The following is a 229,958-nucleotide window of genomic DNA, read 5'->3' as shown; positions in this document are numbered from 1 at the left end:
GAGCACCGACCGGCGGCCCGGGTGGTGGATGTCGGACATGTACCGACCGTCCTTGTCGCTATTCGTTCAGCCGAACGATTGAGTGAAGTTGGTGAACGATAACGAGGGGATGGTTTCCCGCCAACCCTTTGGGCGCGGAAATTAACGTCCGAAACGCACTGGTTACGCGGAGGGGCGGGCGCGGCCCGATGACGGACCCCGCAGGCGATCGCTCAGCCGGTGGTCTCGCGGGCCCAGGGCAGCAGCGCCCGCTCGGTGAGGACGACGACGTAGAAGAGCAGCACGCTCATCGCGCTGAGCAGGGCCATCGCGGCGAAGGCGAGGGGCGTGTCGGCGTTGCCGCCGGAGGCCACGATGACGTAGCCGAGGCCCTGGTCGCCGCCCGCGAACTCGCCGACGACCGCGCCCACGACGGCCAGGGTGACACCGAGGCGCAGGCCGGTGAAGACCTGGGGCAGGGCCCAGGGGATACGGAGTTTGCGGTAGGTCTGCCAGCGGGAGGCGGTGAGGGAGCGGGCCAGCTCGGTCAGTTCCAGGGGGACCGAGGTCAGCCCGGCCATGGTCGACACGACGACGGGGAACCAGGCGAGGAGCGCCACCATGAACACCTTCGGGGCGGTCCCGAAACCGAGCCAGACCACGAGGAGCGGTGCCACCGCGATCTTGGGTACGGCGTTGACGGCGACCAGCAGCGGCATGACCGCGCGTTCCACGCCCCGGGACGCGGTGAGCAGGACGGCGGTCGCGAGTCCCGCGCCGACGGCCAGGCCGAAGCCTACGGCCGTCTCGGTGAACGTCTGCCAGGTCTGCCGGAGCAGATAGCCGGGCAGCCGGTCGAAGGCGTCGACCACATCGGGCGGCGACGGCAGCAGGAACGACCGGATGCCGAAGGCGACGGTCGCCAGCCACCACCCGGCCAGCGCGCACACCGCCGCCAGGACCGGCGGTCCCGCCGCCAGGACGCGTCTCACGCGGAAGGCCTGCGGCCGATGGTCGAGTAGGTGAAGTGGCCGCGCACCAGCAGCCGGGGATCGGCCACCAGCCTTTCCAGCTCGTCGAGTTGGGCCTCCGTCATGCCGGCCGCCAGGAAGTCCTCCCGCGCCTGCGCGATGTTGGCGCCGATCAGCAGCGCGCCCGCGGTGCCGCCCGGCCAGGACCGGGACTCGATCACGGTGTCCACGTCGGTCAGGCCCGCCTCCAGCATGGCGGCGGGCACCCGGCCCGCCCAGGTGGGGTCGTTGCCGTGGGCGGGCAGGACCCGTTCGACCAGCAACTCCTGGTAGCGGTCGACCAGTTGGGCCGCCTCCGAAGTCGGGGCCGCCAGCACCAGCTTGCGGAAGGTCGTCTCGAAGTCCTCCACCACCAGTGCGCCACCGGGTGCGAGCGCCGCCGCGAGCCGTCGGAGAACGGCCTCCCGTCCGGGCAGGTGCAGCAGCACCAGCCGGGCGTGGATCACGTCCCAGGGCCCGTCCGGCACCGGTTCGCTCTCCAGGTCGTGCACGAGCACGTCGTAGGGCGGACTCGGCGGCAGATGACGGGTGTTGACGTCGGTGGCGAGCACCCGCCCGGTCGGTCCCGTCGCGCGGGCGAACCAGTCGGCGATGCTGCCACCCCCGGCGCCGGTCTCCAGACAGCGCCGGCCGGTCAGGTCGCCGAGGGAGGTCAGCCGCGAGATCGTGAACTCGTCGAGGATCGCGGGGAGTTGACCGTGCCGGTCGACGGCCTCCGGGTGGTCGTTGTCGAAGACGTACGGCAGCGGGGTCTCCACCTCCGTCAGCTCCCCTTCATGGCAGCGAAGTCGACGACGTCCTGCGGGGTCATCCCGGGCTGGATGACCCCGGCGTCCTGGAGGCTGGTGATGGCACGCTGCAAACGCGCCTGGGTAATGAGGCCGATGGACGACTCGCCCTCGGCGGTCACGGACGGCGTCATCAGCTTGATCTCAGCGGTCGCGGCCGTGGCGTCCGTCTCCGGGTGCTTGGCGTGCAGCAACTTCCCGGCCTCGTCCGGGTGTTGGATCGTGTACTTCAGCCCCTTGAGGAGAGCCGTGCGGAAGCGCTTGACCAGGTCCGGTTTCTTCGCGGCGATGGCTGCGGTGGTGACGGTGGCGTTGCCGTAGAGGTCGGGCAGGTAGGTGCTGTAGGGGAACACCACGACGTGCTTCGACCTGGCCTGCACGGTGGCCTTCTCGATGGTGGGCCGGCCGATCAGGAACGTGCTGAGCGCGTCGGCCTTTCCGCTCGCGAGGGCCGGGCCCAGCTGGACGGGCTGGACCGCGATCCAGCGGACGCCGGTGGTGTCGATGCCGGCGAGCTTGGCGTAGCCGGGGAAGAGCAACTGGTTCACGGAGTTGGCGGCGGCCGCGATCCGCTTGCCCTTGAGGTCCTTCGGGGTGGTGATGCCCGACCCCTGCATCGCCATGATGGAGACGAGCGTCCGCTGGTGGATGGCGAGTACGGCGCGGAAGTCTCGATAGGCCGTGGAGTTCTTGGCCCCCGCGGAAATCATCGCGCCCGTGAAGTCCAAACTCGTGAACTGCGCATTTCCGGAGGCGAGGGCCTTGAGGTTCTCACCGGCGGCTTTTCCGAGTTCGATCTTCACGTCGATTCCGGCCTGCCGGAAATAGCCTTTCTGCTCGGCCACCCAGGCGAAGGCGTCCCGCCCCGCCGCACCGAAGGCGGTGACGTAGGTGAGGTGATCCTTGGCCGAACTCGGGCTCTTGGAGGATGAGTTGGAGTCGCAGGCAGCGGCGGCCAGGAGTGTGACCGCCGTACAGAACACCGTCGCCGTGCGGTATGAGCGGATCATGCGACCTCCCCTGAGGGGGGAATGGGTGGGGGGGGGACGGCGGCACTTGAAGGGGCTTTATCGCCGGGGTCGCGATCCGGAAAATCGTACGCGAGCATGTCACAATCCAGCAGAGCGATTTTCGGTACTCCGCGCACGGCGGCCGACGGGAGTCGACGCGTGATCCAATTACGGGGTGTGTCCAAGGAGTTCGCGCATCGGCGGGGTTCCGTCGAAGCGCTTCACGGCATCGATCTGGAGGCGGCCGACGGCGAGTTCGTGGCGATCGTCGGGCGGTCCGGGTGCGGGAAGTCGACGTTGCTGCGGCTGATCGCCGGGCTGGTGCCGCCGACGCGGGGCGAGGTGCTGATGGGCGGCCGGGCCGTCACCGGACCGCGCCGCGACTGCGCCGTCCTCTTCCAGCGGCCGGCGCTGCTGCCGTGGCGGTCGGTGTTGGACAACGTGCTGCTGCCTGCGGAGATCTCGGGGGACCGGAAGAACGGCTCGCGCGAACTGGCGCTGGGGCTGATCGGGACGATGGGCCTCGACGGCTTCCAGCGCCGCCTGCCGCACGAACTGTCCGGCGGGATGCAGCAGCGGGTGGCACTGTGCCGGTCGCTCATGCGGCGGCCCCGGGTGCTCTTGATGGACGAGCCGTTCTCCGCGCTGGACGCGCTCACCCGGGACGAGTTGTGCGCCGAGTTGCAGCGGACGCACCGCGAGCATCCGTCCACTGTCGTCCTCGTCACGCACTCCGTGGACGAGGCGGTCCTGCTGGCGGATCGGGTGGTCGTGCTCACGCCCCGGCCCGGCCGGATCCGGACGGTCCTCGACGTCACCCTGCCACGGCCACGCACCCGCGCCCGGGCCGGCCAGGCGGAGCAACTGGCCCGGCGGGCGGCCGAGTTGCACGCGCTGCTGCTGGACAGCGAGAGCTGATCGCACCGGGCGACTATGACGACGGGACGGGACGCCCCGCGACGATCGCGGCACTGCTGGACGCGGTGTGGGGGCTGTTGGCCGAGCAGGCTTTCGCCGCCAGGGACGCCTGTTAGACCGCCAGTGGCGTACCCGCGCCGACCGGCTGCGCCACGCCCTGCCCGGCCGACGGGCCGGGAGCTCTCCCGGATCCTCAACGGTGACGCCGACCTGCCGCACGCGGCGATGGAGCCGGACCGCAGGTGAGTGCCGGTGTCGATGGAGTCCCGACGCCCCGGGGATCGAGCAGGCCCCGCTGGCTCTCCCGAGCCGGAGCCTGCTCCCCGCGATCACCCGTCACTCCCCCGCGAAGGCCTTCTCCAGCGCGGCGAGGTCGAACTTGCCCATCGCCATGAAGGACTCCGTCGCGCGGGCGACCTTCGCGGGGTCCGGGTCGGTGATCATCTCGATGAGCCGGCTGGGGACGACCTGCCAGGACACGCCGAACTTGTCCTTGAGCCAGCCGCACGGGCCGGGCTCGCCGCCGTCGGTGAGCTTGGTCCAGTAGTAGTCGATGTCCTCCTGGTTCTCGCACGGGATCTGGAAGGACACCGCCTCGGTGAACTTGAACTCGGGGCCGCCGTTCAGCCCGACGAACTTCTGGCCGAAGGCCGTGAACTCCACGGTGAGCACCGTGCCCGCCGGCTGCGGGGCGCCCTCGCCGTAGCGGCTGACGCGCCCGATGCTGGAGTTCTTGAAGATCGACACGTAGTGGTGGGCGGCTTCCTCGGCCTGGCCGTCGAACCAGAGGCAGGTGGTGAATCCGTCGGTGCGTGCGTCGGTGGTCATGAGCTCCTCCATGGGCTCCGGGTGCATCGAACACGGTCATCTGTATCGACCGGAGCAGGCCGCGAAACTCATCGGTCGGCTGCGGACCAGTTCGCGTGTCCGCTCCCCGGTGCGATACCGGACAGCCTTGGAGAGTCCCGTGCGGTCCCGCGCCCCAAAGGGGCGCGGGGAACTGCGCGCCCAGCCCCCACCGGCCCGCGCCTTCATCCACCGGCCGCAGTTTCATCCACCCGCCCCAGCGGAACGCCTACGCTCGGTTTCCATGACGTCCCCGCAGGCAGACAGCGTTCAGCCCTTCCACATCGACATCCCGCAGCCCGACCTCGACGACCTCCACACCCGCCTGGACCACACCCGCTGGCCCGACGACCTGTCCGGCACCGGGTGGGCCTACGGCGTACCGGCCGACTACCTGCGGGAGCTGGTCCACTACTGGCGGAACACATACGACTGGCGCGCGGCCGAGGCGGAACTGAACGCATGGCCGCAGTTCACGACCACCATCGACGGCACGAACATCCACTTCGCCCACATCCGCTCCCCCGAACCACACGCCACCCCGCTGATCATCACCCACGGCTGGCCGGGCTCGATCGTCGAATTCCTCGACATCGTGGGCCTGTTGACCAACCCGGCGGCCCACGGCGGCGACCCGGCCGACGCCTTCCACGTGGTCGTCCCCAGCATCCCCGGCTTCGGCCTCTCCGGCCCGCCCGCCGACACCGGCTGGGAGGCGGGCCGGATCGCCGACGCCTGGGCCGAGTTGATGCACCGGCTCGGCCACGACCGGTTCGGCGCGCAGGGCGGCGACTGGGGCTCGGCGATCTCCCGAGAGCTGGGCCGCGCCCACCCGGACCGGGTCATCGGCGTCCACCTCAACCTCTTGCCAGGCGCACAGGCCCTCACCGAGCCCACCGCCGAGGAACTGGCCGCGCTCGGCCCGGAGGAGCAGGCCGACGCCCTGGAGTCCTGGCGCCGCTGGACTGCCTGGTCCCGCGAGGGCACCGGATACGCCGTCCTCCACGCCACCCGCCCACAGACCCTGGCGTACGGCCTCACGGACTCGCCGGTCGGCCAACTCGCCTGGATCGTCGAGAAGTTCAGGGAGTGGACCGACTCGGAGGAGCTGCCCGAGGAGGCCGTGGACCGGGACCGGCTGCTCACGAACGTGATGCTGTACTGGCTGACGGGGACGGCGGGTTCGGCCGCCCGCATCTACTACGAACGGGCCCACGCCACCGGCGCGAGGGCCGCCGCACCGACCCTCCCCTCCACCACCCCCACGGCGCTCGCCATCTTCCCGGCCGAGATCCAGATCCCGCTCCGCCACAAGGCCGAGCGCACCGAGAACATCGTCCGCTGGACCAAGCTAGACCGGGGCGGCCACTTCGCCGCGATGGAGGAACCGGACCTGCTGGCAGCGGACGTACGGGCGTTCTTCCGGCAGCTGCGCGAGAAGGACGCCGGCTGATCCGTCTGCTCACGGCGAATCTGCTGAAAGCCTAGAAACCCCCAGGCCGGGGCGTTGTCGGCCGACAGTGGAGACAGGTCACGACACACCTTCGACACCCTCGACAAGGAGTGCCCATGTCTCCACTCACGACCGGTTTCGCACCGGCCCTCATGCCACGCGCCGAGGAACTCGACACCCCGTCCACCCACTTCGACGACCACCTCGCCGCCCAACTCCTCGGCCAGCGCATCGTGTTCCTCGGCACCCAGGTCGACGAGGTCTCCGCGAACCGGATCTGCGCCCAGTTGCTGCTCCTGTCCGCGGAGGACCCGCGCACGGACATCAGCCTGTACATCAACAGCCCCGGCGGCTCCGTGACAGCCGGCCTCGCGATCTACGACACGATGCAGCTGATCCCGAACGACGTCGCGACTCTGACGATGGGCTTCGCGGCGAGCATGGGCCAGTTCCTGCTCAGCGTCGGCACCCACGGCAAGCGCTATGCCCTCCCCCACGCGCGGGTCATGATGCACCAGCCGTCGGCGGGCATCGGCGGCACCACAGCCGACATCGAGATCCAGGCGGAGAACCTGGACTTCACGAAGAAGACCATCGAGCGGCTGACCGCCCAGCACACGGGCCAGAGCGAGGAGACCATCTCCCGCGACGGCGACCGCGACCGCTGGTTCACGGCCGAACAGGCCAAGGAGTACGGCATGGTCGACCGGGTCGTCGCCTCGCTGGACGACGTGCGCCCGGCCGCCTCGAAGCGACGGATGGGGCTCTGACATGGGGACGTACACGATTCCGAACGTCGTCGAGCGCACCCCGAACGGCGAGCGTTCCTACGACGTGTTCAGCCGGCTGCTGTCCGAGCGGATCATCTTCCTCGGCACCGACATCGACGACGGCGTCGCCAACGTCGTCATCGCGCAACTCCTCCATCTGGAGTCGTCGTCACCGGAGAGCGAGATCGCGATCTACATCAACTCGCCCGGCGGATCGTTCACTTCACTGATGGCGATCTACGACACGATGACGTACGTCCAGGCCCCGATCTCGACGTTCTGCGTCGGCCAGGCCGCGTCGACGGCGGCCGTGCTGCTGGCCGGCGGGGACCCCGGACGGCGGTTCGTCCTGGAGCACGCGCGCGTGCTGCTCGGCCAGCCGGCGAGCGGCGGGCAGCGTGGCATGGTCTCCGATCTCGCCCTCCAGGCGAAGGAGATGGTGCGGATCCGCTCCCAGGTGGAGGAGGTGCTGTCCCGGCACACCCACCACGACATCCCCACGCTGCGCGCCGACATGGACCGCGACAAGGTGTTCACCGCACAGGAGGCCGTGGCGTACGGCCTGGCCGACCAGGTGGTCAGCCGACGCCTCGGCCCGTCCTGAGCGGCACCGTCAGGCGGCGACCAGACTGAGCTGCCCGTTGTACGGCGAAGTGACCCTGCCCTGGCGCCTGTTGCGGTACCGGCCGAGTTCGTCCCCGGCCAGCGACAGCAGGTCGCCGAGGTCGAGTCCGAGGGCGTGGGCGGCGGCCGCGATGACCTCCGAGGAGGCCTCCTTGCGGCCCCGCTCCACCTCCGAGAGATACGGCATGGAGATCCGGGCGGCGTCGGCCACGTCCTTCAACGTGCGTTCCTGCGCGAGGCGTTCGCGTCGTAGGACGTCACCGACCAGGTCGCGCCACAGGGGTTCCTTGGGCGCGGGAACCTGCGGCTCCGGCAGGTGAGGGGCCGGCTCGTGCGGGCGCAGCGGAATCACGCGGGCTTGGTTCGGCGCTTGGTTGCTCACCCCCTCAGACTAAAAGCCGTGGACGTGAGGGCAAGGGATCAGCATTCTGCCCTGGGGGGAATCGCCGATACGAAAGGGTGCCGGAACGGTGCTGCGCGACACATTCGACGGAGCGGCGGAGCGCTACGACCGGGTCCGCCCCCGGTATCCGCGCCCTCTGGTCGACGAACTGGCCCGTACTGCGAGCCTCGGCCCGGACAGCCGGATCCTGGAGATCGCCCCCGGCACCGGTCAACTCACCGTCCCGCTGGCCGAGTTCGGCGGGCGACTGACTGCCGTGGAACTGGGGCCGTCGCTCGCGTCGCTGGCCCGGCGCAATCTGAGCGCGTTCCCGCGGGTCGACGTACAGGTCGCGGACTTCGAGCTGTGGGAGGTGCCGGACGAGCCGTTCGACGTGGTGGTGATCGCGACGGCGTACCACTGGTTCGATCCTGAGAGGTTCCTCGCGAAGACGGCGTCCGCGCTCCGCCCCGGCGGGCACCTGGCGGTCGTCACCACGCATCACGTCGCGGGCGGCACGCAGGACTTCTTCGACCGGTCGCAGCGCTGCTACGAACGCTGGGACCCGGACACTCCGCCCGGATTCCGGAGTCCCACCGAGGACGAAACGGCAATGGACACAGGGGAGTTCGAGGGCTCCGCGCACTTCGAGGACGTCACGGTGTGGCGGGGCGCGCAGGAGATCACGTACACGACCGACGAGTACCTCGACGTCGTGCTCACGTACTCGAACCATCTCGCGCTGGACGAGCCCGCGCGCCGGGGCCTGCTGGCCTGTCTGCGGGAGCTGCTGGAGACGCGGTACGGCGGCCGGGTCACCAAGCGGTACCTGCACGAGCTGATCACTGCCACCCGGAGCGGGCGGACCTCCTAGCGGTCTTCCCCGCTCAGGTAAACCACGGCACGCACCCGCTTCCCGACCGGTACCCGTTCGACGCTCACCTGCGCGGCCAGGGCATGGACTATCTCCAGGCCGTGCCGGCCGATGCGCTCGGGGTCCCGGGCGAAGAGCCGGGGCAGAGCGACGCTGCTGTCGCAGACGGACACCGTCACCGAGGTGTCCGTGCCCTCCAGCTCCAGGATGTACGGCCCGTTGCTGTGGCGATCCGCGTTGGTGACCAACTCGCTCACCACCAGCAGCAGTTCGCCGTCGGACTGGTCGTCGATCGTGGCGCACCACTCGGTTCTGAGCTGTTCCAGGAACTGGTGGGTGAAGTGCCGGGCCGCTGAGATGCAGCCCGGTTCGCCGGTGTAGTGCGCCGCCCGCCTCAGCGGTTCCACGGGCACGTCGAAACGAGTCGGTATCACTACCCCGTCCCGGTGGTCGATCATGCGTGTCTCTCTCGGAAGGCGGCACTGCCGGTCGCTGTCGTACCAGTGCTCGTACCCAGCACCACGCCCGGCAGTCCCCCCGATCAGAGTGACGGTGAAATCGACCCCGCCGAAACCGGCGCGCTGAAGCTCGACGACGAGGTCGTGGTCGTGTCGGAAGCCAGCGATTCGGGTGGGGAGGACGAGGCCGAGGAGGCGGAAGAGGCGTCCGACGACGCTGTCGGCGGCGGTTCGGAGGACGAGGACCCCGGGCTCGACGGGGACTCCGAACTCGGCGACGAGGAGGACGGCGAGGACGGTGCGCTCGACGTCGGCGGGCACGGGCTGGTGGACGTCCCGGGCGTTCCCGGCGTACCGGGGGCCGTGGAGGCGCACGCCGACGGGGAGTTGGAGGACGGCGAGGTCGGCGGGGACACGGTGACCGAGGGGCTGGCCGGGTTCACCGGCGCCGGGGTCTTGTGGTCGTGCTTGCCCGTGTCGCCGTGGTGGCGGCCGAACCAGTGGCCGTTCTCCGGGTCGTAGATCACGAAGATGTTGATGATCTGCGGTGCGGGGGTGACCACGACGACGTTCTGCGGCCGGTACGAGGACCAGGTGTCGCCGGTGCGCTTCGGGGTGGTCTGCTGGGCGACGGGCGGCGACAGCGGGTTGCCGCAGGCGCAGCGGACGCGGGGCACGCCGTGGTTGTCGACGAGGACGGCGGTGCCGGCCTGGAGGACGGCCTGGTAGCTGGTGGCGGCGCCGTCGCGGTAGCCGTGGTTGGTGACGCGGGTGTCCATGCGCAGTTGTACGGGGGTGAGTGAGCGCAGGTAGGCGGGGACTCCGGCGGGCTGGACGCCGACGACGGACGCGAACGCCGTGTTCTTCGCCGGGGCCGCATGGAGGGCCTTGATCTGCTTCTCCACGTCACAGCTGGAGACGTTCTGGGTGCCGCCGTAGAGACCGGGGGCACCGCCGTCGACACCGCGCACCGCGTTCACCGGTTCCGAGGCGGTGGGTGAGGCGGAGACGGGCGGGGCGGAGTTCTCGGTGGCGCTGGACTCGGTGAACGGATCGGGACCGGTCTTGGCAGCGGCCTGCAGGAAGACCTCACCCTTGCTGGCCGTCCTGCTCGAACCGCCGCCGTCGGACCGGGTGAAGACGAGGCCCAGAACCACGGCGGCCACCACGACGGCCGTGAGGATCGCGACGCGCGGCACCGACTTCCACCAGGGCCGGTGCGGCTCCGGCGCCCCGGCACCGCCGCCGCCCGAGGGCTGCGAGGGCGGACCCGAAGGCGGCTGGGAGGGTCCCGACAGCGGGCCGGAGGGCGGTCCGGTGGGGCGGCCTGAAGACGGAGGTTCGACGCTCACGAGCTCTTCTTCCCGACGCGGTCGACAGCGGCACTCGTCCCGACTTGTGCCGCTTTATCCACAACGAACCCATTGTGTGCTCGGGTCATGGTCCACCCGCAAGCCGACGCGGACGGCCCTCCCGGCGGGCGCGCTCCCCCGCCGCTGCTTAGCGTGACCGTGTGACCCCCCGAACCCCCTCTGACCAGGCAGTAGCCCGCCACGGCTGGCTCCAGGCGCTCGGCACAGTGCTGGCAGGCGTGCTCAGCATGGCCCTGGTGTCCGCGCTCGGCCTGTGGGCGGCGGGCGCGACGGACCTCCCGGACGGCGCGTTCCCCCGGGTCGTCACGGCCACGGTGGTGACGGCGGTGGGCGGCACCCTGAAACTCACCGGCAACGCGGGCTCCCTGGCCGACACCAAAGCAGGCCTGACGGTCATCCCCCTCTCGGTGACCCTGACCGGCGCCCTGACGACCGCAGCAGGTTTCCTACGACCCCTGCGGCACCGCGCGGTCGCCTCGGCGGCGGAACTGGCCGGCTGGGCCGCCCGCGTCGCCGTCCTGTGGCTGCTCGCCCTGATCGGACTGGCCCTGGGAGCGCGCCAGAAATTCTCGATCTCCCTGGGCACCGGAACCCTGGGTGACATCGGCGACCTGCTCGGCGCATCGCCCGAGGTCGGCTTCGAGGCGGACTTGGCACAGACGGTGCTGTACGGGCTCCTATGGCTGGCGGGAGTCCTGATCCTGGCCCTCCTGGTGTCACCGGGCGCACCCCTCCCCGCCCGCCTCCTCCGCTTCCACGCGTCGGTACGCCCGGCGGCGTTCGCGGTGGTGGCCCTGCTCCTCACCTACGTGGCACTCGGCGTCGTCCTGGCCCTGGTCGTAGCGGCGACCCGCGGCGAAGCCGCCCAGGCCTTCGCGCTCATCCTCCTGGGCATGCCGAACCTGGTCTGGCTGGCCCTGACCATCGGCCTGGGCGCCACCTGGAACGGCCGCGTCGACGGCCCCTTCGGCCTCCCCGTCCCCCGCCTCCTGAACGAGGTCCTGCGCACCCCGGACGTCTCCACCCTGAACCTGCGCTCGCTCGCCGCCCACGACAACGGCGTGTGGTGGCTCCTGGCCGTGAACGCGGTCCTGCTCCTCGCCGCCGCCTTCCTGATGGCCGCCCGCTCCCCGGCCCACGTACGCGCCTGGCAACACGCCCTCCACCTGGCCATCGCCTTCGCCCTCGCGATCCTCATGATCTGCCTGATCGGCCGGATCTCCGCCCACTACGGCCTCTCCCTCCTCGGCATCGGCGACGCGGGCGGCGGCCTGTCCGGAGACCTGTTCCTGAAGCCGGAGGTGTGGTCGGCGGTGGGTCTGGCGGCGGTGTGGGGGCTGGCGGCGGGATTCCTGGGCGCGTTGTTGGCCAAGCCGGTCCACCGACGAGGCGAGGTCGAAATTCCCAAGCAACCCCAGCACCAGCCATGAGAGTGTGCGCCCACCCAAGGGAAGGGCAGACATGGCATTGCCTCTCGAAGACCGCCTGGCCATAGCGGAGTTGATCGCCCTGCACGGCCACCTGGCCGACGAGGGCGAACTCGACCGCTTGTCCGAGGTGTTCACCCCGGACATCGAGTACGACCTCACGGACTTCGGCCAGGGCACACTCACGGACCTCGCCCAACTCACGGACGCGGCCCTTGCGTTGGGCGCAGGGAACCCCGTCGCACATCACGTGACGAACGTGGTGATCGAGGAGCTGCCGGACGGACAAGTACGCGCACGGTCGAAGGGGTTGGGCATCAGAACGGACGGCTCGTGCGGATCGGTCACGTACGAGGACACAGTGGTGCGGGTCGAGTCAGGTTGGCGAATCACACGGCGCAGAATCACGGCACGACGCATCCCCCTGAACGGACTGACGCCGGGTACCGCAGCCCCCCTTTAGGGGCGCGGGGAACTGCGCGACCAGCCACAACGCACCCGCAGCCAAAACACCTCAGTCACGCCGCCTGAACACAGGTTCGGCCCACCGCGGCGGCGCAGGAGGCCGTTCGTCCCTCCCCCGGGCCACCCGCAGGTCCACCTCAGTCGGAGCATGCCCGACCTCACCCCCGCGCAACTCCGTGACAAACGCCAAACAAGACTCGTACCGATCATCAGGACTCTTCGCCAACGCCCTCGCGAAGACCCCGTCGACATGCCCAGGCAGATCCCCCCGAGCCTCCCTGACCGCCGGAGGCATGTCGTACTGGTGCGCCCACAACAAGGCCATGTCATCGTCCCGTTGAAACGGCGGCCGCCCGGCCAACGTCTCGTAGACGACACACGCCAGCCCATACACATCACACCGCCCATCAACCGGCCGCCCCGAAATCTGCTCAGGAGCCACATAGTCGAGCGTGCCCACGAACTGCCCGACAGTCGTGAACCCGGTGAGCGACAACGACTTCTTCGTCAGACCGAAGTCGGTGAGGTACACGTGCTCGGGATGATCACTGTCAGTCCCACGGGCAACCAGGATGTTCCCGGGTTTCACATCCCGGTGGACCAGCCCGTGTTCGTGGGCGGCATCCAGCGCGGACGCGACCTGCGTGGCGATACGCACGGCCGTCGGAAGCGCCAACGGCCCCTCCCGGTCCAGGAGATGACGCAGGTCACTGCCGGCGACGTACCGCATCGCGATGTACAGCACCCCGTCCGTCTCCCCCGCCTCGAAGACGGGCACGATGTGCGGATGGTCGATCGCCGCGGCGACCCGGGACTCGTGAGTGAAGCGTTTGCGGAAGGTGTCGTTACGGGCGAGTTCGGGGGCGAGCAGCTTCAGAGCGACCGTGCGGTCGAGGCGCAGGTCGTGGGCGCGGTACACAACCGCCATGCCGCCGCGCCCGATCTCGTCCTCGATGCGGTAGCCGGCGATCTGCTGCCCGATCAGTTCGGAGGGGCGGCCGGAGAAGAGGCTCGCGTCACGGGCCATCGGGGCTCACGACCTGAGTGGGGGCGTGCCCGGGGTCGGCCGGTTCGGCGCGGGGACCGTCGTCGGAGGCGTAGGTGCTGAGGCGGGTGCCGTCGCCGTACACCCAGCGCTCGTGGTCGGAGTCGTAGAGCCAGACGGACTCGCCGTCGACGACCACGCCGATCCGCAGACCCTTGGTGCGGGCCTGGAAGGTGGCGCCGTCCAGGCCGCCGCCCGCGAGGTCCTCCACCGCGCTGCGGTAGCGGGCGAGGGCTTGCTCCGCGCGGGCGAGCAGCGGGCGCGGGTCGGCGGTGCGGGTCAGTGGGCCGCCCGCCGCCGGTGGGTCCTGGGAGACGGAGATCAGATGGCGGCCGTCGACCCAGGCCGACCAGCCGTTGGAGCACAGGGCGTGAGCCCAGTCACCGCGCCGTTCCAGCAACTGCACCGGGAGCAGCGCGTCGAGCGGCACGGTGGGGCGCGCGGGGTCCGGGGCCTCCCAGGCGGGCATCCCGTGCTCGGGGACGACGTGCGTGGGCCGGAAGCCGGGGGGCGGGATCGTCATCGTGGCGGCCCCTACTTCCGCATCACGGCGGGTTCGTGGCGCCGCAGGAGCCGGGACACCAGGAAGCCGAAGAGCAGCGACAGCACGACCAGCATGCCCATGTTGAGCAGCCACACCCCGGCCGAGTGCCGGAACATCGGATCGCCGGTCAGCTCGCCCGGCACGATCCGGGCCAGCCCGATGGTGCCGGCCATCCCGCCGAGCGCCCACCGGGAGGGAACGAGCCAGGACAGCTGTTCCAGGCCGGGTACGCCGTGCAGCTTCAACAGGGCACCGCAGAACACCACTTGGACGATGGCGAGCAGCACCAGCAGCGGCATCGTCACCTCCTCCTTGCGCACCATCGCGGAGACCAGCAGCCCGAGCATCATCGCGGTGAAGGACAACAGGGCGACGGCCACGGTGATTTCGATCAGGGGTGGCATCAACACCCCTTTGCCGCCCGGCGCGTTGAGGTCGACGCCGAACAACCCGACGAGGGTGAGCACGACGGCCTGCGCCACGGTGATCGCACCCAGGACGACGACCTTGGAGAGCAGATACGCCGATCTGGACAGGCCGACGGCTCTCTCGCGCCGGTAGATCGCGCGTTCCTTGACGAGTTCGCGCACGGCGTTGGCCGCGCCGGTGAGCACGCCGCCCACGCACAGGATGAGCAGCGCGTTCATCGCCGTCTCCCGGGTCAGCTCGCTCCCGGCCAGCGCGCGGGCCATCGCGCCCATGACGAACGGCAGCGCGATCATGATGACGAGGAAGGTCCGGTCGGCGGCGAGGGCCGCGGTGTACCGGCGCACCAGGGTGCCGAGTTGAGCGCTACGGCTGCGCGGCCGGGGCGGCGGCGGGGCCGTGGCGACCGCACCCGAGCCCAACTGGTGGGGCTGCGCGGTCGAGTTGGCGATGTACTGGCGCTGGAAGGGGGATTCCCTGAACTCCCCTGCCCAGTCCCGCTCTTGATCCCGCTCGAAGGCCTCGAACGCCTCCGGCCAGTGCTCGAAGCCGAAGAAGGCGAGGGCGTCGTCGGGCGGCCCGTAGTAGGCGACCTTGCCGCCGGGCGCGAGCACCAGGAGCCGGTCGCACACGTCGAGGCTGAGGACGCTGTGGGTGACGACGATGACGGTGCGGCCGTCGTCGGCGAGGCCGCGCAGCATGTGCATCACCGAGCGGTCCATGCCCGGGTCGAGTCCGGAGGTCGGCTCGTCGAGGAAGAGCAGCGAGGGTTTGGTCAGCAGCTCCAGGGCCACGCTGACGCGCTTGCGCTGGCCGCCGGAGAGGCTGTGCACGGGCTGCGTCGCCCGCTGTTCGAGGCCGAGTTCCCGTATGACCTCCTCGACCCTGGCTTGCCGTTCGGCCTTGGCGGTGTCCTGGGGGAAACGGAGTTCGGCCGCGTACGACAGGGCGCTGTGCACGGTCAGTTGGGCGTGCAGGATGTCGTCCTGCGGGACGAGGCCGATGCGCTGGCGCAGTTCGGCGTAGTCGCGGTAGAGGTCGCGGCCGTCGTAGAGCACAGTGCCGCGGTCGGCGGGGCGCTGGCCGGTGAGCGCGTTCAGCAAGGTGGACTTGCCGGCGCCGCTGGGCCCGACGACGGCGAGCAGACATTTCTCGCCAACCGGGAACGACACCTGGTCGAGAAGAACCTTGCGGCCGTGGTCGACAGCGACGGTGAGGTCCTGTACGTCGAGGGAGACCTCGCCCGTGTCGACGTACTCCTGGAGCTGGTCGCCGACGAGACAGAACGCGGAGTGTCCGATACCGACGATGTCACCCGGCCCGACCGGGGCGCGGGCGACGGGCTGGCCGTTGAGATAGGTGCCGTTGTGGCTGCCGAGGTCGACGATCTCGTACGTCCCGTCCGGCATGGCGCGCAGCTCCGCGTGGCGGCGGGAGACGATCAGGTCGTCCACGACGAGGTCGTTGTCGTCGGCCCGGCCGATGCGGACGGTGCGGCTGGGCAGCGGTCGTACGGTGGTCGGCTGCCGGAAAGTGCCGGTGAAGGCGGGCATGGACACGGCCGAAGGGCGTTCCGGGGCCGGGGCGGGGCGGTCGGCCAGGGTGACGCACGGGCCGTCGGCCGGGTTGCCGAAGCGGATCACGCTGCCGGGTCCGACGCCCCACTCCTGGACGCGGCGGCCGTCGGCGTAGGTGCCGTTCGTGCTGTGCTCGTCCTCCAGCGTCCAGTGGTCGGCGTCGGGCCGCAGGACCGCGTGGTGCCAGGAGACGCGGGCGTCGTCGATGACGATGTCGCTGAGGGGGTCGCGGCCGACGTGGTAGTCGCGGCCCGGGGTCATGACCGTGGAGCCCGATTCCGTCTCCAGGAGGAGTTCGGGTGCGGTCGGCGCGTTCGGCCGCTCTGACATGACCCGAATTCTACCGATTCGTTCACCTGTGCGCCCGGCCAGCGGTCAGGGGCGTGCGGTGGTCGACACGTGTCAGGCGACGGGGACGACCAGTGCCGGAACGGTCCGCTGCATCCGGAGGGCGTCGACCGATTCGGCGAGCAGTTCGTACTCGGTGGTCTCGTCGCTGATGGCGATCTGCACGAGCCGTCCGGCCGCCAACTCGTAGGCCACCTGCTCCTGTTGACCCACGTCACGGGACCAGGTGCGTAACGCGCGGGGCACGTCGGGGGCCGTGTCCGACACCGGTACCAGGGCACCCCGGGGGAAGCGCGGGTTCTCCGGTTGCGGGTCGAGGCGGTCGGCCATCCACACCGCGCGGTCCCGTAACCACCACAGGGCGAGCGCCAGGGTGGGAGCGCGGTAGGTTCCCAAGGGCACCCCGACGCGCTGTCCGCCGCAGGTACCGTACGCGGTGACATGGCACAGGAATTCGTCGTGCACGATCACTCCCCCGTCGCGTGTCGATTGCCGGTCGGGCCTCGCTTTCCATGCGGCTCTAATGGGCGGCTCGGGTGGCTCAGGTGGTGCGCACGATGGCGGATTTGCCTCGTGAAGTCATGCCCGGGCACGCGTGAAGTCATGCCCTAGCAGACGAGTATGTTCACTCCTGAAACACTGTCACCACGACTTTTTAGCCACTCTCTTGGCATATTCACAGCCTTGGTTGGCCGAAAAGCTTCGTAGCCCGTTTTGCGGGGTTCTCCCGCCGTCATTACCCGAGGGGTAATCGACGCCTCCCGCGCGCCCCGGCAGGGTGGAGTCACCGGGTCGGCAGGCAGCGGATCCGGTCCCTGACCAGTACGAACAACCTCGCTGGAGGCTGATTCACCATGTCCGTGAACACCGACCGATACGAGAGCGCCGTCGCCCGCTACTTCGAGGCCTGGAACGCGGGCGAACCGGAGGCGCTGGCGAAGGCGGTCGCCGCCGCCTGGTCCGTCGAGGGTACGTACACCGACCCGCTGGCGTCAGTCACCGGCCACGCGGAGATCGCGGGGCTGATCTCCGGGGCGCACGAGCAGTTCCCCGGGTTCGCCTTCCGTCCGCTGGGCGCCGTCGACGGGCACCACGAAACCGTGCGCTTCGCTTGGGAGTTGGTGAGCGAGGCCGACGGCTCGGCGCCCGTCGCCGGGTTCGACGTGATCACGCTGGACGGGGACGGCCGCATCCGCTCCGTGCTCGGTTTCCTCGACCGGGTGCCCGCCGGGGCCTGAGGGCCGGCGTCCGCGATGAGTTTTCCCGCTCGGGGTGGTCTCTTGTACTGCAGGCCACCCGAGCGGAGGACATCATGAGTACCGGCACCCCGTTGAACGAGGAATTCACCGCCGAATTGATCAAAAGCCCGAACGACGACGGCTGGACCTATCTCGTCTGGCCCGAGTCCGTCGCTTTCTTCGGCACCCGCGGTCTGGTCAAGGTCCGCGGCACGATCGACGGACACCCTTTCCGCAGTTCGTTCATGGCCCTCGGCGACGGCACGCACAAACTCCCCGTGAAAGCCGATCTTCGAAAGGCCATCGACAAAGGCGAGGGCGATCAAGTCACCGTCCGCCTCGAAGAACGGCTCAGCTCCTAGCCAGGGCCTCTTCGCGGTATCGCCGGGGCGCCACCCCGACCGCTCGCTTGAAGGCGTTGCTGAAGGCACTCTCGGAGGTGTAGCCGACGGACCGGGCGAGCGCGCCGACCGGGGCGGCGTCCTGGCGCAAGGCCCGGGCGGCGAGGTTCATGCGCCAGTTGAGCAGGTAGGTCAGGGGCGGCACACCGGCCGCCTCCTTGAACCGTACGGCGAACGTCGTGCGGGACATCGCGGCCGCCCGGGCCAGCTCCTCCAGCTGCCAGGGGTGGGCCGGGTCGCCGTGCATCAGGCGCAGCGCGGGGGCGAGGCGTTCGTCGGCGAGGGCGCGCAGCCAACCGGGCGGCAGCCCGTCCGCGTCGGTCAGACAGACTCGCAGCACCTGCACGAACATCAGCTGCGCGAGCTGCGCCGAGACGAACTCGACCCCGGCCCGGCGCGTGCGCATCTCCGCCGCCAACTGCCCGATGAGCCACCGCAGCACACCGGCTTCGGGCGAGTCCGCGCGCACGTGCACGAGCTCCGGCAGCGCCCGCCGCAACAGATCCCCCCGGTCGCGGCTCAGGTCGATGTGCCCGGACACGCAGGCCACGTCCACCGCGTCACCCTGCCCGAGCCGGCCCATCCGGGTCACCGGGTCCATGACGACGTCCGCGGAGTCGGTCGGCGCGACGCCGGGCCGACTGCACAGGGTGTACGGCTGGCCGCCGTCGGAGATCACGACATCACCCTCGGCGAGGCTCAGAGGCTCACCGCCGTCCCGGACCAGCAGGCAGCTGCCCTGCACCACGGCGTTCACCTTGAGCCGGTCGCGTCCGCGCAGCTCGATGGCCCAGTCGCCGCCGGCCGTGAAGCCGCCGGAGAACACGCTGCGGGCATCGGCGACGGCGAGGGCGTCGGACAGGGGATCTACGGTCATGTTCGAACTATCACGCAAGTTATGCGGATTCTCAAGTATTCATCGTACGGATCTGTCGACCTACGGTGGTCTCAACAGCTCAAGCTGATGAGGGAGAGAGCAGACATGACCACCGCACAGCAGCCCCTGAATTCCGGCTTCGGCGCCTCGACCACCGCCGAGGAGGTGATCAAGGGCGTCGACCTGACCGGCAAGGTCGCGATCATCACAGGCGGCTACTCCGGCATCGGCCTGGAGACGGCCCGCGTGCTGCACGGCGCCGGGGCCCGGATCGTCGTACCCGCGAGGGACGTGGAGCGGGCCAAGACGGCGCTCGCGGTCCTCCCCGGAACCGAGGTCGAGTACATGGACCTGCTGGACCCCGCGTCCATCGACGCCTTCGCGGAGAAGTTCCTGGCCTCCGGGCGCCCGCTGCACCTCCTGGTGAACAACGCCGGGATCATGGCGACCCCACTGGCACGGGACGCTCGCGGCTACGAGTCGCAGTTCGCCGCCAACCACCTCGGGCACTTCCAGCTCACGACCAAGCTGTGGCCCGCGCTGGTCGCGGCCAACGGCGCGCGGGTCGTGGTCCTGTCGTCGCGGGGCATCCGCTTCGCCGGCGTCGACTTCGACGACCTGCAGTTCGAGCACCGGAAGTACGAGCCGTTCCTCGCCTACGGCCAGTCCAAGACGGCCAACGCGCTGTTCGCCGTGGAGGTGGACCGGCGCGGACAGGCCGAGGGCATCCGGGCGTTCGCGGTGCACCCGGGCCTGATCGTCGACACCGGCCTGGTCAAGCACCTCGACCCGGCGGCGCTCCAGGCCGCGGGCGCGCTCGACGCCGAGGGCAAGCCCATCCGTGACCCCGAGCGCCAGATGAAGACCGTGCAGCAGGGCGCGGCCACCAGCGTCTGGTGCGCGACCAGCCCGCAGCTCGACGGTCTCGGCGGGGTCTACTGCGAGAACGTCGACATCAGCCCGCTGCTCGCCCCCGAGGACGAGGCCGCCTGGGCCGGCGGGGACACCACCCCCGGGGTGCTGTCCCGCGCCGTGGACCCGGAGTCGGCGGCCCGCCTCTGGGAGGTCAGCGAGCGGCTCACGGCCTGACGGCCGTGAGGTGCCCTACGGCTTGATGATCGCGTCGATGCGGGCCAGCTCGTCGGCGTCGAAGTCCAGGTTGCGGGTGGCCGCGACGCTGTCCTCGATCTGCTGCGGGCTGCTCGCGCCGACCAGCGCGGAGGTCACCCGGCCGCCGCGCAGCACCCAGGCGAGGGCGAGCTGGGCGAGGGTCTGACCGCGGCCCTTGGCGATGTCGTTCAGGGCGCGCAGCTGGCCGACCAGGTCCTCGGTGACGGCGTCCGAGTTCAGGAACGGGCTGTCGCTCGCCGCCCGGGAACCCTCCGGGATGCCGTCGAGGTAGCGGGAGCTGAGCAGCCCCTGCTCCAGCGGGGAGAAGACGATCGACCCGACCTGGAGCTCGTCGAGGGCGTCGAGCAGGCCCTCGTCCTCGGGGCGCCGGTCGAGCATCGAGTAGCGCGGCTGGTGGATGAGGAGCGGGGTGCCCAGCTCGCCGAGGATGCGGGCGGCCTCCCGGGTCTGCTCCGCCGAGTAGTTGGAGATGCCGACGTAGAGCGCCTTGCCCTGCTGGACGGCCGAGTGCAGGGCGCCCATCGTCTCCTCCAGGGGAGTCTCCGGGTCGGGGCGGTGCGAGTAGAAGATGTCGACGTAGTCCAGGCCCATGCGGCTGAGGCTCTGGTCCAGCGAGGACAGCACGTACTTGCGCGAACCCCACTCGCCGTAGGGGCCGGGCCACATCAGATAGCCGGCCTTGGTGGAGATCACCAGCTCGTCGCGGTACGACCCGAAGTCCGCCTTCAGCGCCTCGCCGAGGGCGGACTCGGCGGCGCCGGGGGGCGGGCCGTAGTTGTTGGCCAGGTCGAAGTGGGTGACGCCGAGGTCGAAGGCGCGGCGCAGGATGGCGCGCTGGGTGTCGACCGGGCGGTCGGGCCCGAAGTTGTGCCACAGGCCCAGCGAGATCGCGGGCAGCTTCAGACCGCTGCGTCCGGTGCGCCGGTAGGGCAGGTCCGCGTAGCGGTCGGGGTGTGCGGTGTACAACGCGACTCCAGAGGGGTTGGCACACGGGATACCGGTTCCAGGGAACCACCGTCCACTCTGTCGTGACCTGCGGGCAGTGGTCCAACAGAAGAATCCGATGGAATTCAGCGGTTACGCTTCTCAATCATGGAGCTGCGTCATCTTCAGCATTTCATCGCCGTCGCCGAGGACCACCACTTCACCCGCGCGGCCGAGCGGCTGATGGTGTCCCAGTCGGGCCTGTCGGCCTCGATCCGCGCCCTGGAACGGGAGTTGCAGACCCCGCTGTTCGTCCGCACCACCCGCCGGGTCACGCTCACGGAGGCCGGCCGGGCGCTGCTCGGCGAGGCGGAGCGCATTCTGGCGCAGGTCCGCTCGGCGCACGAGGCGGTGGCCGCGGTGCAGGGTGTCCTGCGCGGCACGCTGTCACTGGGCACCGAGCAGTGCATCGCCGGGGTGCATGTGGCGGGCCTGCTCGCCGCATTCCGGCGTCGCCATCCCGACGTGGAGATCCGGCTGCGGCAGGCGGGTTCGGGCGCGCTGGCAGAGGAGGTCGCGGCCGGCCGCCTCGACCTGGCGTTCGCGTACCGCACCCAGGCTGACACCGACCAGCTCCGCTCCGTATCCCTCACCAGCGAGCCGATGACCGTGCTGTGCCATCCCAGCCACCGGCTCGCGGAGACCGGCGCGGCGGTCACTCCGGAGGACCTCGGCGGCGAGGTCTTCGTCGACTTCCATCCGGACTGGGCCTCGCGCCGCACCACGGACTCCGTCTTCGCGGCGGCGGGCGTACGGCGGACGGTCGCGCTGGAGGTCAACGACGTGCACAGCCTCCTCGACCTCGTCGACGAGAACCTCGGTGTCGCCGTGGTCCCCCAGCACTTCCGCCACAAGCGCGAGCCCCTCACCGCGCTCCCCCTCAAGGGGACGGGCGAGGAGGTCTACGAGACGGTGGCCCTGCTCCCGCCCCCACAGGCCACCAGTCCGGCGGCCCGGGCCTTGATGACGATCCTGGAAACCGAGACTCCGGCCGCATGACGGACGCCGATGCGCGATGGTGGTCGTATGCATGCCAACGACATCCTCATTGACGCGTACGGCCGCATCCAGGAAGAAGTCCATGCCGCGGTCGACGGTCTCACCCCTGACCAACTGCACGCGCGCGTGGCCCCCGACGCCAACTCCATCGCCTGGCTGGTCTGGCACCTCACCCGCGTCCAGGACGACCATGTCGCCGACGCCGCGGGACTCGACCAGGTGTGGCTGACCCAGGGCTGGGAGAAGCGCTTCGGCCTCGACCTGCCACCCGAGGACACGGGCTACGGCCACACCTCGGCGAAGGTCGGCAAAGTGCGGGTCGAGTCGGCCGGGCAGCTGACCGGGTACTACGACGCCGTGCACGACCAGACGCTCGCGTATCTGCGCGGGCTGACCCCCGAGGACTACGAGCGGATCGTGGACGAGCGCTGGGATCCGCCGGTCACGCTGGGCGTGCGGCTGGTCAGCGTCCTGTCCGACGATCTCGAACACGTCGGACAGGCGGCGTACGTACGAGGGTTGCTTCAGAGCGCGGAGGCGTAACCCGGCAGGACGACGTCCTCGATGAGGGCCTTGCGCTCGTCGTACGGGATGAACGCGCTCTTCAGGGCGTTCACCGTGACCGTGCGCAGGTCCTCGACCGTCCAGCCCGCCTCCTCCACCAGAAGCGACATCTCGCGCGTCATCGTCGTACCGGACACCAGTCGGTTGTCGGTGTTGAGGGTGACGCGGAAGCCGAGGTCCTTCAGGGCGGTGATGGGGTGTTCGGCGATCGAACTGGCCGCGCCCGTCTGGAGGTTGGAGGTCGGGCACATCTCCAGGGCGATACGACGGTCACGCACCCAGCCCGCGAGCCGGCCGAGCTTGCCGTCGACGATGTCCTCGGTGATGCGGACGCCATGGCCGATGCGCTGGGCGCCGCACACCTGGAGGGCCTGGTGGATGCTCGGCAGGCCGTGCGCCTCACCGGCGTGGATCGTGAACGGCACGCTCTCGCGGCGCAGGTGCTCGAAGGCGGCGAGGTGGTCGGCGGGCGGGAAGCCGTCCTCGGCACCGGCGATGTCGAAGCCGACGACACCGGCGTCCCGGAAGGCCACCGCGAGGTCGGCGGCCTCGGCGACCCGGTCGAACATCCGCATCCCGCACAGCAACGTCCGCACCTGGACCGGCGTTCCGGCCGCGGCGGCCTTGGCCATACCGGCGGCGAGCCCTTCCTGGACGGTCTCGACGACCTCGGCGAGTGTCAGTTCACCGTTGGTGTTCAACTCAGGGGCGTAACGCACCTCCCCGTAGACGACACCGTCGGCCGCGAGGTCGAGGACGTACTCCTCGGCGGTGCGCAGCAGTCCCTCGCGGTTCTGCATCACGGCGAGGGTGTGCTCGAAGGTGGCGATGTAGCGCACCAGGTCACCGGAGTTGGCGGCGTCGAAGTACCAGGCGGCCAGCTCGTCCGGGTCGGTGGTGGGCAGCGTGTGCCCGACCGACTCCGCGAGCTCCACCACGGTGGCGGGGCGCAGACCGCCGTCGAGGTGGTCGTGCAGCACTGCCTTGGGGAGCCGGCGGAGGGTGTCGGCGTCTATGCGCGTAGATGACATGTGCGGTGGTTCCTCGGTCGTCGTTCGGTGAGCGGGGTGGGGCCGTGCGGGAGTTCAGGCGGCGGGCTGGAGGAGGTCCCAGCGGTTTCCGTACAGGTCCTGGAAGACGGCGACGGAACCGTACGGCTCGTGCCGCGGTTCCTCCAGGAAGGTCACGCCCTCGGCGAGCATACGGGCGTGATCGCGGGCGAAGTCGTCGGTGTGGAGAAAGAACCCGACGCGGCCGCCGGTCTGGTCGCCGACCCGGGCCTCTTGATCCTCACCCTTGGCACGGGCGAGCAGCAGCCCGGTACCGGCCCCGTCCGCACTGGTCGGCGCCACGACGACCCAGCGGGAGCCGTCGGGGCGGTGCGCGTCCTCGACGAGACGGAAGCCGAGGGCTTCGGTGTAGAAGCGGATCGCCTCGTCGTAGTCGTCGACGACGAGGGTGACCAGGGCGATACGGCTCATCGGGGGGTCTCCGTGCGGGTTCCGGTCGGGGGGATTGACGGGTGAGGTTATACGTAAAACTTCGCTCGCGCCAGTCGGATTCGGAGGGGGTGGGGCGGCAGGGCTTCCGGAGTGGCGGGTAGTCGCGGGCGACTCGGCGAATGGGCAGGTCAGCGGGGTGTTGTTGTGATGCGGGGTGAGGTCGGAGGACTGGGTGGACGCGCGGGGCTGCGGGCGGCGGGGCGTTGCGGATACGCGGGTGAGCCTGGTCGGTCCGGCAGGGGCGTGGGGTGGACGTACGGGGTCGGCGGGGCGTGACGGATACCAGGTGGGCTTGTGCCCGGCCCCGCAAGCGCGTGCGGCAGACGCACGGAGCCGACGGAACGCGACGGATACCGGATCGACTTGGTCAACCGAGCAGACCCGTGGGGCGGACGCACGAGGTCAGCGGAACGTGACGGATACCAAGTGGGCTTGTGCCCGGCCCCGCAAGCGCGTGCGGCAGACGCACGGAGCCGACGGAACACGACGGATACCGAATCGACTTGGTCAACCCGGCAGACCCGTGGGACGGACGCACGAGGTCGGCGCAACGTGACGGATGTCGGCTGGGGTCGGTCGGCTCGGCCGTCTCTCCCCACATCGACGGCCTGAGCAATCTCGCCGATGCTCATAGACTCACGGCGTGGCATTCACGAGCATCCCGCACTGCTTCCTGTAACCGGAAGGCGTTGAGGGCGAGGCCGGACGGCGTCGCCCTCCTTGGTGTGCCTGCTGCGTGAACCGCGTTTCCGGCGCTGCCCGTTCCTGCTCGAGGCAGTGACGTTCCGAGCGCGCGTACAGGCACGGTCCCTTCCCTTCGCCCTTGCCAGGAGCGCCTCGTGCCTACGTCGTTTCCCCCTGCCCTCGATCTCTCCCTCGACCTGCTGCGCTGCCCGACGTGCCGCACGCGCAGCCTGCACCGCGACCGCAGCGCGCTGCGCTGTCCGGCGGGCCACACCTTCGACATCGCCCGCCACGGCTACGCCGGCCTGTTGACGGGTGCCCGTGCCACCAGCGGCGACGACGTGGCCATGGCCCAGGCCCGGGAACGGTTCCTCTCGACCGACACGTACGCGCCCATCCGTAAGGCAGTTGCCCGGCTGGCGGCCGACTCCACGCCTGAGCAGGCCACGGTCGTGGACGTCGGGTGCGGCACGGGCTACTACCTGGCCGGCGTACTCGATCAGCTACCCGGGGCCCGCGGTCTGGGGCTGGACACGTCGGTGCGTGCGTTGCGCTCGGCTGCGCGTGCCCATGAACGGGCCGCCGCGGTGGCCTGGGACGTCTTCCGTCCCTTCCCGCTGGCCGACGGAGTGGCCGAGGTCGTGCTGGACGTGTTCGCCCCGCGCAACCCGGTCGAGTTCCATCGAGTACTGCGCCCGACCGGCCGATTGATCGTGGTCCGGCCCGCCAGGCGGCACCTGGCCGAGCTGCGTGGCCGTGTGTCGGCGATGGTCACGATCGACCCGGCCAAGGAACAACGCCTGCACCGGGCGCTGGATCCCTACTTCGAGGCCGCTGTCACCGACCAGGTCGAGTACACCGCGCCCTTGACCGGGCGGGAGGCCCTCGACCTGGTCGGGATGACGCCGAGCGCACGCCACTTGAGCCGTGCGGACCTCAGCGGTGCCGGCCCCTTGCCCGACCACGTCACCGTCTCCGTGCTGGCCACGGCCTACCGACCTCGGTGCCGACAAGCGGGCGCATGAGCCTGTTGATCCCTGGAGAGTCGGGCCACGCGAGACGTTCCGAGCGACGCGGAAACTCCTTCCGCGTCCGCATTGTCAGTGGTCCCGTCTACGGTTCTGAGTGGGCGTGCTCCGCGTGAAGGCGCATCCCGCCGGAGGGGAGATGACACGTGAGCGATATTCCGATGCACGAGTCAGGAGACGTACGAACGGCCTGGGGTCGGATCACCGCCTGGCTCGAGCGGAACGACCCTGAGGCATTCGCCGCGCTCGGCGGCCCGGGTAGCCCGACAGCCATTGCCGAAGCCGAACTGCGCATGGGCCTGGAGCTGCCGGGGGAGATGCGGCAGTGGCTGCTGACGACCGACCTCGATGCCGGCAGGCAACCCGATGGTCGATCGTGTCTGGTCGCGCTGGGGTGCGAGGCGGTCATCCCCAGCGGCCATCTCCTTCTGGGACTGACAGACATCCAACGGGTCTACCTCAGCCAGCTGGGCCTGGAGGAGATGCAGCCGTCCGAAGACCCCGACCATCCGTTCTGGCGTCGTCAGTGGGTGCCTGTCGCCGCGGAGCGCGACGGTCTCTACGGAACGTTCCTGGACACGCTCACCGGAACCGTCGGAACGTGGGCTGAAGCACACGGCGCCGAAGAGGACGTGTACGCCTCGTTGTTCGCATTCCTGCAGGAGACGGCGGACCAGCTGGAAGGGACCTCCTCGGGAGACTGGAGAGACCCCGGCAAATCCGCAGGCCCCCGTAAGCTCGATCCCCGCCCGGAGGACGAGCCGATACGCCTCTGGGCACGCGCCAACGGCTATCTCGTAAATGATCGTGGTCGTATCCCTGGGACCATCCGTGAGGCCTACGAAGCATCACGAAGGTGAGCACCGGTCCGTCGGCCCATGGCGGCCAGCCCAACCACAGAGCACGGCCAGCCGCAGCAACTCCACGCGCCGCTCGGCAAGGACGCGGCGCGCAGCCGCTGTTGCAGTCGTACTGGGTGGCTACGCGGCAGCACGGTCATGTCGCAGGGCCCGGATGAGCCAGGGGTACACCGGGATCAGGTTCGGCACCAGCTGCCAGCCGTTGACGATCCACACCAGCCGCCAGTACCGGTCCACCCGGGGATCGTGTGCTTCTTCGAACCGCCGGGCCATCCAGTCCCGGAATTCCGCGTCAGGGGTCCGCGCGAACACCTCGGCGAAGCGGTGCACGAGGTCGTCGACGACGGGAGCGCCCCTGTCACCGAGCGGGTCGACACCCGACTCCATGGCGTCGGCCACCTTCTGGCGGGTGAACTCCATCAGTTCCTCGCCGGCCTCGCTCTCGATGGCGAGCGCGCGTCCCGTGGCCCGGTGTAAGGCAGTCCGGCGCATCCGGGCCCGGAAGTCCTCGTCGCCGATGAGCTCGGCGAGTTCCACCCAGGCGGTGACCTGCTCGCTGGACGGATCGTCGGGGAGGTCGGGGGTGGCAGCGCGGACCATGGCCGCCGCGGCCGGGGCGGCATCCGCTGTGCCGAAGGTGCCCTCCACGAAATCGTCGATCAACCGTCGGCGTTCCTCGCCGGACAACCGCGTGAGCCTGTGCACGAGCTTGATCTCCTCGGGATCGGACCCGTATCCGGCCACGGCTCGCAGAACGCTCCGACGCAGTCGCAGCACCCTGATCTGAACGTCGATGGCGTCGGCGTGCGCGGCGGCGACTTCCGCCACCGAGACCTCACGGTCGAGCACCCGCTGGATCGTGGCCAGGTCCATGGCCAACTCGCGCAGTGTGCGCAGGAGTTCCAGACGAAGCAGTGCGTCGAGGTCGTAGAGCCGATAACCGGCGGGACTTCGGGTGGTCGGCGCCACCACCCCCGAGTCGGAGTAGAACCGGATGGTCCGCACGGACAAGCCGGTCCGCCGGGAGAGCTCCCCGATCGAGTAGAGGGTCGTGGCGTCCATGTCCCCCACTCTGCGGTCTCCACTAACTGGAGACTCAAGGCCGTTGCCCACCGTCCCCGACCGAGACGCCTTCCGAGCCGCCGGACTTCACTCCTCCCCTGATTCCAGCAGGTCCCGCAGCACCCGCTCGTCATCAGGACTGAGCTGGGCGACGAACCGCGCCAGCACCGTCTCCCGGTCCCCGTCCCGGTCGAGTTCCGTGTGCATCCGCCGCGCGGTGAGCCCCTGCGCGTCCTGCACCGGAAAGTACGCGTACCCGCGCCCCTGCCGACGGCGGTCCACGACGCCCTTGTCGTGCAGCCGGGTCAGGATCGTCGTCACCGTGGTGCGGGCCAGGCCCGTGTCGAGGCTCAGCTGCACCTCTCCGGGGGTCTGCGGGTCGCCGGCGGCCCAGAGGGCGGCCATGACGGTGGCCTCCAGCTCACCCGCCGGTCGGCGTTCGTCCTTCTCGTCGGCCATGGGAACGATCCTCACCCCGTCTTCGTCTACAGTTCAGTAGACCGTCTACAGAATTGTAGTCACTCGGGTGCCGTCTCGTCACCGCGCCCGTGTGTCCGTTTCCGCCCGCCCATTATGGAAGGGACCGTCGACGATGACCGCAGGGCTTTACCCACTCATCCCCCCGCGCGTGTCGACGAGCTTCCACGCGATACCGGCGCTCCGTCTCCGCCCAGGTCCTACGACGGAAGAGCGCCACGATGTGTCCCCAGTCATCCGGGATCCCCGCCGGGTTTCCCTCCGTACGCCGCCTGCTCGCCCTGCTCCGCCGCCACCTGGGCCGAGCCGTCGCCGTGACGTATCTCGCCGCGGCGGTGCTGCCAGGACCCGGCCTGTGGCTCCGGCACCCGCACGCGACGGGCATCGCCGAACTGCCCCTGCGGACACCCCAGTTACTCCTCGCCCTGGTCCTGTTCGGCGCCGGCCTCCAGGTCCCGCTGCGTGAGCTGCGGTTGCTGGTACGCCGCCCCGCCGCCCTGCTCGCGGGCCTCGCGCTGCACATCCTGGTGCCGATGCTGATCGTCCCCGGGGTGGCCCTCGCGCTGCGGCTGTCGCCGGACCACGACGGCGGCAGCGGCATGATCGCCGCGATGATCCTCGTCGTCGCCATGCCGGTGGCCGCCGGGGCGACGGTGTGGACCGCGAAGGGGGACGGCGACCAGCCCACGGCGGTCGGCCTGGTGCTCGCCTCCACGCTCGTCAGCCCGCTCACCGTCCCGCTCACCCTGGCCGTCCTGTGCCCGCTGCTCCAGGGCGACTACGCGGGCAGACTCGCCGTCGCCGCCCACTCGGCCGGGAACGCCTTCGCCCTCACCTCGGTCGTCCTGCCGTGCGCGGCGGGCATCCTGTGCCGACTCGCGCTGCCCCGGCGCGCACGGGACAGACTCATCGGCGTGGCCGTCCCCGCCGCGCTCCCGGGTTCACTGCTGCTGACGTACGTCAACGCGAGCGGGGTGCTCGGCCCCTTCCTGCGCCACCCGCGCCCGGCGCTCCTGCTGGCCGCGCTCGGTGTCGCCGCGACGGTGTGCGGCCTGTCCTTCACCCTGGGCCGGGTGGCCGCGCGGGTACTGCGCCTGGACGCCCGGGCCGGTGCCTCGGTGACGCTGGCCTGCGGGATGAACAACAGCAGCGCGAGCGCGGTACTGATCACGACGACCCTGCCCGACCGCCCGCACATCCTGCTGCCGGTGCTGGCGTACGGGCTGCTGCAGAAGGTGGCCGCCGGACGGGTGGTCCGCATAGGGCAGGAGACGACCCCGGCGCCGGTCCGCGTCCGGCAAGCGAAGTGAGGGGCCGGGGCGCCCCCCGAACGCGGCCGTGACAGGCTGGAGATCACGTCGGGCCCCGCCCCGACAACGCCCGTCCAACCGATCACCGCCGTACAGGAGTTGAGCCCCATGTCCTCCGAGCTGCCGAAGTCGACCGGAGCCCCGGCCCATCAGAACGTCACCTTCCCCAGCGCCGGGGGCACTGCCCACGGCTATCTCGCGCTGCCGCCGTCCGGGAGCGGACCGGGCGTGATCGTCATCCAGGAGTGGTGGGGCCTGACCGACCACATCGCCGACGTGGCCGACCGCCTCGCCCAGGAGGGCTTCGTCGCGCTCGCCCCCGACCTCTACGGCGGCAACGTGGCCCACGAGAGCGACGAGGCCCTGCGCATGATGCTGGCCCTCCCGGTCGGCCGCGGTGTCGAACTGCTCTCCGGCGCCGTCGACCACCTCCTCTCCCTCCCCGAGGTCACCTCGGGGAGGGTCGGCGCGGTCGGCTTCTGCATGGGCGGCGGCTTCGTCCTCTACCTCGCCGCGGCCGACCCCCGTGTCAGCGCGGCGGTCCCCTTCTACGGCGTGATCCAGGGCGAACTCCCCGACTTCTCCGGCCTGAAGGCCCAGATCCAGGGCCACTACGGCGAGTTGGACGAGAGCATCCCGGTGTCCGGCCTCGACGCCCTGGCCAAGCACATCCAGGACCAGTCCGGCATCACCCCGGACCTGCGCCTCTACCCGGCCAACCACGCCTTCTTCAACGACGGCCGCCCGGTCTACGACGCCGACTCCGCCACCCGCGCCTGGGCAAGCACGGTGCCGTTCCTGCACGAGCAGCTGGGCTGACGCCGGACGCCCCCGGCGCCTCGGACCAAACGCCAACCGCCCTGGCCCGAGGCGCCGAGCCACCCTCGCCGGCAGCGCCCTGAACATGAAGATCACCGCGCCACCCTGCACCCCGGGGTGCATACGTTTCTCCGGCCCAACCTGCAGCACCGGTCGGTGATCCGGCCCCAGCGGGATCGACCGGCAGCCAAGGGACTGGTGCACGGATCGTCAGCGGCGGCGCGCGGTCAGCAACCAGGCCAGATCTATCGTCGCGATCGCTCCCCAGATCCAGCAGACGACGTTTCCGTCGCCCGGCGCCAGCGCCGTGGCAAGCGCACCTAATCCAACGGTGCCCAGCACCAACCTGACGCTGCGCCTCAATGCCAGTGCCGCGCGCAGCGGCCCCGGTTCGGCCAGCCTGTCCGTCAGGTAGGCATCGAACGCCTCAGCCACCTGATCGTCGATCTCGTCCCGCATGTGGGCATCCAGCGATTCAGCCACGGACGCCACCCCGGACGCCCCATGGCACCAGGGCCAACACCGCGCTCGGCAACAGCCTCTTGACCTGGTTGTTTCGCATCTCAACCCCCGAATGTCCCAGCGCCCGCCGGCGCCCTCCTGAACCAACGTAGCGATTGCAGAGATATTCTGCAAACAACCTCTGCGATTACTGCAGAAGATCTCTGCAGTACGCTGGCCGACATGGTCGAGCGCCCCGAGAAGCCCGAGAAGAGAGTGCTCACCGGACCGGACCTCAAAGCCTTCTACAAGGCACTGTCCAACCCGGTGCGCCGCGACATCCTGAGCTATCTCGGAGAGCACGGCGAAGCGAACTCCACCAGCGTGGCCAAGGCCCTCGGCGAAAGCACCGGCACCACCAGCTACCACCTCCGTAAACTCGCCGACCTCAACCTGATCGCCGAGATCGAAGAGCGGTCCACCGGCCGGGAACGCTGGTGGAAGTCACTCATGACAGACATCTTCACGCCGCCGGGCCTGGAGTTGACGGCGGACGAACGTGAGGCCGCAGTAAAGATCGGCACCCTGAAGATGGCCCATGACCTGAACCTGGTCGTGAGCGCATACTCCGGGTACGACGCCTCCGCAGGCTGGAACCAGATCTACCGCGCCGGACTGCGGATGACGAAGGAGCAGGTCGCCTCGTTCGCCGAGGAGTATCAGGCGCTTCTACGCAAGTACCTCACGGAGCCCGGCGACCACCCTCCCGACTCACGGCGCATGGCCGTACGCCTCGTCGTCGTACCCGACGAGGGCCCTCGGCCGACCCTGCCGGACGACGACCAGCACCGCGGGTAGCTGCTCGACTTCTCCGGCCTGAAGGCACAGATCCTCGGCCACTGCGGCGACCTGAACATGAGCTGACGTCGACACCCTCGGGCCAAGGTCCTACACCCCTGGCCCGAGGTGCCGCGCGGACTCCCCCAGTATCGTCCAGCGCATGAAGATCACCGCGCCACCCCGCAGCCCCGAAGAGCGCAAGCGTGACGTACTGGCCCGGCTGGAGCGGGAGTTGGACATCTGGGTGGCCTCGGCGGATGCCGACGGGGTGCCGTGTCTGGTGCCGCTGTGGTTCCTGTGGGACGGGCGGTGCGTGTGGGTGTCCACCCGGGCCACCAATCCCACCGGTCGCAATCTCACGGACGGGCGGCGGACGCGGCTGGCGTTCGCGGACACCCGGGACGTCGTGCTCATCGACGGTGAGGCGACGGCCTTCACCGCGCAGGACGTCCCGGCCGCCGCGGTCGAGGCCTTTCACGGGAAGTACGGCTGGGATCCGCGCGAGGACCGTGCGCCCTACTCCTTCTTCCGGGTACGGCCGCTCGCCGTCCAGGCGTGGCACGAGGTCCGCGAGTTGCCCCAGCGGCATCTCATGCGCGACGGGACCTGGGCGGTCTGAGCCCCGCCGCAACCCCGCCGGCGCTCAACCCGCCTTGCTGTGCAGCTCGTTGAGCCGGGCCAGATCGTCCTCCGTGAGCCGGATCGCGCCCGTGGCCACGTTCTCGGCGAGGTGGTCGGGGTTGCCCGTGCCGGGGATGGCCAGGACATGCGGGCCCTGGGCGAGGGACCAGGCGAGGCGGATCTGGGCGGGGCTGGCGTCGTGGGCCTCCGCGATGGCGAGCACCTCGTCGTCGTGGGCGGTGGTCGCGCCCTGCGGCCCGGCCTCGCCCGCGATGGCGAAGAACGGGACGAAGGCGATGCCCTGTTCCCCGCAGATCCGCAGCATCTCGTCGGTGTCGGGGCTGGACGAGTCGAGCCCGAACCGGTTCTGCACACTCACCACCGGCGCGATCGCCTGCGCCTCGGCCAGGTGACGCGGCTCGACGTCGGAGATCGCGAGGTGCCGGACCAGTCCCTCCTCGCGGAGTTCGGCGAGGGCGCCGAAGTGCTCGGCGATCGAGTCCTGGCGCATCCGGCGCAGGTAGACCACGTCCAGGTGGTCGCGCCCCAACTGCCGCAGGTTCTCCTCGACATGGCCGCGCAGGTCGTCGGGTCGGGCCGAAGTGCCCCACTCCCCCGAGTAGTTGCGGAAGGGTCCGACCTTGGTGGCGATCACGAGGTCGTCGGCGTAGGGGGCGAGCGCGGAGTTGATGAGTTCGTTGGCGGACCGCAGGGACGAGAAGTAGAAGGCGGCCGTGTCGATGTGGTTCACACCGAGCTCGATCGCCCTGCGCAGCACGGCGATCGACCGGTCGCGGTCGCTCGGGGTCCCGAGGTTGAAGGCTGCGCTGCCCGTCAGCCGCATCGCGCCGAAGCCGATGCGGTTGACGGACAGGTCGCCGAGTTGCCAGGTGCCCGCGGCGGCCGCGGTGATCTTCTCAGAGGTCATCAGCGGAGTTTCGCACACACGCGCCGCACGGCCATCCGCACTTTACGGATACGTGTACCCGTTCAGGGAGTTGACCGCGGAGGCCGGGTCACCGAGGTCGTAGCGGTCCACGGCAAGGAAGTTGGGCTTCTTGCGGGCGGCCGGCTGGCAGAACCGCTGGGCCCGGTCGAGGACCTTGGTGTTGTCGGTCTGGGCGGTTCCGGCGATCGTCGCGTCACGGAAGTGGTTCATGACGAACAGCGGCCGGAACCCCGAATACGTCTGCGTCAGCGGCACGTTGAGGTCGCTGCCGTACCAGCGGCTGTAGCAGGACCAGTCGGAGGAGCTCGCGCCGGAGCCCATGGACCAGTAGTTCTCGACGGTCCAGTCCCTCTGGTACATCACGCCGAAGCTGTCCCGGGTCAGTCCCGCGGACTCGTCGGAGGCGCGGCTGTGGTCGGTGAAGATCAGCAGGCGGTGGTTGGCGGCGATCAGGTCGGCCATCTTCGGCCAGCCGTTCTGCCGCACACCGGTCTGGTCAGGGCGGTACAGCACGTCGTACAGGCCGTTGACGCGGGCGAGTTCGCTGCGCAGGACGCCCGGGTCGACGTAGTCCTCCAGGAAGACGGTGACGAACTGGTCGGGGTGCGCCTTGAGGAAGTCGACCATGCGCTGGAGGTCGACGTTCAGGGCGACCGGGCTGCTGACCAGCGTGCAGCTGTCGTGGCAGAGGATCGCACCGTCGGAGGTCTGGTGGATGTCCAGCATGAACCCCCGTACGCCGTCGGAGAGTTGCTGGTTGATCCCGCGTGACTGGTTCGGGAAGAAGTTCACGAAGGGCGGGGCGAAACCGCCGTCGACCCCGTTGGCGTACGCGTTGTGCGCGGTGAGGAACGTGACCTGATCCAGGGTGCGTTGGTCCTGGGCCGGCATCGGGTTGGTGGGTGAGGTGATCGGCGTGAGGTACCAGGAGGCGAGGCTGCCGGAGCCGCCAATGGCAAGCTGGGCCGGGTAGTTGGCGCCGGAGGGCTTGGCGCCGACGGTCAAGTAGCTTTCCGCGCCCGGGACTTTGAGCGTGTACTGGTCGCCGCCGGTCGGCGTGATCTGCCAGGCCGCGTCGGCGCTCGTACAGGCAACGGTCTTCGCCGTGCTGCCCGAGCGGCCCAGACAGCTGCCGGCCGTGTCGGTGCTCTCCAGGACGTACGAGGATCCGCTCGTCCGGAGGTTCCACTGCTGGTGGTCCTCGTTGCCCTTGGGGTTGTGCTGCTCCACCGCTCCCCCCTTGTCGGCCGCGTTGAGCCCGGTGGTGGCGCTCTGGACGTAGTAGGTGCCCGGAGCGGGGACCGCGTCGGCGGCTCCGGCCGGTGGAGCGACGATCGCCGCCGACAGCGCGGCGGCGACGGCGAGCAGGGCGTGGGGGGTTCGCATGGGTGCCCTTCGGTTCGAGTGTGGTCAGGCTCATGACACCGAAAAGGTGATCGGCCACACCCAAGCGCCTGTGGTCTGAACCAGTCAAGAGGGGTGACCCGTCGGCGGAGTGAACGGCGGAGGACGGGACCCGATCACCCCGATTTCCTCAACTCCCGCCAGGCCAGGTGGTGATCGAGGAGGGTCTCCTCCAACGGCCGGTAGTCGATACCCAGTTCCTTCACGCCGCGCCGGTTGTCGACGGGGAACCTGATCCCGAGGTGCTTGCGGATGTAGTCCTGGGTGAGCCCGAACGCCGGTCCCAGGACGCGCACCGGCCAGTGCGGCAGGCCGTGCCGGGGCAGCCGGTAGTCGCGCGGGTGGTGCTGCCGCAGGGCGCGTGACATGTCGAGGAAGGACGCCATCCGGGCGGCCGCGACGATGTAACGGCCGTGCGCGTCGGGGTTCTCCGCCGCCGCGATGTGTGCGCTCGCGACGTCCCGCACGTCGGCGACGGTGAAGCTGAAGTCGGGTGCCCCGTAGAAGAAGTAGCCCTTGAACAGCTCGTCGAGGAGGAACAGGCTGCCGGAGTCGGAGGCCGGGGTGAGTGAAGGGCCCAGGATCAGACCGGGGTTGACGGACACCATGCGCCAGCGGTTCTGCGCCTGTTGCGCGTCCCAGGCGGCGCGTTCGGCGACCGTCTTCGCGTAGTGGTAGGGGTTGTTCTCGACCGTGCTGGTGGTGTTGAAGTAGTCCTCGGAGAGCGTCTCGTCCTTCATCGCCAGGACGTCCACGTAGTCGCCGAAGATCGCGCCGACCGTCGAGGTGAACACCAACTTCTCGACGCCGGGCGTGCGTTCGATGCCGGCGAGGACGTTCCGGGTGCCGGTGAGCGCCGGCTCGACGACGTCCTTCTGGCCGTCCTTGATCTTCTCCGGCATCAGGAACGGCGAGGCCACGTGGAACACGACCCGGCAGCCGTCCATCGCCGCGTCGAAGGAGCCCTCCGTCAGCAGGTCGGCCTCGAACAGCCCGAGCGCGCCCGGGAATTGGTCCCCCATGGCCCGCAGCGGTGCGACCTTCGCCTCGTTGCCGAGGGACCGCACGGTGGTGTGCACCCGGTAGCCGCGCTCCAGCAACTGCCGGACCAGATGGCTGCCGACGAAGCCGCTCCCGCCGGTCACCAACACCGTCTCGCCGCCGACACTCATCCCTGGCTCCGATCACCGTGGCGTCCAGCGCGCACGCTACAACGGTGATCGGTGTCAGGTCAGCGCTTCGGTCGCTACGGCTCTCAACTCCCGGCCCCCGTATAGGCGGCGGTGGTCCGGTCGGCCGCCTCGCGGGCCGCCGACTCGTCCTCGCCGCTCGCCACGTTCGCCGTGAACCACGCCTCGCTGCTCAAGGTGACGAAGCGGCGGCCCTCCTCGGACCCCAGCCAGGCCATGGCGTCCTCGGGTTTCACGGAAGCCTGGCCCGACAGATTGCCGTCCAGTCCCAGAAGGATCGAGTCCCAGCCGACGCCGACCGCGCCGGGCCCGAACTCGGCCCACTTCGTGTCGTCGACATGGGCGATGTGCTCCAACTCGAAGCGCGTTCCGTCGCCCTCGGGCGTCAACCTCAGCTCGATCCAGCTCACTTCACCGCCGAACTCCCAGGTCGCGAAGAAGGAGTTGGGCGGGTCGCAGCGCTCGACGGTGCCGCCCGCGTTGCCCTGCAGCTGGTACTTCCCGCCCAGCCGCAGTTCGCCGGTGACCGGCAGGAACCAGCGCGGGATGCGCTCGGGGTTGGTGCAGGCGTCCCACACGTCCTCGACCGGTGAGCCGTAGGACTGGCCGATGGTGATCACGCGGGCCTCGCCGGCCTGGAAGTCGCGTCGGCCGACCGTGCGGCTCACGGAGTTGATCTGGTGGGTCACGTCGATCATGGGGTGCTCCTCGACTCTTCGGGGCTGTCGTCGTCGGACTCGCGGAGCCGGCGCTCGCGCTTGCCCCGGGCCAACTCGGTTGCCAGGGCGTCCAGATGAGGGGTCCAGTAGCGGCGGAACCGGTCGAGCCAGGCGTCGATGTCCCGCAGCGGCCCGGAGTCGACCGCGTAGAGGCGCCGGGTGCCGTCCGGCCGTACCGTCGCGAAACCGTTCTCCCGCAGCACCTTCAGATGCTGGGAGACCGCGGGCTGCGTTATCCCGAACTCGCGCCGGACGACATCGCTGACCGTGCCGGCGGGCTGCTCGCCCTCGGCGAGCAGCTCCAGGATGCGGCGGCGCACGGGGTCTCCGAGCACATCGAAAGCGTGCATGTGCCCAAAAGTATCACCGGCCGCTTATATAAGCGACCGGTGATAGAGGAGTCCGGCTGTCAGACGAGCGGCTTCTCCAGCAGGGCCTTGCGGTGGCTGAACGTCTCGATGGAGTAGCGGCCGTGGTAGTTGCCCATGCCGCTCTCGCCCACGCCGCCGAACGGCAGGTCGGAGACGGTGAGATGGGCGAGGGGGAGGCCGTAGCCGATGGCGCCCGACGAGGTCTCGGCGGCGATGCGGGCGCGGGTGTCGTCCGAGTCGGTGAAGACGTACAGGGCGAGGGGCTTGTCGCGGTCCGTGATGAACGCGATCGCCGCGTCGAGGTCCGGGACGGTGACGATCGGCAGGATCGGGCCGAAGATCTCCTCCGCCATGACGGGCGCCTTCGGGTCCACGTCGGCGAGGACGGTCGGCGCGATGTACTTGTCGCCGCGGTCGCTGCGTCCCCCGACGACGACCCGGCCGGAGTCGAGCAGTCCGGCGAGGCGGTCGAAGTGGCGTTCGTTGACGATCCGGCCGTACTCGCCGGAGGTCTGCGGGTCGGCGCCGTAGACCTTCTCGACCGCGCTCACGAGGAGGGGTTCGAGGGCGGCGGCGGTCTCCGGGTCGGTCAGGACGTAGTCGGGGGCGACACAGGTCTGGCCCGCGTTGAGGAACTTCCCGCGCGCCAACCGGTCGGCCACGACGGCGAGATCGGCGTCGCGGTCGACGAACGCCGGTGATTTGCCGCCGAGTTCGAGGGCGACCGGGGTCAAGTGCTCGGCGGCGGCGCGCAGGACGATACGGCCGACGGCGCCGTTGCCGGTGTAGAAGATGTGGTCGAAGTGCTCGGTGAGCAGGGCCGTGGTCTCGGGGATGCCGCCCTCGACGACGGCGACCGCGTCGGTGTCGAGGTAGGCGGGCAGCAGCCGGGCGATGGCGGCGGAGGTCGCCGGGGCCATCTCGCTGGGCTTGACGACCACCGCGTCACCGGAGGCGAGCGCGCCGACGACCGGGGTCAGCAGCAGCTGGAGCGGATAGTTCCAGGGCGCGATCACGAGGACGACGCCGAGCGGGTCGTACTGCGTCCAGGCCGTCGCGTCCGTGCCGAGGTGGGCCGGAACCGGTGCGGACTCGGGGCGCAGCCACTCCTCGAGGTGGTCGAGGGTGTGGTCGATCTCGCGGATGGTGAAGCCGATCTCCGTGCGCTGGGACTCGGCGGCGCTCTTGCCGAGGTCGGCGTGGAGGGCGGCGGCGAGGTCGTCGCCGTGCTCCGTGAGCAGGTCGCGCAGGCGGCGCAGCTGGGCGGTGCGCCACTCGACGGGCTTGGTGCGGCCGGTGCGGAAGGTGGCGCGCAGCCGGGCCACGATGTCGGCGGGCTGCTCGGGGCTGGACTGGTTCACGGTGCCTCGCTGCTGGTGCGTGGGGGTTCTCGACGGTCAGGTGTATATAGCAACCATTCATACACCAGGAAAAATTCCGGTGCAGTCATGGTCACCCTGCGCATCACGCCTGTCACATCCGGACGAGTTCCCGGCGCCGACGTTCCAGATAGCCGCGCTCGGCCGCGCTCCCGGTCCGCGCGATGGCCGCCTCGTACGCCCGTACCGCCTCGGTGTCGCGGCCCAGGCGGCGCAGCAGATCGGCGCGGACGGCGTGCAGGACGTGGTACTCGCCGAGGTTCAGCGCGTCCACGAGGTCGAGGGCCTTGCGCGGACCGTCGACCTCGGCGACGGCGACGGCCCGGTTCAGGGCGACGACCGGACTCGGGGCGATGGCCGTCAACTGGTCGTACAGCTGGAGGATCTGTCCCCAGTCGGTCGCGTCCGCGGTCGGGGCATCGCTGTGTACGGCGTTGATCGCGGCCTGGATCTGGTACGGCCCGGGGTTGTTCAGCCGCAGGCACCGCCGGACGAGTGACTGGCCGTCGGCGATCAGCTCGCCGTCCCACCGCTCACGGTCCTGGTCGGGCAGCGGCACCAGCTCGCCGTCCGGGCCCTCCCGCGCGGCCCGGCGCGATTCGATGAGCAGCATCAGCGCGAGCAGACCGGTGACCTCGGGTTCGTCCGGCATCAGCTCGGAGAGGAGGCAGCCGAGGCGCAGGGCTTCCGCGCACAGCTCCGGCGAGTCCGTGTAGCCCTCGTTGAAGATCAGGTAGACGACGGCCAGTACGCCCTTGAGGCGGTCGGGGAGGTCGGCGTCGCGGGGCACCCGGTACGGGATCCTCGCGTCGCGGATCTTGGCCTTGGCGCGGACGAGGCGCTGGGCCATCGTCGGTTCGGGGACCAGGAAGGCGCGGGCGATCCGGGCGGTGGTGAGGCCGCCGAGCAGGCGCAGGGTGAGCGCGACCTGGGCCTGGGTGGCGAGCGCGGGGTGGCAGCAGGTGAAGATCAGGCGGAGCCGGTCGTCGCGCACGGGTCCCTCCTCGGCGGGCGCGTCGGACGCGTACAGCAGGGCGGCCTCGGTGTGGCGGGCCTCCCTCGACGACTCGCGGCGCAGCCGGTCGATCGCGCGGTTGCGGGCGGTCGTGATGATCCACCCGGCCGGGCTCGGCGGCGCGCCGGTCTCCGGCCACTTCTGTACGGCCGTGGTGAACGCGTCCTGGACCGCTTCCTCGGCGAGGTCGATGTCCCCGAGGAAGCGCACCAGGACCGAGACCGCCCGCCCGTACTCCGCACGGAAGACGGCCTCGATGTCGGTGTCGAACGGCATCAGTCCTCGGCCGTGTTCATGAAGGGCCGCACCTCGACGGGCAGGGTGGTGGCCCAGGTCGCCCGCTTCCCCCAGTCCAGGGCCGCGTCCAGGTCGTCCGCCTTGATCAGGCAGAGCCCGCCCAGATACTCCTTGCCCTCGGCGAACGGACCGTCGGTGATCAGCACATCGCCGTCCTTGGGCCGCAGCACGGTGGCCGTCTCCGGCCCGTGCAGCCCACCGGCGAACACCCAGGCCCCGGCGGCCTGAAGTTCGTCGTGGAAGATCTCCAGCTTGCGGCCGATCTCCGCCAACTCCTCGGGCGAGGGCATCTGTCCGTCGGTCGGGGTGATCACGCTGAGCAGGTAGTGCGGCATGACGTCCTCCATGGTGTAAGGGGATTGTCGAACCCTCCGGGGGTTCTCTCACCTCCTACACGAACGCCGTGGCGCCGGATCGACACCGCGCCTCAGGAAACCGGCAGGATCTTCTCCGCGGGTTCGTCCCCGGCCTGGTGTGCGGGCTCCTGGTCGAGCGCCGCCGTGAGCCGGGCGAGCAGTCGTACGAGGTCGCCCTGGTCGTCGATCGCGCCGAGGAGCCGGGTCTGGTCGGTGAGGAGGCGGTGGGCCGCGTGCTGGTGGAGGGTGCGGCCGCGGGCGGTGAGGTGGAGGAGGACGCGGCGGCGGTCGGCGCTGTCGGGGCGGCGGTACACCAGGTTGTCGGCGACCATCCGGTCCACCAGTTTGGTGAGGCTCGGCGCCGGCATCAGCACCTGGTCGGCGATCTCGGTCATCGGGTGACCCTTGCCGTCGGCGATGACCGACATGACGCGCCACTGTTCGAGCGAGCAGTTCTCCTCGGCCAGGACGGCGGTCATGCGCAGGCCCAGTCGCCGCTCGGCGTGACTCAGCAGGTGGGCGAGGGCCGGCGACGGTACGGACGACATTGCCGCTGTCCTTCCGGTAGGTCTACTGTGCGGTTCAGATTACGAGCCTCTGCGAGGGCGCCGGGGCCGGGCCCGGTTTCCGTGCCCTCAGGCCCTCACGGAGGTGGTCTGGTGCATCCCCTGCCGCCCGGGCGGATCAGCGGCCCGGTCAAGACCTTGGTCGTGGCCCTGGTCGTACCTCTGCGGGGTCCGGCGGGCGTCTTCGGCCCGTCCTGCGAACTGGCCGCGCAGCTCGCCGTGGAGGAACTCAACGCCACCGGCGGGGTGTTGGGCCGCGAGGTCCGTCTCATCGTGGTGGACGGCGGCGCACCGGCGGAGCAAGTGGCCGCCGAGGTCGAGCTGTTGGTGTCGATGCGCGCGGTCGACGCGGTGGTCGGCTGGCACACCTCGGCGGTCCGCAAGGCGCTGGTGCCGCGCATCGCGGGCCGGGTGCCGTACGTCTACACCGCGCAGTACGAGGGCGGCGAGCGCACACCGGGCGTGTTCCTCACCGGCGAGACCGACGCGGCCCAACTCCTGCCCGCCATGCGGCTGTTGGCGGAGGAGACCGGCGTACGGCGCTGGTGCACGGTGGGCAACGACTATGTATGGCCGAGGGTGACGGCCCGGGCCGCGCGCCGCTATGCCCGGGACTGCGGCGGCCGGGTGCGGGGCGAGGCGTTCGTGCCCCTGGGGACGTACGAGTTCGGGCCGGTGCTGCGCCGGATCGAGCACTGCGAGGCGGACGCCGTCCTGATGCTGCTGGTCGGGGACGACGCGGCGCGCTTCAACCGGGCGTTCGCCGAGCGCGGGCTGCATCAGCGATGTCTGCGGCTGAGCACGCACATGGACGAGAACATCCTGCTGTCCACCGGCGCGGAGGCGACCGAAGGGCTGTGGGCGGCGGCCGGTTACTTCGAGACCCTCGCCACCGCCGAAAGCCTTGATTTCAGCGGGCGTTACGCGGCCCGCTTCGGCGTGGAGGCACCCGTCGTGGGCAGCCTCGGCGAATCGTGTTTCGAAGGTGTACGACTGCTCGCGGCCCTGGCCGAGCGGGCGCGGTCGCTCGATGTGGGCGCCATGTGCGCGGTGGGCGGCACCGTCTCGTACGAGGGCCCGCGGGGCGTACTGCGTCTGCACGGCAATCACCTCCGCCAACGGCTGTACCTGGCCCGGGCGGACGCCTTCGACTTCGACATCGTCACCCAACTCTGACCTCGCCACCTGCTCCGACCGAGAGTACCTTCCTCCAGGAATAGTTTCCACAGGAAGCATCGATTAAATCTACGCGCGTCGCCAAAAGAATTTTGAAAGCCCTTCCATTTAAAGCGGGCGAAACGGTCGGGAAACAATTCGGCGTGACTCTTCCGTCCAACTCCCCCGGGCCGTCCGGGAGATGACCCACACCCGTGGAAGAGGGAAGTGTCGTGACGGAGATCGTCGACAAAGAGGCGCCGGCAACGGCTGCCGGACGGACCTACAACGACTGGGCGAAGAACGACACCCTGGAGGACTACTCGCTGCGCTACGCGCCGAAGTCCTTCCGCCGCTGGACGCCCTACGTGGTGGCCACCACCGCCCTGGGCGGCATCGCGTACCTCGCCGACTTCGCCATCGGCGGCTCCATCGCCATCTCGAACGGCTTCTCCAGCGCCATGGTGGCGATCCTGGCGGCGGCGGTGACGATCTTCCTCACCGGCATCCCGATCTCGTACTACTCCGCCAAGTACTCCATCGACATGGACCTGTTGACCCGGGGCGCCGGTTTCGGCTACCTCGGCTCGACCCTCACGTCGGTCATCTACGCCAGCTTCACCTTCATCTTCTTCGCCCTAGAGGGCTCGATCATGGCGCAGGCGCTGGACCTGGGCCTCCACATCCCCCTGGCCGTCGGGTACTTGATCTGCTCACTGATCATCCTGCCGCTGGTGATCTACGGCATGACCGCGCTCTCCAAGATGCAGGTCTGGACCCAGCCGGTGTGGCTGGTGCTGATGGTCGCGCCGTTCGTGTCCATCGCGATCCAGGAGCCGGGCAAGTTCTCGGAGTTCACGCACTTCGCGGGCAACTCCCCCACCGGCTCCAGCATCAGCATGCTCGGGGTCGGCGCGGGCGCGGGCGTGGCCCTGTCCCTGATCGCGCAGATCGGTGAGCAGGTCGACTACCTGCGCTTCATGCCCGACAAGACCCCGGAGAACGCCAAGAAGTGGTGGGGCGCGGTGCTTTCGGCAGGCCCGGGCTGGGTCGTCCTCGGCGCGGCCAAGCAGATGGGCGGCGCGTTCCTCGCCTTCTACATCGCGGGCAGCGTGGGCCTGGCCAAGGCCAACGAGCCCATCCAGCAGTACGTGCACGGCTTCAAGACCTTCGCCGCCCCGGTCGCCCTGGGCCTCGCCACGTTCTTCGTGATCCTGTCCCAGGTGAAGATCAACTCGACGAACGCGTACTCCGGTTCGCTGTCCTGGTCCAACTTCTTCTCCCGCCTGACACACCGTCACCCGGGCCGCGTGGTCTACATCTTCCTCAACGTCGGCATCGCGCTGGCCCTGATGGAGGGCGGTGTCTTCGGCTTCCTCAACACGGTCCTCGGCTTCTACTCCAACGTGGCCATCGCGTGGATCGGCGCGGTCGTCGCCGACCTGGTCATCAACAAGCCGCTCAAACTCAGCCCGTCCTACATCGAGTTCAAGCGCGCCCACCTCTACAACTTCAACCCGGTCGGCTTCGGCTCGATGCTCATCGCGTCGGCGGTCTCCATCGCCGCGTACTTCAAGGCGTTCGGCGACTACGGCAAGGCGTACTCCCCCTTCATCGCCCTGTTCCTGGCGATGGTCCTCTCGCCCCTGTTCGCGTACCTCACCAAGGGCAAGTACTACATCGCCCGCCTCGACGACCTGGAGGAGCCGCTGCTCGACGCGGACGGACTCCCCTCGGCCGTCATCCTCAACTGCACTGTCTGCACAACGGACTTCGAGCGCCCCGACGTCGCGAACTGCCCCTTCCACTCCGGCCCGATCTGCTCCCTGTGCTGCAGCCTGGAGAAGGACTGCCACGACTCCTGCAAGAGCGCTCCCGGCGCCACCGGCCCGGTCGACCTGGCGATGCCCGCCGTCCGCTCGGCGGACTGACCCCCGCGCTCCCACCGCTCCGGCCCGTCTCCTACGACACGGGTCGGAGCGTCGCGCGTCGCCGCCCTCCCCGTCGGCAGAATCTCCCGCATGACCTCCCACTTCCTCGTCACCCGCGCCCGACACCTCGCGGACGACCTCCTCGCCCCGCACGCCGAACAGGTCGACCAGGAGGGCGTCCCGGCGAGCCACATCGAGGCGATCAGACGGTCCGGCCTACTGGGCGTGAGCGCACCCGTGGCCTACGGCGGCTCGGCGGCACCGGGCGCGGTGGCCCGGGAGACGGCGGAGATCCTGGCCGGGGCATGCTGCTCGACGTGGTTCGTGCAGACGCAGCACCACACGCCGGTCATGACCCTGGCGAAGAGCGAACTCCCGGTACGGGAACGCCTGTTGGGCCCCCTCGCGCGAGGCGAGCTGATGTCGGGGGTGGCGTACGCGCACCTGCGGGCTTACCCCCGGATCCCGGTACGGGTCACGCGGGAACGGGGCGGCTGGCGCTTCGACGGGACTGTGCCCTGGTATACGGGCTGGGGCCTGAACGACGTGATGCTGCTCGCGGGGGTGACGGACGCGGACGAGGCGCTGTTCGCGTTCACGGAGGCGCGGGAGCAGCCCGGCTTGCGCCCGTCGGCCCCGATGCGGCTCGCGGCACTCACCGCGTCCCGCACGGTGTCGCTGGAGCTGGACGGACTGTGGCTACCAGAAGAGGCGGTGGCCTTGCGGACGCCGTACGCGGACTGGGCGAAGACCGACCGCCCCAAGCCGACGAACGCGTCCCCGGCGGTCTTCGGCGTCGCGGCGGCAGCCCTCGCCCTGCTCGACGGCGAGCAGGCGGGTCCGATCCGCACCCGCCTGGACGACGTACGCGAGCAGGCCTACGCCCTGGCCGAACACCCCGTACCGCATGAGCACTTGGAGGAGCGGCTGTCGCTCCGGACACGGGCGTACGAGGTGCTCATGACGGCAACCACGGCTGCCGTAGTGGCCGGAGGCGGCAGGTCGCTGTCGTTGACGAACAGGGCCCAACGCCTCGCGCGGGAAGCCCTGTTCCTCCTGGTTCAGGGCCAGACGGCGGAGTCGAGAAGGGTCCACTTGAAGGCACTGGCCGACCGGGCGTAATTCGCTTGACCTGGTCCCTGAGCGGCGCTGCACTGTGGCGGGACACCACGGGTGGTGGTGCCGGCATCCGGGGAGGCACGGCAGCGATGGAGATCCGTCCCACGACCGACGAGGACCTTGACGTCTTCGTCGACACGGTCCATGCGGCGTTCGGGCTCTTCCCGGAAACCCCGGTCGACGGTGGCGGGCTGTGGTGGTCGGCGCTCGAGATGGACCGCTGTCTGCTCGCCCTGACGGCGGACGGGCGGCCCGTCGGCACCGCGGCCACGTACCCCTTCGAGCTCACCCTGCCCGGCGAGACCCTCGTCCCGGCCCCCGGGGTGACCGCCGTCGGCGTCCTGCCCTCGCACCGGCGCCAGGGCGTGCTCAGCGCGATGATGCGGCATCAGCTCACCGAACTGCGGTCCCGCGGAGAGATCCTCTCTGTGCTGCTGGCCTCCGAGGCCACGATCTACAGCAGGTTCGGCTACGGACCGGCGACCTACACGGCACGGCTGACGGTGCCGCGGCATCAGGCAGCCCTCAGCGTTCCCCGGGCGAGCGGGGTGGCCAACACACCAGTCGTCGTCGCGGACAACGGCTCGGTCGAGGTACTGCGTCCTGCCGAGTGCGGCGAGATCCTGGAAGAGGTCTACGACCGCTACCGCCGCGCCCAGCCCGGCGCGTTGTCCCGTCCGCACCGCTGGTGGGCCCTGCGCGCGGGGCAGCCCCCGATCTCGCCGACGCCGCGCTACATCGCCCTCCACCGGGACGCCGACGGCGTGCCGGACGGGTACGTCAGCTATTCGATCGGTGAGGGCAAGACCCTGACGGTCGACGAGATCATCGCCACCGACGACGTCGTCTTCACGGCCCTGGCCCGGTTGGTGCTCAGTCACGACCTCGTGTCCAAGGTCGTGTTCAAGCACGTCCCGCCCCAGCACCCGCTGCGCTGGCAGCTCACGGACTTCCGCGCCGGCGAGGTGAGCGGCGACATGGACTGGCTCTGGGTGCGGCTCCTGGACGTCCCGCGTGCGCTGACCGCGCGCGGCTGGTTCACGGACGGAGAGATCGTCCTCGCCGTCGACGACCCGTTCCTGGACGACCACGGCCGCTACCTGCTGACCGTCCGGGACGGCAAGGCCGACTGCGTGCCCACGGGCCGGGCGCCCGACCTCTCCCTGGACGTGTGCGACCTGGGCTCGGTCTACCTCGGCGGCACCGCCCCGAGCACGCTCGTCCGGGCTGGCCACATCCGGGCCCACCACCCGGACGCGGCCGCCCTGGCCGACGCCCTCTTCCGCACCGACCGTTCCCCGCACTGCCTGCACTGGTTCTGACCGCGCGCCCGGCAACGACGCCCGAAGGGCGCGGAGTTGGGCCGTCAGCTGGCGAACGGCACCTGTGCCGCGGAAGCCTTCTGCTCGCCGACGGGGTGCTGCCACACCCCGTCCGTCGCGAGCCTCGGCAGCACGCCCTCCCCGAACCAGTACGCCTCCTCCAGGTGCGGGTACCCGGACAGCACGAACTCCTCGATCCCCAGCGCCGCGTACTCCTTGATCCGCTCGGCGACCTCCTCATGGCTGCCGACCAGCGCCGTCCCCGCCCCACCCCGGACGAGCCCGATCCCGGCCCACAGGTTGGGATGGATCTCCAGCCCGTCCCGGCTCCCGCCGTGCAGCGCGAGCATCCGCTGCTGCCCCTCGGATTCGCTCCGCGCGAGCCCGGCCTGTACGGACTTCACGGTCTCGGAGTCGAACCCTTCGAGCAGCCGGTTCGCCTCGGCCCACGCCTCCGCGGACGTGTCACGCGTGATGACGTGCAGCCGGATGCCGAAGCGCAGCGTCCGCCCCTGCTTCGCCGCCAGCCCCCTGATCCACGCGATCTTCTCCGCGACCTGAGCAGGCGGCTCGCCCCAAGTCAGGTACACGTCCACGTACTTGGCGGCGATCTCCCCCGCGATCGGCGACGATCCCCCGAAGTACACCTCGGGCACCGGGTCGGGCAGCCGCGCCAACTTCGCCTCCTCGACGCGCAGATGCTCACCGGCCAGATCGACGGTCTTCCCGTCCCACAACTGCCGTACGACCTCCAGGAATTCGCCGGTACGTCGGTACCGGTCGTCCTTGTCGAGGAAGTCGCCGTAGGCCCGCTGCTCGTGACTCTCGCCGCCGGTGACGACGTTGAGGAGCAGGCGTCCGCCGGTCTGCCGCTGGAACGTGGACGCCATCTGCGCGGCGAGCGTCGGCGAGACGAAGCCGGGGCGGAAGGCGACCAGGAACTTCAGGCGTTCGGTGTTCTGGCTGACCATCGCGGTGGTGAGCCACGCGTCCTCGCACCAGGCGCCGGTGGGCGTGAGGGCGCCCACGAAGCCGAGGTCCTCCGCCGCGCGGGCGATCTGGCTCAGGTAGGCGACCGTCGGCGGCCGGTCCCGGCCGGAGGCGGTGGCGGGGGTGCCGTGACCGCCGCCCACGACATGGCGGCTGTCCCCGTTGGTGGGGAGGAACCAGTGGAAGGTGAGGGACACGTGGGGGCTCCTGTCTGGACTGTCCGGTAGGTGGGTTAGAGGAGGCCGTGGCGGGGCGGCCTGGTGCCGTTCAGCACGTAGCGGCCGATGTGCTGGATCTTCCAGCGGGCCGGGTCGTGCAGGGTGTGGGTGCGTGCGTCCCGCCAATGCCGGTGCAGGTTCAGGGAGTTGAGCGCCGAGCGGGTGCCGGACACCTCGAACAGCGCTCCCGCCACCTCTACGGCCGTCTGCGCAGCGTGAACCTTGGCCGCCGCGACCGCTATGGAGGCCTCCGCCGCCGAGTCGTCGTCGAGGTTGGCGCGCGCCGCGTCCACGGCCTTGGCCGCCTGGATCAGCAGGGCCTCGGACGCCCTTACCTGGATGGCGAGTTCACCGAACCGCTGGATCAGCAGCGGGTCCTCGGCGGCGGTCTCGACCCCGCTCTCGAACCAGGGGCGGCTCTTCGTCCGGACGAACTCGGCGGCCTCGGCCAGCGCTCCCCCGGCGATCCCGGCGTCGATGGCAGCGTGCAGCAACTGAGCTACTGCGCCGTGGAGTTGGGGTCCCCCGAAGGTGAGGTGGTGCGGCAGGACCCGGTCGGCGTGGACGGCGACCTCCTCCAGGCGGACCGTGCCGCTGGCCGTCGTACGCTGGCCCATTCCGTCCCAGTCGTCGACGACCGTGACACCCTCGGCGTCGCTCGGGACGTACGCGACATGGAGGTTGTCGTCCTCGGTGCGGGCGAGGACGGGGATCCAGTCGGCGAAGAGGGCGCCGGTGGAGTAGTGCTTGACGCCGGTCAGTCGGTAGGAGCCGTCAGGTTGGAGTGTCAGGCGGGTGCGGATGTCCTGGACGTGTTTGGTGCCGGCCTCGGACTGGGCGTTGCCGAAGCGGCGCCCCGCCAGCAGTTCGGCGAAGAAGAACTTCTGCTGGTCCGGGGTGCCCTGACGGCGGATCACATTGACGTAGGCGAAGTGGCTCTGCGGGATCTGGGCGAGGCTGCCGTCGGCGGAGCCGAGGAGACGGAAGATCTCGGCGAGGGTCTCCGCGCTCACGTCGGCGCCGCCGTGCTCGGCGGGCACGGTGACCGCGAGCAGTCCGGAGGCGGAGAGGCGGTCCAACTCGGCGCGCGGGAGCCTGCGTTCGGTGTCGCGCGCCGAGGCTCCCGCCCGGAACTCGTCGGCCAGCGCGGCGGCGAGCGCCAGGGCCTCGGCGTCGTCCGCGATCACATGGGCGGTCGCACGGTCGGTCATGATGGTCAGCTCGCCGCGGCCAGCAGCGGGGTCCGGCCGAGGGCCGCCGAGAACTGGTCCACCACCTGCGTGAGCGCCTCGCTGGTGGCCGGGGCGACGGTGAGCGAGCCGTCCTCGTGCGCCGTGATGTCCTTGTCGAGGGTGAACCAGCCCTGGACTATGTGGGCGGCACCCATGGAGTTCAGCACCGGGCGGAGCGCGTAGTCGATGGCGAGCACATGTGCGGTGGACCCACCGGTGGCGAGCGGCAGCACGGTCTTGCCGGTGAGGGCGTACTGCGGGAGCAGGTCGAGCAGTGCCTTGAGGACTCCGGAGTAGGAGGCCTTGTAGACGGGGGTGCCTACGACGACTCCGTCGGCGCGGGCGAACAGTTCGGTGGCCTCGACGATGGCCGGGTGGCGGAAGTCCGCGCCGAGCAGCGCCTCGGCGGGGATGGTGCGCACGTCGAGCGGGATCACCTCGTGGCCCTGGGCGATCAGCCGCTTGTCCAGGTGCCGTAGCAGGCGATTCGTGCGGGAGGAGACGGAGGGGCTGCCGGAGACGGACAGGACGGTGGCCATGGGTCCTCTTTCGGGGAGGTGGGGCGCCCGCTCGACTGGCGGGCGCCCCGGGGCAGTTCGGTCAGGAGTACCAGGTGGGTTCGGGCAGTTCGCCTTCCAGGACCCAGCGGCCGACCTCGCGCCGCTTGTAGGCGACGGGGTCGTGCAGGGTGTGGGTGCGGACGTTGCGCCAGAACCGGTCGAGGCCTTCCGAGGAGGCGGTGGAGCGGGCGCCGGTGACCTCGAAGATGCGGTTGCCGATCTCCAGGGCGACATCGGTGGCGCGTGCCTTGACGGCGGCCACCCTGACCTCGAAGTCGCCGCGCGTCTTCGCGGTGACGGCGTCGGGGTCGTCGTGCAGTTTCTGTCCCTCGGCGGCGACAGTGTCGGCGAGGGCCTCGACGGCCCAGAGCTTGGCGGTGAGGTCGCCGTAGGTGTCGATGACGTAGGGCTCGTCGACGGCGCGCTCGTAACCGCCGTGCAGCCAGGAGCGGGCCTTGGTGCGGGTGTAGGTGGCGGCCGTCTCCAGGGCGCCGGCGGCGATGCCCAAGTAGAAGTTGACGAAGACGAGTTGGATGGTGGGGACGTTGAGCGTGTTGTACGTGCGCGGCTTGAATTCCTTGTCGACGTAACCGGCCGCCGAGGACCACGGGGTGCGCACCCCGTCGAGGATGACGCCGCCGCTCTCGGTGAGGCGCTGGCCGATGTTGTCCCAGTCGTCGAGGAAGGTCAGGCCCTCGCTGTCGGAGGGAACGATGGCGAAGACGTGCTGGTCGGTGCCTTCCAGGACGCCTTCGAGGACGGTGACGTCGGAGACCTTGCTGCCGGTGGAGAAGGACTTGCGGCCGGTGAAGACGAGGTCGTCGCCGTCCTCGGTGACGGTGACGTCCTTGTCGCGCGGGTTGACGGCGCCGCCGAAGAACCACTGGTTGCGGGCGGCTTCGGCCTCGACGTGCTCCCACTGCTCGCGGGTGCCGACGAGACGGGCGGCCCAGTTCCAGAGGTAGTGGTAGCCGAGGAGTTGGCCGATGGAGCCGTCGGCCTTGGCGATCTCGCGGACGACGCGGTAGGCGGTGGGCCAGTCCTGGCCTCCGCCGCCGTGCTCCGTGGGGCCGAGCAGGGTGACGAGGCCGGAGTCCTTGAGGAGTTGGACCTCGGCGTGCGGGGTGGCGCCGGCCCGGTCGCGGGCGGCGGCGTCGGTGTCGAGGAGGGCGGCGACCTCGGCGGCGCGGGCGATCCAGTCCTCGGCGGACTGCGGGGCCGGGCGGGTCTGCCAGTCGGTGGGCGTGACGGTGCTCATGTCGGACGACCTCTTTCGCGGTGGGGGCGCTCAGGCGTGGACAGAGACGGACTCGGGCTCGGCGTCCGGGAGTTGGGCCTCGAGTTCGCGCACCAGCGGCAGCACCCGCTTGCCGAAGTACTCCACCTCCTCGTGGTAGTGCAGGAAGCCGAGCAGGAGAAGGTCGACGCCCAACTTCTTGTAGGCGACGATCCGTTCGGCGATCTGCTCCGGGGTGCCGATGAGTCCCGTACGGAAGCCGTCGTTGTACTGCACGAGGTCCTCGAACGTGGAGTCCTGCCACATGCCCTTGCCGTCGGCCGAGGACTGCCCGGCCTGCTTCACCGCGGCCCCAAAGCCCTCGACGGCCTCATGGTCGGCCTTGGCGACGATCTCCCGGAGCGTGTCCCGCGCCTCGGCCTCGGTGTCCCGCGCGATGAGGAAGCCGTTGAGGCCGAACTTCGGTGCGCTGCGGCCGACTTGGGCGGCGGAGTGGCGTACGTCGGCGAGTTGCTCGGTGACGCCGTCGAAGTCCTTGCCGTTGGAGAAGTACCAGTCGGAGACGCGGCCGGCCATCGCGCGGGCGGCGGTGGAGTTGCCGCCCTGGAAGATCTCCGGGTGCGGGCGCTCGGGGGTGTTGAGGGGCTTGGGCTTGAGGGAGAAGTCGCGCAACCGGTAGAAGTCACCGGCGAGTTCGGTGTGGTCCTCGGTCCAGATCTGGCGCAGGGCCTGGATGAACTCCTCGGAGCGGCGGTAGCGCTCGTCGTGCTCCAGCCAGGGTTCACCGAGCGCGGTGAACTCGCCCTTGAACCAGCCGGACACGACGTTCACGGCGAAGCGGCCGTTCGACAAGTGGTCGGCGGTGGCGCCGAGTTTGGCGAGGACGCCCGGGTGCCACAGGCCGGGGTGGACGGCGGCGATGACCTTCAGGCGCTGGGTGGCGAGGAGGAGCGCGAGGCTGAAGCTGGTCGACTCGTGCTGGAACTCGGCGCCGTAGCTGGCCATGTAGCGGACCTGGCTGAGCGCGTACTCGAAGCCGTTGTTCTCGGCGAGGACGGCGAGTTCGCGGTTGTACTCGTAGCCCCAGTCGGTGCGTTGCTCGATCTTGCTGGTGACGAGTCCCCCGCTGACGTTGGGGACCCAGTAGGCGAATTTCACGGGCTCTGCGGGCATGCGGAACTCCTGTTGCGGAATGCGTTTTCGGGCACGCCGAATCCGGCCGGAGCGATATCCGGCGAATTATCGGGCGGGAGTGAAAAGTGGGCGGCGGATCACAGGACGGAGGTGACGGGGATCAGGCCGCGGTGCAACAGGAGGCGCTGGAGACGCGCGCGAGGTCGACATGGCGTCGCCGCGTGAGGTCCAGTCGCATCATCATGCCGTCGATCGTGGCAGCCGTCGGCGAGAGCCGTCAAGGAAAACCCGACCGGTCTCGTATCGCGGACCATTGAATTTCACGAACGTGTGACAGGGAAACCCTTGAACAGCCCGGGAAATCGGCCGCATTCTGCGGTCATGCGCACCGAACAGCTGGAATACATAGCGGCCGTCACCCGGCTCGGCTCCCTGCGCCGGGCCGCCGAGGAACTGCGCCTGTCGCAGCCCGCGTTGAGCGAGACCGTGCGCAATCTCGAACGCGAACTCGGTGTCGATCTCCTGGAGCGCAAACGGTCCGGCGCGACGATGAGCGCGGAGGGCCGGGAACTGCTGCCGAAGATCGTCGATGTGCTGGACGCGGTGGACCGGCTGCGGGCGGCGGCGGGCGAGCAGCACCGGATCAGCCGGATGGTGCGGGTGGGCACGGTCAACGCGGCGACCGTGCCGCTGCTGCTGCCCGTCGTCCGCGAGTTCCGTGCCTCGCATCCGCTGACCCAGGTCGAGGTGGTCGGCGCCCAACAGACCGATATCCACCGGGCGTTGTCGGAGGGCGGGTTCGATCTCGGGCTGGTCAATCACCTCGACGGCGACGACATGCCGGCCGACTTCGAGTCCACCGAGCTGCTGTCCGGGCTGCCGGTGGTGTGCATGCGCCCCGACAGCCCGTTGGCGTCCCGGCCGACCGTCAGTGTGGACGACCTACTCACCGAGCCTCTGATCGGTATGCGTTCCGGCTATGTGATGCACCGCTATGTGCACCGGCTGCTCGACGGTCGGGGCCCGGCCTTCGCGTACTCGACCGACGGCGCCGAGATGGGCAAGCTCATGGTGGCGGAGGGGCTGGGGGTGACGGTCCTGCCCGACTTCAGCGTGGTCGGGGACCCGCTGGAGCGGCTCGGCGCGATCACCTACCGGCCGATCGCCGGCGACACGGCCCGCGTCCTGCTGATGCTGCGCCGCCGCCGCGCGGACTCCGTACCGCAGGCGGCCGGGGATCTCCACGAGGCATTCGTACGGCGGGCACGGGAGCTGAGCGGAACACCCGCCTGAGGCGGTGGTCGCCCAGGACCGTGGTCGCAGCGTCAGTCCTCGTCGCCCATCGGAACGACCACGAGGAACGCGTCGGACTTCAGGTCCATGACGACCCTGGCGGGCTCACCCTCGGCGCGGCGCCGGGCCGCGAACTCCTCGGCAGGCCATGATCCGCGCGGAGCCCCCGCCGAAAACCGCTTCAACACCTTCGCGCCCATGTCCGCAGACACCTCCAGCATCGTTCCTCGGCTCCCCATGGGGGCCGTCGTACCTGTTCACCTGCCCCCGATCGACGCGGACATGCTCACTCTCTCGGCGGGACCCGACCGAACCGTGCATCCGGTTCGGCCCCGCACGGGGAAGTGATCACAGGGGGTTACACCGACACGAAGGGCCGTGGAACGGATGCACGCTGACGAGGCCGTACCGGGCCTGCGCTGTCTGGTGACCGGAGCGACGGGCTATGTCGGCGGCCGGCTGGTTCCGGAACTGCTCGCCGAGGGCCACCGGGTCCGCTGTCTGGCCCGTACTCCCGAAAAACTGCGCGACCATCCATGGGCGGGCGACGTGGAGGTGGTGGGCGGCGACGTCACGGATGCCGCGTCGGTCGCCGCGGCCCTGCGCGACGTCGACGTCGCCTATTACCTCGTGCACGCGCTGGGCACGGGCGACCGCTTCGAGCAGACCGACCGGAAGGCGGCGCGGATCTTCGGAGAGCAGGCTCGCGCCGCCGGGGTGCGGCGCATCGTCTACCTCAGCGGTCTGACCCCCGCTGGCGTGCCGGAGGGGGATCTCTCGCCGCACCTGCGGTCGAGAAGCGAAGTGGCCCGGATCCTCCTGGACTCGGGCGTGCCCACCACGGTCCTGCGCGCGGCCGTGGTCATCGGCTCTGGATCGGCCTCCTTCGAGATGCTGCGCTACCTCACCGAGCGGCTGCCGGTGATGGTCACACCGAGCTGGGTGCGCACGCGGATCCAGCCCGTGGCGGTGCGCGACGTACTGCGCGCACTCGTCGGCAGCGCGCGCATGCCGGCCGACGTCAGCCGCGCCTTCGACATCGGCGGACCGGACGTGCTCACCTACCGGGAGATGATGACCAGGTACGCGGCCGTCGCCGGCCTCCCGCGCCGACTGATCCTCTCCGTCCCGGTTCTCACTCCCGGTCTGTCCAGTCACTGGGTCGGCCTGGTGACGCCCGTACCGGCGTCCATCGCACGGCCGTTGACCGAGTCGCTGCGCCACGAGGTCGTCTGCCACGAGCACGACATCGCGCGGTACGTCCCCGACCTGCCCGGGCACCCGCTCGGCTTCGACGAGGCGGTACGGCTGGCCCTCCAGCGGGTCCGCGACGCCAAGGTCACCACCCGCTGGTCGTCGGCCTCGGTGCCCGGCGCGCCCAGCGATCCGCTGCCCACCGACCCTGACTGGGCCGGCGGCAGCCTCTACACGGACCTGCGGGAGCTGCCGGTCGACGCCTCGCGCGAGGCGCTGTGGCGGGTGATCGAGGGCATCGGCGGGGACAACGGCTGGTACTCCCTCCCCCTGGCCTGGGCCGTGCGGGGGCGGCTGGACCGGCTGGTGGGCGGTGTCGGCCTGCGCCGGGGCCGCCGGGACGCGGCGCGGCTGCGGGTGGGTGACTCGCTGGACTTCTGGCGTGTCGAGGAGATCCGCCCCGGGCACCTCCTGCGGCTGCGGGCCGAGATGCGGCTGCCGGGCCTGGCCTGGCTGGAGATGTACGCGGAGACGGACGACGACGGCGGCACCCGCTACCGGCAGCGGGCCGTGTTCCATCCGCACGGCCTCCTGGGGCACGCCTACTGGTGGAGCGTCTCACCCTTCCACGCCGTCGTGTTCGGCGGCATGGCACGCAACATCGCGGGGGCCGCGGCCCGGACGCCGACGACACCGGCGGGGGAACGCGCGCCGATCGGTTGACGGCCGCATCCGCCGGGTCCTCCGCGCCGGAAGCACCTCACCGACCCTTCTTCCCGTCTCCCGGAGTCCGCATCATGAACGTCTCGGTCGTCCTGTTCACCGCCGATCTGCGCCTGCACGACCATCCCGCGCTGCGCGCCGCCGCCGAGGCCCGCGAGGTGGTCCCCCTGTTCGTGCGCGACCGGGGCGTGACGGACGCCGGGTTCGCCGCGCCCAACCGGCTGGCGTTCCTCGCCGACTGTCTGCGCGACCTCGACACCGGCCTGCGTGAGCGGGGCGGCCGACTGGTGCTGCGGTCCGGTGACGTCGTCGACAAGGTGTGCAAGGTCGCCACCGAGACGGACGCCGACGAGGTGCACATGGCAGCCGACGTCAGTGGCTACGCGCGGCGGCGCGAGCAGCGGCTGCGGCGGGCGCTGGAGGCGGAGGGACGGCGGCTGCACGTCCATGACACGGTGACCACGGCCGTCGCACCCGGCGGGGTGACACCGGCCTCCTCGGACCACTTCGCGGTCTTCACGCCGTACTTCCGTCACTGGTCCGGGGAGCACCTGCGCACCCCGCTCGCCGCACCGCGCACGGTGCGCGTCCCCGACGGTGTCGGTTCCGAGGAACTGCCCGCCCGCGCCGGTGTCGAAGGACTGTCACCGGGACTGGCGACCGGCGGGGAGACCAACGGCCGCAAGCTGCTGGGCCGTTGGCTGCGCGACGGCATCGCGTCGTACGAGGACCTGCACGACGCCCTCGCCGCCGATTCCACCTCCCACCTCTCGCCCCATCTCCACTTCGGCACCCTCTCCCCCGTCGAACTGGTCCACCGGGCACGGCAGTTGGAAGGACCGGGCCCCGAGGCCTTCGTACGGCAGCTCGCGTGGCGGGACTTCCACCGGCAGGTGCTGGCGGCCAGGCCCTCGGCCGCGGGCGCCGACTACCGTACGAAGCACGACCGTTGGCGGTCCGCACGCACGGCCCGCGAGGACATCGCGGCCTGGAAGGAGGGCCGCACCGGCTATCCGCTGATCGACGCGGCGATGCGCCAACTGCTCCACGAGGGCTGGATGCACAACCGGGGGCGCCTGCTGACGGCGAGCTTCCTGACCAAGACGCTCTACGTCGACTGGCGCGTCGGCGCCCGGTACTTCCTCGATCTGCTCGTCGACGGCGATGTGGCCAACAACCAGCTCAACTGGCAGTGGATGGCGGGCACCGGCACCGACTCACGCCCCAACCGGGTCCTCAACCCCGTCACTCAGGCGAAGCGGTACGACCCGGACGGCGCGTACGTCCGGCGCTGGGTGCCCGAACTCGCCGAGCTGGACGGCCCGTTGGCACACGAGCCGTGGAAACTCAGGGGACTTGAGCGGGCGGCGCTCGGCGACTATCCGGATCCGATCGTCGAACTCGCGGACGGGCTCGCGCGGTTCAGGCAAGGCCGGGCGGGTGACTGAGGTCCGCGCTCAGTGCCGTGCCTGGTACATCGCGGACAGGGTGTCCACGGCATCCGCGAGCGTCACCGGCCGCACCGCGCCCGGGGCCTGAGCGCCGGACCAGCCGGGTCCGGCCAGTACCACCGAGGGCTGTCGCCTGGCGCCCTTCACTCCCCACCGGATGTCGGCGAGGTGCCGGGCCAGCGGCGGGCTCGCCGTGGAGCGTGCCTGCGCCCACAGGACGACGGCCGCCGGGCCCAGCCGCCGTACCGCCGCGGTGAGCGCCTCGGCGGGTACGGCGGCGCCGAACATCCTTGTGGGCAGGCCGAGTTCACCCAGTGCGGCGTTGAGTGCCTCGATGGGGAGGGTGTGCTGTTCGCCGGGCACGCAGGCCAGGACGACGGGCGGGACGTCGGCTTGCGGCCCGGGAAGCGGGGTGTGCCGGCGCAGGGCGGTGGAGACGTGCCAGGACAGCAGGTGCTCCACCTCGACGTAACGGTCCCCGGACGACGCCCACTTGCGCCCCACCGCGTGCAGGGTCGGCATCATCACCTCCTGCCAGGCGACGACGGTGCCGTACTGGCCGACGGCATCGGCCAGTTGACGCTCGACGGCGGGCGCGTCGAGCCGGACGGCGGCGCGCGCCAGGCCGCGGCACTCCTGGCGCACGTCTCCGAGGGGCAGGGCGCCGGGGGCCCGCGACGTCCGGTTCCGTACGGGCACGGGCTCCGCATGCGAACCGGCCGCCCCCTTCGCCACCCGCGCCGCCTCTGCCGCCGGTACGCCCGACGAGGTCAGCCGGCACATCTCCTCCAGCAGGGCCACGTCCCGCGGGGTCCAGCGCCGGTGCCGCCCCTCGGCGCGGACCGCGGGACCGATGCCGTAGCGACGCTCCCAGGACCGCAGCGTGGTCGGCGCCACGCCCAGCCGGCGGGCCAACGCACCGGTCGTCAGGGGCACTTCGCCCGTGGACCCGTGCGCCGCGTCCCTGTCGGCGGGCAATTCACTCATCCAGTGACTATACGACGCACAATCGACGCGAGTTGATGACCTTGATCCCCGGCTCCCACGATGACCGGACAGTCACCGACCGACGCGTGAGGAGCCGTAGCCATGAGCCCGCAGCCCGCCGCCGTCCGCCCAAGCCCCGCGACGGACTCGCGCACCGACGAGGAGCTGGCCAGGGGGTTGGTGGCGGGCGACGAGGACTGTCTGGCCGCCGTGTATCACCGCTGGTCACCCCTGGTGCACGGCCTGGCCCGGCGGTCGCTGGGGGACGCCAAGGAGGCCGAGGACGTGACCCAGCAGGTGTTCCTCGGGGTGTGGCGCGGGCGGCGCGGTTTCCGTCCCGAGCGCGGCGCGATCGGCGGCTGGATCGTGGGCATCACCAGGCGCACGATCGCCGACGCGCTGTCCGCCCGCACCCGTCGCCTGCACCTCGTGGCCGCCGCGGGCTCCTCGCTCGCCGTCGCCGATCCCGCCGCCCGGAAGCCCGACACGGTTCTCGACCGCGTCCTGGTCCTGGGCGAGCTGGCCAAACTGCCCGCACCCCAGCAGCGGGTCCTGCGGCTGACGTACTACGAGGACCTCACCCAGACCCAGATCGCGCGGCGCACCGGCTGGCCGCTGGGCACGGTCAAGAGTCACGCCCGACGCGGGCTCCACCAGTTGCGCCGTCACCTCCAGGGCGACGAACAGGCTGACCACTACACATAAAGGTGAAATAAGAGCACTATGGAGGAAAGCGGCTTTTGCCGCATACCGCACCAGACGCGGTCAGGCCAGCGAAGTCAAAGGAGACGAGTCATGGCCAACGTCTCGCACACCAGAGGTGACATGGCGAGCCACCCTGATGTCTCCGAAATGCAGGCGCGCTACGCCCGCATGCTCGGTGGACGCGATGTGGCGCTCGTGGACGGACCGGTGTTCCTGCTCGGTCTGTACTGCGCCGTATCCCCGTGGATACTCCACTACACGACGAGCCAGCCCGCGCTCGTGCCGCACAACCTGATCGTCGGCATCGCGATCGGCCTGCTGGCCCTCGGGTTCACCAGGGCGCCGGAACGCATGTACGGCCTCAGCTGGGCGATGAGCGCCCTGGGTGTCTGGATGATCGTCTCCCCGTGGATCGTGGGCAGCCACCCCGACAAGGGCGTCATCCTGAACAACGTCATCATCGGCGGACTGGCCGTACTGCTGGGCCTGGTGTGTGCCGGTACGGCGGCGCGGAGCACTCCCAAGCCGTAGGAACCCCCGGGATCCGGAAGGAAGCCACGCCCCCTTCAGTGGCCGCCCGGCACCAGCCAGGGCGCCTGCGGGAGGGGGCTGCCGGTTTCGAGGACCGACTTCAGGTTGGACAACACGGCCGGCCAGCCACCCGACACATCGGACAGCTCGCCCTCGTCGGCGAGATCCTCGTGGGTGACGGTGAGGCGCACGATGTCCTCGTGGCGCCGGATGTCGAAGACGACGCGGGAGTACGCGTCCTCCTCCCCCTCCTTATCCGGCGCGGCCCATGTGGTCACGAGCCGGGTCGGGCGCACGCTCTCCACCACCGTGCCGACGACATCGGCGATGCCGGAACCGTCCGTGCGCACATGTTCCCAACGGGAGCCCGGCTGCCAGTCGGACACATTGCTGTGGCCCCAGTAGACAGCGGTCAGGTCGGCGTCGGTGAGCGCGTCCCAGACCTTCTCCGGGGTGCTCGCGATGTAGGTGACGTAGACGAATGTCGGTTTGTCGGTCATGGCTTCCTCGGCTCGTCGCTTCAGGGCCCCGAGTGCGCGCAGGCGCGGGCGCTCGAACTTGTCGATCCAGCGCTCCTGCATCTCGTGCAGCGGGACCGGGTTGAGGTAGTGCAGCTTCTCCCGCCCGCGCCGCACCGTGCTGACCAGGTTGGCGGCCTCCAGGACGGCCAGATGCTGGGTCACCGACTGACGGGTCATGTCGATGCGCCCGCACAACTCGCCGAGCGTCTGCCCGCTCTCCTCGTGCAGCCGGTCCAGCAGACGCCTGCGGGTCTCGTCGGCCAGGGCCTTGAAGACCGCGTCCATCCCTGAGTCCTGTTCGGATCGCACACTCAAAGTTATGCAGGCAGTTACCTGCATGTCAAGGTGAGCGGCTTCGCCCGATTCATGACGATCTTCTACGACGCCTCAGCGCAGGAACGCGCCCAGCTCGCGCCGATGCGCGGCCACCCAGCCGTACGCGTCCCGGATCTCCTCCACGACGCCACTGGCCCGCAGACCGACCATGCCCGGTTCGCCGCGTTCGGCGCCGGCTTCGATGCCCCGCCAACACCGGTCCTGCCACCAGAGGACCGTGTCCAGCAGCCGGCCGGTGTCGTCAAGGCCGTACGCCTCGCAGATCAGCGCAATCCGGCGGGCGGTCTCGGGCACGTCGGTGATGCCCGGGCCGAGGTCCAGGTACTGCCAGCAGACGTGGGCGACGTCGTGGACGCGCTCGCCGGGGGCGGCGAGGTCCCAGTCGACGAAGGCCAGCGGGTGCCACGCGCTGTCGTAGACGGTGTTCTTGGGGGCGAGGTCGTTGTGGCAGACAACGTCCTGGTCACCGGCCTGCGGTGTGCCGTGCGTCAGGTCATGGAAGGCCCGGACGAGCCGCGCGACGCGCACCAGGCTGTCGTCGGTGCGGGCGGCAGAGCACTCGTCGGGGCTTACGGCCGCCCGGCCCTCGATGTACTGGAACACCTCCCGCCCTCGCTCGTCCGTGCCTAGGAAGCGCGGTGCTCCTGACCACCGTTGCCCCTCGAACAGCCCGAGCAGTCCGGTCACGTAGGCCGACCGTTCCGGCGGCGCCGGAGTGCGTCGTACGGTCTCCCCGACCCGTACGACCGCGTTGATCGCGCCTCCGCCTAGCGCCGATTCCTCCACGTGGCCCGCCTCCCCAAAATCGTTCGACCGCACGAGTATCGCTTGACGCGCTGCTCGCATGGATCATGCGGAGGCACTGCTTGTCGGAGGGCGGGGCAAACGTTGATCAGCGAGGCCAACTTGACCACCGCGTAAGGGAATTGCGCTGCACCCAGCTATCAGCGACTCGTGTCCGCGAACCACGCGCACCTCAACAGATCGACATTCGCGGTGAGTTGGAGCGCGTTCGCCAACAGCATCCGTAAAGCACGCCTGTTGGACGAGCGGGCGCCCGTGGACACCGTGCGAGTGGTGACCGACGGGCGCTCCGTCGTCGATGTCGCGGCGGACGTGCCGGCCGCGACCGGCTGGGTCAACAGGGCCTAGGCGCCCGCGGGTTCAGGGTCCGGGGTCGTCTCCGTGAGGTACTCCTCCGTGATCTCCTTCGGGCCGAACGGCCAGACCTTCTCGAAGTGGGCCCAGATGACGAACGCGACGCAGCCGAGGGCGAGCCAGGCGAGGGACCACTCGATGGGGTGGCGGCCCGGGGAGTTCTTGTCGGCATAGCCGTAGATCACGCACCAGCCGACGAAGGCGATGATGCTCGGCACGGGGTAGAGCCACATGCGGTACGGGCGGCGCAGGGTCGGCTGGCGTTTGCGCAGGACCGTGAGCGCGATGATCTGGGCCAGGGCCTGGACGATGACCATGACCGTGGTCAGGAGCTGGATCAGGGTCGCCAGGTCCGTGTGGCGGCCGATGAGGAAGCCGATCGCCGTGATCACGCCCATCGTGGCGAGGCCCAGCATCGGGAAGCGGTGCTTGGGGTGGAGCTTGGCGTAGGGGCGGAAGAAAACGCGTTCGCGGGCCGCGTCGTAGGGGACGCGGGAGCCGCCGAGGAGGCCGGTGAAGACCGAGGCGAAGGCCGTGATCAGGATCAGGACGGTGACCGTGTCGGCGGCGCCCTTGCCCCAGGTCTTCTCCAGGACCGCCGAGGCCACCGAGGTGGAGGCGATGTCGTTCACGTTCGTCATCCGGTGCCAGTCGATGACGCCCAGCGTGCCGATCTGCAGCATCAGGTAGATCGCCATGATGCCGACGATGGAGAAGAGGATGGAGCGCGGGAGGGTGCGGCCCGGGTCCTTGATCTCGGCGCCCATGTACGCGGTGGTGTTGTAGCCGAGGTAGTCGTAGATCCCGATGGTCAGGCCGCCGGCGAAGCCGAGCCAGAATTTGTCGCTGCCCAGGTCGAAGGCGTGCGCCGGGTAGGTGAAGGCGAGGTGCGCGCTGAAGTCGCTCGCGGCGGCCACGATGACCAGGAACACCGCGGCGATCATCACCGCCCACATCACGGCGGTGATGCGCGCGATGTTCTCGATGCCGCGCCACAGCAGCAGGATCACCACGGCGATCATGCCCAGGCCGATCAGGTCGCCGGACGTCTTGCCCAAGTCCGGTGCCAGATAGCCGAGATACTGCACGAAGCCGACCACACCCGTCGACATGATGAGCGGGATGAAGAGCATCGCCGTCCACACGAACAGGAACGGCATCAGCCGCCCGGTGCGGTACTGGAAGGCCTGCCGCAGGTAGACGTAACTGCCGCCGGACCCGGGCATCGCGGCGCCCATCTCGGCCCACACGAGCCCGTCGGCCAGCGCGAGGATCGCGCCCGCGACGAAGCCGATCACCGCCTGCGGACCGCCGAACGCGGCGACCATCAGCGGGATCGTCACGAACGGCCCGATGCCGCACATCTGGCTCATGTTGATGGCGGTGGCCTGGAAGAGGCCGACGCGGCGGACGAACCCGCCGTCTGGGGGCGGACTGCCGGACATGGAGGCTCCTGAGGGGGTGCGTGACTGGGGAGAAAGGGGGGTGCGGCGTGCGGGCCGGTATCCGGTGGCTGACTGGGCGATAAAGTTAAGGAGCCTTACTAGACTCGTCAAGAGGCTGTCCACGATGCCGGAGAATGATGCGATGCCCGTCAGTGACGCCGTGGAGCGACCGGACCAGCCCTGGAGCCGCCAGCGGCTGCGCAGTACGAACGCGCGGCTGCTCCTCGACCGGCTGCGCACCTCGGGTGCCGCCTCGCGCGCCCAACTCGCCCGCGAGACAGGCCTGTCGAAGCCGACGGTCTCCAGCGCGCTCGCCGCGCTGGAGGAGGCGGGCCTGGTCCACGAGGTCGGTACACAGGCCCCCGAACGCGGCCGGACCGCCGTGCTCTACGCCCCCGACCCGTCCGCCGGTTACGCCCTCGGGATCGACGTCGGACGCAGCTGGCTGCGGGTCGCGGTGGCCAACCTGGACGGCGAGGTGGTGGCCCGCGCGGACGTCCGCAACCGGGCCCGCAGCTCGGGCGCCATGGCCGAGCTGGTGGTCGCCACCGCCCACCAGGTGGTCGCGAACTCCGAGGTCGGACCGGCCGCGGTCGTCCACGCCGTGGTGGGCACGCCCGGTGTCTACGACGAGCAGCGGCGCCGGGTGCGGTACGCGATGCATCTGCCGGGCTGGGGCCGGGCCGGGCTGTTCGACCGGATGCGGGAGGAGCTGGGCGTCCCGCTGGAGGTGCACAACGACGCGAATCTCGCGGCGCTCGGCGAGTACACGTACGGCGTCGGCGCGGGCAGCCGGCTGTTCGCGTACATCATGATCGGCACCGGTCTCGGCATGGGAGTGGTCAGCGAGGGGCGGCTGTTCACGGGCGCGCACGGCGGCGCCGGGGAGATCGGGTTCCTGCCGTGGCCGGGGCGGCAGAAGCCGGAGACGCTGGAGGACGCGGTGTCCGGGGTGGCCGTCGTGGAGGCCGCCCGCCGGTTCGGCATGAGCGGGCAGCAGCTCACCGCGAAGGCCGTGTTCGACGCGGCCCGGCAGGGAAACGCCGCCGCCATCAAGGCAGTTGAGCTGGAGGGCGAGCGGATCGCGCACACAGTGGCGGCGGCCGCGGCCGTCCTCGATCCGGACCTGGTCGTCCTGGGCGGCGGGGTCGGGCACAGCGTGGATCTCCTGCTGCGCCCGGTGCGGGAGAACCTCCGCGCGCTCACTCCGCTCCGCCCGAAGATCGTGCCCAGCGCGCTGGGCGAGGACGCGGTGCTGCTGGGCGCCGTGGCCACCGCGCTCGGCACCGCGCGGGACCTCGTCTTCGAGCGCCATTCGGCGTCCTGAGCAACTCACCCACGGCCACAGGTGTTTGACAGGCTTCGTCGAGCGCCCTACCTTCTGGTGCGGTTAGTAAAGCTTCCTAACTTGACGAGGCTGGAGACCGCCGTGTTCCACCGCCCCGCCGTTCCCCCACTCCTCAGAGGCCGGCTCGCCACGGCCGCGGTCGCGCTCGGCCTGCTGGGCACCCTCACCACCAGCGCGTGGGCGGGGGCACGGGAGTCGTCCCCGCCGCAGCGCGCGCAGGCCCCGGTGACCGCCGTACGCTCGACCGCCGGGACCGCCACCCCGCTGTCCGGCTACGCGATCCAGTCGTCCGCCAAGGTCACCGACTCCGCCGCGGCCGTCTCCTCCCCCGGCTACCAGGCGACCGGCTGGTACCCGGCCGACGCGCGCTCGACCGTCCTCGCGGCCCTGATCGCCGACGGCGTCTACCCGGACCCGTTCTACTCGACCAACCAGCAGAAGATCCCGAAGGCCGACTTCCAGGTGCCGTGGTGGTACCGCAGCGACTTCACGGTCGCGGACACCGGCAGGCGCACCTACCTCGACTTCAGCGGGGTGATCTCGGCGGCCGACGTCTACGTCAACGGCAAGCAGGTCGCCAAGGCCGCGGACGTCAACGGGGCTTACACACAGCACGAGTTGGACGTCACCTCGCTCGTCCGCTCCGGCACGAACACGGTCGCCTTCCGCATCCGGCCGAACGACCCGAACAAGAACCTCACCATGGGCTGGATCGACTGGCTCCAGCCGCCGCCCGACGAGAACATGGGCATCGTCCGTGACGTCCTCGTCCGCCGCGGCGGCCCGGTCGCGCTGCGCGACACCCACGTGGTGACCAAGCTGGCCGTGCCGTCGCTCGCCTCCGCGGACCTGACGGTGAAGGCGCAGGCCCGCAACGACTCGGGCGCGCCCGTCACGGCGAAAGTCAGGGGCAGCATCGGCGGGACGAGCTTCGAGAAGACGGTCTCCCTCGCCGCCCACCAGACGAAGCCCGTCACCTTCGGCCTCCACCTCACCTCCCCCAAGGTCTGGTGGCCCGCGGGCATGGGCGGCCAGCCGCTCTACGACCTCGACCTCACCGCCTCCGTGAACGGCACCCCCTCCGACACCGCGCACCAGACCTTCGGCATCCGGGACGTGCAGGCCCCGCTGAACTCCGCCGACGACCGCCAGTACCTGATCAACGGCCGCAAGTTGCTGATCAAGGGCGGCGGTTGGTCACCGGACGAGTTCCTGCGCTGGGACAAGACCTACGTCGAGGACCGCCTGAAGTACGCCCTCGACCTCGGCCTGAACACCATCCGCCTCGAAGGCCACATCGAGCCGGACGAGTTCTTCGACCTGGCCGACCGCTACGGCATCCTGACCCTCCCTGGCTGGGAGTGCTGCGACAAGTGGGAGGGCCAGGTCAACGGGGACGAGACCGGCGACAAGTGGACCGCCGCCGACTACCCGGTCGCCAAGGCGTCGATGGCCGCCGAGGCAGCCCGGCTGCGTGACCACCCGAGCGTGATCTCTTTCCTCATCGGCAGCGACTTCGCCCCCGACGCGAAGATCGAGAAGACCTACCTCGACGCTCTGAAGGCCGCCGACTGGAAGACCCCGGTGGTCGCCGCCGCTTCCGACAACTCATCGCCGGTCAGCGGCAGTTCGGGCATGAAGATGACCGGCCCCTACGACTGGATCCCGCCCAACTACTGGTACGCCAAGCGCGAGGGCGGCGCCACCGGCTTCAACTCCGAGACCAGCGCGGGCCCCGACATCCCCACCCTCGACACCCTGCGCCGCATGATGACCCCGGCCGAACTGGCCACCCTCTGGAAGGACCCGAGCGCCAAGCAGTACCACCGCTCCCCGTCTTCCACCTTCAACACCCTCAAGCTCTACGACAACGCCCTCACCGGCCGCTACGGCCCGCCGACGAGCCTGACCGACTACGTCCGCAAGGCCCAGCTGGCCCAATACGAGAACGTGCGCGCCCAGTTCGAGGCGTACGAGCGCAACGCCACCGACGCCTCGAAGCCCGCCACCGGGGTCGTCTACTGGATGTTCAACAGCGGATGGACCTCGCTGCACTGGCAGTTGATGGACCGTTACCTCGACCAGGGCGGCGCCTACTTCGGCGCGAAGAAGGCGAACGAACCGCTGCACATCCAGTACTCGTACGACAACCGCTCGGTCGTCGTGGTGAACAACAGAAGCGCCTCCGCACGCCAACTCACCGCCCGCGCGACCCTGTTCAACACCGACGGCACGCGGAAATACGACAAGAAGGTGCCCGGGGTGAAGGTCTCCGGCGGCGGTGCGCACAGCACCGTGCTCACCCTGCCCTCGCCCGCGTCGGTGAGCGGGCTGTCGACGACGTACCTGGTACGGCTGACCCTGACCGAAGCGTCCGGCAAGGAGGTGAGCCGGAACGTGTACTGGCTCTCGAGCAAGCCCGACACGCTCGACTGGGCGCACACCGACTGGTACTACACGCCGACGACGAGCTACGCCGACCTCAAGGGGCTCAACTCGATGGCGCAGGCGCCGGTTTCGGCGACGGCTTCGACCGAGGCGGGTCCGGACGGCACGTCGACCACGACGGTCACGGTGCGCAACTCCGGGAAGGGGAAGGCGCCTTCACTCCTCACCGACGTCCATCTCGTGGACTCGGCGGGCAAGCCGGTGCTGCCGGTTCAGTGGTCGGACAACGAAGTGAGCCTGTGGCCCGGGGAGTCGACGACGCTGACGGCGACCTACCGGACGGCCGATCTGCACGGGTCGGTGCCGCGGGTGCGGGTCTCCGGCTGGAACACACCGGAGCGGACGGTCGCGGCAAAGTGAACCGGTGAACCCGTGGGGCCCGGCCGCCGCCGGGCCCCACCGGTCGTCGTCAGCTCACATTGAGCGCGGTGTCGTCGATGACGAAGGACGTCTGGAGGGTGGACCCCTCGACGCCGGTGAACTTGATGGTGGCGGTGGTGCCGGCCAGCGAGGAGACGTCGAAGGACTTCAGGACGTATCCGGAGGCCGCGTTCAGATTGGAGTACGTGGCCAGGGTGGTGGAGCCGGCGGTGACCGTCAGCTTGTCGTAGGCGGTGCTGGTGGTGGTCTCCGCGGTGTCGATGTGGAGATAGAAGCTGAGGGTGGCCGAGCAGCCTGACGGGATGGACACCGCCTGGGACAGGGTGTCGGTGGTGGCGGTTCCATAGCCGTCCAGCCAGGCCTTGTACGAACCGGTGCGGGCGGCCTCGCTGCTGGAGGTGGTGATGACGCCGCTGGTGGCGGTCCAGGTGGTGTTGCCGGACTCGAAGCCCGGGTTGCCGAGCAGTTGGGCGGCGGTGCAGGTGCCGCCGCCTCCCCCGCCGCCCCCGCCGGTGCTGCCGTCGCCGGACAGCCACGCGGTGGCGTTGAGGGCGAGGGCGGCGTTGGTGGCGCCGGTGTCGTTCCAGCCGTCGTAGAGCGTGTTGCCGGACTGGCCGGTGCCGTCGTCGATGGGTGAGCTGTCGCCCCAGAAGGCGACGCGGCCGCTGCCGAAGGTGCTGGTCGCGAAGAACGCGCCGGTGTTGCCGGAGTAACCGCTGCGGTACACAAGGCCCTTGACGTTCGCGTTGTCGGCGGGCTTGAGGGTGGCCGTCGTGCCGTCGGCGATGAGGCTCTTGGTGACCGTGCCGAAGGCGCCGTTCAGGACCTCGTTGGAGCTGTCGCTGATCGCGGCGGGGTAGCCGGAGCTGATGTCGAGGGTGTCGATGGAGAAGCCGAACGGGTCGGTCGAGTCGACGCTGTTGTTGGTCATCAGGTCGTTGAGGATCTCGACCGCGTCCTCGCCGTCGCTGTTGCGGTCGGCGCCGGTGTGGTCCGAGATCATGAACAGGCCGCCGCCGTTCTGGACGAACGTCATGATCGCGGTCTTCTCGGCCGTCGTGAACAGCGTGTTGGGCTCGGGCAGGACCAGCGTGTCGAAGTTCGACAGGTCGGTCGTCGACGAACCGCCGTACGTCAGTGCGCTGGTGGCGGTCTTCAGGCTGTAGTCGCCGGTCTTCTGCAGGGCGACGCCCCAGGACGAGAGCGCCCCGGTCCAGTCGGTCTCGGACGACGGGGAGGAGTCCTGGGACAGCGGGTCGGGCTTGCTGGTGGAGATGATCCAGTCCGCGTTGCCCGCCTCCTCGGCGTGGCCGTCGTCGAACAGGACGCGGTTCGTGGTGGCCGCGTGCGCGGGCGTGGCCGTGGTGGTGACCTGGAGGGCGGCCCCTGTGACGAACAGCCCCAGGCCGGCGAGGGCGGTGGTGAGTCTGCGGCGGGATCTTCTGGATCCAAGCATCCGGCGAACCTCCGTGAGGGGATGGGGAAGGGTGCGGTGCGGGCGCCTGATCTGCGCGCGTAGAACGGTAGTTGGGGAGTTCTACACGCGTTGAACGATTGAAAGGTACATGGCATGAAGGGGTGGTGAACAGAAAGTCCCGGCAATAACAGGCAACAAAAGTCCGTCGGACTGCCTCGGCGTCCAGCGGGCACATGAAGAGAGCAGGACTATCGACAAAGAGGGGCGGAGATGGAGATCTCGGGCATCATCAGTGCCATCATCATCGGCATCATCATTGGCGTGCTGGGACGGCTCGTCGTCCCTGGGCGCCAGCACATAGGCGTTCTGCTGACGATCGTCGTCGGCATCGTGGCCGCGCTGATCGGCGCGGCGATCGCATCGGGCCTGGGAGTCGCCGACACGAAGGGCATCGACTGGATCGAGTGGCTCATCCAGATCGGCCTGGCCGCGGTCGGTATCGCCGCGCTGGACCGGTCCAGGGCGCGCCGCTGAGCCTGAGGCGGGACATGCGTCACGGGTGAGACCGGGCGGCGGCCGGCTTCTGCGGGCCTGCCGCCCGATCCCCCGTTTCCCGCACTCCCGGCTCTCCTCACGGAGAACCCTTGTCCTTACGCGTCACTCCGCTCGTCGATCCGGAGTCCGGCCCGTCGGGTCGGCTCCGCTGCGCCTGTTCCTCCGTTCCTCACGGAGGGGCAGGCGCAGTCGGCTGCGACCGAACACCCCTACCTCGAAGCCGAGTTGACGGAGTCGGCACGCAGCGCGGCGAGACCGTCGCCGCTGGACGGGTACACAGGCGTCCAGCCCAGTTCCCGTTCGGCCTTCGCGCTGGACACCCGCAGGTTGCCGGTCATCACCGTGTGCGCGTACGCCATCGGCCGAACCATCCACAGCGGTACGGCCATCGGCTTCGGCAGGCCGAACTCCCGTGCCACGCACAGGACATGGGCGCGGAAGCCGAGCGGTGTGCGGTCGGCGATGTTGTACGCCTGACCCGGCCGCCCGCGTTCGACGGCGGCGGCCACCGCGCGGGCCGCGTCGGTGAGTTCGACCCAAGGCAGGACCCGGCCGTGATCGTCCGGGACAGGCAGTTGACGCCTGCGCAGCATCGGGAACAGGGCGTCGGTGCCGCCGGGGCCGTAGAAGAGGCCGAAGCGGAGTGCGATGCCCTCCAAGTCCGAGGCACCGAAGGTGAGTTGCTCCTTGGTGCGCATGCCCTCGATGTGCTTCTCCAGCTCCGGTGTGGTGCCGCGCGGGCCGAAGGGGTCGTCCTCGGTGAGGGGGCGGGTGCCGAAGTCCCCGTAGCCGTAGCCGAAGACCATCGACTCGGCGATGAAGCGACGGGCGCCGGTGGCTCGCGCGGCCTCGATGAGGTGGGCGGTCCCTTCGATGCGCAGGGCGTCGGTGGTGTGCATGTCTCGGTGGCGCAGCGGTGCCTTGCGCAGCGCGGTCGCGGCGTGGATCACCGTGTCGAAGTGGTGTCCGTCGACCGCGCGGAGCAACCCGTCGCGGTCCATGAGGTCGGCGCCGATGCCGTTGCCGGACCCTCGGCCGAGGCCGGTGACCTTGTGGCCGGCGTCGGTCAGGGCCTTGGTGATGTGGCCGCCGAAGACGCCGGTGGCACCGGCGAGGAGGATGCGCTGGTTGCTCTCGTTCGTCGTCATGACCGTGCGACGGATCGGGTCGGCACGGATGTGACATCAGCCGTCTGACCTGCGGGTCTACGGCTCGTACACGTACGGCGTGGTCGTGGTCAGCGCGGCGAAGCCGAGGCGTTCGAGGATGGGGCGGCTCTGGTCGGAGGCGTCGACCTGGAGGTAGCGGTAGCCGCGGTCGGCGGCGATGCGGGCGCGGTGGGCGATCAGGGCGCGGTAGATGCCGCGGCCCCGCCAGGCTTCCACCGTGCCGCCGCCCCACAGGCCGGCGAACCGGGTGCCGGGGACGAGTTCCATGCGGGCCGCGCTCACCGGTTCGTCACCGGCGAGGGCGACGACGGCGACAACTGTGTCGGGTTCGGCGGCGAGTTGGGCGAGCAGACGGGCGCGGAGCCGGGTGCTGTCCGTGCCGAAGGCCTTCTCGTGGACGTCCGCGACGAGGTCGATGCCCGCCCGGTCGGTGGCGGGCAACAGACGGATGCCGTCCGGGAGTTGGGTGTCGAAGGTGAGTGCGGCGACCTCGCCGATCATCAGGGTCTCCTGCGGCTCCGGTGTGAACCCGGCCGCCGACAGCCGCTGACCGAGATCCGTCGGCAGATCGTGGCCGTAGAGCTTCCACTCGAAGTCGCGGCCGAGCGCGGTGAAGTACGCGATCTGCTCGGCGATGGCCGCGTCGGCGTCCGTCTCGTCGAGGTCCGACCACAGCACGCCGTTCCAGCCGTCCGCGTCGGCGACCTGGCGCACCACTCCCCAGGCCCGCTCCACGCGGGACCCGGGGCCGTCGGGTCGGGCGCCTTCGCGCAGGTCGCGGTCGTGGAGGGCGAGTACCGAGGCGTGATCCATACGCTCACTCCAACATCCGCGGGCGCACCCGGCAACGGGATTACGCGCCCCGCGCCCCAAAGGGGCGCGGGGAACTGCGCGACCAGCCCCCACAGCCCCGCGGACAACCGACAACTCCCGACCTGCCCCCTACACCTCCTCGAAGTAATGCCCCGTCTCCAGATCGGCGATCAACCCAACCTCAACCGGCTCCCACCCCGTCTGCTTCCGCGTCAACGCGCTCGACGCGGGGCAGTCCAACGAGGCGACGAGACCAAGGAAGCCGAAGTGGTCGACCGCCTGCTCGGGCGCCACACTTCCGGTCGGGACATCGAGTCGGCGGGCGATGACCTCCGCGAGCTCACGCAGCGGCAGCGCCTCGTCGCCGACCGCGTGGTACTGCGCACCGGCCGGAGCCGACTCCAGAGCCCACCGGTACAGCCGGGCCGCGTCGAGCCGGTGCACGGCGGGCCAGCGCGCGGCACCCTCGCCGACGTACGCCGACAGCCCCTTCTCCCGGGCCACGGCGATGAGTTGGGGGACGAATCCCTGGTCGCCGGTGCCGTGCACGGACCGGGGCAGCCGGATGACCGACGACCGCACCCCGCGCTCCGCCAGCGCGACCGCCGCGATCTCGGAGGGCTGCCGGATCGCCGCGAACGACCCGGGTTCGACGCTGTCCTCCTCCGTCGCCACCCTCCCGTCACCGAGGCCGGGCGTGCCCGACGTGACGACGAACGGCTTGTCGGTGCCCGCGAGTTGCTCACCGATCGTCTCGATGGCACGCAGGTCGGTGGCGCAGTTGGCGGCGAAGTCCGTGAAGTCGTGGATGAACGCGAGATGGCAGACCCCGTCGGCCGCCGCGGCACCGGCGCGCAGGCCGTCCAGGTCGTCGAGCGACCCCCGGTGCACGGCGGCGCCCACGGCCGTCAGCGCCTCGGCGGACGCGTCCGAGCGGGCCAGTCCGGTGACCGTGTGCCCGGCGTCGAGGAGTTCACGGACCACGGCGGAGCCGATGAACCCGGTAGCGCCGGTGACGAAAACACGCATGGTGCGTTCCTTCGATGAGGTGGGGTGAGCTTGCGCTGCGATGTGTTGCGCTGTGCTGTGCTTCCATCGTGGGCGGGACACGGGTTCCGGGTCCAAAGCCTGTTTCGCATGCCGCAATACGGATGAGGCATCACAGCAGCTCACAAGACCTATGGCTGAAGTCTCCCCAACCAGCACGCCGTACACTTCAGGCATGACGGACCTGCCTCCCGCGCCCGATCTCGAACTGCGTCTCGTGCGGTACTTCATCGCCGTCGCCGAGCAGCGTCACTTCGGCCGTGCCGCCGAGGCGCTGCACATCACCCAGCCGTCGCTGAGCCGCCAAGTCCGGCGCCTGGAGGACCAGTTGGGGGCCCGGCTGCTGGACCGCACCCCGCAGGGCACCCGGCTCACGGACGCCGGCGAGGTGTTTCTGCCGCGCGCCAAGGCGCTGTTGCGCTCCACGGCCCAGGCAGCCGCCGAGACCCGCGCCGCCGCGGAGCCCAGCCGCCTCACCGTCGGATACATGGCGAACCTGTTCGTCACCCCGGCGGTGCGCGAGGTGCGGCGCCGGCATCCGGACGCCGACGTGCGCGTCGTACACCTGGCCTACGACGAGGTGCGCACGGCGCTGATCGATCGCCGGGTGGACGCGGTTGTGGCCCGACTGCCGTTCCCCACCGACCAGTTGGACGTCACGATCCTCTACGACGAGCCCCGCTTCCTGCTCGTACCGCTCGACCACCGCCTGGCCGGCAAGGAGTCCGTCACGCTGGACGACATCGCCGACGAGCCCCTTCCCCAGATGCCCGGCGCGGACCCGGCGTGGAGCGCCTTCTGGCGCATCGACCCCCGGCCCGACGGCCGCCCGGCACCCGGAGGTCCGGTCATCCGGGCCCTGGAGGACAAGTTCGAGTTCGTCGCCGACGGGCAGGCCGTGGCCATCGTGGCCGGCCTCCGCCCCGGCCAGACGATCCGCCCCGACATCACGCCGGTCCCCCTCCACGGCGTCGAACCGAGCCACGTCGCCCTCGCGACCCGCGCCGGCGAGCACAACCGTCTGCTGACCGCGTTCCGCAAGGCGGCCCACGCACTCCTCAGGTCTCCGGCGGAGCAGTCCGAGTAACTCCCTCTCCGTTCCTAGGAGTTGGCGCCCTCACCCCTTGTCCGCGAGACCGCGATGCGGGGGACCTGCCCTGCCCTTGCCGCACCGGACGACGGAGGCCCCACCGGTCGCCTACCCGGTGGGGCCTTCCGTCCTGGCGCGGGTGCTGGGGTCAGCGTCCCGCCCTGGGGCGGTGGCGTCGGTACAGGGCGGCGCCGCCCAGGAGGAGGGCCGCGCTCGTGACGGCGGCCGGGATGGTGCCGTCGGCGCCCGTGTGGGCGAGTGACGCCTGGGCCGCGGGCTGGGCGGGGTGCCCCTTCACCTCCGTCATCGGCGTCGGGCCGGGATGCGGCTTCGCCGGCGTGGGCGGCGCGGGGGTCGGCGGCGCGGGGTGGTGGGGGTGGTCGCCCGAGGTGTTCCCGGAGTGGTTGCCCACGGCCGGGTTACCGACGCCGACCACGCTCACGGAATTGCCGCTTAGGTTCACGGGGAGATGGATCGGGAGCTGTACTCCGTTGCCGGAGAGCACACCCGGCGAATCCTTTTCACCGCCCTGTGCGACGGCACCGCCGTGCGGCCCCCCGGTGTTCTTCCCGCCGCCCCGCTTGCCACCGCCCGCTTTCGCTCCGCCTTCGTTGGCGCAAGTGTTCCCCGCGGCGGGATTGAGGAGACCGACCACATTCACGGTGTTCCCGCACACGTTCACCGGCACGTGCACCGGGAGCTGAATGGTGTTGCCGGAGATCACGCCGGGCGAACCGGCCGCGGCACCGTCCGCGCCGGAGTCCGCGAACGCCGGCATCGCCGCGGCCAGCGCACCGGACGCCGCGGCGACGGCGATCACACCGTTTCGGGCAACCCGTTTCATAGGGTCCCTGCCTTCCAGAGATGTAGCGGGCACTCACCCGCACCGGATAAAACGCGGGCGCACCATCCGAGTTATGGCTTATCGGCCTTTCACTCCATCGAGCGTCACGGTTATCGAACTACTCATAACGACTCTTCATCGGTCGGATACCACATCGACCGGAAACCGTTAGTAGGAAAACCGCTTAGGCCTATTGAAGGGGCGCAGAATACGGCATCGATCACCGGTCCGCCCGCCGGGAGGCGGGGCCCGCGAGGCCCGCTTATCGTGATCGGAGGCGCTGGTCACGGCGCGTTCTTGGAGGCATTGATGCTGGCCAAGCTGTCATCGCGGCCCGCGTTCCGGCGGTGCGCGTTCACCGGGGTCCTCACGCTGGCACTGCTCGGCGCGGGGCTGCCCGCGCTCGCCACGGCCGACGGGCGGCCGCAGGCCGACCTGTCCCGCTTCTACCGGCAGCGGGTGAAGTGGGCCGCGTGCAAGACCCCGGACGCGCCCAAGGACCTGCAGTGCGGGAAGGTCACCGTCCCGCTCGACTACGCGAAGCCCGGCGGCGGGACGCTCGATCTCGCGCTGGCCCGCTACCGGGCGACCGGGAAGTCGCGGGGGTCGGTGCTGCTGAACTTCGGCGGTCCGGGTGGCGCGGGTGTGAGTGAACTCACCTCGGACGGCAAGGAGTTCATGGATCTGACGAACGGCTACGACGTCGTCACGTTCGATCCGCGCGGTGTCGGCCAGTCCTCGCCGGTGAGTTGTGGTGAGGGCTCCGACCAGGGCTCGGCCGCGATCGACGAGGACACCACCGAGAGCACCGATCCCAAGGTCGTCCTCAAGCAGTTGCGCGAGGCGGCCGCCACCTGCGCCAAGTACTCCGGCCCGGTGCTGCCCCACATCGGCACGGTCAATGCCTCCCGGGACCTGGACGTGATGCGCCAGGCCCTCGGCGACAAGAAGCTCAACTACCTTGGTTTCTCGTACGGAACGCGGCTCGGCGCTGTCTACGCGGCCCAATTCCCCAAGAAGGTGGGCCGGTTGGTGCTCGACGGCGTCGACACCCTCACCGAACCGCTGTCCGAGCAGGGGATCGCGGGCGCCGAGGGACAGCAGACGGCGCTGGAGGACTTCCTCAACTGGTGTGTGCAGGACATCGCCTGCCCCTTCGGCACGGACGCACGTGAGGCGCCGGACCGGGCCGTACACCTCGTCCGCTCGCTCGACCAGGACCCGGTGCAGACGGACTTCGGCGACCAGTTCTCCGGTCAGGACCTGGTGGGCGCCATCAGTCAGGCGCTGTACAGCAAGCAGATGTGGCCGACGCTGGAGCGGGCCATCGCCTCACTGGTGGAGGACGGCGACACGCGCGCCATCATGGCGTTCTCGTCGGGCGGCACCGGCCTGCCCCACCTCGGCGGGGGCGGCGGGATCGTCGACGCCCAGGACGTCCCGCTCGACAACCTCCCGGCCGCGCTGATGGCCGTCAACTGCGCCGACGACCCCGACCGCCCCACCGCCGAGCAGATCACCAAGAACCTGTCCGGCCTGCGCGCCAAGTACGAGGAGGCCTCACCGGTCTTCGGCCGCTACCGGCTCACCGAAGTGCTGATGTGCTACGGCCGTCCCAAGGGCACCGACTACATCCGCGACGACGTCAAGGACGTGCACGCGGCGAAGATGCTGCTGGTCGGCACCCGGGGCGACCCGGCGACGCCGTACCGCTGGACCGTGGAGACGGCCCAGCGGCTCGGTTCCTCGGCGGTGGTGCTGGACAACAAGGGTGAGGGCCACACCGGTTACGCCTCTTCCAAGTGCGTCCACACCAAGGTCAACGACTTCCTGCTCTACGGTTCGCTGCCGGCCAGCGGGAGTTCGTGCCAGCCGGACAGCACCGTGGTCCCCTGAGGGACGGTTCAGCCGAGGGCGATCTCGGGCTTGTAGAGGTCCATCCAGAGCGCCAGGTCGAGGGCGCGTTCCAGGCCGCGGCGGCCCGCCTGGGTGCTGATGGGGGTGTCACGGTGGGCGGCCTGGCGGAGCCTCTCGCGGTCGACGAGGTCGAAGACCGGATGGGAGGGCCGGGCGAGGAGGTCCTTGGCGTGGTCCTGGAGGGCGACCGCGTACTTGGGGTCCTGCGTCGACGGGTACGGGCTCTTGACGCGGTCGTAGACCGACTTCGGGAGGACGTCCGCGGTGGCCTCCCTGAGCAGGGTCTTCTCCCGGCCGTCGTAGGACTTGAAGGCCCAGGGTGTGTTGAAGACGTACTCGACGAGCCGGTGGTCGCAGAACGGGACGCGGACCTCCAGGCCGACGGCCATGCTCGCGCGGTCCTTGCGGTCGAGCAGGATGCGGACGAAGCGGGTGAGGTGGAGGTGGCAGATGCGCCGCATGCGGTACTCGAAGTCGCTTTCTCCGTCGAGGCGTTGGATGCCGGCGACAGCGGTGCGGTAGCCGTCCGCGATGTACGACTCGGTGTCCAGGGCCTTGGTCAGGTCGGGGCGCAGGACGTCGGCGTCGTCCCCGAAGTGCTGGCCGAAGCGGACCAGCCAGGGGAAGGTGTCGGCGCGCCGGGCTTCTTCGTCGAAGAACTGGAGGTAGCCGCCGAAGACCTCGTCGGCGGACTCGCCGGACAGGGCGACCGTGGACTGGTCGCGGATGGCGCGGAACAGCAGGTAGAGCGAGGAGTCCATGTCGCCGAAGCCCAGGGGGAGATCGCGGGCCCGGAGCATCTTCGCGCGGACGTCGAGATCGGCGAGGGCGTGTGCGTCGAGCACGATGTCCTGATGGTCGGTGCCGGAGGCGCGGGCCACGTCGTGGACGTACGGGGTGTCGGGGGTGCCGCGCAGTTCGTCGGCGACGAAGTTCTCGTTCTGGCCGACGAAGTCGACGGCGAAACTGCGCACCTTCTCACCGTGCTCGGCGAGTTGACGGGCGGCGATCGCGGTCATCGCGGAGGAGTCGAGGCCGCCGGAGAGCAGGGTGCAGCGCGGGACGTCGGCGACGAGCTGGCGGCGCACGATGTCGTCGAGGAGGGTCCGGACGTGGGCGACGGTGGTGTCGCGGTCGTCGGTGTGCGGGCGGGTCTCCAACTGCCAGTAGACGCGCCGCCGTAGACCCGAGCGGTCGACGGTGACGACGGTGCCGGGCTCGACCTCGTGCATGCCGTCCCAGATGGCGTGTCCGGGGGTCTTGATCATGGTGAAGAGTTCACGCAGGCCGTCCAGGGTGACCTTGGGACGGGCCAGCGGGTTGGCGAGGATCGCCTTCGGCTCGGAGCCGAACAGCACACCGTCCGACGTCGGGTGGTAGTAGAAGGGCTTGATGCCCATGCGGTCGCGGATCATGACGAGTTGGTCCCGGCGACCGTCCCAGATCGCGAAGGCGTACATGCCGTTGAGGCGTTCGGCGACCGCGTCGCCCCACTCGAGATAGCCGCGCAGGACGACCTCGGTGTCGGAGTCGGTGGTGAACCGATGTCCCCTGTCGGCGAGTTCGCGGCGGAGCTCGGTGAAGTTGTAGGCCTCCCCCGAGTAGACGAGCGCGACCGTGCCGTCCGCCGTGTCGGCGGTCATCGGCTGACGGCCGCCGGGCAGGTCGATGATCGCGAGCCGGCGGTGTCCGAGGGCCGCGGGACCCTGGACCCAGGTGCCGCGGTCGTCCGGGCCGCGGCAGGCCATCGTCTCCGTCATTGCATCCAATGTCGCGGCCTCGGTGCGCAGTTCACGGTCGAAGGAGACCCAGCCGGTGATGCCGCACATGCGTTACCTCCTGCGTTCGGTCCGCCGGAAGGAGGGCATTCACCTGCGTTTTCCCGCATGCCCGACTCACACCCGCCGAACCAGTTGTATCCAGCACCTATATGACGAGCGTGTGTCACACCCACAGGGCTGGTCAACATGTCCGTAACCTGAACGGCCTTGCAGACACGGGGTTTTCGGCCGCGTTTTGCGCTCCCGAGATCCGCGGACCGGGGTCTCACCGGGCGGTTGCCGTCAGGAATCGGCCACGGGCAAAGAGTTGCTCAACAACCCGCCGGTGCGCGGAACTTCAGAACTCCACCGGGTCCCGCACGATCGGGCAGGTCATGCAGTGCCCGCCGCCCCGGCCGCGCCCGAGTTCGGCGCCGACGATCGTGATGACCTCGACGCCCGCCTTGCGCAGCAGGGCGTTGGTCTGGGTGTTGCGGTCGTAGGTGAAGACCACGCCCGGTTCCAGCGCGACCGCGTTGTTGCCGCTGTCCCACTGCTGGCGTTCGGAGGCGTAGACGTCGCCGCCCGTCTCGACGACGCGCAGTCCGGGCAGGCCGAGCGCCTTGGCGACGACGTCGGTGAACGGGGTCGGGCCCTCGTCGACGATGTCGATGCCGGGGCCCTTGTCGGCGGGGCGCAGGGAGAAGGTGCGGACGGCGTCCATGATGGCCGGGTAGAGGGTCACCAGGTCGCGGTCGGCGAAGGTGAAGACGGTGTCGAGGTGCATCGCGGAGCGCAGCCTCGGCAGACCGGCGACGACGACGTGCTCGGCGGCGCCCAACTCGAAGAGGGCCTTGGCGACTTGGGTGATGGCCTGGCGCGAGGTGCGCTCGCTCATGCCCATGAGGACGACGCCGTTGCCGACGGGCATGATGTCGCCGCCCTCGAACGTGGCCTGCCCCCAGTCGAGTTCGGGGTCGCCCCACCAGACGACGGAGCCCGCGAAGTCCGGGTGGAAGGTGTAGATCGCCTTCATCAGGAGGGTCTCGCCGTGCCGGGCGGGCCAGTACAGCGGGTTGAGGGTGAGGCCGCCGTAGAGCCAGCAGGTCGTGTCGCGGGTGTAGAGGGTGTTGGGCAGCGGCGGCATCAGGTATTCGCGGCCGCCGGTCGACTCGCGGACGAGGGCGGCGAAGTCGGTGCGGTACTCGTCCGGTAGGTCGGTGGTGGCGAGGCCGCCGATCAAGTACTTGGCCAGGTCGGCCGGTTCGAGGCTCTCCAGAAAGGCGCGGGTCGCGTCGACCAGTCCGAGGCCGACCTCGTTCGCGACGATCTTCCGGTCCAGCAGCCAGTCCTTGGCGGCGGGGATCGTCATGGTCTGGGCGAGCAGTTCGTGCAACTCGACGACGTCGACGCCGCGTTCGCGGAGTTCGTTGACGAAGTCGGCGTGGTCGCGCTGGGCGTTCTCGACCCACATCACGTCGTCGAAGAGCAGGTCGGCGGAGTTGGTCGGGGTGAGCCGGCGATGGGCCAGACCCGGCGCGCAGACCAGCACCTTGCGCAGTCGGCCGACCTCGGAGTGGACGCCGTACGTGTGCCGGTCCACGGAGTCCTGACGGGTCACGGTGCACACACCCTTCCGGAGGTCGGAGGACGGAGAACAGGGGGCGTCCTCGGCGGCGGCCCGCGTGGCCCGAGGGACGTTAGCAATGAATTGCCAGGTTTGCCTGGCAGGCTTCCCCCATATGCCCCATCCGCGAATCGGCCCTATCGTGCTGTTATGGAGCACGCACTGAGTCCCGCCACCCTCACCGAACTGCGGCGCCCGCGCCCCTACCCCGCGGTCTCCGTGCTCACCCCGACGCATCGTCGCGAGCCCGACAACGCCCAGGATCCGGTCCGGCTGCGCAATGTGCTGGCCGAGGCCAAGAAGCAGCTGGAGGCCGACCCCGCGGTCCCCCGGGAGCGGCGCATCGACGTCGCCCGGCAGCTCGACCAGGCCCTCGCCGAGGTCGATCTGGCGCACGCCGAGGACGGTCTGGTGATCTTCGCCGCGCCGGGCGAGCACCAGGTGTGGTCCCTCGCCAGGTCCGTGCCGGAACGTGTGGTGCTCTCCGACACGTTCCTCACCCGGAATCTCGTATCCGCGCAGGCCTCCGAGCGCCCGTTCTGGGTGCTGTCGCTCGCCGCGGACCGCGTGACGCTGTGGAACGGCGGTGTCGACCGCGTCGTCGAGGACCACACCGGCGGCTTCCCGCTGACCCGCGACCACCGGGACAACTTCGACGCCGAGCGCCAGGAGCGGATCGGCGACATCCCGAGCACCTTCCGCGACGAGGACACCCGCCACTTCCTGCGCGAGGCCGACACCGCGATGGGCCGGATCCTGCGCGAGCACCGGCGGCCGCTCTACGTCACCGGCGACCAGGCCGCCCTGTCCGCCTTCGACGAGGTCGGCAGCGCGACCAAGGACGCGGTGCACATCGCCCACGGCGGCCTCGCGCACGGCACACCCGACGCCGTGTGGCAGGCCGTACGGCCGCTGGTCGACGCCGAGGCGCGCAAGAACACCGTCACCGTGACCCGCGAGCTCGAATCGGCGCGCGGACGCAAGGAGTTCGCGGCCGGCGTCGACGAGGTCTGGCAGAACGCCCGCGAGGGCCGGGTGCGACTGCTGGCCGTCGAGGAGAACTACCGCGTCACGGTCCGCGACGACCACGGCGACCATCTGGTCCCCGCCGACAGCGCCGATCTGGACGCCCGCGAGGACATCGTGGACGAGATCGTCGAACAGTGCCTGGAGACCGGCGCCGAGGTCCGCTTCGTCCCCGACGGCACCCTGAACGACGCGGACGGCATCGCGGGCGTGCTGCGCTACTGAGATGCCCCTTCATCCCTGAGGCAGCCCCTCTTCTCCGGCGTACGCTACGGCGTGATCGTCGACGGAGAGGGAGTGCGCACGTGGGTGACCTGCTGGGCGTGGCCGTACTGGGTGCGGGACACATGGGAGCCGACCACATACGACGCCTCGACCAGGTGGTGAGCGGCGCCAGGGTCGCCGCCGTGGCCGACCCGGACACGGATCGCGCCAAGGAGGCGGTGGCCGGTCTGGACGCGGTCGCGGTGCACGAGGACGCCGTGGCCGCGCTGGACGCCCCCGGGGTCGAGGCGGTCCTCATCGCCTCACCAGGCCCCGCACACGAGGAGGCGCTGCTCGCGGCCTTCGCGCGCGGGCTGCCCGTGCTGTGCGAGAAGCCCATGGTGCCCGACTCCACCGGAGCGCTCCGGGTGGTGGAGGCGGAGGCACGCCTCGGGCGACGGCTCGCGCAGATCGGGTTCATGCGGCGCTACGACACGGAGTACCAGGGCCTCAAGTCCCTGCTGGACAGCGGGGAGTTGGGCCGCCCACTGATGCTGCACTGCACCCACCGCAATGTGTCCTCGCCGCCGTACTTCACCTCGGCGATGCTCATCGACAGCTCCGTCTCGCACGAGATCGACGCGGCCCGCTGGCTGCTCGGCCAGGAACTCACCGCGGTGACCGTGCTCAGCCCGCGCTCGTCGGGGAGCGCCCCGGAGGGTCTGGTCGACCCCCAGCTCGTGCTCTTCGAGACCGACGGCGGCGCCCTGGTCGACGTCGAGATCTTCGTCAACTCCGGCTTCGGCTACCAGGTGCGCTGCGAGGCCGTGTGCGAGGCGGGCAGCGCCCGGATCGGCGAGGACCACTCGATGGTCGTCACCACACAGGGCCGCGCACACGAGGACGTGCCGCTGGACTACCTCGTCCGGTTCGCCGACGCCTACGACCGCGAGGTGCAGTCCTGGGTCGACGCGACCCGGCAGGGTCTGGTCACCGGCCCGAGCGCCTGGGACGGCTACGCCTCGTCCGCCATCGCCGAGGCCGGGGTCCGGGCGCTGGAGAGCGGCGGCCGGGTGGCCGTCGACCTCGCCCCGCGCCCGGAGCTGTACGCCGACGTCAGCCGCTGACGCTCGCCGCGCCCGACTCCAGGTGCCCGGTGAACCGGCGCGACCAGGTCGCGTCGGAGTCGACGGTCACCGTGAAGTCGTACCAACCGCCTTGGTACGCCACGGCGTTGAAGAAGTCCTCCGTCGACGCGCCCGCGGCGACGGTGTAGGTCCACGGTCCGTCGCCGCGGTAGTGGTTGGAGGTGATGGTGAACTTCACCGAGGCGGCTGCCGAGTTGGTCATCTTGAAGTAGATCGCCAGCTTCCCCGTGCCCGACTCGACTGCGTAACGGGTGCTCACCTCAACGGACTTGCCCGCCTTGGTCGCGTCGCCCTGGAAGCGGCGCAGGAAGCGGTTGGGGCCGACCATGCTGATGTCGTACTTGCCGCTGCCGTAGCCCGTCCCGATGTTGAAGTAGTCGGAGGCGGTGCCGCCCGGGTCGACCGTGTACTGCCAGGGCGTGGTGTCGCGGTAGGCGTTGGGGTGGATGGAGAGGTGGGCGGCGCTCTTGGCGGCGCCGCCCTGGTTGGTCATGGCGAACCAGGCGAAGATCTTGCCGCTCGTCCCGAACTCCAGGTGATCCAGGTACCCGTTGGGCTGGTACGGCAGCGCGCGGGCGGGCCGGGTGCCGGTCTCCTGGACGGGCAGGGCGTTGTTCGTCGGCACCGGGTTGGGCAGCGGGCCGCAGGTGGAGATGCCGATCACGCTGGTCGCGGGCAGGGACACCGCGCCGTAGACCGGGTTGGCGAAGTCGAAGACGCCGGTCAGGTCGCCGCTGACCTTGCGGCGCCAGGTGCTGATGTTGGGGCAGGCGGCGGGCTTGCCGAACGACGAGGTCCAGGTCTCCAGGAAGCGCAGGACCGAGGTGTGCTCGAAGACCTCGGAGGAGACCCAACCGCCGCGCGTCCAGGGCGAGATGACGATCATCGGGACGCGGAAGCCGAAGCCGTAGGGGACGCCGTTGAGGAACTCGCCGTCGGTGCCGGCGGGCGGGGCGGGCGGCGGGACGTGGTCGAAGTAGCCGTCGTTCTCGTCGTAGTTGAGGAACAGGACGGTCGAGTCGAAGACGTCCGGGTCGGCGGCGAGGGCCTGGTAGACGAGGCCGATGAAGTGGGCGCCGTCGCCGGGCGGAGCGTAAGGGTGCTCGGAGAAGGCCTGGTTGGGGACCACCCAGGAGACCTGCGGGAGGGTGCCCGCGAGGACGTCGGCCTTGATGGCGGCGGCGATGTCGTCGGGGGTGGAGCCGGTGCCGGCCGGGACGGAGGACATGCCGCGGTCGTAAAGGGGGCTGCCCGCCTTGGAGTTGGCGAAGTTCTTGAAGTAGGCGCAGCCGTTGTCGCCGTAGTTGTCGGCCGCGTTCTGGTAGACCTTCCAGGTCACTCCGGCGTTCTGCAGGGACTCGGCGTAGGTCTGCCAGGTGAGACCGGACTCGTCACCGCCGTCGTAGCTGGAGGAGTCGACCTTGCCGCTCCACAGGTAGGTGCGGTTGGGGCCGGTCGCGCTGAGCGTGGAGCAGAAGTAGGCGTCGCAGATGGTGTAGTTGTCGGCGAGCGCGTACTGGAAGGGAATGTCGGACCGGTCCAGGTAGCCGAGCGAGCGGACGTTGCCCACGCCCGAGACCCAGTTGTCGAGGCGGCCCTTGTTCCACGCGGAGTGCTGTGATGACCAGGAGTGCGGCAGGTCGCCGTTGCACTGGGCGAGGGTCTCACCGTCCTGGCCGCCCGCGGCCGGGGTGGCGCTCAGCTTCCAGGGGTACTGGCGGCCGCCGCCGTTGGGCTGGTTGAAGACCGGGTAGCCGCCGCTCAGCGTGATGCCGCTGCGGTCGTCGAAGCCGCGGACGCCCTTGAGGCGCCCGAAGTAGTGGTCGAAGCTGCGGTTCTCCTGCATGAGGATCACCACGTGTTTCACGTCCGAGATCGTGCCGGTCGCCGCCGTCCGCTGCTGCGCCGCGACCGCAGGTCGTACGCCGGTGCCGGTCGCCATGCCCGCCGCCACGGTGGCACCGAGCCCCACGAAGCCTCTTCGGCTGATCGGTGTCATTCGCCCCACCCTCGTCACAGGCGTGCCCGAGCGGCACACCGCGCGCAAGGGTGCACGGGGTGATCGCCAAGGTCCATACCGGGACGGTGAGATGGAGGTGAACAAAAGTCAAAGTCGGCTCCGGGGTCCCTAGTTGCCGTCACACGATCCCGAACAGGGCGCTCAGCCCCTGGTCGACGAGCGCGTCCATGTCCTCCTGTCCGGTGGCGACCACGTCGTAGGTCCGCAGCAGGAAGCGGCGCAGTTCCGGGGTCTGGAAATGCAGCAGGGCGAGGCCGAACGGCGAGTGGAACTCCAGCACCGTGCGGGCCCGGCCGCACGGCCACAGGTGCACGTCTCCGCCACCGGCCGGCCTGCGCAGCCCCTCCTCCAGCAGCGAGCGGGCGAAGGTCCAGGTGACGCCCTCACCGTCGAGGGAGACCTCGGGCGGGAAGTCGAGGTGCACGGCCAGCGGGTCCGAGGCGAGGTAGCGGAGCGTGGCGGACACGGGGATCTCCGTGTCGTCCGCCGTGATCAGCCGGGCTCGGGTGGGCTGTTCGAGGGTGATGTCCATGGTCGGTCTCCCCTGCGGGCGTGAGGTCGGCCGGATTGCCGTGTGCCTGTACGACCTCGCAGGTGCCCTTTGCATTACGCGGATGCCCGAACGAGTTGATGTGACCTGCGTCACTTCACCGTCGATGTGTGGGGCTGCCGGTGAATTCGATTGCGGCGGGGCGGGTGAGGCCGGTGAGGTGGGCCCATGGACGGGGCAGCGGAGCGGGCGCGACGGACTCGGTGGCACAGGTCGGCGGTGCTCGCGGCCCTGATGCTGGCCGCCTTCACCTTCAACACCGCGGAGAACCTCCCGATCGGCCTCCTGGAACTCATCGCCGACAGCCTGCGGGTCTCCGTGTCGGCGGTCGGACTGCTGGTCACGGGTTACGGCGTGACGGTGGCCGTCGCGTCCGTGCCACTCACCCATGTCATGCGAGGTGTGGCCCGGCGCCATGTGCTCACGACACTGCTGGCCGCGCTGGTCGTGTCCAGTGTCCTGGCGGCGCTGGCCACGTCGTACTGGCTGCTCCTCGCGGCGCGGCTGCTGACCGCGCTGGCGCAGGCGCTGTTCTGGGCCGTGCTGGGGCCGGTCGCGGTGGGTCTGTTCGCACCCGAGGTCCGTGGGCGGGTGCTCGGGGCACTGTCCGTCGCCGGTTCGCTGGCCCTCGTGCTCGGGGTGCCGGCCGGCAGCTGGCTGGGCCGCCGCGCCGGCTGGCCCGTACCGATCGCCGTACCGGCGGCCCTGGGGCTCGTGTCCCTGGTCACGATCGCGGTGCTGCTGCCGACCGCACGCCCGGACGAGGAGCGGGCCGCCTACGGCACCCGTCCCGACGCACGCCGGTTCGGGACCGTACTGGCGGCCGGGACCCTGGCCGCCACCGGGGCGTTCGCGGGATTCACGTACATCGTGACGTTCCTCGGTGACGTGAGCGGGTTCTCCCCGAGCGCGGTCGGCGTCCTGTTGGTGGTGTTCGGCGTCGCGTGCCTGGCCGGAGTGACCGTCACCGGGGCGGTACTGGACCGCTTTCCGCGGGCCGCGTTCAACACCGCCGTCGCCACACAGGCCGTGGGCATGCTCGGCCTCTGCGCGACCGGTACCGATCCGGTCGCGGCGGTGGTGTTCCTCGCGCTGATGGGTGGTGCGCTCGGGCCGGTGTACATGACCGCCCAGAACGCGATGCTGGAGTGCGCACCGCGCCGTACTGACATCGCGCTCGCGGCCAACTCCGCTTCCTACAACGCGGGTATCGCGTCCGGCGCGGCGCTCGGGGGGCTCGTGCTGCGGCTGGCGGATGTGCGGGGGACGTTCCTGGTCGGCGGGTTGCTGACCATGGGGGCCTGTGGGGTGTTGGTCGGCGCGGGGGTGCTGGGGCGCGGGGCAACGTCGGCCGGGCGGCGGTGTGTTGGGGAGGACGGGCGGGTCGGCGGCTGAGCAACTCCCTCCGAACCGCTCACTCCTGTGCTGGTGTCGTGCTCGGCGTGTAGGCGTCCAGGGCAGCCAGCCGGAGGGCAGCCGCCACCCGGGTGAGTGCCTCGGTGGGTGGGTGTGGAAGGCGGGCGAGGAGCAGGCGGCGTTGTTCCTGGGGGCCGCCGCGTACCGGCAGGACGCGTACGCCTGGCGGGACGGCCGGGGCCAGGGAGCCGGTCACCGTGGTCAAGCCGAAGCCCGCCGCGACGAGTTGGAGCTTGGCGAGCCAGTCGCGGGCGGTGTGGACGATCTCGGGGCGCTCGTCCAGCCCCGGCCAGACGCCCATCAGCCGGTCCTCGCCGGAGGAGGGGCCGGCGATCCAGCGCTGGCCGCGCAGGTCGGCCACGTCGACGTAGTCGCCGCGGGCCAGCGGGTGCGTGGCGGGCACCGCCAGGTACAGCGGGCGCTCGGTGAGCGTGCGCAGCACCAACGGCGGCGATTCGGTGTCGGGTGGGCGGAACGGCGGCACCGACGCCAGCAGCGCCAGGTCGAGGCTGCCGGCGCGGAGGGCGCGTACCAGGGCCGGGGTGCCGCCCTCCCGGCTGACGACGTGCAGGTCCGGGTCGGTGCGGCGCAGCGCGGCCAGGGCGCGGGGTAGCAGGACCGCCCCCGCGCTGGGGAACCAGCCCAGGCGGACGGTCGCGGCCTCCGTCGGCAGACCGGACAGTTCGCGCGCGGTCGCGTCGATCTCGTCGAGTACGACCGTCGCCCTGCGCATGACGATCCGGCCGGCCGGGGTCAGCCGTACGCCGTCGCGGCGCCGTTCCAGCAGTTCACCGCCCGCGGCCCGTTCGATCGCGGCGATCTGGCGGGACACCGCGGACTGGGTGTAGCCCAGTGACGCGGCGGCCGCGGTGAAGGTCCCCTGCTCGGCGACCGCGCGGAAGACGCGCAACGCGGTGAGTGACACATCCGTGAAGTCCATGACGATCACGCATGCTAGCGGTGCGTAACTCTCGTTGGACGCACACCCGGCGGGTTCCTACCGTGGCAGTCATGAACGTTTCGCGCATCGCCCTCGTCACGGGCGCCAACCAAGGACTCGGCCGCGCCCTCGTCGAAGGCCTGGCCGCCCGTATGGGCCCCGACGACCTGGTCCTGCTCACCGGACGCGACGAGCGGCGCGTCACCGACGCGGCCCACGAGGTCGCGAGTCTGCCCGGCACCCGCAGCCGGGTCGAGGGCCGGGTCCTGGACGTCACCGACACCGACGCGATCACCCACCTGGCCGACGATCTCCGGCAGCGCTACGGCGGGGTCGACATCGTGATCTCGAACGCCGTGGCCCGGGTACTGCCCGGCGAGTCGCAGGCGGCCCGCGCCGACGAGTTCATCGACGTGTCCAACACCGCCACCCACGCGATGCTGCGTTCCTTCGGGCCGATCCTGCGCCCGGGCGGCCGGTTCCTCGTCGTGGCCAGCGGCCTCGGCACCCTCGGGCACCTGGACCCCGCGCTGCACGACCTGTTCGACGGCGCGAGTCTGGACCAGGTCGAGTACGCCGTCGAGTCCTGGCGCGGCGCCGTCCACCACCGCACCACGGCCGAGGCGGGCTGGCCGCTCTGGCTGAACGTGCCCTCGAAGGTGGCCCAGGTCGCCGCCGTCCGCGCGGTCGCCGCCGAACGCCGCGAACACGACCTCGCGACCGGCACGTTGATCGCCTCCGTCTGCCCGGGCATGGTCGACACGGCCACCTCCCGCCCCTGGTTCAGCGACTTCAGCCAGGCCCAGTCCCCGGCCGAGGCGGCGGGCCCCGTCCTCGACCTGGTCCTCGCCGAGCACGTCGACCCCACCCACTACGGCGAGTTGGTCCGCTTCGGCAAGGCCCTGGACTGGTACGGGGGCACACCGCCGGTGGAGCAGGACCGGCTGATCACGCCGTGACGGCGGGACGTCGTACAACTGGCTGAGCATGCCGATGGGTTCTGGCCGCACCTTCGTGCGTACAGGCGCGGCCAGAACCAACTCGGGCGCTCAAGAACCGAGTCCGAACCTCTCAGCCTCCAACTACGCGGCTGGGTAGGTCAGTTCACGGAGTGAGCTGCCACTGCTCGATGTAGCCGACGTCGAGCGCCGCACGGTCCTGCACCCGCAACTTCCAGGTGCCGTTGACCGGTTGGGCGGAGGCGTCGACGGTGAAGGTCTGGTCGACGTTGTCGGCGGAGCCGCCGGAGCGGTTCAGCAGGGAGTAGACGGTGCCGTTCGGGCCGACGAGGTCGACGGTCAGGTCGCCGCGGTAGGTGTGGACGATCTTGACGTAGACCTGGGTGGTGGCCGAGGCGTTGCCGTCCCGGCCGGTGACCGTGATCGGGGACTCCACGGCGCCGGCGTTGTCGGGGATGTCGACGCGGGTGCCGCTGGCGTAGATGTTGGCGATCCGCCAGCTGAAGGCGACGGTGGCACTCGCGCCCGTGTCGTCGGTGACGGTCAGCGTGACGTCACTGGTGCCGAGGATGGTCGGGACGCCGGAGATCAGACCGGTGCTGCTGATGGTCAGTCCGTCGGGCAGTCCCGTGGCCGAATAGGTCAGCCCCGCACCGGAGTTGGTGGTGTACGCGTCCGTCTGCAGGGACACGGCCTGGCCGACTCCGCTGATCTGCGCGGCGACCGGGGCCACGTTGACGCCGAGCGCGATCCGGCTGCCGACGTTGATCGCCGCCCACGCGTCGGCCACAGCCAGGTAGGTCGGGCTGTAGGCGCCGAAGAGGTCCGCGGCGGCCTGCAGGGTCGCGGTGCGGGCACCGGCGTAGTTCGTGGACGAGGTCATGTACGTGGTGAGCGCCCGGTACCAGACCTTCTGGGCGTTGTCGATGCCGATGCCGGCGACGGGCACGCCGTCGTAGGTCGGGCTGTCGTAGGCGACGCCGTTGACGGTCTTCGCGCCGCTGCCCTCGGACAGCAGGTAGAAGAGGTGGTTGGCCGGGCCCGAGGAGTAGTGGACGTCGACGCTGCCGAGCGTCGAGCTCCAGTAGTCGCGGGACGCGCCGTCCTTGGAGGGCTTGTCCATGTAACGCAGCGGTGTGCCATTGCCGTTGATGTCGATCTTCTCGCCGACCATGTAGTCGGGGACGTCGGCGGGCAGGTTCTCGTGGAACTCCACCGCGGCGGCGAAGATGTCCGAGGTCGCCTCGTTGAGGCCGCCCGACTCACCGGAGTAGGTGAGGCCGGCGGTGGCTGCGGTGACGCCGTGGCTCATCTCGTGCGCGGCCACGTCCAGCGCGGTCAGCGGGTGGGTGTTGCCCGAGCCGTCGCCGTAGGTCATGCAGAAGCAGGTGTCGTCCCAGAACGCGTTGACGTAGTTGTTGCCGTAGTGGGCCCGGCTGTAGGCGGCCACGCCGTCGTTGCGTATGCCGTTCCGCCCGAAGACGTCCTTGTAGTAGTCCCAGGTCGCCGCCGCGCCGAACGCGACGTCCACGCCCGCGGTCTGCCGGTTGGCCTGGGTTCCGTCACCCCAGACATCGTTGTCATCCGTGAAGAGGGTGCCGGTGCCGGAGGTGCCCTGGTTCAGGTCGTAGGTCTTGTGTCCGGCGCGGTCGCCGTCGACGAGTTGGTACGTCGACCCGGAGAGCGTGGTGCTGAGCGGGACCGATCCGTTGAACTGGCCGGTGCCGGTGCCCGTTTCGATGCCCTGGTACTGGAAGACGGCCTTGCCGGAGTCGGCGTCGGTGATCACGTGGAGCTCGCTGGGCGTGCCGTCGTCCTGGAAGCCGCCGACCACCGCCTCCCAGGCGAGGACGGGCTTGGCTCCGGCGGCCCAGACGACGAGCCGCGGGGCGCCGTCGAGCTTGGCCTTCTCGCCGCCCGCCTTGGACGCCGCCGCGAGCGCCTTGGTCTTCACCGTCGCCGACGTCACGTTCGGGGTGATGTCCGGCAGGGCCAGGTCGGCCTTCGCCGCCTTCGTGACGCTGAGGCGGCCGCTCTTGGCGTGGACGACCAGGTCGCCGCCGAGGACGGGCAGTCCGGCATACGTCCGCTCGTAGCGGGTGTGGGTCGTGCCGTCGGCGTCCTGGCTGACGTCCTTGACGACGAGCTTCTCCTTGGCGCCGAGGCCGAGGGTCTTCGCGGTGCTCTTGACGGCCGCGCCGGCGCTCTTGAGGAGGGCGGCGTGCTTCGACGGCGACAGGGCGGCCGGAGCCGCTCCGGCCCGCGGGGTGGCCAGGATCTTCGCGGCGGCGGTGTGTCCGCCGGGAGCGGCGGAAGCCGCACTGGTCTGCATACCGGCGGCCAGCAGGGTGCCGACCGCGGTCAGCACAAGGGCCGCGGTGTATCTGGGGTGGTGCGGATAACGGTCATGCCGGGTCAAGGCGTTCTCCTTATGTGGGGTGGTCGGACTCGGTGGAGTCCTGGAGAGCGGGTCGGGCCGGGGTACGGCCGTCCGGCGGGCGCGCGGGTGTGAGGAGGAGGGGTGAGGAGAGAGTGAACGCTCGGTGAGCGTGGTGCACAGCAGCGTGGCACCACGTCCACAGAATTGTCATGGCTATAACAAAGCAACGGCTCAAAATGACTGGTGCGTACTGCGGATCACTCGCTCGAGCAACACTTTTCAGCCGCACGCCGGATGTCGGATGCCTGCTCCGCGCGTGAACGCGGAGCCGTCGAACAGGTGGTTGAATGACGGGCCGGAGGGGTAATCAGTCCCTCAACTCGCGTACTGCGCATACGACTTGCCCCACCAGGGCGGCCGCACCACGAGCACGGCACCAGCCGCCCGTGTAGACGCTGGCATATGCCAGAAGCACCACCGGATCGCGTGTTGCCAAATCCCTTACAGGGCGTCGCAGCCTGTGCGACAGTCGTAACCGGTCCCTCCATCCGCCTTGGTCGTACCGTCCCCGCATCGGAGTGCGTCATGCCGTCCCACCTCTCTGCGGACCTCCCCGCCGCCCAGCCGCCCGCGCGCGGTTCGGTCGACGCGCTGATATCGCAGGCGCGGCGGCTCATGGGTGACGTGGACGCCGTACGACGGGACGCGCAGCACGACGGCGCCGACCCGCGGGAGCGGTGGCAGCGGGCGCTGTGCGATCTGGCGCTGCATCAACTCAACGATCTCGACGAGCACTTGGCCCAGTTGCGGGACGGCCCGCCGCCCGTGCCGGCGGCCGTGGAAGCGGCGCCGGCCCCAACCGCCGTACCGGAAGCGCCTCGGGACGACTCGCTGCTCAGCCGGGTCGGCAGTGCCGAGTGGAATCTCCTGACGGACGAGGCGAGTTGGTCCGGGGAGTTGTACCAGATCCTCGGCCGTGACCCGGCCGCTCCCCCGCTCACCCTCGACGAACTGCCGTCCCTGATCCTCGACGAGGACCGGCCCGCGCTGACCGCCATGGTCACGGACTGCCTGATCGACGCCAAGCCGATCGACGGCGAGTTCCGCATCGTCCGGCCCGACGGCGCCGTACGGACGGTGCACATGATGGGCGAGCCCGTGCTCGACGCCGACGGTGGCACCGCCTCGATGTGGGCCGTGCTGCGGGACGTCAGCGAACTGCGCCGCAGCCAGCGGACGGTGAGCGAGACCCGTGACTCGCTGCAGCTCCACCGGCACCACGCGCAGACCGAGCGCCGGCTCGCGGTCGAGCTGCAGGAAGCCGTGCTGCCGCCGTGGCGCGGTTCCCTGCGGCTCCCGCACCAGGGGCCGGAGACACTGGACCTGGCAGCCCGCTATCTGCCCTCCTCCGCGAGCGCTCTGATCGGCGGCGACTGGTACGACGCGCTCCAACTGTCCGACGGGGCAACGCTGTTGAGCGTCGGCGACCTCACCGGACACGGTGTCGCCGTCACCTCGGGCATGGCGATGCTGCTCGGCGCCCTGCGCGGGATGGCGATGGCCGGTACCGAGCCCGGTCAACTGATGTCCTGGCTCAACCAGTTACTGGACGCCACCGTGCAACCGGCCCTGGGCAGCGCGGTGTGCTGCCGCTACCGGCCCGAGACCCGCACCCTGGCGTGGGCGCAGGCGGGACACCCCGCCCCGCTGCTGTTCCGCGGCGGGACGGGGCGCGTGCTGAGCGCACCGGACGGCGTCCTGCTCGGCGCCACCTCGGGAGCGGCCTACGGACAGGCCGAGGAGACCCTCGAGGCGGGCGACCTGCTGCTGCTGCACACCGACGGACTGGTGCCAGGGCACAGCGGACCGGAGGCCGTGGACCGACTCCTCGACCTGGCCCCGCGGTTCGGCGAGGCGCGCACCGCACAGGACTGCGTACGGATGGTCGTGGAGGAGTTCGGCGACACCGAGCGCGCGGACGACGCGTGCGTGCTCGTCGCCAGGACGACCTGACCAACAGCCTCTGACCGAGCGTCCTTTGACGGACAGTCAGCTACTTTGACGGACAGTCAGCTACTCGAAATCCTGGACTCCCTATACCTGTGCGCTGTTGCCGCCGCCCTTGGCCCTCGGGCTCTTCGACTGTGCCTTCTGTGTCTTCGGCAGCGCGAGTGCGATCTCCTCCCGCAGTTCGTGGATCCTCGGATAGCCGGCGTACTGGGCGGTCAGCCGGTACATCTCGCGCAGCCGGTCCCAGGTGCGGTGGGAGGAGTTCGATCCCATCGACGCGAGGGCCAACCGCGCGTACCTGTCCGCCTGTTCGGGGTCGTCGGCGATGAAGCAGGCCGAGGCCATCGACAGGAAGTCGAAGATCTTCGACCGCTGCCGTCCGTCGACCCGCAGCGCCAGGGCCTTCGCCGCGAAGTACTGGGCGTGCACGGCCGCTCCGGGCTCGTGCTCGGCCAGGGTGCGGTAGGCCAGGGCCTGCATGCCGTAGAGATCCTCCTCCTTGAACGTCTGCATCCAGCTCGGGGGCGGTACGTCGCCGCGGTCGGAGACGAAGAGGTCCTCCGCCTGGCCGAGGGTGCGGCGCATGGCCTGGCCCTTGCCCATCGACGCCTGTGCCCAGGCCTCGATGGTGCACAGCATCGCCTGGGTGCGCGGCAGCACCTCGTCGCCGGAACCGGTCTTGGCGAGCTTCATGAGATCGAGTGCGTCGTCGGGCCGGCCCAGGTGCACCATCTGGCGAGCCGCCCGTGAGAGCGCCTCCCCGGCGCGGGGCCGGTCGCCGCCCTCTCGGGCCGCGTGGGCGGCGATGACGAAGTACTTCTGGGCCGTGGGCTCCAGGCCGACGTCGTGCGACATCCAGCCCGCGAGTACGGCGAGGTTGGCGGCGACGCCCCACAGGCGCCGCTGCAGATCGGCCGGGTGCCGGTAGGCGAGCATGCCGCCCACCTCGTTGAGCTGTCCCACCACGGCCTTGCGCTGCAGCCCGCCGCCGCGGGCCGCGTCCCAGGCGCGGAACACCTTGACGGACTCCTCCAGTTCCTCGATCTCCTGCGACCCGATGGGGGCGGCCTCATAGCGGTCGAACCCAGCGGGGTCGGCGTGCAGGGGATCGTCGAACCGGGGAGCATCGGCGGAAAGAGTCGGATCGGAGTGCAGCCATGCGTGCATGGCGCTGCTGAGTGCGGAGCCTGCGGCGAGCGCGGCGCCCGCGCCCACCAAGCCGCGTCGGTTGAGCATGAGGTCCATTCCCGTGAATTCGGTGAGGACCGCAGCTGTCCGTTCGGGCGCCCACGGCACACCGTCGGGATGTTCCACACTCCCGTCGTCGGGCCGTTTTCCCGTACGCCCGTGCCGGACCAGACCGAGGTCCTCGATGGTCACGACACGGCCGAGACGCTCGGTGAACAGAGCCGCCAGCACCCTCGGCACCGGATCGCGCGGGATCTCCCCCGTGTCGATCCAACGCCGTACCCGCGAGGTGTCGGTCGACAACTGGGGGTGGCCCATGGCCGCCGCCTGCCTGTTGACCCGCCGCGCGAGTTCGCCCTTGGACCAGCCGGCCAGGCCGAACAGGTCCGAGAGACGGGAGTTGGGTTGTCCGTTCACGTCAAGCCCCCAGGTTCTCGGCTGACTTGAACATAGCCCGGTGCGCCTTGCCGGGCGACTATTCGCCAGGGTTCGCCAGGGTGCGCCAGATGGTGTGCCACTGCGCATCTGGTGTCAGGTAGGAACGCGCCACCCCGACCCGGTCCCCGAGGAACACTCCCCAGGGTGCACCAGCGGGACCGGGTCGGGCAGCGCGCTTGATTGGACAGGCACTGCAGGCACACGAAGGGATCTGTTTCTCCCATGTACACAGCATCGTCCTCCGTGTCCGCCCCGCCCCGGTCGCTGCACCCCCGCCCGGGCGCCGGCGGCCCCTACCTCGACCCGGCACGGCCGGCGGCCGGCCCCGTGCTCGGTGCGGGCAGGCCGCGGCGCGTTCCCGGGCTCGGCCCCCAACCCCTCAGCGGGAGACTCGACTTGTCCGGCCCCCAGGGCGCCCAGCTGCGTACGGCGATCGCGTCGGTGCACCGGATCTGCCCGGAGTTCGCTCCGGTGCAGGTGCTACGCCGCAACGGGCGCTCCGTGCTCCTGGTCGGAACGACCGGACGCAGCACGGCCGTAGCGAAGTGTTTACTGGACCACTCCCCCGCGTGGGCCGAGCGGATCCGGCACGAGATAGCCGCATACCGTTCGTTCGTCCGGCACCGCCCGCCGGTGCGGGTGCCGCGGCTGATCGCGGCGGACCCGGACAACTGCACGCTGGTCATCGAGCGGATGCCGGGCCGGGTGGCGGCGCTGCACCGGCACCCGGCGGAGGCCCCGCCGCGGGCGGACATCCGGGCGGCGCTGGGCTCGATCTGCCGGCTGAACGCCTGGCGGCCGCCGGCGGGCACGTTCGACGCCCCGCTGGACTACGCGGCCCGCATCTCCCGCTATCACGAGCTGGGGCTGCTCACCGACCGGGACATGGGAGACCTGCAGAAGCTGCTGCACGGCATCGCGCACTCGGCGGGCCGCGGCGGGATGGGCCAGTTCTGTCACGGTGACGCCCTGCTGTCCAACATCCTTCTCTCACCGGCCGGTCCAGTGCTGGTGGACTGGGAGCACGCGGGCTGGTACCTGCCGGGCTACGACCTGGCCACGCTCTGGGCGGTCCTCGGGGACGCGCCGGTGGCGCGGCGGCAGATCAGCCAGATCGCGCAGTCGGCGGGACCGGCCTCGCGCGACGCGTTCCTGGTGAACCTGATGCTGGTACTGACCCGGGAGATCCGTACCTACGAGATGGCCGTGCAGCGTTCGATGCACGACTCGGCCCCGGCGGCACCGGGAGTGGTGGCCCACCCGGGTGCTGCGCCGTCCGGCGAGGAACAACGGCTGCTGCTTAGGCGGCTGCACGACGACTGCCAGATGGCCCGCCGGGCCGTGCGTGCGGCGGTCGGCACTCGCTGACGGGGACGAAGGTCCGCGGTACGCCCTGCAGCGGCGTACCGCGGACCTTCGTGTGTCCGGCCGACATAGGGCCGACCTCTATGTGCCCGGCCTACATATATCTGTCGGGGCCCCGCCACACTCCCCCATTGGTGTACTCCACTGACGCCCCGCAGGCCCGGACACCACCGCCACGAAACTCCCCGCATCCCCCGTTGACATGGGAAATCGCCTTCCTCTGGGCATGATTGACGGATCGTCGGCCAGCCGGTACCACTGACGCACGCCCGGCCCCGCACGGTTCATGACAATCCCACCGTCCCAGGAGGCTGCATTGCGAGGATCCTCGACCGACCCCACCCGCTCTCCCGGACACAGACGCGCGCGCCGGTCCGCCGGCGCGCTCGCCACCGCCGCCCTGCTGCTGCCCCTGCTGGGCGCGGCCCCGTCGGAGAGCCCCACCGACTCCTCCGCCTCCACCCTCCAGCGGGCGTTCGCGTCGGCTTCCGCCCAGTACCACGTGCCGCAGACGGTCCTGCTGGCCGTCTCCTACCTCCAGTCCCGCTGGGACACGCACGGCGGAGCGCCCAGCGTGACCGGCGGCTACGGCCCGATGCACCTCACCGACGCCCGCACCGCCCTCGCCGCGACGGAGCACCTGAGCGAGGGCACCGAGGACCCCCGCGGCGACAGCGCCCGCACCGCCCTGCACCCCACCGCGCAGATCCCGGCGGACTCCCAACTCCCCGCCCGCCTCAAGACGTTGACGAAGGCGGCCGAGCTGACCGGTCTTCCGGCAACCGACCTGCGTACCGACGAGACCGCGAACGTGGCGGGCGGCGCGGCCCTCCTGGCCGACGCCCAGAAGAACCTCGGTGAGTCGCTGAGCGCGGACCCGGCCGACTGGTACGGCGCGATCGCGCGCTTCTCCGGAGCCGACGACACGGCGACGGCGGCCGCGTATGCCAACGATGTCTACGACGTCATCCACACCGGCGAGGCGCGCACCACGGACGCCGGGCAGCAGGTCGCGCTGGCCGCCCAGCCGGACCTCGCGCCCGACACCGCGCAGCTGAAGGAGACCGGCCTGCGCACGGTCTCCGCGGACGGTACGGAGTGCCCGAAGAAGGTGTCCTGCGAGTGGATCCCGGCGCCGTACTCCCAGTTCGGGACCGACGACTACGGCAACCACGACCTCGGCGACCGGCCCGCGTCGCAGAGCATCAAGTACATCGTCATCCATGACACGGAAGGCCAGTGGGCCGGTGTCCTGAACCTGGTCCAGGACCCCACCTATGTGTCCTGGAACTACACGATCCGCTCCACCGACGGTCTGATCGCCCAGCATGTGAAGGCCAAGGACGTGGCCTGGCACGCGGGCAACTGGTACATCAACGCCAAGTCGATCGGCATCGAGCACGAGGGCTTCCTCGCGGCGCCGGACGCCTGGTACACGGAGGCGATGTACCGCTCGTCGGCGCGACTGGTGTCGTACCTGACCAAGAAGTACGGCATTCCGCTGGACCGGCAGCACATCCTCGGCCACGACAACGTGCCCGGGCCGACGACGTCCACGGTCCCCGGGATGCACACGGACCCGGGCCCGTACTGGGACTGGGCGCACTACTTCGACCTGCTGGGCCACCCGGTCGAGCAGACCGCGAAGAAGGGCGGCGGTCTGGTGACGATCCGCCCCGACTACGCCACGAACCAGCCGGTGTACACGGGCTGCGTCACCGCCGGCCAGCCGTGCGCGGTGCACGGGTCGAGCGAGGTCCGGCTGTACTCCGGGCCCGGTGAGACCTACCCCCTGATCAAGGACATCGGCCTCGGGACGACCCCGACGACCGGCGTCAACGACCTGTCCTCACGGGTGTCCACCGGGCAGCAGTACGCGGTGGCCGACCGTTCCGGGGACTGGACGGCGATCTGGTACCTCGGTCAGGAGGCCTGGTTCAAGAACCCGACGAAACACCCCACCGCGGTGAAGGCGGCCGGTCTGGTGGTGACGCCGAAGGAGGGTGCGGACAGCGTCCCGGTCTACGGCCGCGCCTACCCCGAGGCCTCGGCCTACCCGGCGGGAGTGCCCGCCCAGGCGATCTCGCCGCTGCCGTACAAGCTGCTCAAGGGGCAGAAGTACGTGGTCGGTGACAAGCTGCCCGGCGAGTACTACTACGCGGTCACCTTCACCACCGACTCGCACAAGGTCGTCGTAGGAAAGGATCTCTACTACGAGATCCAGTACGGCCACCGGGTGGAGTTCGTGCGCGCCGCGGACGTCCAGCTGGAGCGGTCCAGCCGGTAGGCAGTCGCCTCAGCCCTGCTGGAACAGTTCCGCCGGGAGCGGTTTCAGCAGGGCGTAGAGGTCGTCCGTGATGGGGCGGTCCCAGGCGGCGATGGTGACCAGGACGTTGTCGCTGCGGTCGAACTGGACGCAGGAGATCCGGCTCTCGGAGAGCTTGAGGCGGCGCACGATCAGCAGGTTGTCGCCCTGCATCACCGGCATGTCCTCGACGCCTACGACGGTCACCTCCTCGTCGTTCTCCAGCGCGAGGAGCAGCTGCGCGACCTCGAACGGGATCTCGTCCTCGGCGACGTCACGGGCGGGCGAGCCCTCCGGCAGGTTGCCGATGACCATCGCGGGGCCTCGGCCGCCGAAGAGGTCGTACCGCAGGAACACGCCCTGGCAGGTGCCGTCGGGCGCGGGCAGCAGACCGGCACCGAGGTTCCCGGGCCAGTCGCCCGGGTCCATGGCCAGCACATCGAATTCGGGGCCGGCGGGGGTGGCGCTGCGGCGGCGGAGGAACGACATGTCGCAATGGTACGGGGTGCCGTTCGGCGATGTGGCCGTGGCCGGGTGCGGTGCGTTGTTTGGTGCGGGTGCGTGGGGGCTGGGCGCGCAGTTCCCCGCGCCCCTAGGGGGTTGACCCTACGTTGGTTTGATCAGTGCTGTTTCTAGGCCTGTGTGGTCTGTGCCCAGTTTTCGGTAGGCCGCTGACAGGAGACGTACCGCCGTTTGCTCGTCCGTCTGGAGTTCTACGGCTATCTCGGCGTCCGTGTGGCCTTTGGCGGCCAGGGTTGCGGCTGTGCGTTCCTGGGTTGTGAGGGTGTCGGTTTCTGGGCCGTGGAGGCGGCGGGGGCGTAGGCCTGCTGCTGCCAGTTCGGCTCGGGCGGTGTCCGCGAGGCCGTCTGCGCCGCATTGGACGGCTGCGTCGAGGCCTCGGTAGAGGTGGTCGGCGGCTTCCTTGGGCCTGCCTGCTCGGCGGAGTTCGGTGCCGAGGGCGACGAGGGCGCAGGCCAACTCGTAGGCAGCCGGGGAGCGTTCGAGGTGGGTGACGGATTCTTCGAGGAGTTTGGCGCGGGCCGAGCCGGTGGAGACCTCGGCGGCGATGCGCAGGGCCTGGCCGATGGCGGAGGGGGTGCCGAACTGGCGGGCGCGGGCGACCGCTTCGTGGGCGGTGACGACGGCGCGCTCGGGGGTGTCGTGGCGTTCGGCGCGGGCGAGGTGGAGCTGCCAGGGGCACCAGGCCGGGTTGCGGATGCCGCGCGGGTCCAAACGGCGGCCGGCGGCGGCCAGTTCGGCGGCTGCCTCCTTGGCGAGGCCGCGGGCCAGGAGCAGCTCGCCGTAGACGGTCTGGGCGTCCGGGAAGACCACGGCTGCCGGGAAGGGCTCCGCGAAGGCGTGGTCCTCGGCGAGTTGGGTGGCCTCCTCGACCCTGCCGCGGGCCAGCAGGACCTCGATGAGGATGCCGGTGCCGTACCAGTAGACGGGGGTGCCGGGTCCGACGCGTTCGGCCAGGCGCAGGCCCGCGCGGGCGAAGTCCTCGGCCTCGGCGAGGCGGCCGCGCCGGTAGCGGAGGTAGCCGAGGAAGGTGTAGCCGAAGGACAAGTGGGCGCCGCGCCAGCCCTGTTGCTCGAAGTCGGCGATGCCGGTGGCGAAGAGCTCCTCCGCGCGGCCCGGTCGGTCGCAGTACATGAAGGTGAGGGCGACCAGCACCGGCACCTCGAAGCCGCGGTCGGCCTCGGCCCAGCCGAGCCCACCATTCAATGCGCGTTCGGCATGGTGCAGGGCCACATGTGCGGGTTCACCACGCAATACGGCGTCCCAGGTGCGCAGGCCGATGATGTACCGCTCGGTGAGGTCGCGGCCCTTGAGACGGTCGGCGAGTTTGGTGAGGCGGCGGGAGCGGGAGGGGTGGTCGGGTTCGTCGGCGCGGAAGGCGTCCCACATGAACTGCTCGGAGAGCATGCGGAGTTTGACCCGGGCGTCGCCGGTGACGCGGATCTCGCGGGCGAGGGTGTCGGAGGCCTCGGCGAGGCGGTCGCTGTGGGCGAGGACCTGGGAGAGGCGGTAGACGATGTTCTGCCGCAGACCGGCGTCGCTGATCGGCTCTTCGAGGGCGGCCCGAAGGTGGTTGACGGTGGTCGCCGGTTCGGTGAGCAGGGAGGCGCTGCCCAGTTCGTAGAGAACGGCGGCCCGGTCGTCGAAGGGCGGGGGTTCGCGCAGGGCGCGGGCGAGGTAGCTGCGGGCGGTGTCGGGGGCGCCCGCGCGCAGGGTCTCGCCGGCTGCCGCGCGGAGTTGCTGAACCACCCAGTTGTCACCGTCCGGGTGGGTCTCCATGAGGTGGCGGGCGGCGGCGGAGGGGCCCTGGCCCTCGTTGATGACGCACCAGGCGGCCTGGCCGTGCAGGGCCACGCGGACGCCGGCGGGGATGGCCCGGTAGACGGCGGTGGCGATGAGCGGGTGGACGAATTCGAGGGTGCCCGCGGTGGTCAGCGTGCCGGTGAGGATGCGGGCGCCGCGCAGTGCGTCGACGGCGTCGGCGGCCTCTTCGTGGCCGAGTCCGGCGACGGCGGCGGCAAGCATCGGATGGGGCTCGGTGCCGAGGACCGCGCAGGCCCAGGCGTAGCGGACGGTCGAGGTGCCGAGCCGTTCGAGGCGGGTGGTGAGGCCGCTGCCCTTGACGGCGGCTGCGAGGTCACGCAGCTGGTTGGCCCCGGCCTCGGTGGGGGTCAGGCCCCGGTCGTGGATCTTGGCGGCGAGTTCGACGGTCTCGAAGGGGTTCCCGGCGGTGACGGCCCAGCACTCGTGGCAGAACGCGTCGTCGGCGTGCTCGCCGAGCATCTCCCGCACCAGGTCGGCTACGGCGGCGACGCTGAGCGGTTCGAGGTCGAGGGGGCGTCCGCCGGCCCGGCCGGGCAGTCCCCTCAACGACTCGGCGTGATCGGGGAGTTCATCGGGCCGGTACGCGACCACGACCAGCAGAGGGAGTTGCTCGGCGCGGGGCGCGAACGCGGCCAGCCAGCCCAGGGATTCGGGGTCGGCCCAGTGCGCGTCGTCGAGGACGAGGACCATCGGGGCGCGCTTCACCGCAAGGTGGGTGAGCACCCAGTCGAGGCCGTCGCGCAGACCCTGCTGGTCCGGCGGGGAGCCTTCGGTGGGCGCGCACAGACCGAGGGCGGGGCCGACGATGTCGTACCAACTGCCCAGCGAGGCACGGAGATCGGCGTCGGCCGAGCCGGCGAACTGCGGTTGCAGCAGCTGGCGGGCGACGTGGAAGGCCACGCGCTGTTCCTGGTCGCCGCCCCGCGCGGAGAGCACGGTGCAGCCCTTGGCGGCGGCGCGACGGCGCACTTCGGTGAGGAGGGTGGTCTTGCCGATGCCGGCCCGTCCCGCGAAGGCGAGCAGGGCGCCGCGGGGCCGGTCATCCGGCTCGCCGCCGTCCGTGCGCAGACCTGTCAGTTCGCCCAACGCCTCGTCCACGGCGGCGAGTTCACTCTCCCGTTCGAAGAGTGTCCTTCTGCTGCGCGCACTCCGCTGCCCCATGCCATACCCCCTGCCACGGTGGTGCGCCCGCGCGGGGAGCGAACGCGCACCGTGAGCTACAGGGACCTCAGCGTACGCTTCCCGGGGGTCACGCGACCCGGTAGTCGGCGAAGGCGTACCGGCCGGTTTTCCTGTGTCTCCGGTGACGCCGGAGGCGCGGTCCCCGCTTGATCAAGTCCCGCCCGAGACGGACGATGGGATCATTGATCTCCCCTTCAGCCTCGGAGGCGAACGTCGATGGACGATCTACGTCACCTGCTGCGCGACCTGGAGGTCTTCGCGGGTCAACTGCCCGCCTTCGATCCCTTGGCCGCGCCGGACACCCCGTCCGAGTTGTTCACGGAGTGGCTGCTGGGGGCGCTGGAGGCCGGTGTGCGCGAGCCGCACGCGATGACGGTCTCGACAGCCGGTGCCGACGGCAACCCGACGGCAAGGACCTTGATCCTCAAGGGCGTTGGGCCCGACGGCTGGCGGTTCGCGTCGGACGGCGGCAGCGTCAAGGCCCGCGATCTCGCCCAACGGCCTTTCGCTGCCCTGACGTTCTACTGGTCACCGCTCGCCCGTCAGATCCGCGTGCGCGGTCCGGTCGTGGCGGCGGGTGCCGAGGACAGCGCGGCGGACTTCCTGGCCCGCAGCACCGGCGCCCGCGCGGAGGCCCTCGTCGGCCGCCAGTCACAGCCGCTCGCGGACCTCGCCGAACGGGACGCCGCCGTCAAGGAGTCACTGGAACGCCTTGAGGACGACCCGGACCTCGTGGCCCCCGGCTGGACCCTGCACACCGTGCGCCCGGAGTCGGTCGAGTTCTGGCAGGGCGACAAGGAGCGTCGGCACACGCGGCTTGTGTATGTCCGCGAGGGCGGGGACGGCGGCGAGGGTGCGGGGTGGCGCAAGCAGTTGCTGTGGCCGTGAGCGGTAACCCTCCTACAGCACAGGCGACTTGATCCCAAGGCCGGTCGCAACCCGTCGTGAACGAACCTCACTCCTCCAGCGGCGTCGACGGCACCACCGCCACCGGGCTCGCCGAGTGCAGCAGGACCGCCTGGGTGACCGAGCCGAGCAGACGGGCCGGGGACAGCAGGCGGCGGCGATGGCGGCCCACGACGACGAGGTCGGCGTCCTTGGAGGCGGCGACGAGGTGACCGGCCGCGTCGCCCGGGGCGACGTACGGCTCGGTGGGGACATCCAGGTGGTGTTCGCGGTGCGGGGCGAGGAGTGCCTCGGTGAGGGTGCGGGTCTCGTTCTCGATGGCGTCCTGGTCGATGACCGGCGGAAGGAGTTCGCCGGGGGACGCCCAGGCCTGCGGCGGCCACGGGTAGGCGGCGACGACCTGGAGCCGGGCTCCGCGCAGGGCGGCCTCGGCGAAGGCGAAGGCGAGGGTGGTCTCGTCGGGGCTGTCGACGTGCAGGCCGACGACCACGCGGGGCCCGGGTTCGGCCGGAACCTCGCCGTGGACCTCGCGGCCGGGCCGGGGAACCACGACGACGGGGCAGTCGGCGTCGCGGGCGGCGGCCATGCCGTTCGAGCCGAGCAGCAGGCTGGCGAAACCGCCGCGGCCACGCGAGCCGAGCACCAACAGCTGTGCCGTGGAACCGAGTTCGGGCAGTACGGCGCCCGGTGCGCCCTGCAGCCGGAGGTACTCCATGACCGGCCGGTCGGCACGCCCCTCGACGTACGTACGGACCTGGTCGAGCACCTCGTCCTCGTCCGGCTCCGGCGGCCCGGCGACCAGCACGCCGGGCGGTGTCCACGCGGCGGCGTACTGCCACACATGGACGACCCGCAACGGCGCCCCGCGTCCACGGGCCGCGTCGAGGGCCCAGTCCAGGGCGCGCAGGCTGTCGTCCGAACCGTCGACCGCCGCGATGACCGGCAGGGTGCTCATGGGTTCCTCACCTCCGAAGTAACAGGACCTCCCCCTCCGGGGCCAGCCTGGCTCAGGCACCGGCTCCGAAGGGGCTCCCAAGGTCGCGTGTCCGGAAAATCGCGCGGGACACCCTGCCCGAGCGGCAGTTATTCGCGGACGGCGATGGCGACGAGCTGGCGTTCGCGGCGCAGGGTCCGGTCGAGGAGGTGCATCAGGCGGTACATGAAGAAGCGTCGCCTCATCATCTCCTCGACGCGGGCGGTCTCTGCGGGGTCCAGGAGCCGGGCGGTCGCCCGCACCTCGGGTGCGTCGGCGGGGACGGTGCCCTTCATGTTGCAAGGGGCGATGGTGACTTGAGGGTTGTTGCGGATCCGCTTGACCTTCCCGGTGTCGGGTGGGGTCAGGACGTAGAGCGTGCCGTCCTGTACGAGACCGCCAACCGGGGTGGGGACGGCCTGGCCGTTGCGTCGGAAGGTGGTCAGGCTGACGTGGCTGCCCCTGCCGATGCGGTCGAGAGCCTGGTCGAAGTCGGTGCGCGGGGTGGTCATGCGGGTCTCCAGAGCTAGCGGGTTTTCCGGGGGCTAGCGGGTTTCCCGCCGGCGAGGGCACGGGCGGTCCGCGCGGCCTGTTCCTCGACGGAGGACCGGGTGTTCCAGGGGGCGGGCAGCATGTCCTGCTGCTGGAACAGGGCCAGGCCGTGGGCTGCCGCGGCGATCTGAACGAGCAGGTCGAACGCCTCGTCCGGGTCGGGGGCGATCCGGCTGGTGACCGGCATCAGGTCGTCGTGCAACACACCACCCGCCGCGGCCAGTTCGGGGTGCCTGCTCTTGTCGAGACCGGCCAGGAAGGTGATGTCGAAGAGGGCGCGCTCCTCGGCCGCGAACCGCACATAGGCAGTCGCGAACGCCGCCAACTGCTCGACCGGGTCCTCGTGCGCGGCCAGCGCGGTGCGGTACCGGCGCCGCTGCTCCTCGTAGCCCTTCAAAGCCAGCGAGGCCAGCAGTGCCTCCCGGTCGCTGAAGTGCTTGTAGGGGGCCGACACACTCACCCCGGCCCTCCGGCACGCCTCGGCGAGCGTGAACCCGTGCGGGCCGCGCTCCCCGACCAGGGCGAGAGCCGCCTCCTCCAGCGCGTTGCGCAGGTCTCCGTGGTGGGTGCCGGTGGGGCGCCGTTTGACTGCCATGCCGACAAGGTTAACACTATTCACCATAGGTAAATAGCATTCACCTCTCGCGGCCGCCGAGCCCCGTACTACTTCTGGAGGACCCAATGACCACATCGAAACCCGCGCACTGGACAGCCCGGGACATCCCCGACCAGCACGGCCGCACCGCCGTGATCACCGGCGCCAACACCGGCATCGGATTCGAGACGGCCAAGGCCCTGGCCCTGCGCGGGGCGGAAGTCGTCATGGCGGTCCGGGACACCGACAAGGGCAAGCGCGCGGCCGAGGAGATCGCTCTCGCCGTACCGGCGGCGAAGGTGCACGTCCAGCGCCTCGACCTGAGTTCGCTCGCCTCGGTCCGCGAGGCGGCCGGGGAACTGCGAGATACCCACGCCCGGATCGACATGCTGATCAACAACGCCGGCGTGATGTACACCCCGTACCGGACGACCCCGGACGGCTACGAGCTCCAGTTCGGCACCAACCACTTGGGCCACTTCGCCCTGACCGGGCTCCTGTTGGACCTGCTGCCGGCCTCGTCCGCCTCCCGCGTCGTCACGGTCAGCAGCGCGGGCCACCGCATGGGCGGCCCCATCGATCTCGATGATCTCGACTGGCGCACACGCCCCTACGACCGGACCGCCGCGTACGGGCACTCCAAGCTGGCCAACCTGCTGTTCACCTATGAACTCGACCGCACACTGCCGACGGGCGGGCCACTGGCCGTCTCCGCGCATCCCGGCGGCGCCGACACCACCGGTTCCCGGAGCGCGATGTCGCACTCCTCCGCCCTCACCCGCACAGCCTTCGCGGCGATCCGGCCGCTGCTCCTGCAGTCCCCCGAAAAGGGCGCACTGCCCGTGCTGCGCGCCGCGACCGACCCGGACGTACAGGGCGGTGAGTACTACGGCCCCCGCGGATTCCAGCAAAGCAAGGGGTACCCCAAGGTGGTCCGCTCCAGCCCGCAGTCCTACGACACGTCGCTGCAGCGCCGCCTGTGGGCGCTCTCCCAGGACATGACCGGCATTGAATTTCCCGCGTAGCGCCACGTAGGCAGCGCATGGAAACCAACCGGGGACAGCCGCGTGCGGCACGCAGCCCGGCCGCCACCCTCACGAGTGAAGGCCGGGCTGAAGATGCCTGTGCGCACTTCCCCCGATTTCTCGCCGGGGATCCTTCACCGTCAGGTGAGGTCGAACTCCCCTTCCCGCGCCCCCGACACGAACGCGCCCCATTCCGCGGGCGTGAAGATCAAGGAAGGGCTTTCCGGGCGGCCGCTGTTGCGCATCGCGATGAATCCCTCGACAAAAGCGATCTGGACATCCCCCAGTCCACGGCTGCCTGAGTGCCAATCGGCGTCACTGAGGTCCAGCTCCGGCTTGTCCCAGCCCGCAAGCGGGTGCTGCTGGATGGTGCTCTCGGCCACGTCCGTGCTCCTCCCGATTCGTCGTCCGCGGCCAGCCTAGCGATCGGTTTCTGATGCCAACAGGCCACGTGAGGGGGACCTTTCAGGAGGCGGGGGGTTCGCTGCCCACGAGCCACATCGAGAAGAACTGCGATCCGCCGCCATACGCGTGCCCGAGAACCCGCCGGGCCCCCTCCACCTGGTGTTCTCCGGCCTGCCCGCGAACCTGGAGGGCGGCCTCCGCGAAGCGGATCATGCCCGAGGCGCCGATCGGATTGGTGGACAGCACACCCCCTGACATGTTCACGGGAAGATCGCCATCCAGTTCGGTCACCCCGGATTCGGTGAGTTTCCACCCCTCCCCCTCCTCGGCGAATCCGAGGTTCTCCAGCCACATGGGCTCGTACCAGGAGAACGGCACGTACATCTCCACGGCGTCGATGTCCCGGCGTGGATCCGCGATGCCCGCCTGCCGGTACACGTCGGCAGCGCAGTCCTTGCCGGCCTGTGGCGACACACAGTCCTTCCCGGCGAACAGTGTGGGTTCGCTACGCATGGCGCCCCCATGCATCCAGGCCGCCGGACGTGGTGCCCGCGCCGCCCCCGCCCGGTCGGTGAGCACCATCGCGCAGGCACCGTCCGAGGACGGACAGGTCTCCGAGTACCGGATCGGGTCCCACAACATCGGCGAGGCCTGGACCTTCTCCAGCGTGATGTCGTGCTCGTGGAGATGCGCGTACGGATTCTTCAACGCGTTGCGCCGATCCTTGTACGCCACCAGGGAGCCCACGGTGTCGGGCGCCCCGGTCCGCCGCATATAGGCACGCACGTGCGGCGCGAAAAACCCGCCCGCACCGGCGAGCAACGGCTGCTGGAAGGGAATCGGCAGGGACAGCCCCCACATGGCGTTCGACTCGGACTGTTTCTCGAACGCCAGCGTGAGCACCGTGCCGTGCACGCGAGCCGCGACGAGATTCGCGGCGACGAGCGCGGTCGACCCGCCCACTGAACCAGCGGTATGCACCCGCAACATCGGCTTCCCCACGGCGCCGAGCGCGTCCGCGAGATACAACTCGGGCATCATGACGCCCTCGAAGAAGTCGGGCGCCTTGCCGATGACGACGGCGTCGATGTCGGCCCACGTCAACTCGGCGTCGTCCAGCGCCCGTTGAGCCGCCTCCCGCACCAGCCCCGCGATCGACACGTCCCGCCGCGCGGCGACATGCTTGGTCTGGCCGATCCCTACGACGGCCACGGGCTCCTTGCTCATCGCGGATCCCCTTCGAGTACGGCGACCAGGTTCTGCTGCAGACAGGGACCGGAGGTGGCGTGGGCGAGGGCCCGGTCGGACTCACCCCGGTGGATACGGGCGGCGGCCTCACCGATGCGGATGAGCCCGGCGGCCATGACGGGGTTCGCGGCGAGGGCACCTCCGGACGGGTTGACCCGCACGTCGTCACCGAGGCGCAGCGCCTTCCGCAGGACGACCTCCTGAGCGGTGAACGGCGCGTGCAACTCGGCGGTGTCGACGGGCCGTTCGAAGACCCCGGCCTTCTCGGCGGCGAGCCGCGTCGACGGCGAGTCGGTCAACTCCCGTACGCCCAGCCCATGTGCCTCGATGCGATGGTCGATCCCCCTGATCCACGCGGGCCGTTCGCACAGCTCGCGAGCTCGATCCCCCGCCGCGAGGATCACGGCGGCGGCACCGTCACCGACCGGCGGACAGTCGCCGGTACGCAGCGGTCGTACGACATAGTCGCCCTGCGGTACCGAACCCCGCACCTGTGCATGGGAGTTGGCGCTCGCGTCGGTCCGGCTGCGGGCCGCGACGGCGGCGAGGGCGGGTTCGTCGGTGTCGCCCGCGTCGATGAGGGCCTGGGCCTGGAGGGCGGCCAGGGCGACGGAGTCCGGCCACAACGGGGCGACGTAGTACGGGTCCAACTGCCGGGTCAGGACGCCGCGTACGGAGCCGGGGGACGACTTGCCGTACGAGTACACGAGCGCGGTGTCGGCGTCGCCGGTGACGAGTTTGACCCAGGCCTCATAGAGCGCCCAGGCGCCGTCCATCTCGACGTGCGACTCGGAGATCGGCGGCCAGGCACCGACGCCGTCGAGGGCGAGGGTGAAGGAGAAGGCGCGGCCGGCGAGGTAGTCGCTGGAGCCGGAGCAGGTGAAGCCGATGTCGGCGGTCTTCAGGCCGGTCTGTTCGAGGACGCCGTGCAGGACCGGCATCAGCATCTCCACCTCGGAGAGCTCGTCGGTGGTGCGCCGGTGGTCGGTCTGCGCGAAGGCGACGACGGCGATCTCCCGCGGTGTGGCGTCTCCTGACATCACAGCAGCTCCTTGTAGACGTCGTAGTCCGCGTCGGGCTCGCCGGTCGGCCGGTAGTGGTCCGGATAACGGCCGCCCTCACTCCACACCGCCTCGACCCGCAGCCCCATGCGCACCTGGTCGTACGGCATCCCGCCGATACGGCCGTGCAGCGCGAGGTCGGCGCCGTCCAGGGCGATGTGCGCGTAGACGTACGGCACCTCGATGTCGAGGTTCTTCGCCTTGATGTTGACGATGCAGAACGTGGTCACTGTGCCCCGCGGACCCACTTCGACATGTTCCGCTGTGGCGACCCCACATGTGGGACACGCACCCCTCGGCGGGACATACACCTTGCGGCAGGAGGGGCAGCGTTCGCCGACGGTCCGTTGTTCGGAGAGGGCGCGGATGTAGTCGGTCTGGGCACGGCCGGGCGTGTAGACGTAGTCGAGGCGCGCGGGCGCCACGATGCCGGTCACCATGTCCTCGAACTCACCACTGTGCGCGGCGAGTTGACGGTCGTCTTCGCCGTCGTACGGTTCGAAGCAGGCGATGTCCGTGATGGCACCGGTACGTTCCTCGGCCCAGCGGACACGGACGCGCATGCCCGTGTGCACGGCGTCGGGGCCGGGAGCGTCGAGGGCATGCAGGAGGGCGGTGTCGGCGCCGTCGAGGCGAACCAGCACCCAGGCAAAGGGGGTGTCGAGCGGCTGACCGCGCCGGGGTTCATGGTTCCAGGCCCAGGTGGTGACCGTGCCGGTGGCCCCGACCTCGACGAGATCACGGATCTCCTCGGCGGTGACGGGGTCGTACTCGACGGGAGGGACAAGGGTCCGCCCGTCACCGGTCTCCACCCCGAGGACAACACACTCGCGCAGCCCGGTGAGAAACGCGCTCTGAACGGGCCCGAGGGAACGGGTGAAGGGAAATTCGAGGATGAGGGGAGCTTTCAGCACTTCGGTCACGACATTCTCCTAACTGAACAGTCGGGCCCGCGCATCCCCACCCAGGGGCGCGGGGCTGTGCCGTATCTGCGGCTCCGCCGCGTGGGCGCGACCAGCCACAACGCGCCCGCAGACCCAACCGGACCGACCCATCTACGCCCGCTTGTAAACAGCCGCCCGCTTCTCCGCAAAGGCACGAGCCCCCTCCTTCGCATCGGCGGTATCGAAGATCGGCCAGCCGCGCTTGAGTTCGGCGGCGAGCCCCTCCGTCTCGGTCATCTCGGCGCTCTCGTACACCGACGCCTTGACCGCCTCAACCGCCAACGGCCCACAGGAATTGACGAGTTCGGCAATCTCCAGGGCCTTGGCCAGCGCCGTACCATCTGGCACGACATGCCCGACCAGACCAACGTCCGCCGCCTCCCGCGCGCTGTACGGCCGCCCGGTGAGCAGCATCTCCAGCGCGTGGGTACGCGGAATCTGCCGCTGGAGACGGACAGTTGAGCCACCGATCGGGAAGAGCCCCCGCTTCACCTCGAACAATCCGAAGGTCGCCGACTCCCCCGCAACCCGAATATCGGTGCCCTGCAAGATCTCCGTACCGCCAGCCACGCAATACCCCTCGACCGCGGCGATCACCGGCTTCCGAGGCCGATGGTGCCGCAGCATCGCCTTCCAGTGCAGATCCGGATCAGCAGTGAGCCGATCCCGGTACTCCTGCCCTTCCATCCCCTTGCCGGCCAGCGCCTTGAGATCCATGCCCGCGCAGAACGCACCTCCCGCCCCGGTCAGCACGATGGACCGGATCGCGTCGTCCGCGTCGGCCTCGACCCAGCCGTCGTAGAGCCCGACCAGCATCGGCAACGAGAGCGCGTTCTTGGCCTCGGGTCTGTTGAGCGTGAGCACCAGTGTGGCGCCCTCGCGCCGCACGGTCAGGTGTTCCGTACCGCTCATGGTCGTCCTCCCGTCGCCGTACCGCCTCCGGAACGAGAACAGGTTGCAGGAGGCGCCCTGCCAGTACAAGGGGTTTCTGACACTCAGTCAGATTTCTTCTGCGCGGACCCTTCACAGTTGCCGCGCCCTTTGCTCTGATGACCGGCGAACCGACGTCAGGAGGAGTGGTGGAGTACAACATTGCCGACCTGTTCGAGTCGGTCGTCGACGTGGTCCCGGACCGCGAGGCGCTCGTGTACATCGACCACCCGGGCACGGGCGCGGAACGCCGCCTGACCTACGCGGAGTTGGACGCGGCCGCGAACCGCGTCGCCCATCATCTGATCGACTCCGGGATACGCCCGGGTGAGCATCTCGGCCTCCATCTCTACAACGGCGTCGAGTACTTGCAGACGGTGCTGGGCTGTCTCAAGGCGCGGGTCGTACCGGTCAACGTCAACTACCGTTACGTAGAAGAGGAGTTGGTGTACCTCTACCGAGACGCCGACCTCGTGGCGCTGGTCTTCGACACGGAGTTCACCGAGCGGGTGGCGGCCGCGCTGCCGCGTGCGGAGCAACTGCGGCACCTGGTACGGGTGGGAGCGGCACCGGAGGACGGACCGGAGGTGTCCGCGGTGGCCTTCACGGACGCCGAGGCCGCCGGGTCTCCCGAGCGCGGGTTCCCGGCGCGGTCGGCGGACGACCAGTTCATCATCTACACCGGTGGCACGACCGGGATGCCCAAGGGTGTGATGTGGCGCCAGGAGGACCTGTTCTTCTCGGGGCTCGGCGGTGGCGCGCCGACGGGTGAACCCGTCAAGAAACCAGAGGAGTTGGCGGAGCGGGTCGCGGCCGGCGGGGCGGGGATCACGTTCTTCCCCACTCCCCCGCTGATGCACGGCACCTCCACACTCACCGCGTTCATCGGCTTCAACTTCGGCCAACGCATCGTGATCCACCGGAAGTTCGTGCCGGAGGAGGTGCTGCGGACCATCGAGAAGGAGAAGGTCACCAGCATGTCCCTGGTCGGCGACGCGATGCTGCGCCCGCTGATCGACGCGCTCAACGGGCCGATGAGGGGCACCGATTGCTCGTCGATGTTCAGCGTGTCGTCGTCGGGCGCGATCATGTCGGAGACCGTGCGAAGGCAGTTCCAGGAACTGCTCCCGAACACGATGCTGCTGAACAACTACGGTTCGTCCGAGTCCGGCTTCAACGGCACGGCGACGGCCGACTCCGGGGCAGGGAAGTCCTTCCGCATCCGCGTCAACTCCCGTACCCAGGTGGTGGATCCGGCTACGTACGAACCGGTCGCCGTCGGCGAGATCGGCCGGGTCGCCCAGTGCGGTCATGTACCGCTCGGCTACTACAACGATCCGAGGAAAACCGCCGAGACCTTCTTCGAGAAGGACGGCCAGCGGTGGGTCCTGCTCGGCGACATGGCGACCGTGGACGAGGAGGGCGTCGTCACCGTCCTCGGGCGGGGCTCGCAGTGCATCAACACCGGTGGGGAGAAGGTGTATCCGGAGGAGGTCGAGCAGGCGCTCAAGTCGCATCCGGATGTCTACGACGCGCTGGTGGCCGGGGTGCCGGACGCGAAGTGGGGCAACCATGTCGCAGCCGTCGTACAACTGCGCACGGGTGCGGAACGGCCGTCCCTGGACGCCATCCAGACGCACTGTCGAAGCCATCTCGCCGGGTACAAGATCCCGCGCCAGTTGGTGATCGCGGACTCCATCCAGCGGTCGCCGAGCGGCAAGGCGGACTACCGGTGGGCGCGGGAGGTGGCGGTCTCCGCAGATCAGTGAGTCAACAGTGGGTCAACGAGCAGGCCCGATTGAACTGACGGTAGCGTGCGGCCGTACCGATGGTGACGAATCTGGTGGCCCGGGCCAGGTCCGCCATGCCGTCACCGGGCTCAGCACGGAAGGAAGTTCGGGTGCCGCTCTTCACTCGCTCTCACCCATTGGCGCAACAGAAAGCCACCGGGGAGACCGACCCGACAGCGGCACCGGAGGCCGCGGAATCACCCGAACAACAGGAGCCACCCGAGCCACACGCGTCAGCCGACGCGGCCGAGGCCCAGGAGCCAGCCGATACGGCTGACTCGGCTGACCTGGCCGACGCGACCCACGCTGCTGGCTCCGCCGACGCGGACGGTTCGGCTGACGCGGACGGTTCGGCGAAATCCGCCGAGCCTGCTGAATCCACCGCATCCGCAGGGTCCGACAAGCCCGCTGAACTGGCGCAGCCTGCCGAGCCCGCCCGGTCTGCCGAGGACCCGGAATCGGCTGAGCCCGTAGAGCCCGCTGTACCCACACAGTCCGTCAAGCCTGCTGAATCCGCCCAGCCCGCCGAGCCCGAAAAGCCCAGCGAGGTCGCAGAGTCCGCCGAGCATGCCGACTCCGCCGTGCCTGCCGGACCCGGCGAGTCCGCCGAGCCCGCCGAGCCCGCTGACTTCACCGAGTCCGGCGAGCCTGCTGAATCCGCTGCGCCCAGCGAATCCTCACCCTCCGCCGAGTCCACGGAATCCGCAAACCCAACAGGGTCTGCCGAACCCGGCGAGACCGCAAAGACCGGCGCCCGAACAGAACCCTCCGCGCCCGACAAGACTGCAGAGTCCGCCGCAGTCACCGAGACCACTGACCCCGCAAAGTCAGCCGCGCCCAGCAAGGCCGCTGAGCCCGCGGAGTCCACCGCGCTCACCGACCCCACCGACCGATCCCCCCAACTCCCCCTCCGCCCAGGCTGGTTCGGCTGGCGTCGCCGCTACCCCCGCACCGCACGTGCCGTAGGGGTGGGCACCAGCGTGCTGGCCGGTGCGCTGCTGGTCGTCGCGCTTGTCGTGCCCGACCGGCTCGACCGGATGACGTTTCAGTCGTTTCTGCGGCTGCCCGTGGAGCTGATCGTGCTCGCGGTCGTGCTGCTCGCGCTGCCGTCGCGGGCCCGGCGGGTCACCGCCGTCGTGCTGGGTGCGTTCGTCGGGCTGTCCACCGTGCTGAAGTGCCTCGACATGGGGTTCTACGAGACCCTGGCGCGGCCGTTCGACCTGGTCTTCGACTGGGTGCTGCTGAGCGACGCGGCGGACTGGATGAAGGACTCGTTCGGTCACACGGGCGAGGTGCTCGCGATCATCGGCGTGATCGTGCTGCTGATCGCCGTGCTCGCGGGCAGCGCGCTCGCGATGGTGCGGCTGGCGGATGTGATGGCCAGGCACCGCCCCATGGCCGTACGCACCACACTTGTCCTCGGTGTCGCGTGGATCATGTGCTTCACCCTGAGCGTGCAGGTCGGCGGCGTCACGCTCGCGACCAAGGGCTACAGCCAGTTCCTCACCAACCGTGTGAAGTACGTCCGCGACGGCCTCGGAGACGCCGACGTCTTCAAGAAGCAGCTCACCGTCGACGCCTTCGCGAAGACCCCGCCCAACCAGTTGCTCACCGGACTGCGCGGCAAGGACGTGCTGTTCACCTTCATCGAGAGCTACGGCAGGGTCGCGCTCGACGACCCGACGATGGCACCGGAGATGGACAAGACCCTCACGGCGGGCGACGCCCGGCTCAAGGCGGCCGGCTTCTCGTCGCGCAGCGCGTGGCTGCGGTCGCCCGTGACCGGCGCGGGCAGTTGGCTCGCGCACTCGACGTTCCTGTCCGGCCTGTGGATCAAAAACCAGCAGCGCTACCGGACCGTGACGACGAGCACCCGCGCGACCCTCACCAGCTATTTCCAGAAGACCGGCGCCTGGCGCACGGTCGGCATCGTCCCGGGCGTCCGCAAGTCCTGGCCCGAGGGCAAGTACTTCGGCCTCGACAACATCTACGACTCGACCCATCTCGGCTACAACGGCCCGTACTTCAGCTGGACGCCGGTGCCGGACCAGTTCAGCCTGGAGTCCTTCGAGAAGCTGGAGTACGGCAAGAAGAACCGTGACCCGATCATGGCGGAGATCATCCTGGCCTCCAGCCACAACCCCTGGTCACCCATCGCCCACACGATCCCCTGGAACCAGCTCGGCGACGGCACGATCTTCAACCAGATCAAGAAGGAGGGCACGAACCCGACGGAGGTCTGGAAGAGCGCCAAGCGTGTGCGGACCGAGTACCGCAAGGCCATCCAGTACTCCGTGGACAGCCTGACCCAGTGGGTCCAGCGCTACGGCAACAAGAACACCGTCCTCGTCTTCCTCGGCGACCACCAGCCCGTCCCGACGGTCACCGGTGGCACCACCGACCGGGACGTGCCGATCACCATCGTCGCCCACGACCCGAAGGTGCTGGACAAGATCTCCAGCTGGGGCTGGACGGACGGCCTCAAGCCCGCCGACAGCGCACCGGTACTGGGCATGGACAAGTTCCGGGACCGCTTCATGACGGCCTACGCGAAGTGACCTCCGCCCCCACCAGGAACGCCTCCACGAGGGTGAGGAACTCCTCCGGCCGGTTCTCGTGCACGAGATGCCCGGCGTCGACGGTCACCAGCCGCGCGCCGGGGATCCGTTCGGCGAGCACGGCGACCCGGTCCTGAGGAACCCCACTGGTGGGACCACCCGCAATCACCAGCGTGGGCATGGTGATCCGCCCCATGTGGTCCCACCACATGGGGTCGGGGTCGTTCGCTCGGGCGTCCGTGGCCTCGATCATGGCCCAGTCGCACGGCGGCTCCCCCGCCGGTCGTTCGGTGGGCGGACGCGGCGGATCGAAGGCGATCGGCGCGGGCACGTCCTCCAGTACCAGCCGCCGTACGACGCCAGGCGCCTCCTGCGCGAGCAGATACGCGACGATGCCGCCGAGGGAGTGGCCGATGACGTCGACGCGTTCGATGCCGAGGACGGTGAGAAGGGCGAGCAGGTCGCCCCGCATCGCCTCGTAGGCGTACACCTCCGCCGTGGCGCCCAGCTCGGTGCCGGGCCAGTCGCTGGTTCCGTGGCCGCGCAGGTCGGGGGCGTACACGCGGTACGGGACGGCTCCGGTGGCCAGCCGCTCGGCGATCGGCGTCCAGTCGGTGCCGTCGGCGCCCCGGCAGTGGAGCAGGAGGACGGGCGGGGCGTCTTCGGGTCCCCAGGCGCGGCAGGTGAGGGCGATGCCGTTCGCCTTGACGGTGCGGATCTCGGTGTCCATCCCGGGAACGTATCCAGTGGACCGCCGCGTCATCCGCCTACTCTGCCGAGGGCAGAGCCCCGCCGCTGCCGTCGAGGAACGCGGTGACGCGCCGCACGAACCACTCCGGGTCGTCGAGCCACGGGTAGTGCCCGGCACCCGGCTGCACCGCCGACTCCGCGTTCTGGAAGACGTCGGCGGCGCGGCGGGCGAGGTCGGGGCGGGGGCCGCCGTCCAGCTCGCCCGCGAGGACCAGGACGGGAGCGGGCAGCTCCGCGAGGGCGGCCCGGGTGGCGGGTGGGTCGAAGGCGCCCTCGGAGAAGTACAGGTCGGCGGCCTCGTCGTTGCACTCCTCGTCGGCGAGCGCGGAGTGTTTCTCGGCGGCGGCACCCCAACGCCCGTAGAAGAAGGGCTCGAAGACCGGGTCGAAGTCCCCCGTGCCCGCGAGCCATGCTTCGAACGCCGGGTACGCGGCCTCGAACCACGGCTCGCTCTTCCGTAGCCGTGCGGCGGTGAGCCGGTCCTCGGGCGTGGCCGGCATGTCCAGTGCCCACGGCGTGGCGGTGATGAGGGCGAGGCGTGCGACTCGCTCGGGGTACCGGGCCGCGTACAGCATCGCGAGGCTGCCGCCCGCCGAGTGCGCGAGCAGATCCATATGGTCCAAGCCCATGTGGGCGCGCAACACTTCCACGTCGCCGACGAGTCGGTCGCAGCGGTACGACGTCCGCTCGGCCGGTACCGCGGAGTCGCCGGTGCCCCGGAGATCAAGCAGGATCAGCCGACGATGTGCGGCCAGCCCACCCAGGTCGCCGAGGTATGTGGAGGCGCGCATCGGCCCTCCGGGCAGGACGACCAACGGCTCGCCCTCGCCCCGGACGTGGTAGGCGAGTTCGGTGCCGTCGGTGGCGGTGAAGGTCGGCATGCGGCTGATCCTCACCGCCGACCGGGCCTCACCGCAAGGCGGTTCCTCAGGTCCTCGACTACCTCAAGCCCTCGTTTTCCTCAGAGGACGATGGGGCGATAGGCCAGCTCCGCGTCGACGATCTGCTCGGGGTGCTCAATCCGCCTTATTTCGCGGGCGAGTTGCTCCACGCGCACCACGGGCACGGACGGTGGCACCAGTTCCGGACGGAGATCCACCCGGCCATTCCGCCGGGCGACGCGTGGAGAAAGTGGGGGCAGACCTCTTGCCCCGGTGGGTGGCTGGCTGGATTACTGATCCCACACACGTCGACCGAATGATCGGTCGCCCGAAATAGCACAATTGGCGAAGGGGTGCACCGATGGCGGACGCGGCGGAGCTGCTCGACTCGGGGGAACAGCTCGACCAACACGCACTCAGGGCACTGCAGTTGAAGCGGCTACGGGCCTCCCTCCGGCACGCCTACGCGAACGTGCCCTTCTACCGTCGCTCCTTCGACGCGGCCGGAATCCACCCGGACGACTGCCGCGCCCTCTCCGACCTCGCCCTCTTCCCGTTCACCACCAAGCTGGACCTGCGCGACAACTACCCCTACGGAATGTTCGCCGTCCCCGAGGACCGCATCCGCCGTATCCACGCGTCGAGCGGCACCACCGGACGCCCCACAGTGGTCGGCTACACAGAGAACGACGTTTCCATGTGGGCGGACGTGGTGGCCCGTTCCATCCGCGCTGCGGGCGGACGACCTGGCGACAAGGTGCATGTGGCGTACGGCTATGGGCTGTTCACCGGTGGTCTGGGCGCTCACTATGGTGCCGAACGACTGGGTTGTACGGTCATCCCCGCGTCCGGCGGTATGACGGCCCGCCAGGTGCAGATCATCCAGGATTTCAAGCCCGAGATCATCATGGTCACCCCGTCCTACATGCTCACCCTCCTCGACGAGTTCGAGCGGCAGGGGGTGGACCCGCGCGGAACCTCTCTTCGGGTCGGCATCTTCGGAGCGGAACCCTGGACCGAGCAGATGCGGCGGGAGATCGAGGAGCGGTTCGCGATCGACGCGGTCGACATCTATGGGCTGTCGGAGGTGATCGGTCCGGGTGTCGCGCAGGAGTGCGTGGAGACGAAGGACGGGCTGCACATCTGGGAGGACCACTTCTTCCCGGAGGTCGTCGATCCGATCACGGGTGAAGTCCTACCGGAGGGCGAGAAGGGCGAGTTGGTGTTCACCTCGCTCACCAAGGAGGCCATGCCGGTGATCCGTTACCGCACCCGGGACCTCACCCGCCTCCTCCCCGGCACGGCCCGCCCGGCCTTCCGGCGCATGGAGAAGGTCACCGGCCGCAGTGACGACATGGTGATCCTGCGCGGGGTGAACCTGTTCCCCACTCAAATCGAGGAGATCGTCCTGCGCACCCCGGGCGTCGCACCCCACTTCCAGCTCCGACTCACCCGCGAGGGCCGCCTCGACGCCCTCACCGTACGGGCCGAGGCACGCCCCGGCGCAGGCCCCGAGACCCGGGACGCGGCGGCCCGCGCCATCACCACGGCCGTGAAGGACGGCATCGGCGTCTCCGTCACGGTCGAGATCGTGGAGCCGGAGTCACTGGAGCGCAGCGTCGGCAAGATCCGGCGCATCGTGGACCTGCGGACACCCTGAGGCGACTCTTCCGGCTCAAGTCCCTCCCTGCTAGGCGCAGTTACCCCATCCCCAGCAACTCCGCCAGATTCCCGCCCAGCACCCGGTCACGCACCTCACCCGGAGACGTGACCCGTTCCACCGTCGTGCGCGCGACGACCGGGTCTCCGTAGGGCGCGTCGGAGCCGAAGAACGTGCGGGTGGGGAGTTCGTGGATGGCGAGACGGACGGCGAAGACGATGTTCGCGGTGGAGAGTTCGAGGTGGAGGTTGGGGATGGCGCGGGCCAGTTCAATGGCCACCATCCAGTGGGCTCCGGCCAGTTGACTGATGACCAGCGGCACCTTCGGGTAGCGGGCGGCCAGTTCGGCGAGTGTACGGACGTCCGCCTCGGTCGTCGGCGCGGCGCCGTGGACGACCACGGGGAGTCCGGTGTGGTCGTGCGCCGCGCGAAGTACCGGTTCGACGAGGGCCGCCCGGTTCGGGGGCGGGGTCAGCTCCCCGATGCCGTACAGCCCAGGGCTGGTCACGTCGCGCTCCACCCTGGCCGCGATCTCGGCATCGGGGCGGCCGAGAGGGACGGAGCCGAAGCCGAGGAAGCGGTCTGGGTGCGCGGCGAGGGCCTCGTCCAACTCCCGTAGCGCCAGGGCGAATCCGTCGTCGCCGGAACCACCGGCCAACGCCCGTTCCAGGGCGCCCATTTCGTGCTGGAGGGAATCCAGGTCGGTGGCCCGTTCCGGGTGCGCGCGGGTGGGGAACAGCACCGTGCGGTGCACGCCTGCGGCGTCGAGCGCCGACAGATGGGCATCGAGCGGGTCGTGGACATGGCTGTGGGCGTCGAGAATCATGTGCGCTCCCTGGGTGAGCCGGCCGCCCGGCGGAATGCGGGTGGCGGGAGCCAGTGTTGATCCCTGACACCGTTGGAAGGTCAAGCCGGAGAGGGGTGCGCGCCCGTGCTGATCGGGGAGCTGGCCGAGCGGACCGGGACCAGCGAGCGGCTGCTGCGCTACTACGAACGGGCGGGGCTGCTACGACCCGAGCGGCTGCCCAACGGCTATAGGGAGTACGCCGATTCGGACACCGCCGTCGTGCTCCGCATCCGCGCACTCCTCGCGGCCGGGCTGCCCACCCGGATCATCCGGCAGGTGCTGCCCTGCACCACGGACGGGGCCGCCGTGCAGCCCTGCCCGGGTGTACTCGACGCGCTGCGTGCCCAGTTGAGCGATCTCGACCGCCGGGTCGACAAACTCGCCGCAGCGCGTGAGGTGTTGCAGGAGACGATCGCGGGGGCGGAGGCGCGTACGGCCCCGGCAGCAACTCCGCGATAAGGAGGCTCAGTTGCCGAACTGCTCGCGCAGCTCCCGCTTGAGGATCTTTCCGCTGGCGTTGCGTGGCAGCTCGTCCACGAACACGACCCGCTTCGGCGCCTTGAAGTGGGGGAGCTTCTCCCGTGCGTGGTCGATGAGTTGGGCCTCGGTGACGTCACCGCGCGGCACGACGACCGCGGTGACCGCCTCGATCCAGCGGTCGTCCGGGAGGCCGATCACGGCCACCTCGGCGACACCCTCGTGGGTGTAGAGGACGTCCTCCACCTGGCGTGAAGCGACCAGTACGCCACCGGAGTTGATGACGTCCTTCACCCGGTCGACGACGGTGAAGAAGCCGTGCGCGTCCCGTACCGCGAGGTCGCCGGAGTGGAACCAGCCGTCGCGGAAGGCAGCTTCGGTCTCCTCGGGCTTGTCCCAGTAGCCCTCGCACAACTGCGGTGAGCGGTAGACGACTTCGCCGGACGTTCCGTCGGGCACGTCCTTGCCGTCCTCGTCGACCACCCGCGCGTCCACGAACAGGACGGGACGGCCGCAGGAATCCAGTCGGCCCTTGTGCTCGTCGGGGCCCAGGACCATGGACAGCGGGCCGATCTCGCTCTGCCCGAAGCAGTTGTAGAAGGCCAGCTTGGGGAGCCGCTCGCGCAGCCGCTCCAGGACGGGCACCGGCATGACCGACGCGCCGTAGTACGCCTTGCGCAAACCACTCAGGTCACGGGTCGCGAAGTCGGGCCGGTTCGCCAGGCCGATCCACACGGTGGGCGGGGCGAACAGGCTGTCCACCCGGCCGGCTTCGATCAGGTCGAACAGCCGGTCCCCGTCGGGCGCGTCGAGGATGACGTTCGTCGCCCCGACGGCCAGGTACGGCAGCAGGAACACATGCAACTGCGCCGAGTGGTACAGCGGCAGCGAGTGCACCGGCCGGTCCCCCGCGCTCAGGTCCAGTGCGGTGATCGCGCTCAAGTACTCGTGCACCAGGGCCCGGTGGGTCATCATCGCGCCCTTGGGCAGCGCGGTCGTCCCCGAGGTGTAGAGCAGCTGCACCAAGTCGTCGGTACGCGGCTCGGGCCCGTCGTACGGCGCCGCCGACGCGAGCCGGTCCAGCAGCGAGCCGTCCGTGTCCCGCAGCGGCAACGTCCTCACCCCGTCGGGGAGTTGACCGGCGAGGCCCGGGTCCACGAGCACCAGCGCGCTGCCGGACTGGCCGACGATGTACGCGAGGTCGTCGCCGGTGAGGTTCTGGTTGACCGGCACGTGCACGAGGCCCGCGCGGGCGCAGGCGAGGAAGCCGATCAGATAGGCGTCGGAGTTGTGGCCGTAGGAGCCGACCCGGTCGCCCGGCGCGAGTCCCTGGTCGAGGAGCACGCTCGCCGCACGGGAGACGGCGTCGTCGAGTTCCTCGTACGTCCAGGAACGCTCGCCGTAGTCCACCGCCACGCGTGCGGGAGTGCGCCGGGCACTGCGTCGCAGTACCCCGTCAACCGTGCTGCCGTGTCCGGGCGTCATGACACATGATCCTCGGGCCGCCACCCGGGCAGGTCAAGCGGACCGAGTTCCAGGGGCACTCACACAGGCCGCGTGCGTCCCTCCCAATACGGATCCCGCAGCCGCCGCTTGTACAGCTTGCCGTTGGGGTCGCGAGGCATCTCGGTGATGAAGTCGATGCTCTTCGGCCTTTTGTAGCCCGCGAGTTGCTCGGCGCAGTGGTCGAGGAGGGCGGTGGCGAGGGCCGGTCCCGGCTCGTGGCCGGGGGACGGTTCGACGACGGCCTTGACCTCCTCGCCCCACTCGTCGTGCGGAATGCCGAAGGCTGCGGCGTCGGCGACGGCGGGGTGGGCGAGGAGGACGGACTCGATCTCGGCCGGGTAGATGTTGACGCCACCCGAGATGATCATGTCGATCTTGCGGTCGCGGAGGAAGAGATAGCCGTCCTCGTCGAGGAAGCCGAGGTCTCCGACGGTGAAGAAGTCGCCGATGCGGTTCTTCTTCGTCTTGGCCTCGTCCTTGTGGTAGGCGAAGCCGCCGGTGCTCATCTTCATGTAGACCGTGCCGAGTTCACCGGGCGGGAGCCGCTTGCCGTCGTCGTCGAAGACCGCGAGTTCACTGATGGGCCAGGCCTTGCCGACCGTGCCGGGCTTCTTCAGCCAGTCCTCGGCGGTCGCGAAGGCACCGCCGCCCTCGCTGGCCGCGTAGTACTCCTCCACACTGTGGCCCCACCAGTCGATCATCGCCCGCTTCACATGGTCGGGGCACGGGGCGGCGCCGTGGATGGCGTGCCGCATGGACGAGACGTCGTAGCGCGCCCGTATGTCCTCCGGGAGGGCGAGGAGGCGGTGGAACTGGGTCGGGACCATATGGGTGTGCGTGCATTTCTCGCGGTCGATGAGGCGGAGCATCTCCTCCGGGGTCCACTTGTCCATCAGGACCAGGCGGTGCCCTATGTGGAGGCTCGCGCCAGCGAACTGGAGGACGGCCGTGTGGTAGAGCGGCGAGCAGACCAGGTGCACGTTGTCGTCGAACGGCTTGATGCCGAAGATGCCGAGGAACCCGCCGAGGTACGCCGACTCGGGGGGTCTTCCCGGCAGGGGGCGGCGGATGCCTCGGGGGCGTCCTGTGGTGCCGGACGTGTAGTTCATGACCCAGCCGAGCGTGCGGTCCTCGGGCGCCGACTCCGGTTGCCCGTCGAGGAGTTCGGCGTACGGCCGGAAGCCCTCGACCGTGCCGACCGCGTACCGGTGGGTGGCGGGCAGACCGGCCTCGTCGGCGGCCTGGCGGGCGGCCTCGGCGAACCGCTCGTGCGCGATGAGCACCTTGGCGCCGGAGTCGGCGACGATCCAGGCGATCTCCGGTGCGACGAAGTGGTGGTTGACGGGGACGAGGTAGAACCCGGCCTGGGTGGCGGCCAGATGGGCCGTGAAGAACTCGACGCCGTTGGGCAGGACGACGGCGAAGGCGTCACCGCGTTCGAGCCCGGCTGCACGCAGACCGTGGACGAGTTGGTTGGCGGCGGCGTGCAGTCGTCCGGCTGTCCACACCTCGCCGTCGGGGGCGACGAGGACCTCACGGCCGGGGTCCTGAGCGGCTTGGGCCCAGAAGCCGGCGGGGGGTGTGGTCGGGACCTGTGTGGCCGCGCCCTGTGTGGCCGCGCCCTGTGTGGTCGCGCCCTGTGTGCCTGTCTCCTCCGTGCTCACGACTGGCCGCTCCTTCCGGCGATGCGGTTGATGCGGTCGACGGCGTGCTCGAAGCCGCGGGTGAGGTCGTCGACGACGGCCTGGACACTGCGTTCGCTGTTCATCCGGCCGACGATCTGGCCGACGGGGGTGCCGAGCAGTGGTTCGATCTCGTACTTCTGGATGCGGGACACCGCCTCGGCGACCAACAGCCCCTGCAGCGGCATCGGGAGAGTGCCCGGGCCGTCCGGGTCGTCCCAGGCGTCGGTCCACTCGGTACGCAGTTGGCGGGCCGGTTTCCCGGTCAGGGCGCGGGAACGGACGGTGTCGCCGGACCCGGCGGCAAGCAGTTTGCGGGTCACGCCGGGCGAGTGCATATCGGCCTCTGTGGTGGTCAGCCATATGGAGCCCAGCCACACACCCTGCGCACCGAGGCTGAGCGCGGCGGCCACCTGCTGTCCGCTGCCGATGCCGCCCGCGGCGAGGACCGGCAGTGGATCGACCGCGTCGACGACCTCGGGCGTGAGCACCATGGAGGCGATCTCACCGGTGTGGCCGCCCGCCTCGTAGCCCTGGGCCACGACGATGTCGATGCCGCCCTCCGCGTGCTTGCGGGCGTGCCGGGCGCTGCCCGCGAGCGCGGCGACGAGCACGTTGCGGTCATGGGCGCGGGCGACGACGTCGGCGGGCGGGGAGCCGAGGGCGTTGGCGAGCAGCTTGATCGGGTAGTCGAAGGCGACGTCGAGCTGGTTGCGGGCGACCTGTTCCATCCACCCGGTGATGCGCCAGCCGGACACGTCTCCCTCGGCGAGTTCGGGCACGCCGTACTTGGCCAGGGTCTCGGTGACGAACTGCCGGTGCCCTTCCGGGATCATCGCCTCGACCTCGGCCTCGGTGACGCCCTCGACCTTCTTGGCGGGCATGACGACGTCGAGGCCGTACGGCATCCCGTCGACGTGCGCCTCCAGCCAGTCGAGGTCGCGCTTGAGGTCGTCGGGGGCGGTGTAGCGGACCGCGCCGAGCACTCCGAAACCGCCGGCCCGGCTGATGGCCGCGGCGACGGCGGGGAACGGCGTGAAGCCGAAGATGGCGTGCTCGATTCCCAGTTTCTTGCTCAACTCCGTCTGCATGGGCGCAGAATGCCGCAGTCCTCCGGACGACGGAAGGCCTTTTCTGATGCTCCGTCAGATTTTCCTGGAGTCAGAGGCCGACAGAACGCGCCGCGCGGTGAGCACCGGGTGGTGGGAGCCGCTGTCGCCTCCCTACCCCGTTCCCGCGTTTCACCACGTCTCAGCGCGGACCATCAGGGCGAAGGCGAAGGTCCGGCCGGCGCCGCACCAGACCGCTCCGGCCGGGCAGCAAGAGCGTGTTGGCGTCGAGGAAGGGGCGCTGCCACCAGGTCAGCCAGGACGGCCAGGACGGCAGGGCCGTAGCGGATGGCGGGGACGGCTCGGGTTCACGCGGCGGGCCTGTTGACGCGGATCAGGGTCTGCTGCCCGTTGGCCACGAGCTTTCGGGTGCCGTCGGTCTGGACGCCGTAGACCTCCAACTGGCAGACGGTCAGGGTGCGTCCGGGTTTCAGGACGGTGCCGATCGCTTCGAGGTGGTCACCTGCAGCGGGTGCCAGGAGGTTGATCTTGTACTCGACGGTGAGGACCTCGGAGTCCTCGTCGAAAAGGGTGAGCGCGGCGTAGCCACCGGCGCTGTCCGCGATGGTGCTGGTGGCGCCGGCATGGACGTAGCCGTGCTGCTGGGTCAGCTCGGGGCGGACCGGGAGCACGATGTGCACACGGCCGGGTCCGATGTGGGCGAGGCGCGCGCCGAGGTGGGACATCAGCCCCTGGAGGCCGAAGCTGTCCTGAACCCGCTTCCGTACCTTGGGACTTGCCTGTTCCTGCCGCGTCCGGTCTTCCACGTACGTACGCTCCTTCGATCCGTGTCGGGTCCTCAGCCGGCCAGGCGTTCCACCAGAAGGAACCCGCCGATGGCGATCATCGTGACACCGCTGACGCGGGTGACGACCCGGGCGGCCGAGGGTCTGGTGCTCAGGACCGTGCGGGCCAGGACGCCGACGGCGACGTAGACGACGGCGCACGCGGTCAGGTGCACCGTGCTGAGCAGCCCGGTCTGCGCGGCGACCGGCCAGCCCCTGGCCGGGTCGATGAACTGGGGGAACAGCGAGAAGTACAGCAGGAGCGCCTTGGGGTTCAGGCCGCTGATCCCGGCTCCCCTGAGCATGGCCCGCAGGCGAGAGGCGTCCGGGTCCCCGTCGGCGGCCGCCGGAACGGCCGGTTGCCGCAGGACCCCCCAGCCCAGCCAGAGCAGATAACCGGCACCCGCCACGGTCAGGGCGGTGAGCGCGGCCGGGGAGCTCGCCACGAGCACCGCCAAGCCCGCGACGGCCACCAGCGCGTAGGCCGCGTGCCCGGCGATCAGTCCTGTGACGGCGGGGACGACCGAGCGCCCCCGCAGCCCGGCGGAGATCGCGTAGGCCCAGTCCGCTCCCGGCGTGAACACCAGCAGCAGGTCCACAGCCAGGAAGGCCGCCAGCGTCGTCGTGTCCATCGGTCGTTCCCTCTCGCGTGTCGTGCTCTGGAGGGAAGGCTAGGCCGCATACACCCGAAGGTGTTTGCGTATTTACCCCATGATCGCGCGATCCGAGGGAGAATCTTCCCCATGGACGCCCTGGACCGGAAGATTCTCACCGAGCTGCAGCTCGACGGCCGCCTGACCATCACCGAGCTGGCCGCCCGCGTGCAGCTCAGCGTCTCGCCCTGTCACCGCCGGCTGCGCGACCTCGAACGCGCGGGGGCGATCCGCGGCTACCGCGCCGTCGTCGACCCGGCCGCCGTCGGCCTGGACTTCGAGGCCCTCGTCTTCGCGACCCTGCGCTGGGAGACGCCCGACACCGTCACCGCCTTCGAGGAGGCCGTGGCCGCCGTCCCGCACGTGATCCAGGCGCAGCGCCTGTTCGGCGAGCCCGACTATCTCCTGCGGGTCGCGACCGCCGATCTGGCCGCGTTCCAGCAGCTCTACGACCAGCGACTCGCCCGGCTCCCCGGCGTCCAGCGCCTCACGTCGACCCTCGTCATGAAGAACGTCGTCCAGGACAGGCCTCTGCCCGAACAACCCGGCGCGTCCTCGACCCCCAGCTAGTTCTTCCCGGAGCCGGGTGCCGACCGACCCCGCCGAGCCGTGAGCACCGGCTGATAGAAGCCGCTGCCCCCCGGCTCGTGCCAACTGACCTCCGTGAAGCCCGAGTCGGCCACCGCGGCGCTCAACTCCCCACGCGTCAAAGCCCAGTACGCGGTACGGCGCACCCGCACCTCCCAGCCGCCGCCCTCCCCCGGCACCAGTTGGAAGTGCTCCAGGTCGTAGCGATCACCGTCCTCGCGCCAGTGCCACAACTGGAAGGTGATCACCCGGCCTTGGGCGGTCGTCGACATCTGCGGGGGCGTGGACGCGGGACGGGCGGCACGGATCCCGTCGTAGTCCCGGACGCTCAGCACAAGGAGCCCGTCGTCGCGCAGGACCCGGCGCATGCCGGTCAGGGCCCTGCGCACGTCGTCGGCGGTGAGCAGATGCGGCAGGGAGTTGTCGGCGCAGACGACGACGTCGAAGGCGGCCGCCCGGTACGGCAGTGCGCGCATGTCCGCCACGGTCACCGGGAGCCCGACGCCCCGGCTCGCGGCCTCCGCGGCGGCTCGCGCGACGGCGGCCGGGCTGAGATCGCTCCCGACCACCTGGTGTCCGACCCCGGCCAGCCCGATCGCCTGTGTGCCGATCCCACATGAACAGTCCAGTACCTGGTGTGGCCCCGCACCCAATCGGGCCCGGACGAGTCCGTCCAGCGCCGCTGCCTGGCGGGCCATGCTCGCGTCCCAGTCCGGGAAGATCAGGTGGTAGTCGGCGGCGAGTGCGTCGTAGAAGTCCCCGACGGAGGACGTCACTCACCCGCCTCCAGCACCGCCATCGCCGCGTTGTGCCCCGGTACCCCGCTCACGCCCCCGCCGCGCACCGCGCCCGCCCCGCACAGCAGGACGTTCGCGTGCCGGGTCTCGACGCCCCAGCGGCCGGTGTCGTCCTGGGCGTACGGCCAGGTCAGTTCGCGGTGGAAGATGTTGCCGCCGGGGAGTCTGAGGTCGCGTTCCAGGTCGAGCGGGGTCTTCGCCTCGATGCAGGGGCGGCCGTCCGCGTCGGTGGCCAGGCAGTCGGCGAGGGGTTCGGCGAGGTGGTGCTCCAACTGGGCCAGCGTCGCCTTCAACAGGTCGTCCCGTACGGCGTCGTTGTCCCGTTCGAACAGCCGCGCCGGGGTGTGCAGGCCGAACAGCGTGAGGGTCTGGTAGCCGTCCTCGACAAGGTCCCGCCCGAGGATGCTCGGGTCGGTGAGCGAGTGGCAGTAGATCTCGGAGGGCGGTGCGGCGGGCAGCGAACCGGACGCGGCCTGGGCGTGCGCGGCGGCCAGTTGGTCGTATCCCTCGGCGATGTGGAAGGTGCCGGCGAAGGCCTCGCGGGGGTCGACCGAGGTGTCGCGGAGCCGGGGCAGCCGCTTGAGCAGCATGTTGACCTTGAGCTGGGCGCCCTCAGCGGGCGCGGGCGGTTCGTCGCCGGTGAGGGCGGCCAGTTGCTGCGGGGACGCTCCGACCAGGACGTGCCGGGCGGCCACGGTGCCCTCGCCCTCGGCGGTGCGGTAGGTGATCTCGGCGGCGCGTCCGTCTGTGTCGATGCGGACGGCCTCGTGCCCGGTAGCGAGTACGGCGCCGGCCTCGCGCGCGGTGGTGGCGAGGGCGTCGGTCAGGGCGCCCATGCCGCCGACGGGGACGTCCCAGGCGCCGGTTCCGCCGCCGATGACGTGGTAGAGGAAGCAGCGGTTCTGGGCGAGCGTGGGGTCGTGGGCGTCGGCGAAGGTGCCGATGAGGGCGTCGGTGAGGACGACGCCCCGGACCAGGTCGTCGGTGAAGTTCTCCTCGATCGCGACGCCGATCGGTTCCTCGAAGAGCATCCGCCAGGCGTCCTCGTCGTCCACGCGGCGGCGCAACTCGTCGCGGGTGGGCAGCGGTTCGGTGAGCGTGGGGAAGACCCGTTGCGCGAGGCGGCCGGTCATGCCGTAGAGGCGTTGCCAGGCCGCGTACTCGCGGTCGCCGCCGGTCAAGCGGGCGAAGGCGTCGCGGGTGCGGCGGTCGCCGCCGCCGACGAGGAGGCCGGTGGGGCGTCCGTCGCGGTCGACGGGGGTGTACGACGAGATCGTGCGCCCTCGGACGCGGAAGTCGAGGCCGAGGTCCCGGACGATCTTCTTGGGCAGCAGGCTGACCAGGTACGAGTACCGGGACAGCCGGGCGTCGACCCCGGCGAAGGGGCGTGTCGACACGGCGGCGCCGCCGGTGTCGGCGAGGCGTTCCAGGACTAGTACGGAGCGGCCGGCTCGGGCCAGGTAGGCGGCGGCGACCAGGCCGTTGTGGCCGCCGCCGACGATGACGGCGTCGTACGTGCGGTGTCCGGGTTCCTCGTGTGCAGGCATGGTTCTTCGTAACACGAGGTGATCTAGGTCGGCCAGGGGTGGGTGGCGGGTGGTGCTCGGTGGAAGTGGGCGGAGGTGGACGGGGGCGGGGGTGGGGCAGGCGGAGCCGTTACACCTGCGGCGGGGTGGGGGGCGCGTTGGTTGTGGCGCCTTGGGTTGATTCGCGGGTGGCGGGCCGTGGGGGCTGGTCGCGCAGTTCCCCGCGCCCCTTTAGGGCGTTGGCCCTGGGGGGATTGGCCTGCGGGCAGGCGGGGCCGTTCCAGGTCGCGGGTGGAGTTGGTGGTGTGGGTCTCAGTGGCCGTCGGCCGGTCGGCCCTGTCTGAGTGCCGCCACCCGGCGGTACAGCTCGGCCGCCTCGGCGTTGCGGCCCAGTTGTTCCAGGCAGTGGGCCTCGTCGTTGCGGCTGGCGAGGGTGTCGGGGTGGGCGGGGCCGAGGACGCGCTCGCGAGCCGTGGCCACCCGGCGGTACTCGGTGAGGGCGTCGGCCCAGCGGCCCAGCCAGCCGAGGCCCACGGCGACCTCGCGGCGGCTGACCAGGGTGTCGGTGTGGTCGGCGCCGAGGACGCGCTCGCGGATGGCGCACACGTCGCGGGATTCGGCGAGGGCTTCCTCCCAGCGGCCGAGGCGTCCGAGGTTGACGCCGAGGCCGTGCCGGGCGCGGAGGGTCTCGGGGTGGGCGGGTCCGTGGACGCGGGTGCGGTCGTCGATGAGGTCGCGGTAGAGCTTGAGGGCGTCGGCGCTGCGGCCGAGCCGGCCGAGGCTGATGCCGATCTCGTAGCGGGCGGCGAGGGTGTCGGCGTGGTCGGGGCCGAGTGCTTGCGCACGGGCCTCGGCTACCTCGCCGTAGGTCTGCAGAGCCTCGGGCCAGCGGCCCAACTGGCCCAGCGCGTAGGCGACTTCGTACCGCGTGACCAGGGTGTCGGGGTGTCCGGGGCCCAGCACGCGGGCGCGGGCGGCGGCGACCTCGCAGGCCATGCGGTACGAGTCCTCCAGGCGGCCGAGCCGGCTGAGGTTGAAGGCGAGGTTGTGGCGGCAGCGCAGGGTGTCCGGGTGGTCGGGGCCCATCGTGCGTTCCCGGGCGGCGAGTACGGACGTGTACACCTGGTGTGCGTCGAAGTGGCGGCCCAACTGGCCCAGGACGTAGGCCATTTCCTGTCGGGCGGCGAGGGTGTCGGCGTGGTCGGCGCCCAACGCCCGTTCCCTGGCGCCCGCGACGTGGGTGTACTCGCGCAGGGCGTCGGCGGCGTGGCCGGTGCGGCTGAGGGTGAAGCCGAGTTCGTACCGGCTGGCGAGGGTGTCGGGGTGGTCCGGGCCTAGGAGCTGGGTGCGTTCGGCGGCGACCGCTCGGTGTACCTCACCGGCCTCTGCCCAGCGGCCCAACCTCCCTAGGCTGAGGCCCGCGTTGTGGCGTCCGGCCAGGGCGTCGAGGGTCTCCTGGGGCGGTGCGGACGGCGACTCCGGCGCGGGTTCCTCGGCGTGGCCGGTGGTCGGGCGGGCGATCCACTCGCCGGTGAGTCCGGCTCCGGCGTCCGGCGGGGTGGTGCGCAGTCCGGCGCCGGTCGCCTTGTGCCCGGTGGTCATCCCGCGCGTCCAGGACGGCAGACGCGCTTCACGGGAAGCCGGCTCGGACGCCGGTTCCGACACCGCTTCGGACAGGCGCAGTTGGGGCTGCGGGGTCACAACGGTCGGGACGTACAGAGGTGTCGTACGACCCATGGTGATCCGGCGCCCCAACTCCCTTGCGTCGTGCGGACGTTGCTCGGGCAGCTTGGCGAGCAGGTCGAGGATGACCTTCTCCAGGTACTCGGGCACTTCGGCGCGCCCGGCACGCGGCGGGCGCGGCGCGGTGTCGCGATGGCCGATCAGGATCGCCCAGGCGTCACCGAGGTCGAACGGCGGTGCCCCGGTGGTGAGTTCGTACAGCACGCAGCCGAAGGAGTAGAGGTCGCTGCGCTGGTCGACCTCGGTGCCGCTGATCTGTTCCGGCGACATGTAGTGCGGGGTGCCCATCGCGATGCCGGTGCCGGTCAGCCGGGAGGTGAACCCGATGTCGGCGCCGAGCCGGGCGATGCCGAAGTCGCAGATCTTCACCGTGCCGTCGGTCAGCCGCATGATGTTCGCGGGCTTCAAGTCCCGGTGCACGATGCCCTGTTGGTGGCAGTAGGCGAGGGCGGAGGCGACCTGCTCGGCGATGTCGACGACGTCAGCGACGGGCAGCGGCCGCTGCTCGTTGTCCTCCAGGAGCTGGCAGAGGTTGCGGCCGTCGAGCAGCTCCATCACGAGGTAGAGCACGCCGTCGGCTTCGCCGAAGTCGTGGACGACGGTCACCCCGCGGTGCTGCAACGCGGCGGCCACCCGCGCCTCACGCCGGAACCGCTCGCGCAGGACCCCGGTGAACGACTGATCGTGGTGCGGGTTCAGCGGCTTGAGGCACTTCACGGCGACCTGCCGCCCCAGCGACTCGTCCCGGGCGCGCCACACCTCGCCCATGCCACCGCGCCCGATCAGATCGAGCAGGCGGTAGCGACCCTGGATCAGTCTGCTGTCCCCCATCTCCCGCGTTCGCCCCCGTCGGTGTTCGTCCCGCCCTCCCCTGGCTCGTCCAGTATGGCGAGCGATCGTCCGACTTTGTACGGGGGCGTGCCCGAGCCGGCCCGAGCCGTGACCCGGCACACAGAATGCGCCTGGACGGGTGGTGCCGGAGCACATGTGTGGTTGCGCAGTGCAACAGGGGGCGTGGGGCGAGGAGTTGCGGGGTGACGGTGGCGGGCACGGGGGCCGGCTCGTCGGGGCCCGGGGCTCGGTCCGCCGTAGCGCTGATGGGCGTACGACGGCAGGAAGGTGTACGACGAGTGCGCCACGCGCCGCCGGAGCGCCTCGTGCGCTGGGACGAGGAGGGGGCGCCGGGCATGCCGAAAGCTAACGCCGCACCCTGGGCATCCCCAGCCCGATCCACGAGATGATCTCCCGCTGGATCTCGTTGTTGCCGCCGCCGAAGGTGAAGATGACGGCGGAGCGGTAGCCGCGCTCCAGTTCGCCGTGCAGGACGACGCCCGCCGAGCCCTCCTTCAGCGCGCCGGCCGCGGCGACGATCTCCATGAGCCACGCGTACGCGTCGCGGCGGGCCTCGGAGCCGTAGACCTTGACGGCGGAGGCGTCCTGGGGGGTGAGGGTGCCTTCCTGGACGGCGTTCACCATCTGCCAGTTGAGGAGTTTCATCGCGTCGAGCCGCGCGTAGGTGCGGGCGAGGAGGCGGCGGACCCACGGGAGGTCGACGACGCGGCGGCCGTCGGCGAGCTTGGTCTCCATGGCCCAGTGCTGGACGTCGTGCAGGGCGCGGATCGCCATCGTGCCGTGGGCCGCGAGGGTGACGCGTTCGTGGTTGAGCTGGTTGGTGATCAGGCGCCAGCCCTGGTTCTCCTTGCCGACGCGGCGGGTGACGGGGACGCGGATGTTCTCGTAGTAGCTCGCCGTGGTGTCGTGCGAGGCGAGGGTGTTGATCACCGTGCAGGAGTAGCCGGGGTCGGCGGTCGGGACCAGGAGCATGGTGATGCCCTTGTGCGGCGGGGCGTCCGGGTCGGTGCGGACGGCGAGCCAGACCCAGTCGGCGGTGTCGCCGTTGGTCGTCCAGATCTTCTGGCCGTCGACGACGTACTCGTCGCCGTCGCGTACGGCGCGTGTCTTCAGCGCGGCCAGGTCCGTGCCGGCCTCGGGCTCGCTGTAGCCGATCGCGAAGTCGATCTCACCGGCGAGGATCTTCGGGAGGAAGTACGTCTTCTGTTCGTCGGTGCCGAACTGCATGATCGTCGGGCCGACCGTGTTCAGCGCCATCAGCGGCAGCGGTACGCCCGCCTGCGCGGCCTCGTCGAAGAAGATGAACTGCTCCATCGGCGTCAGCCCGCGCCCGCCGTACTCCTCGGGCCAGCCGACGCCGAGCCAGCCGTCCGCGCCGAGCCGTCGGATCGTCTCGCGGTAGAAGCGCTTCTGGGCGGCCGGGTCGGCGTAGCGCGAGTAGGCGTGGTCGGGCACCAACTCGGCGAAATAGGCGCGCAGTTCGGTGCGCAGCCGCTGCTGCTCGGGCGTGTATTCGAGATGCACGGCGCCTCCAGGCTCCCCAAGGCCGGTCCTGACGGCGCACACCGTAGAACGTGTTCCAGAAATAGGGAATGGCGAGGCGGCAATGCCCCTGCGGGAAGCGGTGACGCGCCCGAAGAGGCCGTAGGCGCGCGTCAGTTCGGCGTAGCCATGGACTTCACCTCAGCCTGGCCACGGACTTCACCTCAGCGTGGCCATGAACTCCGTGCACGCCCGTGCGCAGTCCCGGCACGCCTGCGCGTCCGCCTCGGCGCCCGGCTGCGCGTCGAAGACCTGCGCGCACTCCAGGCAGACGAGCAGGCACCACTTGGCCTGGAGGCGCAGGGCGGACTCGTCCTGGAGGTTCTGCTCGGCCAGCATCCGGCAGGTCGCGTCGCACACCTCCGCGCACAGCAGCGCCTTGCGTCGTACGAGTGCCTCGTGGTCGGTGGCGTCCGGATCCGAGCGGCTGACGCGCAGCACACAGGCCCGCGCACACTCGGTGCAGGCCTGGGCGCAGGCGAAGCGGTCCTCCAGGAAGCGGACGAGTTCCTGTTGTGCGGTCATGGCTGTCACACGGTCCGGGTTGCCGTCACCGCCCTCCGCAAACCCGGCGGAGCAGGCATCCGGGGTGCGTATCGCCCCGTCGATCAGTACGGTGCTGTCCAGGTGTTCGACCTTGGACACGGGGAACCGCGCACGTCATCGAGGGGTTGAGGCAGCATGGCCGGCAAAAAGGCGACGAAGCTGCCGCGCGAGAAGTACGAGACCGAACTGCTGCGCCTGCAGACGGAGTTGGTGAAGCTCCAGGAGTGGGTACGGGCCGAGGGCACCCGGGTGGTGATCGTCTTCGAGGGCCGGGACGCGGCGGGCAAGGGCGGCACCATCAAGCGCGTCTCCGAGCACCTCAACCCGCGTGTCGCCCGGATCGCCGCACTGCCGAAGCCGACCGACCGCCAGCGCACCCAGTGGTACTTCCAGCGGTACGTCGAGCATCTGCCGGCCGCCGGTGAGATCGTCCTGTTCGACCGCAGCTGGTACAACCGGGCCGGCGTCGAGCGGGTGATGGGCTTCTGCACCCAGGAGGAGTACCAGCTGTTCCTGCGCCAGTGCCCCATCTTCGAGCGGATGCTCGTGGAGGACGGGATCGTGCTGCGCAAGTACTGGTTCTCCGTGAGCGACTCCGTGCAGCAGGACCGGTTCCGGCGTCGGCTGGAGGATCCGCTGCGCCGCTGGAAGCTGTCGCCGATGGACCTGGAGTCCATCACCCACTGGGAGGCGTACTCGCGGGCGAAGGACGAGATGCTGGTGCACACCGACGTCTCCGAGGCCCCGTGGTACGTCGTCGAGAGCGACGACAAGCGCCGGGCCCGCCTGAACATGATCGCCCACCTCCTCGGCTCCCTCCCCTACCACGAGGTGTCTCCCCCGGTCCTCGAACTCCCGCCCCGCCCGCCGTCCACCGGCTACGAACGCCCGCCGCGCGACCTCCAGACCTTCGTCCCGGACCACGCGGCGAGCCTCTGAGCGGGTCGGGTCGAGGAGCACCATGTCCCCCAGCGGGCGCGTCCTGGGTTGGCGGCGCCTGACGCCCGGAATCGCCGCGCTGGCCGGATACCGGCGCGCCTGGCTGCGCGGCGATCTGCTGGCCGGCGTCACGGTGGCCGCGTACCTCGTCCCGCAGGTGATGGCCTACGCCGGAGTCGCCGGCCTCCCGCCGGTCGCCGGCCTGTGGGCGATCCTCCCCGCGCTCGCGCTCTACGCCGTCCTCGGCTCGTCCCGCCTGCTCTCGGTCGGCCCCGAATCGACGACGGCGCTCATGACGGCGACGGTGGTGGGCCCGCTCGCGGCCGGCGACCCGAGCCGCTACGCCACCCTCGCCGCCGCCCTCGCGGTCACGGTCGGCCTGCTCTGCCTCGTCGCATGGGCGGTACGGCTCGGCTTCGTAGCCGATCTCCTCTCCCGCCCGGTCCTGATCGGCTACTTGGCGGGCGTGGCCCTGATCATGATCGTGGACCAACTCCCCAAGCTCACCGGGGTGTCGACGACGGGCTCGGCGTTCTTCCCCCAACTCTGGTCGTTCCTAAGGCACTTGCATCAACTCCACACGCCCACAGTGCTGTTCGCCACCGTCACGCTCGCGTTCCTGTTCACGGTGGCGCGGCTGTCCCGGATGATCCCCGGCCCGCTGCTGGCGGTGGTGCTGGGTACGGCGGCCGTGGCGGTCCTCGACCTCGACGACCGGTACGGCATCAAGGTGATCGGCGATGTCCCGGCGGGACTTCCCACACTCGCCCTGCCGGACCTCACCCAACTCCCCCACCTGGTACTGCCCGCACTCGGCGTCCTGCTCGTCGCCTACACCGACTTCATCCTCACCGCCCGCGCCTTCACCGGCGACGAGGAGGACGACGGCCCCGGCCTGGACGCCGACCAGGAGTTCCTGGCGCTGGGCGCGGCCAACCTCGGCGCCGGTGTCCTCCACGGCTTCCCGGTGAGCAGCAGCGCCAGCCGCACCGCGCTCGCGTCCTCGGCGGGTGCCCGCAGCCAGGCGTACTCACTGATCGCCGGAGCGGTCGTCCTGGCGGTCCTCCTCTTCCTGAGCCCCCTCCTCGCCCGCACCCCCTCGGCGGTCCTCGGCGCCCTCGTCGTCTACGCCGCCGTCCGCATGATCGACCTCACCGGCTTCCACCGCCTGGCCACCTTCCGCCGCCGCGAACTCCTGCTCGCCCTGGGCTGCTTGGCCGGAGTGCTGGCCCTGGACATCCTCTACGGCGTGATCGTCGCCGTGGGCCTGTCGGTGGCCGAACTCCTCACCCGGGTGGCCCGTCCGCACGACGCCGTCGAGGGCCTGGTCCCCGGCGTCGCCGGCATGCACGACGTGGACGACTATCCGCAGGCCCGCACGATCCCCGGCCTGCTCGTCTACCGCTACGACTCCCCGCTCTTCTTCGCCAACGCGGAGAACTTCCGCCGCCGCGCCCTGGCCGCCGTAGCCCAACAGGCCGCCCCCGTCCGCTGGTTCGTCCTCAACGCCGAGGCCAACGTGGAGGTGGACATCACCGCCCTGGACGCGGTCGACGAACTCCGCCGCGAACTCGCCCACCGGGGCGTGGTGTTCGCCCTCGCCCGGGTCAAACAGGACCTGCTGGACGACCTGGAGGCGTACGGGCTGGTGGAATCCGTCGGCACGGACCACATCTTTCCGACCTTGCCTACGGGCTGTGGCTGCGTATCGGGAGTGGAGCGGTGTGCATGGTCAGGGGACGGTGACGTAGCGCCCGTTTCGGTCGCAGGGGCGGAGGTTGGGCAGGCGGCCCCAACTGCCCGTTGACGCGCTAGGGTTGCGCAGCTCACGGGATATCCGTCCACAGATGTGCTGGTTCTGAAGTCACCGTGATGAGACTGCGGCAGGTTTGCCGGGACGCGGCAATCCGGCTGGGCGCTGACGTATTTGGGGGGAACTCACCATGAGCAAGGCTCCGATTGACGCTGCCGGCACCGGCGACGACGATGCCGACCGCGAGGTTGTCGAGCAGGAGCAGGCGGAGATACGAGAGTTCATCAAGGGGCTGAGCGCAGACGACATCAAGTCTGGCAGCTGGTTCACCAAGCTCAGCGCTCATGCCCTGAACTCGTACACCGACAAGGTCGACTGGCAGTATTTCCAGGAACGTTATGCGGGCGTACCCGCCGACGCCATCGTCGACCAGCGGATCAAGATGGCGGCTCGGTACGCGGCGCTCGAAGGCGGTCTCTCCGCCGGGGCCTACACGGCGGCCGTCGTCGCCACCCTCGGAAGCCTTGGAGGCGCCTCGCCGGCGACCGTCCCAGCCGCCGTCGCGACCCTGATGGTCGATGTCGCGTTCATCACCCGGCTCCAACTCCGCCTGGCCTACGACATCGCAGTCCTTTATCGGGTTCCGCTCGACCTGTCCGACCCCGATGACATGTGGAAACTCATTCGAGTGGCCTTCACCATCAAGAGCGGGGAAGTGGTCCGGGAAGGCGTGGTCAAGGCCGTACCGGCGATGGTACGGCCGGTGATCAAACGCTTCTATTCCAAAGCGGTACTGAACGCCGCGAAAGGGTTCCCTTTCGTCGGCAAGTTCCTCCTGCAACGCAACGTCATCAAGATCGGTATCCCCCTGGTCGGCGTTCCCCTCGCGGTGGTGTTGAACCGCTATACGACGCTGCTCGCGGGGCGGCACGCGCAAGCGGTCTTTCGGAACGAGGCGCGGGTGACCGAACTCGCCGAGAACCTGAGCAAGCAGAGTCAGCACCCTCAATTGATGCTGTGGGTCGCGTGGCTCGTCATCAGGGCGAACCACAAGATCACCGACGACGAGGCGCTGTTGATGCGTCACCTGGTGCGGGTGGTCCGGGAACACCATCAGGTCGTCGACGAACAGCTCACTCACCTGGTCGACATCGACCCCGCCGAGGTGTGGCGGCGCATAGAAGCCGAGCCAGGGGATCTGAGCGACATTCTCGACGTGGCCAACAAGGTGGCCACTGTGGACGGCGCCGCCAACGCACACGAGAAAGCCGTCATCTCCGAACTGGGAGACCGTTGCCGCCACCGAGTCTGACGCCAGGATGCGCCTCCGCACGGCGGCTCCCCACTCGGGCCGGCAGCGTCGCCCCACTCGCACAACCCCACCAGCGCGCAGGCCTCTTCGCCGCGATCCACCTGGTCGCCCACCTGACCGCAGTCCGTATGAGGCCGCACCCCTCGGCATCGGCATCGAGCCAGGAGCTGAAGGCAACGGCCGGACTACCAACACCGGCATCTAGGTCACATTGCCGATGCCAGCGCAAAAGCGCTCCTCATAGGGTCCAAGGCATGCCACACCGATGAAGCCGCCCGTGCGCGGCCGAGCCCGCCGACCGAGCCGAACTCCTGCGGCCACCTGTTCAGTTGACGCCCGCCGCCCTCGCGCAGCAGCCCAGCGGCGAGCGCGTCGTCAGCCCCATTCCCCATCCCCATGCCTGAGGAGTCCCATGAGTTCCGAAGTTTCCCGCCGGCGGGTACTGGCCGCCGGAGCGGCGCTGGCCGGGTCGGCTGCGCTGATCGCCGGCGCAGAAGGAACGGCCGGCGCGGCGACGGCCACAACTGGTAGCGGTGAGGAGAAGTCCAAGGTGAAGCCCACGATCGTCCTGGTGCACGGCGGGTACGCCGATTCGTCCTGCTGGAACGCCACCATCGGGGAGTTGCAGGACAAGGGCTACACCACGGTCTGCGCGGCGAACCCGCTGCGGGGCATTCCGACCGACGCCCCCTACGTCGCGAGCCTGCTGGACTCCATCAGCGGACCGGTCGTGCTGGTCGCGCACTCCATGGGCGGCACGGTCATCACGAACGCCGCCGCCGGGAAGTCCAACGTCAAGGCGTTGGTCTACATCGCGGCGTTCGTGCCCGACGTGGGCGAGACGCAGGGCAAGCTCATCACCAAGTTCCCCGGCAGCGAGGTCGAACCGGTGAGCGTGCCGGTCCCGTACACGAAGGCCGACGGCACGACCGGAACCGACCTGTACCTGAGCAAGGACGGCCAGGCGGCCTTCGCCGCCGACATCTCCACCGCCGACTTCCGGGTCCTTCAGGCCACTCAACGGCCGTTCGACGCCGACTCGTTCGTCTTCCCGACCACGGCCGCGGCCTGGAAGACGATCCCGTCGTGGGGCCTGGTCGCCGGCCAGGACAAGGCGATCCCGCCGGCGTGCGAGCGCTGGATGTACAGCCGCGCGAACGCACGCAAGGTCGTCGAGGTACCGCGCTCGTCCCACGTCGCGATGATCAGCCACCCGAAGATCGTCGCGAACCTCATCACGGACGCGGCCAAGGCGGTCGGCTGACGGTCGCGGCCAGTGCCCCGGTCCACCGCCAGGGACCGGGGCGCGCTTCCGTCCTCCTTCGGCCTCGATCCGTCGGCACGCTTCAGATCGACCCGCACGGTCAACGACCATTGGGCGTACGGCGGTTCGGGGCTCGGGGACATCGACGCCCGGCTCAGGCCGATGGATACGGCCGGAGTGCGGCGGCCCGAACACCCTCGCCTAGGCTGGCCGTTTCACCCGAAGCACCACGACGAGGATCAGGCCATGCACAGCAGCACCAGGGTCCGCCTGATCGAGCCCGCAGACGCCGCCCCGATCGCCGCGCATCGGGCGCGGGACAGCGAGGCTTTCCGGCCCTGGGAACCGGCCCAGCCCGCCGACTTCTTCACCCCGGCGGGCCAGGCGGAGCGGATCGACAGGCTGCTGGCCGGATACCGGGCCGGTACGGTCTGGCCGGGCGTGGTGCTCGCCGAGGACCAGGTGATCGGGCAGGTCACCGTCGGAGGCATCCTGCCGCAGCCGCACCTGCGCCGCGGCTCCGTCGGCTACTGGATCGCGAGCGTCGCCCAGAACCGAGGCCACGCCGGGAACGCCCTCGGGCTCGCACTCCGCGTGATGACCGACGAACTCGGGCTGCACCGCGCCGAGGCGTCCACCCAGCTGGAGAATCTGCCGTCGCAGCGGGTGCTGCGCCGCAACGGGTTCAGCCCGTACGGCGTCGCACACTCCTCGATCTTCCTCGACGGGAGCTGGCGGGACGGGCTGCTGTGGGAGCGGGTGCTCGGCGAGTAGCGCCTTGACCCGCGATTGACCCTGCTGTCGTGACGGCAGCCAGATGTCTCCTCGAAAGGGGATCGTGGTGGGTTCCCCGTCCCGGCGTCCAGAGACACATGGATCAAGGTTTCCGGCTGCGTGAGGCGACCACCGAGGACACCGACGTCCTTGCCGACGTGCACACCCGGACCCGGACCGCGTACTACACCGCGGGCGGTATGCCCGAGGACCAGCTCGCCGACCCGAGCGCGTGGGAGCAACGGCGAGACGCCTGGGCACGGGTGCTGGCCGCGCCGGCGCCCGCCACGCTGGTCGCGGAGGACACGGACGGAACGGTGATCGGACTGCTCACCGCCGGGCCACCGCACCACGAGGACCTGGAGGCCTCGACCTCCTACGAGCTGTACCAGATCGGTGTGTTGCCGCGCGCCTGGGGACGCGGGGTGGGTGGGGCCCTGCACCGGAAGTTCGTCACGCTGGCCACGACCACCGGCTGCGCCGAGGGCGTGCTGGAGTGCTGGTCGTCCAACACCCGTGCGCAGCGCTTCTACGCCCGAAACGGCTGGCGGCCGGATGGAGCGCGCCGTCCGGGACCGCTGGACCACGACTACGTCCGGCTGCGACTGAAGCTCGCATCGCGGAGCTCCTGAACCGCAGGCGGATGCCGGGACGCTCGAGGACGTCGGACCCACGGCCACCCGCCCGCAACGGGCGAACTCCTGGATCGTCCGGCCGATCCAGGAAAACCCACCTCACGGGAGAGCCCGGTCCGCAGGTGGACCAGCCTCGCCAAGAGCCGGTCAGCGAGGACCAGTTCGGCAGCTCTCGTGGCCATCTGCGCGCCCCGGCACTCACCGGCCAAGGTCTAATCGGAGGCCGGCTCGTTAGGCTCGGAGGCATGACCTCACCCCTTGTCGGCAGTGCATTCGACTCGATCCGCCGCGACGCCGTGCGCGACCAGGAGGCGCTGCGCCAGGTCTACGGACTCCCGCGTGACCCGGCCGCGCGGAAGCAGATGACCGAACTCACCGAACTGACACGGCGGTTGATCGGCTGCTCGTCGCTGGTCATGGTCGCCAGCGCGGACGCCGACGGCAACTGTGACGTCTCCCCGCGCGGCGGCCCCGCCGGGTTCGTCGCCGTGCTGGACGAACGGACGGTGGCGATTCCGGACGCGACCGGCAACAAGCGTCTGGACACCCTGCAGAACATCGTCGCCACCGGACGGGCCGGGCTGCTGTTCGTCATCCCCGGACGCACCACGACACTCAGGGTGAACGGCCGCGCCTGCATCTCCACCGACCCGGAGCTGCTGTCGCAGCTGACAGCGGTAGGCAAGCCGCCGGCCAGTGCGCTGGTCGTGGGCATCGACGAGGTCTACCCGCACTGTCCCAAGGCCCTCCTGCGCGGCGCGGCCTGGAAGCCGGAGCAATGGCTGCCGGCGGACGCCCAACCGACCTCGGCCGAGGTGACACTGGCGCAACTCCGGATGCCGGAGCTGACGATCGCCGACATCGAGCAGTCGGAGGCGGACTCGCTGAAGTACCGGTACGAGTAACGGACCGCCCCGCGCTTGCTGATCGCGGCGCCGGCAACCGAGCCCCACCCCGATCGTGGTAATACCGCACTGCCCAGTACCCCCACGACCGGGACGATCACTCATCTACGCCCGCCACCGACACATCGGCCGACAGCCCGCCCCTACTTCAAGTGCCGCCCGAAGAACCGATCCCCGTCCTCCCGCTCGAACCACGGCGTGCCGATGTGCCCGCCCAGATTCGCGTGCAGCGTCTTCTCCTTGCTCCCGAACGCGTCGAACAGGTCCAGGGCCCGCTGCCGGGGATTCCCTTCGTCGTCCCACTGCAGCAGAAACAGCAACGGAATGCCGACCTGCCGAGCTTCCTCACGCTGAGCGCGCGGCACATAACCCCCCGCGAAGAACCCGGCGGCCGCGATACGCGGTTCGAGCACCGCCAGCCGGATGCCGAGGGCCGTCCACCCCGAGTACCCGACCGGGCCGCCGATCTCGGGCAGCGTGAGAAGGGCGTCCAGAGCCAGCCGCCATTCCGGGGCCGCGTTTTCGACCAGCGGGCCGACCAGGGACTCGAAGATCTCGTCGACCGGCTCGCCGGCCTTCATCGCCCGGCGGAGCTCGGCGCGGGCCTGTTCGTCGGCGGCGGAACGCGGCCGCTCACCGCACCCGGCGGTGTCGATGGAGGCCACCGCGTAGCCGTACGCCGCGGACAGCCGGGCCCTGGCCACCAGCCGGGGTTCCGCCTTGGGCAGTCCGTTGTTGTGAGCCATCAGGATCAGCGGGGCCGGTGCAACGGATTCAGGGGTCCACAGGGTGCCGGGGATCTCGCCGAGGGTGAACTCGCGCTCGATGACACCGTCGTCGAGGCGTCGCTCAGAAATGAAATGCATGGTCGTGCCTTTCGGGAGGGCAGCTCTACGGCGCTCCCGGACGACCTATCGCCCGACCGTGACCCCGGAGGAGAGCACCCACGTCGATACTTCGTTCACGGGTACCACCTCCTCGTTCTCTCGCACGGCCTCCCGGAAAGTAGCAGCGGTCGCCGTGGTCCGCCAACGGGTTTTCCCGGAAGCTCCCTGCCCGGATACCGACTGACTCACTAGGACCCGGGCTTACTCCTCGTCACCGGCCGCCGTCAGCTCGACCTCCGTCACACCGTCGTTCTGAAACAGCTCGGACGTCAACTGCCCCGCGTCGGCGGCACCTTCCAGCCTCAGCAGCACCCGCGCGGCCGGATCGGCCCGCTCCGGCAACCGGTCGACCTTGACCTCCTGGATGCGGAAACCCCTGCGCGTGCACGTCTCCATCAACTGCGGCAGCAGCGCCGTACCGGTCCGGTAGGTCAGCCGTACCTCGAACGACCCCTCCTCGGCGCCGGGCATCATGCGGGCGAACAGCAACGGATATCCGCGTACGACGAGGAAGTGCACGGCGGTCGTCGCCAGCGCGAGGATCGGCAGGCCGCCGCCGCAGGCCATGCCGACCGCGCAGGTGAGCCAGATGGTGGCGGCGGTCGTCAGACCCCGTACCGCGTCCCGTCGTACGAAGATCAGGCCGCCGCCGATGAACCCGATCCCGGAGACGATCTGGGCCGCCACGCGGGACGGGTCGAAGGAGACGTTGTCCAGGCCGAGGACATTCGTGAAGCCGTGCTGGGAGACCTCCATCATCAGCGCGCTGGCGATGCCGACCAGCGTGTGCGTACGCAGACCGGCGCTCTTCTGCTGGGCCGCCCGTTCCCAGCCGATCAGGGCCGACAGCAGCAACGCCAGCCCCAGTTCGGCGAGTTGGCGCAACCCCTGCCCAGTGCTCACGTCCCACAACGGGACCGCCAGTCCGGCCACCCCGCACCTCCCTTCCCCTCCGGTCCCCTGCCCCGACGGAGAGCCCCTACCCGGATGGACGGGACCATGCCCACCCGACAACTCCACCTCCGACAACTCACCCCTCCTTGACAATTTTTTTTGTCGGTTGGATCCTGGAGTGGCCCGCACACAGAGCCGCGCACAAGCCCGCCCGCACACCGACCACCCGAGGACCCGCCATGCGCACCCTGATCAGCACCGCCTTCATCTCCCTCGACGGCGTCATGGAGGCCCCGGGCGGCGAACCCGGCTACCGCAACTCCGGCTGGACCTTCAAGGAGGTCGAGTTCCTGCCCGAGTCATTCGACATCAAGGGGCGGGAGCAGCTGGAGTCCGCCGCGATGCTGATGGGCCGGGCCAGTTACGAGGCGTTCAGTCCGGTGTGGCCGGACATGGAGGAGTTCGCGCACTACAAGACGCTGCCGAAGTACGTCGTCTCCACCACCCTCACCGACGACAAGCTCGTGTCGAACTGGGGCGAGACCACGATCCTGCGCTCCCTCGACGAGGTCGCCGCCCTGAAGGAGACCGAGGGCGGCCCGATCATCGTGCACGGCAGCGCCGCCCTCAACCACGGCCTCGCGGACGCCGGCCTGGTCGACCGCTACCACCTGCTCGTCTTCCCGCTGCTGCTCGGCGCCGGAAAGCGCCTGTTCCCCGCCACCGACAAGGACACCCAGAAGCTGAAGCTGGTCGAGCACGCCGTGTACGCCAACGGCCTGCAGCTGAACGTCCTCGACGTCGTGCGCTGACCGCGCCCCGACCGAAGCGGGCATCTCAACAGGTGTAGACCCTTGACTCCTATTCAACACAACTCCACACTGTCGCCCAAACCTCCACGGACAGTCAGGACGGCGCCCGCCCGCTCCTGAGAGCGCTCTCCGGGACTGTCCTCACCCCCCGCTGGAGAAGGACGGCACTGTGCGAAGAACTCTGAGATGCCTTCTGCCCTTATGGGTCATGGCCCTGGTCGCCGCCCTCTGCTCGGCCGGTGCGCAACCGGCCCAGGCGGCAGCCGCGGCCACCTCGATCACCGTGGACGGTGGTCAGAGCGGCCGGACGTTCGACGGGATCGGCGCGATCAGCGGCGGCGGGGGCAACTCCCGCCTCCTGCGCGACTATCCGGCCGCCCAGCAGACGCAGATCCTGGACTACCTGTTCAAGCCGGGCTACGGCGCGAACCTCCAGCTGCTGAAACTGGAGATCGGCGGGGACGCCAACTCCACCGACGGCTCGGAACCGTCCATCGAGCACACCAAGGGACAGATCAACTGCAACGCCGGCTACGAGTTCTGGCTCGCCGAGCAGGCCAAGGCCCGTAACCCGGACATCAAGTTGTACGGCCTGGCCTGGGCCGCCCCCGGCTGGATCAGCGGCGGGTTCTGGTCCACCGACACCATCAACTACCTGATCTCCTGGCTGGGTTGCGCCAAGCAGCACGGTCTGCCGATCAGTTACCTCGGCGGCTGGAACGAGCGCGGCCACGACGCCAACTGGTACATCCAGTTGCGGTCCGCCCTCGACACTGCCGGATACGGCAGCGTGCAGATCGTCGGCGACGACTCGGGCTGGAGCGTCGCGGACGACATGGCGAGCAACACCGCGTTCAACGACGCCGTGTCCGTCATCGGCGCCCACTACCCCTGCGCGGGCGGCGACGGCGGCAGCGCGGACACCTGCTCCAGCACCACCACGGCGAAGAACAACGGCAAACCGCTGTGGGCGTCGGAGAACGGCTCACTGGACATGGACGCCGGAGCACCGGCGCTGATCCGCTCCATCGTGCGCGGGTACGTCGACGCCCGCATGACCGCGTACCTCAACTGGCCGCTGGTGGCGGCCATTTACCCCAACCTTCCCTACGGCACGGTCGGCCTGGCCACCGCGAACTCGCCGTGGTCCGGGAACTACGCGATCGGCGAGAACACCTGGGCGACCGCGCAGGTCACCCAATTCGCCCAGCCCGGTTGGAAGTTCATCGACTCCGCGTCGGGCTACCTCGGTGGCTCCGAGTCCAACGGCACCTACGCGACGCTGAAGTCGCCGAACGGCTCCGACTACTCCACGGTCCTGGAGACCACCACCGCTACGGCGGCGCAGACGGTCAACGTCCAGGTGCAGGGCGGACTTTCGACCGGTGCGGTGCACGTGTGGGCGACCCGGGTCAACGACCCCAGCCCGTCCACCGACTTCACGCACACGCAGGACATCACCCCGACCGCCGGCTCGTACTCACTGACGCTTCAGCCGGGTTGGATCTACACCGTCACCACGACCACCGGCCAGGGCAAGGGCACCGCCACCGCGCCGGCCGCCCACGCCCTCGCGCTGCCGTACGGCGACACGTTCGACAACGATGCCACCGGCACCGAGGCGACGTATCTGTCCGACATGCAGGGCTCGTTCGAGGCACGCCCGTGCGCGGACGGCCGTAGCGGACAGTGTGTGCAGCAGGTGACGCCGGTCAAGCCGATCGAGTGGCAGGACGACTCCGACGCCTTCTCGCTGCTCGGCGACCCGACATGGACCGACTACACCGTCAAGACCGACGTGAACCTCCAACAGGCCGGTACGGTCGAGCTGTTGGGGCGGGCCAACACCCAGAACCGGCCCCAGAGTCACCAGGCCGCCTATCTGCTGCGGGTGAGCGACACAGGTACCTGGTCCATCGTCAGGAGTTCGGCGGCGGGCACCCTCACCACGCTGGCCTCCGGGACCCGGTCGGCGCTCGGCACGCACACGTGGCACACGCTGGCCCTCGGCTTCTCGGGCGACCAGATCACCGCCACCGCCGACGGCGTCAACCTCGGTACCACCAACGACAGTTCGTACACTGCGGGCCAGGTCGGCATCGGCGTGGTGGGCTACCAGACCGACCAGTTCGACAACCTGTCCGTCACCGCCAACCCGCCGGGCAACCACGGAGGCATCCTCAAGGGCCGCCAGTCCGGCCTGTGCGCCGACGTCCCCGGAGCGAGCCGGACCAATGGCACCCAACTCGCCCTCTGGGACTGCAACGGCGCCGCCAACCAGTCCTGGACCCTGACCCCCGCCGGCCAACTCACCGTCTACAGCGGCGCGAAGTGCCTCGACGCCAAGGGCAGCGGCACGACGGACGGCACCCCGGTGCAGATCTACGACTGCAACAACTCCGCCGCCCAGAAGTGGACGGTGGGCAGCGACGGCACGGTGGTCAACCCCAACTCGGGCAAGTGCCTGGACGCCACAGCCGGTGGCACCACGCCTGGCACCCTGCTGGAGCTCTGGACCTGCACCGGTGGCACCAACCAGAGCTGGCTGCGGGGTGCGGTCGCGGCGCCCCTCAAGGGCGACGAGTCCGGCCGCTGCGTCGACGTCCCCGGCGCCAACCAGACCAACGGCACCCAGCCCGCCCTCTGGGACTGCAACGGCGGCACGAACCAGACCTGGACGTCCACGAACACCAACCAGCTGACCGTCTACGACTCCAAGTGCCTTGAGGTCACGGGCGGTGCCACCGCCGACGGCAGCCCGGTGGAGATCTGGGACTGCGGCGGCTCCGCGGCCCAGCAGTGGCGGGTGCGTTCCGACGGCAGTGTCGTCAACGTGGGCTCCGGCAAGTGCCTGGACGCGGTCGGCCACGGCACGGCCAACAGCACGGCGCTGGAGATCTGGACCTGCACGGGCGGCGCCAACCAGATCTGGCGCCGGTCCTGACATCGCGGGCTCCCGCCGGGTCGTAGACCGCACAGACTCTCGTCCTGCCCATGACCCGGCGGGAGCCGCTCGACAGGCCCACTCCGAGCTGGCACCGGACTGATCCGCTGAGTAGCCTCCGCTGCATGCGGATCTCTGTTTCCTCGGACATGGACGAACCCGTCGCGCGTTCCCTCGTCGCGGAGTTGCGCGGCCGGGGCCACGAGGTGGTGACGTACGGGGCGTTGCGTCCCGGGGACGACCCGCAGTGGGCGGTCTGCTCGGAGGCGGCGGCCCGCGAGGTCGCGACAGGGGCGTCCGAGCAGGCGGTCGTGTGCTGCTGGACCGGTACGGGCGCGTCGATCGCCGCGAACAAGGTGCCGGGCGTACGGGCGGCCCTGTGCACGGACGCGTACACGGCGGACGGCGCCCGCCGCTGGAACGACGCCAACGTGCTGGCCCTCAGTCTGCGGCTGACGTCCGAGCCTCTGCTCAAGGAGATCCTCGATGCCTGGTTCGGCGCGGCGGCGAGCGAGGACGCCGACGACCGGGAGAACGTGTCGCGCATCGGGCGGCTCGACCTGAACAGGCCTGCCCTGTAGGCGAGTTCGAGCGGGCGGGGCTCATGTCCCGCCGCGCGAAAATCTCATGCGTGGACCTGTGTCACCCCCATACGATCCCCTCGCCGCCCGCACACCAGTGCGCATCCAGGCGCCGTGGCACGGGCATCCAAACGGGAGAGATCACTTGACCATGTCCTTCAGCGCGCGCTCGCGTGCCGTCCTCGCCTCTGTCGGAACCCTTGGCCTGGCGCTGGCCGCCGCCGTGTCGCCCGCCAGCGCGGCCGACGCGACCCCCGTCACACCGGCCCAACTGTTCAACGGCTACCAGAGCTGCTCGACCGATTCGGACCGGCCCACCTACGTCTGGGCCGGCAACGGCCTGACCGTCGAGGGCATTCCGGAGACCACCGACACGACCAGCAACTCCCTGGTGACCGTGCAGTACCAGGTCTGGCCGGTCGCCGACCCGACGCACACCACGACGGTCTCCCGCCCCTACTCCCTCCCCGGATCCGAGGCCGCCGCCAACCTGCCCGCCGACGCGCTCCCCGACGGGCAGACCTACGCGTGGCGGGCACAGACCGTGGCCGGGGACGCGGCATCGGACTGGTCCGCCCCCTGCTACATCGCGATCGACAACACGCGTCCGGCGGACACTCCCGGCATCACCTCGTCCAACTACCCGCAGGGCGCGCGGAGTCCGGGCGGAAGTCCGGTCGAGTTCACGCTGAACGCCAACGGCGACGAGGACGTCACCGGGTTCGAGTACTCCTGGCAGCAGGACCTCCCGATCGCCGGTTACGCGAACATCGGCGAGCACGGAGTCCCGCAGTTCGTCGACCCGTACGACGACCCGAGATACTTCACCCGCACCGACGCCCCGGGCGGCTCGGCCACGATCAGCCTGCTCCCGCCGAGCGGCTCCTCAGGTCCGATGACCCTGTGGGTGCGCGGCCTCGACCGGGCCTACAACGGATCGGCGATCACCGGCTACTCCTTCTTCCTCAACTCCACGGCGCCCACCGCCACCCCGGCCGTCGCGTCGCCCGCGTTCGACAAACCGACCACCTTCACGTTCCAGCCCGACGCGGGCCTCCAGTCGACGAGTCCGGTCGTCAGCTACTCCGTGGAGTTCATCGGCGGACAGGGCGCCGACAGGACCGTCGACGTCACGGCGAGGCCGGACGGCACAGCGAGCACCAAGCTCACGCTGGACGGCATCTACGGCGAGTCCCTCCGGGTGAGCAGCAGGAGCGCCAACGGCTGGGTCAGCGACGCCACTTTCTGGGGCATCACCTACGACACCACGCCCACCGTCGCCTCGGACGTCTACCCCGAGAACGCCTCCGGCGGCGGCGCCGGCGTCCCCGGCACCTTCACGCTCAGCCCGAAGGTGAAGGGCGTCGCGAGCTACACGTACTCCGTCAACGGGGACCCGGAGGTCACGGTCGCCGCGGGCGCGCACCACACCGCGAGCGCCGGCTGGACCCCGACCGAGGCCGGCGACTACAACCTCACGGTCTACGCGACGACCCGCTCCGGCATCCAGCTGGCGCCGTACTACTACTCCTTCACCGTGAGCTGAACCGCGTCACGGTCACGCCCGATCCCCGGTGCGGTTTTTCGTTTCCTCCGGCGCATGATTCATTTCCGGCAGGGCACTCGGTCGCCTGGAGGTCGATACCTATGTTTCCCCTGATCCTTGTTCTTCTCCTGGCACTGCTTCTTTTCGGTGCGGGATTCGCCATCAAAATCCTTTGGTGGGTCGCAATCGTCGTTCTCGTCCTGTGGCTGCTGGGATTCGTCGCCCGTTCGACGGGTTCCGGCGGTACTCGAGGACGTTGGTACCGCTGGTAGGAGATAAATCACCGATCTCGAAATTCGCCCACTATAAAGCGAGGTTTACATGGCGGACAACATGTGGGACTACCAGGCCGAGTCGAACCACCGGACCGGTACGGATCTGACCGGATTCAAGGTCGAGGCGAGTGACGGCTCGATCGGCAAGGTGGACAAGCACTCCGAGGACGTCGGGGCCATGTACATCGTCGTCGACACCGGTGTGTGGATCTTCGGCAAGCACGTGCTGCTGCCCGTCGGGACGATCGCGTCCATCGACGTGGCGGAGCGCACGATCCACGTGGGCCGTACGAAGGAAGAGATCAAGAACTCCCCGGAGTTCGACAAGGACAAGCACCCCGGTGACGCCGGGTACCACGAGCGGGTCGGCGGCTACTACGGGAATCCCCGCGCCTGATCGGCATTCCGCGGTTTGACAGGGTGGTGGGCACCGGCATTTCCGCGGTGCCCACCACCCTGTCGTGCTGCCCCCGTAGACTGCCGGGGCGGTGACCGCCGTCCTCCTTGTCACCGCGCTCCGTGGACACGTCCTGGCCCGGGCCCGACAAGGAACGAGGTGGCGGCGCGATGAGTACGGCCACCGACGGCGCACCGTTCGTGCATCCCGCGCTGTTCTACCGGGGCGAGGAGCAGTACACGGCCGGTACGGTGCCGTTCGTGCGGGCGGGGCTGGCCGCCGGAGAGGCCGTCGCGGTCGCCGTTCCCGGCCCCCACCTCGAACTCATCAGGGCCGGACTCGGATCGGGCGCCGACGGCGTGCGGTTCCTCGACATGACCGAGGTCGGGCGCAACCCGGGGCGGATCATCCCAGGAGTGCTGCGGGCCTTCGCCGACGCCCACGACGGCGGCGGCCGGGTGCGGATCATCGGGGAGCCGATCTGGCCCGGCCGCACCGCCCTCGAGTACCCGGCGTGCGTGCAGCACGAGGCGCTGATCAACTCCGCGTTCCGGGACCGTGAGGTGACGATCCTCTGTCCGTACGACGCGGACCGGCTGGAGCCCGACGTGCTCGCCGACGCCCGCGCCACCCATCCGGTCGTCATCGACGAGGGCGCCCAACTGCCCAGCTCCGCCTACGATCCGCAGCGCGTGATCGCCCGTTACAACGAGCCGCTCCCCCACCCGCCGGGCGCCGCGTCCATCGTGTTCGACGCGGGAGAGCTCCCGAAGTCCCGTTATTTCGCGGTCCAGGAGGCCGAGCGGCTGGGCCTGGCGGGCATGCGGCTGCAGGATCTGACGCTGGCCGTCGCGGAGCTGACCACCAACAGCGTGCTGCACGGCGGTGGTTCGGGGACGCTGCGGATCTGGGCCGAGGACGAGCGGATCGTCTGCGAGGTGCACGACCACGGCCGGCTGACGGATCCGATGGCCGGGCGACGGCCGCCGTCACGTGACCAACCCGGCGGACGGGGGCTGCTGTTGGTGCACTACGTCGCCGATCTCGTCCGCGTCCATACGGCCGCGGACGGCACGACCATCCGTTTCTACCTGGCCCGTTGACGCTTCAGCGGCGGTTCGCCGGAGGCGTCCAGGCCGCTTCGGCGTCCTGGGCGGTGGCGTGGGCCGGGAAGACCTGGTCGAGGCCGACCATGTGGAAGATGCGGCTGATGTGCGCGGGGACCGCGGCCAGCGCGATGGCCGCCCGGGCGGCGAGGGCGTGGTTGCGGGCCGCGAGCAGGGCGGTGATGCCGCTGGAGTCGCAGAACGTGACGCCGGTCAGGTCGACGACGAGCTGCTGGCCGTCCTGGAGCGCCAACTCGGGCAGGAGTTCCCGCACTTGGGTGTAGCTGTCGTAGTCGAGCTCTCCGGTGAGTTCGACGACAGGTCCCGCGGGCGTGGTCCGGGTGCGGATGGCGAGTTGGGTCACGGCTGCTCTTCGCTGGTGGGTCGGGGCACGTTGATGGCGAGGACGGCGGTGTCGTCGTCGACGCCGGTACCGAAGGTGTCGAGCAGGGCGCGGATCGCGGCGACGGCGTCGGACGCGGTGGTGGGTGCCAGGGCGCGGGCGAAGTCGAGGAGGGCCTCGTCCCCGTAGCGGTCCGCGTCCCTGGTGTGGGCCGGGCGGGCTTCGGTGAGCCCGTCCGTGTGGAGCAGCAGGGTGTCGCCGGCCGCCAAGTGGACGGTGGCGGTGGCGATATGGGCGTCGGGCAGCACGCCGATGAGCTGTCCGCCGGGGGTGTCCAGATGGTCGGCGCTGCCGTCGGCGCGCAGGAGCAGGGCGGGCGGGTGGCCGCCGCTGGCCAGGGTGATGCGGAAGCCGCCGCGGTCGCCCTCGGGGGTGAGCAGCCCGAACACGACGGTGCAGAACCGCGGGTCGTGGCCGTTGTACTCGTGGTTGAGGACGGTGTTGAGGTTGCCCAGGACGGCGACCGGGTCGGGGTCGTAGACGGCGGCGGCGCGCAGCGTGTAGCGGGCCAGCGAGGTGACGGCCGCCGCCGCGGCGCCCTTGCCGCAGACGTCCCCGAGGAACAGCCCCCAGGTCCCGGCGGAGAGGGGGAAGAGGTCGTAGAAGTCGCCGCCGACCATGTCGGTGGAGGCCACGTGGTAGTGCGCGGCCACGTCAAGTCCCGGCACATTCACCAGAGTTGGGGGCAGCAATGTCTGCTGGAGGGTGGCGTTGAGGCGCTTGAGTTCCTCGCGTTCGAGCTCCGCCTCCTTGCGGGCGCGCAGCAGTTCCGTCTCGTAGGCGCGGCGGTCGCGGGCGTCGAAGACGGTGGTGCGGATCAGCAGCGGCTGGCCGTCGCCGCCGGTCTTGACGGTGGAGGTCACCAGCACGGGCAGCCGGCTGCCGTCGGTCGCCTTGAGTTCGAGGGCGATTCCGCTGACCTCGCCCTGCATGCGCAGCAGCGGGCCGAAGTGGGTCTCGTGGTAGAGCCGGCCGCCCACGGTCAGCAGGTCGGAGAAGGTCCTGCGGCCCACCAGGTCGCCGTGGTCGTAGCCAAGCCAGTCGAGCAGTGTCGTGTTGATCTTCGCGATGGTGCCGTCCAGCAGCGTGGAGAGGTAGCCGCACGGCGCGTGTTCGTACAGGTCCTCGGCGCTGTCCTCCAGGAGCGCGGAGAACGCCGCGTGGTCGTCACCGGGCTGCTTGCCGGGCGGGTTCCCCTGGGGTCTCTCGGACGGCCGGTGATCGCCGTTCTCGCCGTCGCCGCTCGCGCCCATCAGCGCAGGGCCTCGACGAAGTCGGTGATCGCCGCGGCCGTTTCCTCCGGTGCGGCGAGCTGCGGGCAGTGCCCGGTCGCGTTCAGGGTGACCAGCCGGCTGCCCGGGATCCGGTCCTGCACGAAGGCTCCGACCTCCGGGGGCGCGATCGCGTCGACGGAGCACTGCGCGACCAGCGTGGGCACGGTCACCTTGGCGAGGTCCTCGCGGTTGTCGGAGAGGAACGTGACGCGGGCGAAGACACGGGCGATGCCGGGATCGGCGCGGCAGAAGCTGTTGGTCAACTCCTCGCCCAGTTCCGGGCGTTCGGGGTTGCCCATGATCACCGGCGCCATGGCGCCCGACCAGCCCAGGTAGTTCGCCTCCAGCGACTCCAGCAGTTCCTCGATGTCCTCGGCGCTGAACCCGCCGCGGTAGCCGGTGGCCGGGTCGTCGATGAAGCACGGCGAGGGAGCCAGAAGCACCAGCCCGGCGAACGCCTCCGGCTCGCGCGCGGCGGCCAGGACGCCCATCATCGCGCTCACGGAGTGCCCGACGAACGTCACCGGGCCCAGCGCCAGCTCACGGCAGATCTCCAGCACGTCATCGGTGTAGCCGTCCAGCGTGGAGTAGCGCTCGCGGCTCCAGGCGGACAGATCGGAGTGTCCGGCGCCCACATGGTCGAAGAGCACCACGGTGAAGTCGCGTTCCAGGAGCGGTACCACCAGCCGCCACATGTGCTGGTCGCACCCGAAGCCGTGCGCCAGCATCACGACCGGCCCGCCGGGCCGGCCCGACACCGTCACATGGTTCCTCCTCCGCATATGCATGCGTCACATCCTCACAGACCGCTGCCTTCTCCAGCCACCGCGCCCGCCTCAGGGCTGCTTCGGCTTGCCCAGGGACCAGCCGGACACGTCCGTGAGCCGGCCGCGCCACAGAGGCAGGACGACGGTCCCGCCCCCGCCCGCGACACCGGTGGCGTCGCGCAGATGGATCCACTGCGGCAGCCGTTGCGGGCCGGGTCCCTGCCGGTCCGCGACCACCTCGTCCACCTGCTGCGGGAACCGCTCCAGCAGCTGCGCGCCGGAGCCGTCCATGCCGTGCAGGCTGCGTGCCCAGTCGGTGGTCCAGGCCTCGTGGGAGATCAGGTCGCCGTGGAGGAAAGCGCCTCCGACGGTGAGCGTGATGGGCAGGGCGGCCCCCGCGTCCTGGCCGATCAGCCGTACCAGCAACTGGAGTTGGAGGTCGGGCACGGGCTCCGTCACGATCGGTGCGGCGGGCTGGTGCAGGGGATCGTGGTCCGTGCTCGTGGTGCTCATGCGGGGTGATCCTTCCGGTGCCGCGCGAGAGGAGAACTGTCGGGCGGGCGGATCACGTGGGCAGCAGGCCGGTGCGCAGCTTGGCGAGGGTGCGGTTGAGCAGGCGGGAGATGTGCATCTGCGAGAGGTTCAGCTCGCGGCCGATCTCCGCCTGGGTCAGCTCCTGGCCGAAGCGCATCTCGATGATGACCCGCTCCCGCTCGTCGAGCTGTTGCAGCAGCGGGGCGAGCGTGTGGAGGTCCTCGAACAGCTCCAGCGCCGGATCGTCGTCGCCCATCGTGTCCGCGTACTTCGGCGCACTGTCGGACTCGTCGTCGCCGCCCGGGGTGTCGATGGACCCGGCGACATAGCCGTTCGCGGCGACCAGGCCCTCGATGATCTCGTCCTCGGTCAGCTCCAGGTGCGCGGCGAGTTCCTTCACCGTGGGCGTGCGGCCCAGCTCGGTGCCGAGGGTCTCCTTGCTCTTCGCGAGGTCGACCCGGAGTTCCTGGAGGCGCCGCGGGACGTGCACGGCCCAGGTGGTGTCGCGGAAGAACCGCTTGATCTCACCGAGGATGTAGGGGATCGCGAAGGAGGTGAACTCGACCTCGCGGGTCAGGTCGAACCGGTCGATGGCCTTGATCAGCCCGATCGTGCCGACCTGGATGACGTCCTCCATGTCACCGCTGCCCCGGTTGCGGAACCGGCGCGCCGCGAAGGCCACCAGCGAGAGGTTCATCTCGATCAGCGTGTTCCGCGCGTACTGGTACTCCTGGGTGCCCTCCTCCAGCTCCTGCAGCCGGTCGAGGAACATCCGGGACATCGCCCGCGCGTCCTTGGGAGCGACCTTGGCCCCGTCCTCGATCCACGGGAGGTCGTCCACGACATCCGGTGCTCCCGCGCGGACAGGAGCAGTTGCCTCGGGAGCCTTCACGGAGGAAGCCACGATGCCGCCTTAACTGGAGAACAGGACGAACGTCGCGTGCCCCCTTCCGGCACAACCATGTCTCCCCGGACCTCACAATTCCGCAGCCGGCCGAAAAGTCTGCCCCGCGAGGCTCCGCCGACACGGACACCGCACGTGGTTTCACACCATTTCGCGGTTTCTTCACACCACTTCATGGGTTCTACGACGACGCCCCGCACCGGGTCGTGGTGCGGGGGTCCCGGGGGTCACAGCCGGCGCCAGCGGGCCGAGGCGAAGGAGAAACCGCCGAACAGGACCAGGCCGACGGCCACGGCGACCAGCAGCCACGGCCCCGCCGGAGTGTGCGCGAAGGTGCGCAGGGTGGCGTCCATGCCCTTGGCCTGGTGCGGGTCGAAGTGGATCGCGGCCACGAGCGCGAACACGCCCACCCCGGCGAACACGACACCGCGCGCGACGCCGCCGCCCACGCCCAGGACGGTGACGACCTGCCGTACCCGGCGGCTCATCTTCCCGGTCTCCAGCTTGCGCAGGAATCGCCGCATCACCGCGCGCACCGCGAGGGTCGCGCCGACGCCGATCAGGACGCAGCCGGCGAGACCCACCAGCACCTGGCCGCCCGGGAGTTTCAGCGCCGAGGCGGTCCAGTCCTGCGACTTGGCGTCGCTGCCGGACGACCCGCCGGTCCCGGCGGCGAAGGACGCCGTACCCCAGCAGACGAAGCCGTAGAACACGGCACGGCCGGCGTTCATCAGGCGTGAACCGACCTTGTTCTTGGGCCCGTTCGCCAGCAGCGCCTCGGACGCCCGCCAGATCGCCATGCAGCCGAAGCCGACGACGAGCAGCCACAGCATCCACTTCCCGAAGGGCTGCGCCGCGACCTGTTGCAGCGCGCCCTGCCGGTCCGCCTCGCGGCCCCCGCCGCCGAACGCGATCTGCAGGGCGAGGGCGCCGACGAGGACGTACACGACACCGCGTGCGACGAATCCGGCGCGCCCTGTGACGGCGAGCGCCTGCTTGCCCTCGGCCTCTCCTGGTGCGTTGCTCCGGGCGGTCGAACTCGCCCTCCGGAGGCCCCACTTGTGCGTGTGCGACGAGGTCATGATGCCTTTCCTGGAAACACTGGACGAGCCGAGACACGGACGCGCGGTACGCGTCCCGTACTGCCGCGTGCCCCCGGAGCGCGCTTCGATGTGCGACGCGGGGGACGGCATCGGCCGATCGCCCGGCGGCGGGCCACTCGGAGCTGTTAGTTTCCTTTGCGTGATCCACTGGATCTTGTCCCCCACCCACACACCCCGCGGCGAGGCCTTCATGCCCAACTCCCCCTCCGTAGACGGCATCAGCGGACGCCACCGCAAGAGCAGAACCCTCAGTCCGGCGCTCCGCCGCGCCGCCGTCGTCGCGGTGACCGCTCCCGTCGCCGGCACGATCCTCTTCGGCGGTTCCGCCTTCGCCGCCGGGCAGACCGTCGGCACGACCACCACCGCGACACTCGACCCGGCGGAGCAGAAGATCGCGGACAACCTCGACACCCGTGTCCAGGACACCCGGTTGGGCAGCACGTTCAGCGGTGTCGTCATCGACTCCACGTCCAAAACCCCTATATGGGGCCATGACGCGACGACGGCACTGATGCCCGCGTCCAACACCAAACTCGGCACGTCCACCGCCGCGTTGACGATCCTCGGCCCCGATCACCGCTTCACCACGAAGGTCGTCTACGACAACGGCACCCTCACCCTGGTCGGCGGCGGGGACCGCACCCTGACCACCGCCGACCTCACCGCGATGGCCACAACTGCCGTGGCGGGCCTGAAGAACGCGGGCCTGACCACGGTGAAGGTGACGGTGGACGACAGCCTCTTCCCCGAACCCACCCTGGCGACCGGCTGGAACGACGGCTACTACCCCGACTCCATAGCCCCCGTACGGGCGTTGGTGGTCGACGGCCGCCATGTCACGGACACGTCCCTGGACGCCGGCCAGATCTTCGCGAAGCTCGTCGCCCGGCAGGGCGTCACCGTCACCGGGAGCGTCACCCACGCCACCGCCGGCACCGGAGCCGTCCCCGTGGCACAGCACGAGTCCGCCGCGCTGTCGACCATCGTGGAGCACATGCTCAAGGTGAGTGACAACGATATCGCCGAGACCCTGCTGCGGATGACCGCGCTGGCCGCCGGCCGCCCGGCCACCTTCGAGGACGGCACGGCGGTCGTCCGCCAGGTCCTCACCCAGTACGGCGTGTCGCTGGCCAACTTCGAGATCCACGACGGCAGCGGCCTCTCCCGCTCCAACCGCATCCCGGCCCAGACGATCGCCGACATCCTCGACCTGGCCGACGACCCCGCCAACGCCCCGACCCTGAAGTACATCGTCGACGGCCTCCCCGTCGCGGGCGAGGCGGGCTCGACGCTGGGTCCCGAGTGGGGCCGCTTCGACACGGCCGACTCCCAGTGCGCGGTCGGCAAGGTCAGCGCCAAGACGGGCACGCTCACGGGCGCGATCGCGCTGAGCGGCCTCACGAAGGCCGAGGACGGCCGCTGGAAGATCTTCTCCTTCATCGAGAACAACTCCACGGCCGCCCCGGACACCACCAAGGACGCTCTCGACGGGCTCGCGGCCACGGTCAACGGCTGCTGGGCGTAGCCGCCCGGCACAGCCCAAGCCGATCGGTTCCGGCATCGGCGGCCCATGCGGCCCCGGCGCCGGAACCATCCGATCGACGTAGCGACAAATCGATTCGCCGGGTGAACGCGGCGGCATACGACCGGCCGCGCGGGTCAGCGCGGCAATCCTGGGACGGCTGTCGGCCCGCTCGACAGCGACAGCCCTTCCAGGACTGCCCCTTCCCTGACCAAGGAGTCCCTTTGCGTTTTCGTCGTACGGTGATCAGCGCCCTCGGTTCCGCCGCCCTCGTGCTGAGCTCGCTCGGCGCGGTGGCCGCCGCGAGTCCCGCGGCGGCCAACCCCTGCGGCTTCTACGAGACCGGGTCCGACGCCTTCTACCGCCACTGCACGACCGACGGTTCGCGGGTCGTCATCAAGGTCGAGGTCGCCCGGGCGCGCGACTACGAGCGGTGCGTCGCGCGCGGTACGACCTGGCTGGGCTCCGCCCGCAAGATCCAGGGCGCCCACTACGCCGGGCGCACCTGCTGACACCGCTCGTCGTGCTGCCCGGTGGCGTCACCGCGGCGCGTCACAGCGCCGCGGTCGTCCCCTCGCCGGAGCCGCTGCCCGCGAGCCACTGGTCCCAGCCGAGGTTGAAGTCGGCGTAGCCGTTGTCGGCCGGGGCCTTGCCGCGGGGCGATCCGGTGATGGTGATGGGGTCGCCCTGCTTGACCTGGCCGTAGAACCACTCGGCGTCCGACAGGGACAGGTGGACGCAGCCGTGCGAGCCGCGGGCGCTGCCGCTGCCCGGGTTCGGGTCGCCGGTCGAGTAGTGCACGTAGGTGCCGGACTGGGTGAGGTGGATGTCCCAGGGCAGCGTCAGGTCGTAGTAGTTGGGGCTGCCCTTGTCGCAGCTGATGCCGACGCTGCAGGAGGTCATGTGGACCTTCTTCTGCTTGTCGATGACGGCCATCGTGCCGTCCCACGTCGGGTACTCGGCGCTGCCGGCGTTGATCGACAGGGTGCGCACCGCCGCGCCGTTCTTGGTCACCTTCATGGTGTGGTTGGTGACGGAGACGTCCGCGCGCACGTCGTCGCCGATCTTGAAGGTGTGCGTGTAACTGTGCACGCCGTAGCGGCCGTTGCCGTTGCTGACGCCCTTCATGTCGGCGTCGATCTTCACCGTCGTGCCGGAGGGCCAGTACGTCTTCGGGCGCCAGTCGACGCGCTTGTCGCCCATCCAGTGCCAGGCGCCGACGACCGACTGCGAGGCGCTGACCTTCATGTGCTTCTCGACCGTGGCCCGTGCCTTGGACGACACCGGGTTGGTGAAGATCACCGAGATCGGCATGGCCACGCCGACCGTGGTTCCCGTCTGCGGGGTGATCGTGTCCAGCAGCATCGGCGGGCCCAGGGGCTTCGTCGGCGACGGAGAGGCGCTCGTGCTCGGCTTGCCCGACGCCTTCGCGTCGTCCCCGCTCGCCTTGTCGCTGCCACCCCCGCCACAGGCAGTCGCCCCCACCAGCACCGCACCCGTGACGAGTGCGATCCCTATGCTGCCCTTGCGCCGTCCCACGACTTGCCCCACTCTCTAGCTCCTCGACCTCGGCCCCGACGGGCCCGACTCATTGTCAGACAGCGACAGAGGGGGCCTCAGTTGCACGCGTCGTGCAAAGCGTGTCTCAAGATTCAGTACGCACCAAGTGATCGATGACGCCGAGTGCCCGGCGCCCCCGGCCGCCGCACCCCGCCCGACCGCGATCTCTGCCGCCGCCCTGGCGTCTACCACGAAAGGGCCGAGGTATGCCGATCCCGAGCGCCGGTTCGCGTTCGCCCCCCCCCGAACCGTCGCACGCCGTAAACGATCGCCACGACGAGTCACGTCGGCACCGGGCGCACGCCGCCGGCATCGCACGCGCCCGCCCCTCCTGTCACTGAGGGAACCGCTCCGGCGGGAAGTCCGCGAGCAACGCATCCCTCTCTCCATCGAGGATCTCCGCCGCGAGCAGCCGGCCGAGCACCGGCCCAAGTGTGATGCCGCTGTGGGAGACGGCCTCGTAGTAGCCCGGCACGGACGGTACCGCTCCCACCGAGGGGAAACCGTCGGCCGGGATCGGCCGGTGCGCCACCCGTGCCTGTGCGATGCGGGAGTCGGCGAGGTCGGGAACGACGTCGCGGGCCAACTCGTGGAGGAGCAGGGCAAGTTGCGCCGGTTCCTCGCCCGTGTCGATGAGCGCGTCGGTCTCACGGCTGTGGAGGACCATCGACGCGTCTCCGTCCGGACGCATCTCGATGTGCGGCGCGTGCATGGCCCGGTGGATCGGGAGCCGCGCACAGTCGATCCGGGTGACGACGCCGGGTTCCCTGCGCATCGGCAACTGCCGTGCGACGAGCCCGGCGACATGAGAGGCGCCCGGGCCCGCCGCGTTCACGACGGTGTCCACGTCGAGGCGGCTGCCGTCGGACAGGGAGACAGTCCGGACGCTCCCGTCGGGACCGGTCCCGATGTCACGCACCTCGGTGCCGGACCGCAACTCCCCTCCTCCTGCGACGACTTGGCCGACCAGGCGGTCGACGAGGTTACGTCCGTGCACCCATGCCTCGTCGGGGTAGAGCACGACGGGAACCTCGTCGGGCAGCGCGAGAGCGGGTTCGAGCCGGCGGCGCACCTCGGCTCCCGTGGACACCTCGACCCGGTAGCCCCAACTGCCCAGCAGCTCAGCGGTTTTCAGAAACCTCGCCTCCGAAGCGGGATCGTCCGCCCAGCGCAGATGGCCGGTGGGGTACCACCAGGTGTCCGCCCCGATCGTCCCCGCGAGCTCACGGTGCGCCGCCATGCCCGCGACGTTCAGGTCGAAGTAGGACCTGCTCACTGTCTTGTTGCTGGCATTGACCCACGAGAAGGACCAGTTGGTGACGCCTTCGCCCGGTCGGGCCGCGTCGATGAGGACCACCTCGGCACCCCGCCGGGCCAGGTTCCAGCCCACGCAGGCTCCGAGGATGCCCGCGCCGACGACGGCGACCCGTCGGGGCCGCTTCCCGGACTCGCTCCTCACGAGCGCCCCTTTCCCGGATCACGGTCGAACTCAACTCCCTTACCCAGCATGCAAGATGGGGAGCAGTGAGCACTATGCACGAGGCGGTGCCGCGTACGTGCCGGTATCGATACCTTCCGTACCTACTGGCGATCACCCGGGCCCGGCACAATCCCCCGTGTGACGATCACCCAGGGCGCGCCGCCGCCCACGCGCAGCACTCCCGTCGCTCTCGCCCGGGGCATTCTGACGGGCGGGGTGATCGGCGCGTCGCTGGCCGCCTTCGTCGTCGGCTGTGTCATTGAGAGCGTGCCGCTGTGCGTGACGGGCGTGGTCCTCCCCGCGGTCTACGGTCTGCTCTTCTTCCTCGCCGGTGTGCCGAGGCGCGCCCGGGAGGCGGCGATCCCGCCCCGCACGGCACTCGCGCAGATCGAGACCCTGGAGGCCGTCGGGGGCGAGGCGACGAGCGACGTGGCGGTCCGCTTCGACGTCACGGTCGCCCCGGACGACGAAATACCGGCGTACCGCGTCGAGTTCACGCAGCACATCAACCTCGCGGACCTGCCCGACTACCGGCCGGGCGGGGTCGTCGTGGTCCAGTACCCGCCGGACCGGCTGTGGAAGGTCCGGATCGTGAAACGGCCGACACCGGAGTGGGAGGAGCGGGCGGCCGGCGCCCGCCTCGATGCGGCACCCGGTCCGGCCGTGGTGAAAGAGCCCTCCGAAGGCTGTGCCGTCGGCTTCGTCACGCTGCTCGCGCTGCTGCTCGCCGCGGCCGGTGTGATCCTGCTGTTCCGCGCCGACCTGTTCGACAAGGACACCTCCGCGCGGCCGCCCGCCTCCACCCAACCCTCCGTCTCCTCCACGTCGTCGACCACGGTCGTGTCGTCGGCGGCCGGCACGGTCTCCCTCGGCCCCGGCCGGTCGTTCCTCGACAAGGGCGAACTGCGCCGGGCCGTCGACTCGTTGACCAAGGGCAAGAACACCGGCCAGGCACTCACCGTCGTCGTACAAGACCAGCTGCTGTCGGTCGTGTTCGCCCCCACCGGCTCGCAGGCCTCGCGCTTCGACCCGGCTTCCGTCCCCTACGAACGCTTCCCCGCCCTGGTCGACGAGGCCAGATCCACCCTCGGCATCAGCTCCCCGCAGACCTGGCAGATCATCACCGAGCGCCTCACCGGTTCCTTGACCGTCCTGGTCCGGGTGACCGGCTTCGACGGCACGGCCTCACTGGAGGCGAACGGCAAGGGCGAGGTGGTACGGCGCACCCCGGCCCGCTGACAGCACGGCGGGACCTCCTCCCGACCGCCGCCCACTACACAGCCCTCCGGCCTCCGCCGAACCGCAGCAGTGACCGCCCCAATTCCAGCTTCCGTCGCGTGACCGCCGCCGACCGCAGACCATCACCGTGTTCCCTCAACTCCCTTTCCAGGGAACGCGTCTCGTCCACACGCCCCAGCCGCAGCAGTACGTCCGCCAGGCGTAACCGGGTCAGCGCGGCTCCCCGGCGATCGTCCGAAGCGCGGGCTGCCAGCGCGTACTCGAAGGCGGGCATGGCCTCCGCGGGCTCACGCAACGCCAACAGGGCCTCGCCCCGCTGGAATTCGAAGTCGGCGCGGGCGTAGCACTCGAACGGGTGCCGCCCGGACGCATCCAGGTCTACGCCGCTCTCGGCCTCGGAGAGCGCCCGCAACGCGTCCCCGCGCTCGCCACAACTCGCGGCCGTCACCGCCAACTGGGCCTGGGCGAAGGCCCGTACGGCGCGAGGTGTTCCGTGCGCGATTCCGACGGCGGCGCGGGCCACCTCGTCGGCGATCCGCAGATGGCCCAGGCCGTGCGCCTGCACGCTCAGGGTTCGCAGGGCGATCACGGTCAACTCCCGGCTCCCGGCCGTGATCGCCAGTTCCCGTGCCGCCAGGTAGCAGCGCTGGGCCTCGCCGTTGCGCAGGTCGTCCGCGTACATACGGCCCAGGACTAGGGCGAGTTGCGATGCCTCGGCGTATCGCTCCCGCCGTAACTCACCCCGCACTCCGCGCAGTTGACCAGCCACCGCCTCGGTCAAGTACGTGCGCAGGGTGCCCCGCGCGAATCCGCCACCCTGCGCCTGAAGGGTCCGGGTGAAGAACAGGGATGCCGGGTTCCTCATGTACGGCGTCCGCACCACCCCGACCACCGAGCCCGTACCCGGGGCCCCGCTCACCGGGCGGGTCCGCGCGGGCCGGTAGGGAACCGGGCCGGTCAACTGGTGGAGCAGACCGACGAGGCCGTTGGCGTTCGCGGGTGCCAACTGGGCAGCGACAACGGCACCTTGGCCCGTGAAGCCCGCCTCCTCGGCCGTGACGACACGGCCGCAGCGCCGGCCGAGTGCCTCACAGACGAACGGCCGCACGCGTGGCATCGGATGACTGCCCGTCAGCCAGTGGGCCACCGTGGTCCGGTCGTATCTCAGGACCAGCCCGGCCTCGGCCGCCACCGTGTTCACGGCCCGCGCGAGGCCGCCCTGGGTCCAGTCCGTCTCCTCGATCAGCGCGCGCAGCCGGGTGTTGGGAATGCGCGTTCGCGCCATCCGCGTCTCCTGTCGGGCGAGCCGGGTCGTCCGTTCAGCGGTAACGCGCCGCGCCTCGGCCCCTCCAAACGATATTGATCATTATTCTCTCCTCCACTCCCCCACCCACCGTTTCCAGCATCGAGGGGCACGATCACGGTGATTGATCCGTTCGACATGCGCTACTACGCCGAACCCGCCCGCTCAGGCCGGCCGGAAGGCCAGCACAGCGTTCTGGCCGCCGAAGCCGAACGAGTTGCTGACGGCCAGGGAGACCTTGCCGGTTCTGGCCGTGTCGCTCACCAGGTCCAAGTCGTCCTCGCCGAGCGGGCGTTGGAGGTTGGCGACGGGCGGCGTGATCTCGTGGAAAACCGTCATGGCGGTGAGCGCGGCCTCGATCGCTCCGGCGGCGCCCATCGTGTGGCCGGTGACGCCCTTCGTCGCGGTGACGGAGGGGCGGCCGCTCAGCAGCTGTTCGATCACCGCTCCTTCTACCCGGTCGTTCAACTGGGTGCTGGTCCCGTGCGCGTTGACATGGTCGACGTCTGCGGGTGACGCGTCGGCGTCCAACAGGGCACGGCGAACAGCGAGTTGAGCGCCGACTCCCTGCGGGTGGGGTGCCGTCTGGTGGTGGGCGTCGGCGGACGCGCCGTGGCCCGCGAGTGTGGCGTAGCGCCGGACGCGGCGGGCGGTGGCGTCGGGGGCGCGTTCGAGGACGAGGACTCCCGCGCCCTCGGCCAGGACGAAACCGTCGCGGTCCGTGTCGAAGGGGCGGGAGGCCGCTGCCGGGTCCTCGGCACGCCGGGAGAGGGCTCCCATGCGGGCGAAGGCCGCCGAACAGAGCCGGGTCACCATGGCGTCGGCGCCGCCCGCCAGCGCGATGTCGCAGGCGTCCGAGCGGAGCAGGTCCACGGCGATGCCGATCGCCGTGGCACCCGAGGCGCAGGCCGTGCCGGCGTGCATGTTCGGCCCGCGGGTGCTCAGGTCGACGGCTATGTGGCCGGCCGCCATGTTGGGCAGGAACATGGGCAGCGTGAGCGGGGAGACCAGGCCCGGCCCCCGTTCCCGTAACCGGTCCTGCTGGGCTTCGAGGGTCGCGATACCGCCGGCGGCCGAGCCCATGACCACGGCGACCCGGTCGCCGTCCCAGGTCTCCGGCGCCAGCCCGGCGTCGGCGACCGCCTCCCGGGCCGCCGCGAGGGCGAGGAGCGTGTAGCGGTCGACGCGCCAGTGCGGCACTCCCGGCACCAGGGCGGCCGGGTCGAAGGCGGGAACGCGGCAGGAGAAGCCAACCGGCAGCCCTTCCAGTTCCGGGTCGTCCGTGGCCGTGGGGCGACCCGAGCAGACACGTTCCCAGGTCCGTTCGCGCCCGATGCCCGCCGGGGTGACCAGGCCGATCCCGGTCACCACCACGTCCGGCCTGCCGCCGGCAGCTGTCACGACTCCGCCTTGAGCTTCTCGATCAGGTCGACGGTCTCCCGCACGGTGAGGGTGCCCACCGCCTCGGAGTCCTCCAGCGGCACCGCCCACTCCTCCTGGAGGGTCAGGAACAGCTCCATCACGGCGAGGGAGTCGAGGCCGAGCTCGTCGTAGGAGATGTCCGGGCGGACGAGGACGGCGGGTACCTCGAACTTGCCGCTCAGGGTGGTCACGAGGTGGTCGTAGACGGCAGACATGAGTCGAACTCCTTGGGTATGGGGCGGGGTTGGGATGTGTGCCGTACGGGTTTCGCCTCGGGCCATGTCATGGCGATGGAGCCCCAGGTCAGGCCACCACCGAAGGCGGTGAGCAGGGTGCGGGCGCCCGGCCGTACGGCGCCGCGGGCGGCGGTGTCGGCGAGGGCGAGGGGAAGGGAGGCCGCCGCGGTGTTGCCGACCTCGCGCAGGTTTCCGTGACAGCGCTCCGCCGGGATGCCCAGCCGGTCGGCCACGGAGTCGAGGATGCGCTGGTTGGCCTGGTGCGCGACGAAGGCGGCGACGGAGTCGGTGGACCAACCGGCCCGGTCGAGGACCGTCCGCGAGGAGGCGGCCATCTGTCGCACGGCCCGGGCGTACACCTCCCGGCCGCGCATACGGAAGTACCGCTCCTGGCGTGGCAGTTCGTCGGTGTACGGCGAACGGGAGCCGCCCGCCGGGATCGTGATGAGGTCGCTGCCCGTGCCGTCGCTGCCGAGGTCGAAGTGGACCAGGGCTCCGGGGTCACGTCGTTGTCCTCGCGTCAGGTACGCGGCGCCCGCGCCGTCGCCGAAGATGACGGCGGTCTCCCGGTCGCGCGGGTCCACGATCGTCGAGTACGTCTCGGCCGCGACGAGCAGCACGCTGTCGTACGCGCCCGCCATGAGCAGCGCCGAGGCGACGGCGGCCGCGTAGACGAAGCCCGAGCAGACGGCCGCGAGGTCGAACGCCGGGATGCCGGTCATACCGAGCCGGGCGGCCAACTCCGGTGCGGTGGCCGGGCATCGGCGGTCGGGTGTGGTGGTCGCCAGGATCAGCAGACCGGCGTCGTGCGCCCCGGCGGACTCCAGTGCGCCACGGGCGGCGGCCACCGCCAGATCGCCGGTCGAGGTGCCCGGACGGACGCGATGGCGGCTCTCGATTCCGGTGCGGCCGCGGATCCACGCGTCCGAGGTGTCCAGGCCTTCGCGCACGAGTTGCTCGTTGGTGATCCGGTCGGGTGGCAGGGCCGCCCCCAGCCCGGTGATCACCGCGGTTATGGCGCTCACGTCGTCGGCCCGCCGCTCGCGAACAGGGCCGCCACGACGTCCTGTTCGGCCATCGGAGCCCTCAAGCGCGCGTCGGGCGGCGCGCATCCGTCCAGCAGGACGGCGAGCTGAGGGTGTACGGCGTCCAGGGCGCGGTCGCATTCCCTGTGCACGCGGAGGGCGTCCGAGGAGGTGAGCGATCCGCTCTCCAGGTGCCAACTCAGCGTCTGTTCCAGTGACTTCATGGCGTACAGCGCGTGGAGGGCGTGCAGCGCCGGAAGGTGGGATGCCTGGTCGGTGCCGGTGGGGGTGGACTCGGCCTCGGCGACCGCCGCCGCGAACGCCTCCAGCAGCAGGCGCTGTTGGTGGGCGTCGGCGAGTGTGACGAGGTCGGGGAGCAGGGGGTTCCAGATCTCGAAGGCGGTCTTCTCCTCCACGGGGACGCCTTCGACCCGGCCGCGCAGTTCGGTGAGGAGGCCGCGCTCGCGAAGAAGCGCCAAGGCCAACGCCCCACCAGGGGTTATCAGTTCACCCACCTCCGCCGGAGCCGGGACGGTGTGCGTGAGGTCCTCCACGAGCTGCTTTCCCGCGTCCAGCCGGATGAGGAGGTTGTCGCCGGCGGCGGCCTGGTACACCTGCGCCAGGCCCTCGTACTCGAGGAGCCGGTTGACGGTCAACAGGCCCTGGGCACCGGCCCGTTCGCGGCAGACTCCGGCCGCGTTCTGCAGGATGCGGGTCGCGGCCACCTTGGTCAGGGCCTGTTCGCGGCTGACCGAGGCCCAGGGCGCCCACACCGGGCGATGTGCCGTGGAGAGGTCCATGGGAGCGCTGCGCTGTCGTACGTACTGTGCCTTGATCCGGGCGACGAGGAAGCTGCACGCGTACACCTCGGCGAGGACGCCGTAGAGGGCGTCCTGCTGGGTGCGGTAGTCCAGGACGGGGAGGTCGGTGCGCAACCGGCCCATGGTCGGGCGGCGTTGGCTGTGGCGGAGGCCGATGGTGACGGCGGCGCGGGCGGCGGCGGTGAGGGCGGCCGCCGCGCCGGTGGAGGCGTTGGAGGAGACCGAGAGGGAGCGGACCAGGCGTCGGTCCTGGTCGCCGAGGGGGTCGGTGAACTCGCCGTCGGGCGCGATGGAGGCGTCGTCGCGGAGCCAACCGTCGTAGGGGACACGGGTGTTGTCGAAGGTGACGAGGGCGTAGTTCAGCGGGACCGAGGTGGTTTCGGGGAGTTCGGTGATGTGGATGCCGTCCGTGATGCGGTCGGCGTCGCGGACGCGGACCGCGAAGGGGAACACCCCGCGGTCCTGGCCGGCGAGGAGGAGGCGGGCGTAGACGATGGCCATGTGGGCGCGGCCGGTGCCGGCGACGTGGGACATGAACTTGGCCGCGGTGGGGTCGGGGGTCCGTAGGGTGAACTCCCTTGTGGCGGGGTCGAATCGGGCCTCGGTGCGGGTGGCGAGGTGGCTGTTGCCGCGGCCGACCTCGGTGATCATGATGGAGCCGAAGGTCTCGTGCCGGTCGACCTCGTCTATCAGCGGGTCCAAGTAGGGGCCTGGCCTGCCGAGTTCGGTCATGGCCGCGACGCACACCGCGTACTGCACGGTGCCGGCGAGGAAGAGGGGCGGGTCGACGGTGGCGGACCATTCCAGTACGGCGAGGAGGCGGGCCGGGTCGTGCTGCAGCGCGTTGGCTCCGCCCACCCACTCCCCCAGGGCGCGCAGCCGGTCGTAGGTCCGGGTGTGGCGTTCGGGGCCGCAGGGTGGCGCGGACCGTTTGAACGGCGGGGTGTCGAGCAGGCCGTCGAGTGCGTCGACGGCTAACCCGGCGTCGCCGTGGAGGAGTTGCCGGAGCGGGTGGGCGGTCTCGGTGGCCGCCTGGTCGGTGGTCATGCGGCGGGGGCGGCGCGCAGCAGGGTGCGCCGGGCCTGGCCGTCCTCGATGGCGAAGACGAGGGCGGGGCGGAAGGCGTGCAGGTCGATGCGGACCCGGCTGCAGTCCTGGCCGGCCTGTTGGACCCGCACCTCCGCGCTCAGGGGGATCTTGTCGTCCTCGGCCGGGCCGGTGCGGGTGAACGTGCCCGTGAGGAGGGTGGGCAGCGGGAACACGAACCGGCTGAACTCGAAGGCGCTGGCGTGCATCACGGCGTAGTAGGGGGGATGACCGGCCGGTGGGAGCCAGATCTCCGACACCGCCCAGGTGACGAGTTGGATCGACGCCTCGATGAGGAGCATGCCGGGTACGTGCTGCTGGTCGGCGGTGTGGTCCCTGAGCATCTCGGTGTCGTTGACGACGGCCAACTGCGCCTGGAACGCGTCGCCTTCGACGTGGGCGTCGCCGATGAGGACGTTGTCGCGGCTGTGCTTGAGGACGCTGTGCCGGGGCACGGCGGTCGGCGGGCGGCCCTCGGGGAGGACGGCCGCGCCGTAGGCCTTGAGGAGCTCGGAGGTGAGGTCGTTCCATTCGGTGTCATCGACACCGAGTCCGGGGCGGATGCGTAACGGACTGTTCTGGTCGGGGGGTTGGCGGCGCAGGCGGTCGCGGAGTTGGGCCGCGGTGGTGAAGTCCGGCTGGACACTGGCGTGCTGGAAGGACTCCCCCACCACCCACTGGTGGAGGGACTCGTCGTCGTTCGTCTCCGACGTGGGTGACTGATTGTCCGTCATCTGTCGTTCCTGCTCTCGCGGTTGGGGGTCCCGGGACGGGGCGCGTACGGGGTCAGGCGGCGAAGGGCGAGGCGGGCTTGGGGATGCCGGCGAGGCCGCCGTCGGGGACGGACACCCCGCCGTCGCAGACCAGGGCGTGTCCGGTGACGGACGAGGCGGCGGGCGCGGCCAGGAAGAGCGCGGCGGCGGCGACCTCCGTGGGCGTCAGCCAACGGCCTTGCGGTACATGGCTCATGAGCCAGTCCGACAGGGGTGCGTGCTGCTGCATCGGCCCGGTCATGTCGGTGCGCACCCAGCCGGGGCACAGGGCGTTGACCCGGATGCCCTGCCGGGCCCAGCCGACGGACAGCGAGCGCATCAGGGAGAGTTGGGCGGCCTTGGTGACGGCGTACGCCTCCATTGCCGGCGTGGCGATGAGCCCGGCCACGGACGACACCAGGACGACGGCCGCGTTCGGGGAGGCCGCCAGGTGGGGGTGCGCGGCGCGGCACAGGTCGACGGTGGCGCCGATGTTGACGGCGAGCAGTGGGTCCCACTCGGCGGAACTGCTCTCGGCGAAGGGGACCAGGTACGAGGTGCCGGTGTCGTCGGCCGGGAACACGCCGGCGTTGTGGATGAGGATGTCGAGTCCGCCCAGCCCCGCGGCCGCCTCGTCGACGAGGCGCGCGGCCGTCCCGGAGTCGGCGAGGTCACCGCACGTGATCACCGCCTGCCGCCCGAGCTTGCGCACCTCCTGCTCGGCGTCGTGCAGCGCGCCGTCGCTGCGCGCCGCGAGCGCGACATCCGCCCCGGCCTCGGCGCAGGCGACCGCGATGGCACGGCCGATGCCACGGGAGGCGCCGGTCACCAGGACGCGGGCGCCGTCGAGACGGAAGAGGGAGGCGAGGGGGCCTAGGGCGGCGGGGTCGACGGGGGTTGCGGGCTCGGTGGCGGTGGGGGTGGGGGTGGGGGCTGCGTCGGTGGATTCGGTGACGGCGGACGAGAGGGTCTCGGTCACAACTGGGCTCCTTCGGTGCGGGGGATCGCGGTGCGAGGGGCTTTGGTGCGGGGGGTTTCGGCGCCGGGGGTATCGGTGCGGGGTGCTTCGACGCGGGGTGCTTCACCGCGGGACGCCTCGGTCCGGGGCGCTTCGCTGTAAGTCACCTCGGCGCGGGGTGCTTCAACGCGGGGTGCGTCAGCGCTGGATGTCTTGGACCGGGGTGCTTCCGCCCAAAGCATCTCGGCACGGGGTGCTCCGACGCGGGGCACTTCACCGCTGGATGCCTCGGCACGGGGCACTTCCGCACGGGGCACTACGCCGCTGGATGCCTCGGCGCGGGGCACTTCGACACGGGGCACTTCACCGCCGGATACCTCGGCCCGGGGCACTTCCGCACGGGGCACTACGCCGCCGGATACCTCGGCACGGGGCACTTCGACCCGGGTTGCGTCACCGCGGGGGGCCTCGATCCGGGGCGCTTCCGTGCGAGCCGCTTCGGTTCGGGGCGCTTCAGCGGGAGGCGCTCCAGCAGAGGGCGCTTCAGCGGGAGGCGCTCCGGTACGGGGAGCTTCAGCGCGGGGCGCTGGGACGACCCCGTGCCTCTGGGCCCTGGTCCAGGTCAGGACCGTGCTCCCCCAGGTCAGACCCGCGCCGAACGCGGTGACGAGTACCCGGCTACCAGCCCACAGTCGACCGTCGTGGTCCGCGCTCGCCAGGGCGTACGGGATGGAGGCCGCGCCGATGTTGCCGACCTCGTGGCCGATGATCACCACCCGGTCCTCGGGTACTCCGGCGTCGGCCGCTGCGCGGCGTAGGAGGAGGGGGTTGGGCTGGTGGGAGATCAGCAGGTCGATGTCCGTCAGGCCCAGGCCGTTGCGGTGCAGGGCGTCGCCGAGGAGCTTCGGGAAGATCCGCAGGATGAAGTCCCGTACGGCCTTGCCGTCCATGTGGACCTTGTGGCGTCGGTCGGCGAGGGTCTGCGGGGAGGCGGGCAGTCGGCTGCCGCCGGCCGGGATGAGGACGTCGCCCGCCGCGGTACCGTCCGACCCCAGCCGGATCGGGGCGAACCCCTTGCCGCCCTGGACGGGCCCGAGGATCGTCGCCGCCGCGCCGTCGGCGAACAGCACCGCCGTGGCGCGGTCGGCCGGGTCGACGAAACGGGAGTAGACCTCGACACCGACCACGGCGGCATACCGTTCGCCGGTGCCGGCACGGAGCCAGTCGTGGGCGACCCGGGCGGCGAACAGCCAGCCGGAGCAGGCCGCCGCCACGTCGAAGGCGACCGCCCGGTCCGCGCCCACCAGGGCCTGGACCCGGCACGCGGTCGACGGCCCCAACTCGTCGGGGGTGGAGGTGGCGAGGACGAGCAGCCCGAGCGCGGAGGCCGGGAGACCGGCCGCGGTGAGCGCCTTCCGCACGGCTTCGGCGGCGAGATCGGAGGCCGCCTGTCCGGGCTCCGCGATGTGCCTGCGCAGTACGCCGGTCCGCTGGACGATCCAGTCGGGGTCGACGCCGGCCGCCTCGGCGACCTCGTCGTTGGTCAGGACGCGCTCGGGTAAGCACGTGCCGGTGGCGAGGACGCCGATGCTCGGCGCTGGGGACACCGTGTACCTCCAAATGGCGGGCGCTGATGGCGAGTTGGCCGGTTTCCGTACGAACGGTCGGCTTCCGCCAGATTGCCCGCCGGGTACGTCGTCCATCAGGGCGCGAAGGAAGGCGTCGAAGCACTCGCGGAATTCGGTTTACACCCCCCGCGATTCCGAACACCCCAATTCACGCTGATCCACGCCGATTCACCACGGGATGCCGGCCAACACATCGAAATGTTGAGCGTGTTGAATCCGGCTTGCGTGAACCCCGAAAACCTCTAGTGTCGATTTCGGTGCCGAACTCGCCGCGAGGCATGGGCTGTTGCCCATCAGCGAGCGCCTGTCACGGCGGCATTCAGGGAATTCGGGCATGCGCGCCGGAATGCCGAAATTCCCGAGCAGCAGGTTCATCGCCTTGGTCAGGAACCGGGCAGCATGTCCGGACCGTGCGCGACGGGCCGCAGGTCATCGGCGTTGGGCACGGTCCTCAAGGGCACCCACCACCACGCTGTACGGCAGGATCGTCACCACCACGGACGGCAGATCCTCCAGGGCGCGGGCGATGCGTTCGGAGGTGCCGCCGTGCAGGAGGCGGCCGAGCACGGTGGTGTAGGTGCGACGGGCGATGAGCAGCGTGAGCGCGGTGCGGCCGTCGGTCGTCTCGCGGGCGGCGAGTTCGGTCAGGGCCCGCTCCAATCGGCGGTCGGGGCAATCGACAAGCTCCAGCGGGACGTCCGTGGCTCCTACGGCCTCCCAGCGCGCCACCAGGTGGCGGGCGCGCACCGCGTCGACGGCGATGTGTACGGCCCGCACCTCGTCGGGCCTCAACTCGTGGGCGTAGCGCAGCGCGTGGAAGACGGCCGGGTCCACCGCGTCGACGAGGACGCACACGACGTGGCGGCGCCGACGCGGCCGGTCGCTCTGGCCGGCGGGCGGGAGCGACTCCACCTCGGCGGCCTCCGCGCGGTACTCACGGTTGATGCGGATCAGGGCCCACACCCCCAGCGGGAAGACCACGACGACCAGCCAGGCGCCCTCGGTGAACTTGGTGACCGCGAAGATGAGCACGACGAGCGCCGAGACGACCGCCGCCGTCGCGTTCACCGCGATCTTCCATCCTCGGCCGGGTTCACGACGGCGTGCGTGGTGGACGGTCAGGCCGGCGCCCGCCATGGTGAACGCGGTGAACACCCCGATGGCGTACAGCGCGACGAGCCGGTCCACGTTGGCGTCGGTCACCAGCAGCAGCGCGAGGGCGACGACGGCGAGGGTGATGATGCCGTTGGAGAAGGCCAGTCGGTGTCCGCGCCGGGTCAACTGCCGTGGCAGGAAACGGTCTTCGGCGACGAAACTGGCCAGGTAGGGAAAGCCCGTGAAGGGCGTGTTCGCTCCGGTGTAGAGGATCAGCGCGGTGGCGAGCTGGACGAACACCAGCCCCACCGTGCCGAACACACCGCTGCCGAAGACGAGTCGGGCCTCCTGCGCGATCACGGTCGGCGTGCCGTCGGTGTACGGGACGGCGTGGGTGAGGTGGGCGAGACCGGAGACGCCGAGCACAAGGACGCCCAGGACGCAGCTCATGGTGACGAGGGTGCGGCGGGCGTTGCGGCCCTGCGGTTCGCGGAAGACGGAGATGCCGTTGGAGATCGCCTCCAGGCCGGTGAGCGAGGAGCCGCCGTTCGCGAAGGCGCGCAGCACCATGAACAGCGACGCCCCGTACAGCCACCCGTCCCCCGGCGTACCGAGCGGCACGACACCTTGCGCGTGGACGTCGGCGTGCGGCAGATCCCCGAAGCCCCAGCGGACCAGGCCCACGGCGAGCATCAGTCCGACCGCGGCCATGAACAGGTAGGCGGGCACCGCGAACACCCGCCCCGCCTCGCGCAGGCCGCGCAGATTGCCGTACACCAGAATCAGCACCACCCCTACGCTGACCGGGAGTTGGAGGTGGTCGAGGCCGGTCCAGCCGTTGCCGACGAGGTGGGCGAGCGAGATGAGCGCGTTCGTGCCCGCCGAGACCTGGACGGCAACCGTGACGACGTAGTCGACGAGCAGGGCCACGGCGGCGACCTGGGCGATGTCGGGGCCGAAGTTCTCGCGTGCGACGACGTAGGAGCCGCCGGCCCGCGTGTAGATCGTGACGACGTCGCTGTAACAGAGCGTCAGCAGCACCAGGATCAGCAGGATCGCGCCCGTCACCGGCATGAGCAGCGTGAAGGCGGCGACCCCGACCACGGGCACCAGGACCCGCAGCATCTCCTCACTGCCGTACGCCGACGAACTGACGCAGTCCGAGGCGAGCACCCCGAGCGCCGTCCGGTTGTCGAGCTTCTCCCGCTGGATGCGCCCGGTGACCAACGGCGGCCCGAGCAGCCAGCGCTTGAGACGGTAGGAGAGGGGCTCGGGAAGGTACTCGGGGGGCGGCTGGGGCAACGGGGAGTTGTCGGACGCGTCCGGTGCGGGTGTGGCGGGGTCGGTCATGGGGCCATCACACCCGGACTCGTGACGGCGGCCGGTGAGGATCACCCGTGGGGTGCGTGAACTGCACCCGGGCGGGCGGACGGTGGCCTCACGACAGCGAACGTTCCGTCAGAAGAACGTGGGCCGGCGGGTGATGTACGGCTCCTCGAGGGAGTCGATCTCCTCGGCCGTGAGCTCGATGTCGAGCGCGGCGGCGGCGTCCGCGAGATGGTGCGGCTTGGTCGCGCCCACGATCGGGGCGGAGACCACCAGGTTCTTCAGGACCCAGGCCATCGCGATCTGCGCCATCGACACACCGCGGGCCGAGGCGATGCGCTGGACGGCCTCGACGACGGCCCGGTCGCTGTCGAGGAAGATCGGGCGGTTCTGCTGGTCGACCGTGCGGTTGAGTTCCGCGCGCGGTGTGGCGCGTTCGCCCCAGGGGCGGGTGACCAGTCCGCCGGCCAGGGGGCTCCACGGGATGCTGCCGACGCCCTGGTCGGCGAGGAGGCCGAACATCTCGCGTTCCTCCTCGCGGTGGATCAGGCTGTACTGGTCCTGCATGGAGACGAAGCGGGTCCAGCCGTTGGTCCGCGCGGCGTGCTGCATCTTGGCGAACTGCCAGGCCCACATCGACGAGGCGCCGAGGTAGCGGGCCTTGCCCGCCTTGACCACGTCGTGCAGCGCCTGCATCGTCTCCTCGACCGGGGTCTCCGGGTCGAAGCGGTGGATCTGGTAGAGGTCGACGTAGTCGGTGCCCAGACGTCGTAGCGAGGCGTCGATCTGTTCCATGACGGCCTTGCGGGACAGGCCGGATCCGCCCGGGCCCTCGTGCATCGGCGCCCACAGCTTGGTGGCCAGGACCACGTCCTCGCGCCGGGTGTACTTGCGCGTGGCCCGTCCGACGATCTCCTCCGAGGTGCCCATGCCGTAGATGTTCGCGGTGTCCCAGAACGTGATGCCGAGTTCGACGGCCTGGCGGAAGACCGGCTCGGCGGCGGTGTCGTCGAGCGCCCAGGTCGTTCTCCTGGAGGGGTCGCCGAAGCTCATGCCGCCCAGGGCGATACGGCTGACCTTGAGCCCTGACGTTCCCAGTCGCGTGTATTCCATGGCTTGCTCCACCTCGGTGCGGGGGCTTGTGCGACGTGCCTGTGCGGGTGTTCCAGAAGGGTGTCGCCTTCACTTCCCCACCGTGGCACGTATCGCCGCACATGGCCTCCCACCAGGGGATTCCTGCCGTTACAGGTATTGCCAGGGCCTCTCACGCGCGCGGAGACGGACGTACCGTTGCGGGTATGGACGCCCGCTCCGAGTTCCGCGACTTCCTCACCTCCCGGCGCGCCGGAATCACCCCCGGGCAGGCCGGTCTGCCCGTCCACGGCGGAAATCGCCGGGTGACCGGTCTGCGGCGCGAGGAGGTCGCGCTGCTGGCCGGTGTCAGCGCCGACTACTACATCAAGCTGGAGCGCGGCAACGCCGGCGGCGTCTCCGACAGCGTCCTGGAGGCCCTCTCCCGCGCCCTCCGTCTCGACGAGGCCGAGCGCGCCCACCTGTTCGCCCTGGCCCACGCCGCCGGCACCGGCACACGGACGCCCGCGCGCACCCCGAGACCCCACGTCCGCCCGAGCATCCAGCGCGTCCTGGACTCCATGTCCACGACCCCGGCCTACGTCCGCAACCGCCGCCTGGACATCCTGGCCACCAACCGCCTCGGCAGCGCCCTCATCAGCCCGATCCTCGCGACGCCGGGCCGACCGCCGAACGTGGCCCGCTTCATGTTCCTCGACCCCGCGGCGGGCGACTACTACCCGGACTGGGAACGCATGGCCGCCGGCACCGTCGCGATCCTGCGCGCCGAGGCCGGACGCGACCCCCACGACAGGGCCCTGACCGACCTGGTCGGCGAACTCTCCACCCGGAGCGACCTGTTCCGCACCCGCTGGGCCACCCACAACGTCCACCTGCACCGTGGCGGCACCAAACGCCTCCGCCACCCCGTCGTCGGTGAACTCACCCTGGACTACGACGCGTTGGAACTGCCCGCCGACACCGGACTGACCATCATGGCCTACAGCGCGGAACCCGCCTCACCCGCACTCAACGCCCTGAACCTGCTGGCCAGTTGGGCCGCGAGCGGCGCCGAGGACGACGCCTCCGGTTCGGCGACGAGTCCCATGTCCATCCCCTGGCCGCCCGGTCCCTCCGCCTCCTAAAACCACGCCCCTGCTTCCGACTTCAGAAGCCGGCCGCGCGGGCCGCCTCGCACACCTCGGCGACCAGTTCCTGCAACTGCCGCCGACTCTCGGCCACTTCCCTCAGTTCTCCGTCTCCTGCCACGATGTGACCTCGAGCTTTCCGGTGGTGCCGAGGTCGAGGTTCGGGGTCACGATCACCGGGTCGGCACCGGCCTTCGCCCGGACCCGTACGTAGGGCACGTTCACCGGTGTGCCGAACTCGGTGGTGTTGCGCCAGACCAGGCTGGCGGTCGCCGACTCGCCGGGCTTGAGCGTGACGGGTCCGGGCTGCTGCTTGTCGTCCGCACTGCCTGGGGTGACCGCGCCGGTACTGTCCAGGATCTTGACGCCGTCGACGTGCTTGAGGTCGTCGTCCAGGAGTTCCAGCACCGGGTAACCGTCGACGGTGTAGTCGCGCGTACCGCAGTTGTCGAGGTGCAGGCCCACCACGCGCAGACCCATGGCCGCGTCGCCCCGGTCGGCGCTGACCCGGATCCCGGAGGCGGGGCAGGTACCCGGCGCGGCCGGCGCCTCGCTCGAGGGGACCTTGGTCACTTCGAGCACCTTGGCCTGGGTCACCTGCGGTGTGCCGGGCGGCAGTTCACCGGCCCGGACCGTGCCCCGTACGGTCTTTCCGGGGCCGACGTCCCGGACGGTCACGGTCTGGTTGCCCATGGCCCCGCCGTCGGCGCTCATGAAGGTGATGACGACCGAGTAGGTCAGGGTTTCCGTGGTCTTGTTGACGACTTCGTAGGCGGCGACGATCCCCGAGTCCGTGGCGAGGCCGTCGGCGGCGACGGACTGGCTGCTGGTGGGCGTGGGCGAAGGCGAAGGGAAGGTCAGCGAGGTGACCCGTACGCCGTCCTTCCCCGGATCGGCGACCTGCGCACGGGATGTCGACTCGGCCGTGCCGACACCGGTGTTGCCGACGTCGGCGCGCTCCGTCCCGCAGGCGGTGAGCAGCAGAGCGGTCGCGGCGAGGGCCGACAGGTAGGGGGCGGTGCGGGCGGGAGCCGGGTGGTGCGAGGCGGGTCTGGGCATCCGGTCATCTGATCAGCGCGTGAACCCCGCACGTGTGACGGAGGCCATAATTCCAGTCACAGGGCTGTCACAAGTTCGGTGGGGGCGGCGGCAGTTGGGCATTTCCGGCTGCCCTGACATCGCGGACACGACATCGGCTAGCGTTCAGAACATGATCTCCGACGCGTCGTTGCCAGAGCACGAACTCACGGCAACCAGTTCAACCGTGGTCTACCAGAACCGCTGGATGACCGTTCGCGAGGACAGGACGCTGCGCCACGACGGCGCGGAGGGCTTGTACGGCGTGGTGCACAAGCCCGACTTCTCGTTGATCGTTCCCTATGCAGACGGTGGTTTCCATCTGGTGGAGCAGTACCGCTACCCGGTCGGGGCGCGCTACTGGGAGTTTCCGCAGGGCACATGGGAAGACCGGCCGGATGCGGACCCGCTCGCCCTGGCACGCGGTGAACTCGCGGAGGAGACAGGGCTGACGGCCGGAACGCTCACTCCGCTGGGGCACCTGTACGAGGCATACGGATACTGCGACCAGGGCTTTCATGTCGTCCTCGCCACCGATCTCACCGCCGGTGAACCCGACCTGGACGACGAGGAAGCCGGCTTGGTCAGCCGCTGGTTCTCCGAGGCGGACGTGTGGCAGTTGATCGCCGGAGGCCGGTTCAAGGACGCGGCGTCGGTGGCGGCCCTGGGACTCTTCCAGCACCACCGCGCTACTGGAGGCTGACCTGCCTTGTGGCAGCGGTCGGCCCTGGTGATCCGGTGAGGACGAGGATCTACGAGGCGACGGTCCGCGTTGCGGTCATCAACGACCGGCTGTGACCAGGCGATTCAGGACGGGAAGCACGCTTCGCAGGTCGTCACCGTCCACAGCGGCTGTCGCCAACGCCCGCGCGCCCGCCGACGCGTTGAACGCCACGCTCAACCCGACGGACGAGAACAGCGGCAGGTCGGATCGGCTGTCTCCGACGGCTCCGCACGAGCGAGGGGTCAGTCCCAACTCTTGCGCCTGGGCGAGGGCGAAGTCCCGTTTGTCGTGCTCGTCGAAGTGGCGCGCCACCCGTCCCGTGAACCGGCCGTCGGCAGTCTCCAGCCGAGGTCCGCTGAACGAGTGGAACCCGAAGCGGTCTGCCAAGTAGCCGCCGACCGGGGACCAGGCCAAGGTGGCCAGCACCGGCACCAGACCGTTCCGTCGGCACCAGGCCACGGTCTCCGCGATACCCATGACCAACGGCAGCCCGTCCAGCCAGCGAGGGATCTGCTCCACCGGCACGCCCGCCCAGCCCGCAGCGTCCAGCTCGGAGACTCGCCGGTTGTCCCAGGCGCCGGAGGCGTAGTCGTCCTCGGCCTTGGCCAACTCGTCACGATGACCGAGAAAGCCGGCCAGGAAGACCGACGAACTGGTCCCCGGGACCAAGGTGCCGTCGACGTCGAAGAACACAGCTCCGACGTGATCAGGTGAGTACACCGGCCAAGGATGCCACCGCCACACGAAACACCTGGCCGAGGCGATCTCTCGGGTAGGGGTACGACGGTGCTGACCGCATCCGACGCCTCGCCTCGGAAGGCCGAGTGACCGGACCGGGAACAGTTGGTCCGGCGGGCGGGGTTGCATCGAGCGAGGGACCGGCGCCGTAAGTGCGGGGTACACGGGACCGCAAGGTCGTCCGCCCCGCCGGGATCCGGGCCCCGGGATCGCGGTGTGACCGCCGCGCACTTAGATGGACCACGACGTATTTCTGCAGGAGGAATCTTTCATGACTGACCGGCCCTTGACGATCATGGCAGTGCACGCCCACCCCGACGACGAGGCCACCAGCACCGGAGGGATCCTCGCGCGGTACGCGGCGGAAGGCATCCGCACGGTGCTCGTGACCTGTACCGACGGCGCTTGCGGTGACGGACCGGGAGGTGTCAAGCCGGGCGATCCCGGCCACGACCCGGCATCCGTCGCCGCGATGCGTCGTCAGGAACTCGAGGCGAGCTGTGACGTCCTGAAGATCAGCGACCTGGAAATGCTGGACTACGCCGACTCCGGAATGATGGGCTGGCCGAGCAACGACGCCCCCGGATCCTTCTGGCAGACCCCGGTGGAGGAAGGCGCGGCCCGGCTCGCGGACCTCATGCAGCACTACCGGCCCGATGTGGTCGTCACGTACGACGAGAACGGTTTCTACGGCCACCCCGACCACATCCAGGCCCACCGCATCACGATGGCGGCGGTGGAGATGACCGAGCTGACGCCGAAGGTGTACTGGACGACGATGCCCCGCTCGGCGACGCGGCGGTTCGGGGAGATCATCCGCGAGTTCCATCCGGAGATGCCGGAGCCGGACCCCGCCGAGCTCGCCGAGATGGCCAAGATGGGGCTCCCCGACGACGAGATCACCACCTGGGTGGACACCACCGCGTTCAGCGGCCAGAAGTTCGACTCGCTGGCCGCGCACGCCAGCCAGGGCGACAACATCTTCTTCCTCAAGATGGGCAAGGAGAGGTTCGGCGAGCTGATGGGCGTCGAGACCTTCGTACGCGTCCAGGACACCACCGACGCACCCGTACCCGAGAACGACCTCTTCGCCGGACTCCGCTGATCCACGCGAACCAGGAGGGTGCCGTGCTCCGGTGCGACACCCTCCGCCGATCGCGCTGCTGCCCCTTAGTTCCTTGAACGTCGGCGCGGGGTCGACATAGGCTCCGCGCATGACGAACGGCGCACTGGTTCTGGCCGGCGGAGGTCTCGCGGGGATCGCGTGGGAGACGGGGGTACTGCTCGGCATCCAGGATGTCGAGCCCGAGGCGGCCGCGCGCATCATCGGGGCGCCGACAACCCTGATCGGCACGTCGGCCGGCTCGAACGTCTCCGCTCAGATCTCCGCGGGCACACCGCTCGACGACCTGTTCGAACGCCAGGTCCATGAGACGACCCATGAGGTGTACGTCGAAGTCGACTTCGACACTTTCATGGCGACCATGGCCGCGGCACACAGCGAGGCGACCTCGCCGGACGACGCACGGCGCCGGATCGGCACCATCGCCAAGAACACGACGACGGCCGACCGCGCGGTTCGCCGCAGCATCATCGAGGGTCGGCTCCCCGGCATGAATTGGAGCGACCGCGACCTCCGCATCACCGCGGTGGATGCCGACACCGGGGTTCCGATCGTGTTCGACCGGACATCGGGCGTCTCGCTCGTCGACGCCGTCGAGGCGAGTTCGGCCGTGCCGGGAATCTGGCCCGTCGTTCCGCTGGCAGGGCACCTCTACATCGACGGAGGCGTGCGCACGCTGGCGAACGCCGACTTCGCCGTCGGCTTCGACCCCGTTCTGGTGCTCATCCCGCAGCCAGAGCGCACCGCTGCGGGATACTCGATCGACCCCGCGGAACTCGAGGCCCTCGCGCCGTCGCGCGTGCACGTCATCTACGCGGACGAAGCCGCGGTCGCCGCTTTCGGCACCAACCCGCTCGACCCGGGCGTACGCAAGCCGTCCGCCCTTGCCGGTCGCGAGCTGGGACGCACCGTCGCGGCGCAGGTCGCCGCGTTCTGGAAGGGCTGAACCGCTCCACGCCCTGCCGCTCGGTCAGACGGCCTTGACGACGGTGCCGGTGTCCTCGAGCGCGGTGACCTCGTCGGCGGGTGCCGCGGTGTCGGTGACGAGGGTGTGCAGGAGGGTGGAGGGGCCGACGTAGGCGTAGGCGGTGTGGCCGAGTTTGCTGCCGTCGGCGGCGACGATGATGCGGCGCGCGGCGGCGATGCCCGCCTTCTTCACGGCCGCGTCGTCGAGGTCGTAGGCGGTCAGGCCCTGAGCCGCGCTGAGACCGCAGCAGCCCATGACGGCCGTGTCGAAGCGCAGTGCCGCGAGGGACGCGAGGGTGAGGGGTCCGGTGAGGGCTCCCTCGGCGGCCCGGGGCTGGCCGCCGGGCACCATCAGCGTGGCCGGGCCCGGGGTCTCGCCGAACACGTGGATGGCCTGCAGGGACAGGGGCATCACCGTGACCGGCCGTCGGCGCAGCAGGTGGGCGACCTCCAGGCAGGTGGTGCCGCTGTCGAGGAGGACGGTCTCGCCGTCGGCGATGAGCGAGGACACCTCGGCGGCGATGCGGCGCTTGGCGTCGACGGACTCGTGGGCACGCAGCCCGAAGGGCGGCTCCTCACCCCTGAGCAGCAGGGTGCGCGCGCCACCGCGGACACGCTCCAGGACGCCTTGCGCCGACAGCGCGTCGAGGTCGCGCCGGATCGTCATCTCGGAGGCGCCGGTCAGTTCGACGAGTTCCTGGACCGTGACCCTGCCCGACTCCCTGACGGCCTGCGCGATCGTCCCGTGCCGGTCTGCGTTGCTGCTCATACCGCGATTGAACACCAACCAAAACAAACATTCAATGTGTGCGAAATGACAGTATTCAATCGCCATGAATGTTCGTTACCGTGGTCGGCATGAATGATTCGCTCCGAGGCGCCCGCATAGCGACCTTTGTCTACTTCAGCCTGTGCGGCACCCTGATGGGCACCTGGGTGGTGAACATCCCGGCCGTCGAGGAGCGCGTGGGCATCACGCACGCGACGCTCGGCGGGCTGCTGGTGCTGCTGGGCCTCGGCGCCTTCATCGGCATGCAGGTGGCCGGGCGCCTGACCGACCGGCTCGGGGCGCGCGTCGTCGTCCCCGCCACCGCCGTGCTGTGCAGCGCGACCCTGGTGCTGCCCGGTCTCCCCCGGGACCCGTGGACACTGGGCGGTGCCCTGCTGGTCTTCGGTTTCTGCAACGGCTGCCTGGACGTGAGCATGAACGCCCACGCCGTCCACGTCGAGAAGGCCTACGGCCGTCCCGTCATGTCGGCCTTCCACGCCACGTTCTCGGTCGGCGGCGTCCTCGCCGCGCTGGTCGGGGCGGCTACGGCGAGCGCGGGCCTGAGCCCGGCCGCGGGCATGGCCGCCATGGGAGTCCTGGGCATCGTGATCGCCCTGGTGTCGGCCCGCGCCCTGCTGCCGGCCACCCCCACCACTGCCGACGCCGACCCTTCGGTGGAGATCGAGCACGCACCGTCCGCCGACCGCCGCGGCACCCGCAGGCGCATCTGGATCCTCGCCGCTCTCGCCCTGATGGTCATGCTGTGCGAGGGAGCCGCCAACGACTGGAGCGCACTGCACCTGAAGGACGTCCTCGGCGCACCCGCGAGCGTCGCCGCCTTCGCCTACGGCACCTTCGCAGCGACCATGACCATCGGCCGCCTGCTCGCCGACCGCCTCGTCACCCGGTTCGGGTCCATGGCGATCCTGCGCTACGGCGCGACGACGGCCGCGGTCGGCATCACGATCGTGACCGTCTCCCCCTGGATATGGACCGCGTTCGCGGGGTGGGCGCTGTTCGGTCTGGGGCTGTCCGGCTGTGTCCCGCAGTTGTTCAGCGCGGCCGGGCACGCCGATCCCTCCGCCGCGGGGGCCAACGTCTCCCGCGTCGCCGGGCTCGGCTACGTCGGCATGCTCGCCGGCCCCGCCGCCATCGGTTGGCTGACCCACCTCGTCGCCCTGAACCACGCCTTCGTCCTGCTGATCCTGCTGTGCGCGGCGGTCACCGCCGTGGCCGCCGGGATCCTGCGCACCGGATCCGACCGCACGCCCGAACTGGCACACGGCACCCGCTGACCGCCTGTGCGGCACGGCTCACTCCGTGCCGCACAGGCTTCTCCTCCCGCCCCGGCCACCAGAACCCGGAGGAACTCCCACCATGCCGACCGCCCGCAGCATCGTGCTGTTCGACCTCTTCGGGGTCATCGCCCGCCACCAACTCCCTGGCGCCCTGGGCAAGATGGCCGCCCGCTGCCACACACCCACCGACGCCTTCACCACGGCCTACTGGGACTGCCGCCCGCCCTACGACGCCGGCCGGCAGTCCGCGTCCGAGTACTGGACCGCCGTACTGCGACGACTCTCCCGGTCCGCCGACCCCGACACGATCGAGGAGCTGCGCCTCACCGACATCGACAGCTGGTCGCGCGTCGACGAACGAATGGTCGCGTACGTCCTGTCCCTCCGCGATGTCGCCGAGGTCGCCCTGCTGTCCAACATCCCCTCGGACCACGCGGACGCCTTCCTCGCCGCGCAGCCCTGGCTGCGGCGTCTGGACCACGTCGCCCTCTCCGGAAAGATCAGGGCGGCGAAGCCGGACCCGGCCGCCTTCCAGCACTGCGTCGAGGCCCTGCGGGCCGCCCCGGGCGACTTCCTCTTCGTCGACGACCGCGCGGAGAACGTACGCGCCGCGCGGGCCATGGGCATGAACGGACACGTCTTCACCGGTCACGACGAGTCGGCGGCGGTCATCGACACCTGGTTGAGACGGACCGTCGGACCCGACCAGGTCTGACGGTCCACGTGCGCCGCGCGGCGGCTCGCCCGGTCCGGTCAGCCGAGCAGGGTGTCGCCCTTCACCGTGCGCGTCGAGCCGTCGGCCAGGTGCAGGGTGAGAGTGCCGGTGATGGCACCGTCGGGGTCGCCGTCGGGCCACCAGGCGGTGAAGCGGCCGTCCTGGATCGTGGCCTCGATCGTGTGCCCGTGGTCCCGTACGGTGATGCCCTCGACGTCCGAACCCGCCCAGCCCACCACGTAGTTGAGCTCCTCGTCACCGCTGCCCCGGGAGCCCAGCGTGTCCACCTTGATGTGTCCGTCGGGCTGCTGGCGCACCGGGGAGATTCCCATCGACGCGCCACCGTCCGAACCGGCCAGGCAGTAGGCCGAGACGTCGCCGCGCGTGACGACCATCGAGGCGATCTTCCCGCGCAGGTCCGCGTTGCTGATCACCGGGTCGGTGCCGGTGCCGTTCAGGTCCGTCGCGTCCAGGCACCACTTACCGGCGTCGGAGGCACGCGCGGTGGCGACGTCCATCGCCTTGGGGGCGCCGGTCCAGCTGGCCAGTTCCGAGGAGGACAGCGGGCCCGAACCGCCCATGCCGGGCACACCGCCGTTCACCGCGACCAGCGCGAGTCCGGCTGCGAACGCACCGGCCGCCGTGAAGGAGAGCCGCCGTACCAGCGGGCGGCGGAAGGTGGCGCCGACCGTACGGCCGGGGCGCTCGTCGTCGTCGAGGATGGTCCGCAGCAGCGTCTCCTCACGGTCCGTCTCCTGGGCGGACGGCGTGCGGCGCGGTGCGGCGTCGAGGTCGGCGAGGCGGGCGAGCAGGTCATTGGTCATGGGAATTCCTGGCTTCCTGTTCAGTGCGGGGAACGTGCGTGAGATGCGCATGAGGTCAGCGCGTGGAGAGGGAGAGCGCCGCCGACTCGGCGCCGGCGTGGCCCAGTTGGCCGGCCAGGCGCCGCTTCGCACGGGTCAGGCGCATCGAGTAGGAGGCCCGCGTGCAGCCCAGTACCCGCGCCGCCTCCTTCGCCGTGAGGTCCTCCCAGACGTGCAGCGCGAGGACTTCCTGATCGGCCGCGGCGAGCGCCTGCCAGGCCTCGACCAGCTCCAGCCTGCTGTCCACGCCGTCCGTCGGGTCGTGGGCGTCGGCGGTGGCGGTGCGGCCGATGTGCACGACGAGCGCGGACTGCCGGCGCATACCGCGGTTCGCGTTCAGCATCAGATTGCGGGCGGTGCCGAACAGCCACGGCCGCGCGTCCTCGGGCAGTTCGCGCCGTCGGCGCCACGCGGCGAGGAACGTCTCACCGACGACGTCGTCGACGTTCATCGGATGCGCGCGGCGGCGGACGAACCGCAGCACGTCCTCGTAGTGCGCCCGGTACACCTCGGTGAACTGGGCTTCGGTGGCAATGGGCATGTGCTTCCTTCCCTGGCGTCTGCCCCTACGTGTCCGGCGCCCTTACGGGTGCAACAGGCTTTCGGGAAAACCGCGTTGGGAAGGGGCGACGTCGGGTCGACGGCAGCACGATGTCCGGCCGGGTCACACGCCCGGGGCGTCTCCGGGCTCCAGGCGGAAGGGGCACTCAGCGGCGTGCGTCGTGGGGTCGAGGGCGCTCGGGGAACCGTCGGCCGACGCGGCACGCGTACCGCCGGCCTCGTCCGTCGGCGGGGTGAAGGCGACGTCCAGGCGGGTCAGGCCACGGAAGTTGAGGCTGCGCTGCCACTTCGGGGGCTCGGCGGTGTCGAGGCGCAGGTCGGGGAGGCGGGTGAGGAGGGCTTCCAGGACGATGGTGCCCTCCAGCCGGGCCAGTGCCGCGCCGAGGCAGAAGTGCGGGCCGTGTCCGAACGCCATGTGCCGTCCGCCGCCGGGCCGTTCGAAATCCAGCACGTGGGGATCGGGGAACACGGCAGGATCCCGGTTGGCCGCGCCGCACACCAACAGCACCGTCTGTCCTTCGGCGATGGCACGGCCCGCGAGGTCCAGGTCGTGCCGGGCGCGGCGCAGCATGAGCTGGACGGGGGCGTCGTAGCGCAGGAGTTCCTCGACCGCGGCGGGCAACAGGTCCGGCCGCTTGCGGAGTTGGTCTGCCGCATCCGGGTGGTGGAGGAGGGCGAGGGTGGCGTTGCCGATGAAGTGGGTGGTGGTCTCGTGCCCGGCGATGAGCAACAGGGCGCAGTTGGCGAGGAGTTCGTCGGCGTCCTGGCCGGTGTTCTCGGCCTGTGCGGTCACCAGGGCGCGCAGGCTGTCCGGGGCCGGCGGGGTGTCCGGGCTGGTGAGGAGCTCGCGGAAGTAGGCGAGCATGTCCGCCATGCTCTGCGAGGCCTCGCGGTTGCGGTCTGCGTCGAGGCGGGAGTTGCCGATGGCCTCGGCGACCGGTTCGGACCAGGCCGTGAGGGCGGGGCGGTCCTCCTGCGGTACGTCGAGGAGGTCGCAGATGATGGTCATCGGCAGAGGGCGGGCGAGGTCCGCGACGATGTCCATCCGCCCGGTCGGCGCCGCCTCGTCGATGATCCGGTCGACGGCCTCACTGATCCTGGCGCGGAGTGTCTCAACTGCCCGCGGGGAGAAGGCTTTGCTGATCAGGCCCCGCAGCCGGGAGTGGTCCGGGGCGTCGTTGTAGAGCATCTGACGGCTCAACACCCGGGCCAGCGGCCGCAGTTCCTCGGACACGGCCTCGATGTCGGGATAACGCACCGACGACAGCGCCGGGTTGCCCGTCGCGCTGCTGACCACTCCGTGCCCCACCGCGATCCAGGCGCTGAGGTTACGGTCCCAGAAGAGTTCGTCGGCGTTCCGCAGCTCCTCGTAGAAGTCGTAGAGGCGCTCTTGGACCTGCGGTCGAAAGGCCGGCAGCAACGAAGTAGTGGTGCGCATCGCGCCAGGCTAGATCATGTACGGACATGGCGGAGTTGCCGTCCCGGAAACAGGCTGTGTCGGTTCGATTCGCCTGTCACCCGCACCGTCACGGGCGGCGTTTCTCGTCGGCTCCCCCGAAACGCGTCTCGACGGTCGCGGCGACGACAGCCGCGGAGACGGCCAAAAGGCCGACGACGAGCGGCAGTTGGACGGCCACTCCCGTCAGGGAACCGGCCAACGCCGTTCCGGCTGAACCGGACGTGATCTTCAGGGCCGCGACCCAGATGAAGACCTGGCCGCGCGCTCCGCTCGGCGCGTACTCCGTGCGGGCCGCGAGCGTGGAGGCGAAGAAGAAGGAGTTGAGGATCCCGGTGAGGGCGTACGCCGAGACGGTCACCGTGAAGGCGGGGCTCGCGGTGACGGTGAGGAGGCCGGCGACGACGCCCAGGGCGAGGCGGCGCATCAGCCGCTCCGGGTCGCCGGTGAGCGGGAAGACCATGACGGCTATGGACCCGGTGAGGTTGCCGAGGCCGTACGCGGCGGTCAGTACGGCCGCGGTGGCCGGTGCGACGTCGAGGAGTTTCGTCAGGTGGACCGCGGTGATCGGCAGGGCGGCCACACTCAGGGCGACGGCCATCGTCAGGTAGACGGTGCGCCGCAGCGGGCCGGAGCGGGCCATCAGCGCGAGGGTCGCACCCGGCCTGAGGATCGCCGACCTGTCGCCGCCGTGGGACGGCGCGGTGAACGGCAGGAGCAGCACTCCCCCGGCCGCCGTGGCCGCCCCCAGCGCGAGGGCGAGCGCCGCCGCGGTCGGCGACACCCACCCCGACAGCGCGGCCACCAGCGACGGGCCGACCGTGCCGCCGATGCCGTAGGTCGCCACGTCCCAGCCCTGGGCCCGCCGCTGTGTGCGCAGGGGTGGCCGCGGCCCGACGATGGCGGGCAGCCGGCTGCTGATACCGCCGGTCAGCAACGGCCCGCAGGTGCCGGCCGCGGCCAGGAGCAACCCGGTGAGTACGGCAGGCGCGTGCCCGTAGGTCAGTACTCCCGCGGCCAGCGCGGTGGCGTACAGCAGGCAGGCCGCCGCGATGACCTTCCGGCCGTCCCGGGCGAGGTCCAACGGCCGTGCTACGAAGGGGCCGAGCAGGTGCGGGGCGGTGATGCAGGCGCCGAGGACTCCGGCGAGCGTCCCGGAGCCACCGGACGAGGTGACGAGCAGGACGACGGCTACTACGGCCCCGCCGTCGGCGGTGCGGGCGAGGGCCGCGGCGACGACGTAGCGCGCCAGGCCGTTGCCACCTGCTCTTCCGGGCGAGGGGTCAACTCCCCTCGCCCTGGGCGTACTTGCTGTGTGCTGCTGTCGCATGGTGGTTCGTGCTCAGGAGGTGAGGCCGAGGGTGTCCAGCGTGGCGGCGACCTCCTGGCGGGCGGTCTCGTCCAGTCCTCGCAGGGGGCGCGGCAGGTTCGGTTCGTCCGTCAGGCCGAGGTGGGAGGCGGCGGCGGAGATGACGCGCAGGCTGCCGTGGCGGCGGAACAGGGCCCACAGCGGTTCGAGCCGCTCGGACAGTTCGACCGCCTGGTCCGCGTGGCCGGCCTGGGCGGCGCGGGTGATCGCGAGGGCGGTCTCCGGGAAGGTGCCGCCGAGGACCGAATACCAGGCGTCGCAACCGGAGTTGAGGCCGCGTGCGGCCGTCCAGTCCCCGCTCACCCCGATCGTGACGGTGTCGGGAATCAGCGCACGCAACGCGGCGACACGCAGCTCGGCCTCGCGCGGGTCCTCGGGCACACCGGGGATCTTGATCGAGCCGACGTTCGGCAACTGCGCGATACGGCCGTGCAGTTCGTCGGTGAAGTGGACGTGTGTGGTGCCCGGGTTGTCGTAGACGCACAGCGGCACGGACAGTTCGCGCGTGACGTCCTCGTACAGGCCGAACACCTCGTCCTCGGTGAGGACTTGATACGTCATCGGGGCGAGCAGCACTCCGGAGGCGCCCGCCTTCTGGGCGTCCTCGGCCAGCTCCAACACGTGCGAGGTGCGCAGCGCGCCGATCCCGACGATGACGGGCGTCCCGTCGGCGGCCTCGACCGCGGTCTTCGCGGCGTGGGCGCGCTGTTCGCGGGTGAGATAGGCGTAGTTGCCGGTGGAGCCGAGCGCGCCGATGGAGTCCACACCGGCGGCGGCGAGGCGGGCGACGAGTGTCGTGTACGCGGGTTCGTCGATGCCCTGCTCGTTGGTGGGGGTGAGGGGGAAGGCGCTCAGGCCGCGGAACATGGTGGCTCCTTGAGTCGAGTGGATGGGCGGGTGATCGGGTTCGGTCAGTTGGGCGTGGAGCGCAACTCCGCGAGGACCGCGGCGAGTTCGGCGGCGAACTCCTCGGCCTGCGGCTCGGTGATGGTCGAGGAGGTGACCCGGATCGCGCCGTGGTGGGCGGCCGGATCCGGCGCGAAGAGGTGACCCGGGCGTACCGCCCAGCCCCGCTGCGCGAGGGCTGCGACCACGACGCGTGCGTCGATGTCGAGTTCGACCCACACGTTCAACCCGTCGGGCCGGTACAGGACTTCGACGCCCTGAGCACGCAGCCGCTCGACGAGCAGACCACTGCGCCCGGCGTAGAACTCCCGCGCCCGTTCGTGGAGTTCGTGGACCCGGGGATCCAACAGGAGTTCACGGGCGGCGTGTTGCAGCAGGCGGCTGACCCAGGTGGTGCCCGCGCTCAACCGTGCCTCCAGGCGCGCGGTCGTCTCGGCGTCGGCGGCGACGAGGGCGAGGCGCAGATCCGGTCCGAGGAACTTGGACACGGACCGCACCAGCGCCCAGCGCGTACTGCCCGGTGGGGTGACCCGGTGGTACGGCCGCGCGGAGACCGCCGAGAAGTGGTCGTCCTCGATCACCAGAACCTGGGGGTGTTCGGCGAGGATCGCCCGCAGGTCGGCCGCCCGTTCCTCGGTGAGGCTCGCGCCGGTCGGGTTGTGGGCGCGGGGCGTGCAGACGACCGCGCGGGCACCGGCCTCCAGGGCGGCCCGCAGCGCGTCCGGGCGCATACCGGCGCCGTCGACCGCGACGGGCGCGGAGCGGTAACCGCTCAGCCGCAGGGTTCCGATGCTCGCCAGGAAGCAGGGGTCCTCGATCGCGACCAGGTCACCGCGCGTGAGGTGAGCGTTCAGCAGCCGCTCGGTGGCGTCCACCGCTCCGTGCGTCACCAGCGTGCGGAACGGCTGGTCGATGTCCTCGGCGAAGTCGGCGCGGGCCCAGGCGTCCAGCCCCGGGTCGACGGCGGGCGCACCGTACAGCGGCGGGCTGTAGTCCCCGCGCCGGGCGGCGCCGAGCAGGTCGGGCAACAGCACCGGGTCGGGATTGCCACTGGCCAGATCGACGCAGTCACCCCCGACACCGGCACCCACACCCTCCCGCGCGAGCTGCGGCACCGCCGCGACCACCGTGCCGCCACGGCCCCGCGTCTCGGCCACGCCCGCCTCGACCAGCCGCCGGTACGCGAGGGCGACCGTGTTCCGGTTGACCCCCAGCTCGGCCGCGAGCACGCGCACCGGGGGCAGACTCGCCCGCGGTGCCAACTCGCCCGACGCGACCTGGTCCCGGACGCTGCCCGCGATCTCGGCCGCGGTGGTGCCCTTGATGCCCACGTGATCAGCTCCGCCCGTACATGGGGGTTTCGTCCTATGCCAAAGTTTGTCCTAGGCCAAAGATACGGCATGGCGGGATCGGGGGTTCATGGGTCGCGGGTTCGGGGTGAATGGGAGGGATATGTGGGTGGGTGAGAGCCGCGTCGGTCGCTGTGCGCGTCCGTCCGGAATGGCGATCGGCGCCGTCAAGCAAAGGCCTGCGGGTGGGCGAACACCCTTACGGAACAGGGCAGTTGTCTACAGCGAGACTTTCCGTTCGTCGGCCTTGAGGCCACGGAGTGTCCACAGTCCGTACAGAGCAAGCAACGGCTTCACGACCACCCACTCGCCGGGCCGGTAGTCGTCCGCGCGCACCAACCTCTCCGCCAGATCGGGGCGCTGCCGCCGCAAGTACGCGCGGGCCTTGAGCGCCTGAGCCGGCTGGGAGACGATCTTGATGCGGTCCACGTCTTCAAGCAGGGGGATCACGTTCGTGATGTTCTCCCACGTCGTCGCGCTCTGGTCCTCCAGGAGCACCGTGCCGTCGAACTCAAGCACCAACTTCGCATAGTCGGCCATCAGTTGGGCCTCCGCCGTGCCCCGGCCGGGCGCACCACCGCTGAAGATCACACGCGTCCGCCGCTCACCGTCATCGGCGATGGAACGGATGCCGGCACGGACCCGCCATCGGTTGATCACGTTCGCCGTCGCTTGGGGATTCCGGTACCCCAAGACCACCACGGCCTCCGAAGCACCCTCGCCGTTCCCCACCAGAACCCGGGACCAGCGCCAGTTCAACCACTCACCCCAGGCCAGGGCCGCCGCCCCGGCCATCGCCAGTCCCGTCCTTCGCCGCATGTGGGGACTGTAGGACACGTCAGGAGTGCGCAGCGGTCGGCTTACGCGATATGGCGGTTGATGAAACCGTGCCACACGGCAGCGGCGTGTTCCGGGGTGTCCCGGTGACCTCCCGCGAAGCCGAGGAGTTCTTTGCCGGAGCTCACGAAGGCGTCGAACAACTGGAGTTGGCCCGGGCGCGGGAAGATCTCGTCGTCCCACTGGAGGTGGAAGAGGACCGGTGCGGTGATGGCGGAGGCGTCGTTCAGGACGCGGTGCGGGGCGTGAAGTCCGGGATTGATTCCGGGAGTTGACCGCGTGCCGAACTTTCCGAACACCGCGCACCTCAGCCCCGGCCCGAGGGCGCGTACCGCGGCGAGACCGAAGCGCGTGCCCATGGACAGCCCGAAGTACGCCTGACGTGTCGGGTCGGCCGTCCCGGCGTCCACCAGGAGGTCACGAGCGGCGACCCAGTCGTCAGCCATGCGATCCAGCACCCGACCGACCCCCTCGGCGGCCATCCGGCTCTGGTACTCCACCGTCGTGAGAGCCGATGCCACCCGCTCACCGTGGAACGGCCCATCGATCGCCACGGCCGCACAGCCGGACGAGGTGATCCGGTCGGCCATCGACAAGACCCGGTCGCTGTGCCGGTGCCCGCTGCCGCCGTGCCCCAGCAGCACCAAAGGGACTGCCCCTGACCGGCCGTTCGGCGTCCACACGGTGCCAGGAATCGTCGAGAGTGGTCGCTTGATCACGAACGAGCGCCGTGTGGAGTGATCAGAGCCCGGGCGACACTCGGACCAGACCACCTGCCAGACCACCTGCTGACTCACACCGCCATCAAAGCACGGGGAAATCCAAGCCCGCCAAGCTCGTTCGTGGCTTTGACTGTTCATGGCTTCGACACTGGAAAGGGCCGTCCCCATGTCAGATCCCACTGCCGAACTCACCGCGTTCATGACGCGCTATGAGCAGGCCACCAACACCCACGACATCGACCGTGTAACGCCGTTGATCGACGCGGACGCCGTCTATTGGTTCTCCGACGGTTCCCATCGGGGCCTGGGCGAGATCACGGGAGCGATCGAGCGGACCTTCGCGGCCATCCAGGACGAGGTGTACGAAATCCGGGATCTTGAGTGGGTCGTCCTGGCCGCCGACCACGCCGTGTGCCGGTATCGCTTCTCCTGGACGGGGGTGGTCGACGGCCGGCCTCGGTCAGGACAGGGACGCGGCACGAACGTGCTCGTGAAGCGGGAGGGCGGGTGGAGGATGCGGCACGAGCACTTGAGCCCCTGATCTGCGGATCCGCTCACCGTGAGCGCGCACCGGGTCGGCCGTGCCGGCTCTCGGCCCCGCCAACCGGACGATCAGGCGGGGTTGTTGAGCGATCGCACCTCGGGAGAGACTTCTACAACACTGTAGATTGAAGCGTGTGGCCGGTACGCCGTAGCGGCCTTGCTCCCCGGGAGAAAGCAGACCTGATGTTCGGCTTGAGCGAACTGGCCGTGATCCTTCTCGTCGTCGTGGTCGTCCTCGGGATCAAGAAGCTGCCGGAGCTGACGCGTTCGGCGGGCAAGGCGACCCGGATCTTCAAGAGCGAGGCCAGGGCGCTCAAGGAGGACGACTCCCGGCGCCCCTGACGGCGTGGGGCACGACTGAGGACGGACCGCGTCGGCCTGCTGGTTGGCTGCTGGTGATCTCGCTCGCCCACCGCCCGCCTAGTCCGGCCGGGCGGCGAACAGTTCGAGGTGTGCGCAGTTGGGGCAGCGGAAGGCGTCGATCTGCCAGCGCGGTCGGCCCATCTTCTTGGCGTTGCCGAGTGGACCTCGCTCAAGGGGGCCCGCGATCCACCGGACGAACCCGCGGGAGCCCTGTCCGGAGTCCTCGGCGAAGCCCGGCTCCAACCCCACCGCACCGCATTGAGTGCACCGCAAGTTGTTCATTGAGGGAGTGTAGTGAGCGACCGCGGCAGTCGATGAGCAGGTCCCCGGGCGCGACCCGGCTCATCGGCTGCCGCGTACCGTTCGCCAACTCCCGTGACGGGAGCCGCAGTTCGGCAGCGCTGCCACAAATGGGCGGCGCCAGAAGGGCGTTCCGCACTGCGGCACCGAACTCAGGTCGCCGCCGGCCGACTTGCTCAGGCCGGTCCGCCGCACCTTGTCCAGGCCGACCGACCCACGCGGTCTCTCCCGCTACCGGTTCTCAGACACCCACGCCGAAGTCGGCGGCGATCCCCGCCAGTCCGGACGCGTAACCCTGGCCGACCGCGCGGAACTTCCACTCCGCACCGTTGCGGTACAGCTCGCCGAAGACCATCGCGGTCTCGGTCGACGCGTCCTCGGACAGGTCGTAGCGGGCGAGTTCGGCGCCGCCGGCCTGGTTGACGACGCGGATGAACGCGTTGCGGACCTGGCCGAAGGACTGCTGGCGGTTCTCGCCGTCGTGGATCGAGACCGGGAAGACGATCTTGTCGACCTCGGCCGGTACGGCGGCGAGGTCCACCTTGATGGACTCGTCGTCGCCCTCGCCCTCACCGGTGGTGTTGTCGCCGGTGTGCTCCACCGAACCCTCGGGGCTCTTGAGGTTGTTGTAGAAGACGAAGTGCTGGTCGGAGAGGACCTTGCCCGAGGCGTTGAGCAGCAGCGCCGAGGCGTCCAGGTCGAAGTCGGTGCCGGTCGTGGTGCGCACGTCCCAGCCCAGGCCGACCAGCACCGCCGTAAGCCCCGGTGCCTCCTTGCTCAGCGAAACGTTGCCACCCTTGGACAGGGAAACACCCATGACTCATTCCTCCACGCGTACCGACGGTTCGGGTCCGCGGCACGGACCCAACCAAAATCTACAACACTGTAGAAATGATCGAGGGGACGGGACGAGACAGCAGCGGACGGTACGGCCGGGCAGTGCCCCGTCGATACGATGGGACGATCGCGACCCCGCGGCGGCGCAGTGGCAAACAGGAGGGAGACGGAGCGTGGCGAGACCGGATCCGCGCCCTCAGCGGCGGGCGCAGGGCGAGTTGGAGACACAGGTGCTCACCGTCCTGCGCACGGCCGACGCACCGGTGACCGCGGCCTGGGTGCAGGAGCGCCTGGACGCCGAACTCGCGTACACGACCGTGATGACCGTGCTCAGCCGGCTCCTGGAGAAGCAGGCCGTGACCCGCGTACGGGAGGGCCGCTCGTTCGCCTGGTCGCCGGCCGCGGACGAGGCGGGACTCGCCGCGCTGAAGATGCGCAAGGTGCTCGATCGCGAACAGGACCGCCGGGCGGTGCTGGCCAGCTTCATCACCGCCCTTCCGGAGGACGACGAGCAGTTGCTGCGCGACCTGCTGGACCAGGCCGGCGACGAGTCGGCGGGCTGACGTCCCGTGGGCGTCTTCGTCTTCCTGCCACTCGTCCTGCCGTTGACGGCCTGGCCGATCGCCCACCTGGCCACCCAGCACCTCCATCCCCGCACCGCCACAGGCCTGTTGAGCGCGATGGCCGCCGTCATGGCCCTGTGCAGCACGCTCTGCCTGGGCCTGCTGATGGTGGTCGGCACCGCCCAGCTCCCGGGCAATCCGCTGCCGGACGGCTGGTCGGACCCCGAGGTGCGGGAGAGCGTGCCCCACGACGAGATCGTGGGCAAGGCCGCGATTCCCGTCCTCCTCGCCGTGCTCATGGGCTGCGGCCGAACTCTCCTGCGCCAGCGCCGAGTTCGGCGCCGGGCCCACACGGCACTCGCCGGACTGCGCGACACATCGGTCGCGGTCCTCCCCGACGACGCGCCGTACGCCTACGCCCTCCCCGGCGGCCCACGCGACCGCATCGTGGTGACCACCGCCCTGCTCGCCTGCCTCAACTCCCGTGAACGCCAAGCCCTGTTCGCCCACGAGCGGGCCCACCTCACCGCCCGGCACCACCGCCACCTGCTGATCGTCCAACTGGCCGCCCGCGCCAACCCGTTCCTGCTGCCGCTGCGCTCGGCGGTCTCCTACGTCACGGAGCGCTGGGCGGACGAGGAAGCCGCCCGGTCCGTCGGCAGCCGTAGAGCCGTCGCCCGCGCGATCGGCAAGGCGGCGCTCGTCTCCCGCGGCACGCCGGCACCGACGCTCGCGGCCCTCGCGGCGCCGGGCCCGCTCCCCCGCAGGGTCGCCGCCCTGCTGGCCCCGCCGCCCCCGGCGCGCACCTGGCCACCGCTCTTCACCGCCGTGGGTCTCGCGCTCTGGAGCGCGGCGGCGGGTGCCGCGCTGTCCGCGACGTTCTCGGCGAACTCGGCCGTGACACTGCTGCTGCTCCTGCACGCGGCGACCCCGCTCTAGGCAGCAGGTCCGCACGGGGCACGGGTCGTAGAGTCCGGCACATCCCTCTCATGGCCGACAGGACCCAACTCCCGTCGGCCACGGCGCTGTTGCGCTCAGAGAGACCGGATCACTGGCCCACCTCGTGCGGCTCCTCCGTCACGCTCTCCAGTTCGCCCGCCGTGTCAGCCGTAGGTGCTGGCTTGCGGCGCCGCCCGGTCAGGCGGGTGGCCAGGGGCTCGGTGTAGCGGGCGGTGAGCGGGCCGACGATGACCAGGATCAGCACGTACGCGGTGGCCAGGGGGCCGAGGGAGGGTTCGATACCGGCGGTGACGGCGAGTCCGGCGATGACGATGGAGAACTCGCCCCGGGCGACCAGCGTGCCGCCCGCCCGCCAGCGGCCCTTCGCCGAGATCCCGGCACGCCGGGCCGCCCAGTACCCCGTGGCGATCTTCGTGCCGGCGGTGACGACCGCGAGGGCGAGCGCGGGGAGCAGGACCGGCGGGATGCTCGCCGGGTCGGTGTGCAGGCCGAAGAAGACGAAGAACACGGCGGCGAACAGGTCCCGCAGCGGGGAGAGCAGGTTGTGCGCGCCCTCCGCGGCCTCTCCGGACAGGGCGATGCCGACGAGGAACGCGCCCACAGCGGCCGAGACTTGGAGCTGCTGGGCGAGTCCTGCGACCAGCAGGGTCAGGCCCAGCACGACCAGCAGCAGCTTCTCCGGGTCGTCGCTGGAGACGAAGCGGGAGATGTGGCGGCCGTAGCGGACCGCGACGAGCAGGACGAGTGCCGCGGCGCCTAGCGCGACGGCCAGGGTGAGGCTGCCCGCCGCGAGGCCCGTGCCGGCCAGCAGGGCGGTGATGATCGGCAGGTAGACGGCCATGGAGAGGTCTTCCAGGACCAGGACGCTGAGGATGACGGGGGTCTCGCGGTTGCCGAGACGGCCCAGGTCGCCGAGGACCTTGGCGATGACACCGGAGGAGGAGATCCAGGTGACCCCGGCCAGCACCACCGCGGCGACCGGTCCCCAGCCGAGGAGAAGGGCCATGGCCGCGCCCGGGAGCGCGTTGAGCGCGGCGTCGACGAGTCCCGCGCTGTACTGGGTCTTGAGGTTGGAGACGAGATCGCTGGCCGAGTACTCCAGGCCGAGCATCAACAGCAGCAGGATGACGCCGATCTCGGCGCCGATGGCGACGAACTCCTCGCTCGTGCCCAGGGGGAGCAACCCGCCCTCGCCGAAAGCCAGTCCGGCCAGCAGATAGAGGGGTATCGGGGAGAACTGGAAGCGCGCGGCGAACCGGCCCAGCAGTCCCAGGGCCAGGATGATCGCGCCGAACTCGATCAGGAACCTCGCGGAGGAATGCACCGGTTCACTCCCGCCCGAGTATCGCCGCGGCCGCCTCGACGCCCTCGCGCGTGCCGATCACGATCAGGGTGTCCCCGCCGGCCAGCCGGAAGTCCGGCGTGGGAGACGGCACGGCCTCGGCCCGGCGCAGTACGGCCACGATCGAGACGCCGGTCTCGGTGCGCATCCGGGTCTCGCCCAGCACGCGGCCGTTCCAGTACGAGAGCGCCGACAACTGGACGCGCTCCGCGACCAGCCCGAGTTCGGTCGTGGACAGCAGATTCGGGCTGTGGTGCGAGGGCAGCAGGGCGTCGATGAGCGCCGTGGTCTCCCCCGCGGTCAGCCGCACCGACAGGGCGCAGGCGTCCGGGTCGTCCGTGCGGTACGCGTTCAGCGTGCGCTCGCCGTCCCGGTGCGCGACCACCGAGACACGACGCTGCTCACGCGTCGTCAGGTCGTACCGGACACCGATCCCCGGCAACGGCGTACTGCTCACGCGTGGAGTACCCATGTGTGTCTCCCTGTCCTCTCTGTCCGAATCCGATGCGCTGTCCCACTCCGATCGTGTCAGTCGCGGGAGTCGGCGTGATCAGGAGGGGGCGCCGATTATTCGGGACGAGTCCGCACAACTGTCCCGGACGAGAGCGCGACGCACGGCCCGACCCTCACTGCCCGCCCGTCACACCAGGCGCCTGATCTCCCCGCGCACCCGGTAGAAGCCGGCCGAGGAGGAATGCAGCGCGTCCACCACGTAGCGCGCTCCGGGCTCGCGTATCGCACGCGGGAACTGGACGTTCCAGCCCTGCTCATAGCCCTCGGAGACCACATGGACCCGCACGCGGCCGCCTTGCTCGAAGCACTCCACGACGACTCCGCTCCCGGCCGCGGGCACGGCGCTCACCGTGGCGACGGACGCGGCGGTGGTCAGCGGTGCGTACGTCGGCATGGCGGCCGCCAGCTTGATGTCCGCGGCGACCGGGACGGTGCCCGACTGGGCGGCGGTGATCGCGGCCTCGCTCGCGTCGATGCAGGCGAGCGAGCCGTCCGTGGAGACGATGTACAGCCGTTCGTCGTGGTACTGCATCGAGAGCGCCGAACCGCCGCCCGTGCCGAGCTTCCACAGCCGGGTGCCGTCGGCGGTGAAGCAGTAGACGGAGGACGCCGAGTCGCCCGCGAAGACGTACCTGCCACCGGCGGACGTGGCGCACGAGTACACGGCGGCATCGCACTGGTACGAGGCCTCGATGGCCCCGGAGGACTTCGCGAGGCGCTGGACGACCCGCCGTCCGGTCCCGGCGTAGACCGCGTGCTCCTCCTGCCAGCCGAACAGCACGTTGCCGTCGGTCGCGGTGTGCCAGAGCTGTCTGGCGCCGTCCGCCGCGTAGGCCGTCACACCCTGGCTGTGCCCGTGGTAGACGGCGTGGTCGTCGGCCCGCACCATCCAGGCGTTGTCCCCGGACGAGTTGCGGGACCACTGGAGTTCGTCCTCGTGGTCGATGACCGTCAGGCCGCCGTTGCGGTCCGAGACGTTCAGCACGCCCGCGTGGATGTCCAGCCAGAAGATGTCGACCTCGGCCGCGATGTCGTAGGCCGCGAACGGCACCTTCGAGGAGAGGTCGTACACCCGGCCGTCGTCGCAGCCCGCGTAGATCCAGAAGTCGTCGGCCACCAGGCACTTGACGCCGTCGGGCAGGGAGTAGTGGGCCAGCACCTCACCGTCGTGGCTCAGGTTGTAGACGCTGCCGTGCTGGTTGCCGACCCAGCAGCGGTCCTCGTCCACGTGGATGCCGAACGCCGAGGCCCCGGTGCGGAACCGCCACAGCACCGGGGCGGTCGCCCGCGCCGTCGACGGGGCGGACGTCACCTGACGGCGCGTCACGGGGCGGGCCGCGCGCTGCCCTTGGACCGCGGGCGCGTACCCCTTGCGTACCTTCTCGGCTATCTTCTTCGCCGCTGCCGCCTGCGCCTTCTCTGCGGTCGGAAAGGCGGAGGTCTGGTGCTGCCCGTCGACGCCGATCCGGCCGTAGCGCACGTGGACGGTGGTCGCCTCGACAGTCACCTCGTAGAACTTGTGGGCGCCACCACTCTCCTGAGACAGCTCCAGGTACGTCGTGTTCCCCGACTGTCGTGTCTGCGCAGCGGACACAGCACACCCCTCCCCAAAGGCCCGGTCGGCCGGTGCGGCCGATCTTCAGTGACTCCAAACTAGTGGTGACCACTGACATCGCCGTCCGGGGGCCGCTCGTTCCAGGGACCGGCAGTTCCTCGCCGGAGTCCAGGTGGTCCGTGGCCTCCAGCAGGTCGCGGGTAGAGTTCCCCGGCGTCGGGAGCTGCGTGCGCTGTGCCGTGCCCGTTCCCACCGTGTCGGGGCCGACGAAGCCCCCGGCGAGGTCCGACCGTTGACGTCGGTCCGCCAGCCGTCTCTTCCCTTCCTTCCCCTATGCCTCCCCGCGCGCCCACGGTGACACCGGGCGTGCCCGAGCACGACAGGTTCATCGCGTCTTGTCCCCCTCCGCACGGTCCCCCCTGTCCCCTGCCGCGTGGATGACCGGCTCCCGTCGCCCGTCCTGGTGGTCGCCGAAGGTGCTGCGCACCGAGGTGCTGGCCGGTCTGGTGGTCGGCCTCGCGCTGATCCCGGAGGCGATCTCGTTCTCGGTCATCGCCGGGGTCGACCCCGCGATCGGCCTGTTCGCGTCGTTCACGATGGCCGTGACCATCGCGGTCGTCGGCGGCAGGCCCGCCATGATCTCCGCGGCCACGGGTGCCGTCGCCCTGGTCATCGGTCCGCTCAACCGCGAGCACGGCTTCGGTTATCTGGTCGCGGCCGTGATCCTCGCCGGTGTCTTCCAGATCGTCCTCGGCGCGCTCGGCGTCGCGAAGCTGATGCGGTTCGTGCCGCGCTCGGTGATGGTCGGCTTCGTGAACTCCCTTGCCGTCCTGATCTTCATGGCGCAGGTGCCGGAGATGCACGACGTGCCCTGGGCCGTCTGTCCGCTGCTCGCCGCCGGCCTGGCCCTGCTGGTGTTCTTCCCGAAGGTCAGCACGGTGGTCCCGGCACCGCTGGTGTCCATCGTCGTCCTGACCGTCATCACCGTCGCCGCCGGGATCGCGGTGCCGACCGTGGGCGACAAGGGCGAGCTGCCGTCCTCGCTCCCGGTGCCGGGGCTGCCGGACGTGCCGTACACCCTGGAAACGCTGAAGATCGTCGCGCCGTACGCGTTCGCCATGGCCCTGGTCGGTCTGATGGAGTCGCTGATGACCGCGAAGCTCGTCGACGACATCACCGACACGCACTCCGACAAGACCCGCGAGTCGGTCGGGCAGGGCATCGCGAACATCGTCACCGGCTTCTTCGGCGGGATGGGCGGCTGCGCGATGATCGGCCAGACCATGATCAACGTACGGGCCTCAGGGGCCCGCACGCGGCTGTCGACGTTCCTGGCCGGCGCGTTCCTGATGGTGCTGTGCGTCGTCTTCGGTCCGGTCGTCTCCGACATCCCGATGGCCGCCCTGGTCGCCGTCATGGTGATGGTGTGCTTCGCGACCTTCGACTGGCACTCCGTCGCGCCCAGCACCCTCAGGCGGATGCCCGCCGGGGAGATCACCGTCATGGTGATCACCGTCGCCTGCGTGGTCACCACCTCCAACCTCGCCGTCGGCGTCGTCGTCGGCAGCGTCACGGCCATGGTCGTCTTCGCCAAGCGCGTCGCCCACCAGGCCGACGTCACCTCGGTCACCGACCCCGACGGCAGCCGGGTGGTCTACTCCGTCACCGGCGAACTGTTCTTCGCCGCCTCCAACGACCTCGTCGGCCGGTTCGACTACGCCACCGACCCCGACAAGGTCGTCATCGACCTGTCCGCCGCGCACATCTGGGACGCCTCTTCGGTGGCCGCGCTCGACGCCGTCGAGGCGAAGTACGCCCAGCGCGGCAAGACCGTCGAGATCATCAGCCTGAACGAGCCCAGCGCCCGCATCCACCAGACCCTCAGCGGGCAGCTCCGCTGAGAAATCCGACGACCGCCTCGTTCACGGCGTCGGGCCGTTCCAGGTAGCCGTAGTGGCCGCAGCCGGGAATCTCGGTGTACGCGGCCGCCGGGATGGCCGCGGCGAGTTCGCGCGAGAGGTGCGGGCGGACGACCAGGTCGTCCTGGAAGGCGATGACTAGGCAGGGGCGGGTGATGCGGCGGTAGTGCGGAAGGCGGTTCGGGACGACTTCCAGGCCCAGTTGTGCGCGGATCGTCGACGGGTCGGGGCCGGAGAGCTCCAGGATGCCGAGCCAGTCCCGGAGCCGCTCCTCGTCGTTGAGGGTCCGTGGTGAGAGGTTCTGCAGCGCCTGCCGGTACGCGGACACGGCGGGAGGGATCTTGACGCCGCTGTCGGCCAGCTCGATGTCGGCGGCCGACATGGCGGTGATCAGCGCGTCCGCCCGTCCGCAGCTGGCCATCAGCACGGCCCGCGTGACGAGTTCGGGCCGGGCCAGGAGGAGTTCCTGCGCGATGAGCCCGCCCAGCGAGTGGCCCACGACCTGGCAGGGCCCCGCGCCCAGATGCTCGATCAGACCGGCGACGTCCGCGGCCATGTCGTCGAGGGTGAATCCGGCGGGGGACGGACCGGTCGGCGGGATGCCGCGGTTGTCGAGCGTGATGACACGGTGGCCGGCCGCCTTGAGGGCGGGAACCTGGTGGGCCCGCCAGACCCGTCCCGGGCTGCCGGTGCCGGCGACCAGCACGACGGGCTCCCCCGGGCCGCCGTGGTCGTCGTAGCTGAGAGCTGTTCCGTTGACGCGTGCGAACGGCATCGTCCTGTCCTTCCGCCGCCCGCTGTGGGGCGGCCCCTGGCGGACGGAGCGGTCCGCCGCGCTGCTCGGAAGCCCAACCGCCCGGGTCCGCCGACGAGTTCACCCCCGTCGGCGGACCCGGATCACCTCACCGGCCGGACCACACGGGATCACGTTTCTCCGCGAAGGCCCGGGGGCCCTCCACCGCGTCACGGCTGTGCATACGCCGTTCCTCCCACGTGTACCTCGTGGCGAACGCCTCCGGGAGCGGCTGGTCCAGCGAGCGCATCACGGCCTCCTTGATGGCCCGTACCGACAGGGGTGCGCTGCGGATCAGGTCGGCCGTCCAGGCGTCGACCCGGCGGTCCAGGTCAGCTTCCTCGGCGACCTCGTTGACCAGTCCGAAGTGCAGCGCCGTCGCCGCGTCGATCGGGCGCCCGGTGAGCAGATGTCCCATCGCCGTCTTCAGGGGCAGCTGACGGGCGAGGCGGAAGGCGCCGCCCGCGCCCGGGATCAGCCCGAGCCGCGCCTCCGGGAGGGCGAACACCGCGTCGTGCGAGGCGATGACGAGGTCGCAGGCGAGCGCCAGCTCGAAGCCGCCGCCGAGGGCGTAGCCGTTGACCCGTGCCACGACCGGTTTGGACAGGGCGAACCGCTCGGTGAGCCGGGGCCAGCCGGGCAGGCCCCGGCTGCCGAACGTCGTCCGAGGGGTCCCTTCGGCGTCGAGGCGGCTGCGTTCCTTCAGGTCCTGTCCGACGGAGAAGGCCCGGTCGCCCGCGCCGGTGAGGACCACCACGCGGATGTCGTCGTCGGCCTCCACGTCGTCCCAGACACCGGCGAGTTCCTCGTGCGTGCGCAGGTCCATCGCGTTCAGCACCTCGGGACGGTCGAGGGTGACGCGGGCGACGTGGTCCTTCTTCTCGTACCGCACCCGGGCGCGGTCGTCGGGGTTCATGACGACCTCGCCGCGAACCGGCCGACCTTGTGGATCACGTCCTCGCCGTACAGCCGCAGCGCCTGCTGGAGGGCGAACTCCGCCATGTACGCGCGGAACGCCTCGGCGGGCTCCTCGGCGAGGTTGAGCATCCGCCGATTGGCGAGCACTGCCTCCCCGTCGAGGCGCTCCAGGCTCCGCTCCACGGCGGCGTCCAGCTCCCCCGGGTCCACGACCTCGTCCACCAGCAGCCGTGCCTGGGGCTCCGAGGCCCAGATCCTGCGCCCCTCCAGGATCACCTGGCGGGACAGCCGGGGCCCGGCGTACCGGCTGAAGCGGAAGTTGGCCACCCCGGGGATGATCCCTTCCTTGGCGGCCGGGAGGCTCAAGTAGGCGTCGGACGCGGCGAGGACATGGTCGAACACCAGCAGCAGCTGGGCGCCGCCGCCGATCGCGAAGCCGTCGACGGCGGCGACCCATGGCTTCTCGGCGTACGGCGAGTGCCACCGGTCCGGGTCCTCGACGAGCAGGCCCCGGACGAGTTTGTGGATGTAGCCGAGTTCACGGCGCAGCAGGAAGTCGACCAGGGAGATGTCACCCGAGCTCAGGTTCTTGAGGTTGATGCCCGCGCTGAACACCCGCCTGCCGCGGTAGCGGGGATGACTCATCTCCCCTCCGCGCAGCAGGCCGACCCGGACGCCCGGGTCGAGGAGAGCCAGGTCTACGGCCGTCTCCATGTCGTCGACCTGCTGGTTGTCCTCGGCGTTGAGCCGGTCGTGCCGGCACATCGTCAACCGTGCGACGCCGTCGCGGCGTTCGAGCCGTACGGCGTCCATCTCGACGGCACCGGTCCGCAGGAACTCCGGCAGCAGCCGCCGCGCCCGGGCCGTCGGCCGGAGCATGGCGTCGAGGAGGTGCGGGCCGGCCGAGGGGGACCGCAGGACGGCCCGCAGGAAGATGCCCTGGTCGATCTCGTGGCCTTCCTTGTCGGCCTGCGGCCGGCTCCGTTCCTGCGCGAGCCGGCCGGCGTCCGGCACCAGGCCGGGGAAGGCGGTCGCCGCGGCCGCGACCAGTTCGTCGATCCGCAGGCCGCGGGTACGCCCCTCGGTGATCCGGTCGTACACGGCGTCGCCGTACCCGTCGAGGAACCGGGCGCGCAGGGCGCGGGCCCGGTTCTTCACCGCCTCGGCCAGGTCCCGCTCTTCGGGCGTGCGGCGCGTCGGATACGGCAGCGACGCCAGCGTCTTGTCCACGCGCTCGGCCGCCTCGGTCAGCGCCGACCACTCCGCACGCGCGGTCTCCTGCTCCAGCAGGGCGGTCGTCATGCCGCCGCCCCGCCTTGCGCACCGGGGAGTCCGTGGCTGGGCCGGGTCATCACGCGGCCTCCTCGACACCGCGCCGCAGAGCCCGGTCGCAGGCCGCCAGGTGCGGGCCGAGGGCGTCCTCGAAGCTGACCGTCATCGCATCGAGGAGGAGTTGGCGCCGCAGGGCGAGTTCCTTCCCGGACAGGCCCTCGCAGCGCTGGACGGCGGCTTCCGCCGCTGTGTCCGGTGTCTCGGTCAGCTCGTCGGCTATGCCCAGCGTCAGCGCCTCGGGCGCCGGGATCGGGTCCCCGAACAGGACGGCACGGCGGGCACGCGCGGCGCCGGCCAGGCGGGCGAGGCGGAACGCGGCCATGCCGGGCCAGGTGGCCTCCCCGTCGAAGGACAGCAGAAGACGGCTGTCGCGCGTCGCGATCCGGATGTCGGCGGTGAGAAAGGCGTCGAGCGCCGCTCCGCCGCAGTCGCCGGCCGCGATCGCGACGGTCGCCCCGGGCAGCCGCTCGAACCTCCGCAGCACCCGTTCCCACTTGGTGACGAGGGAGACGTCCAGCCCGTCGGCCCAGCCCGGCGCGGGTGCGCCGGTGACCCGCAGGATCGCGGCCCCGCCCCGGTCCTCCACCTCGTCGCACAGGGCGGTGAGGTCCTTGACGGTTCTGATCGACAGCGGCCGGGATCCGTCAACGGCCAGTGTCGGCACGGCACTTACGTCACTCACTGCGCTCTCTCCTGTCGTCACCACTGGACCAGCGCCGTCTCGAGCGTGGACCCCGGGCCCATGGTCATGAGCACTCCGTAGTCGCCGGGCCGGGTCACCTGCTCGTCGAGGAGGCGTTCGTACGAGAAAAGGAACGATCCGCTCGACACGTTGCCGTAGTCCCGCAGGACGCCGACGGTGTGGCGCAGGTCGTGGCGGGTCAGGCCGAGGTTGACGACCACCGCGTCGATCACCTTCTTGCCGCCGGAGTGCACGAGCCAGTGGCGGATGTCGCTCCTGCGCAGGCCCGTGTCCTGGAGCAGGCGGTCGACCACGATCTCGGCGTGGGCACCGACGACGTAGGGGATCTGGGGGTCGAGGTAGAAGCTGAAGCGGTCCAGGTCGCGGTCCCAGTCGTAGCGCATCGCGCCGATCGCGTCGGGGATGATGCAGCTGGCGAACTTCAGGAGGGTCGGGCCCTCGGCCGCGCCGGACGCCTCGTCGCCGGGGCCGGACCTCAGGGCGATCGCTCCCGCGCCGTCTCCGAAGAGGCTGTTGACGACCGCGGTCCGCATCGAGGAGTCCATCGCGTACGCCGCTGAGCAGGCCTCCGTGCAGAGGACGACGGCGAGTTCGCCCGGGTGGGCGGCGGACCAGCCGGCCACGACGTTCAGCGCGTTGAGCCCCGCGTTGCAGCCCATGCCGACGATGTCGCTGCGACTGCAGTGCCGGTCGATGCCCAGTTCGCGGATCATCAGGGCGCTCAGGCCGGGGGTGAGGAAGCCGGTGGAGGACACGCAGCACAGGTGGCGCAGATCGGAGAGTTCGGCGCCGGCCCGCTTCAGGCAGGCGCGCAGTGCCTCGGCGCCCATCTCCGTCGCCATGGCCTTGTGCTTGTCGAGGAGGTCGCCCTGCGGCTCGGGGGCGCGGACACCGTCGGCGTCCGGTTCCGGGAGGGTCAGGTGGCGCCGGTCGATGGCACTGTTGGCGAAGACCGACTGGATCTTCGGGTCGGTGATACGGAAGGCGTCGAGCACCTCCTGCTGGGAGTAGACGGCGGCCGACGTGGCGGTCCCCACCCCGACGATCCGCGGCCGGTACTGCGTCTTCAGGGCGCCGTCACCGGTCAGGACGACGGGCCGCGGGAAATCGTCCGCCAGGACGTCGGCCTCCAGTCCTTCCGGCAGGTCCAGATTGATGGTCATCGAAAAGTCCACCCCCACATGCGCGGCTTCGACCGCGGTATCCGTGCATTGCTGTTCCCGATCACGTGCTTCGCCTTTCCCGGAGAATTCACGACGCCGAGGACTGCGCCTCGATGAACCGCGCGAGCCGCGCGGTGCCCTCTTCGATATCGGCCGTCGTCAGATAGCTGGTGGAGAGACGGAGGGCCTGATGGCCGCCGCCCTGCGGATAGAAGTAGTTCATCGGGGTCCAGATCACGCCGAATTCCTGTGCCGACCGGGTCAGCGCCGCGTTGTCCGCCCGGAAGGGGACCTGGACCGTGAGGAAGAAACCTCCCGTCGGTTCGTTCCAGCGCACGCCCAGAGCGGCGCGCCGGGCCGCCGGGAGACGGGCGTCGAGATTGCGCAGCGTGGTCCGCATGGCGTTGCCGTAATAGGCCGCCGGCTCCGCGTTCATCTCGGAGATCCGGCCCTCGCCCGCCAGCAGGGCGCCCGCCACCGCGGCCTGGCTCAGGGACGAGGTGTTGACCGTCACCATGCTCTTGATCTTGGCAAGCTCGTCGGCCAGGAGACCGGTCCGGCCCGACGCGTCGACCACCTGCTGGTCGGCGACCGCGAAGCCGACCCGGGCGCCGGGGAAGACCGTCTTGGCGAACGAGCCCAGGTGGACGACGCTCCGCGAACGGTCCATGGACTTGAGCGTGGGCAACGGCGTCCCGGGGCTCACCCTGCGGTACGGGCTGTCCTCGATGAGGAGGATGCCGTGGCGCTCCGCCGTCTCCAGCAGCGCGGCACGCGTCGGCGCGTCCATCGTGGTGCCCGACGGGTTGGAGTGGTCGGGAATCACGTAGAGGGCCCGCGGCCGCCGTCCCCGGGCGCGCTCCCGCACGATCGCGGCCTCCAGATCGGCGCAGGAGAACCCGTCCTCCCGCTCCTCCACGGCCGTCACCGGCACGCCCAGCAGGCGGGCCACGCCGGTGATGCCGACGTAGCAGGGGCTCGCCGCGAGGAGCACGTCGTCGGGGCCTGCGGTGAGGGCCCGCACCACCAGGAGCATGGCCTCCTGCGCGCCGACGGTGATGACGATCGACTCCGCCGGGACGTCGATGCCCTCGTCCGCGCGCAGCGAGTCGGCGACGATCCCACGGATCTGGCCGGCGGTGGGCCCGTACTGGTACATCGCGGTGCGGATGTCCTGCTCGGTGTGCCCCTGCGCGGCCAGATGGTCCAGGTAGCGGCGGAGGTACGTGAAGATCTGCTCGGTGTCGAAGAACCCGTCGTAGGGCCGCCCGGGCGCGAAGGACACGGCGTCCGGGTAGCGGTGGGTGACCTCGTTCAGAAAGGTCATCGTGTCCAGGACGGGGTCGGAGAGGCTGGGGTGGAGGTCGTCCTTGCGCAGGGTTCCGACGGCACCGACAGGGGTGTCCGTCGGGTGTACGCGGGGCGGTGGACGGTGTCCGGTACGGAGGCTGTCGGCGCGGGTCTCGGCGATCGAGGCGGTTCCGGTGAACGTCATCGCCTCCTCCAGCTCGCGCACGAGAGCGCCCAGCACCTCGGTGACGCCTGCCTCCCCGTCGACGATCAGCCCCTCCAGCACCAGCCGTCCCACGAGGACCGCGTCGGCCCCCGCGGCCAGGGAGAGCAGGATGTCGGCGCCCCGGCGGATGCCGCCGCCGAGCAGGACGGGCCGGTGCGTGCCCGCGACCGCGGCGAGGTCGGGCAGCGCGTCCAGCGCGTCGGTGACGATGCCGTCGGCCCCGGCGTCGAACGCGCGGGAGGCATCGGCGGCGGTGCGAACGCCCGCGACGAGCAGCGGCAGCGTGGACGTGGCGCGCAGCCGCTCCACGTCGGACCAGTCCGCGTGGGGAGCATCGGGGCGCGCGATTCGGCCGCGTCCCTGGGACCCCAAAGAGAGTCCCGGGGACCCCAGAGAGAGAAGCAGCGCGGCGAACCCGGCGCGCTCCGCGTCGGCCACCGACCGCTCGATGTCACCGGGCTCCCGTTGGCCGTACGTGCGGAGCCACCGCGGCCCGTCGCCGGCCGGCACCGGGTGCGCGAGGTCGTCCGGGGTGACCATGTCGACCACCACGGGGAGTCCCGCCGCGTCGGCCGCCCGCAGCACGGCGGGCTCGTCCGCGGGCCGGGCGAGTCCGGCGAGCGGGCCGACGGCGATCGGCGCGGCCCAGGGGCGGTCCAGGATCTTGGTGGTGGTGTCGGGCGGCCCGGGCCGGGTGGAACGGGCCGGCCGCAGACCGGTCAGGTCGAAGGCCGCCCTGTTCGCCTCGGAGGCCCGTTCAACGGCTTCCAGGGATTCCGCCAGAAGGTGATCGAATTCTTTCCGGGCCAGTCGCGCATAGTCGTCGAGGCTCCGTCCGGCCATGGAATTCCTCCCGGCTGAATCGGTTATTGGAAGGCTGATTCGGCATTCAGGATCACACGGTCGTAATCCTCACCACAACACTGTCCAACGGTCCGAAACCGCCACTTGGACGGGGAGTTGACTTGGACGGGGAGCCGGCCGACGGATGTGAGGCCTTTTCTTTTCACCGTCCGTGCGGAGGGCAAGCGACCTCGGAAAAACGCACGAGTGACATCGGAAGATCCGCTCTGCCGCGCACCTTCAATTTCCGATATATTTTCGTGAGATGCTGTTCCACCGTACTGACCGTTATGGAGAGCAAGTCGGCGATCTCGCGGTTGGTGCAGCCGGACGCGGCGAGAGCTCCGACCCGGCGTTCCGCCTCGGTGAGTTCGGCCAGCGCCGGAGGCACCACGTCCGTGTCGGCGGGGCCCGTCGGGACCGCGCGCCGTACCGGCGGGGACGGAGCGTCCCACAGCGCGCCCAGCGGGTGCTCGCGCCCGAGCTCGGTGGTCTGCTCCTCCGCGCGGCGCGCGGCTTCCTCCTCGGCCCGGGCGCGCCTGGACTCCAGCCCGTCGCCGCAGGTTTCGAGGATCTGTACCGCCTCCTGGAGCAGCCGCAGCCTGTTCCGGGACGGGCCCACCGCCGCGAGATGGCGCAGCGCGATGCCGCGGGCGCGGGTGGGCCGCTCACCGAGCCGGCCGAGATGTTCCTCGACCCGCTCCCGGGCCCGCCGGTGATCGCCCATGGCGATGAGGGCGGCGACCGCGTCGTTGCGCCAGTCCACGAGTTCCGGTGCGTCGAGCCGCCACTTCGTCATCAGCTCGCCGCACGACTCGAAGTCCCGCAGGGCGGCGCGCGGCCGGCCCAGGGCGAGGTGGAAGCGGCCCAGGGCCTGGAGGTAGGGCAGCGCGAAGGGGGTGCCGAACATGACCATGGGCACAGGCAGGTCGAGGTAGGTCCTGGCCGTGTCGACATCGCCGCTCTCGGTCGCCGCGCGGATCGCGAGGGCCAGCGGCAGACCGATCGCGATGCCCCAGGCCTCCGGGCCGACCAGGCTCAGCGCGGTACCGGCGGCCTCGCCCGCGTGGGCGGCGTCGCCCCGGCTCAGGGCCGCGGCCGCTCGGATCGTCTCCAGGAACGCCCGCCGCATGGGGGCACGCCGGTTACGGGGCTCGTCCAGCAGCCGCTCCGACCAGAGCAGCGCCTCGTCCAGCCGCTGGGCCCCGATCAGGAAGATCAACGCCACCAGCGTGTCCGCGAACGGGCCGGCCCGGCCGGTGCCGCGCAGCAGTTCGTCCGGGGCCGGGTCCTTGCCGAGTTCGACGAGGTCGGCCGAGAGCCTGACGAAGGTGCGGGGCGACATCGTGGTGCCGCGCCGCAGTCCGGGGCAGCAGAAGGACAGCCACACCCGGACGAGGGTGTGGTCCGAGCGGATGACGGCCCGTGAGTAGCCCGCTCCGTCCCAGGCGTTGTCCGCACCGGCGCCCTCGCGCGCCTCGATGATCCGCAGCAGGTCGTCGGCCTGCGCGAACTCGCCCCGCCACACCTTCTGCTTCACCACGACCAGGGCGTCGGACCCGGTGAGCAGCCCGGCGCGCACCATGCGGCTGAGCTGCGGGAGGTAGCGGGACGCCTTCGCGGGGTCGATGAGCCACTGCGCCTCCGCGAGGGCGGCGATCACCTCCGCCTCCTGATTGGCGTCCGTGCAGAGGCCGGAGGCGTGCCGCAGATAGTCGACGCCGGCACCGATGTCTCCCGCGGCCAGGGCCTCGCGCGCGGCCTCCCGGAGGATGTCGGGGTGCCAGCCGGCCTGCGCCGAGTCGTGGCCGGCCAGCAGTTGTTCGGCCACCACCCCGGCGGGCGCACCGCTCTCGCGGAGCAGTTCGGCGGCCCGGGCGCGCAGGGCGGGGAGGTCCTTGCCGGGAATGTCCGCGAGGACGGTCAGCCGGGCGCGCTCGTGGCCGAACCACGAGCCCGAGAACAGCCCGGCCGCGCGCAGGTCGGTGACGCTCCGGCGTACGGAGGTCGCGTCCGCCCCGAGAAGGTCGCCGATCAGGGCGGGTGTCACGGATCTGCCGAGGACGGCGGCGGCGCGCGCGACGGCGAGCAGGGTCGGCTCGCAGCGGTGGAGGCAGCGCAGAAAGGCGTTCCGGAACGACTCGCACGGCGCCGGGGCACCCCGCCCCGCGGTCGGCGTCGCCCCCTGTCCGGCGAAGTCCTCGATCAGGGCGTCCAGCAGCAGCGGGTTCCCCCCGCTGGTCCGCGCCCACAGCTCGACGGTCTCGGGCCCCACCGAACGCGTCGCCGGATGATCCGTCAGGTATCGGGCGACCCCCTCGGCCGAGAGCGGACCGAGCCGGATCCGATGGCAGTGGGGCAGGTGGAGCGTCTCCGCGTGGAGCGTGGCGAGTGCCTGTTCGTGGCTGGAACTCTCGGTCAGGACGACCAGGACGGCCAGCGAGTCGATGCGCCGTACGAGATACCTCAGGCACTGGAGCGATGCCTCGTCGGCGAAGTGCACGTCGTCGACATGGAGGACGAGCGGCTGTTTCCCGGCGAGTTCGGCGACGGCCCGGTAGACGCGCCGCATCAGCGCGCGCGGCACCCGTCCGCTCGCCTCCGCCGCCGTCGCGACCTCGGCGAGGTCCGCCGCACCCATCGCGGTGACCAGCTGGTCGATCAGTCCGAGCCTGTCGAGGCTCTCGCTCGCGGAACCGGTCACCGACAGGACGGCGCCCCCCTGCTCCGTCACCTGCCCGACGAATGTCTGGATCAACGCGGTCTTGCCGCACCCCACAGGTCCATTGGCAATGACCAAGGAACCCTTTCCGGCCACACACCCACTGTAGAGACGTCGTAGCAGACCGAGTTCTCCGTCCCTTTCACTGAGCTTCACAGGCACCCCCGTACCTTCGCCGATCAGTCAGCGCAACTCAGGATAGCGTCTCATTCACGCCGACACGGGCTGACTTTCGGTCACTCGGCCAGGGAATGGGGGGTTATTTTCAGACATTGAACGCTAGGGAATTCATGGAAAATTAAAAAAGAAATGCACAACCCCTCCCGGTGAAGAACGGAATGATTCACGCCACTTTCCACGACCCCGCACATGACTGGGGGCCGTCGCGAAAGCGGCACCTTTCGCGACGGCCCCCTCTGTCCGGGCGCGGGCTCAGCCGATCTGCGCGACGTCCTCCCCGACCCGCTCGGCGAACTCCGACCACAGATCGGCGAACTGCCGGGCGAGGTCGGCCACGATGTCGCTGCAGTGCGGCGGGACGTTGCTGATGATCGCCTCCCACTCCTCCTTGCGCAGGGTGTGCAGAGCGAGCAGGCGCAGCAGATTGCGGCCGGTCTCACTGAAGCGCAGTGCCGGGTCGGCCATGAGCCGCTTGATCAGCACGGCGTGGTCCGAGGCCGGCGCCACGACCTGCCGGGACCGCTGCCCCGGCCGGGCCAGTCTCAGCGCCCCGAACTCCCCTCCTACGGCCTGCTCCTCGTCCGGCGCGGTCTCCCGTCCGCGCTGCCGGGGCAGCGGGCCCTCGCCGTTGCCCAGCCGGTTGCGGACGTCTCGGGCGGTCTCCGGGGAGATGCCCGCCGCCCGGGCGACCTGCCGCAGCGAGAGGTCCGGGTTCTCGGCGAGCAGCTCACCGGCGAGGATGCGGCCGCTGCTGCCGTCGACCGGCCGCATCCTGCCGTCCCTGCCGAGCCGGCGCCCCTCCGGCCCCGGCGCCCGGACGACCCGTTTGCGGATGTCGCCGACGGTCCCGGGGGCGATGCCGGTGACCGAGGCCACCCTGCGGTCCGACCACTGGGGATGGGCGACGATGATGCGCTCGGCGGCACGCTTGCGGTCGGCGAGCGCCAGCGGCAGGCCGTGCGTGACGTTGAGCCTCACCGACAGGACGAAGGCCGCCGTTTCGTCCCCGTCGAAGAACCGGGCCGCGATCCTGCTCTCGCCGCGCAGCCGGGCGGCTTTCAACCGGTGGTAGCCGTCGATGACCCGCATCGTCGGCCGGTGCACCGTGATCGGTGGCAGCGGGTTCCGCGCCGCCACGAGTACTTGTATGTGCTCCAGACTCTCTCCGGCCAGCCGCGGTGATCCGGACAGGCTCAACGAGCCGATCTCGACCTCCACGACGGGCTGTTCCCCTATGGCCCCCTCGGACTCCACCCCAGCTCCTCACATACCCCCGCCGCTGCGAGAGCGTCGCCGTCCACGAAGAAGAATTTCTCGTGCAAGCACGCTTTCTGCAGAAAATCCACCGTCTGCCGCCGCAAGGAATGCGGGAGGTGGCGATTTCGACCCCCTCGACTCGCCCTGCCACCCCTGGACAGAGCATCCGTGCGCGGCATTCGCATGCTTCGGATGTGACCGAAATTAACAGCCTGACATCCAGGCCGAAACCCCTGTGGACATTGGGGAGCGCGGCCCCCTATGCCCTAGGGGGCGCCTGAATCCGGGATTCCGCACACTGCGGCGGTCAGCCGGCCGAGGCCGTGACGTCACTCCGCACCCGGGTCGCGAAGTCCGCCCACATGTCGGCCAGTTGGACGGCGAGGTCGGCGACGACACCGCTGCAGTGCGGCGGGACGTTGCCGATGATCGCCTCCCACTCCTCCTCGCGGACCGCGTGGATCGCGAGGAGCCGCAGCAGACTGCGGCCGGTCTCGGAGAAACGCAGCGCCGGATCGGCGATCAGCCGCTTGACCAGGACGACACGGTCGGGCCCCGCGTCCGCGCGGACCTGCGCGACGGAGTGGACCGGCCGTCCGGCGGCGGGCCGGCTGCGGGCCACCGGGACGGGCGCGGATCCGGGCCGGGTGTCCGTGCCGGTTCCGGTCTCGGGTGCGGGTGTGTGGCGCGGTTCGGCGTCGCTGTCGCGGCGGCGCGAGCGGGGCAGCAGGTCCTCCCCGTTCCGCAGGCGGTTGCGCACGTCGCGCACGGTCTCCGGGGAGATGCCGGCCGCGCGGGCGACCTGACGCAGCGACAGACCGGGTTCCTCGGTGAGCAGTTCACCGGCGCGGAGGCGGCCGGCGGTGCCGTCGAGCGGGCGCATCCGGCCGTCCTGGCCGAGCCGGCGCGCCTGCGGGTCGGCGGCGGAGCCCAGCCGGCGGCGGATCTCGCCGACGGTTCCGGGGGCGATGCCGGCGACCGTGGCCACTCTGCGGTCGGACCAGTGGGGGTGGGAGGCGATGATCCGTTCCGCGGCGCTCTGCCGGTCGGACAGGGCGAGCGGCAGCCCGTGGGTGACGTTCAGCTGTACCGCCAGGACGAAGGCGTCCGACTCGTCGCCGTCGAAGAAGCGGGCGACGATGGTGGTGTCCCCGCGCAACCGGGCCGCGCGCAGCCGGTGGAAGCCGTCGATGACCCGCATCGTGGGACGGTGGACGATGATCGGCGGCAGCGGGGTCGGCACCGCTGCCAGCAGCTCGATGTGTTCTTGCCGTTCGCCGGCCAGCCGTGGTGATCCGGTCAGCCGTAAAGCGTCGATTTCCACTTCCACTATGGATTGTTGATCGATGACTCCCCCGGTTTCCACCCCTGCTCCTCACCGGTCCTCGCCGCCATCACGACGAGCGGCCGTTCTCGTTCTCGAAGAGGAATTCCCTTCCGTACCGTCCGCCGCGGGATCACTGCCGTGCGGTGCGGGCCACACCGACATGTTCCTTATTTAGGCACCTAGCGCCATAAACACCAACCGCATCGGACAAGACCGAACGTAACAGTCCCTCAATGCGTTCGAAACCCCTGCCGGCGGTGGGTCGGCGGCTGGGCATAGGGGGTTGACGACATGTCAAAAGCGGTGCCCGCGGCCGCCTTGGAGGCGTCGCGGGCACCGCTCGGTGGAGGGAGTCAGCGGGTTCGGGGGCCTCCCGGACCGCCCGGGCCCTCGGGGCCACCGGGACCGAACACGACCGGCTGGGGACCGGGCCCGACCATCCCCGGTCCGCCGACCATCCCGGGACCGCCGACCACCCGCGGGCCGCCGGGACCGCCAGGGCCTCCAGGACCGCCCGGGCCGAAGACGACCGGTCCGCCGCCGGGGCCCACCGGTTCCGGGACCCGCTGCTCCGGCAGGCCCTCGACATCGCTCTCGTCCTCGAGCGCGGGCCGGGCGAACTGCGTGCGGTAGAGCTCGGCGTAGAGCCCGCCGAGCACGAGCAGTTCGTCATGGGTGCCACGCTCCACGATCCGCCCCTCGTCCAGGACGATGATCTGGTCGGCGTCCCGGACGGTGGACAGGCGGTGCGCGATGACCAGCGAGGTCCGGCCCGCGAGCGCGGTCTTGAGCGCCTGCTGCAGGGCGGCCTCGGACTCGGAGTCGAGATGCGCGGTCGCCTCGTCGAGCACGACCACCGGCGGGGCCTTGAGCAGCAGCCGGGCCATGGCGACGCGTTGCTTCTCGCCCCCGGAGAGCCGGTAGCCGCGGTCGCCGACCATGGTGTCCAGGCCGTCGGGCAGCGAGGCGACGAGCCGCCAGATCTGCGCGGCCCGGCAGGCCACGACCAGTTCCTCCTCGGTGGCGTCCGGGCGGGCGTAGAGCAGGTTCTCCCGGATGGTGGTGTGCAGCAGGTGCCCGTCCTGGGTGACCATCCCGACCGTGTCGCCGAGCGACTCCAGCGTCAGGTCTCGGACGTCACGGCCGTCGATGAGGACGGTCCCCTCCTCCGGGTCGTACAGCCGCGGCACCAGGTGGGTGATGGTGGTCTTGCCGGCCCCGGACGGGCCGACCAGTGCGGTGAGTTTGCCGGCCGGGACGGTGAAGCTGAGGTCGCGCAGCGCCCAGCTGTCGCCGTCGCGCTCGGCCACCGGCGTGGCGAAGTCCTCCAGGGAGGCCAGCGAGACGTCGGCGGGTTTCGGGTGCCGGAACGACACCCCGCGGAACTCGACGCCGGGGGCCGTGTCACGGGTCGCGGCGGGCGGCAGCGCCACCGCGTCGGACTTCTCCGTGACCAGCGGCTTCAGGTCGAGGATCTCGAAGAGCCGGTCGAAGCTGACGAGCGCCGTCATGGCGTCGGCCTGGGCGTTCGACAGCTGGCCCACCGGGGCCATCAGCCGGGTGAGCAGCGTGGTGAGGGCCACCAGGGTGCCGATCCGGAAGGCGCCGTGCACGGAGAGCACCCCGCCGACGCCGTAGACCACGGCGGTGGCGACCGAGCCGATGAACATGGTCGACAGGAAGAGCATCTTCATGGAGACCGAGTTGCGGACGCCGATGTCACGGCCGCGGGCGGCGAGCCGCGCATAGCGGGCGGTCTCCCGGTCCGGGCGGCTGTAGAGCTTGGCGAGGAGCGCGCCGGCGACGTTGAACCGCTCGTGCATGAGCGAGCCCATCTCGGCGTTGACCTGCATGTGCCGGCGGGCCAGGCCCTGCAGGCGGCGGCCGATGAGGCGGCCGGGAAGGATGAAGAACGGGACCAGCACCAGGGAGATCAGGGTGATCTTCCAGGACAGGTAGAACATCGTGGCCAGCACGAACACGACCGTCAGCCCGGAGGACACCACGGTGGAGAGCATCTGGGTGACCGCCTGCTGGGCGCCGATCACGTCGGTGTTCAGCCGGCTCACCAGGGCGCCGGTCTGTGCCCGGGTGAAGAAGGCGAGCGACTGGCGCTGCACATGGTCGAAGACCTTCACCCGCAGGTCGTAGACCAGGCCCTCGCTGACCTGGGCGGAGAACCAGGTCTCCCCGAACCCCACCAGCGCGGCCAGTACGGAGACCGCGGCGACCGCGGCCGCGAGCCAGACCACGGTCCCGGTGTCCCGGGCCATGATGCCGTCGTCGATCAGGTACTTGAGGAGCAGGGGCGGGGCCACCGCGCAGAGGGCGTTCAGCGTGGTGCAGACCACGAGGAAGCCGATGGAGCGGCGGTGCCCGCGGGTGTACGGGATGATCCTTTTCGTCGTTCCGGGCTTCGCCCGCTGTCTGTCGTTCGAGGAATCCGGCCCGTCGGATCGGACCATGACCGGTCCGGGCCCGCCCATCATGGCCACAGGTACTCCCTGGGTCGCGTCGCCGCGGTCTGGCCGGCCATCAGTGGGCCGCCTCGGTCTTCCTCATCGCGTCGATGAGGCTCTGCGGACGGAGGTCCGTCCAGTTCTCCTCCACATAGGCGAGGCATTCCTTGCGCGTGGCCTCCCCGAAAGCGAGTCGCCAGCCATTCGGAATCTCCGCGAACGCAGGCCACAACGAGTGTTGATTCTCCCTGTTCACGAGCACCAGAAAGGTCCCGTTTTCGTCGTCGAACGGGTTCGCCATATTCGCCCCCACGAATCGTATTCCTCGGTGGATGAGAAAACCTTAGCCGCCGCTAATGAGACGAACAAGGCTCACCAATTCGAGGAGCAACCCGAAGGGCGATCCGTGAATATAGGTATTGTTTAAATTGGGACGAGTGCAGTCGGGTCACCAGTGTCACGTGCCGGACGCCCGCGCGACAGGGGCGTCCAACCGACCGACCCGAGCACTTGGACACCGGACCCCGGGTGCGACGCCCCCGCCGCACGGGGGTGGACGGCAAGGGGCGCCGCGGTCCGGATGTCAACTGTCAAGGCACCGTCGCCGCCCGCTAGTTGGTCGCGAGGGCCTCCGTCGGGGGCAGCCGGGCCGCCCGGACCGCGGGGTAGAAGCCGGCCAGTCCGCCGATGGCGAGGGTCGCGGCCAGACCGCCGGCCATCGCCCACAGCGGCACCAGGGCGGCCCACCCCTGGTAGGCGGCGTAGCCGTCGGTCACGCCGATGCCCAGCAGCACACCCCCCAGGCCGCCGAGCCCGGACAGCAACAGCGCCTCGGCGAGGAACTGGATCCTGATCTGGCCCCGGGTGGCGCCCAGCGAGCGGCGCAGCCCGATCTCCGAGCGCCGTTCCAGCACCGAGATGACCATGGTGTTGGCCACCCCGACACCGCCGACCAGCAGGGCGACCCCGCCCAGGCCAAGCAGCAGCCCGCTCAGCGTCTTGTCCGTGGCGTTCTTGGCGGCCAGCGCGTCGGAGGGGCGGGAGACGTTGACCTCGTTGGGGTCCTCCGGGGACACCGTGGCGCCCAGGACGCCGTGCACCTTCTCGACGTCCGCGTCCTTCGCCCGTGTGTAGATCGTCGTCGGATAGCCGTCGAAGGCCAGCTCCTTCTCCGCCACCGGCCAGCCCACGAAGGCCTGTGTGTCAAGGACCGGCAGCAGCTCGTTGTGCGCCAGCAGACCCACCACGGTGAACCAGTGGTTGCCGAGCCACACCTGCACGTCGGGGCCGGCCCGGTGGATCCCGAGGCTGCGCGCCGTCTCCGAGCCCAGCACCACGGCCGGGTAACGGCTGCTGGCGGCGTTGAGCCAGCGGCCGTCCACGATCTGCCCGCCGATGGACCGCAGCAGGTCGGTCCGCGCCGCGCTGACCGAGAGCCCGCCGGACTCCACCGACGGAATGCGGTCGTTGCGGTAGAGCTTCGCGTCCGTGGTCCCCGCAGCGGAGGCCGAGATCACCTCCGGCCGACTCGCGACCATCGCGACGGCGTCGTCGGACAGATGGGCGTTCGCGCCGGTCATGGTGGTGCCCGGGGAGACCGTGAGCAGATTGGTGCCGAGCGCGGCGAGCTGCTTGTTCAGGTCGTTCGTCGACGAGGTGGAGATGCCCACCACGCCGATCATCGCGGCGATGCCGATCGCGATGCCCAGGGCCGAGAGGAAGACCCGCATGGGCCGCGAGCGCAGCCCCCAGCCGCCCACCCGGGCCACGTCGGACAGGCTCAGCCGGGCCGCCCGGGGCCGCGGCGGCGGGGGCAGTTCGGCCCAGGGCCGCTCCCGGCCGGCCGGCGGCGACTGCGTCGTACTCATCGCTCCACCCCCGTGTACGCCAGGGCCCGGGGCCCCGGTGCCCCCGAATCGTGCTCGATCCGGCCGTCCCGGACCCTGACCTCACGCGGCAGGGACGCCGAGATGTCCCGGTCGTGGGTGATGACGACCACCGTCGTCCCGGCCTCGTGCAGCTCGTGGAGCAGTTCCATCACCACCGTCCCCGAGCGGGAGTCCAGCGCGCCGGTCGGCTCGTCGGCCAGCAGCAGCGGCGGATCGCCGACCACCGCGCGGGCGATCGCCACCCGCTGCTTCTCGCCGCCGGACAACTGCTGCGGCTCGTGCAGGAGCCGGTGCCCCAGACCCACCCGGCGCAGGGCCGCCTCGGCGAGCCGGCGCCGCTCACGGCGCGGCCGTCCGCCGTACAGCAGACCGTCCGCCACGCTGTCGAGGGCGGGGACTCCGGCGGCGAGGTGGAACTGCTGGAAGACGAAGCCGATGGTGCCGGCCCGCAGCGCCGACAGCTCGCGGTCGTTCAGGGAGTCCACGGCGTGGCCGGCGATCGCCACCGTCCCCGAGGAGGGGCGGTCCAGCGTGCCCATGATGTTGAGCATGGTGGACTTGCCCGAACCGGACGGGCCGACGACCGCGAGCATCTCGCCGCGGTGGACCATCAGGTCCGTCTCGACCAGGGCGGCCACATCGCCGTACGACTTGCTGACCCCGGCCAGCTCGATCACCGGGTGGGCTGCGACGGTCACTTCGGTACCCCCACGACCGTGCCCGCGGTGATGCCGGTGCCGGAGATCTCCACCATGCCGTTGCCGAACGTCCCGAGCTTCACGTCGCGGTACTCCGTCTTCGCCCCGGTCACCACCTCGACCGCGTAGCCGCCGCCCGGCAGCGCGAACAGGGCGCTGATCGGCACGGCCAGCACGTTCGCGCGTGTCTCGGACGCGAACTCGACACTGACGGAGGCGGCCTGGTAGGCGCCGATCTTCGCGGCGTCCTTGACCTTCAGCTCCACCGGGACGGTCGCGTTCGCGGAGCCCGAGCCGGAGCCGGAGCCGGAGCCGGAGCCGGAGGAACCTCCCGAACCGCCGGAGGGCGCGGAGTCGTTCGAGGTGGTCGGTGTGCCGATGTCCGTCACCACGGCGGTCACCGTGGTGTTGTCCGGCAGCGTGACCGTCGTGGCGCCGCCCTTCTTCGCCAGGTCCGCGTACTGCACGGGCAGGTCGACGGAGATCACCCGGTCGGTGCCCGTCCAAGTGAGCACGTCCCCGGCGAGGGTGTCGCCGACGGCGAGCTCCGCCTTGGCGACCCGCCGCGCGCCGGAGGCCACCAGCGCGTCACCGACCCGCACCTCCCCGGTCTGCGAACGGCCGAGCTTGTCCTGCCACTTCTCGACGGCGGCGGCCGTGGAGTAGTCGTAGGTGCTGTCCACCGTGAAGCCCCGGTAGCCGAGCGCCCGGAGGTTCTTCTCCAGCATCTTGACGTCGCTGCCGGTGCTGCCCGGCTTCAGCGTCCGGTACAGCGGCACCGAGCCGTAGAGCAGCGGCACCGACTGCTGGTCGACCTTGTAGACCGGCTCGCCGCGGGTGACGGTGTCGCCGTCCGAGGGCATCCAGGTGACGATCCCGGAGCCGGCCCCGCCACCGCCCTGCGCCGACCCGCCGGACTGCGCCGAGCCGGACGATCCCGGGGCCTGGACCGCCGCGGTGTCGCCGTACCCGAGCTGTCCGTCCACGGTCTGGGAGCTGGTCAGCGTGGTGCGCTTCACCTGCGTCGTGGCGGGCGGGCCGGAGGGCGCCGTCGCCTCGGTCTTGTCGTCCCCGCCGCCGAACACACCCGAGGCGGCGCCGGCCGCGGCCACGGCGACCACCACGGCGCACGCGACGATCAGGGCGATGCGCATCCCGCGGCGGCGCGGGCGGTTGCCCTCCGGCGGCGGCTGCTCCACGGCACCGCCATTCCCGTCGAAGGAGGCGAGGGCCGCGGCCCGGGGCTCCAGTTCACCGCCCGGGACGTCCGCCGCACTCTCGGGGGCCGTCTCCACGGTCCCCTCCTCGCGACCGCTCACTGCCCCCCTCCTGTGACCATCAGGCTGCCGCCGGGCCGGATGCTGTAGCAAGCGGCCGTGGCCTTGGCGAAGTTGGGGTCGTCCTGCCCGGAGATACCGGCCGCGTCGGCGTCGATGATGATCGTGCTGCCGTCGACCTTGGGGTCCTGGAAGTTGGGCATGCCGTTCTTGCGGATGCACTTCGCCCACGCGGCGACCTTCGTCGCGTCGAAGGACCGGCTGTTGGCGGCGGCGCCGGTGTCGCCCTGCACCAGCTTCGACTGGCAGGCCGACTGGGCCGACTTGAAGGTCGGGGAGTTCTGGTCGATGTCCGCGGGGACCGTCAGCTGCACCCGGCCCTGACTGTCCTCCTTCGGGTCGGGGTAATTCGAGACGCCGTTGTCGCGCATGCACTGCGAATAGGCCACGGCCGAATTGGAGGAGTCGCCCGAAGAATTCGACGAACTCTGGCTGCCGTCGGACGCGTCGGTCGATTTCGAGTCCGACGAACAGCCCGCGAGCATTGTTCCGGCCGTCAGCACGGAAAGGACCGCCAGGACCGGTCCGGTCATACGCTTCTGAAATGTGTTCGGCATACCACCAGTTCTACGGGGCACCCGGTCACACCGAGGTTGCAACGGGCGCCCCACGCGACCGTTCAGTCAGCCCGGTCCCCGGCAGCGCTCTCCCGCGCGTCGGGCGCCACCAGCGTGATGGCGCCGGCGGGGCAGCGGGCCGCGGCCGCGCGCAACCTCGGCAGCGCTTCAGGTGCCGCCTCGGGGACGCGCGGCAGCGCCAGGCCGTCCTCCTCGGACTGGTCGAAGTACCGGGGCTCGAACAGGGCGCACACCCCCGAGCCCGCGCAGCTGTCGCGGTCCACCCGGATCCCGACGAGCGCCACGCCCCCGTCCGCTCCGGCCCCCGGCGTCACCAGGCGACCGGAAGCGTCTCGATGCCGAACTGCGGGGCCAGCAGCCGGAACCGCAGCTCCTCCACCCCGGCGCCCAGCCGCAGGCCGGGGAACCGCTCCAGCAGCCCGGCGAAGGCGATCCGCATCTGCACACGCGCCAGCCCCGCGCCCAGGCAGAAGTGGTTGCCGTGGCCCAGGGCCAGGTGGTTGGCGGACTCCTCCCGCGCGATGTCCAGCCCGTCCGCGACACCGCCGCCGTGCGGGCAGCGGTTCGCGGCGAGCACCGAACACGACACCACCTCACCGGCCTTGATCACCTCGCCGGCGATCGCCACGTCCACCAGCGCCGTGCGCGGCGAGACGACGGCCACCACCGAGACGTAGCGCAGCAGTTCCTCCACGGCCCGGTCCATCAGCTCGGGCCGTTCCCGCAACAGGGCCAGCTGCTCGGGATGGAGCAGCAGGGCCAGGGTGCCCAGGGCGATGGCCTCCGCGGTGTTCTCGATCGAGCCGTTGGCGATGCCCTCGCAGAGTCCGGCCAGCTCCTCGTCCGTCACCCCGTCCCCGTGCTCCCGGATCAGCGAGCCGACCAGACCCTCGCCCGGGTTACGGCGCTGCTCGGCTACCAGTTGCTCGAAGTGCCTGAAGTACGCCGTCGCCGCCGGCTTCCGGCGGGCGCTGTGCCCGGCGGCCCGGTAGTCGCTCAGCCGGGACAGCTCGGGCAGGTCGTCGCGGGGCAGCCCGAGTATCTCGGCGAGGACCAGGCCGGACACGGGCCGGGCGAAGTGCCGCATCAGGTCGGCCGGTTGACCCGCCCGCTCCAGCACGTCCAGGTGGTCCGCGACGATCCGCTCCATCATCGGCTCCAGCCGCCGCATCTGCCGCACCGTGAACAGCGGCGCCACCAGCCGCCGCAGCCGGCTGTGCTCCGGCGGGTCGATGTGCAGCAGGCTGCCCTCGTGCTGGTCGAGTTTGCGGCCGCCGGGCTCCGGCGGCGGCACGTTGGAGAACCGCTCGGAGTCACCGAGGATCTGCCGCACCACCTCACGGCCGGTCGCGATCCAGCCGGGCATTCCCCCGGGCGCCTTGGACAGCGGCGCCCGCGCGCTGATCTCCAGGAGTTCCGGCACCGGGTCCAGCAGGCTCCGGCGCTTGTCGACCTGTAGCTCGAACGACTGCGTCATGCGCGTTCTACCTCTCTGACGTGTCCGATGTGTCCAACGTGTCCGACGTGAACCGCTGCTGTACGAGCCGTTCCGTGACCGCGCGCCCGATGACCCCGGCGCTCTCGGCCCACAGCAGCCCTATGTGGTCGGCGGGGACCTCGACGCTGTCGACGCGGCCGGCGATGTACCGCGCCCAGGTCGTGCGCTTCTCGTCGAGGGACATCTGGGCCAGACCGCCCTCGGTGGCCAGGAACAGCAGCGCGTCACCGCCGAAGCGCCGGGGTGTGTGCCGCCGTTCCAGCCCGATCATGTGCTGCTTGGTCCTCTCCATGTCGCGGGTGAAGGCGTCGGCCAGCGGCGCCCCAACCTCCGGGCCGCTGAGCACGACGCGTCCCTCGCGGTCCACCCCGTCGCCGTCCTCCGCGTGCGTGGTCTCCGCCTCCCGGTGTCCGCCCGGGAAGCCGTCCAGCAGCGCCAGCAGCGAGACCCGTTGACCCTGTTCCTCCAGCGCGGTGGCGACGGCCTGGGCGAGCACCGCGCCGAAGGACCAGCCGAGCAGCTGGTACGGCCCCTCGGGCTGCACCGCGCGGATGCGTTCGACGTGTCCGGCCACCATCGCGTCCATGCTGTCCGGCATCGCCCCGCGGCCGGCGAAGGCGGGTGTCTGGAGGCCGTAGACCGGAAGGTCCTCGGGAAGGTGCTGGAGGATGCCGGAGTAGCACCAGGCCAGGCCCGTGCTGTGGTGCAGGCAGAACAGCGGCGGGCGGGAGTTCCCGGGCCGTAGCGCCAGCAGTACGTCGAGGTCGTCGCGTCGGCGTCCGGCGCGCCGGGGTGCCGACAGGTCGGCGCCGCCGTCGTCCGCGGCGCGCGGCTCCACCAGTCCGTCGGAGGTCCACGCGGCGCGCCGGCCGGTGCGCAGCATCAGGTCGCCACCGGGTCCGAAGGGGTCGGGTACGAAACTGCCCGCGGTACGGGCCGGCGCGCCGGCGTAGGCGCGGGCCAGGGACGGGCCCGCCACGTACAGGTCGCCTGCGACCCCGGCCGGGACCGGCCGGAGCCAGGCGTCGAGGACGTAGGCGCGCGCGGTGCGGGGCAGCGGGACGACGGCCCGCGCGGTCTCGCGTCCCGGCCGCTCCGCCGTGGGTACGACGTCGACCGTGCCGTCCCCGCGCAGCGCGGCCAGTACCCCGACGAGCAGCTCGGCGACGGGCGCGCCCGCGTCCACACGGACCGCGCCGTCGGCCGGTCCCGCCGCAGGGGACGCGGCCTGACGGTCGATCACCCGGCCGAGCAGGGACCGGTGGTCCAGCATCTCGCCCACAAGAGTGCCGTCCGGTGCCTCCACGGGGAGTACCACCGCCGGCTGGGACGGCGACGGCTCCCGGACCGCGGCGGTGCGGCGCAGCCGGCTGTTCCCGGCCCGGATCGCGTCCTCCACCCGCAGCACCGGCACCGTTCCCGCCCCCGGTACGGCGGTGTCGCCGGACCGGACGAACGCGGCCGGGCATTCGCAGCCCAGCGCGGCGGCCGCCGCCAGCGGGCCCGCGGGATCGTCCGGGTCCGCGATCAGGCACGCCGCACCGGACCTGAGCACCCCGAGCACGGCGACCACCCAGCCGGTACCGGGCCGGGCCGCCACCACGACGACACCGCCCGCACCGGCCCCGAGCCGGTCCAGCCGCGCGGCGAGCCAACCCGCCGCCCGGTCCAGGGAGCGCCGGGTGAGGTGACCGTCCCGGTCGCGGACGGCCACGGCTCGCGGGTCACGGGCCGCGGACTCGGCGAAGGCCGGGAGGACGGTGCCGTCCGGGACCCGGGCCGCGCCGAGGTTCCACTCCTCGGTCAGCCGCCGGAACTCCGCCGTGCCGAGCAGGATGTCGATCCGGCTCAGGGTCAGTTCGGGATCGACCGCCACCTGCTGGAGGACATGGACGAGCCGCTTCGCGAGACGGGCCGCGGTGGCCCGGTCGAACAGTTCCTCGGCGTAGTCCAGCGTGCCGTCGAGGCCGCCCGGTCCGCCGTCGTCCCGGTAGCGGTCGGTCAGCCGGAGCGACAGATCGAACCCGGACGCCGGGGCGCCGAGGTCGACCGTCGAGGCGTTCAGCCCCGGGAACGCCGGGACGTCCCACTTCTCGGCGGTGTCCTCCCGTACGTCCAGGACGGTCTGGAAGAGCGGATGCGGATCCCCGGGCGCCTCACCCGCGACGCCCAGGATCTCGGCGATGCGCGCGAACGGGACGTCCCCGCGTACGTCGGCCTCCCCCGCGGTCTCCCACACACGGCCGAGCAGTTCCCGGAACGTCGGGTCGCCCGAGACGTCGGTGCGCAGCGGCAGCAACCCGGCGAACGGGCCCATGGCGGCCTCGAGTTCACCGCCGGCGGCCGGTCGCTGCGTCACGGCACCGACCGTCAGATCGGTGCCCGCGCCCATCCGGGCGAGGAGCATCGCGAGACCCGCGTGGACGACGGCCGCCGAGGTCGCCCCGAGCGGCCGGGCCACGTCCATCAGGCGGCCGTGCGTCGCGGCCGGGACGCGCAGCGGCACCGAGCGGGCCCGGTGGTTGGGCCGTGCGGGCCGCGGCCGGTCCGTGGGGAGGACGGTGGCGGTCGGCGCGTCCGCCAGCATCTCCTTCCAGTACGCGATCTGGTCGCCGGCCCCGCCCTCCTTCGCGCCCGCCTCCCCCTCCGTCTCCATGAGCTGCCTGTTCTGCCACACCGCGTAGTCCGCGAACTGCAGCGGCAGGGGCGCGCGTTCGGTGGCACGGCCCTCGCGGCGTGCGCCGTACGCCACGGCGACATCGCGTACGAGAGCGTCCCTGGACACGTCGTCGGCACCGATCCGATGGAGGACGAGCAGGAGGACATGGTCGGTGTCGGAGAGCGCGAACAGGGTTGACGCCCAAGGCGTTTCGCTGCCGAGGTCGAACCGTCGGTCGGCGTGGTCGTCGAGGACGGCGGGAAGCTCCTCCTCGGTCACCGCGACGAGCGGCAGGGCGGGAACGGCGGCGGGGTCGTCGGCGTCCAGGATCCGCTGGACCAGTCCGCCGTCCGGGGTCTCGGCGAAGACCGTCCGCAGGATGTCGTGCCGTGCCGCCACGTCCGCCAGCGCCGCCCGCAGGGCCTCGCGGTCGAGTTCTCCGCGCAGGCGCAGGGCGACGGACGACTGCAGGGCCCGCGTCCGGGGGTTGGCCGCGGCGCGCCGCCAGTCGAGCCGCTGCCCGGCCGTCGCCGGCGCCACACCGCCCTCGTGCTCGACCGCGACCACCGGGGGCCGTTCCTTGAGGGCCAGGATGCGCGCCGCGCCGATCGGCGTCGGCATGCTGAAGAACTGCTTCATGTCCAGGTCGACGCCGGCCTCCGACCGGATCCGGCCCGCGAGATGCATCGCCAGCGCGGAGTTGCCGCCCAGGTCGAAGAAGTTGCCGTCGGCGGCCACCCGGTCGATGCCCAGCACCTCGGCGAACAGCGCACAGAGCAGCGCCTCCGTCTCGGTCCGGGCCCGGAGACCCGAGGCGCCGTCGTCCAACTCCGGGACGGGCAGCGCGGCATGGTCGACCTTGCCGTTGACGGTGAGGGGCAGGGCGTCGAGGACCACGACGGTGGAGGGGACCATGTAGTCCGGGAGGCGGGTCGCGGCGTACTCGCGCACGCTCCCGGTCTCCACACCCCGCCCGCCCTCCGCGTCGGCCGACAGGACGTAGCCGACGAGGCGCGGATTGCCCGGCCGGTCCTCACGCACCGTCGCGATTGCGGTCCTGACGTCCGGGTGAGCGGCCAACACGGCCTCGACCTCGCCGAGTTCGACCCGGAACCCGCGGATCTTCACCTGCGTGTCCGCCCGCCCCACGAACGCCAGATTGCCGTCGCCGTCGGGCAGCCACCGCACCAGGTCACCCGTGCGGTACATCCGCTCACCGTCACCGAACGGACAGGCCACGAACCGCTCCGCGGTCAGCTCGGCCCGGTTGACATAACCCCGGGCCAGACCCGAACCGGCGATGTAGAGCTCCCCGGTGACACCCGCGGGCACGGGCCGCAGATACGCGTCCAGCACATAGGTACGGACGTTGGGCAGCGGCCGACCGACGGCCGGGGGCGCGTCCTCACCGGTGATGCCCTCCTCCAGCAGAACGGCGGTGGTGATGACGGTCGCCTCGGTGGGCCCGTACGTGTTCCACACCCGAGCACCCGCACGCCACCGGGCCGCGAGACCAGCCTCCAGCCGCTCCGCGCCCAGCACCCAATTCCCCACCCCTGGAACCGACTTGGGCTCCAGGGCACGCAACAGCGAGGGCACCACGCTCGCCACCTCGACCCCGGCCGCCTCGACCATGCGCGCGAGCGCCGCACCGTCCAGCCGCTCGTCGGGCGAGGCGATCGCCAACGCGCCCCCGGCGGCGAGGGTCACGGCCACGTCCAGCACCGCCGCGTCGAAGCTGAACGACGCGAACTGCAGCGTGGTCAGGCCGGGTTCAACACCGAGGACGGGACGCATGACCGACGCCAGGTGCGCCACGGAGGCATGCGCGACCGCCACACCCTTCGGGCGACCGGTCGACCCCGATGTGTAGATGACGTACGCCAGTTGAGCACCGACGACCTCCGGCAGCACACCCGAGTCGGTCCCCAACTCGCCCACCAGGACCGTCTCCACGTCCGCCGACAACCGGTCTACGGTCTCCTCCGCGACCAGCACCAACTCAGCGCCGCTGTCGGCGACCATGAACAGCAACCGGTCGGACGGATACTCCGGATCCAGCGGGACGTACGCGCCACCGGCCTTCCACACCGCCAACATGGCCACGACCATCTCGGCCCCACGCGGCAGACACAGACCCACCCGGGATTCCCGACCCACCCCACGGGCGGTCAACCCCCGCGCCAACGCATCCGACCGCGCATCCAACTCGCCGTAGGAAAAAGCCTGTTGCCGGAACCACAACGCGGTCGCATCCGGCGTCCGAGCCGCCCACCCACGGAACCGCTCCACCACCGTCGACGCGTCCACATCCCGCGCCGTGCCGTTCCACTCCTCGACGACCGCGGACCGTTCCGCCGCGTCCAGCAACTCCAGTTCGCCCAGCCGGACTTGGGGGTCGGCCGCGGCCTGCTCCAGCACCCGGGCCAGGCGTTCGGCGAGGCGGCTTACGGTCCGCTCGTCGAAGAGATCCGCGGAGTAGAGGATCCCGCCGCCGAGCCCGGCCGGGGCTCCGCCGGCGGAGCGGCGCTCGTTCAACGACAGGGAGAGATCGAAGCGGGCCGCGGGGGCCTGTGCCGGCGGAACCGCCTCGACGGTCAGGCCGTCGAGGTCCCACCGCGCCTCGGGGAGGTTCTGAAGCGCCAACATCACCTGGAACAGCGGGTTTCGGGCCGCGGAGCGCGCCGGGTTCAGCTCGTCGACCAGGCGCTCGAACGGCACGTCCTGGTGCGCGTACGCCGACAGGTCCGACTCACGCACCCGCCGCAGGATCTCGGCGAACGAAGGATCCCCTGCCAAGTTTGTACGCAGCACGAGGGTGTTGACGAAGAACCCTGCCAGCTCCTCCAGTTGGGCGTCCGAGCGCCCGGCCACGGGTGTGCCGATGCAGACGTCCTCCCCGGCGCCCATCCGCGCCAGCAGGACCACCAGCGCGGCATGCACCACCATGAACATGGTCGCCCCGCTCCGGGCGGCCAGCTCCGCCAACCGGGCATGCGTCGCCGCGTCCACCCCGACCGGCACCGAACCACTGCGGAACGACGGCGTCGCCGGGCGCGGGCGGTCGAAGGGCAGCGCCGTCTCCTGCGGCGCCCCGGCCAGCGCCTGCCTCCAGTGCGCGATCTGACCGGCCCCCGCGCTGTCCGGGTCGTCCAGTTCGCCGAGCACCTCCCGCTGCCACAGCGCGTAGTCCGCGTACTGGACCGGCAGGGGCTCCCACTCCGGCGGGCGACCGCCGTGCCGGGACCGGTACGCCGTCCTGAGGTCCCGCGCCAGGACGCCCATCGACCAGCCGTCGGAGGCGATGTGATGGGACACCAGCAGCAGCACCCACTCCTCCTCCGCGACCCTCAACAAGCTGGTCCGCCAAGGCAGTTCGACCCCGATGTCGAAGCCCCGCCCGGTCTCCTCCGCCATCACCTCCCGCCAGCGCTCGCCGGCCTCGACGACCCGAAGCCGGGGCCGGCCCTCGACCCCCTCGCGGATCTCCTGGTACGGCACGCCCTCCACATCCGGGAAGACCGTACGGAGGCTCTCGTGCCGGTCCGCCACATCACCGAGCGCCGCCTCCAGCGCCGCCACGTCCGGCCGGCCCGACAGCCGCAGGGCGAACGGCTGGTTGTAGGCGGCGGCCCCTTCGCCGTCGCCGTCGGCGCCTTCGATCCGGTTGAGGAACCACATCCGCTGCTGCGCGTACGACAGCGGCACCCGCTCCGGACGTTCCCGGCGGCGCAGCGGCGCGCCGTCGGATGCCCCGGCCCCGTCGACCAGGCGTGCCACCCCGGCCACCGTCGGATCCGCGAACACCTCGCGGACCCCCACCGACACGTCCAACTCCGCCCGCATCCGCGCGATCAACCGCATCACCAGCAGCGAGTCGCCGCCCAGCCCGAAGAAACTCTCCTCCGCCCCGACCTCCGCCAGCCCGAGCAACTCCGCGAACAGCGCGCACAACGCCTCTTCCGTCGGCGTCTCCGGACCCCGGGAACCGCCCGCTCCGAGGTCGGGGGCGGGGAGGGCGGCGCGGTCGATCTTGCCGTTGACGGTGAGCGGGAACGCGTCGAGTACGACGACCGCCGACGGGACCATGTACTCCGGGAGGCGGGTGGCGGCGAGGGCCCGTACGTCCTCGGCATCCGCATCACCGATGACGTATCCGATCAGCCGACCTTCTCGCGCCAGCACCGCGGCCCGCTGCACCTGCGCGTGAGCGGCCAACACCGCCTCGACCTCGCCGAGTTCAACCCGGAACCCACGGATCTTCACCTGCGCGTCCGCACGCCCCACGAACTCCAGCTGCCCGCCCGACGTCCAGCGGACCAGGTCCCCGGTGCGATACATCCGCCCCGTGCCGTCACCGAACGGGCACGCCACGAACCGCTCCGCCGTCAGGTCGGAGCGGCCAATGTAGCCACGGGCCAGACCGTCTCCCGCGATGTACAACTCCCCCGCCACACCCACCGGAACAGGCCGCAGGAAGGAATCCAGCACGTACGTACGGACGTTGGGCAGCGGGCGGCCGATCGCAGGCGACGCATCCTCACCCGTTATGCCCTCGTCCAGCAGAACGGCGGTGGTGATGACGGTCGCCTCGGTGGGCCCGTACGTGTTCCACACCCGGGCACCCGCACGCCACCGGGCCGCGAGACCAGCCTCCAACCTCTCCGCTCCCAGCACCCAATTCCCCACCCCGGCAACCGACTTCGGCTCCAGGGCTCCCAGCAACGACGGCACCACGCTCGCCGTGACCACACCGGCCGCCTCGACCATCGCGGCGAGAGCAGACGGATCCTGCCGCTCCTCGGTCGTGGCGATCGCCAGCGTGCCTCCGGCAGCGAGGGTCACGGCCACGTCCAGCACCGCCGCGTCGAAGCTGAACGACGCGAACTGGAGAGCCGCGACACCGGACTCCACGCCGAGTACGGGACCCATCGCCGAGGCAAGGTTCGCCACGGAGGCATGCGCCACCGCCACGCCCTTCGGACGACCGGTGGACCCTGATGTGTAAATGACGTAGGCCAGTTGGCCACCGACAACCTCCGGCAGGTCGCCCGAGTCGGCCCCCAACTCGCCCAGCAGCAACGTCTCCACGTCAGCCGACAACCGGTCTACGGTCTCCTCAGCCACCAGGACCAACTCCGCACCGCTGTCGGCCACCATGAACAGCAACCGGTCGGACGGATACTCCGGATCCAGCGGAACGTACGCACCGCCCGCCTTCCACACCGCCAACATCGCGGTCACCATCTCGACCCCACGCGGCAAGCACAGACCCACCCGGGACTCACGCCCCACCCCACGGGCAATCAGCCCACGAGCCAACGCATCCGACCGCGCATCCAACTCGCCGTAGGACAAGGCGTGTTGCCGAGATCGCAGCGCAGTAACGTCCGGCGTCCGCACCGCCCACCCACGGAACCGCTCCAGTACCGTCGACGCGTCCACATCCCGCGCGGTGGCGTTCCACTCCTCGACGACTACGGTCCGTTCCGCCTCATCCAGCAGATCGATGTCGCTCAGTCGAAGACTCGGGTCCGCCGCGAACTGCTCCAACACCCTTACCAGCGAGGCCAGCACGCTTTCGGCACGGGTCCGGTCGAACAGGTCGGGGCGGTAGTCGAGGTGGAGTTCCATCCGCTCGCCCGGGATGACGATCAGCCCCAGCGGATAGTGGCTGGCGTCCTGCGGTGCGCCGCCCGGCCCGATGACAAGGGTGTCCGGGTCGTACGGTGCCGGAGCGGCGGAGTGCGGGTAGTTCTCGTAGACGACGAGTGTGTCGAACTCGGCGCCCGGACCGGCGAGTTGCTTGATCTCCGCCAGCCCGAGGTACTGATGCCCCATCAAGCTCACCTGCCGGGCCTGGAGTTCGGACAACAGCCCCGCCACCGACAGACCACCGGCCAACTCAGCCCGTACAGGCAGGGTGTTGATGAACAGCCCGATCAGCGACTCCGCACCCGGCAGATCCGCCGGCCGGCCGGCAACCGTCGTCCCGAACACCACATCCCGACGCCCCGACAACCGAGCCAACACCACAGCCCACGCACCCTGCACCACCGTCGCCATCGTCACGCCGCCCTGACGGGCCACGTCGTCCAGCGCCAGCGTCAACTCCGCGTCGCACTCGCCGAGTACCGTCTCGGGCCGGAGTGGCAGCCGGGCCGGGTTCGCGGGCACGACCAGGGTCGGTTCCTCCGCCCCCGCCAACTCCTCCCGCCACGCAGCCCGCGCCGCCTCCCGGTCCTGACGACCCAGCCAGGCCAGGTAGTCGCGGTACGACCTGATCGCGGGCAGCGCCCGGGCATCACCGCCCGCCCTGTAGACCACCTCAAGTTCGTTCACCAGGATCGGCAACGACCAGCCGTCCAGCACGATGTGATGGGTCGTCAGCACCAGCCGGTGACGCCGATCGCCCAGGCGGAGCAGCAGCAGCCGCAGCAACGGACCCCGCGCGACGTCGAAGCCGACGGACAGTTCAGCCCCGGACAACCGGGCCGCCTCGGCCTCCGCATCGGCCTCGGGCAGGCCGCTCAGATCGACCTCACGCCACGGCAGTTCCACCTCTCGCGCGATGACCTGCACCGCCTCACCCGACTTGCGCCGGCGGAAGCTGGCCCGCAGGGTCCCGTGGCGGGCGATCAGGCCCTCCCAGGAACGGCGGAGACGGTCCACGTCGAGCGGTCCGTCGAGGGCCAGGGCCCGTTGGCCCGCGTACACGTCGGAGGCCTCGCCCCCGAGGGACGCGTGGAACAGCAGCCCCTCCTGAAGCGGCGACAGCGGCCATATGTCTTCGATGGCGGTCCGGGTCCGGGTCATCGCGTACGTCTCCTCACAGCGGTTCGCAACTTCGGTTCGGCGGCAGGGACAGAGCGGTGCGGGCGGAGCTGTGGGGGGGGTGGTCGGCAGTGAGCGGTGGTCACAGGTCGGGGGGGACGAAGGCCGAGTGGCAGTGGCCCGGAATCAGAGCTGGTCGTCGGCGAACTCGGCCTCCAGATCGTCGACTTCGTCCTGGTCGAGATCGAGGAGGGAGAAGTCGGAGGGGGTGTGCCCACCGGCCGACGGGTCGGCGGTGTGCGCGGCGAGACCGTTCAGCAGCCCGAGCCAGGCCAGCCCCAGCTCCTGTACGTCGGCCTCGTCCAGCAGCGCCTCGGGCCAGCTCAGGGTGAGCGTCAACTCGGGCCCGTTCACGGTGTCCGCCACCACGGCGCCCACGTCGAGCGCGTGCGGCACCGGCATGCCCGGATCGGCGGCACCACCGACGGCGGTGTCCCCGGCCGACTGCCACGGCTCGGCCGACCTCGCCCCGGCACCACCGGCGGTCGCGAACCGGCCCAGGTAGTTGAACCCGATCTGCGGCACCGGCAGACCCTCCAACACCGACGCGGTCTCCGGGTTCAGATGACGCAACAGGCCATATCCGAGCCCGTCCCCGGGCACCGCCTGCACCTGCTCCTTCACCCGTTTGACCAGCGCACCGGCCGCCGCACCACCGGCCGTAGCCTCCGCCAGATCCACACCTGAGGCGTCCAGCCGTACCGGATAGGCCGCGGTGAACCAGCCCACCGTCCGCGACAGATCCATCCCCTCCGACAACGGCTCACGGCCGTGCCCCTCGACCTCCACCAGGAACCCACCCGGCTCAGCCCCGAAGCCCGGCCGCCACCCCGCCACCGCACCGGCCAGCGTCGCCAACAGCACCTCGTGCAGCCCGCAGTGGAACACGCCCGGCACCTCACCGACGAGCACCGCAGCCTCACCCACCGGAACCGACCACGAAGAACGTCGCAACGACGCAACCGTGTCGACGGCCGGGTCCAGCGCGCGACGGCCGATCAGCGGCTCACCGGCGGTTCGCACCAGTTCGACCCAGTTCGCCAACTCCCCGACCCGCTGCGGTGTTTCCGCCGACCGCTCCAACTCCCGTGCCCAGGTGCGGAAGGAGGTCGGCGCCGGTTCGAGGACCGGTCGTCGGCCAACGGCCGCCGCCTCGCACGCGGTTCCCAGATCCTGCGCCAGAACGCGCCACGACACCCCGTCGACCGCCAGGTGATGAGCGGCCAGCACAATCCGACCGACCCGCTCGGGCCCGGCATCCACCCACACCACCTGCAGCATCACCCCGGCCGCCGGATCCAACCGCCCGACCGCGGGCCGAGCGGCCTCGACCGCCACCCGGTCCACCTCATCCTCGGCGAGGCCTACGGCATCCACCCGGACCACCAGCCCGGACGCGTCGATCCCAGCCGCCTCCGGAACCGTCAGCGTCCGAAGGTCGCTCCCGGTCCGGGCCCGGAGCATCCCGTGCGCCCGCAGCAACGCGCCCACACCTGACGCCAGTACGTCGACACCGAGCCCGGCCGGCGCACCGATCACCGTCCACTGCGCGAACTCGCCCCGCAGCGCGTGCGCACCCATCGATCGCATCGCCGGGGTCCACGGCACCTCCCCGACACCCGTGTCCGACTTCTGCCCCGCCGCCCCGCCGGACACCGCGACCGCCACCAGCGCCAACCGTTCCGGCGTCTTCTCCTCGAACACCTGCCGCGGCGAAACGGTCCACCCTGCGGCACGGGCCCGGGACGCGAGTTGCATCGACATGATCGAATCGCCGCCCAACTCGAAGAACCCGTCCCCGACCCCGACCTCCTCCAGCCCCAACACCTCAGCGAACAGGGCGCAGAACACCTTCTCGGCAGGAGTCTCCGGAGCCCGACCGGCACTCACCGCGGCTTCCGGTGTCGGCAAGGCCGAGCGGTCGATCTTGCCGTTGACTGTGAGCGGGAACGCGTCGAGTACGACGACCGCCGACGGGACCATGTACTCCGGGAGGCGGGTGGCGGCGAAGGCCCGCAGCGCCTCGCCGTCCGCATCACCGACGACGTATCCGATCAGCCGACCTTCTCGCGCCAGCACCGCGACCCGCTGCACCTGCGCGTGAGCGGCCAACACCGCCTCAACCTCGCCGAGTTCGACCCGGAACCCCCGGATCTTCACCTGCGCATCGGCACGCCCCACGAACTCCAGCTGCCCGTCCGAAGTCCAGCGTGCCAAGTCGCCGGTGCGATACATCCGCCCCGTGCCGTCACCGAACGGGCACGCCACGAACCGCTCCGCTGTCAGGTCGGAGCGGCCGATGTAGCCACGGGCCAGACCGTCTCCCGCGATGTACAACTCCCCCGCCACGCCCACCGGAACAGGCCGCAGGAAGGAATCCAACACGTACGTACGGATATTGGGCAGCGGGCGGCCGATCGCAGGCGGCGCATCCTCACCCGTTATGCCCTCGTCCAGCAGAACCGCTGTAGTGATTACGGTCGCCTCCGTCGGGCCATAGGTGTTCCAAACCCTGGCGCCCGCACGCCACTTCGTCGCGAGACCAGCCTCCAACCGCTCCGCGCCCAGCACCCAATTCCCCACCCCCGCAACCGACTTCGGCTCAAGGGCTCCCAGCAGCGACGGCACCACACTCGCGCTGTCGACGCCGTTGAAGTCGATCATCGCGGCGAGGGCAGCACCGTCCTGCCGCTCCTCGGACGAGGCGATCGCCAACGT

The 229,958-nt window shown here is 70.5% G+C and carries 203 protein-coding genes and 3 pseudogenes (1 of these 206 running past the window's edge); 75 read left to right on the top strand and 131 right to left on the bottom strand.

Translation table 11 applies throughout. The annotated features are described in order from the left end of the window. The 4 genes from OO69_RS13380 to OO69_RS13365 all read right to left on the bottom strand — a co-directional run. On the bottom strand, positions 1-39 hold the 5' end (the start) of the coding sequence (locus tag OO69_RS13380) for an ABC transporter substrate-binding protein (protein WP_033280772.1). The gene continues 1,545 nt to the left of window position 1, outside the view; 39 of the gene's 1,584 nt are visible here — the first part of the coding sequence; it begins with the start codon at positions 37-39; the stop codon falls past the left edge of the window. 173 nt (positions 40-212) lie between these two features. Continuing rightward, positions 213-971, bottom strand: coding sequence for an ABC transporter permease (locus OO69_RS13375; protein WP_033280771.1), 759 nt, complete (start codon positions 969-971; stop codon positions 213-215). Then, positions 968-1,768 carry a class I SAM-dependent methyltransferase gene (locus tag OO69_RS13370; protein WP_234444427.1) on the bottom strand — a complete coding sequence of 267 codons (801 nt, stop codon included), beginning with the start codon at positions 1,766-1,768 and terminating at the stop codon, positions 968-970. Before OO69_RS13370 ends, OO69_RS13375 begins: the two co-directional genes overlap by 4 nt. A 5-nt stretch (positions 1,769-1,773) precedes the next feature. Then, a complete protein-coding gene (locus tag OO69_RS13365; protein WP_033280769.1) occupies positions 1,774-2,808 on the bottom strand; it encodes an ABC transporter substrate-binding protein in 1,035 nt (344 codons plus the stop codon). 159 nt (positions 2,809-2,967) lie between these two features. Between OO69_RS13365 and OO69_RS13360 the strand changes: the two genes are divergently transcribed. Further along, positions 2,968-3,726 carry an ABC transporter ATP-binding protein gene (locus OO69_RS13360; RefSeq protein ID WP_033280768.1) on the top strand — a complete coding sequence of 253 codons (759 nt, stop codon included), beginning with the start codon at positions 2,968-2,970 and terminating at the stop codon, positions 3,724-3,726. A 336-nt stretch (positions 3,727-4,062) separates the two neighbouring features. On the opposite strand, the gene OO69_RS13355 is transcribed toward OO69_RS13360, so the two are convergent. Continuing rightward, positions 4,063-4,566, bottom strand: coding sequence for a VOC family protein (locus OO69_RS13355; RefSeq protein WP_078652413.1), 504 nt, complete (start codon positions 4,564-4,566; stop codon positions 4,063-4,065). Between the two features lie 250 nt (positions 4,567-4,816). Here OO69_RS13355 and OO69_RS13350 point away from each other — a divergent pair, with 250 nt between their 5' ends. The 3 genes from OO69_RS13350 to OO69_RS13340 all read left to right on the top strand — a co-directional run bounded on the left by OO69_RS13350 (position 4,817) and on the right by OO69_RS13340 (position 7,399). Continuing rightward, positions 4,817-6,025: an epoxide hydrolase family protein gene (locus OO69_RS13350; RefSeq protein ID WP_033280767.1), complete on the top strand. Its 1,209-nt coding sequence runs from the start codon at positions 4,817-4,819 to the stop codon at positions 6,023-6,025. A 116-nt stretch (positions 6,026-6,141) separates the two neighbouring features. Continuing rightward, complete coding sequence (locus OO69_RS13345) at positions 6,142-6,795, top strand: ClpP family protease (RefSeq protein WP_033280766.1); 654 nt, start codon at positions 6,142-6,144, stop codon at positions 6,793-6,795. Between the two features lies 1 nt (position 6,796). Next, positions 6,797-7,399: a ClpP family protease gene (locus OO69_RS13340; protein WP_033280765.1), complete on the top strand. Its 603-nt coding sequence runs from the start codon at positions 6,797-6,799 to the stop codon at positions 7,397-7,399. A gap of 9 nt (positions 7,400-7,408) precedes the next feature. On the opposite strand, the gene OO69_RS13335 is transcribed toward OO69_RS13340, so the two are convergent. Beyond that, positions 7,409-7,801 carry a helix-turn-helix domain-containing protein gene (locus tag OO69_RS13335; protein ID WP_078652412.1) on the bottom strand — a complete coding sequence of 131 codons (393 nt, stop codon included), beginning with the start codon at positions 7,799-7,801 and terminating at the stop codon, positions 7,409-7,411. A gap of 88 nt (positions 7,802-7,889) precedes the next feature. Between OO69_RS13335 and OO69_RS13330 the strand changes: the two genes are divergently transcribed. Further along, a complete protein-coding gene (locus OO69_RS13330) occupies positions 7,890-8,675 on the top strand; it encodes a class I SAM-dependent methyltransferase (RefSeq protein ID WP_033280763.1) in 786 nt (261 codons plus the stop codon). Here OO69_RS13330 and OO69_RS13325 read toward each other — a convergent pair. Both OO69_RS13325 and OO69_RS13320 read right to left on the bottom strand, forming a co-directional pair. Then, positions 8,672-9,133, bottom strand: coding sequence for an ATP-binding protein (locus OO69_RS13325; RefSeq protein WP_033280762.1), 462 nt, complete (start codon positions 9,131-9,133; stop codon positions 8,672-8,674). The two genes, OO69_RS13330 and OO69_RS13325, sit on opposite strands and share 4 nt — an antisense overlap. A gap of 83 nt (positions 9,134-9,216) precedes the next feature. Continuing rightward, on the bottom strand, positions 9,217-10,485 hold the full coding sequence (locus OO69_RS13320) for a DUF6777 domain-containing protein (protein WP_234444426.1): 1,269 nt from the start codon (positions 10,483-10,485) through the stop codon (positions 9,217-9,219). 161 nt (positions 10,486-10,646) lie between these two features. Between OO69_RS13320 and OO69_RS13315 the strand changes: the two genes are divergently transcribed. Together OO69_RS13315 and OO69_RS13310 are read left to right on the top strand one after the other, a co-directional pair. Beyond that, on the top strand, positions 10,647-11,936 hold the full coding sequence (locus tag OO69_RS13315) for a streptophobe family protein (RefSeq protein ID WP_033280761.1): 1,290 nt from the start codon (positions 10,647-10,649) through the stop codon (positions 11,934-11,936). A gap of 31 nt (positions 11,937-11,967) precedes the next feature. Next, on the top strand, positions 11,968-12,396 hold the full coding sequence (locus OO69_RS13310; protein WP_033280760.1) for a nuclear transport factor 2 family protein: 429 nt from the start codon (positions 11,968-11,970) through the stop codon (positions 12,394-12,396). A 51-nt stretch (positions 12,397-12,447) separates the two neighbouring features. Here OO69_RS13310 and OO69_RS13305 read toward each other — a convergent pair whose 3' ends face one another. From OO69_RS13305 to OO69_RS13290, 4 genes are all read right to left on the bottom strand, one after another. After that, entirely contained in the window at positions 12,448-13,425 is a 978-nt protein-coding gene (locus tag OO69_RS13305) for a serine/threonine-protein kinase (protein WP_033280759.1), read from the bottom strand. After that, positions 13,415-13,960 (bottom strand): hypothetical protein, encoded by a 546-nt coding sequence (locus tag OO69_RS13300; RefSeq protein WP_106971026.1) that lies wholly within the window; start codon positions 13,958-13,960, stop codon positions 13,415-13,417. Before OO69_RS13300 ends, OO69_RS13305 begins: the two co-directional genes overlap by 11 nt. 17 nt (positions 13,961-13,977) lie before the next feature. Next, a complete protein-coding gene (locus OO69_RS13295) occupies positions 13,978-16,320 on the bottom strand; it encodes an FHA domain-containing protein (RefSeq protein WP_033280757.1) in 2,343 nt (780 codons plus the stop codon). A 72-nt stretch (positions 16,321-16,392) separates the two neighbouring features. After that, the gene (locus tag OO69_RS13290; RefSeq protein ID WP_033280890.1) at positions 16,393-16,803 is read right to left on the bottom strand and encodes a hypothetical protein; all 411 of its coding nucleotides are present in this window, start codon (positions 16,801-16,803) and stop codon (positions 16,393-16,395) included. 389 nt (positions 16,804-17,192) lie between these two features. Between OO69_RS13290 and OO69_RS13285 the strand changes: the two genes are divergently transcribed. Together OO69_RS13285 and OO69_RS13280 are read left to right on the top strand one after the other, a co-directional pair. Then, positions 17,193-17,576 (top strand): nuclear transport factor 2 family protein, encoded by a 384-nt coding sequence (locus OO69_RS13285; protein ID WP_033280756.1) that lies wholly within the window; start codon positions 17,193-17,195, stop codon positions 17,574-17,576. A gap of 74 nt (positions 17,577-17,650) precedes the next feature. After that, positions 17,651-17,938 carry a DUF1905 domain-containing protein gene (locus tag OO69_RS13280; RefSeq protein ID WP_033280755.1) on the top strand — a complete coding sequence of 96 codons (288 nt, stop codon included), beginning with the start codon at positions 17,651-17,653 and terminating at the stop codon, positions 17,936-17,938. Here the strand turns inward: OO69_RS13280 and OO69_RS13275 are convergent. Continuing rightward, on the bottom strand, positions 17,928-18,854 hold the full coding sequence (locus OO69_RS13275) for an AraC family transcriptional regulator (RefSeq protein WP_051800970.1): 927 nt from the start codon (positions 18,852-18,854) through the stop codon (positions 17,928-17,930). The genes OO69_RS13280 and OO69_RS13275 overlap by 11 nt on opposite strands. Before the next feature lie 105 nt (positions 18,855-18,959). Between OO69_RS13275 and OO69_RS13270 the strand changes: the two genes are divergently transcribed. Then, positions 18,960-19,943 carry an oxidoreductase gene (locus OO69_RS13270; RefSeq protein WP_033280753.1) on the top strand — a complete coding sequence of 328 codons (984 nt, stop codon included), beginning with the start codon at positions 18,960-18,962 and terminating at the stop codon, positions 19,941-19,943. A gap of 15 nt (positions 19,944-19,958) precedes the next feature. Here the strand turns inward: OO69_RS13270 and mgrA are convergent, their stop codons facing one another. Beyond that, positions 19,959-20,951, bottom strand: a complete 993-nt coding sequence (gene mgrA, locus OO69_RS13265) for an L-glyceraldehyde 3-phosphate reductase (RefSeq protein WP_033280752.1) — start codon at positions 20,949-20,951, stop codon at positions 19,959-19,961. 126 nt (positions 20,952-21,077) lie between these two features. Between mgrA and OO69_RS13260 the strand changes: the two genes are divergently transcribed. Both OO69_RS13260 and OO69_RS13255 read left to right on the top strand, forming a co-directional pair. Next, a complete protein-coding gene (locus tag OO69_RS13260; RefSeq protein WP_033280751.1) occupies positions 21,078-21,968 on the top strand; it encodes a LysR substrate-binding domain-containing protein in 891 nt (296 codons plus the stop codon). 27 nt (positions 21,969-21,995) lie between these two features. Then, positions 21,996-22,511 (top strand): mycothiol transferase, encoded by a 516-nt coding sequence (locus tag OO69_RS13255; protein WP_033280750.1) that lies wholly within the window; start codon positions 21,996-21,998, stop codon positions 22,509-22,511. On the opposite strand, the gene OO69_RS13250 is transcribed toward OO69_RS13255, so the two are convergent. Continuing rightward, on the bottom strand, positions 22,493-23,563 hold the full coding sequence (locus OO69_RS13250) for an adenosine deaminase (RefSeq protein WP_033280749.1): 1,071 nt from the start codon (positions 23,561-23,563) through the stop codon (positions 22,493-22,495). The genes OO69_RS13255 and OO69_RS13250 overlap by 19 nt on opposite strands. 54 nt (positions 23,564-23,617) lie before the next feature. Further along, complete coding sequence (locus OO69_RS13245; protein WP_033280748.1) at positions 23,618-24,013, bottom strand: VOC family protein; 396 nt, start codon at positions 24,011-24,013, stop codon at positions 23,618-23,620. Positions 24,014-24,873: 860 nt separating this feature from the next. Here OO69_RS13245 and OO69_RS13240 point away from each other — a divergent pair. After that, positions 24,874-25,743 carry a putative RNA methyltransferase gene (locus OO69_RS13240; RefSeq protein ID WP_033280747.1) on the top strand — a complete coding sequence of 290 codons (870 nt, stop codon included), beginning with the start codon at positions 24,874-24,876 and terminating at the stop codon, positions 25,741-25,743. 149 nt (positions 25,744-25,892) lie between these two features. Beyond that, on the top strand, positions 25,893-26,606 hold the full coding sequence (locus tag OO69_RS52955) for an SMI1/KNR4 family protein (protein ID WP_033280746.1): 714 nt from the start codon (positions 25,893-25,895) through the stop codon (positions 26,604-26,606). A gap of 120 nt (positions 26,607-26,726) precedes the next feature. On the opposite strand, the gene OO69_RS13230 is transcribed toward OO69_RS52955, so the two are convergent. Then, positions 26,727-27,668, bottom strand: a complete 942-nt coding sequence (locus tag OO69_RS13230) for a MerR family transcriptional regulator (protein ID WP_033280745.1) — start codon at positions 27,666-27,668, stop codon at positions 26,727-26,729. Positions 27,669-27,755: 87 nt separating this feature from the next. Then, complete coding sequence (locus tag OO69_RS13225; RefSeq protein ID WP_033280744.1) at positions 27,756-28,127, bottom strand: BlaI/MecI/CopY family transcriptional regulator; 372 nt, start codon at positions 28,125-28,127, stop codon at positions 27,756-27,758. A 239-nt stretch (positions 28,128-28,366) separates the two neighbouring features. Between OO69_RS13225 and OO69_RS13220 the strand changes: the two genes are divergently transcribed. Together OO69_RS13220 and OO69_RS13215 are read left to right on the top strand one after the other, a co-directional pair. Further along, positions 28,367-29,455, top strand: a complete 1,089-nt coding sequence (locus OO69_RS13220) for a sodium-dependent transporter (protein ID WP_033280743.1) — start codon at positions 28,367-28,369, stop codon at positions 29,453-29,455. A 108-nt stretch (positions 29,456-29,563) separates the two neighbouring features. Further along, complete coding sequence (locus OO69_RS13215) at positions 29,564-30,274, top strand: dienelactone hydrolase family protein (RefSeq protein ID WP_033280742.1); 711 nt, start codon at positions 29,564-29,566, stop codon at positions 30,272-30,274. Between the two features lie 210 nt (positions 30,275-30,484). Here OO69_RS13215 and OO69_RS13210 read toward each other — a convergent pair whose 3' ends face one another. After that, on the bottom strand, positions 30,485-30,757 hold the full coding sequence (locus OO69_RS13210) for a hypothetical protein (RefSeq protein ID WP_078652420.1): 273 nt from the start codon (positions 30,755-30,757) through the stop codon (positions 30,485-30,487). A 201-nt stretch (positions 30,758-30,958) separates the two neighbouring features. On the opposite strand from OO69_RS13210, the gene OO69_RS13205 reads away from it, so the two are divergent. Together OO69_RS13205 and OO69_RS13200 are read left to right on the top strand one after the other, a co-directional pair. Continuing rightward, complete coding sequence (locus OO69_RS13205) at positions 30,959-31,573, top strand: ArsR/SmtB family transcription factor (RefSeq protein ID WP_033280740.1); 615 nt, start codon at positions 30,959-30,961, stop codon at positions 31,571-31,573. A 142-nt stretch (positions 31,574-31,715) separates the two neighbouring features. After that, on the top strand, positions 31,716-32,174 hold the full coding sequence (locus OO69_RS13200; protein WP_033280739.1) for a pyridoxamine 5'-phosphate oxidase family protein: 459 nt from the start codon (positions 31,716-31,718) through the stop codon (positions 32,172-32,174). Between the two features lie 24 nt (positions 32,175-32,198). On the opposite strand, the gene OO69_RS13195 is transcribed toward OO69_RS13200, so the two are convergent. The 9 genes and pseudogenes from OO69_RS13195 to OO69_RS13155 form a co-directional block, all read right to left on the bottom strand. After that, a complete protein-coding gene (locus OO69_RS13195) occupies positions 32,199-33,104 on the bottom strand; it encodes an aldo/keto reductase (RefSeq protein WP_033280738.1) in 906 nt (301 codons plus the stop codon). A gap of 42 nt (positions 33,105-33,146) precedes the next feature. Further along, positions 33,147-34,511: an RICIN domain-containing protein gene (locus tag OO69_RS13190; protein WP_033280737.1), complete on the bottom strand. Its 1,365-nt coding sequence runs from the start codon at positions 34,509-34,511 to the stop codon at positions 33,147-33,149. Positions 34,512-34,645: 134 nt separating this feature from the next. Further along, complete coding sequence (locus OO69_RS13185) at positions 34,646-35,701, bottom strand: NAD-dependent epimerase/dehydratase family protein (RefSeq protein WP_033280736.1); 1,056 nt, start codon at positions 35,699-35,701, stop codon at positions 34,646-34,648. Between the two features lie 83 nt (positions 35,702-35,784). Next, complete coding sequence (locus tag OO69_RS13180) at positions 35,785-36,417, bottom strand: SRPBCC family protein (RefSeq protein WP_033280735.1); 633 nt, start codon at positions 36,415-36,417, stop codon at positions 35,785-35,787. Then, a complete protein-coding gene (locus tag OO69_RS13175) occupies positions 36,414-36,788 on the bottom strand; it encodes an ArsR/SmtB family transcription factor (protein WP_033280734.1) in 375 nt (124 codons plus the stop codon). The genes OO69_RS13180 and OO69_RS13175 overlap by 4 nt, the downstream gene beginning before the upstream one ends. Before the next feature lie 59 nt (positions 36,789-36,847). Next, positions 36,848-38,179: pseudogene (locus OO69_RS13170) on the bottom strand (aldehyde dehydrogenase family protein); the annotation flags it as partial. Positions 38,180-38,282: 103 nt separating this feature from the next. Next, complete coding sequence (locus tag OO69_RS13165) at positions 38,283-39,479, bottom strand: RNA polymerase sigma factor (RefSeq protein ID WP_033280732.1); 1,197 nt, start codon at positions 39,477-39,479, stop codon at positions 38,283-38,285. Further along, entirely contained in the window at positions 39,479-39,847 is a 369-nt protein-coding gene (locus tag OO69_RS13160) for a YciI family protein (RefSeq protein WP_234444425.1), read from the bottom strand. The genes OO69_RS13165 and OO69_RS13160 overlap by 1 nt, the downstream gene beginning before the upstream one ends. Before the next feature lie 80 nt (positions 39,848-39,927). Further along, the gene (locus OO69_RS13155; protein ID WP_033280731.1) at positions 39,928-40,404 is read right to left on the bottom strand and encodes a MarR family winged helix-turn-helix transcriptional regulator; all 477 of its coding nucleotides are present in this window, start codon (positions 40,402-40,404) and stop codon (positions 39,928-39,930) included. A gap of 111 nt (positions 40,405-40,515) precedes the next feature. Here OO69_RS13155 and OO69_RS13150 point away from each other — a divergent pair, with 111 nt between their 5' ends. The 4 genes from OO69_RS13150 (at position 40,516) to OO69_RS13135 (ending at position 45,949) form a co-directional block, all read left to right on the top strand. After that, positions 40,516-41,598: a substrate-binding domain-containing protein gene (locus OO69_RS13150; RefSeq protein ID WP_033280730.1), complete on the top strand. Its 1,083-nt coding sequence runs from the start codon at positions 40,516-40,518 to the stop codon at positions 41,596-41,598. A 212-nt stretch (positions 41,599-41,810) separates the two neighbouring features. After that, entirely contained in the window at positions 41,811-43,508 is a 1,698-nt protein-coding gene (locus tag OO69_RS13145; protein WP_033280729.1) for a purine-cytosine permease family protein, read from the top strand. A gap of 90 nt (positions 43,509-43,598) precedes the next feature. After that, positions 43,599-44,630, top strand: coding sequence for an acyl-CoA dehydrogenase family protein (locus tag OO69_RS13140; protein ID WP_033280728.1), 1,032 nt, complete (start codon positions 43,599-43,601; stop codon positions 44,628-44,630). Positions 44,631-44,716: 86 nt separating this feature from the next. Beyond that, complete coding sequence (locus OO69_RS13135) at positions 44,717-45,949, top strand: GNAT family N-acetyltransferase (RefSeq protein WP_033280727.1); 1,233 nt, start codon at positions 44,717-44,719, stop codon at positions 45,947-45,949. A gap of 44 nt (positions 45,950-45,993) precedes the next feature. Here the strand turns inward: OO69_RS13135 and OO69_RS13130 are convergent, their stop codons facing one another. The 6 genes from OO69_RS13130 to OO69_RS53845 form a co-directional block, all read right to left on the bottom strand. Beyond that, positions 45,994-47,136 (bottom strand): LLM class flavin-dependent oxidoreductase, encoded by a 1,143-nt coding sequence (locus tag OO69_RS13130; RefSeq protein ID WP_033280726.1) that lies wholly within the window; start codon positions 47,134-47,136, stop codon positions 45,994-45,996. A gap of 35 nt (positions 47,137-47,171) precedes the next feature. Beyond that, positions 47,172-48,368 carry an SfnB family sulfur acquisition oxidoreductase gene (locus OO69_RS13125; protein WP_033280725.1) on the bottom strand — a complete coding sequence of 399 codons (1,197 nt, stop codon included), beginning with the start codon at positions 48,366-48,368 and terminating at the stop codon, positions 47,172-47,174. Between the two features lie 5 nt (positions 48,369-48,373). Then, positions 48,374-48,928 carry an NADPH-dependent FMN reductase gene (ssuE, locus tag OO69_RS13120; RefSeq protein ID WP_033280724.1) on the bottom strand — a complete coding sequence of 185 codons (555 nt, stop codon included), beginning with the start codon at positions 48,926-48,928 and terminating at the stop codon, positions 48,374-48,376. Positions 48,929-48,989: 61 nt separating this feature from the next. Next, complete coding sequence (locus OO69_RS13115; protein WP_033280723.1) at positions 48,990-50,207, bottom strand: acyl-CoA dehydrogenase family protein; 1,218 nt, start codon at positions 50,205-50,207, stop codon at positions 48,990-48,992. 30 nt (positions 50,208-50,237) lie between these two features. Further along, positions 50,238-51,359, bottom strand: coding sequence for a dimethylsulfone monooxygenase SfnG (sfnG, locus tag OO69_RS13110; protein ID WP_033280722.1), 1,122 nt, complete (start codon positions 51,357-51,359; stop codon positions 50,238-50,240). 121 nt (positions 51,360-51,480) lie between these two features. Continuing rightward, on the bottom strand, positions 51,481-51,558 hold the full coding sequence (locus OO69_RS53845) for a putative leader peptide (protein WP_351520955.1): 78 nt from the start codon (positions 51,556-51,558) through the stop codon (positions 51,481-51,483). A gap of 143 nt (positions 51,559-51,701) precedes the next feature. Between OO69_RS53845 and OO69_RS13105 the strand changes: the two genes are divergently transcribed. Beyond that, positions 51,702-52,613, top strand: coding sequence for a LysR family transcriptional regulator (locus OO69_RS13105; RefSeq protein ID WP_033280721.1), 912 nt, complete (start codon positions 51,702-51,704; stop codon positions 52,611-52,613). Between the two features lie 32 nt (positions 52,614-52,645). Here the strand turns inward: OO69_RS13105 and OO69_RS13100 are convergent, their stop codons facing one another. Then, a complete protein-coding gene (locus tag OO69_RS13100; RefSeq protein WP_033280720.1) occupies positions 52,646-52,834 on the bottom strand; it encodes a hypothetical protein in 189 nt (62 codons plus the stop codon). 166 nt (positions 52,835-53,000) lie between these two features. Here OO69_RS13100 and OO69_RS13095 point away from each other — a divergent pair, with 166 nt between their 5' ends. Together OO69_RS13095 and OO69_RS13090 are read left to right on the top strand one after the other, a co-directional pair. Then, the gene (locus OO69_RS13095; protein ID WP_033280719.1) at positions 53,001-54,530 is read left to right on the top strand and encodes an SDR family oxidoreductase; all 1,530 of its coding nucleotides are present in this window, start codon (positions 53,001-53,003) and stop codon (positions 54,528-54,530) included. Between the two features lie 74 nt (positions 54,531-54,604). Then, the gene (locus OO69_RS13090; RefSeq protein ID WP_033280718.1) at positions 54,605-55,978 is read left to right on the top strand and encodes a cryptochrome/photolyase family protein; all 1,374 of its coding nucleotides are present in this window, start codon (positions 54,605-54,607) and stop codon (positions 55,976-55,978) included. Positions 55,979-55,987: 9 nt separating this feature from the next. Here the strand turns inward: OO69_RS13090 and OO69_RS13085 are convergent, their stop codons facing one another. Beyond that, positions 55,988-56,968, bottom strand: coding sequence for a MerR family transcriptional regulator (locus OO69_RS13085; RefSeq protein ID WP_033280717.1), 981 nt, complete (start codon positions 56,966-56,968; stop codon positions 55,988-55,990). 102 nt (positions 56,969-57,070) lie between these two features. Between OO69_RS13085 and OO69_RS13080 the strand changes: the two genes are divergently transcribed. Continuing rightward, a complete protein-coding gene (locus tag OO69_RS13080; protein WP_033280716.1) occupies positions 57,071-57,673 on the top strand; it encodes a sigma-70 family RNA polymerase sigma factor in 603 nt (200 codons plus the stop codon). 90 nt (positions 57,674-57,763) lie between these two features. Next, positions 57,764-58,204 (top strand): SPW repeat protein, encoded by a 441-nt coding sequence (locus tag OO69_RS13075; protein WP_033280715.1) that lies wholly within the window; start codon positions 57,764-57,766, stop codon positions 58,202-58,204. Between the two features lie 35 nt (positions 58,205-58,239). Here the strand turns inward: OO69_RS13075 and OO69_RS13070 are convergent, their stop codons facing one another. Both OO69_RS13070 and OO69_RS13065 read right to left on the bottom strand, forming a co-directional pair. Continuing rightward, entirely contained in the window at positions 58,240-59,010 is a 771-nt protein-coding gene (locus OO69_RS13070) for an ArsR/SmtB family transcription factor (RefSeq protein ID WP_033280714.1), read from the bottom strand. Positions 59,011-59,112: 102 nt separating this feature from the next. Next, on the bottom strand, positions 59,113-59,847 hold the full coding sequence (locus OO69_RS13065; protein ID WP_033280713.1) for a phosphotransferase: 735 nt from the start codon (positions 59,845-59,847) through the stop codon (positions 59,113-59,115). Positions 59,848-60,015: 168 nt separating this feature from the next. Between OO69_RS13065 and OO69_RS51280 the strand changes: the two genes are divergently transcribed. Then, a complete protein-coding gene (locus OO69_RS51280) occupies positions 60,016-60,213 on the top strand; it encodes a hypothetical protein (RefSeq protein WP_033280712.1) in 198 nt (65 codons plus the stop codon). On the opposite strand, the gene OO69_RS13055 is transcribed toward OO69_RS51280, so the two are convergent. After that, positions 60,210-61,664 (bottom strand): APC family permease, encoded by a 1,455-nt coding sequence (locus OO69_RS13055; protein ID WP_078652408.1) that lies wholly within the window; start codon positions 61,662-61,664, stop codon positions 60,210-60,212. The genes OO69_RS51280 and OO69_RS13055 overlap by 4 nt on opposite strands. A gap of 142 nt (positions 61,665-61,806) precedes the next feature. Here OO69_RS13055 and OO69_RS13050 point away from each other — a divergent pair, with 142 nt between their 5' ends. Next, on the top strand, positions 61,807-62,991 hold the full coding sequence (locus OO69_RS13050; RefSeq protein WP_033280887.1) for an ROK family transcriptional regulator: 1,185 nt from the start codon (positions 61,807-61,809) through the stop codon (positions 62,989-62,991). A 102-nt stretch (positions 62,992-63,093) separates the two neighbouring features. Then, a complete protein-coding gene (locus OO69_RS13045; RefSeq protein ID WP_033280711.1) occupies positions 63,094-65,820 on the top strand; it encodes a glycoside hydrolase family 2 protein in 2,727 nt (908 codons plus the stop codon). 49 nt (positions 65,821-65,869) lie between these two features. On the opposite strand, the gene OO69_RS13040 is transcribed toward OO69_RS13045, so the two are convergent. After that, positions 65,870-67,297 (bottom strand): hypothetical protein, encoded by a 1,428-nt coding sequence (locus OO69_RS13040; protein WP_033280710.1) that lies wholly within the window; start codon positions 67,295-67,297, stop codon positions 65,870-65,872. 231 nt (positions 67,298-67,528) lie between these two features. On the opposite strand from OO69_RS13040, the gene OO69_RS13035 reads away from it, so the two are divergent. Then, positions 67,529-67,792 carry a GlsB/YeaQ/YmgE family stress response membrane protein gene (locus OO69_RS13035; protein ID WP_019057177.1) on the top strand — a complete coding sequence of 88 codons (264 nt, stop codon included), beginning with the start codon at positions 67,529-67,531 and terminating at the stop codon, positions 67,790-67,792. 230 nt (positions 67,793-68,022) lie between these two features. Here the strand turns inward: OO69_RS13035 and OO69_RS13030 are convergent, their stop codons facing one another. From OO69_RS13030 to OO69_RS13020, 3 genes are all read right to left on the bottom strand, one after another. Then, positions 68,023-68,961 carry an NAD-dependent epimerase/dehydratase family protein gene (locus OO69_RS13030; protein WP_033280709.1) on the bottom strand — a complete coding sequence of 313 codons (939 nt, stop codon included), beginning with the start codon at positions 68,959-68,961 and terminating at the stop codon, positions 68,023-68,025. Between the two features lie 57 nt (positions 68,962-69,018). Then, entirely contained in the window at positions 69,019-69,795 is a 777-nt protein-coding gene (locus tag OO69_RS13025) for a GNAT family N-acetyltransferase (protein ID WP_033280708.1), read from the bottom strand. Positions 69,796-69,924: 129 nt separating this feature from the next. Continuing rightward, entirely contained in the window at positions 69,925-70,824 is a 900-nt protein-coding gene (locus tag OO69_RS13020; RefSeq protein ID WP_033280707.1) for an SDR family oxidoreductase, read from the bottom strand. A 193-nt stretch (positions 70,825-71,017) separates the two neighbouring features. Between OO69_RS13020 and OO69_RS13015 the strand changes: the two genes are divergently transcribed. Next, positions 71,018-71,929, top strand: coding sequence for a LysR family transcriptional regulator (locus tag OO69_RS13015; protein WP_033280706.1), 912 nt, complete (start codon positions 71,018-71,020; stop codon positions 71,927-71,929). Positions 71,930-72,080: 151 nt separating this feature from the next. Here OO69_RS13015 and OO69_RS53710 read toward each other — a convergent pair whose 3' ends face one another. Continuing rightward, complete coding sequence (locus tag OO69_RS53710; protein WP_033280886.1) at positions 72,081-72,752, bottom strand: chaplin; 672 nt, start codon at positions 72,750-72,752, stop codon at positions 72,081-72,083. 333 nt (positions 72,753-73,085) lie between these two features. Between OO69_RS53710 and OO69_RS13005 the strand changes: the two genes are divergently transcribed. Beyond that, the gene (locus tag OO69_RS13005) at positions 73,086-74,672 is read left to right on the top strand and encodes an alpha/beta hydrolase (RefSeq protein ID WP_033280705.1); all 1,587 of its coding nucleotides are present in this window, start codon (positions 73,086-73,088) and stop codon (positions 74,670-74,672) included. 8 nt (positions 74,673-74,680) lie between these two features. On the opposite strand, the gene asnB is transcribed toward OO69_RS13005, so the two are convergent. Both asnB and OO69_RS12995 read right to left on the bottom strand, forming a co-directional pair. Then, positions 74,681-76,522: an asparagine synthase (glutamine-hydrolyzing) gene (gene asnB, locus OO69_RS13000; RefSeq protein WP_033280704.1), complete on the bottom strand. Its 1,842-nt coding sequence runs from the start codon at positions 76,520-76,522 to the stop codon at positions 74,681-74,683. A 289-nt stretch (positions 76,523-76,811) separates the two neighbouring features. Beyond that, a complete protein-coding gene (locus OO69_RS12995) occupies positions 76,812-78,074 on the bottom strand; it encodes an arginine deiminase (protein WP_051800985.1) in 1,263 nt (420 codons plus the stop codon). A 156-nt stretch (positions 78,075-78,230) separates the two neighbouring features. Here OO69_RS12995 and OO69_RS12990 point away from each other — a divergent pair, with 156 nt between their 5' ends. Both OO69_RS12990 and OO69_RS12985 read left to right on the top strand, forming a co-directional pair. Beyond that, positions 78,231-79,331 carry a chemotaxis protein gene (locus tag OO69_RS12990; protein WP_033280703.1) on the top strand — a complete coding sequence of 367 codons (1,101 nt, stop codon included), beginning with the start codon at positions 78,231-78,233 and terminating at the stop codon, positions 79,329-79,331. 80 nt (positions 79,332-79,411) lie between these two features. After that, positions 79,412-80,437 (top strand): Gfo/Idh/MocA family protein, encoded by a 1,026-nt coding sequence (locus OO69_RS12985; protein WP_033280702.1) that lies wholly within the window; start codon positions 79,412-79,414, stop codon positions 80,435-80,437. Here OO69_RS12985 and OO69_RS12980 read toward each other — a convergent pair. Beyond that, positions 80,427-82,457 carry a phosphocholine-specific phospholipase C gene (locus tag OO69_RS12980; protein ID WP_033280701.1) on the bottom strand — a complete coding sequence of 677 codons (2,031 nt, stop codon included), beginning with the start codon at positions 82,455-82,457 and terminating at the stop codon, positions 80,427-80,429. The genes OO69_RS12985 and OO69_RS12980 overlap by 11 nt on opposite strands. 139 nt (positions 82,458-82,596) lie before the next feature. After that, complete coding sequence (locus tag OO69_RS12975; protein ID WP_033280700.1) at positions 82,597-83,010, bottom strand: SsgA family sporulation/cell division regulator; 414 nt, start codon at positions 83,008-83,010, stop codon at positions 82,597-82,599. A gap of 252 nt (positions 83,011-83,262) precedes the next feature. Between OO69_RS12975 and OO69_RS12970 the strand changes: the two genes are divergently transcribed. Then, complete coding sequence (locus OO69_RS12970) at positions 83,263-84,423, top strand: MFS transporter (protein WP_051800984.1); 1,161 nt, start codon at positions 83,263-83,265, stop codon at positions 84,421-84,423. A gap of 19 nt (positions 84,424-84,442) precedes the next feature. Here OO69_RS12970 and OO69_RS12965 read toward each other — a convergent pair whose 3' ends face one another. Beyond that, the gene (locus OO69_RS12965; protein WP_199810938.1) at positions 84,443-85,384 is read right to left on the bottom strand and encodes a LysR family transcriptional regulator; all 942 of its coding nucleotides are present in this window, start codon (positions 85,382-85,384) and stop codon (positions 84,443-84,445) included. 71 nt (positions 85,385-85,455) lie between these two features. Here OO69_RS12965 and OO69_RS12960 point away from each other — a divergent pair, with 71 nt between their 5' ends. After that, positions 85,456-86,343: an SDR family NAD(P)-dependent oxidoreductase gene (locus tag OO69_RS12960; RefSeq protein ID WP_033280698.1), complete on the top strand. Its 888-nt coding sequence runs from the start codon at positions 85,456-85,458 to the stop codon at positions 86,341-86,343. A gap of 145 nt (positions 86,344-86,488) precedes the next feature. Here OO69_RS12960 and OO69_RS12955 read toward each other — a convergent pair whose 3' ends face one another. Next, complete coding sequence (locus OO69_RS12955) at positions 86,489-88,762, bottom strand: M4 family metallopeptidase (protein WP_033280697.1); 2,274 nt, start codon at positions 88,760-88,762, stop codon at positions 86,489-86,491. Positions 88,763-89,308: 546 nt separating this feature from the next. Here OO69_RS12955 and OO69_RS12950 point away from each other — a divergent pair. Continuing rightward, positions 89,309-90,736 (top strand): PP2C family protein-serine/threonine phosphatase, encoded by a 1,428-nt coding sequence (locus OO69_RS12950; protein WP_033280696.1) that lies wholly within the window; start codon positions 89,309-89,311, stop codon positions 90,734-90,736. A gap of 81 nt (positions 90,737-90,817) precedes the next feature. On the opposite strand, the gene OO69_RS12945 is transcribed toward OO69_RS12950, so the two are convergent. Next, positions 90,818-92,338, bottom strand: coding sequence for a hypothetical protein (locus OO69_RS12945; protein WP_033280695.1), 1,521 nt, complete (start codon positions 92,336-92,338; stop codon positions 90,818-90,820). 243 nt (positions 92,339-92,581) lie between these two features. Between OO69_RS12945 and OO69_RS12940 the strand changes: the two genes are divergently transcribed. Together OO69_RS12940 and OO69_RS12935 are read left to right on the top strand one after the other, a co-directional pair. Next, entirely contained in the window at positions 92,582-93,727 is a 1,146-nt protein-coding gene (locus tag OO69_RS12940; RefSeq protein ID WP_033280694.1) for an aminoglycoside phosphotransferase family protein, read from the top strand. Positions 93,728-94,040: 313 nt separating this feature from the next. Beyond that, positions 94,041-96,011 (top strand): N-acetylmuramoyl-L-alanine amidase, encoded by a 1,971-nt coding sequence (locus OO69_RS12935; RefSeq protein WP_033280693.1) that lies wholly within the window; start codon positions 94,041-94,043, stop codon positions 96,009-96,011. A 9-nt stretch (positions 96,012-96,020) separates the two neighbouring features. Here OO69_RS12935 and OO69_RS12930 read toward each other — a convergent pair whose 3' ends face one another. Further along, positions 96,021-96,518 (bottom strand): hypothetical protein, encoded by a 498-nt coding sequence (locus tag OO69_RS12930; protein WP_033280692.1) that lies wholly within the window; start codon positions 96,516-96,518, stop codon positions 96,021-96,023. A gap of 117 nt (positions 96,519-96,635) precedes the next feature. Continuing rightward, a complete protein-coding gene (locus OO69_RS12925) occupies positions 96,636-99,533 on the bottom strand; it encodes a helix-turn-helix transcriptional regulator (protein ID WP_033280691.1) in 2,898 nt (965 codons plus the stop codon). Between the two features lie 237 nt (positions 99,534-99,770). Between OO69_RS12925 and OO69_RS12920 the strand changes: the two genes are divergently transcribed. Next, entirely contained in the window at positions 99,771-100,442 is a 672-nt protein-coding gene (locus OO69_RS12920; protein WP_033280690.1) for a pyridoxine/pyridoxamine 5'-phosphate oxidase, read from the top strand. 67 nt (positions 100,443-100,509) lie between these two features. On the opposite strand, the gene OO69_RS12915 is transcribed toward OO69_RS12920, so the two are convergent. The 3 genes from OO69_RS12915 to OO69_RS12905 all read right to left on the bottom strand — a co-directional run bounded on the left by OO69_RS12915 (position 100,510) and on the right by OO69_RS12905 (position 102,580). Then, positions 100,510-101,415 (bottom strand): universal stress protein, encoded by a 906-nt coding sequence (locus OO69_RS12915; protein WP_033280689.1) that lies wholly within the window; start codon positions 101,413-101,415, stop codon positions 100,510-100,512. A 128-nt stretch (positions 101,416-101,543) separates the two neighbouring features. Further along, positions 101,544-101,945, bottom strand: a complete 402-nt coding sequence (locus OO69_RS12910) for a PPOX class F420-dependent oxidoreductase (RefSeq protein ID WP_033280688.1) — start codon at positions 101,943-101,945, stop codon at positions 101,544-101,546. Positions 101,946-101,959: 14 nt separating this feature from the next. Next, complete coding sequence (locus OO69_RS12905; protein ID WP_033280687.1) at positions 101,960-102,580, bottom strand: TetR/AcrR family transcriptional regulator; 621 nt, start codon at positions 102,578-102,580, stop codon at positions 101,960-101,962. An 86-nt stretch (positions 102,581-102,666) separates the two neighbouring features. On the opposite strand from OO69_RS12905, the gene OO69_RS12900 reads away from it, so the two are divergent. Then, positions 102,667-103,605, top strand: coding sequence for an oxidoreductase (locus tag OO69_RS12900; protein ID WP_033280686.1), 939 nt, complete (start codon positions 102,667-102,669; stop codon positions 103,603-103,605). Positions 103,606-103,745: 140 nt separating this feature from the next. On the opposite strand, the gene OO69_RS12895 is transcribed toward OO69_RS12900, so the two are convergent. From OO69_RS12895 to OO69_RS12875, 5 genes are all read right to left on the bottom strand, one after another. Beyond that, positions 103,746-103,988: a DUF397 domain-containing protein gene (locus OO69_RS12895; RefSeq protein ID WP_019057879.1), complete on the bottom strand. Its 243-nt coding sequence runs from the start codon at positions 103,986-103,988 to the stop codon at positions 103,746-103,748. A gap of 82 nt (positions 103,989-104,070) precedes the next feature. Further along, positions 104,071-105,237: a thiolase domain-containing protein gene (locus tag OO69_RS12890; protein WP_019057880.1), complete on the bottom strand. Its 1,167-nt coding sequence runs from the start codon at positions 105,235-105,237 to the stop codon at positions 104,071-104,073. Beyond that, complete coding sequence (locus OO69_RS12885; RefSeq protein WP_033280685.1) at positions 105,234-106,298, bottom strand: thiolase domain-containing protein; 1,065 nt, start codon at positions 106,296-106,298, stop codon at positions 105,234-105,236. The genes OO69_RS12890 and OO69_RS12885 overlap by 4 nt, the downstream gene beginning before the upstream one ends. Then, a complete protein-coding gene (locus OO69_RS12880) occupies positions 106,298-107,242 on the bottom strand; it encodes a Zn-ribbon domain-containing OB-fold protein (protein WP_033280684.1) in 945 nt (314 codons plus the stop codon). Before OO69_RS12880 ends, OO69_RS12885 begins: the two co-directional genes overlap by 1 nt. A gap of 132 nt (positions 107,243-107,374) precedes the next feature. Beyond that, positions 107,375-108,175 carry a crotonase/enoyl-CoA hydratase family protein gene (locus tag OO69_RS12875; protein ID WP_033280883.1) on the bottom strand — a complete coding sequence of 267 codons (801 nt, stop codon included), beginning with the start codon at positions 108,173-108,175 and terminating at the stop codon, positions 107,375-107,377. Positions 108,176-108,342: 167 nt separating this feature from the next. Between OO69_RS12875 and OO69_RS12870 the strand changes: the two genes are divergently transcribed. Then, positions 108,343-109,962, top strand: coding sequence for an acyl-CoA synthetase (locus tag OO69_RS12870; RefSeq protein WP_033280683.1), 1,620 nt, complete (start codon positions 108,343-108,345; stop codon positions 109,960-109,962). Positions 109,963-110,951: 989 nt separating this feature from the next. Further along, positions 110,952-112,541 (top strand): hypothetical protein, encoded by a 1,590-nt coding sequence (locus tag OO69_RS12865; protein WP_033280682.1) that lies wholly within the window; start codon positions 110,952-110,954, stop codon positions 112,539-112,541. On the opposite strand, the pseudogene OO69_RS12860 reads toward OO69_RS12865, so the two are convergent. From OO69_RS12860 to OO69_RS51920, 3 genes and pseudogenes are all read right to left on the bottom strand, one after another. After that, positions 112,519-113,271 (bottom strand): annotated as a pseudogene (locus OO69_RS12860) (alpha/beta fold hydrolase); the annotation flags it as partial. The gene OO69_RS12865 and the pseudogene OO69_RS12860 sit on opposite strands and share 23 nt — an antisense overlap. Positions 113,272-113,308: 37 nt before the next feature. Beyond that, the gene (locus OO69_RS12855) at positions 113,309-114,172 is read right to left on the bottom strand and encodes an alpha/beta fold hydrolase (protein ID WP_033280680.1); all 864 of its coding nucleotides are present in this window, start codon (positions 114,170-114,172) and stop codon (positions 113,309-113,311) included. An 80-nt stretch (positions 114,173-114,252) separates the two neighbouring features. Next, the gene (locus tag OO69_RS51920) at positions 114,253-114,390 is read right to left on the bottom strand and encodes a hypothetical protein (RefSeq protein WP_158713380.1); all 138 of its coding nucleotides are present in this window, start codon (positions 114,388-114,390) and stop codon (positions 114,253-114,255) included. A 143-nt stretch (positions 114,391-114,533) separates the two neighbouring features. Between OO69_RS51920 and paaK the strand changes: the two genes are divergently transcribed. Beyond that, a complete protein-coding gene (paaK, locus tag OO69_RS12850) occupies positions 114,534-115,832 on the top strand; it encodes a phenylacetate--CoA ligase PaaK (protein ID WP_033280679.1) in 1,299 nt (432 codons plus the stop codon). Positions 115,833-115,872: 40 nt separating this feature from the next. Here paaK and OO69_RS12845 read toward each other — a convergent pair whose 3' ends face one another. Next, positions 115,873-116,658, bottom strand: coding sequence for an amidohydrolase family protein (locus OO69_RS12845; RefSeq protein WP_033280678.1), 786 nt, complete (start codon positions 116,656-116,658; stop codon positions 115,873-115,875). Between the two features lie 105 nt (positions 116,659-116,763). Between OO69_RS12845 and OO69_RS12840 the strand changes: the two genes are divergently transcribed. Then, a complete protein-coding gene (locus tag OO69_RS12840) occupies positions 116,764-117,138 on the top strand; it encodes a MerR family transcriptional regulator (protein WP_033280677.1) in 375 nt (124 codons plus the stop codon). Positions 117,139-117,144: 6 nt separating this feature from the next. Here OO69_RS12840 and OO69_RS12835 read toward each other — a convergent pair whose 3' ends face one another. From OO69_RS12835 to OO69_RS12815, 5 genes are all read right to left on the bottom strand, one after another. Next, positions 117,145-118,641, bottom strand: coding sequence for an acyl-CoA synthetase (locus OO69_RS12835; protein WP_033280676.1), 1,497 nt, complete (start codon positions 118,639-118,641; stop codon positions 117,145-117,147). Positions 118,642-118,700: 59 nt separating this feature from the next. Next, entirely contained in the window at positions 118,701-120,326 is a 1,626-nt protein-coding gene (locus OO69_RS12830) for an acyl-CoA synthetase (RefSeq protein ID WP_033280675.1), read from the bottom strand. Beyond that, positions 120,323-121,435, bottom strand: a complete 1,113-nt coding sequence (locus OO69_RS12825; RefSeq protein ID WP_033280674.1) for an NAD(P)H-dependent flavin oxidoreductase — start codon at positions 121,433-121,435, stop codon at positions 120,323-120,325. The genes OO69_RS12830 and OO69_RS12825 overlap by 4 nt, the downstream gene beginning before the upstream one ends. A 326-nt stretch (positions 121,436-121,761) precedes the next feature. Continuing rightward, on the bottom strand, positions 121,762-122,220 hold the full coding sequence (locus tag OO69_RS12820; RefSeq protein ID WP_033280673.1) for a PaaI family thioesterase: 459 nt from the start codon (positions 122,218-122,220) through the stop codon (positions 121,762-121,764). A gap of 32 nt (positions 122,221-122,252) precedes the next feature. Further along, complete coding sequence (locus tag OO69_RS12815) at positions 122,253-122,870, bottom strand: LysE family translocator (protein WP_033280672.1); 618 nt, start codon at positions 122,868-122,870, stop codon at positions 122,253-122,255. A gap of 111 nt (positions 122,871-122,981) precedes the next feature. Between OO69_RS12815 and OO69_RS12810 the strand changes: the two genes are divergently transcribed. Further along, entirely contained in the window at positions 122,982-123,461 is a 480-nt protein-coding gene (locus OO69_RS12810; RefSeq protein ID WP_033280671.1) for an Lrp/AsnC family transcriptional regulator, read from the top strand. On the opposite strand, the gene OO69_RS12805 is transcribed toward OO69_RS12810, so the two are convergent. The 5 genes from OO69_RS12805 to OO69_RS51915 all read right to left on the bottom strand — a co-directional run bounded on the left by OO69_RS12805 (position 123,458) and on the right by OO69_RS51915 (position 130,464). After that, positions 123,458-124,255, bottom strand: coding sequence for a class I SAM-dependent methyltransferase (locus OO69_RS12805; RefSeq protein ID WP_033280670.1), 798 nt, complete (start codon positions 124,253-124,255; stop codon positions 123,458-123,460). The genes OO69_RS12810 and OO69_RS12805 overlap by 4 nt on opposite strands. Continuing rightward, positions 124,252-125,823: a phytoene desaturase family protein gene (locus OO69_RS12800; RefSeq protein ID WP_033280669.1), complete on the bottom strand. Its 1,572-nt coding sequence runs from the start codon at positions 125,821-125,823 to the stop codon at positions 124,252-124,254. Before OO69_RS12800 ends, OO69_RS12805 begins: the two co-directional genes overlap by 4 nt. A gap of 291 nt (positions 125,824-126,114) precedes the next feature. Continuing rightward, positions 126,115-128,376 (bottom strand): serine/threonine-protein kinase, encoded by a 2,262-nt coding sequence (locus OO69_RS12795; protein ID WP_033280668.1) that lies wholly within the window; start codon positions 128,374-128,376, stop codon positions 126,115-126,117. 366 nt (positions 128,377-128,742) lie between these two features. Further along, the gene (locus OO69_RS12790; protein ID WP_033280667.1) at positions 128,743-129,921 is read right to left on the bottom strand and encodes an acyl-CoA dehydrogenase family protein; all 1,179 of its coding nucleotides are present in this window, start codon (positions 129,919-129,921) and stop codon (positions 128,743-128,745) included. A 177-nt stretch (positions 129,922-130,098) separates the two neighbouring features. Continuing rightward, a complete protein-coding gene (locus OO69_RS51915) occupies positions 130,099-130,464 on the bottom strand; it encodes a ferredoxin (protein WP_078652418.1) in 366 nt (121 codons plus the stop codon). 156 nt (positions 130,465-130,620) lie between these two features. On the opposite strand from OO69_RS51915, the gene ppk2 reads away from it, so the two are divergent. The 7 genes and pseudogenes from ppk2 to OO69_RS12750 all read left to right on the top strand — a co-directional run bounded on the left by ppk2 (position 130,621) and on the right by OO69_RS12750 (position 138,067). Continuing rightward, entirely contained in the window at positions 130,621-131,424 is an 804-nt protein-coding gene (gene ppk2, locus OO69_RS12780; protein WP_033280666.1) for a polyphosphate kinase 2, read from the top strand. 22 nt (positions 131,425-131,446) lie between these two features. Further along, a pseudogene (locus OO69_RS48820) lies at positions 131,447-133,175 on the top strand (SulP family inorganic anion transporter). 192 nt (positions 133,176-133,367) lie between these two features. Beyond that, positions 133,368-134,489, top strand: coding sequence for a hypothetical protein (locus OO69_RS12770; RefSeq protein ID WP_033280665.1), 1,122 nt, complete (start codon positions 133,368-133,370; stop codon positions 134,487-134,489). A 412-nt stretch (positions 134,490-134,901) separates the two neighbouring features. After that, positions 134,902-135,753 carry an alpha/beta hydrolase gene (locus OO69_RS12765; protein WP_033280664.1) on the top strand — a complete coding sequence of 284 codons (852 nt, stop codon included), beginning with the start codon at positions 134,902-134,904 and terminating at the stop codon, positions 135,751-135,753. Positions 135,754-135,999: 246 nt separating this feature from the next. Next, positions 136,000-136,527 (top strand): GNAT family N-acetyltransferase, encoded by a 528-nt coding sequence (locus OO69_RS12760; protein ID WP_051800969.1) that lies wholly within the window; start codon positions 136,000-136,002, stop codon positions 136,525-136,527. A 98-nt stretch (positions 136,528-136,625) separates the two neighbouring features. Beyond that, positions 136,626-137,159, top strand: a complete 534-nt coding sequence (locus OO69_RS12755) for a GNAT family N-acetyltransferase (protein WP_051800968.1) — start codon at positions 136,626-136,628, stop codon at positions 137,157-137,159. A 248-nt stretch (positions 137,160-137,407) separates the two neighbouring features. Continuing rightward, positions 137,408-138,067, top strand: coding sequence for an MSMEG_1061 family FMN-dependent PPOX-type flavoprotein (locus OO69_RS12750; RefSeq protein ID WP_033280663.1), 660 nt, complete (start codon positions 137,408-137,410; stop codon positions 138,065-138,067). A 143-nt stretch (positions 138,068-138,210) separates the two neighbouring features. Here OO69_RS12750 and OO69_RS12745 read toward each other — a convergent pair whose 3' ends face one another. After that, a complete protein-coding gene (locus tag OO69_RS12745) occupies positions 138,211-138,933 on the bottom strand; it encodes a dienelactone hydrolase family protein (protein WP_033280662.1) in 723 nt (240 codons plus the stop codon). Between the two features lie 222 nt (positions 138,934-139,155). Further along, positions 139,156-139,887 carry an MgtC/SapB family protein gene (locus OO69_RS12740; RefSeq protein WP_033280661.1) on the bottom strand — a complete coding sequence of 244 codons (732 nt, stop codon included), beginning with the start codon at positions 139,885-139,887 and terminating at the stop codon, positions 139,156-139,158. Between the two features lie 200 nt (positions 139,888-140,087). Between OO69_RS12740 and OO69_RS12735 the strand changes: the two genes are divergently transcribed. The 7 genes from OO69_RS12735 to OO69_RS12710 all read left to right on the top strand — a co-directional run bounded on the left by OO69_RS12735 (position 140,088) and on the right by OO69_RS12710 (position 147,506). After that, a complete protein-coding gene (locus OO69_RS12735) occupies positions 140,088-140,660 on the top strand; it encodes a dihydrofolate reductase family protein (protein ID WP_033280660.1) in 573 nt (190 codons plus the stop codon). Between the two features lie 208 nt (positions 140,661-140,868). Next, the gene (locus OO69_RS12730; RefSeq protein WP_051800967.1) at positions 140,869-143,604 is read left to right on the top strand and encodes a ricin-type beta-trefoil lectin domain protein; all 2,736 of its coding nucleotides are present in this window, start codon (positions 140,869-140,871) and stop codon (positions 143,602-143,604) included. A 125-nt stretch (positions 143,605-143,729) separates the two neighbouring features. Further along, the gene (locus OO69_RS12725; protein ID WP_033280659.1) at positions 143,730-144,185 is read left to right on the top strand and encodes an RpiB/LacA/LacB family sugar-phosphate isomerase; all 456 of its coding nucleotides are present in this window, start codon (positions 143,730-143,732) and stop codon (positions 144,183-144,185) included. Between the two features lie 151 nt (positions 144,186-144,336). Then, positions 144,337-145,731: a hypothetical protein gene (locus tag OO69_RS12720; RefSeq protein ID WP_033280658.1), complete on the top strand. Its 1,395-nt coding sequence runs from the start codon at positions 144,337-144,339 to the stop codon at positions 145,729-145,731. Positions 145,732-145,832: 101 nt separating this feature from the next. Continuing rightward, positions 145,833-146,003, top strand: coding sequence for a hydrophobic protein (locus OO69_RS52950; RefSeq protein WP_078652406.1), 171 nt, complete (start codon positions 145,833-145,835; stop codon positions 146,001-146,003). Between the two features lie 49 nt (positions 146,004-146,052). Continuing rightward, positions 146,053-146,403: a PRC-barrel domain-containing protein gene (locus OO69_RS12715; protein ID WP_033280657.1), complete on the top strand. Its 351-nt coding sequence runs from the start codon at positions 146,053-146,055 to the stop codon at positions 146,401-146,403. Between the two features lie 170 nt (positions 146,404-146,573). Further along, positions 146,574-147,506, top strand: coding sequence for an anti-sigma factor RsbA family regulatory protein (locus tag OO69_RS12710; protein WP_033280656.1), 933 nt, complete (start codon positions 146,574-146,576; stop codon positions 147,504-147,506). Positions 147,507-147,510: 4 nt separating this feature from the next. Here OO69_RS12710 and OO69_RS12705 read toward each other — a convergent pair whose 3' ends face one another. The 6 genes from OO69_RS12705 to OO69_RS12680 form a co-directional block, all read right to left on the bottom strand. Next, positions 147,511-147,873 (bottom strand): STAS domain-containing protein, encoded by a 363-nt coding sequence (locus tag OO69_RS12705; RefSeq protein WP_033280655.1) that lies wholly within the window; start codon positions 147,871-147,873, stop codon positions 147,511-147,513. Then, entirely contained in the window at positions 147,870-149,165 is a 1,296-nt protein-coding gene (locus OO69_RS12700) for a PP2C family protein-serine/threonine phosphatase (protein ID WP_033280654.1), read from the bottom strand. Before OO69_RS12700 ends, OO69_RS12705 begins: the two co-directional genes overlap by 4 nt. Next, positions 149,165-149,974 (bottom strand): alpha/beta fold hydrolase, encoded by an 810-nt coding sequence (locus tag OO69_RS12695; RefSeq protein ID WP_033280653.1) that lies wholly within the window; start codon positions 149,972-149,974, stop codon positions 149,165-149,167. Before OO69_RS12695 ends, OO69_RS12700 begins: the two co-directional genes overlap by 1 nt. A 48-nt stretch (positions 149,975-150,022) precedes the next feature. After that, positions 150,023-150,466, bottom strand: coding sequence for a hypothetical protein (locus tag OO69_RS12690; RefSeq protein ID WP_051800966.1), 444 nt, complete (start codon positions 150,464-150,466; stop codon positions 150,023-150,025). 52 nt (positions 150,467-150,518) lie between these two features. Beyond that, complete coding sequence (locus tag OO69_RS12685) at positions 150,519-151,394, bottom strand: RNA polymerase sigma factor SigF (protein WP_033280652.1); 876 nt, start codon at positions 151,392-151,394, stop codon at positions 150,519-150,521. A 224-nt stretch (positions 151,395-151,618) separates the two neighbouring features. Continuing rightward, the gene (locus tag OO69_RS12680; protein WP_033280651.1) at positions 151,619-152,473 is read right to left on the bottom strand and encodes a DUF1206 domain-containing protein; all 855 of its coding nucleotides are present in this window, start codon (positions 152,471-152,473) and stop codon (positions 151,619-151,621) included. 211 nt (positions 152,474-152,684) lie between these two features. On the opposite strand from OO69_RS12680, the gene dacB reads away from it, so the two are divergent. Both dacB and OO69_RS12670 read left to right on the top strand, forming a co-directional pair. Further along, positions 152,685-154,019 (top strand): D-alanyl-D-alanine carboxypeptidase/D-alanyl-D-alanine-endopeptidase, encoded by a 1,335-nt coding sequence (dacB, locus tag OO69_RS12675; protein WP_033280877.1) that lies wholly within the window; start codon positions 152,685-152,687, stop codon positions 154,017-154,019. Positions 154,020-154,240: 221 nt separating this feature from the next. Then, positions 154,241-154,528, top strand: coding sequence for a DUF6355 family natural product biosynthesis protein (locus OO69_RS12670; RefSeq protein WP_033280650.1), 288 nt, complete (start codon positions 154,241-154,243; stop codon positions 154,526-154,528). Between the two features lie 40 nt (positions 154,529-154,568). Here OO69_RS12670 and OO69_RS12665 read toward each other — a convergent pair whose 3' ends face one another. Together OO69_RS12665 and OO69_RS12660 are read right to left on the bottom strand one after the other, a co-directional pair. Further along, on the bottom strand, positions 154,569-155,567 hold the full coding sequence (locus tag OO69_RS12665; RefSeq protein WP_033280649.1) for a L,D-transpeptidase: 999 nt from the start codon (positions 155,565-155,567) through the stop codon (positions 154,569-154,571). Positions 155,568-155,910: 343 nt separating this feature from the next. Next, entirely contained in the window at positions 155,911-157,035 is a 1,125-nt protein-coding gene (locus OO69_RS12660; RefSeq protein WP_078652405.1) for an NAD(P)/FAD-dependent oxidoreductase, read from the bottom strand. A gap of 159 nt (positions 157,036-157,194) precedes the next feature. Between OO69_RS12660 and OO69_RS12655 the strand changes: the two genes are divergently transcribed. Continuing rightward, positions 157,195-158,295: a hypothetical protein gene (locus OO69_RS12655; RefSeq protein ID WP_033280648.1), complete on the top strand. Its 1,101-nt coding sequence runs from the start codon at positions 157,195-157,197 to the stop codon at positions 158,293-158,295. Between the two features lie 34 nt (positions 158,296-158,329). Here the strand turns inward: OO69_RS12655 and OO69_RS12650 are convergent, their stop codons facing one another. The 11 genes from OO69_RS12650 to OO69_RS12605 form a co-directional block, all read right to left on the bottom strand. Further along, the gene (locus tag OO69_RS12650) at positions 158,330-159,580 is read right to left on the bottom strand and encodes a tetratricopeptide repeat protein (RefSeq protein ID WP_033280647.1); all 1,251 of its coding nucleotides are present in this window, start codon (positions 159,578-159,580) and stop codon (positions 158,330-158,332) included. 183 nt (positions 159,581-159,763) lie between these two features. Then, on the bottom strand, positions 159,764-160,999 hold the full coding sequence (locus OO69_RS12645) for a beta-ketoacyl-[acyl-carrier-protein] synthase family protein (protein ID WP_033280646.1): 1,236 nt from the start codon (positions 160,997-160,999) through the stop codon (positions 159,764-159,766). Continuing rightward, on the bottom strand, positions 160,996-161,235 hold the full coding sequence (locus OO69_RS12640) for an acyl carrier protein (protein ID WP_033280645.1): 240 nt from the start codon (positions 161,233-161,235) through the stop codon (positions 160,996-160,998). The genes OO69_RS12645 and OO69_RS12640 overlap by 4 nt, the downstream gene beginning before the upstream one ends. Continuing rightward, a complete protein-coding gene (locus OO69_RS12635) occupies positions 161,208-162,281 on the bottom strand; it encodes a beta-ketoacyl-ACP synthase III (protein WP_234444423.1) in 1,074 nt (357 codons plus the stop codon). The genes OO69_RS12640 and OO69_RS12635 overlap by 28 nt, the downstream gene beginning before the upstream one ends. After that, positions 162,278-164,149, bottom strand: coding sequence for an acyl-CoA dehydrogenase (locus OO69_RS53525; protein ID WP_051800964.1), 1,872 nt, complete (start codon positions 164,147-164,149; stop codon positions 162,278-162,280). The genes OO69_RS12635 and OO69_RS53525 overlap by 4 nt, the downstream gene beginning before the upstream one ends. Beyond that, the gene (locus OO69_RS12625; RefSeq protein WP_033280644.1) at positions 164,146-164,922 is read right to left on the bottom strand and encodes an AfsA-related hotdog domain-containing protein; all 777 of its coding nucleotides are present in this window, start codon (positions 164,920-164,922) and stop codon (positions 164,146-164,148) included. Before OO69_RS12625 ends, OO69_RS53525 begins: the two co-directional genes overlap by 4 nt. Positions 164,923-164,974: 52 nt before the next feature. Next, complete coding sequence (locus OO69_RS12620) at positions 164,975-165,772, bottom strand: SDR family NAD(P)-dependent oxidoreductase (protein WP_051800981.1); 798 nt, start codon at positions 165,770-165,772, stop codon at positions 164,975-164,977. A 143-nt stretch (positions 165,773-165,915) separates the two neighbouring features. Further along, positions 165,916-167,505 carry a beta-ketoacyl-ACP synthase 3 gene (locus OO69_RS53840; RefSeq protein ID WP_063744433.1) on the bottom strand — a complete coding sequence of 530 codons (1,590 nt, stop codon included), beginning with the start codon at positions 167,503-167,505 and terminating at the stop codon, positions 165,916-165,918. 189 nt (positions 167,506-167,694) lie between these two features. Next, complete coding sequence (locus tag OO69_RS51910; protein WP_158713378.1) at positions 167,695-167,901, bottom strand: hypothetical protein; 207 nt, start codon at positions 167,899-167,901, stop codon at positions 167,695-167,697. Between the two features lie 54 nt (positions 167,902-167,955). Further along, entirely contained in the window at positions 167,956-169,971 is a 2,016-nt protein-coding gene (locus OO69_RS12610; protein WP_078652401.1) for an APC family permease, read from the bottom strand. A 108-nt stretch (positions 169,972-170,079) separates the two neighbouring features. Continuing rightward, positions 170,080-171,060: an aldo/keto reductase gene (locus OO69_RS12605; RefSeq protein WP_033280643.1), complete on the bottom strand. Its 981-nt coding sequence runs from the start codon at positions 171,058-171,060 to the stop codon at positions 170,080-170,082. Positions 171,061-171,245: 185 nt separating this feature from the next. Between OO69_RS12605 and OO69_RS12600 the strand changes: the two genes are divergently transcribed. After that, entirely contained in the window at positions 171,246-172,163 is a 918-nt protein-coding gene (locus tag OO69_RS12600) for a helix-turn-helix transcriptional regulator (RefSeq protein ID WP_051800963.1), read from the top strand. A gap of 102 nt (positions 172,164-172,265) precedes the next feature. Here OO69_RS12600 and OO69_RS12595 read toward each other — a convergent pair whose 3' ends face one another. Further along, the gene (locus OO69_RS12595) at positions 172,266-173,225 is read right to left on the bottom strand and encodes a DUF4232 domain-containing protein (RefSeq protein WP_033280642.1); all 960 of its coding nucleotides are present in this window, start codon (positions 173,223-173,225) and stop codon (positions 172,266-172,268) included. A gap of 151 nt (positions 173,226-173,376) precedes the next feature. On the opposite strand from OO69_RS12595, the gene OO69_RS12590 reads away from it, so the two are divergent. Next, complete coding sequence (locus tag OO69_RS12590) at positions 173,377-173,946, top strand: NUDIX domain-containing protein (protein ID WP_051800962.1); 570 nt, start codon at positions 173,377-173,379, stop codon at positions 173,944-173,946. A 78-nt stretch (positions 173,947-174,024) separates the two neighbouring features. Here the strand turns inward: OO69_RS12590 and OO69_RS12585 are convergent, their stop codons facing one another. Next, positions 174,025-174,687: an HAD family hydrolase gene (locus OO69_RS12585; RefSeq protein WP_234444421.1), complete on the bottom strand. Its 663-nt coding sequence runs from the start codon at positions 174,685-174,687 to the stop codon at positions 174,025-174,027. Between the two features lie 289 nt (positions 174,688-174,976). Between OO69_RS12585 and OO69_RS12580 the strand changes: the two genes are divergently transcribed. Together OO69_RS12580 and OO69_RS12575 are read left to right on the top strand one after the other, a co-directional pair. Continuing rightward, positions 174,977-175,810, top strand: coding sequence for a PIG-L family deacetylase (locus OO69_RS12580; protein WP_033280640.1), 834 nt, complete (start codon positions 174,977-174,979; stop codon positions 175,808-175,810). A gap of 109 nt (positions 175,811-175,919) precedes the next feature. Continuing rightward, positions 175,920-176,774 (top strand): patatin-like phospholipase family protein, encoded by an 855-nt coding sequence (locus OO69_RS12575; protein ID WP_033280639.1) that lies wholly within the window; start codon positions 175,920-175,922, stop codon positions 176,772-176,774. Between the two features lie 24 nt (positions 176,775-176,798). Here OO69_RS12575 and OO69_RS12570 read toward each other — a convergent pair whose 3' ends face one another. Further along, positions 176,799-177,563, bottom strand: a complete 765-nt coding sequence (locus OO69_RS12570; RefSeq protein WP_033280638.1) for a DeoR/GlpR family DNA-binding transcription regulator — start codon at positions 177,561-177,563, stop codon at positions 176,799-176,801. An 89-nt stretch (positions 177,564-177,652) separates the two neighbouring features. On the opposite strand from OO69_RS12570, the gene OO69_RS12565 reads away from it, so the two are divergent. Both OO69_RS12565 and OO69_RS12560 read left to right on the top strand, forming a co-directional pair. Continuing rightward, the gene (locus OO69_RS12565) at positions 177,653-178,858 is read left to right on the top strand and encodes an MFS transporter (protein ID WP_033280868.1); all 1,206 of its coding nucleotides are present in this window, start codon (positions 177,653-177,655) and stop codon (positions 178,856-178,858) included. Positions 178,859-178,940: 82 nt separating this feature from the next. Beyond that, a complete protein-coding gene (locus OO69_RS12560) occupies positions 178,941-179,576 on the top strand; it encodes an HAD family hydrolase (protein ID WP_033280637.1) in 636 nt (211 codons plus the stop codon). A 38-nt stretch (positions 179,577-179,614) separates the two neighbouring features. On the opposite strand, the gene OO69_RS12555 is transcribed toward OO69_RS12560, so the two are convergent. From OO69_RS12555 to OO69_RS12520, 8 genes are all read right to left on the bottom strand, one after another. Further along, a complete protein-coding gene (locus OO69_RS12555; RefSeq protein WP_033280636.1) occupies positions 179,615-180,400 on the bottom strand; it encodes a hypothetical protein in 786 nt (261 codons plus the stop codon). 55 nt (positions 180,401-180,455) lie between these two features. Then, positions 180,456-180,980, bottom strand: coding sequence for an RNA polymerase sigma factor (locus tag OO69_RS12550; RefSeq protein WP_033280635.1), 525 nt, complete (start codon positions 180,978-180,980; stop codon positions 180,456-180,458). A 123-nt stretch (positions 180,981-181,103) separates the two neighbouring features. After that, the gene (locus OO69_RS12545) at positions 181,104-182,438 is read right to left on the bottom strand and encodes a cytochrome P450 (RefSeq protein WP_033280634.1); all 1,335 of its coding nucleotides are present in this window, start codon (positions 182,436-182,438) and stop codon (positions 181,104-181,106) included. Between the two features lie 88 nt (positions 182,439-182,526). Continuing rightward, positions 182,527-183,786, bottom strand: coding sequence for an MFS transporter (locus OO69_RS12540; RefSeq protein WP_234444420.1), 1,260 nt, complete (start codon positions 183,784-183,786; stop codon positions 182,527-182,529). Between the two features lie 12 nt (positions 183,787-183,798). Continuing rightward, the gene (locus tag OO69_RS12535) at positions 183,799-184,692 is read right to left on the bottom strand and encodes a dihydrodipicolinate synthase family protein (RefSeq protein ID WP_033280633.1); all 894 of its coding nucleotides are present in this window, start codon (positions 184,690-184,692) and stop codon (positions 183,799-183,801) included. A 44-nt stretch (positions 184,693-184,736) separates the two neighbouring features. Further along, the gene (locus OO69_RS12530) at positions 184,737-186,062 is read right to left on the bottom strand and encodes an aminotransferase class I/II-fold pyridoxal phosphate-dependent enzyme (RefSeq protein ID WP_033280632.1); all 1,326 of its coding nucleotides are present in this window, start codon (positions 186,060-186,062) and stop codon (positions 184,737-184,739) included. 237 nt (positions 186,063-186,299) lie between these two features. Further along, a complete protein-coding gene (locus OO69_RS12525) occupies positions 186,300-186,899 on the bottom strand; it encodes a YdcF family protein (protein WP_033280631.1) in 600 nt (199 codons plus the stop codon). Positions 186,900-186,940: 41 nt separating this feature from the next. Next, complete coding sequence (locus tag OO69_RS12520) at positions 186,941-187,561, bottom strand: dienelactone hydrolase family protein (RefSeq protein WP_033280630.1); 621 nt, start codon at positions 187,559-187,561, stop codon at positions 186,941-186,943. A 244-nt stretch (positions 187,562-187,805) separates the two neighbouring features. On the opposite strand from OO69_RS12520, the gene OO69_RS12515 reads away from it, so the two are divergent. Together OO69_RS12515 and OO69_RS12510 are read left to right on the top strand one after the other, a co-directional pair. Beyond that, the gene (locus tag OO69_RS12515) at positions 187,806-188,180 is read left to right on the top strand and encodes a YybH family protein (RefSeq protein ID WP_106971018.1); all 375 of its coding nucleotides are present in this window, start codon (positions 187,806-187,808) and stop codon (positions 188,178-188,180) included. 185 nt (positions 188,181-188,365) lie between these two features. After that, entirely contained in the window at positions 188,366-188,524 is a 159-nt protein-coding gene (locus tag OO69_RS12510; protein WP_019059608.1) for a twin-arginine translocase TatA/TatE family subunit, read from the top strand. Between the two features lie 78 nt (positions 188,525-188,602). Here the strand turns inward: OO69_RS12510 and OO69_RS12505 are convergent, their stop codons facing one another. Together OO69_RS12505 and OO69_RS12500 are read right to left on the bottom strand one after the other, a co-directional pair. Continuing rightward, positions 188,603-188,827, bottom strand: coding sequence for a hypothetical protein (locus OO69_RS12505; RefSeq protein ID WP_033280629.1), 225 nt, complete (start codon positions 188,825-188,827; stop codon positions 188,603-188,605). A gap of 259 nt (positions 188,828-189,086) precedes the next feature. Continuing rightward, on the bottom strand, positions 189,087-189,662 hold the full coding sequence (locus OO69_RS12500) for a TerD family protein (protein WP_033280628.1): 576 nt from the start codon (positions 189,660-189,662) through the stop codon (positions 189,087-189,089). A 193-nt stretch (positions 189,663-189,855) separates the two neighbouring features. On the opposite strand from OO69_RS12500, the gene OO69_RS12495 reads away from it, so the two are divergent. Continuing rightward, positions 189,856-190,245 carry a BlaI/MecI/CopY family transcriptional regulator gene (locus OO69_RS12495; RefSeq protein WP_033280627.1) on the top strand — a complete coding sequence of 130 codons (390 nt, stop codon included), beginning with the start codon at positions 189,856-189,858 and terminating at the stop codon, positions 190,243-190,245. 6 nt (positions 190,246-190,251) lie between these two features. Beyond that, positions 190,252-191,184: a M56 family metallopeptidase gene (locus OO69_RS12490; protein ID WP_033280626.1), complete on the top strand. Its 933-nt coding sequence runs from the start codon at positions 190,252-190,254 to the stop codon at positions 191,182-191,184. A gap of 109 nt (positions 191,185-191,293) precedes the next feature. Here the strand turns inward: OO69_RS12490 and OO69_RS12485 are convergent, their stop codons facing one another. The 3 genes from OO69_RS12485 to OO69_RS12475 form a co-directional block, all read right to left on the bottom strand. Further along, positions 191,294-192,529, bottom strand: a complete 1,236-nt coding sequence (locus OO69_RS12485; protein ID WP_033280625.1) for a cation:proton antiporter — start codon at positions 192,527-192,529, stop codon at positions 191,294-191,296. Between the two features lie 4 nt (positions 192,530-192,533). After that, positions 192,534-193,019: a cation:proton antiporter regulatory subunit gene (locus OO69_RS12480; RefSeq protein WP_078652399.1), complete on the bottom strand. Its 486-nt coding sequence runs from the start codon at positions 193,017-193,019 to the stop codon at positions 192,534-192,536. 168 nt (positions 193,020-193,187) lie between these two features. Then, the gene (locus OO69_RS12475) at positions 193,188-194,654 is read right to left on the bottom strand and encodes a WGR domain-containing protein (RefSeq protein WP_033280623.1); all 1,467 of its coding nucleotides are present in this window, start codon (positions 194,652-194,654) and stop codon (positions 193,188-193,190) included. Between the two features lie 398 nt (positions 194,655-195,052). Here OO69_RS12475 and OO69_RS12470 point away from each other — a divergent pair, with 398 nt between their 5' ends. After that, entirely contained in the window at positions 195,053-196,516 is a 1,464-nt protein-coding gene (locus tag OO69_RS12470; protein ID WP_051800960.1) for a SulP family inorganic anion transporter, read from the top strand. Here the strand turns inward: OO69_RS12470 and OO69_RS12465 are convergent. From OO69_RS12465 to OO69_RS12375, 19 genes are all read right to left on the bottom strand, one after another. Then, on the bottom strand, positions 196,497-197,309 hold the full coding sequence (locus OO69_RS12465) for an alpha/beta fold hydrolase (RefSeq protein WP_033280621.1): 813 nt from the start codon (positions 197,307-197,309) through the stop codon (positions 196,497-196,499). The two genes, OO69_RS12470 and OO69_RS12465, sit on opposite strands and share 20 nt — an antisense overlap. Before the next feature lie 127 nt (positions 197,310-197,436). Further along, positions 197,437-198,243: an enoyl-CoA-hydratase DpgD gene (dpgD, locus tag OO69_RS12460; protein WP_033280620.1), complete on the bottom strand. Its 807-nt coding sequence runs from the start codon at positions 198,241-198,243 to the stop codon at positions 197,437-197,439. Then, positions 198,240-199,547 (bottom strand): (3,5-dihydroxyphenyl)acetyl-CoA 1,2-dioxygenase DpgC, encoded by a 1,308-nt coding sequence (dpgC, locus tag OO69_RS12455; protein WP_033280619.1) that lies wholly within the window; start codon positions 199,545-199,547, stop codon positions 198,240-198,242. The genes dpgD and dpgC overlap by 4 nt, the downstream gene beginning before the upstream one ends. Positions 199,548-199,596: 49 nt before the next feature. Beyond that, a complete protein-coding gene (gene dpgB, locus OO69_RS12450; protein WP_051800959.1) occupies positions 199,597-200,259 on the bottom strand; it encodes an enoyl-CoA-hydratase DpgB in 663 nt (220 codons plus the stop codon). A 17-nt stretch (positions 200,260-200,276) separates the two neighbouring features. Continuing rightward, positions 200,277-201,425 (bottom strand): 3,5-dihydroxyphenylacetyl-CoA synthase DpgA, encoded by a 1,149-nt coding sequence (gene dpgA, locus OO69_RS12445; RefSeq protein WP_420707871.1) that lies wholly within the window; start codon positions 201,423-201,425, stop codon positions 200,277-200,279. A 106-nt stretch (positions 201,426-201,531) separates the two neighbouring features. Continuing rightward, complete coding sequence (locus tag OO69_RS50085; RefSeq protein ID WP_078652397.1) at positions 201,532-203,802, bottom strand: aminotransferase class I/II-fold pyridoxal phosphate-dependent enzyme; 2,271 nt, start codon at positions 203,800-203,802, stop codon at positions 201,532-201,534. 163 nt (positions 203,803-203,965) lie between these two features. Then, complete coding sequence (locus OO69_RS12435; RefSeq protein ID WP_158713377.1) at positions 203,966-206,680, bottom strand: helix-turn-helix transcriptional regulator; 2,715 nt, start codon at positions 206,678-206,680, stop codon at positions 203,966-203,968. A 276-nt stretch (positions 206,681-206,956) separates the two neighbouring features. After that, positions 206,957-207,958: a ParB/RepB/Spo0J family partition protein gene (locus OO69_RS12430; RefSeq protein ID WP_033280616.1), complete on the bottom strand. Its 1,002-nt coding sequence runs from the start codon at positions 207,956-207,958 to the stop codon at positions 206,957-206,959. 310 nt (positions 207,959-208,268) lie between these two features. Next, entirely contained in the window at positions 208,269-209,285 is a 1,017-nt protein-coding gene (locus OO69_RS12425; protein ID WP_234444418.1) for a ParB/RepB/Spo0J family partition protein, read from the bottom strand. Between the two features lie 356 nt (positions 209,286-209,641). Continuing rightward, positions 209,642-211,753, bottom strand: coding sequence for an ABC transporter ATP-binding protein (locus OO69_RS12420; RefSeq protein WP_234444417.1), 2,112 nt, complete (start codon positions 211,751-211,753; stop codon positions 209,642-209,644). Between the two features lie 70 nt (positions 211,754-211,823). After that, positions 211,824-212,048, bottom strand: a complete 225-nt coding sequence (locus tag OO69_RS12415; protein ID WP_033280615.1) for an MbtH family protein — start codon at positions 212,046-212,048, stop codon at positions 211,824-211,826. A 310-nt stretch (positions 212,049-212,358) separates the two neighbouring features. After that, on the bottom strand, positions 212,359-213,615 hold the full coding sequence (locus OO69_RS12410; protein WP_078652395.1) for an ABC transporter permease: 1,257 nt from the start codon (positions 213,613-213,615) through the stop codon (positions 212,359-212,361). Then, positions 213,612-214,334 carry an ABC transporter ATP-binding protein gene (locus OO69_RS12405; RefSeq protein ID WP_033280614.1) on the bottom strand — a complete coding sequence of 241 codons (723 nt, stop codon included), beginning with the start codon at positions 214,332-214,334 and terminating at the stop codon, positions 213,612-213,614. Before OO69_RS12405 ends, OO69_RS12410 begins: the two co-directional genes overlap by 4 nt. Further along, entirely contained in the window at positions 214,331-215,653 is a 1,323-nt protein-coding gene (locus OO69_RS12400) for a peptidoglycan-binding protein (RefSeq protein WP_051800956.1), read from the bottom strand. The genes OO69_RS12405 and OO69_RS12400 overlap by 4 nt, the downstream gene beginning before the upstream one ends. Further along, positions 215,650-216,204, bottom strand: coding sequence for a hypothetical protein (locus tag OO69_RS12395; protein WP_033280613.1), 555 nt, complete (start codon positions 216,202-216,204; stop codon positions 215,650-215,652). Before OO69_RS12395 ends, OO69_RS12400 begins: the two co-directional genes overlap by 4 nt. Before the next feature lie 86 nt (positions 216,205-216,290). Further along, positions 216,291-216,533, bottom strand: a complete 243-nt coding sequence (locus OO69_RS12390) for a ferredoxin (RefSeq protein WP_033280612.1) — start codon at positions 216,531-216,533, stop codon at positions 216,291-216,293. A 26-nt stretch (positions 216,534-216,559) separates the two neighbouring features. Beyond that, positions 216,560-217,726 (bottom strand): cytochrome P450, encoded by a 1,167-nt coding sequence (locus tag OO69_RS12385; protein WP_033280611.1) that lies wholly within the window; start codon positions 217,724-217,726, stop codon positions 216,560-216,562. 7 nt (positions 217,727-217,733) lie between these two features. Beyond that, positions 217,734-227,222, bottom strand: coding sequence for a non-ribosomal peptide synthetase (locus OO69_RS12380; RefSeq protein WP_051800955.1), 9,489 nt, complete (start codon positions 227,220-227,222; stop codon positions 217,734-217,736). A 144-nt stretch (positions 227,223-227,366) separates the two neighbouring features. Next, positions 227,367-229,958: condensation domain-containing protein (locus OO69_RS12375; protein ID WP_158713376.1), on the bottom strand; the 2,592-nt coding region annotated here is incomplete at its 5' end.

This window comes from Streptomyces sp. NRRL F-525 (assembly GCF_000716605.1).
Lineage (GTDB): Bacteria > Actinomycetota > Actinomycetes > Streptomycetales > Streptomycetaceae > Streptomyces.
The sequence above is the reverse complement of the archived record's forward strand: the minus strand, read 5'-3'. Positions and strand labels throughout refer to the sequence as shown.

Coding starts and splice junctions, on each gene's coding strand:
- OO69_RS12745 (WP_033280662.1), bottom strand. CDS start 138,933: ATGCATTTCATTTCTGAGCGACGCCTCGACGACGGTGTCATCGAGCGC.
- OO69_RS12640 (WP_033280645.1), bottom strand. CDS start 161,235: ATGTCTGCCGTCTACGACCACCTCGTGACCACCCTGAGCGGCAAGTTC.
- OO69_RS12595 (WP_033280642.1), bottom strand. CDS start 173,225: ATGCCCAGACCCGCCTCGCACCACCCGGCTCCCGCCCGCACCGCCCCC.
- sfnG (WP_033280722.1), bottom strand. CDS start 51,359: ATGCCCGCAGAGCCCGTGAAATTCGCCTACTGGGTCCCCAACGTCAGC.
- OO69_RS13340 (WP_033280765.1), top strand. CDS start 6,797: ATGGGGACGTACACGATTCCGAACGTCGTCGAGCGCACCCCGAACGGC.
- OO69_RS52950 (WP_078652406.1), top strand. CDS start 145,833: ATGTTTCCCCTGATCCTTGTTCTTCTCCTGGCACTGCTTCTTTTCGGT.
- OO69_RS13035 (WP_019057177.1), top strand. CDS start 67,529: ATGGAGATCTCGGGCATCATCAGTGCCATCATCATCGGCATCATCATT.
- OO69_RS12420 (WP_234444417.1), bottom strand. CDS start 211,753: ATGGTCCGATCCGACGGGCCGGATTCCTCGAACGACAGACAGCGGGCG.
- OO69_RS13355 (WP_078652413.1), bottom strand. CDS start 4,566: ATGGAGGAGCTCATGACCACCGACGCACGCACCGACGGATTCACCACC.
- OO69_RS12920 (WP_033280690.1), top strand. CDS start 99,771: ATGGACGATCTACGTCACCTGCTGCGCGACCTGGAGGTCTTCGCGGGT.
- OO69_RS51910 (WP_158713378.1), bottom strand. CDS start 167,901: ATGAACCTGCTGCTCGGGAATTTCGGCATTCCGGCGCGCATGCCCGAA.
- OO69_RS12835 (WP_033280676.1), bottom strand. CDS start 118,641: ATGACGCCCGGACACGGCAGCACGGTTGACGGGGTACTGCGACGCAGT.
- OO69_RS12500 (WP_033280628.1), bottom strand. CDS start 189,662: ATGGGTGTTTCCCTGTCCAAGGGTGGCAACGTTTCGCTGAGCAAGGAG.
- OO69_RS12845 (WP_033280678.1), bottom strand. CDS start 116,658: ATGATTCTCGACGCCCACAGCCATGTCCACGACCCGCTCGATGCCCAT.
- OO69_RS13255 (WP_033280750.1), top strand. CDS start 21,996: ATGCATGCCAACGACATCCTCATTGACGCGTACGGCCGCATCCAGGAA.
- OO69_RS53845 (WP_351520955.1), bottom strand. CDS start 51,558: ATGCGACTGGACCTCACGCGGCGACGCCATGTCGACCTCGCGCGCGTC.
- OO69_RS13275 (WP_051800970.1), bottom strand. CDS start 18,854: ATGACCGTAGATCCCCTGTCCGACGCCCTCGCCGTCGCCGATGCCCGC.
- OO69_RS13200 (WP_033280739.1), top strand. CDS start 31,716: ATGAAGATCACCGCGCCACCCCGCAGCCCCGAAGAGCGCAAGCGTGAC.
- OO69_RS13020 (WP_033280707.1), bottom strand. CDS start 70,824: ATGCGTGTTTTCGTCACCGGCGCTACCGGGTTCATCGGCTCCGCCGTG.
- OO69_RS12550 (WP_033280635.1), bottom strand. CDS start 180,980: ATGCCCATTGCCACCGAAGCCCAGTTCACCGAGGTGTACCGGGCGCAC.
- OO69_RS13025 (WP_033280708.1), bottom strand. CDS start 69,795: ATGGATCACGCCTCGGTACTCGCCCTCCACGACCGCGACCTGCGCGAA.
- OO69_RS13140 (WP_033280728.1), top strand. CDS start 43,599: ATGACCTCCCACTTCCTCGTCACCCGCGCCCGACACCTCGCGGACGAC.
- OO69_RS13310 (WP_033280760.1), top strand. CDS start 11,968: ATGGCATTGCCTCTCGAAGACCGCCTGGCCATAGCGGAGTTGATCGCC.
- OO69_RS13245 (WP_033280748.1), bottom strand. CDS start 24,013: ATGAGCCGTATCGCCCTGGTCACCCTCGTCGTCGACGACTACGACGAG.
- OO69_RS12925 (WP_033280691.1), bottom strand. CDS start 99,533: ATGGGGCAGCGGAGTGCGCGCAGCAGAAGGACACTCTTCGAACGGGAG.
- OO69_RS13050 (WP_033280887.1), top strand. CDS start 61,807: ATGCCCGTCAGTGACGCCGTGGAGCGACCGGACCAGCCCTGGAGCCGC.
- OO69_RS12470 (WP_051800960.1), top strand. CDS start 195,053: ATGACCGGCTCCCGTCGCCCGTCCTGGTGGTCGCCGAAGGTGCTGCGC.
- OO69_RS13080 (WP_033280716.1), top strand. CDS start 57,071: ATGAGCCCGCAGCCCGCCGCCGTCCGCCCAAGCCCCGCGACGGACTCG.
- OO69_RS12890 (WP_019057880.1), bottom strand. CDS start 105,237: ATGAGCAAGGAGCCCGTGGCCGTCGTAGGGATCGGCCAGACCAAGCAT.
- OO69_RS12710 (WP_033280656.1), top strand. CDS start 146,574: ATGAGTACGGCCACCGACGGCGCACCGTTCGTGCATCCCGCGCTGTTC.
- OO69_RS12545 (WP_033280634.1), bottom strand. CDS start 182,438: ATGCGCACCACTACTTCGTTGCTGCCGGCCTTTCGACCGCAGGTCCAA.
- OO69_RS12770 (WP_033280665.1), top strand. CDS start 133,368: ATGAGCAAGGCTCCGATTGACGCTGCCGGCACCGGCGACGACGATGCC.
- OO69_RS13005 (WP_033280705.1), top strand. CDS start 73,086: ATGCTGGCCAAGCTGTCATCGCGGCCCGCGTTCCGGCGGTGCGCGTTC.
- OO69_RS12690 (WP_051800966.1), bottom strand. CDS start 150,466: ATGAGCACCACGAGCACGGACCACGATCCCCTGCACCAGCCCGCCGCA.
- OO69_RS12605 (WP_033280643.1), bottom strand. CDS start 171,060: ATGGAATACACGCGACTGGGAACGTCAGGGCTCAAGGTCAGCCGTATC.
- OO69_RS13205 (WP_033280740.1), top strand. CDS start 30,959: ATGGTCGAGCGCCCCGAGAAGCCCGAGAAGAGAGTGCTCACCGGACCG.
- OO69_RS12515 (WP_106971018.1), top strand. CDS start 187,806: ATGTCAGATCCCACTGCCGAACTCACCGCGTTCATGACGCGCTATGAG.
- dpgD (WP_033280620.1), bottom strand. CDS start 198,243: ATGAACCCCGACGACCGCGCCCGGGTGCGGTACGAGAAGAAGGACCAC.
- OO69_RS13165 (WP_033280732.1), bottom strand. CDS start 39,479: ATGCCGTTCGACACCGACATCGAGGCCGTCTTCCGTGCGGAGTACGGG.
- OO69_RS13285 (WP_033280756.1), top strand. CDS start 17,193: ATGTCCGTGAACACCGACCGATACGAGAGCGCCGTCGCCCGCTACTTC.
- dpgC (WP_033280619.1), bottom strand. CDS start 199,547: ATGACGACCGCCCTGCTGGAGCAGGAGACCGCGCGTGCGGAGTGGTCG.
- OO69_RS13040 (WP_033280710.1), bottom strand. CDS start 67,297: ATGCTTGGATCCAGAAGATCCCGCCGCAGACTCACCACCGCCCTCGCC.
- OO69_RS12480 (WP_078652399.1), bottom strand. CDS start 193,019: ATGGGTACTCCACGCGTGAGCAGTACGCCGTTGCCGGGGATCGGTGTC.
- OO69_RS12950 (WP_033280696.1), top strand. CDS start 89,309: ATGCCGTCCCACCTCTCTGCGGACCTCCCCGCCGCCCAGCCGCCCGCG.
- OO69_RS12715 (WP_033280657.1), top strand. CDS start 146,053: ATGGCGGACAACATGTGGGACTACCAGGCCGAGTCGAACCACCGGACC.
- OO69_RS12540 (WP_234444420.1), bottom strand. CDS start 183,786: ATGCGACAGCAGCACACAGCAAGTACGCCCAGGGCGAGGGGAGTTGAC.
- OO69_RS12395 (WP_033280613.1), bottom strand. CDS start 216,204: ATGACCGGACCGGTCCTGGCGGTCCTTTCCGTGCTGACGGCCGGAACA.
- OO69_RS13230 (WP_033280745.1), bottom strand. CDS start 27,668: ATGGACGCCACGACCCTCTACTCGATCGGGGAGCTCTCCCGGCGGACC.
- OO69_RS13350 (WP_033280767.1), top strand. CDS start 4,817: ATGACGTCCCCGCAGGCAGACAGCGTTCAGCCCTTCCACATCGACATC.
- OO69_RS13185 (WP_033280736.1), bottom strand. CDS start 35,701: ATGAGTGTCGGCGGCGAGACGGTGTTGGTGACCGGCGGGAGCGGCTTC.
- OO69_RS13135 (WP_033280727.1), top strand. CDS start 44,717: ATGGAGATCCGTCCCACGACCGACGAGGACCTTGACGTCTTCGTCGAC.
- OO69_RS13180 (WP_033280735.1), bottom strand. CDS start 36,417: ATGATCGACGTGACCCACCAGATCAACTCCGTGAGCCGCACGGTCGGC.
- OO69_RS13075 (WP_033280715.1), top strand. CDS start 57,764: ATGGCCAACGTCTCGCACACCAGAGGTGACATGGCGAGCCACCCTGAT.
- OO69_RS13100 (WP_033280720.1), bottom strand. CDS start 52,834: ATGCTGGAGGTGTCTGCGGACATGGGCGCGAAGGTGTTGAAGCGGTTT.
- OO69_RS13190 (WP_033280737.1), bottom strand. CDS start 34,511: ATGCGAACCCCCCACGCCCTGCTCGCCGTCGCCGCCGCGCTGTCGGCG.
- OO69_RS13105 (WP_033280721.1), top strand. CDS start 51,702: ATGCGCACCGAACAGCTGGAATACATAGCGGCCGTCACCCGGCTCGGC.
- OO69_RS53525 (WP_051800964.1), bottom strand. CDS start 164,149: ATGACCACCGACCAGGCGGCCACCGAGACCGCCCACCCGCTCCGGCAA.
- OO69_RS13250 (WP_033280749.1), bottom strand. CDS start 23,563: ATGTCATCTACGCGCATAGACGCCGACACCCTCCGCCGGCTCCCCAAG.
- OO69_RS13055 (WP_078652408.1), bottom strand. CDS start 61,664: ATGTCCGGCAGTCCGCCCCCAGACGGCGGGTTCGTCCGCCGCGTCGGC.
- OO69_RS12650 (WP_033280647.1), bottom strand. CDS start 159,580: ATGGCGCGAACGCGCATTCCCAACACCCGGCTGCGCGCGCTGATCGAG.
- OO69_RS13030 (WP_033280709.1), bottom strand. CDS start 68,961: ATGACGACGAACGAGAGCAACCAGCGCATCCTCCTCGCCGGTGCCACC.
- OO69_RS13125 (WP_033280725.1), bottom strand. CDS start 48,368: ATGACCGACCGTGCGACCGCCCATGTGATCGCGGACGACGCCGAGGCC.
- OO69_RS12980 (WP_033280701.1), bottom strand. CDS start 82,457: ATGACACCGATCAGCCGAAGAGGCTTCGTGGGGCTCGGTGCCACCGTG.
- OO69_RS12975 (WP_033280700.1), bottom strand. CDS start 83,010: ATGGACATCACCCTCGAACAGCCCACCCGAGCCCGGCTGATCACGGCG.
- OO69_RS13115 (WP_033280723.1), bottom strand. CDS start 50,207: ATGAGCACCGTCACGCCCACCGACTGGCAGACCCGCCCGGCCCCGCAG.
- OO69_RS12725 (WP_033280659.1), top strand. CDS start 143,730: ATGCGGATCTCTGTTTCCTCGGACATGGACGAACCCGTCGCGCGTTCC.
- OO69_RS12720 (WP_033280658.1), top strand. CDS start 144,337: ATGTCCTTCAGCGCGCGCTCGCGTGCCGTCCTCGCCTCTGTCGGAACC.
- OO69_RS12800 (WP_033280669.1), bottom strand. CDS start 125,823: ATGCCTGCACACGAGGAACCCGGACACCGCACGTACGACGCCGTCATC.
- OO69_RS12825 (WP_033280674.1), bottom strand. CDS start 121,435: ATGCAGACGGAGTTGAGCAAGAAACTGGGAATCGAGCACGCCATCTTC.
- OO69_RS12965 (WP_199810938.1), bottom strand. CDS start 85,384: ATGGACTTCACGGATGTGTCACTCACCGCGTTGCGCGTCTTCCGCGCG.
- OO69_RS12990 (WP_033280703.1), top strand. CDS start 78,231: ATGGAGCACGCACTGAGTCCCGCCACCCTCACCGAACTGCGGCGCCCG.
- OO69_RS12610 (WP_078652401.1), bottom strand. CDS start 169,971: ATGACCGACCCCGCCACACCCGCACCGGACGCGTCCGACAACTCCCCG.
- OO69_RS12855 (WP_033280680.1), bottom strand. CDS start 114,172: ATGCCGACCTTCACCGCCACCGACGGCACCGAACTCGCCTACCACGTC.
- OO69_RS50085 (WP_078652397.1), bottom strand. CDS start 203,802: ATGGCCGGACGGAGCCTCGACGACTATGCGCGACTGGCCCGGAAAGAA.
- OO69_RS13365 (WP_033280769.1), bottom strand. CDS start 2,808: ATGATCCGCTCATACCGCACGGCGACGGTGTTCTGTACGGCGGTCACA.
- OO69_RS12755 (WP_051800968.1), top strand. CDS start 136,626: ATGGATCAAGGTTTCCGGCTGCGTGAGGCGACCACCGAGGACACCGAC.
- OO69_RS12410 (WP_078652395.1), bottom strand. CDS start 213,615: ATGAGTACGACGCAGTCGCCGCCGGCCGGCCGGGAGCGGCCCTGGGCC.
- OO69_RS12600 (WP_051800963.1), top strand. CDS start 171,246: ATGGACGCCCGCTCCGAGTTCCGCGACTTCCTCACCTCCCGGCGCGCC.
- OO69_RS12940 (WP_033280694.1), top strand. CDS start 92,582: ATGTACACAGCATCGTCCTCCGTGTCCGCCCCGCCCCGGTCGCTGCAC.
- OO69_RS13270 (WP_033280753.1), top strand. CDS start 18,960: ATGACCACCGCACAGCAGCCCCTGAATTCCGGCTTCGGCGCCTCGACC.
- OO69_RS12570 (WP_033280638.1), bottom strand. CDS start 177,563: ATGAGCAGCAACGCAGACCGGCACGGGACGATCGCGCAGGCCGTCAGG.
- OO69_RS13160 (WP_234444425.1), bottom strand. CDS start 39,847: ATGGAGGACGTCATGCCGCACTACCTGCTCAGCGTGATCACCCCGACC.
- OO69_RS12960 (WP_033280698.1), top strand. CDS start 85,456: ATGAACGTTTCGCGCATCGCCCTCGTCACGGGCGCCAACCAAGGACTC.
- dacB (WP_033280877.1), top strand. CDS start 152,685: ATGCCCAACTCCCCCTCCGTAGACGGCATCAGCGGACGCCACCGCAAG.
- OO69_RS12465 (WP_033280621.1), bottom strand. CDS start 197,309: ATGCCGTTCGCACGCGTCAACGGAACAGCTCTCAGCTACGACGACCAC.
- OO69_RS13225 (WP_033280744.1), bottom strand. CDS start 28,127: ATGGCCGACGAGAAGGACGAACGCCGACCGGCGGGTGAGCTGGAGGCC.
- OO69_RS12695 (WP_033280653.1), bottom strand. CDS start 149,974: ATGCATATGCGGAGGAGGAACCATGTGACGGTGTCGGGCCGGCCCGGC.
- OO69_RS12535 (WP_033280633.1), bottom strand. CDS start 184,692: ATGTTCCGCGGCCTGAGCGCCTTCCCCCTCACCCCCACCAACGAGCAG.
- OO69_RS12795 (WP_033280668.1), bottom strand. CDS start 128,376: ATGGGGGACAGCAGACTGATCCAGGGTCGCTACCGCCTGCTCGATCTG.
- OO69_RS12625 (WP_033280644.1), bottom strand. CDS start 164,922: ATGACGGACAATCAGTCACCCACGTCGGAGACGAACGACGACGAGTCC.
- OO69_RS12385 (WP_033280611.1), bottom strand. CDS start 217,726: ATGACGCAGTCGTTCGAGCTACAGGTCGACAAGCGCCGGAGCCTGCTG.
- OO69_RS12415 (WP_033280615.1), bottom strand. CDS start 212,048: ATGGCGAACCCGTTCGACGACGAAAACGGGACCTTTCTGGTGCTCGTG.
- OO69_RS13070 (WP_033280714.1), bottom strand. CDS start 59,010: ATGGACGCGGTCTTCAAGGCCCTGGCCGACGAGACCCGCAGGCGTCTG.
- ppk2 (WP_033280666.1), top strand. CDS start 130,621: ATGGCCGGCAAAAAGGCGACGAAGCTGCCGCGCGAGAAGTACGAGACC.
- OO69_RS13215 (WP_033280742.1), top strand. CDS start 29,564: ATGTCCTCCGAGCTGCCGAAGTCGACCGGAGCCCCGGCCCATCAGAAC.
- OO69_RS12560 (WP_033280637.1), top strand. CDS start 178,941: ATGCCGACCGCCCGCAGCATCGTGCTGTTCGACCTCTTCGGGGTCATC.
- OO69_RS12910 (WP_033280688.1), bottom strand. CDS start 101,945: ATGACCACCCCGCGCACCGACTTCGACCAGGCTCTCGACCGCATCGGC.
- paaK (WP_033280679.1), top strand. CDS start 114,534: ATGGCGGACGCGGCGGAGCTGCTCGACTCGGGGGAACAGCTCGACCAA.
- OO69_RS12750 (WP_033280663.1), top strand. CDS start 137,408: ATGACCTCACCCCTTGTCGGCAGTGCATTCGACTCGATCCGCCGCGAC.
- OO69_RS13345 (WP_033280766.1), top strand. CDS start 6,142: ATGTCTCCACTCACGACCGGTTTCGCACCGGCCCTCATGCCACGCGCC.
- OO69_RS12565 (WP_033280868.1), top strand. CDS start 177,653: ATGAATGATTCGCTCCGAGGCGCCCGCATAGCGACCTTTGTCTACTTC.
- OO69_RS13260 (WP_033280751.1), top strand. CDS start 21,078: ATGGAGCTGCGTCATCTTCAGCATTTCATCGCCGTCGCCGAGGACCAC.
- OO69_RS13090 (WP_033280718.1), top strand. CDS start 54,605: ATGAACGTCTCGGTCGTCCTGTTCACCGCCGATCTGCGCCTGCACGAC.
- OO69_RS12930 (WP_033280692.1), bottom strand. CDS start 96,518: ATGTCGTTCCTCCGCCGCCGCAGCGCCACCCCCGCCGGCCCCGAATTC.
- OO69_RS12590 (WP_051800962.1), top strand. CDS start 173,377: ATGATCTCCGACGCGTCGTTGCCAGAGCACGAACTCACGGCAACCAGT.
- OO69_RS13325 (WP_033280762.1), bottom strand. CDS start 9,133: ATGATCGACCACCGGGACGGGGTAGTGATACCGACTCGTTTCGACGTG.
- OO69_RS12680 (WP_033280651.1), bottom strand. CDS start 152,473: ATGACCTCGTCGCACACGCACAAGTGGGGCCTCCGGAGGGCGAGTTCG.
- OO69_RS13015 (WP_033280706.1), top strand. CDS start 71,018: ATGACGGACCTGCCTCCCGCGCCCGATCTCGAACTGCGTCTCGTGCGG.
- OO69_RS13220 (WP_033280743.1), top strand. CDS start 28,367: ATGTGTCCCCAGTCATCCGGGATCCCCGCCGGGTTTCCCTCCGTACGC.
- ssuE (WP_033280724.1), bottom strand. CDS start 48,928: ATGGCCACCGTCCTGTCCGTCTCCGGCAGCCCCTCCGTCTCCTCCCGC.
- OO69_RS51915 (WP_078652418.1), bottom strand. CDS start 130,464: ATGACCGCACAACAGGAACTCGTCCGCTTCCTGGAGGACCGCTTCGCC.
- OO69_RS12555 (WP_033280636.1), bottom strand. CDS start 180,400: ATGACCAATGACCTGCTCGCCCGCCTCGCCGACCTCGACGCCGCACCG.
- OO69_RS12905 (WP_033280687.1), bottom strand. CDS start 102,580: ATGGCAGTCAAACGGCGCCCCACCGGCACCCACCACGGAGACCTGCGC.
- OO69_RS12970 (WP_051800984.1), top strand. CDS start 83,263: ATGCTGGCCGCCTTCACCTTCAACACCGCGGAGAACCTCCCGATCGGC.
- OO69_RS12815 (WP_033280672.1), bottom strand. CDS start 122,870: ATGGACACGACGACGCTGGCGGCCTTCCTGGCTGTGGACCTGCTGCTG.
- OO69_RS12885 (WP_033280685.1), bottom strand. CDS start 106,298: ATGTCAGGAGACGCCACACCGCGGGAGATCGCCGTCGTCGCCTTCGCG.
- OO69_RS12735 (WP_033280660.1), top strand. CDS start 140,088: ATGCGCACCCTGATCAGCACCGCCTTCATCTCCCTCGACGGCGTCATG.
- OO69_RS12580 (WP_033280640.1), top strand. CDS start 174,977: ATGACTGACCGGCCCTTGACGATCATGGCAGTGCACGCCCACCCCGAC.
- OO69_RS12575 (WP_033280639.1), top strand. CDS start 175,920: ATGACGAACGGCGCACTGGTTCTGGCCGGCGGAGGTCTCGCGGGGATC.
- OO69_RS12525 (WP_033280631.1), bottom strand. CDS start 186,899: ATGCGGCGAAGGACGGGACTGGCGATGGCCGGGGCGGCGGCCCTGGCC.
- OO69_RS13305 (WP_033280759.1), bottom strand. CDS start 13,425: ATGGCCCGTGACGCGAGCCTCTTCTCCGGCCGCCCCTCCGAACTGATC.
- OO69_RS13195 (WP_033280738.1), bottom strand. CDS start 33,104: ATGACCTCTGAGAAGATCACCGCGGCCGCCGCGGGCACCTGGCAACTC.
- OO69_RS13095 (WP_033280719.1), top strand. CDS start 53,001: ATGCACGCTGACGAGGCCGTACCGGGCCTGCGCTGTCTGGTGACCGGA.
- OO69_RS12765 (WP_033280664.1), top strand. CDS start 134,902: ATGAGTTCCGAAGTTTCCCGCCGGCGGGTACTGGCCGCCGGAGCGGCG.
- asnB (WP_033280704.1), bottom strand. CDS start 76,522: ATGTGCGGCATCACCGGCTGGGTCTCCTTCGACCGTGAACTGCGCACC.
- OO69_RS12380 (WP_051800955.1), bottom strand. CDS start 227,222: ATGACCCGGACCCGGACCGCCATCGAAGACATATGGCCGCTGTCGCCG.
- OO69_RS12760 (WP_051800969.1), top strand. CDS start 136,000: ATGCACAGCAGCACCAGGGTCCGCCTGATCGAGCCCGCAGACGCCGCC.
- OO69_RS12810 (WP_033280671.1), top strand. CDS start 122,982: ATGGACGCCCTGGACCGGAAGATTCTCACCGAGCTGCAGCTCGACGGC.
- OO69_RS12900 (WP_033280686.1), top strand. CDS start 102,667: ATGACCACATCGAAACCCGCGCACTGGACAGCCCGGGACATCCCCGAC.
- OO69_RS12915 (WP_033280689.1), bottom strand. CDS start 101,415: ATGAGCACCCTGCCGGTCATCGCGGCGGTCGACGGTTCGGACGACAGC.
- OO69_RS13085 (WP_033280717.1), bottom strand. CDS start 56,968: ATGAGTGAATTGCCCGCCGACAGGGACGCGGCGCACGGGTCCACGGGC.
- OO69_RS12730 (WP_051800967.1), top strand. CDS start 140,869: ATGGCCCTGGTCGCCGCCCTCTGCTCGGCCGGTGCGCAACCGGCCCAG.
- OO69_RS13175 (WP_033280734.1), bottom strand. CDS start 36,788: ATGCACGCTTTCGATGTGCTCGGAGACCCCGTGCGCCGCCGCATCCTG.
- OO69_RS13295 (WP_033280757.1), bottom strand. CDS start 16,320: ATGTCAGAGCGGCCGAACGCGCCGACCGCACCCGAACTCCTCCTGGAG.
- OO69_RS13155 (WP_033280731.1), bottom strand. CDS start 40,404: ATGTCGTCCGTACCGTCGCCGGCCCTCGCCCACCTGCTGAGTCACGCC.
- OO69_RS12505 (WP_033280629.1), bottom strand. CDS start 188,827: ATGAACAACTTGCGGTGCACTCAATGCGGTGCGGTGGGGTTGGAGCCG.
- OO69_RS12875 (WP_033280883.1), bottom strand. CDS start 108,175: ATGAGCGGTACGGAACACCTGACCGTGCGGCGCGAGGGCGCCACACTG.
- OO69_RS12510 (WP_019059608.1), top strand. CDS start 188,366: ATGTTCGGCTTGAGCGAACTGGCCGTGATCCTTCTCGTCGTCGTGGTC.
- OO69_RS12700 (WP_033280654.1), bottom strand. CDS start 149,165: ATGGGCGCGAGCGGCGACGGCGAGAACGGCGATCACCGGCCGTCCGAG.
- OO69_RS13280 (WP_033280755.1), top strand. CDS start 17,651: ATGAGTACCGGCACCCCGTTGAACGAGGAATTCACCGCCGAATTGATC.